Source organism: Clostridium thermarum, assembly GCF_006351925.1.
GTDB lineage: Bacteria > Bacillota > Clostridia > Clostridiales > Clostridiaceae > Clostridium_AU > Clostridium_AU thermarum.
In genome coordinates this window covers 3,477,501-3,708,186 of record NZ_CP040924.1, presented here as the reverse complement: position 1 = coordinate 3,708,186, position 230,686 = coordinate 3,477,501, and the positions used below count along the sequence as shown (strand labels likewise).

Genomic DNA, 230,686 nt, shown 5'->3' with positions numbered 1-230,686 from the left:
AGATAAGTTTGAAGTTAATTCCATTTTTAAAACCTCCAATTAATTATTGTTAGTGTAAATTTTTTTACACTACGTATTAAAACTTTTCTTTATATATCAAGGGTTACAGAGTTTTTTTGAATAAAAAAACAATGACCCCCAATTTCATGTTATAATTGAAGTGCTAACAACCAAAAACACATGAAAGGGTGTCATTGTCTTGACTTCAATTATAACTTATTTACTCTGGTATAATCAATATCTATTGAGAATAATCTCTCAATTAGTTTTATTTATTGCAAAGCACATTCCTCTTAAGCAGTGGGCTTTTGAGGATTCTCACAGCCCAGAATATCATTAATATGATTTCATAAAAGTCGCAATCACTAAGATTTTTGTGAAGGACATAGACCAAAGTTAGTAACAATGTATTAATGTTTCTTATTAATATACATGTTAAACTTCTTCATTGTATCTATAGAACCTATAACGCTTAACTTATCACTTTTTATAACAATCTTTAAAGGATATTTCATCCACCTACGTATTGGGTTTTTATCATAATAAATAGTTTCTACAGAATCACTATGATTAACTAAAACTTTTACAGTTTTACAAACTTCATTCATTGCGAATAAATCTATTTTCTCGATAATCTGTGATTGCTTTTTTTCATCAAGTTTATCATATTCTACTGTAACTATTTTTCCGTAAGCTACAGAAGCAAAAAAAGCCATTCCTGTAGGGAATGTTAGTAGTATGAAAGCCATTGCTGCTAAAATTCCTTTATCCATCATCATATCGTTTTGTATTGTATCGATTAAAAGCAAGACAAAGCAAATTAAAAACATAGGTACAAAAATTATTAAAAAATATCTTATAAATGCTTTCAAGAAATCAACCTCCATGAAAATTACTTAGTTTAATAATATGTATATAGAGCAGAGTATATTGTTTTTAGGTAAGGTGTTTTCATTACGAAGCTATTATCTAAAATGGACCGAGGGCAGCTCCGATACCTCCACCACCAAGTGCACCAGCCACATATCCCTTCCATAAGCTATTGCCGGTGATGGGGGTACCATTAACAGCACTACCTACAACAACACTACCCATACCAACAATTCCGCCATATAGAAATCCTATTATTCCTAAACCTAAACCTCCGCCATTAACATTAACCAATTCGTTATATTCTAAATTCTGAAATAGCATAAGATACCTCCTGTTTCTTATTTAAAGTTCAGTTTATTAATCCCATAAAGTATATAGAACTAAACCTACTAATCCACCAACTACCGCACCAACAGCTGCCCCTTTTGGACCGAAGATAGCACCTTTTTTAGCACCTCCAATAGCACCTCCAATAGCACTACCTCCAGCTGTTGCGATATATTCTCCAACGGAATCCCAATTGATTCCACCATCTATTAACATTGTTTCATCACATGTTAATTCAGTAAAGTTTGAAGTATAAGCTAATTCCATAAAACATTTCCTCCTTAATAATAAATTCAACAAATTGAATTAACATCACTTCATCTCGCGCCAAGAAGTATACAGAGTATATTTTATATTCCGCGACAAACATAAAATAAACTATGTATGTTAATTACAATTTTATACATATATTATAAATCAAGATAGCCTTCTTTTAGCACTAACAAGTATTGAACCTTTACTATGATATGGCTTATCTTGGTTTATAGACGTAGTAATATTAAAGAATTAAATAATATTAGGATTTATTCCAATATAAATATCGACGACAACCTCATCCATTTTAGAAGTATCTGTTACTTCTTTAACTGTAACATTATAAGCTGCAGTTATAGGTTGTACAGATTTTTCTTGTATGTATCTGTTTAAATCATTATATGTATTTTGCAACATCATAGGATTTCCAACGTGAGTTATTTTTAAAGCATTGGTCAAATAGAATTTCTTTTTGAGCTTGTACTCATTTTCAGAATCAATTTCCTTGTTCAAAGGCACAAGAATTTCCATATCAAAAACTTGGTCAAAGCCATTTTTTTTAACTCCAAAGGTGGCTGTAATTACTGGGCCATTCTTTTCAGCTCCTTTTTCTTTTACATATTCACCTAATTTCTTCATCTCCAAAGCCATTTCTTGTTGAGTCATTTTTTTCTAAGAGAAATTACATTTTCAAGGCTTAATTCTTGCTTTTCTAATATCATTTTACTATCTCCTTTGCATGATAAAGTAATTAATGGAGTCAAAAATGTAAATTTAAAATAAAAACAACAAAATAATATAATTGTTTGTTAATATCTATATATTACCATCTTTATTTTTATTTGTAAATAATGTAAAATAAATTTATAAAAAAGACAATATCATAATTTGTTTCGTAAAACTACAACAAATAAGTTCAATATAATAAAAAATATATTTAATATAGTAATTTATTATAATTTTGTAGTTATACATAAGAAGGAGGAGTTTATGATAAACCTATTTAAAAGATATGTTTGTATAAAGCAACATGACGTAAAAGATTGTGGTTGCGCTTGCTTGGCTACAATATCAAAACAACATGGATTAAAGATCCCGATATCAAAGATTAGAGAAATTGCCGGGACCGATAAGATGGGGACCAGCGCCTATGGTGTTGTTAAAGCTGCAGAAGAACTAGGCTTCACAGCAAAGGGAGTAAAGGCTTCTAAGCCTGAGGATATTTTTAGTGAGTTCCCCTTGCCAGCTATTGCTCATGTTATTATTGATGGATCATTACTACACTATGTAGTTATACATAAAGTATCAAGGATTGAAATATTAGTGGCAGACCCAGGGAGAGGGATGAATAAATATACACCGGAGGATTTCTTCAAAATTTGGACTGGAGTTCTTATATTAATGGTTCCCAGTGCTAAATTTGAAAAGGGAGACGAAACAAAGGGGCTTTTTCAGAGATTTTCTGGTCTTATGAGACCTCAGAAAGGACTTTTAATCAACATATTTTTTGCATCTGTACTAATTACAGTTCTAGGAATTATAGGTTCATTTTACTTTAAAGCTATTATGGACGACATTGTACCCAATAATTTAAGAAAAACTCTTATTGTAATTTCCATTGGAATGGTTTTGTTAAATCTATTCAAGATATTAACGGAGTTTTTTAGGGCTCATTTGCTTGTATATCTTTCCCAAAATATAGATATACCATTACTACTTGGCTATTATGAGCATGTGGTTAATCTTCCTATGAATTTTTTTGGTACAAGGCAAATCGGCGAAATTGTATCCCGATTTAATGATGCCGGTAAGATCAGGGATGCAATTTCATCTGCTACATTGACATTGATGATTGATAGCCTTATGGCTATTGTTGGTGGTGCGGTACTATATAGTCAGAATAAAACCTTGTTTTCTGTCACTATAATACCTATAGTGTTATACGTAATTCTTCTATTTGCCTTTCGAAAATCAATTGAAAACTCTAATAGGGCAACGATGGAGGATAACGCTAAGCTTACTTCCTATCTTGTAGAGTCGCTCAAGGGCGTAGAAACTGTAAAAGCCTTTAATGGTGAGAGAAAAGTCAATCTTGAAACAGAAAAAAGGTATATAAAGCTTGTAAGAACTATATTTAAGTTTAGTTTTATCAGTAATATTCAAGGAACTCTCAAGAGTACAGTAAAATCTATTTTTTCTATAACGATTTTATGGATTGGTGCTTACTTAACCCTAAAGGGTGAGATAACCCTCGGTGATGCAATTGGCAGAAACCAATGCTAATATAGCCTTACAGTCAGTCTTAGCAAATACTATAAAGAGCTATGTAGGAGAGGCTGATTCATCCTTTATAGCCGTAAATACGGAACTTTCAAAGTTGCTTTTAAATAAAGATACTCTTGATAAGCAGCTTAGCTTATATGTAGAACAGCAGTATAACTCATTTAGAGACAGCCTAAATAACTATAATTCGATGAAGGAAAGAAGGGGATTTTGGATAGGCAACTGACTGCAATTGACGAGCAGTATAATGCAGGACAAATAAGCTTATTGGAAAAGTTGAGTCAAAGGTATTCTGTTCTAAAGGAACTTCTTGATGTAGATACTGCTATAGTAGACAAGCTTAATGCTATCACCATAATGGAACTTGTAGAAGAGGGGATACAATTGCAATAAAGGTTTATATGGAGGCGCTTTATGAAAAAGTTTTTTTCAACGGTGTGGAGTGTGTTAAGGTATTTATTTTATATCTTGGAAGCAGTATTTTTGCAGGTGCCCTAATGGGGATATATCTTGGAATCAAGTATCTGGGTGATAGCAATGAAATAAATGCAGCTATTCAAAGGAATACTCTACAGCTAACTTTTTCTCTGTAAGTTTAATAAACCTTGTCATTAACATATTTCCAAGCTATCAGCAGGTCAGTGAAACACTTATAACATCAATGGATAATGTTGTTGGTATTCTCCTGACTGGTATACTTATTCCTATATTTGAAGAAATATTCTTCAGAGGAATAATATTAAATGAGCTACGAAATAGGATTAATACCGCAGCCTCTATAATAATTTCTTCATTGATATTTGCCTTATTTCATGGAAATATACTACAAGAAATATATACATTTATAATGGGTGTTTTATTGTCACTTGTGTACATATGGACAAGATCCATATGGTCCGCCATTACATTTCAAATAACCTACAATTTTTTAGGTACGATGGTTGTTCCAGTAATAATATACTATACCGAATCATTTATTGTTGGGTACCTCATAATAGGTGGACTATTAACTGCAGTAATCACATATTTGATGTATAAAAGATCAAAATATAGGAATTATGAAAAGCAGACTATAGTTGAAGGTTCCAGTATTTAAGAAATACACTTAGTTATTCCCTATAAGATGACAAACTTTAATTGAATTAATTTCTTGATATATAAAGGCTTCAGGGACAGTTTAACCCGGAAGCCTTCATAATTATATAATTCAATTATAGATTCCCTTTAAGTCCAATTTCTCAGCACACTTTTGCATTCCCTTAATGGTCTCATCAATAACCTTATCAAGCTCCATACCCAAGCGTTCAGCGCCTTGCTCAATCACTTCTCTGTTAACCCCGGCAGCAAAGCTCTTTTGTTTCCATTTCTTCTTTACAGATTTAACCTCAAGGTCCAAGATGCTCTTGCTCGGCCTTAAAAAGCAGGTAGCAGCTATAAGGCCTGTTAACTCATCAATAGTGAAAAGAACCTTTTCTAAATTGGTTACCGGCTCTACATCAATGCAAATTCCGTAGCCATGACTTTGAACCGCCCGTATATACTCTTCCGGCCAATTAGCCTGCTCTAATATTTCCCGGGCCTTTACACAGTGCTGTTCAGGATACATTTCATAGTCTATATCGTGAACTAAACCAATTATACCCCACTTTTCCTCATCTTCATTATAAAGCCTTGCAAAGTGGCGCATTACTGCTTCTACAGACAAGGCGTGCTTAATTAGGCTGTCACTCTTATTAAATTCTTTTAAAAGCTCAAAGGCTTGCTCTCTGGTAGGTACTATCGTAGACATGTGCATCTTCCTCTCATACAAAAAGTTAATTTTATTATAAATATTAGTAATTTGACTTTTAATTGTCAAGTTTTTCTAATATCAATTCTGAATATATGTATAAATCCACTGCAAATAATAAAGAGACATGATAGTTGATAATATGGCTTTGGAGGAGGGAACTATGAGCAAAGAAGCGAAGATACTAATTGTAGTAAGTACACTTTTTACCCTGGCCATGGGCCTGTCGGGAATATTCGTCAATGTATTTTTCTGGAGACAATCTAATAGCTTTATGCTGATAGTCCTTTATAATTTAATGCATTATTTAGTAACTCCCTTAGCTTTTGTTGCTGCTGGGTGGTTATCTAAGAAAAAGAACGGTATATGGTCCCTGAGAATAGGACTTATGCTATTTGGTATTTTCTTTGGGCTGATATTGCTTATCGGAGATTGCTGTATTTATTATGCCTATCCTTTAGGAATACTTTTTGGAATAGCTTCCGGCTTTTATTGGTTAGCTTATAATACCTTGAGCTTTGATTTTACATCTACAAACAACAGAGATACTTATAACGGCTATAACGGAAGCTGTTCCGGTATAGCAGGTGCTATAGCGCCCATAACCTCAGGTTTTATAATAAGCAGTATGAAGGGTGTTACCGGATATAGGGTGGTATTTATTATAACTTTAACCTTGTTTGTTATACTGCTGGGAATCAGCCTTCTGCTTAGATGCCAAAACTATGGAACAAAGCTGAACTTATCAAAAGCTATAGGTAAAAATTGTGAGGAATGGCAGAGCATAAGAAAGGCTACATTCTTATGGGGGTTTAGGGATGTAATAATTGGATTTACAATAAATATTTTAATCATTCAGACTACCGGCAGTGAATTGACCTTGGGAAAGCTAACCCTGCTGGCTGCCTTAATATCTTCGGGGGCTTATGTATTGGTTCAGAAGATTGTGAAGCCCCCTAGAAGAAGAGCCTCAGTATATCTTGGAGCAATAGCCTCCTTTGTTGCCATTTGGGGAGTGATTATCAATGTAAATTACAGCACCATATTCTTATACACTGTAATGGATGCTTTCTTTTTACCCTTCTTTCTTATACAGCTTTCTTCTTCAACCTTTAATGTAATAAACAGAGCTCATGATGAGGATATGAGGATTGAATATATGATAAATAAGGATTTGGTATTAAACTCAGGAAGAGTCCTCAGTGCTATTGTTTTACTTATTTTACTGAATATGTTCAAAAAAGCGAATATATTCAGGTACTACTTGATTTTCATAGGAGCAGCGCCGGTTTTGGCGGCATTCTACTTGGCTAAGTTAAAGAAGGTGCTTGGCGGAGAATAAAAATTAAAACACGGAATTCACGGAGAACACGGACATTAATCATTAATCACTTATTATTCATTACTCAATAAAAGAAAGTGCTGCACACTTTCTTTTATATCTGACTTTATAAAAATTTAAGAAATACTTTATTGCCATTTTAGAATGGTAGTTTACAATTAAAACATAACGATTTTTGGAGGTAACATAATGAAAAGGAAAAGCATTATTTATGGGTTGGTTATTGTTGTAATAGTTGGTGGACTATTTGTTCTCAGAAGTAGGAGAAGAGACAGAAATATAGTATTAGTAAGGACTGCTGTAGCTGAGGTAGGAGATATTAAAGCATATTTATCTACCACTGCTACCATAGAGTCTAAGAATTCAAAGGATTACTTTGGAACTCAGGCTAAGGTAAAGAAAGTAAATGTGAAGCTTGGCGAAGCAGTAAAGAAGGGGGATGTACTGATAGAATACGAGAGTCAGGATCTGGACACAGCGGTTAAACAGGCCCAGTTACAGTATGATAATGCTGTACTTCAGAGAAACGATTTGTACAATCAGAATAAGAGTATCAATGATAAAATTTCAGAGCTGGATAGTCAGATAAAAAATACAGACCCCAAGGATATTGCAACACTTAGCAGCTTAAAAGCTAAGAGAGAGGCACTTTCACCAATCTCCTATGAAAAGTTGAAGCAAGCGGATAATGCAGTAAGTCTGGCCCAGATAAATTTAGATTCAGCAAAGAAGAAGCTGGAGCAAAATGTTTCGAGTATAGTGGCGGAAAATGATGGAGTGGTTACAGCTTTAAATGTAGTGGAAGGTCAGATGGGAAGCGCTGCACAGATTGCTGTAACAGTTCAGGATACCGGTAATTTGAAAGCTGTAATATCCCTGGGTAAGTATGATGCAAATAGGGTAAAAGTTGGACAAGATGTTATCATAAAAAGCGGAAGCCATACTTATAGTGGGAAGGTGTCCTTTATAGAGCCTGCTGCCAGCAAGTCAGTTTCTGCTGCAGGTGGTGAGACAAGCCTTGGGGCGGAAATTGATATTTTAGATAAGGCAGAAGATCTAAAAATTAATTTCGATGTGGATGTAGATATACTTATCGGAGAGGTAGACAGCACATTAAAGGTTCCGGCGGAGAGTATAAAAGTAGCCAAGGGAAATAAGAACTACGTTTATGTTATAGAAGATGGGGTAGTAAGAGAGAGAGAAATTAAAACAAATATTCAATCCGATATGGAAGTGGGTATAACTGAGGGAATTAAGCAAGGTGACAAGGTGGTGCTTAACCCTTCCACTGCAGTAAAGGATGGCACAAGGGCCAAGGAATCTGTGGAGGTGGAATAAGTGCTGGAGGTTAAAAACGTTGTAAAAATCTATACTACAGGAGACTTGGAGTTTACTGCACTAAAAAAGGTGAGTCTAAAAATTGAAAAGGGTGAGTTTACAGCCATAATGGGACCATCCGGGTCCGGTAAGTCCACCTTTATGAACATCTTAGGCTGTCTGGATAAGATGAACGAGGGTAAGTACATTTTAAATGGAAAAGATGTTTCCAGTCTTCAAGACGATGAACTTGCACATATAAGAAATAAAGAGATAGGCTTTGTGTTCCAGGCATTTAACCTCATACCAAGAATGACTTTGCTGGAGAATGTTGAGCTTCCCATGCTTTATGCAGGGTTACCGGCCAAGGAGAGAAGAGAAAGAGCCCTGGCCGCTCTTGCAAAAGTAGGACTTAAGGACAGAGTAAAGCATCTTCCTAATGAAATTTCCGGAGGCCAGAAGCAGAGGGCAGCTATTGCCCGGGCAATTGTCAACTCACCGGCAGTGATAATGGCAGATGAGCCCACAGGAAACTTGGATACAAAATCCTCAGTAGAAATAATGCGTATATTTCAGAACTTGAATAATGAAGGAGCTACGGTAATTATGGTTACCCATGAAAATGATATAGCTCAGCATTGTAAAAGAATAGTACGTTTCAGAGACGGAGAAATAGTTTCTGATACCTTGGTGGAAGACAGAATAATTCTATAGGGAGGAAAAGAATGAACATTTTTGAAAGCATAAAAATGGCTCTTAACAGTATAAGGGCGAATAAGATGAGAGCCTTCCTAACGATGCTTGGTATTATAATAGGTATTAGTTCTGTTATAACCATTGTCTCATTAGGGAATGGAGGACAAGACGCCATAACCGGAGAGTTTCAAAAGTTAGGAGCGGCTTCTGTCAATATAAGGGTAGATAATGCAAAGGCTCAATCCACAGAGTTCATAACCCTGCAGGATATTAAGCAGATTAAGGAGAAGGTTCCTACAGTTTTATATGTAAGTCCCAGTGTTTCAGCCTCCGGGATTGCTGTAGCTAATGAAATAAGTAAGAGGGTTTCTATGATCGGCGGCTCAGCGGATTTAGTGTATGTAAACAATACTGAGATGGTGTATGGAAGATTCTTCAATGAAAGAGAATATGAAGAAGGATCACCGGTAGTAATAATAGATGAGAATTCTGCAGAGGATTTATTTGGATACACGGATGTTGTGGGCCAAAGCATGCAGATTGGGCAAGGATCTATAAGAAAAAAGGTCACAATAATTGGAGTAGAGAAAGGCTTTTACAATCCTTTTGGACGTAGAGGAAACAGTAACATGCCCATAAGGATAAAGCTGCCCATAACCTTTCTTGAAAGTATAGTATCTGATGAAATTAGGATCAGTTCTATAACTGTGATGGCAGATACCAAGGAAAATAGCGAGACTGCAGGAATTGGAGCGTTAAATATACTTGAGGCAAGACACAACAACAGAGGACAAGATATATATTCAGCAGAGAGTGCATTGCAAATCCTTGATCAGATAAATAGTGTACTTACTATCTTTACTTCTTTTATAGGAGCAGTAGCGGCAATATCCCTATTAGTAGGCGGAATTGGTGTAATGAATATAATGCTTGTTTCTGTTACTGAAAGAACAAGAGAAATTGGAATTAGAAAGGCTATAGGAGCTACAACTGCAAGAATATTAACTCAGTTTCTGGTGGAATCGGTTATAATTTCCTTGATTGGTGGAATAATCGGAATGATTACAGGGATAATAGGTGCAGAGATAATAGGAAGCTTTGTAGATATAACTCCGGTATTATCCCTAGGCGCTGTGGCAGGAGCTATATTATTCTCCTCTGCAGTAGGTATTTTCTTTGGTATATATCCTGCCAGGAAGGCAGCAAAGTTGGACCCTATAGAAGCATTAAGGTACGAATAGGATGAGTGGAGTGTATCATGTCAATAAAACTTAGATTAGTATTGTCCTATATAGCAATGTTAATTATTCCCATAGTTACTACGGTCTTAATAGCACATTTTTCAATTTTATATTATTTCAGTGATATGCAAAAGGGTGAAAATGAAATTTCCTATGCTCCTATCAGGGATGCGCTGGAGGAGAGGGAGGAGCTCTTTATAAAGATCAAGGAAATATCCCTAAAGACACCTGAAAAACTATTTAACGAAAGCTATATAAAAGAACTGGAGGGAGAACTGAAAAAGTTAAACTCCGGAATTATTGTACGCAAAAATGATGATGTAGTGTATGTTACTCCAAAGTATGAAGGAATGGAGATGGAAAGTATTTTGCCTGACTTTGGAGAATATAAAGAAGATATTCCCTTTAGGTTTAAGGGAGCAAAAATAAAGTTAATATTAAGTCAGCAGGACTTTTATTTTAGTGATAGAAGTGAAGGCAGTGTATTTCTCTTAACGGATATACAGCCATTGATAAAAATATTTAAAAGGCTCAGTGTTACAGTTGCCGTAACTATTATTATAGTACTGATTTTGACAAATGGCTTTCTTACTTACATTGTAGCAAAGCGCATAGTAAATCCATTAAATAAGTTAAAGGAATCTGCCAATAAAATTAAAGATGGGGATCTGGATTTTAATGTAGATATAGATTCAGATGATGAGATTGGTGAGCTAGGCATAGCTTTTAATGACATGAGAGTAAGACTGAAAAGTTCCCTGGAGCTGCAGCAGCAATACGAAAATAACAGAAAAGAGCTTATATCAAACATTTCACATGACCTGAGAACTCCCATTACGTCTATAAAGGGTTACGTGGAAGGCATAAGGGATGGGGTTGCAGACACCCCGGAGAAAATGAATAAGTATATAAATACCATATATAAGAAGGCAGTGGCTGCGGATAAATTAATAGATGAGTTATTCCTGTATTCCAAGCTGGATTTGAGTAAGCTGGAATTCAATTTCAATGATATTAATATAGTTAAGTATTTGATCGATTGCATGGAAGAGCTCCAGTTTGATTTGGAGAAGAGAGGGATGACTATAAGCTTTAACGGGTCAGACTATAAGGATATAATAGTAAGGGTTGATGTTCAGCAGCTAAAGAGAGTTATAATCAATATAGTTGAAAACGCCGTGAAGTATATGGATAAGGCCAATGGCAAAATACAGGTTTCTCTGCAAGAAGAAGAGGATGAGGTTATAATAGCTTTTGCTGACAACGGACAGGGCATAGAGAAGGAGGCGCTGCCATACATTTTTGATAGATTTTACAGGGCAGATCTCTCAAGAAATTCCGCCACCGGAGGAAGTGGTTTAGGCCTATCCATAGCAAAAATGATCATAGAGGAGCATGGCGGTAGGATGTGGGCAGAGAGCGTTGAAGGTGAAGGAACAAGTGTTTACTTTACCTTAAAAAAATCGAAAAGTGGTGAAACGGTATGAAGAAGATTCTTATTATAGAAGATGATATAAGTATAGCAGAGCTGGAGAGGGACTATCTTGAGATAAACGGCTTTGAGGTAGAAATACAACAAAGGGGAGACAAAGGGCTTCAAAGGGTCCTAGAGGAAGACTTTAATCTTGTAATTATAGACATTATGCTCCCCGGCATTGATGGCTTTGAAATATGCCGCCAAATCAGAAATAATAAAAATACTCCAATTCTCATGGTTTCTGCAAAAAATGAAGATATAGATAAAATCAGAGCGCTGGGTCTGGGAGCTGATGACTACGTGACAAAGCCCTTTAGTCCCAGTGAGCTGTTAGCCAGGGTCAAAGCCCATATTTCCAGATATGAAAGACTGGTAGGAGGCAAGGACGTGAAAAAGGGAGTCATGGAGATAAGAGGCCTAACTATAGATGAAACCTCCAGAAGAGTTTATGTAAATAATAAGGAAGTAATACTGACTACCAAGGAATTCGATTTACTTTTGTTTTTAGCATCAAATCCCAACAGGGTGTTTACCAAGGAAGAAATTTTTGAGAGGATCTGGGGCATGGACTCTCAAGGTGACGTGGCCACCGTTACCGTTCATATAAGAAAGCTTAGGGAGAAGGTAGAGGAAAATCCTTCGGAGCCAAGGTTTATTGAGACTATATGGGGGGTTGGTTACCGGTTTAACATATACAAGTAATGGAGCAAATTCCATGTCTTCAATGTGTCCTATGGATTCCCTGTTTAAATCTTACCCTGGTTTCACCTACTCTTTCAATGGTTTATCTTTTGTAATTGAATAAAGCTTTAGCTAATTTAGTGTATAATTAGATATAGCAATTAATTATTAGGGGATGCTATTATGGGAAAAAATCAGGTAACACTAATAACCGGAGCCTCCAGCGGAATTGGCTGTGAGCTGGCAAAGGTTTTTGCACAGAGTCAACATGATCTTGTGTTGGTGGCCAGAAGAGTGGATGTGCTTCAGGAGCTTGCAGTGGAATTAAGCAAAGAGCATAACATAAGGGTTTATGTAATTGGAATGGACTTATCGGAAGGTGGAGCTGCTGCAAAAGTCTATGACAGAGTTAAGGAATTGAATTTAGAAGTGGATATTCTTGTAAATAATGCAGGCTTTGGTTATGTAGGATTATTTCACGAAGAAGAGCAGCAAAAGGATACAGACATGTTACAGGTTAATATAAGTGCATTGACAGAACTTACAAAGCTTTTTGGAAGAGAGATGGCCAAAAGAAAAGAGGGAAGGATACTAAATGTGGCCTCTACCGGTTCCTATCACCCAGGTCCATATACGGCGGTTTACTATGCCACAAAGGCCTATGTCCTATCTTTTTCCGAAGCAATTGCAGAAGAGCTTAGGCCCTTTAATGTATCAGTTACGGCTCTGTGCCCCGGAGCAACAAAAACAAACTTTGCCAAGCGGGCTGGGAGACGTGATAATTGTGCAGCAATGGAACCGAAACTTGTAGCTAAAGCCGCCTATAAGGCCCTGATGAAGAAAAAATCAGTAGTAGTACCCGGATTAGCAAATAAGTTACTGGTTATACTGCCTAGAAGGCTGGTCAAAGGAATGGTGGGAAAGTATCAAAAGAGGTTATCAAATAGATAAAAAATACATATCAACCAATATCTAAACTTCATATAATAGAACTGTGAAAAATATTAAGGAGTTTAGTATGTATAAATTTTTTTGTCCAAGACAGATGATTTATTTTAATGGGTATAGTGCACATATTTTAGACTTCAAACAGGGCGATATAAATGGAGATGGATATATAGATAATATTTTTCTTATGGGAGATAAGCCCTATGAGATGCAAAGTCCCTTTGTAACCAATATCAATCTGGTGGTTCAGGATGGCTTTACTAGGGAATATATAAGGGTTCCTATAAAGGAAGGGTCCGGATATAACCCTACGATTTTTCCAGGAGATTTCACCGGAGATCGGGTGGATGATATCGTTGTATATATAGACTCAGGGGGAAGCGGGGCTATGCTGTACAGCTATATTTATTCATTTATAGATAACAAGCCCAAGTTATTATTTGACTTTGAAACCTTTAATGAGGATTATAAATACCAGGTTAATTACAGGGATAACTATAAGGTTGAAGTAATAAGTGAGAGAACTGATACAATGTATACCATAGACATTCAGTACAAAGGAGAGGAATACCTGTGGGAGATCTATGATAAAAATGGAAGGCTAAAGGAACCTATAGAGGGCTTTGTCAATCCTATAAGCGGCTTATATCCTATAGACTTTGAAAGAGATGGAGTCTATGAACTGAGAGCAGTACAAAAGATTGCCGGAAGATATAACGCCGATGCCATTGGATATGTTGAAACAGACCTAAAATGGGATGGCAGGGAATTTAAGACCTGGAGACAGCAGGTTGCTATTTTTGGTGAAGATGTGAAGTTTGTTTAAATTAAAGAATGGAGAATTTATTACCGTTAGCGGACTTTTGCCGTTGACGGTTTTTTGCTTCTTCTTGATCATTTACCCATAATGGAATTCTTCCTATTCTGTTGGTTGATCATTTACCCATAATGAAATTCTTCCTATTCTGTTGGTGAATTTTTTGCCTACTATATACTGATTGAGATCACTTTATAATATAGTCTATATAAATGGCAAGTGAAAGTATTTCCTAATGCAACTTAGTATTCAGAAAATGCAACTTGGTAGAAGGGGTATTTACTTAGAAAGTATTATTGATATATTTATATTATAGAGCATTGCCTATAGGGAGGTGTTGAGGTGAATGTTATTATAGATGAATCACATAATTATGAGGAAACAGAAGTTATAATAAAATGTTCGAAAATCGATGAAGAGATTAAAAAGTTAGTTTCTATTCTCAAGGCCCCGGAGGAAAAGATTATGGGCGTATTAAATGGGGTTACCCATCTTATAGACCCTCAGGATATTTTTTATTTTGAGAGTGTAGACAAGAAAACCTTTATATATACAGAGACACAGGTGTTAGAGACTCACTTAAGACTATATGAGTTGGAAGAGAAATTAGGAAAACAAGATTTCTTTAGGGCTAGTAAATCTACCATAATCAATATCTCCAGAATTAAAAAACTATCACCAAGGTTTAACGGCAGATTGGATGTGCTCTTAGAAAATGATGAGAAGTTAGTAGTATCCAGGCAGTATGTACCGGTACTAAAAGAAATTCTTGGCTTATAGGAGGGGTGTTATGAAAAGATTCATGGAGTTAGTGGTTCAATTTAAACTGGTATGGGGACTAATCTTTACTGCATCAATTCTTTTATATACAGTTTACGGCTTATTTACGGGACAAACCACTATGGATTTTGTGTTGATATGGCAATTTGTTGTGATTACTATGGTTCTAGTACTCATACATTTTCTCATATTTGGTGAGTATATACTGACATCACTTAAAACTAAGTATAAAATACTAATTCATTACTTGTTGTGCTATATAGCATCATTTATATCTTCTAATATCCTTAAGTGGGTAGATATTTCAAAGGCTGAAAGTGTAGTGATTTTTACAGGGGTATATACCGCAATATACTTGATGATGAGCTTTTCTCTGTATGCTTATTACAAGGGGACAGGGGAACAGTTAAATGATAAATTGGCAGCATATAAGCAAAATAAAAAGATAAAGGGGGAGGAGAAATGAGTATTATTGAGATAAAGGGTTTAACAAAGTCCTATGGAAAAAACCGTGGTATAAATGATGTTAATTTAACAGTAAATAAGGGTGAAATATTTGGTTTTATTGGACCAAACGGAGCTGGAAAGTCTACAACCATCAAGCTGCTTTTAAATTTTATTTTTCCAACATCCGGAGAGGCCAGGATTTTAGGGATGGATTGTGTAACAGAAGTAGAAAAGATTAAGGAGAATGTGGGTTATGTACCTAGTGAAGTAAGATACTATGATAACATGACGGTACAGGAGTTGATCAATTATGCAAAGTCCTTCAGGAAGAATGCAGATAATGGATATGTGGAAGACCTATGCAAAATCTTCGAGGTAGAGCTCACAAAAAATATTGCTCAGTTATCCTTGGGAAACAAAAAGAAGGTTGCCATTGTTCAGGCGCTTCTTCATAAACCGCAGTTATTGATTTTAGACGAACCCACTAATGGTTTAGATCCGTTAATTCAGCAAAAGCTTTTTAGTATTTTGCTTAAACTTAAAGAAAAAGGAACAACAATTTTTCTATCAAGTCATAATCTTACGGAGGTAGAAGAGTTCTGTGATAGAGTGGCAATTATTAAAGAAGGTAAAATAATAGAAGTAAGAAGCATTTCAGATTTTTCGCACAAAAAGATTAAATGTATAAACTTGAGAGTTAAAGAGGATATAAGTGAACAGTTAAAGGCTGCAGGTGCTGAAAAGTTAGTACGGGATAAGAATAGCATTTCCTTTAACTATGCCGGAGATATAAATGAAATTCTCTCTGTAATAAGCAAATATAAGCTTGATGATTTGACTATAGAGGAAAAGAAGTTGTCTGAGGTTTTCATGAGTTACTATGAGGAGGATAATTAAATGAATATATTTAAGATGGAAGTAAAAAAAGGCTTAAAATCTTTATTTATATGGAGCATGATTTGTACACTATTAATCCTGCTATTTATGTCCATGTTTCCTTCCATGAAGGATAGCGGAATGCAAGAGCTGGTGGATACAAAACTGGGGGCAATGCCTGAGGCCCTAAAGGAAGCCTTCGGGTTAAAGGATGCTCCAAATTTCTCTAAGTTAAATGAATACTTTGCCTATGTATTTCAATATATAATGATGGCTGGGACCGTATATGCCGCTCTGCTTGGTGCTAAGGCCCTTATAAAAGAAGAAAGTGAGGGCACTATAGAATTTCTCTATGCTCAGCCGGTTACCAGAACTAAAATAGTTACAATGAAGCTTTTGTCCTCCTTGGTGTTATTTTATTTGTTTATAATGATTATAGCCATAGTTGCAATTTTAGTATCTCTTACGGTTAAACCGGCGGATCTTCAGACAGTTGACATGTTTCTGGATATAAAAACCTTGTTTTCAGGGTTCTTTTTAGTAGGAATGGTATTTATGGCAGTTGGTTTTATAATATCTGTTTTTGTTCCACACTTAAGATTTGCAATGCCTATAGCTACAGGAACTTTCTTTGTAACTTATCTGCTGGGGGTTTTTGCTGATATGATTGAGGAGCTTAGCTTCCTAAAGTATTTTTCGCCTTTTCACTATGCTATGCCTTCGGACCTTGTAAGGAAGGGCATGGAGGGGACCAATATTGCATTAGCTTTGACAATAATCCTTCTGTGTATAGCAGCTTCTTATATTGTATATAGAAAGAAAGATTTTAGGATATAAGTAAATAAGCAGCCTGATCTAGGCTGCTTATTATTGTCTTTTAAGAACTTGGTAAAGTTCCACTTACGGAGTTACCTTCTAAATATTTCAGAAATTAAGTTTCTAAGGTTTCAGTTAATTTTTTAGCAATAATTTTATAAAATTATATTGCAAACAATTGAAAGTGCGATATAATATTATTGAACAGAAAATTATTACTAATAAAAATGACCATAAAGAATATAAAATAAATTGATGGATGAAGGGAAGGGGTTTCAAATGAGTATATATGATTTTTCAGCAAAGACAATTGAGGGACAGGAGGTTTCTTTAGAGAACTTCAAAGGAAAGGTTTTAATAATTGCTAATACTGCTAGTAAATGTGGGTTTACACCACAGTATGCAGATCTTCAGAAGCTTTACGAAAAGTACAAGGATCAGGGGTTAGAGATATTAGCTTTTCCTTGTAATCAATTTGGTGAGCAGGAACCGGGCAGCAACAGTGAAGTAAAGACCTTCTGCCAAATAAACTACGGCGTAGACTTCCAGGTTTTTGAGAAAGTTGATGTAAAAGGAGCAGAGGCTCATCCCTTATTTAAGTATCTTACTGTAGAAGCCCCCTTTAAAGGTTTCGATAAGAGTACTCCAATGGGTAAGATACTTTATAATGTACTTAGCGAAAAATATCCTGAAAATTTAGTGGGAGACTCAATAAAGTGGAATTTTACTAAGTTCCTGATTGATAGAGAGGGTAAAGTTGTAAAGAGATTTGAACCTACTTCTGAACCTTTTGATATGGAAGAGGACATAAAGAAATTATTATAATGGCAGCGGGACGTTTTGTTTGCCACCTTTTGGTGCAAACATAACGTCCCCTTGCCATTACTTGATTATGATTTCTTCTGCCCAGGTGCAGGCTTTTATATCCTTAAGGGTCTTTTGCAGATAGTGATGTTGTTCTTTAGGAATATTAATTTCTATACTGGCCATAGGATCCTTTAGGGAAAGGTTTCTTTCCGATTTATACTTTCTTACTTCAGCAATCAGAGCTTTGATGTTTTCTCCAAAGGATAATATATTATCATCTGAGTCTCGTGGTGCATGTTCCACTGCATCATATGAACTGAAGTGGTTTTTTCAAAGTCCTTAAAAAATGACTGATAGATTTCCTCGGTTATATGAGGTACATATATTGCATAAAGCTTCAGAAGTTCTAAGAGTACGGTATATAAAGTATATTGTCCGGACAATCTTTCCCCTTCTCCATGAACTTCCGGCTTGTATAGTCTGTCCTTTACTATTTCAAGATAATTATCACAGAAGTCACTCCAGAAAAATTCGTCTATATCATGTTTAGCCAAGCCTATCTCATATTGATTTAAACTCTTAATGGCCAGCTTTTCTACCTTGTTAAGCTTTTCTAATATCCATTGGTCTATGGGTAGTAACTCCTCAGGCTTATTATCCTTATAGTCTTCCGGCTGTATAATACAAAATTTTGCCGCGTTCCACAGTTTAGTTAAAAATCTGTTAGAAGCTTTCAGTTCATCTTCAGAGAACATGGTGTCTGTGCCTAGCCTTGCTCCGGCGGACCAATATCGCAGAGCATCTGCGGAGTATTTTTCAATTAATTCCTTTGGGGAGGATACAGAATTGTTTTTGGATTTACTGATTTTCTCACCTTTTTTAGCTAATACGAAGCCGCAGATCATTATATCCTTCCAAGGAAGCTTCCCGGTATGGAATAGGCTTCTAACTATTGTATAGAAGGCCCAAGTTCTTATTATCTCATGGGCTTGTGTTCTCATGCCCATAGGAAGAAGTTCATTGGTCTTATCAGCTTCAGATCCCCAACCGGAATTTATCAAGGGAGTCAAGGACGAGGCAGCCCAGGTATCAAATACAGCGGTTTCCGAAATATCTCTGCCTTGATATGCACCAATCCCATTTTAAGTTTTCAACCCAGGTTATATAGCGGGTTTTCATGCTGGCAGGATACCAATTTATTTGCTCCAGCGCGCCTTTGGGAAAATAAAAAATCCTTCGTCCTAATAAAAAGGACGAAGGATGAACTCCGCGGTACCACCTAATTTTGTACAACTGTACACTCTCAATATAGTACGGGCAATTGTCGCCGATACTAGTTCCTTTTTAACGGTAGGAATTCCGTTAAAGCCTACTTCCTTTTAGGTTTCGGTTTACTGCTCCGAGGCTACCTTCATTACATCCGTCATGGGAAATTTCCACCGCCATTCCCTCTCTTTACTTCAGGTCTGTAACTGCTCTTCCTCTTCAAAGCTTTTATGAAGAATATTCCATTTGCTATATGATATCAATATTATTATATGCTGTCAATAATAAATTTTTCTTTATGCTGTCAATGGAAAGAACATACCGATTCAATATTCAAACTGACCTGAACATCTCATACACCAGCCTTAAAATTGTATATAGGCTTTATAATCTTAAGAATTTCAACGGTATCTCCAATATTATTGATAATTTCCTCCATAGGCTTATAGGCCATTGGGGCCTCATCAAGGGTTGAGTAGTTGACAGAGGTTGTAAAGATACCCTCCATAGACTTTTGGTATTCTTCCAGGGTTAAGCTTTCCTTGGCCTTGCTTCTGCTCATAAGTCTTCCTGCACCGTGGGGTGCGGAGTAATTCCAATCAGCATTACCCTTTCCTACTGCAAGAATGCTTCCGTCTCTCATGTTGATAGGAATTAGGACCATTTCTCCTTCATAGGCTGAAATACTTCCCTTTCTGATTATGTTATCTTTGAAGTTTATATAGTTGTGAATTGTATGAAAGTATTTGAAGTCTGACAATTCTTTACCCAACAACTTTGACAAAATAATGCCGGCCATGGTCTCTCTATTTAATACTGCATACTCTTGACAGATATTCATGTCATGAAGATAGCGTTCTCTATAAACTCCAGTTAAAAAGCATAAGTCCTTTGGATAGCTTGGCAATAGGTTATCATATTTTTGTTTTAGTTCCTTTAAAGCTTTCTCTATAAGATTGCGTTTTCCTTCTTTTTTGTATTCAGAAATTATATTTTCTCTCTGAATATAGTAATCTTCCTTTCCGGAGCAGAGATCTATGGCCAGGTTTTGGTAGATTTCAGCAACCTGTTTTCCCAAGTTTCTGCTGCCGGAATGGATAACCAGATAGATATTTCCTTCATCATCCTTATCTGTTTCTATAAAGTGATTGCCCCCGCCTAAGGTTCCTATGCTCCTCTCAATTCTTTTGGTTTCCTTTAAGTCCCTATAGCAGTGAAGGTCCTGCAGCTTTGGAAATCTAATTATCCTACCCGGATGAACCTCCATACCGGAAGGAACCCACTTGCGGATAACATTGTCCAGTTCCTCTAAATCTAACTCCAGCTTACCCAATTCCACCGTGAGCATTCCACAGCCGATGTCCACACCAACAATGTTGGGTATAACCATATCTCCTAAATCTGCGGTAAAACCTATAACACAGCCCTTACCGGCATGGGTGTCCGGCATAATGGCTATCTTGCTGCCCTTGCAAAACTCCTGATTACACAACTCAATCACCTGAGAAATAACTTCAGGTTCCAAATTATCAGTATAAACCTTTGCGGTATTATATTTACCTTTTATCTCAATCATTTTACTTCCCTCCTTGGGGGCATAATTATCTTCACCTTTCTCCGGTCTATTTCCCACCCTCAAGGGTACGCTGGACCAGCTGTAGGTCAGATCTCTTTCATATAAAACCTTCAGATTGCTGCTGTCATAGCTTGTCTGCCCATCACCTATCAACACTTCTTCTATATCACGGAAACAGGAGGATTTATTCAGGGTATTTATGGACATCCTCCTTTATAGTTAATTTACATTTATTGTAACATGGAACGGCTATTATATTCAAGGTATAGACTATAAGGAGACGGGATTACAGACAGAAAGTTTCCAATACTTTTTGAATACGATGAAGAATAACCTTATAATAGATTTATAGGATTATTATGGCAGTAAAATTACTCTCCTGGAAAGGACCTAATCGGTAAGCTAAATATAAAAATAGTTAGTATCATTAAGGTATGAACCGGTAAAACCATGCTAATTAATAAGGGAGATGGTAAACATGGGTTATATTGACAAAAAGCCAATAAAGAGGTCAAAAATCAGATTGTTTTTGGGGAAAATGTATTATTCAGGTAAAAGGTACAGACAGTGGTACTTCAGTGGGATTAAATATTCAAAGAACCTAGTTGAAGAAAAATATCCATATGTTATCTTTACACACAGTACACCATTGATAAGAAAGCTTAAAGACGTGGACATGCGGCTCCAGTACAATAAAGTCACAAACCTCAGGCTTGCTGTTAAAAACCTCAATCACATAGTAATAAAACCCGGGGAGACATTTTCCTATTGGAAGCTCATTGGCAAGACCTCCTACAAAAAGGGCTATTTAGACGGCTTTGGTTTTGTGTGCAGACGGAACTTTGAAGGCCGGAGTGGGAGGTGGTCTCTGCCAACTTTCAAACCTGATATACTGGATGACTTTGCACACAGAACTGACAGTAATAGAAAGACATAGGCACAGTCATGATGTATTTCCTGATGTAAACAGAAAACAGCCCTTTGGCACCGGAGCCACTTGCTCTTACAATTCCTTAGACTTACAAATAAAAAATAACACAGAGAAAGAATTTCAGCTCATAGTTTATCTGACAGATAAAGAACTTGCTGGAGAGTGGAGGTGCTCAGAACCTTCTGTTTATAGATATGAAGTATATGAAAAGGAACACTCAATAACTCCGGGACTCTTTGGGGGCTATATAAGAAACAATGTTATATATAGGAAGATATATGATAATATTGGTTTGATTAAAGATGAATATGTTACAGAGAACCATGCATATATGTTATACAATCCATATTTGAATGAAAATACAAAGTTAGAAGATGTGGTTAATCAAATCTAAAAATGGACAAGTCTTATCATAAAGTGGTACTAAACTTTAGATTACCTCTTTACTCTCCCGTTACTGGAGGATATAGAATAAGACACAAGGAAGTGAGTCTAACGTATCGCATTGGCCAATTTTCAAAGCTGAGCAAGACAACAATAAAAACTCTTCGATATTATGATGAGGTAGGGCTGCTTAAACCAGAAGTTGTAGACGACTTTACAGGGTACAGATTTTATACAACCGACCAGCTAGTTAAGCTTCACTATATTCAATTAGTGATCAAGAAATTAAAGTTAAGATGAGCACTGAAAATGAAGAATACAGTACATCAGTTAATGAGATAAAAGTAACCATTAGAAATCAAGATTCTTCTAATATTTCATTCAGTGGTTACTATAGAATCGAAAAGTTTCAAGATGATAGTTGGTACGTTGTACCATTTATAAAAGATGTAGCTTTTACGATGGAATCATATGTATTAAAGCCTGCAGAGACTTATGAATTTACGTTAAAGTATAATTCCTGAGACTAATTTCAAATGGCTTATCCGGCAAGTCATGTAGAGTTATAGTTTAACTTTCTATGACAGATTAGCTAAAAGCTGTGTATTTAAGTATAGATTCTATTGTTAATGAAAATGACAAAAGAATCTATTTTTTTATATTAATATGACATAATATAACTTATAATAAAATAAAAGGGTTATGAGGTTAGGTTAACTATGTGTACGAGTTTCATTCATAGAGGCCAAGATATAATTATTGGTATGAATTTTGATAACAATGGTATGGAATATACTATTGATACGAAAAAAACCAATTGGTTTACTATACTTGTTGATGGTGAGCGCGGAAGGCATCCATCATTTGGAGTAGATAGATATGGGAGGTTTTTCAATAATCTAGTAGTCAATTTAAATAGAAAAGGTTTATACAAAAGGGCAAGCAAAAAGGTTACTCATACATCCAAACTTATTACAGACATTCTCAATGGTGGTATTTGTACTGAAAATTCAGGGGAGTACCTAGAAAACATTGAAGTTGTTAATATGCCACAATGGAGCAGTCACAACATGATTTGTGATTCCAATGCAAATGTTTGGGGAGTTGAACTTGGGCGTGGCAATATAAGCAATCCAACAAAATCCTCACCATATTTTGTTATGACGAATTTCTCGTTATGGGACAACTTATATGAAAATGTTGAATGTGATTGCAACAGATATAAAAACGTATCTTGTGCATTAGAAAAAGTAAAATAACTAGATGTTGACACAGCCTTTAGTATTCTTTTTATAGCTTTTTATATATGGGGGGGCGATACTATTGATATGTATAGGTATGGGGCAGAGTGGACCGGTACAGATATTTCTGAAAATGAAATTGATGAGGCTAAAAGACTTGCCAAAGAGAACAATATGAATATTAATTTCTTTACTGCCGCTGCAGAGAGTACAAACTTAGACAGTAATTATTTTGATGTTATTACAGCGTGTCAATGCTTTGTGTATTTTGACAAAAGCAAAGTATTACCGGAAATTTCTGGAATGTTAAAACACAATGGCAGATTTCTAATTTTATTCATTAGTGAAGATATTTATATTTGGTGCAGCAGCTCTGTGCTTGTTGGCATCAGCTTTTAACTGGGATTGGTTTTTTAATAATAGACGAGCCTGCTTTTTTGTCAAGATATTTGGAAGGAACGGTGCAAGAATTTTCTATGTAATATTGGTTTTTATTCTTATATATACAGGCTTTATGGCCAACTTACAATAGGAGGCAATTATGTGGAATGATCTAAATGAAATATGGAAAGAGGCCTTTAGTTTAGCTTGGGAATCATATAGGAGAAATTCAATTCCAATCGGCGCTGTTATTGTTGATTCTCAAGGAAACATAGTATCAAGAGGAAGAAACAGAATCTTTGATGGTGAAAGTCAAAATCCTTTAGCAGGAACAGATATGGCACATGCAGAGATGACGGCCATGTTAAATTTGAAGTTGGACGAGCATCCAGAGGTAAGAAGCTACTGTATGTATACAACTATGGAACCTTGCCCTATGTGTTTTGGAACTATGGTAATGAATAGCATAAGAAACATAAAGTTTGCAGACAGAGATGGTTACGCCGGAGCTACAGAACTTAATGAGAAATCTCGCTATATCAAAAATAAAGGTATAAGTATTACTAAAGCTGATGATGAAATGGAAACATTTCAAATTGTCTTACAGACAGCCTTTGAGTACAAGAGAAATAATAGTGGATCAGAGGTAGTACTAGATAAGTGGAGGGAATATTGTAATATTGGTGTGAATTTGGGTAAGCAGTTGAATGAGGAAGGGTATTTCGAAAATGCTGCCGCTCAAGGAAAAAATATTTCAGTAATTTACGATGAAGTTATATCATATATAGGGCATAGGGACTGAAATACTATCTTTATCTCAAGTTGGCTAGCTTAAGATATGGCGAAACAGTTGAATGAATATATAGTAAGGGGAGATGGTAACTTGGATGAAAAATACTTATAGAGAAAGTATATATTCAAGCATAATAAAAAAGATAGAACAAAATGGTTTTACTAACATTGATTTTAAGTTATACCATAATACCAGAAAGATGACCGGTGCTGAATATGTAGAATTGCTTAACACTTATTCAGACCATATTGCATTAGAAGAACCAACGAAGTCACTTCTTTTTGATGGTGTTAGGACAGCAATCGAAGAGATGGGTAATGAGAGAATTTCAATCCGTTACAAAAACATACCCTATTTATAAAACTAGCTATAAGGGAGAAGAAATTTGTTTTTGCCAAGCCCCCTGAGGCACACCATCAGCGGCGCAAATTTTAGATTTCTTAATAGGTTATGGACTAAAGCAGATTATTGGCTGCGGCAGTTGTGGCGCCTTGAAGGATTTTGCCCAGAACTAAGTAATTATTCCTACCAGTGCCTTGAGAGATGAAGGAACTTCCTATCATTACGCTTAAATTATCTTTAGAGGCAGTATACTTGATCGATAAATAGTACAGAGATACTAAGAGTTATAGGTATATGATTAGTTAAAAAGAGGTGTTAAAAAATTGGATCAGCTGGCATTAAAGATCAATAAGAGAGAACTTGCTATTGCAGCGATTTTATTTATTGCAATAATAGCTCTTATCATAAGAGCGAACAGTTTTTCAATTGCTCTTCGCATGGCGGGTTTAAACTCTAATTACGTGAGAATTATTGAACATGATTTTGGTACTAATGATGAAGAATTTAAGGTTATAGAAACCAGCTCAAAGGACAGTAAAATTACCCTGTCTATAGTAACTAAAAACAGACTTGGCTTCTGGAAGGTATCTAGTTTTAGAGGCGACGACACAGTAGACCCCCATTTTACCAGCATTGCGTGGATAAAAGGAGGAGGCTCTAAAAGATTTTCCTCTACTGAGGATTCAGTGTTTGAGAATGAATGGCACTATGCCTACTGTGGGGATAACGCCATTAAAGAGATAAAATTTTTACCTGGGCAGATTCCGGAGAACGTAACTGTTAACATACAACAGGGTGGCAGCAAGTTTTGGATTCATGTAATTTCCTTTGCAGATCCGGGAGTACTAAATAGATTTGATGTAAAGGCAATATTGGAAGAAAATAAATGTATTCCTATTGACACGAAATAAAACAGGGTGTAGAATCTTTCTAAATAGTTATAAAAATCCATGATGGGAAGAGTAGTTAATATATGAGTACTCAAAGCGAGTGAAGGATGGTGAGAGCTTCACAGAAAAGTTATTAATGAAGGACATCCCGGAGATGTTTATTTGAACTGAGATGCAATCGAAGAGGCCGTGAAAAAAGCTATTCTATAAATTTTGCTACACCGCACGTGGTAACCCACGAGCGGCCCGCAAAAAAGAATAGCTATGTTTTCACATCCTCCTGTAGAATAAATCGGAAGCCACCGTTAAAGGGCATAGAGTTAATCTTTAGTATATAGATTAAGCAGGATGGCACCGTGAGCATAAACTCACTCCTACACCGGGAGTGGGTTTTTTATTTTATAAAAAATGCCCCTCTTTTATCTATTATTAAGGATGAATTAGGATGGTACCGCGGATTAAGTCTTCGCTCCTAACAGGGAGCGGAGGCTTTTTTTGATGAATAATTAATGAAGGAGGAGCAGAATAATGGAAAGAGTATTGTTAAAGAATCTTAAGGAAAAGCTGAATGAAAAGGTAATGGTTAAAGGTTGGGTTCATAGAATCAGAGCCCTGAAGAGTGTCACATTTTTAATATTGAGAGACAGAAGTGACTTAGTACAGTGCGTGGTGGATAAAAGTATTGATATAAGTGGGATTAAAAATGAGGCTGTTGTTGAATTGGAGGCTGTGGTGCAGCCTGGGAAAAATTCGCTACATGAATATGAACTGGTTGTTAGCGGCATCAAATTGTTAAACAAGGTTGAAGAAGAACTGCCTTTGGAGATCAACAAGGAAGACCTGGAGGTTTCCCTTGAAACCATGCTTAATAACAGAGTATTAAGTCTTAGAAATCCAAAGAAAAATGCCATATTTAAAATTCAGCATATTATTTTGACTGGCTTCAGGGAGTTTTTATCTAAGGAAGGTTTTACTGAAATTATTACTCCTAAAATCGTTGCCGAGGGGGCTGAAGGTGGTACTGCACTGTTCAAACTAAACTACTTTGGAAAGAATGCCTATCTGTCTCAAAGTCCTCAGTTCTATAAACAGATGATGGTAGCTGCAGGCTATGAAAGGGTTTTTGAAATAGGGACTTTCTTCAGGGCAGAAGAGCATGACACCAGCAGACACCTAAACCAGTACACAAGCATGGACTTGGAGATGGGCTTTATCGAAGACGAAAATGATGTTATGGACATGGAAGAGGGCCTGCTTAAATATATATTGGAAAAACTATCTACAGAGGCGGCCCAATACTTTGAACTATTAAAAGCTGAACTTTCACAAATATCAGCACCTATACCAAGAATAGAATTTAAAGAGGCCCTAGCTATACTCAGGGATAACTTCAATAAGGTTATCACTGACAATGACTTAGACCCTGAAGGGGAAAAACTTTTAAGCCAGTATGCTAAGAATGTGTTAAATTCAGACTTCATATTTGTCACTAACTACAGCAGAAAAAAGAGGCCTATGTACACTATGCCAAAGGGCGAAGAGGGTACCAGATCTTTTGACTTGATATTCAAAGGGATGGAAATTACCTCCGGAGGTCAAAGAATCCATGACTATAATATGCTGGTGGAAAGCTTCAAGAGCAAAGGTCTAAACCCTGAGGACTTCAGTAGCTATGTCAATGTCTTTAAGTATGGCGTACCTCCCCATGGTGGTCTTGCAATTGGCTTAGAAAGATTCTTAGCCCTGCTACTGGGCATAAGCAATGTCAGAGAGACAACCTTATTCCCTAGAGACAGAAGCAGATTAGTACCTTAATATGTAAAGTTTATGAGAAACTATAGTTTATTATTTAAATAATATGATATACTTAAAATAATAGAAACTTTAATAGAAAGGAGAGAACTGCTTATGTCTACTGCTACAGAGCAAAAACTATACACCTATGCTGACTATAAAGGTTTGCCAGAAAATCAACGGATTGAACTTATAGATGGACAGATTTATGACATGGCTCCGGCACCTTCAAGGCTGCATCAAGAAATTATATCAGAGCTTATAACTGTAGTAAACAGTTACATTAAATCCAATAAGGGTCAGTGTAAGGTATATCCAGCCCCTTTTGATGTGATACTGACCAAAAGCAAAGACCTTGAAAACTCCAGAAATGTTGTTCAGCCGGATATATCCGTTATTTGTGATAGAACTAAGTTAACGGATAAAGGATGTATTGGTTCTCCGGACTTAATCATTGAGGTAGTTTCTCCCTTTAATCCATCAACGGATTATGTTAAAAAACTAAATTTGTATAATATTCATAAGGTGAGGGAATATTGGATTGTAAATCCAATGAATAAGACCATTTTAGTTTATAGGCTTGATAATAACTCCCAGTACGCAGCCCCAGAAAGTTATACTTTTAGAGATAAAGTTAAGGTAGGTATTTTTGATAACCTGGAAATAGATTTTTCTGTACTGGAATTATAATTTATAATGATTGATTCAAACATAAGAAAAGAATTGCAAGCCAAATGCTCAAGACTTCAGGAAAGTGCTTATACGCATAAGCGGATAGGTACTTTTTTTATCCTTATTCTTGACATATTTACCATAAGATGATATTATTGATACATAGATGTTATAGTAATGAAAACTACATAATTAAATATTGAAGTTATAGAACGTAATTATATATCAAGCAATTTGTGTTTGGAGGTTAGAAAAATCAATACCATCAGTGTTATAATAAAACGAATATATTGAGTTTGGAGATGAATTTATGGCAGTAAAAATATTAACAGATAGTACCAGCTATATAGCAAATAATATTCTTGAAGAATTAGATATAAGAAGGATATCCTTAAGTGTAAAATTTGAGGATGAAAGTTTTAAGGAAATTGATATAGATAACGAAAGTTTTTATGACAAAATGGAGAAAAAGGGAATCCCGGTTTCCTCACAGCCTTCAGTGGGAGAAATGAAGGAAGAAATGGTAAAAGTGGTTGAAAAAGGTGACAGTCTTCTATGCATTTTCATATCTTCCGAAATGAGTGGAACATACTCCTCCGCCCATATGGTAAGGGAAATGGTATTGGAGGAATATCCCCATGCTCAGATAGAAATAGTGGATTCACGCTCCAATAGTATGCAACTAGGTTATGCTGCAATAGTGGCAGCTAGAGCAGCAAAAGAAGGGAAGAGTCTGCAGGAAGTTAAGGCAGAGGCAGAGGCTAATATTAAAAGAAGCAGGTTCTTATTTATTCCTGATACACTGAAGTATCTTAAAAAGGGAGGCAGAATTGGTACTGCCAGTGCACTATTGGGAAGTATACTAAAGATAATTCCTATTCTAACAGTGGAGGATGCAAAGACAGCTGTATTTACAAAGGTAAGAACTAAGAAAAATGCTGTGGCAGCTATGGTTGAAAAGATGGTAAGTGATATAAGCACTTATGGAATTGGAGAAATCACCGTTCATCACATAGATTGTATAAGCGAAGCCAGTGCGCTTGTTGATATGATAAAAGAAAGGCTGGGTTCTAAAATAGACGTACAAATATGCGACATCGGACCGGTGATAGGCTTACATGTTGGTCCCGGCGCAATTGGACTTGTTTATTATACTGAAAGAGATATGCGATAGAATATAAAGGCTGCACTAAAGATTTTTGGTGCAGCCTTTACTTTTTGATAAAAAATTATATATCTGCAGATAATAAATTGGAACAGTAAAAATGTAAGGTGGTGTAACTATGGATGAAAAGATTAATCAGCTACATAGCAAAACAGAACAAGCCCAAGCAATGGGAATAACTGTACCAAAGGACGGAGACTGGGGAAACATGCCCTCCAGAGTCTGTGGGGAAGTTGGCGGTGCCCAGGGAGGAAACTTCACCAGAGAGGCGGTGAAAAAATTCGAAAATAAGTTGGTACAAAAGGATATGCAGTAATTTGCAGACCTTGTAGGCAGTTTAAGACTTTAATGCCATCACAGAGGAAGAGAAAGTGGAATAAATTTCAAGAGTGCGTCAACTAATGCCCCTTTTCCCATTGACAGTTTAACCAATATCTATTAGAATTTTTATGAGAATACACTTTAAATTGGTCCTGTGAGGCCAGAAAGGGAGTATATATATGTTTATGTTTTTTTGTCATGGAGACTATTATTTCTATGGGATAAAATTTGATACTGATGATAGTAAGGGATGATGAAGAGATAGGCTTTTGACCTTTTCTCTTTATTATCCCTTTGTTTTGTCTTCTTTGGTTTTGAGTATGTATTTTGAGGAGGATTTATCATGAAAGCAAAGCTTATCCTAGAAAATGGAATGGTCTTCGAAGGAAGAGCCTTTGGATATTTAGAAGAAACCGTGGGAGAGGTTGTATTTAACACCGGAATGACAGGATACCAGGAGGTCTTAACAGACCCATCATATTATGGACAAATAGTTACTATGACCTATCCCCTTATAGGAAATTACGGCCTTAATTTAGAGGATGCAGAATCCTTAAGCCCTAAGGTTAAGGGCTTTATTGTGAGAGAAGTCTGTGATTATCCAAATAACTTCAGATGTGAAATAAAGCTAAGTGACTACCTGAAGCATCATAAAATTATAGGTCTGGAAAGAGTAGACACCAGAGCCCTTACAAAGGTGTTAAGAAATAGCGGCACCATGAGAGGTATCATTACCCTGGAGGAGTTAAGTGAAGGATATATAAAGGATAAGCTTAATTCCTTTTCCAATGTTGACGCTGTTAAGCAGGTTACAACAAAAAAGGTCTATACCATAGAAGGACAAGGTAAGCACGTGGCGGTGATAGATTTCGGTATAAAGTCCAATATAATCCGATCCTTTAAAAACAGGGGCTGCAAATTGACTGTATTCCCTTCAGATATAAGTTATGAAGAGGTGTTAAAAGTGAATCCGGACCTTGTGTTCTTGTCCAATGGACCGGGAGACCCAGCGGATTTACCGGAAGTCATAGGAAATATAAAGCAATTAATAGGGAAGAAACCTATAGTAGGCATATGCCTGGGCCATCAGCTACTTGCTTTAGCCTTGGGGGGGAAGACTGCAAAGCTGAAGTTTGGCCATAGGGGCTGCAATCATCCCGTTAAGGATTTAGAAGAAAACAGAGTACACATAACCTCACAAAATCATGGTTATTATGTAGAGAAATTACCTGAAAATGTTAGGGTAACCCATGTAAACCTGAATGATGGAACTGTTGAAGGCATGAGGCACAATGCTCTGCCCATATTCAGCGTTCAGTTTCATCCGGAAGCGTGTCCCGGACCTAAGGATGTTGACGGCATTTTTGATAAGTTTCTGACAGTTTAGCATAATAAAAATGATGTTTGGGGGTAATTGATATGCCAAGAGATAATAGTATAAAAAAGGTTTTAGTTATAGGTTCAGGCCCAATAGTTATAGGACAGGCGGCGGAGTTTGACTATTCTGGCACCCAGGCCTGTGAGGCTCTTAAAGAGGAAGGAATAGAAGTTATTTTAATAAACAGCAATCCTGCTACCATAATGACAGATAAGGAAGTAGCCCATAGGATCTATATAGAACCGCTGACGGCAGACTTTGTTGAGAAAGTAATAGCCAAGGAACGTCCGGACAGCTTGCTTGCCGGCATGGGTGGGCAAACAGGGCTTAACTTGGCGGTAGAGTTATATGATAAAGGAGTTCTGGCTAAGTACGGTGTAAGGGTTATAGGAACTTCTATCAAGTCTATAAAAAAGGGTGAAGACAGGGAACTTTTCAGAAATGAGATGGAGAAGATAGGGCAGCCCTGTATAGAAAGCGAGATAATTACCGACATAGAAAGCGGTAAGGAGTTCAGCAGAAGGATAGGGTATCCTGTTATCGTAAGACCAGCCTACACCTTAGGGGGCACCGGCGGCGGAATTGCCAATAATGAAGAGGAACTGGAGATAATTCTTGGACAGGGACTGGCTTTAAGTGCTATCGGACAGGTTCTTGTGGAAAAGAGCGTTAAAGGTTGGAAGGAAATAGAGTATGAGGTTATGCGGGATAGGTATGGCAATTGTATAACCGTATGTAATATGGAGAACGTTGACCCGGTGGGAATTCATACCGGAGACAGTATTGTAGTGGCACCTAGCCAGACCCTTTCTGATAAGGAATACCAGATGCTGAGAAAGGCCTCCATAGACATAATAAATGCCATAGGAATAGAAGGGGGCTGTAATGTACAATTTGCCTTGAATCCGGACAGCTTTGAGTATGCTGTAATAGAAATAAATCCTAGAGTGAGCCGGTCTTCTGCACTAGCCTCTAAGGCTACAGGCTATCCCATAGCAAAGGTAGCAGCAAAGCTTGCTTTAGGTTATGGTTTGGATGAGATAAAAAATGCCGTTACTAAGAAGACTTACGCTTGTTTCGAGCCAGCCTTAGATTATGTAGTAGTGAAAATTCCTAAATGGCCCTTTGATAAGTTCTATGATGCAGACAGACTGCTGGGAACAAAGATGATGGCCACCGGGGAAGTAATGGCTATAGGCAGTAATTTTGAAGCTGCTTTTCTTAAAGCTATCCGGTCCCTTGAACTTGGAAAGTACACCTTAGAGCACAAGGGTATGAGGAAACTTTCCCTAAAGGAATTGAAGGACAAGGTGATGTCTCCGGATGATGAAAGAATTTTTGCCTTGGCAGAGATGATAAGAAGGAACTACAGGGTGGAAATGATATCTCAAATAACGGGTATAGACATATTCTTTGTGAACAAGATAAAGCATATTGTGGATAAAGAAGAGGAGCTTAAAAAGCTTTCAGTGAAGAAATTAGAAAGAGAATATCTTTATGAGCTTAAGAGAATGGGCTTTTCCGATAAAGGTATCGGTGACTTGTTAAAGGTAAGCCCTGATGAGGTTTATAAGCTCAGAGTGAAGTGGGATATAACCCCGGTATATAAGATGGTAGATACCTGTGCCGGTGAGTTTGAGGCCTTTTCACCTTATTATTATTCAACCTACAGTGACTACGATGAAGTGGAAGTATCAGAAAGAAAAAAGGTTGTGGTTATCGGGTCCGGGCCAATCCGCATAGGACAGGGAATAGAGTTTGACTATGCCTCAGTACATGCAGTAAAGTCACTAAGAAAGCTTGGAATAGAAACCATAATTATAAACAACAATCCGGAAACTGTAAGTACGGATTTCGATATATCCGAAAAGCTGTACTTTGAACCTCTCACAGAGGAGGACGTGCTTAGTATCATAGACAAGGAAAAGCCCTATGGGGTAATACTTCAGTTTGGAGGGCAGACCGCTATAAAGCTGGCTAAGTTCTTAAAGGAAAAGGATATTTATATCCTTGGAACGAGTTCTGAGCAGATAGATGCCGCAGAGGACAGGGAGAAGTTTGACGCCCTCTTGGAAAAGCTGAATATAGCAAGGCCAAAGGGAAAGGCAATCTGGAATGTAGAAAGCGGCTTACAGCAAGCGGAACTTCTAGGCTATCCAGTGCTTGTAAGACCATCCTATGTACTTGGCGGTCAAGGAATGGAAATAACCTACGGAGAAAAGGAATTAAAATACTATCTGGAAAATGCCTTTGAAAAGGACAGGAAGAATCCGGTGCTTATAGATAAGTATCTTATGGGCAGAGAAATCGAGGTAGATGCTATATGTGACGGTGAAAATGTCATGATACCGGGAGTAATGGAACATCTTGAAAGGGCTGGGGTGCATTCCGGGGACAGTACTACTATATATCCTACGCAAAATGTATCCGCTGCTATAAAGGAAAAGGTACTGGAGTACACAAAGAAACTGGCTGTTGCCATAGGCATCAGAGGAATGATCAACATACAGTTTATCGAGTACGAAAATGAACTATATGTTATAGAAGTAAATCCAAGAGCCAGCAGAACGGTACCATACATCAGTAAGGTAAGCGGAGTTCCAATTGTAGAGCTTGCAACCAGAGTAATGCTTGGGGAAAATCTCAAGAACCTAGGCTACGGCGTGGATATCTACAAGGAACCGGATATTGTGGCAGTAAAGGTGCCGGTATTCTCTACACAAAAGCTTCCGAGAGTTGAAGTTTCCTTAGGACCGGAAATGAAATCCACCGGTGAAGTACTGGGAATAGGCCGTAATGTTTATGAAGCGCTTTACAAAGGCTTCTTGGCAGCAGATATGCAGCTTGAGAACAATACGGGAGTTGTACTTGCTACGGTAAATGATCATGATAAAGAAGAGTTTTTAGAAATAGCAGAAGGTCTCGAAAGACTTGGTTACAGCTTCATATCCACCAGCGGTACTGCAAAGCTGTTAAGAGAGGCGGGACTTAAAGTAAAAGAGGTTAAGAAGCTTAAAGAAGGAGAGCCAAATATACTTACAGCTATAAAGAACAAAGAGGTAGACTTGGTTATAAATACTCCTACCAAGGGAAACGACTCCCATAGAGATGGTTTTATCATAAGAAGAACCGCCATAGAAAGGAACATTGAGGTTATCACAGCCCTGGATACTATGAAGGCTTTAGTGGAGGTAACTGCAAGGCTCCGAACTGAGATGAAGCTTGAGCATATGGAAGTGTTTAATATGGGTAGACATACTTTTTGAAAGAACTAGGATTATCTATAGAAGAGATAAAGACGTATATGAGTATTAATCCCACTATTCTTAATGTTCTTCCCTTCATTGAGCTACATAAGTTTATTAGGAATTATATATAATGGACTGAAAAGTTTTAACAGAGGGAATGACCAGTGGGAAGTTCGAAGATAATCCTTACTTGTGATGAGTGGGGCTCTCGCCATCTTCTAGCCTGTCCCACTCTCACTGTCATCATTTTCCTCAAAAAAGTTCCATTCCGCAATGACTGTCCCCTCAATAATTTCCTCCTCCTCTTCATACACTATGTCTTCAGCTACCACTTCTTCAATTATCTCATCTTCTAGATCCTCATCTGGCTGGTCTAAACTCCAAAACATGAACGGCTTGTCCCTCTGAGCATCTATGACTATTTCTTTTGCTTCTTCCGCTGGCCCACTTTCTTCCTCTGCCAGCTGAACTTCTTCTAGCAATGTTTCCTCTTCAACCACCGTTAGTTCCGTTGCCAAATCTTCTTCTGCTGCAAGCACATTTTCTGCATCTACAGTCTTCCTATCAATAACTTCCACTTCTTGCTTCTCAGCAGTTTGAGTCTTGTCCACTTCTATCTTATCATCAACTGTATTTTCAACGCATGGTAATAGAATGCCGCTAAATATCTCTTTAACCGGATAGTCTCTTTCCAAACAGATATCATAGAGCACCTTTATAAACTCCTTATTTTTTACATCCTTAAGTTCCTTTTTGATTTCCTGAATCGCCCTCTTGCTGTTCTTAAAGTTATGTTTAAACCAGTTTACTATCATGATTTCCTTGGTGGACTTGGATACTACTATCTTGCCGTAGCTTTCAAAGCCTTGCAGCAGCCTTTCTATCACTTCAGCAGGATAGCCTGTTTCAAGCTCAGCAACCTTGTGGTTAAACTTGTAGATGCCGCATTTGGTAGTCATAGTGTTGGTAACAAGATACATGTAAAAATATCTCTCCTCCGGTGTAAGCCCCAGAACAAAATCATTTTGCCAAAACCTCATATCAATTTGCTTAAAATTTGCCATTGTTTATTTCCTCCTCTTTAAACCATTAACTCATTTTCTTAGCTATTTAATATACAGTTGTATAGAAAGTTGACCCAAATAATGAAAATTTTTTAATTCTAAGTCACATCTTTTTAAACAATTCTCTTAATTAGCTAATCTATAGCGCATTATTTTTTTCTCCTTATTTGGCTTGATAATTTTCTAAAAAAAGATAGGGGTATCGATGTTATCGAACCTCTATCTTTTTTAAAATTCAAATGTTGTATTATTCTTTTATACTAGACCAAACCTTATCAAAGGCCTCAATAGCCTCACCAATATCCTTCAGATGCTCACCCTTCTTAACGGCTTCCTCCGGCGGATAAACTGCAATATCCTCCAGAATTGCTTTGTCCATAAGTTCCCAAGCACCACGGTTTGGATTAGCATATGGGAATTCCTTTGATATTTCTACGCTTATTTCCGGCTGCATTATAAAGTCCATAAACAGCTCTGCGGCTTTGACATTGCCTGCAGTCTTTGGTATTACGAAGTTATCCAACTGAAGAAACAAACCTTCCTCCGGAATTATACACACTATATTAGGATTTTCTCTCTGGGCCAGGGAAATTTCTGCTCCCCATACAAAGCCCACAGAGGCTTCTCCGTTTATAAGCAGGGTCTTTGGACTGTCACTGTCATAGGCTTTGATATTTGCTTGAAGAGCCTTCAGCTCTTTTTCAGCTTCTGCAAGAGCCTGTGGATCTGTTTCATTTAAAGAGTAGCCAAGTTTCTTTAAGGTCATACCGATTATAGCTCTTTGGTCATCCAAAACAACAAGGGAGCCCTTTAGTCTTGGATCCCACAAGTCAGCATAGCCCTTTACTTCAAAGTCTACTTTTGAAGTATCAACACCAATGGCAGCAGTGGTCATCATATAAGGTATACTATATTTATTTCCGGGGTCAAAGTCATTATTGAGATACTTGGAATCCATATAATTGAGATTCGGTATGCTATCTAAGTTTAACTCCTGTAAAAGGTCTTGTTTCAGCAGTGCTTCCACCATATAGTCGCTGGCTACCACAAGGTCATAATTATTACCGCCGGCCTGAAGCTTTGCCAGCATTTCCTCGTTGGAGGAGAAGGTGGAATAATTAACTTTTATATTATATTTTTCCTCAAACTTATCTATAACAGACTGAGGAAGATATTCTGACCAGTTAAATACATTCAGCTCTTCCTGTGGCTTCTGTCCTCTGTGAGCCAAGGCAAATACTCCGGAAGACATGGCTATTATGGCCACAAGGAATACTGAGGCAAACTGCAGTACTTTCTTCTTATGGGCTGAAGCTTTGTTTAAGAGCTCCATTAAAACAACGATCACCACGGTAAACAGCAGCATAATAGTAGAAAGCGCATTGATTTCCGGAGTAACACCGAACTTTACCATGGATAAAACTTTCAGCGGCAAGGTCGTACTTTTGGGCCCTGCCACGAAGAAGCTGATTATTACATCATCCAATGAGAGAGTAAAAGCCAGCAAACCTCCGGATATTATACCTGGCATTATAACCGGTAAAGTAACCTTAAAGAAGGTCTGCAAGGGGGTTGCACCCAAGTCCATTGCGGCTTCCTCAAGATGCTTGTCAAAGCCTTGCAATCTTGACTTTACTACCACTACTACATAGGAAACGCTGAAGGTAACATGGGCAATTATCAGTGTGATTAAGCCCATCTCGAAGTCAATTACCTTCTGAAGCATGGAGAAGAAAGAGAGCATGGCAATACCCATAACTATTTCAGGAATAACTATGGGCACGAAGAGTACCGCATCCAATATGCCCTTACCCCTGAACTTATAGCGGTACATTCCCACGGCAGTTATAGTTCCTATCATAACCGATAAAATAGTACTGGTCACTGCTATAAGTAAGGTATTCTTCAGAGCTTCCAAAATGGTGTAGTTAGTGAATAAATTTTTATACCATTTCAGGCTGAATCCTGTCCACACTGCGTTAAGCTTGGACTCATTAAAGGAAAACAGAATCAAAATCAAAATAGGCATATATAGAAATAAATATATCAGTATACTGTAAGAAGAAAGTAATTTTGAGTTCTTTTTCATTTCTACATCACCTCCAGTTTATCCTTTGATCCGCCTAACCTTGTAAAGAGCTTAAGAAGGACAAACATTATCAGCATAATAATTATTGAAACTGCAGAACCAAAAGGCCAGTTTCTGGATTGCAGGAATTGATTCTTTATCAAATTGCTTATCAAGGTTATTTTGCTTCCGCCCATAAGGTCCGGGATAAAGAATAAGCCCAAAGTAGGAACGAAAACAAGCAGACAGCCGGACAATATACCGGACTTTGTCAGCGGTAAAGTAACCTTTAAGAAGGTCTTTCTGGGATTTGCTCCAAGGTCAGAAGCAGCCTCCAGCAGTGAAAAGTCCAGCTTTTCAATGGTAGAATAAAGAGGCAGCACCATAAAGGGGAACATGGTATAAACCATTCCAAGTAAAACAGCCCCTTCATTATATAGCATCTTCAGCGGCTCTTTTATCAAGCCAAAGTTCATTAAATAGGTGTTTATAATACCTTCTGTACGAAGCAGGATAATCCATGCATAGGTTCTTATGAGAGAGTTCGTCCAGAAGGGTAGTATTATAAGCATAAGCAGTATACTTCTGTATTTCTTTGAAGACCTTGCAACAAAATATGCAAAGGGATATCCAAATAACAGGCATAAAATTGTAGTCATCAATGATATAAAAAGGGAGTTACCCAGAATCTTTAAATAACCCAAGTCAATGGATTTTTTAAAGTTTCCCAAGGTAAAGCTGTAATCTATAGTTCCAACGGCAGTTCTTTTACAAAAACTCATGATAATTATAAGGATTATGGGCACAACGAAGAATGCCAGCATCCAAGTCATAACCGGTCCTAAAGTTGAAAGAATTCCTATAAATCTTTTGGGTAAGCGAAGTTTTCTGGCGGCCCCAGGAGGGGGTTCTAAATTCTTTAATTCCGTATTCATGCGCTGATCACCACCGCATTCTCCGGATTCCAAGTAACAAATAGGTCGCTCTCACTATTTGCTATACTGTACACGTCTCCGGCTGGTTCGCTTACAATTACATCCTTACCATTTTTTAAGGTAACGATAGTTCTTATAACTGATCCGATATATATTCTTTCCTTATACTTGGCCTTTAAATAGGAATCATTGACTTCCGGTGCTGCCTTTAGCTTCAATCTTTCCGGTCTTATAGCAAAACATATAGGATCATTAATCTTGCCATTGGTTTCTTTTAAGAAGACTTCTTGTCCATCTTCTAAGGTCACACTAAACTTACCATTTGAAGAACCACTTATTCTAGCATCAAATAAGTTGGTTTCACCAATGAAATCGGCCACAAATTTAGTAGCGGGTCTTTCATATATTTCATCTGGCGTGCCAAGCTGTTCTATCCTTCCGTTATTCATTATACAAATTCTATCTGACATAGTCAGGGCTTCTTCCTGATCATGAGTAACGAATACGAAGGTTATTCCAAGCTGCTGCTGTAAATGCTTCAGCTCTACCTGCATCTGCTTTCTAAGTTTCTGGTCAAGGGCTCCTAAGGGTTCATCCAAAAGTAAAACCTTAGGATTATTTATAATAGCTCTGGCGATAGCTACACGTTGTCTTTGACCACCGCTGAGCTGGTCTGGCATTCTGTTCTCCATTCCCTCTAGCTGAACAATTTTCAACATAGCATTAACTTTTTCTTTAATCTCACTTTTGGAAACCTTTTTTAAGGTCAAACCAAAGGCGATATTATCAAAAACATTCATATGAGGAAAAAGGGCATAACTCTGAAAAACTGTGTTTACTTTTCTTTCGTAGGGTGCCTTTTCAGAAACATTCTCATTATCGATATAAACAGTGCCTCTTGTACATTTTTCAAAGCCGGCAATCATTCTCAGGGTTGTAGTTTTACCACATCCGCTGGGACCCAAAATGGTAATAAATTCACCTTCTCTTATATCCAGAGAAATGTCATTAACTGCAGCGTGTGATTTGTCATGATCGTCATCATCAAAAACCTTTACAACGTGCTCCAACTTTACCATTGAGTGTGTCACTCCGTATCAACTCCTTTTTACATACAGCTAAATTATTTATAAAGTACAAAAACCCCTCCGTGGCAGCAGGTGCCAGGAAAAGGTTTATTCCCAATTTCTACTATAATTACACAACCGCTGTATAATTATAATATCAATTATTTATATCATATATATTTGGTAACTGCAATAAAATTTTATTAACTTTTCAATAATTTTTTATGTTTAAAGTATATGCAGGAAATCGTATAGCCATCAGTGTTAACACGGGATTATTTACGTTAAAAATATTCAGCATTTAGGATATATTTCGATATCTTACACTGAAGAAGACAGCAAGATAAATTGAGGGGATTTTAGTGTCTTGTACTTATAATTATACTGATAGTTGGTATATAAATAGTTTGTTAAGCTTGGTATAAATAATGATGCTTTTAAAATCTTTTCCAATCCCCTATACTAAATATAAAGTAAACTTATTATATGAGGAGCGATATATATGAATAATGGAAGATTGCATAGAGTAATGGCGAATATGATGAAGCACAACCTGGATCAAATGATTGTTTCATCTGCAGCATCAATATTTTATTTGACAGGAAAATGGATAGAATCCGGGGAGAGAATGCTTGCACTGTACATCAATACTAATGGACAATGTAAGCTCATTATAAACGAGCTGTTCCCACTAGAGCAGCAAGCAGGGCTGGAAAAGCTTGTTTATAACGACAGAGAGGATGCTGTTCAGCTGATGGCTGATATAATAGAAGACAAGAAACTTGGTATTGATAAAACTTGGCCATCACATTTTTTAATAAGATTAATGGAAAAGAAAAGTGGTTTGACTTTTGTTAACGGTTCTCCTATTTTGGATGAGGTAAGAATGATAAAGGATGCTGAAGAAATCCATCTGATGAGAGAAGCTTCCAAGGTGAACGATAAAGTGATGGCTGAGGTGATGGAGCTCATAAAGGAAGGCCATGAGGAAAAGAAGATCTGTAAGCTGCTTGCAGACTTATATGAAAAACATAATACCTATAGCTTTTCCTTTTATCCATTGATTGCCTATGGAGCAAATGCTGCAGAACCTCATCATGCTTCTGACAATACGGTGATTAAGGCGGGAGACAGTGTTATTATAGACATTGGTGGCATAACAAACTATTACTGCTCTGATATGACAAGAACTGTATTTTATAAGAATGCTTCCGAGGAAGCTTCCAAGGTATATAATTTGGTGTTAGAGGCTAACAGAAAGGGAATTGAAGCGGTAAAGCCGGGAGTAAGACTTTGTGATATAGACAAAGCTGCCAGAAATGTAATTGAAAAAGCAGGTTATGGTGAATATTTTATACATAGAACTGGTCATAATATTGGAGTCGAGGTTCATGAGTTTCCGGATGTAAGTTCTGTTAATAAAATGGTAGCTGAGCCTGGAATGATTTTTTCAGTAGAACCGGGCATATATCTTCCAGGAAAGTTTGGAGTTAGAATTGAGGACTTAGTGCTTGTTACAGAAAATGGCCATGAAGTACTAAATAACTATACAAAAAAATTACAAGTAATTTAATGTTAGAAAAACATGGATAGCTTGCCTCTGTTTTCATAGTGTATTAGCTGTAAAACTGCACAAACTTATACTACAAAACAATATAAAAGGAGGTAACACAGATGGCAAGAAACAATAACAACAGAGTATTAGTTCCACAAGCAAGACAGGGATTAGACAGATTTAAGGCTGAGGTAGCTAGCGAAATAGGATTAGCTAACTATGAAGCTACTGATAAAGGCAATCTTACTTCCAGACAAAATGGTTATGTTGGTGGAACAATGGTTAAGAAAATGGTTGAAGCTTACGAAAAAGGACTATAATCATCTGACAATTAGCTAGAAGGCACTCCGGTTGGAGTGTCTTTTTTTAATGCAAAAATTACATAATTTATAATGTAAAGTTTATAAAAAAGTATTCACATTAGAGATTTTTTTTGTAAAATATATATGTATATGAAGCAGTTTTGAGATTTTATCATATAATAATTTGTTAAGAAAAATGTAAGAAATTACGTATAGGATAATGAAGAGTTGTCCTTTATAATATATTTATAACAATGGATTGGGAGTGAATTTTTTAATGTGGAGTAAAATAAAAGAAAATTGGAAGCATCTTATGTTTATGCTGGCTATACCTGCGGTATCAGCTTTTTATCCATTGTTCAACAATGCTAAGAATGGTGCTCAGATGGTTTTCTTACCTATTGATTATAAGGTTCCCTTTATTAAAGAATTTATAATACCTTATATTGCCTGGTATCCTTTTATTGTATTGACTATGGTATATCTATGCCTAAAGGATAAGAAAGTCTATTATCGAACCTTGACCAGTATAATTCTTGGATTTATTTCATCCTTTGCAATATTCTATGTATTCCAGACTCATGTTCCAAGACCTGAGGTAGTAGGAGATGATATTTTTTCAGTACTTGTTAGGTTGATTTACAGCAATGATCAGCCCTATAATTGTTTCCCAAGCCTTCACGTACTTGAGAGTCATCTGATGGTAATGGGAGTAAATGCCCTTGAAAATAAAAGCAAGAAGGTTCAATATTTTGTTATATTTACTTCCGTCATGATAATCCTATCCACCCAGTTTATAAAGCAGCATGTGGTTATTGATATCATAGGAGGATTATACTTGGCAGAGGTTATATTTAATGCAGTACCGGGATTAAAGAGAATTGTACTTACTCTGTGGAAGAGAAGATCTAAGATATTGGAAGGTTAATATAAGTTATGCAAAAGAGCTTGAGATGAATGTCTCAGGCTCTTTTTGTTGATGAAGTATAATTACATTCATTTGTAAAAGGTACTTTATATGTTATAATTTGGTTAAGATTATTTTTATCTAAAAAGTGACTAACAGGGGGGATATCAATTAGAATGAAGAGAACAATATGACACAGAAAAGACAATGTTTGGATTGGAGCCGGTGTTATTATAGTACCTGGTGTGACCGTCTGCGAAAATAGCGTAATTGGAGCTGGAAGTGTAGTAACCAGGGACGTGCCTCCTAATGTAGTTGCTGCCGGTAATCCTTGCAGGGTTATTAGGCAGATTACAGAGAGAGACAAAATTATTAAGTAGATATAGTAAGCATAAAAGTGTTAAAGGAGAAAGCTAATCATGGAAAAAGAATTTGATATATATACCCAAGATGGCAAGCGATTACATATGTATAAGTGGGATAATGCCAATAATATCAAGGGAGTAGTGCAGTTAGTACATGGATCCTGTGAGCATGCCGGCAGATATGAGGACATATGCGAGTTTCTAAATTCCCGAGGTTATATAGTATATGCCCATGACCACAGAGGGCATGGAAAAACTGAAGACAACATTGATGATTTGGGATTTTTTGCTGAAGAAAAGGGCTGGGAGAAGCTTATAGAAGATTTAAAGCTTGTAAATGATAGGATACATCAGGAAAACCCCGGTAAGCAAGTAATAATGCTAGGTCACAGCATGGGATCGTTTTTGGCCCGGCATTATGCCATTTTGTATGGTACAACAATTGATGCATTAATCCTTTCAGGTACTGCACATAATCCAAGACTTTTACTAAGGCTGGGGCTTTTTGCAGCAAATCTTGAAATAAAAAGGAGAGGTCCTAAGTTTAGAAGCCAATTTATATATAAAATGTCCTACGATTCTTTTAATAAAGGCTTTAAGCCCGCTAGAACAAAGTGCGATTGGCTGTCTACCGATAAGAAAGAAGTGGATAAATTTCTTGCTGATGAACGGTGCGGTTTTGTTTTCACTGCAGCGGCATTTAAAGATATGTTCAAAGGACTTTTATTTATAACGGACCACAAAAATATATCAAAAATGAGAAAGAACTTACCTGTGCTTATTATATCCGGAAAAGATGATCAAGTGGGCGGTAGGGGAAAGATGGTAAGAAAAACCTGCAATGTATTTACTGATGTGGGAATAAAGGATATAACCTTAAGGCTATATGAGGGAATGAGACATGAAATTTTTAATGAAATAGAGAAGTTGAAGGTGTTCGAGGATATGTTGAATTGGATGGATGAAAGGATTGATGATTAGCACATATAAGGAGATACGGTATGACTACAAAAGCATTGCGATTAAAGGGACTGAGATTTGTTTCTGAGGAAATGCTGCATAAATGTCTGGGGGTAGAAGCCGGTTTCGTTACGCCATTTGGGCTTATAAATGATAAAGATAGAGAGGTACAGGCATGAAAATAAGAATGTTAATCGAAAATGAAAAATTAGAGACTTGCCCGGAACTAGTAAAGGAAAACGGGATTTCTATGTTTATTAACTACAATGGAGAGAATATATTATTTGATACCGGTGCAACCGGTGAATTCATAAATAATGCAGATAAGCTTGGAATAAATATAGAGGATATTGATACAGTAGTTATTTCTCACGGCCATATGGACCATGCCGGAGGCTTGTTAAAATTTTTGGAGAGAAATAAAAAGGCCAGAATATTTATGCACATCAGAGCAGGTGAGAAACACTTTGTTAAGCTCTTTTTTAAAAGTATAGAAGTTACTATGCCACAGGCTATATTTGAAAAGGGTGGAAACAGAATCAATCTCATAAATGAAACCACAGAAATATCTCAAGGCATATTTATAATTACTGATATCATGAAAAAAGAGCCATGGGTAAGGTTTAATAAAAAGATGCTTATGAAAAAGGATGGCAAGCTTTGCGAGGATGACTTTAAACATGAGCTGATTTTAGCCTTTAATAACAATGGAAAGCTTGTAATACTTACCGGGTGCAGTCACAATGGAGTAGTAAATATGATAGAAACAACAATAGCTAAGCTTCCACAACTTCCTATCCAAGCAGTTATAGGAGGATTTCATTTGGTTGGCATGCCCGGCTTAAACCTCTATGCCGAGTCGGAAGCCACTATAAAAGCACTGGCTAAACAACTATCAAGCTATAACATTGAAAAGATCTACACCTGCCACTGCACAGGCAAGAAACCGTACAAAATACTAAAAGATGAGTTGCAGGATAACATAGAATACTTATGTACCGGTATGGAGGTTGAGCTATAAGAGCTGTATGGGTTGGATACAAAGAATGAAAATTGCAAAGCAATTTTTGAAATTAAGAATTAAAAATTAAGAATTAAGAATGATGGAAAAGCCACACTGGGGTACTAGTCAAAAGATAGCACCGGCTGCTGGGGCAATCCTTCCTGCCTTTTTAACCTTTTTTATCAGGTTATCTCCTAACTTAAATTCAAGATACTCTATCCCTATGTAAATGACAAAAAGAAAGGGAATCATTCTTTGCAGTATCAACTAAAGCATCCAAAATAATGTCAGGCATACTTTCCTCCTAAAATGCAAATAATGTTAGCTTTAATATAAAAATATTCTAGCCATATCTTAGTAATTAAATACAATAAACACCGATATTATATTAATTTATCAATAGTGATTTTATAACTGCTAAATACTCCCTTACATAATAGGTTGGAGTGAGGTATGGGGTTATGGGAGCTGACCAACACTGAACTTCTTCAAAACCAGCTTTCTTTGCCAACAACTTTGAACGGTACATGTGAAAATTACTAGTGACAATGGTTATCCTTATATTTTCCCTGCTACCCATTCCCCTTATAAGAGCTTTGGTATATAAGAGATTTTCTTGGGTACTGGTGGACTTATCTTCTTTTATTATTCGGTCCTCTGCCACGCCCCTATCTATCAAATACTTCTTCATTGCTTCTGCTTCTGTTGTGGTCTCACCGGGGCCTTGGCCGCCAGACACCACAATTTTTGTTTCCTCCGGTAGGACTTTAATTAAGTCTAAGCCGGAATCAAGCCTTTGAGCTAAGGTAAGTGAGGGGGTATCTCCCCATAAGCCGGCACCAAGGATAACTACATAGTCTGGGGGACTAGCTTCCTTTTTATTGCCGGAACTGATAATTAGAAATTCCACAATGAAAAAAGATAGAATCAATAAAGCAGCAATGCCGTGGAAGATCCAGAGAGATACTTTTATAATCTTTTTTTCAGTATTGAACTCAACATAGAGATAAAGGTAGCCAAGTAGTCCAAAAATCAATCCTAATAGTACAAAGAAAGGCCAAAAGGAATTCTTATATATAAGGGTAGATAAACTGTTTATGAAACATAGAGCCGAAATGATAAAGAGAGCCTTGCCTGTTATATTTCTAAATTTACTCTTCAAAACATATCCTCCAATCAAAATATGATTATATATAGTAATATTATACAATAGGAAGTTGTAGGAGCCTATAATAAGTTCCTGTGAAAAAATATATTTTGGTGTTGACTTCACAACAGAATAAAATCTGTTGTGATACCTCATTATTTTTATGTCCTTTTTTAAATATAGTTGTACTTGTTGATAGGGTTAGTTTTTATACCCTGTTATCCGGTACGCTTTTTTAGGGTTAACACAATAAGGTTGATATTGTCCTTTCCATTAAGGAGGTTATTGGTGAAACAAAAGAAAAAGTTAGGACCATGAGAAAGGCGCCTGCCAGAATGGGAAACTCCGAGGCCAGACTGCTGTTTAGGAGGGAAGATTTAAACAAAAAAGTAGAATTACTGAGTGGGGGAGAAAGAGTTAAGGGGGCTCTAGCCAAGATAATGGTAGGTGACTTTAATGTACTTATACTGGATGAACCCACCAATTACCTGGATATCTACTCTTTGGAGGCAGTAGAAGAAGCCCTCAGGGGATATGGTACACAATAATTTTTGTTTCTCATGACAGAAGGTTCGTCAATAATGTTGCCAACCATATTCTGGCCATTGAAAATAATAAAATTATTAATTTTGATGGCACCCTCCAAGAATACCTAAATAAAAAAGAGCAAGGGGAAAAGAAGGAGGATAATGAAGTTGATGCAGCGACCACAATGATCATAGAAAATAGACTGGCAGAAATTCTGGGTAGACTCAGTATGCCATCTAAAAAAGATGATGTAGCAGCGCTGGATAAGGGGTATAAAGAATTACTTCAAAAACTTAGAACGCTAAAAAAGTAGCTTCATAGGACCTACTTTTCCACCAGTAAAGCATTCAGTTCTGTCACAGCAGTTACTTCATCGTTTATCATCTTCAGAACAAAAGCCCTGTGTTTTGGTGCTGTTAAATTCTCAAGAAGGGAATGGTATATTTTCACTATTTCAAAAGTATCAAGGAGTGCCCACATAAGGGCCTTCTTGATGCTGCCGTCGATATGAACGTCTCCTTGTGAACAGCTATAGCTTTTGCTTGTCAGCTCCATATATATGGCCTTTAAAGTATTACAATGTTCCTTTGATATGCTGACAATATTTTTTATGGTGCCGGATATATTGAGGTCAGATATTTGATCCAATAGCTTTTCAAAATACATTGAATTTCTATTTTCTTTATTAATAAGGAGTTCCAAATTTTTAATAGTGCCTTGAAGGTAATCACTACTTTCAGGCTTATAATCCTTTAAGGGTAGATTTGACATATTAATACCTCTCTATCGTAATTTTTATCCTAATATAGCTTGGATAATAAATCTTATGTTTACATTCTTTACAATAGAAGAGGTTTTTAAACTTACTTTATAGTTTTACCCTATACCAATATCTATATTTTTCTTTAAAGCCAAACTTATTATATAGATGAACAGCGGGAATGTTTCTAATCATGACCTGAAGATAAGAGTATTGGGCACCTTTGTCTCTTCCTAAGTTCAATAGGTTAAGAAGCAATTGCTGACCATAGCCTTTTTCTCTAAACCGCTTGTCCACAACTAAGTTAAACAAGCCTATATAGTTGTTTTCTAATACACCCATACCGCAGGCAACGGGTATATCTTTGTCCATAAGAGTGATAAAATACTTTTCGGGTATTATTGAGGCAAGAGTTGTCTTTACAATATACATATGTTGGGGACTTATGTCACTGAATCTGCAATAATCCATTAACCATCTGTCTTCCAGAGATGAAGATATTTTTATGCTGTTAATAGTTGGAGATGGAATATTTCTTATATCCAGCACTCGGACACTGGTAGGTTCTATAGAAGTATAGCCCTTTTCCTTTAATGTGCTATCTAAGCCTTGATGGAAGTCTCCTGAGGTAAGCTTAAATATTATGGGCAGATTTTTATGATGGAATAGATTTTCACATTTATCTATTTTTGAATTGATATCAAGAGTAGAGGGATAAAGTGGATTAACTGAATTAGCTCTTTTGGTATAGCCTTTGGAAAGACGGATTATCCAGCCATCATAAAACAGGGTTTCTAGCGAAGGAACAGCATTAAAGGACATCTCTTCTATAAGTGTTATCATATAACCACCTCCAAGAATAAAAGAATTACTCCAGTAAAGAATTAATTCTTACTGGAGTATATATTTATCAATGATACATTCTAATCAAGTTTTAATCCTTTTAGCTTATCGCCAAACAGATCACCTAAAGTTGAGCCGGTATCCTGGCTGTTGTATTGAGAATAGTCCTCTTGTGGTTTGGCCACTGCTTCTTTTATGCTGAGGGCTATCTTTGATTTTTCATTATCGATATCGAGGATTTTAACCTTAACAGTATCTCCAACCTTTAATACATCAGAAGGCTTTGTGATTCTATCTTCAGATATTTCTGAAACATGAACAAGTCCTTCAACTCCAGACTCAAGTTCAACGAAGGCACCAAAGTCAACTACTCTTACTACTTTACCTTCCACTATGTTTCCTACAGCAAATTTTGCTGCTACTGAATTCCATGGATTCTGAGCAACATCTTTCAAGCTAAGGGAGATTCTATTACCTGCTTTATCAAAATCTAAAACATAAACTTCTACATTATCACCGACAGATACTACATCTGCAGGATTAACAACTCTCTTCCAAGATAAATCGTTGTTGTGGATAAGACCGTCTATTCCTCCAAGATCCACAAAAGCTCCAAAACGGGCAAGTCTGGTAACTACACCGGTTCTCTTTTCACCCTTCTTCAAGGATGCCCATAAGGCTTCTTTCTTTTTCTCAGCTTCTTTCAATTCAACTTCTTTTCTGGATAAGATAACTCTCTTCTTTTCCTTATCAAGTTCCATTATTACAACGTCCATGGATTGACCAACAACAGTGTTTAGGTCTTCTACACGGTGTAATGATAGTTGTGAAGCAGGAATAAAGGCTCTAATACCGTTTATATCAGCAGTTACTCCGCCTTTTACAGCTTCTTTTACCTTTACGTTAATAGTCTTTCCTGCATCCTTAATCTCCTGAAGCTCATCCCAAATATGTATTGCATCAGCTAGCCTTTTGGATAAGGCCACATTACCTTCACCGTCATTAATTTCTAGTACATATACCAGTATTTCATCGTCCACTTTTACAACGTCCTTTGGATTAACTCTTGGGTCTGATGAAAGTTCTTCTCTAGATATAATACCGTCGGTCATATAACCTATATTAACAAGGACTTCGTCTTCTTTTACAGATAGAACCTTTCCTTTAATAATGTCTCCCGGATGAATAACCTTGAAGGAATCGTTTAATTCATTCATTAAATCCTGCATGCTGTTTTCCATGTTACTATCTCTCCTTTTTAGTAAAAAAATACATCATAAATATATTATATCAAATAGTTGTACATAAAATAACCCTTAATGATAACATATTATTCTTTTCTCCGGACTTCAAATTAAAAAGAGGTGCCCCTGTCCGTGACACCTCTTGATATTTTTTATTGAATTCCGATACTTTCAAGGTATTCGTCGTAAGTCATTCGCTTATCTACAATACCCTCTGGGGTAATATTGATAATTCTGTTTGCTATGGTCTGTATAAACTGATGGTCATGAGAAGTAAAGAGAACTATGCTCTTGAAATCCTGAAGGCCATTGTTTACGGCTGTTATAGATTCTAGGTCAAGGTGGTTTGTCGGTTGATCCAGAATTAATACGTTAGCACTACTTAACATCATTCTTGAAAGCATACATCTTACTCTTTCGCCTCCGGATAAGACCTTAGCCTGCTTCAGTGCTTCATCTCCTGAGAATAACATTCTTCCAAGGAAGCCTCTCAGATAGCTTTCTGATTTTTCATCGGAGAACTGTCTCAGCCAATCCACGAGGTTTAACTCTACATCATTAAAGAATTCGGAATTGTCTTTAGGGAAGTAGGCCTTAGTTATAGTAATACCCCACTTGAATTCTCCACTATCCGGTTCCATTTCTCCCATAAGTATCTTAAACAGTGTAGTGATGGCAATTTCATTGTCTCCGATAAAGGCTATCTTATCTCCCTTGGAAACTGTGAAGCTTACATTGTTCAGAACCTTAACTCCGTCTATAGTCTTTGAAAGGCCTTCTACTCTCAGAATGTCATTTCCAACTTCTCTTTCAGGCTTAAAGCCTACGAAGGGATATCTTCTGCTGGAAGGCTGAATATCTTCAATAGTAATCTTCTCTAGTAGCTTCTTTCTAGATGTAGCTTGCTTAGACTTAGATGCATTGGCACTGAATCGGGCAATAAATTCCTGAAGTTCCTTGATCTTTTCTTCCTTCTTCTTGTTCTGGTCCTTTAAAAGTTGTGTAGCCAGCTGGCTGGATTCATACCAGAAGTCATAGTTACCAACATATAGCTTGATTTTCCCGAAGTCAACATCAGCCATATGAGTACAAACTTTATTTAAGAAGTGTCTGTCATGGGATACTACGATAACAGTACCTTCAAATTCTATTAAAAACTCTTCCAACCAATTTATTGATTTAATATCTAAGTGGTTAGTAGGCTCGTCTAGTATTAGTACTCCAGGCTTACCAAAAAGGGCCTGAGCTAAAAGAACCTTAACCTTCTCGCTGCCACCCAGTTCTGCTACCTTTTTGTCATGAAGCTCAGTGCCTATACCTAGCCCCTGCAGTAATGATGATGCTTCAGCTTCAGCTTCCCAACCGTTTAAGTCAGCGAATTCGCCTTCCAATTCTGATGCTCTTATTCCATCTTCATCAGTAAAGTCAGCCTTTGCGTATAGCTCATCCTTTTCCTTCATTATCTCATATAATCTTGGATTACCCATTATTACAGTTTCGATTACACCAAACTCATCATACTGATAGTGGTCCTGTTTTAGTACGGACATTCTAACGCCGGGAGCTACGCTTACTTCCCCGGTATTAGGTTCTATTTCACCGGAAAGTATCTTTAAGAAGGTACTCTTTCCTGCACCGTTGGCGCCAATAACTCCATAGCAGTTGCCGGGAGTGAATTTTAAATTTACATCTTCAAACAGCTTTCTTCCGCCGTATCTCAAGCTTACATTTGTAACAGTAATCACTAATCAATCATCCTTTTCAATGTTTTTTGACATGCTTTCATATTATAGCATAATAATAAGCTCAAGCATATAGTTTTTATTCTTTTCAATGAATAATGAGTGATGAGTAATGAGCAATTATGGATGAAATTCAGCGGAGCTGAATTTCTACAAAAGTTATTATTTTAAAACTACGTTTCAGTAAGATTTTAAATTTTTTGTTTGGTAATCGCTACTTTTTTACTGATAATTTTATCGATACTCAAAAACGACCTCAATCCGTGCAGTGATTTCAATCTGACCGGGCAATATGGGTGTGGAAGAAGCCATTAACTTCATGGTTTGAGCTTCTTCCGGAAGGGTAACAGAGCTTTGTTCTGTAATCCTAATGGGGATAGGGTTAAGTTGAACACCGAAGTCGTAGGAAAGTTCCTTTGCCTTTTCTGAAGCACTTCTTACCGCCAAGCTTAATGCACGGCTGTAATATTCAGCAGGATTTTCTACGGAAAAGCGTACACTATCTACACGGTTAGCTCCACTGGCAATAGCGGTATCTATAATTTCTCCAGTTTTTGAAAGATCTCTTACGGTGACAGATAATATATTGGTAACCCTAAAGCCTTTAAACTCCTGTCTACCTTCTACAAAATCGTATTGGGGCTGGATATCAAAGCTTGCGGTGCCTATGTCTTTTCTGGAAACCTTCAACTTTAATAAGCTGTCTATAACAGCATTTGTCCTAAGGGTGTTTTCTCTTTGGGCTGCTTCCAGACTCATGTTTTCTGTAACAACGCCAAGATTCACTGTGGCAATATCCGGTTCAGCCTTAATGGAACCACTGCCGGTGACTTTCATCTTTCTTCTCATTGATGTACGTGGATTTGGGTCACTAAATCCATAATTTATCATTGATTAATCCCCTTTTAATATTATTATTCTCTATTATTATAATAGCAGTTAGGGGATAAGGGTTACAGCAGTTTTTAGCATATATAAATATTTATATAGGTTTAAAAACTGTTAAAAAATTATGAAAAATAAAAATAAAATTTATTGCATATTATAATAGGCTGTGCTATAATTACATAGTAGTTACGGTTAATTCCGTAGCAAGAGATTTAAATGATCAACAACATTCCCCTTTTGTCAGGAAGATGTGTTAATCAGTTTTTAAATCTTCACTATCAATCTAAAAGGAGGAATGTTGAAATGGCAGATAAAAATTTAGTATGCAAAGATTGTGGAAAAGAATTCGTTTTCACTGAAGGCGAGCAGGCTTTCTACAAGGAAAAAGGATTCGAAAATGATCCAGTAAGATGTCCTGAGTGCAGAAAAGCAAGAAAGCAACAGAACAACAGAGGATTCAGAAGATAATTCAATCCGACAACACACCCTATAAGAGAAATCTTATAGGGTTTTTTGATTTTGTGATTATACTTTAAATCTGCATATTTCAATGGACCCTTGATACATTGTGTAAAAATGTGTTAATGTGAATAGTATAATTAGTGTACAATTTTCTAAATGAGTAATGAGCAGTGAGTAATGAGTAATTGAGGAAGATTTTTCTCCGATTCTCTACGAAAAATCTTTAATTTTAATAGATTAGTGAGGAATGAATATGAGTAAAATATTGGTTTTAGCAGAAAAGCCTTCAGTAGGTAGAGACATTGCCAGGGTATTAAAATGCAGTAAAGGTGGCAATGGATACCTGGAAGGTGATAAGTATATAGTTACTTGGGCCCTGGGACACTTGGTTACCTTAGCGGACCCGGAACAATATGATGATAAGTATAAGGCTTGGAAGCTGGAGGACTTACCCATGCTGCCTTCACCCCTGAAGCTTGTAGTCACCAAGCAGAGTGGAAAGCAGTTCAATGTTGTTAAGGAACAGTTAAATCGAAAAGATGTAGACAGTATAGTTATAGCTACTGATGCGGGGCGTGAGGGGGAGCTTGTGGCCAGATGGATTATTGAAAAGGCTAATGTGAGAAAGCCCATAAAGCGTCTATGGATATCTTCCGTTACGGATAAGGCTATAAAAGAGGGCTTTAATAAGCTTAAAGATGGCAGAGAATATGAAAACTTATATCACTCTGCAGTAGCCCGTGCTGAAGCGGACTGGATAGTGGGCATAAATGCTACCAGAGCCCTGACTACAAAGTACAATGCTCAATTGTCCTGTGGAAGGGTACAGACACCAACCTTGGCTATGATAGCTGCCAGGGAAGAAGAGATCAGAAACTTCAAGCCCAAAACCTACTATGGCATAACAGCAGTGGCCCAGGGCATTAAGTTTACCTGGCAAGATGCCAAGTCTAAGGATATAAAGAGCTTTGATAAAGAAAAAATAGATATCATTTTAAAAAATATAAAGAATAAAGATGTTCAGCTTGTAGATATTGAGAAGACAGCTAAAAAGAGTTTTGCTCCGCAGCTTTACGATTTGACAGAGCTTCAGAGAGATGCAAATAAGTTCTTTGGATACTCTGCTAAGGAGACTTTGTCCATAATGCAGAGATTATATGAGAATTATAAGGTGCTTACCTATCCGCGAACGGATTCCAGGTATTTGTCCTCAGATATTGTAGATACACTAAAGGACAGAATAAAAGCCTGTGGTGTTGGACCTTACTCAAAGGCAGCCATGAAGCTTATGAAAAGTCCTATAAAGGCTAATAAATCCTTTGTAGATGACAGCAAGGTATCAGATCATCACGCCATAATACCCACGGAGCAGACCATATCCTTAAGCCTGCTCAGCGATAAGGAAAGAAAGATCTATGACCTTGTGGTAAAGCGTTTTTTAGCTGTGCTATATCCTCCCTTTGAATATGAGCAAACTACCCTGAGAGCAAAGATAGGGGAAGAGTCCTTTATGGCCAGAGGAAAGAGGGTATTGTCCTTGGGCTGGAAGGAAGTCTACGAAGACAGCTTTGATGAGGATGAATCTGAAGAGCTAGCAGAGCAAACTTTGCCGGAGCTTAATAAGGGTGACATACTTGAAGTGACTTCAATAGTTCAAACTAAGGGTGAGACAAAGCCGCCTGCTCCTTTCAATGAAGCTACATTACTTTCTGCCATGGAAAATCCGGTTAAATATATGCAGGGCGAGAGCAAAGAGCTGATAAAGACCATTGGGGAAGCCGGCGGAATCGGTACTGTAGCCACCAGAGCGGATATTATTGAGAAACTCTTTAACAGCTTTCTAATTGAGAAGAGGGGAAAAGACATATTCATAACCTCTAAGGGTAAGCAGTTATTAGACCTAGTGCCGGAAGAATTAAAGTCTCCTGCTCTTACGGCACAATGGGAGCAGAAATTGGGAAATATTTCTAAAGGAAAGCTGAATAAAGGTACCTTCATCAAAGAAATGAGAGAGTATGCAAAAGAAATTGTAGAGGATATAAAGAACAGCGGAGAAAAGTTCAGGCATGATAATATGACCAGAGAAAAATGCCCGGAATGTGGAAAGTACCTGTTAGAGGTAAAGGGCAAAAAAGGAAAGCTGCTTGTGTGCCAGGATAGAGAATGTGGCTATAGAAAGGGAATTTCTCAAATAACCAATGCAAGGTGTCCTAACTGCCATAAAAAGCTGGAGCTTAGAGGTGAGGGTGATAGCCGTATATTTGTCTGCAGCTGCGGCTATAGGGAAAAGCTTTCTGCATTCAACGAGAGAAAGAAGAACGAAAGTAATACTGTATCCAAGAAAGAAGTAGCCAGATATTTAAGACAACAAAGTAAACAAGAAGATATAGGTAATAATGCCTTGGCGGAGGCACTGGCAAAACTGAATTTAAAATAGTATAATAAGTAACCCTTCAGCTATACACTGTATATTTTATAGTGTACTAAGTATGCTGGAGGGTTATATGCATTTAATATCAATTCTTTTTTTCTGTTTGGCTTCAAGCTGTGATAATTTTGTTATTGGGATAAGTTATGGTGGAAAGGCTATAAAGATAAACTTTTCCAGCAATTTACTCGTGGCTGTGGTTTCATGCTTGGGAACCTTTTGTGCCATGTTGATTGGTAAGGGCGTTCAAGCTTTCATATCAAAAGAGCAGGCAAAAATGTTAGGAAGTACCTTATTAATTATATTTGGAATGTATATGCTGATCGGATCAATAAAGGCCCAGAAAGAGCATTCACTTTTGAAGGATAGGCCTACTAATCAATATTATGATTATATTGAGCATCCAGAATTTCTGGATAAGGATAATTCAAAGGAGATAGAACTTAAGGAGGCTGCAATACTGGGGGGTATTCTCAGTATAAACAATATTGGCTTTGGTATAGGAGTCAGTGTTGCAGGCCTCAATATATATATAACCTCTATAGTAACATTTATTTTTAGTATGTTATTTTTAAAGGTTGGAGTTTATATAGGACATAAAATATTGAATAGTAGTATATCTAAGTACAGTGAATATATATCTGCAATTATTATAATCTGTCTTGGTATATTAGAACTTATTATATGATTAGGAAGCTTAAAATTATTGAAGCAACTGTATACATTTAAGTATAAGTTTACTAAAGTAAAGTTTTTATTTATTGTTGACAAAATTAAAGAATGAGCATATGATATTATTAAGTTAGGCAATCCTATTGGATTAGTAGGAATAAATGCGTTGATAAGAAATAGTAGCATAATGTAAGCTGACAGAGAAAAGTCCTCAGTGGCTGAGAAGGGCTTTAAGTGTAAGTTATGTGAATGCGTCTTTGAGCACTGCATCGAAGGAGTAATACTCTTGTAGACTGCAGCGGGTACGCCTGTTATAGCGTTAAGGTATGTTAGTACCGAAGTAAAGGAGATATCATTATGCCTTTGCATATATGATAATTAGAGTGGGACCGCGGAATTTAACTTCTGCCTCTATATTTAGAGGCAGAAGTTTTTTGCTTATCTAATAATAGATTAGGAGGAAAATATTATGAATTCAGTACAATATTTTGACTCTATAGCAAAACAATGGAATGTAATAAGAAGCGAATACTTTGAGGAAAGGGTAAAGTACAAGCTTTTATCTATTAACAATATAAAGGATAAGGTAGTGGCTGATTTAGGATGCGGTACAGGTTTTGTGTCATTGGCATTGGCTAATGATGCAAGTATAGTGTTTTCTATAGACAACTCCATAAATATGCTAAAGGAGCTGAAGACAGCGGCTTTAAAACGGGAACTTAAAAATATATATCCCATAAAATCTTCTTTGGATAACTTGGCTCTCTTTGATGAGTCTTTGGATGCTACCTTTATAAATATGGCCCTTCATCATGTAAAGAACGCTAAGAAAGCCATAGAAGAGATGTATAGAGTTATTGTAAAAGGCGGATTTGTGGTCATTTCCGATGTTATGGAGCACAATGGAGAATGGGCCAGAGAAGAGATGTATGACGAATGGCTTGGCTTTTCCAATGAGCAAATAACTCAGTGGCTTAAAGAAGCAGGCTTTAGGGATATAAGGATTGAAAACACAGACTTGAAGTGCAAAGGATACTCCAGTAAAGGTGAGTACACTGAAACTGGGATATTTATAGCAACAGCAGTTAAATAGAGAGTGTGGGAGGAGTTAAAATGAAAATTGAATCATTATTAATACATGGTGGAATAGATGGAGATGAAAATACCGGGGCGGTAAATGTACCTATTTACCAAACCTCAACTTATAAGCAGCCTGAGATGGGGGTTAATAAAGGCTATGAATACTCAAGAACTGGGAACCCCACAAGAGAGGCATTAGAAAAGCTTATTGCAGAGTTGGAAGGAGGTTATGCCGGATTTGCCTTTGCTTCCGGCATGGCGGCCATAACGGCAGTGATTTTCTTATTTAAAGCCGGAGATAAAATTCTGATATCAAATAATATATATGGGGGCAGCTTTAGGGTATTAGATAAGGTATTCACTAATTTTAATATTAAGTATGCCATTGTCAATACCTCTAAGCTCCAAGAAATCAAAGAAGCCATTGATGAAAATGTTGTGGCCATATATATAGAAACTCCAACAAACCCTTTGATGGACATTACTGATATAGCAGAGGTAGCTAAGCTGGCTAAGGAACATGGTTTATTGACAATTGTAGACAATACTTTTATGACCCCTTATTTACAAAGGCCTATTGAATTAGGGGCTGACATAGTGGTTCACAGTGGAACAAAGTATCTTGGAGGCCACAGTGATACAGTATCAGGCCTTGCTGTAGTCAATAGCAAGGATTTGGCGGAAAGGCTTCACTTTATACAAAATGCTACAGGTGGTGTGCTGCCACCCTTTGACTCTTTCCTTATGATCAGGGGAATAAAGACCCTGGCGGTTAGAATGGATAGACACAATTCAAATGCAAAGATTATAGCGGAATACTTGAGAAGCAGGGCAGAGGTGGCTAAGGTATATTACCCCGGTTTTGAAGATCATCCGGGACACTCTGTCCAGAGTAAGCAGGCTAAGGGTTACGGTGGAATGATAGCCTTTGTTCTAAAAGAAGGGTACAGCTATAAGAAGTTTATTGAAGGCTTACAGTTTATTACCTTTGGAGAGAGCTTAGGAGGAGTAGAGTCCTTAATAAGTCATCCGGCAACTATGACTCATGCTTCTATTCCATATGAAATAAGGCAGAAGGTAGGAATAGTAGACAATTTGATAAGGCTATCTGTAGGAATAGAAAATGCGGAGGATCTGATAGAGGATATAAACAAGGCAATTGAGCTGGCTAAGGAAGAGTAATATATGGTAGAGGGTGTTGGTGATGAAATATATAAATGATTTAAGAGAGCTGATAGGGAATACTCCTCTCATAAAGCTAAATAATATGGGAGTTAAGTCAGGTGTAAATATATTTGCTAAACTTGAAAACCATAACCCGGGGGGCAGTGTGAAGGACAGAATAGGTGTTTATATGATAGAAGGGGCAGAAAGAGAAGGAAGGCTTAAACCGGGCTATACCATTGTAGAGGCAACTGCAGGAAATACAGGTATAGGGGTGGCCTTTGCAGCCTTAAATAGAGGTTATAATATAATCTTTGTAGTTCCGGAGAAGTTTTCTGTGGAAAAGCAAGCCTTGATGAGAGCCTTGGGGGCAAAGATAGTGAACACTCCCAGGGAACTGGGGATGCTGGGAGCAGTAGCTAAGGCCAAGGAACTTTTGTCCTCTATCGAGAATTCCATTGCTTTGGAGCAGTTTGAAAATGAAGCTAATCCCAGAGCCCACTATGAAACTACCGGTCCTGAAATATATGAGGCCCTGGAGGGGAAAATTGATTATTTTGTAGCGGGAGCCGGAAGCGGTGGTACCTATACCGGGGTAATGAAGTACCTGAGAGAAAAACTTCCAACGGTAAGGGGCGTTCTGGCAGATCCAATAGGTTCAACTATGGGAGGGGGGCCGGAGGGCTGCTATAAGGTTGAAGGAATTGGCAATAATTTTATTCCAAATACTATGGATATGAGCTTGGTTGATGAGGTAATAAAGGTCAAGGATGAAGAGGCCTTTAATATGGTAAAAGAGCTGGCACTTAAGGAAGGCATCATAGTTGGCAGCTCCTCAGGAGCAGCTATGGCAGCGGCCTTGAAGCTGGCAGAAAGTGTAGAAGGGGGAAACATTGTCACCGTATTTCCTGATAGAGGGGACCGATACTTTAGTAAGGGGATCTACTAGTTGCATATATTTAGCTAAGAGGCTGAATCTCAAGAATAACTTTCAAATGTAAACTGTCCACTTTCAACTAAATTTTTGTGTGGTCTAAAAGGTATGAATAAAATATTGAGAATGACATAATAATATAACTGGAAATTTTATATATAAAGGGAGTGTTTTTTTGGGAGTTAATAATGCAATGACTGCGGATTTTTTGAGATCAGCCTATGGCGGGGAAAGTATGGCTCATATGAGGTATCTCATATGGGGAGATGCTGCTGATAAAGATGGTTATCCTAATATAGGAAGACTATTTAGGGCAGTAGCATATGCAGAGTGGGCACATGCTAAAAATCACTTCAATGTATTAAAAAATGAAGCTGGTGCTCACACTGTTACAGCAGGCGCTGAATTCGGCAACACAAACATAGTAGAAAACCTACAGGGCGCAATAGATGGAGAATTACACGAAGTAAAGCAAATGTATCCTGTATATCTTGAAGCTGCAAAGTTCCAGAATGAAAAGGATGCAGAAAAGGCCTTCCGTTATGCATTAGAAGCAGAAAAGATTCATGCCAGGATGTTCCAAGATGCTCAGGACCTGGCAAGGGAAGGTAAGGACATGGGCGATGAAAAGATATATATATGTCCAATATGCGGCTATACGGAAATTGGTGCAAACGTTGAAAAGTGTCCCGTTTGCGGCGTTAAGAGAGAAATGTTCAAAGAATTCTAAAGATAAAAAGCTTCCCTTCCCATTTGTATGGGTGGGGAAGCTTTTTTCAGTGGCAAGGTGGCGTTTTATCTGAAAGCTTTTGGTATAAACAAAAGGACCTGTTGCCAGCACAAAGCTACGCCAAGCTGCATATCCTAATTATGTAACGGAAAGGAATTCAAGTATTCCATAAGGAGTGTATTATGATGACCGGAAGGGTTTTAAATTATTATGCAGAAGGTAATACTGCCAGAGGATTTTATAGTCTATATGAATCAAACCTTCAGGGATTAGATAAAATCTTCGTACTAAAGGGTGGGCCAGGTACAGGAAAATCAACATTAATAAAAAACCTTGCTAAGGAATGGAATGAAAAAGGATATGATGTAGAGGTTTTGCATTGTTCAAGAGAGAATGGTTCCATTGATGGAGTGATAATTCCCGAACTTAAGGTTGCAGTAGTCAATGGGAACGAACCTTGTGCAATTGTAGCAAAACTGCCGGGCCTCATAGAGCAGTATATAGATATGAGTGAGGCTTTAGATATTGAAAAACTTAAGAAACATAAGAAGGATATGATAAAGTTAACAGAAGAGACTGATGAAAAGTATAAGTTGGCTTATTCAAAATTCAGTGAGGCACTAAAAATACACGATGAATGGGAAAAAATCTATATCAGTAACATGGATTTTGCAAAGGCAAATGCAATTACTGCAGATATAATCGAAAGAATTTTAAAGGATGTACGTTTTGATAAGAAAGCAGTTGTAAAACACAGATTCTTCGGTGGAGCTACACCAAAGGGAACTACTGACTTTGTACCGGAAATTACGAAAGAAATGCCAAAGAGATATTTTATAAAGGGACGTCCCGGAAGCGGCAAGTCCTCTATGCTTAAGAAGCTTGCAGCAACTGCAGAAGAGAGAGGAATAGATGTAGAGGTATATCATTGCGGATTTGATCCTCACAGCCTTGACATGCTGATTTTCAGGGAACTAGGTGTGGTTATTTTTGACAGCACCTCACCTCATGAATACTTCCCCGGCAGAGATAATGACGAGATAGTTGATATGTATGAAGCCACAATTGCACCCGGAACTGATGAAAAATATGCAGCCAAATTAGCTGATATAATAAAAAGGTACAAGAAAAGAGTCAAAGAAGGAATTGCGGCATTGGCAGAGGCAAAGGAAATTCATGATAGCCTGGAGGAGTACTACAGGTATGCAATGGATTTCAGTAAAATAGAAGCGATCAAGGTAAAAATCAACAATTATATAGAAAGCATAAAGTAATTAATAATGAGTAATGAGTAATGAATAATGATGGATGAAATTCAGCGCAGCTGAATTTCTACAAAAATATTATTTTAAAGATTTTTCGTAGAGAAACGAAGAAAAATCCTCCATAATTACTAATTACTCATTACTAATTAATAATTTATAAAATTGCGGTATGCCGCAATTTTCTTCACAGGACTCTTTTGGCAGTAACAAAGCGGCTTTCCCAATAGGAAGTAGATATATCTGTTATCTTAACTACATCCCCTGCTTTTGGACTGTGGATCATTTTATTCTCGCCTATATATATTCCGACATGATTTATATTGGAGGTTCCTTCAAAAGAATAGAAAACCAAATCTCCCGGCTGAAGGTTTGCACGTGATACGGTAGTTCCCTGTTTAGCCTGATCAGCTGAAATTCGGTTTAAGTCAACTCCAACCATCTTATATACATATTGGGTAAGGCCGGAACAATCAAAGCCACCTTCTTGAAGAGACTCACCACCCCAAACATAGGGAGTGCCTAACAAGGATTTTGCTTTTGAAATTACGGTGTTGATTTTTGTCTCTCGATCATTGACCTGGGGGGTAGTTGTTTGTTGTTCTGTTAGCTTTAAGTAAGTACCACTGACCCATCCCGTTCTGCCATCAGAGAGCTGAATTTTATACCAGCCGTTACTTTCACCAATAACCTTTACGTTATTTCCCTGCCATAGTGTATGCATTACGGAGTAGCTTGTGCTTGGACCTGTACGTACATTAAGCTTGCTGGCAGTTACTATTCCAGTGGTGTCAAGGGCTTTTTCTGAAGCCTGCTGAGAGTTGCTTGCATTAAGTTCCGCAGCTTGAACCTTTGTGGAAGCGGCAAAGGGAATAGAGGCAACCACCATGGTGCCAAGGACAAGTTTTACAGTATTTACTTTAATATCAGAAAATTTTTCTTTTACAAACTTTCTAATCTTATCATCCAGATTTAATAGATTTTCTTTAAAGCTTTCTCCTAACTCACTTGAAAATTCAGTGGAGTTTTGATTCAGATTTATGACAAGTGTATAGCTACCATTATCTTCAACCAGCTTATAATCGGTATACCAATCCATTGACTGTGCCTCCTCATACTGTGTATTACGGATTTCCTATTTTTAGCACCTTTATATTATTGATGAAAAATACTCACACTATTAATGTATATATATATGGTTTCCCAAAAGAATAAAAATAAGTAGAGGGATTGAAAAAACATAATGGTATTGCTGAAAAGAAAATTTCTTTATGCTATAATTTTATAGGAATATATGCTAATGTTATTTTTGATAAATGTTTTAAAATTTTGATTGAAGGGGTGTAACGTGGATTTTGGTAAGTTAATTAAGAAAGAAAAGGATGCTATTGATTTACAGCATGAAGATTATGAAAATGAACATAAGAAGGACAAATCTATAGAAAGTACCATAAAGGAATATGCTGTCTCCATAGTGATATGTGTTATAATGGCCCTTATTATAAGGAACTTTATCATTGCCAGAGCTGATGTAGATGGGCAATCTATGTACCCCACTTTAAGCAATAGGGATGTTGTATTTGTAGAAAAAATTAGTACCCTGTGGGATAAATACAGTAGAGGAAGTATAGTTATCTTTCAAACTCATAATGCCAGAAATGACATATATATTAAGAGAGTTATAGCTATAGCCGGCGATGAAATAGAAGTAAAAGGCGGCAAGGTCTATGTCAATGGTGAAGAGGCTAAGGAGGATTATCTCCCGGAAGGTACATTCACTGAGCCCGAAAGGTTTTTGCTGGAGAACAAAAAATACAAAGTTCCGGAGGGCTGTATATTTGTAATGGGAGACAACCGGAGCAACAGCATAGACAGCAGAAGCTTTGGCCCTGTTAAGGTAGAGGATGTAAAGGGCAGGGCAGTGATGAGATTTTTACCAATAAAGGCTATGAAAATTTTATAAAAATATAATAAAGCTAACTGATAGGTTAGCTTTATATTTTAGAGGTGAAAACATGGAGAAGAGTTTTGAAGAACAAGTTAATGAAATGAAAAAGGTATTCTATATCCAGCAGCAATACCGCTTTGTGCTAAAACAAACCTCTGCCAAGGAGAGAATAGTTAAATTAAAAAGGCTCATGAAAGTGATCCTGGAAAATAGTGAAGCTATTCAGGAAGCAATCTATAAGGACTTTAGAAAACCTCATGAGGAAAGCTTGCTAACAGAAATACTTCCCGTAATTTCCAGCATTAAGTATACCATGAGAAAGCTTTCAAAATGGATGAAGCCAAAAAGAGTAAAAACTCCTATTTCGCATTTGGGAAGTAAAAGCCTTATAAGAAGAGAGCCGAGAGGGGTATCATTGATACTTTCGCCCTGGAACTTTCCATTTCAATTGGCCATTGATCCCCTTGTATATGCCGTTGCTGCAGGAAATTGTGTCATATTAAAGCCTTCTGAATTCAGTCCCAATACTACGGCCATAATAAAAAGAGTTGTTGAAAGTGTCTTTGAGCAAAAAGAGGCAGCGGTATTTGAGGGGGATTACAGGACTGCAGAAAGATTACTTGAACTGCCTTTTGATAATATTTTCTTTACCGGAAGCCCGGCAGTAGGCAAAAAGGTTATGGCTGCAGCAGCCAAGAATTTAACCACCGTTACCTTGGAACTTGGAGGAAAGTCACCGGTAATCATACATTCCTCAGCAGACATGGAGGATGCTGCTAAAAAGATTGTTTGGGGCAAGACAGTAAATGCCGGACAGATATGTGTGGCTCCAGATTACTTGTTCATACCAAGGGAGAAAGAAACAGAATTTATTTCTCTGTTTAAGAAGTATGTAAATAGATTTTATGGCGACATGAGTGAGAAGGAAAGTCAAAAGTATACCAGCATAATTAATAAAAGGCACTTTGACAGAATCAAGGCTATGGTAGAGGATGCTGTAAAAAAAGGTGCGTCAATTCCCGTTGGTGGGGACTTTTATGAAGACGCCAATATTATTACCCCTACATTACTTACCGGGGTTCCATGGGATTCGGATATTATGGAGGAAGAGATTTTTGGACCTGTACTACCGATTATTCCCTATGACAATCTTGATGAGGTATATTCTTACATAAATTCAAAGCCAAAGCCTTTAGCTCTATATGTTTTTGCTAAGGATAAAAGAACGGTTAAAGATGTAATGAACAATACTGAATCCGGTGATATAGCTGTAAATAATGTTGTGATTCATGTATCTAATACCAATTTACCCTTTGGTGGTTTTAATAACAGTGGAATTGGAAAGACACATGGCTACCACGGCTTTATGGCCTTCACCCACGAAAGGTCTGTCTTTGAGCAGGGACGGATAAATACGGTAGAAACCTTCTATCCTCCATACAAGAGCAGCACAAAGGGATTGATAAAAAGAATGATGAAGTATATTTAAAAATGGTTCTTGATTAAGCTATATGACTCTGTTATAGAAAAGTGTTGGTGGAAAAGTATAACCTAAAAATTTGCCCATCAATCTTTTGTTAAAATATTTAGGCATGCCATCGCATGCCTAAAAAAGTATATAAAAGATTTTTCGTAGAGAAGCGGAGAAAAATCCTCATTCATTTTTAATTCTTAATTTCTAAAACAATTTACTAATTTCTTATAAGTGAGATAACCGTTTGTTTATATATCTCTGGCAACGCCGCTTTTTCTGGCAGCTTCGCTGACGGCCTTGGCAACCTTCATTTGAACATCCTTGTCAAAGGCTCTTGGGATTATATTTTCCTCAGACAGGTATTCTGTAGGAATTGAATCTGCTATAGCATAAGCCGCAGCTACCTTCATCTCCTCATTTATATCCTTGGCCCTTACATCCAAAGCACCTCTGAAAATTCCAGGGAAGGCAAGTACATTGTTTATCTGATTAGGAAAATCAGATCTTCCGGTTCCGATAATTCTTGCCCCAGCTCTTGCAGCATCCTCAGGGAAAATTTCCGGGGTTGGATTTGCCATTGCAAAGATAATGGCATCCTTATTCATACTTCTGACCATAGCTTCTGTAACAGTATTGGGAGCAGATACACCTATGAATACATCTGCATCTTTTATCACATCAGCCAGTGAGCCAGTAAGCCTTTCCGGATTTGTAAGCTCTGCTATGGCGTCTTTAGAAGCATCTATATGCTCCATTCCTTTATAAAGGGCACCCTTTCTATCACACATTATTATGTTCTTAACACCGGAAGAAAGAAGCAGTTTTGCAATTGCAACACCGGCAGCACCGGCTCCGTTCATAACTATTTTTATATCTTCTAATTTCTTATCTACTATTTTAAGTGCATTTATAAGGGCGGCCAGGGTAACTACAGCAGTTCCGTGCTGGTCGTCATGAAATACCGGTATATCAAGTCTTTCTTTTAGTTTTCTTTCGATTTCAAAACATCTTGGAGCAGATATATCTTCCAGATTTATTCCTCCAAAGGATAGGGAAATGTTGGCGATAGTCTCTACAATTTCATCGGTATCCTTGGAGTTTATAACTATTGGAAATGCATCTACATCACCAAAGGTCTTGAAGAGTACTGCCTTACCTTCCATAACCGGCAAGGATGCCAGCGGACCGATGTCGCCTAACCCCAATACGGCGGTACCATCGGAAACTACAGCTATGGTGTTCCATCTTCGTGTATACCTATAGGCTAGTTCAGGATTCTTTTCTATCTCCAGGCATGGCTGTGCTACTCCAGGAGTATAGGCAAGGCTCAAATCCTTAGAGTCTTTAACTTCAATTCTGGATACTATTTCTATTTTCCCTCTTTTTTCATCGTGAAATTTTAAAGCTTCATCATAAATTGACACAAATAATCCCCCCTTGTATAAGTCTATTTCTGTTTACTGGTTTCTGACTTTTTTTGTTTAAAATATATCAGAGCGTAATTAATAAGTGCGATAAAAGCGCTTATAACAGCAATAACTAACATGTAGTCCCCTAAATTTTCATCCAAGGACAAAATAAATACTGATAAGTAAAAAAGAAGGGTTGAGGCCTTTCCAAATATATTAGATGGGATAACGGTATTTTTAGAAAATAAAAACATTCCGGATATAATCATGAAAACTTCCTTCAGAGCGATTACAACTACAATCCAAACCGGAGCATAATCCTTTATGGCCAAACAAACTAACACTGTGAGCAGCATAAGTTTATCAGCTAATGGGTCCAAAACCATCCCCCATTTGGTAACTAAATTATATTTTCTTGCTATGTAACCATCCAGGACATCAGTGGCACCTGCCACCAAAAAAATAGTTATAGAAGTTATAAGGCTGTTTTCCATAGATGAAAAGAAAACTAATACAAAAACCGGAATCAAAAAAAGTCTAAAAAGTGTAAGTATATTGGGTAAATTCATAAAACTACCGGTCTAAGTCCGGCTGTCACCTCCTTGATTAATGTGACCACTGCCTTATATGTGCAGTTGATTGAAATTATAACAAAAGTAATATGTTTTTTATTGAACCATTTCTTAGAGCACACAATATAATCATATCACATTATTGAAAGTAAAAAAAGGAAAAGTAATGGAGAGTAGTGACCTTATCTATAATTAAAGATAGTATTGGGGTTTTAATTGAAGGAGTAAAAGTGCTACCATCATCCCGGGATTTTCCGAATTATAAAACGAATTATTTAGATAATGTTCGTTAATTATGTTGACTATCCTTTTTTGCTTTGATAATATTGTTAATGGAGATAGTCATTACATGATAAAAGTTCCAATTATTTCATTCTTTTGTGTTAATGATATATTGCATGGATTTAATAAAAAAAATTTCAAAAAATAAACATGAAAATCAATTAAGTTTAAAAAACAGTTAAAGGTAAGGATTGGAGGAAATTATATGTCATCATTTATAGTTTTAGGTGCTCAGTGGGGTGATGAAGGAAAGGGTAAAATGACAGATTACCTTGCAGAAGGCGCCGATGTGGTTGTGAGATTTCAAGGTGGAAATAACGCCGGCCATACTGTGGTGGTAGGAGAAAAGGAATATAAGCTTCATCTTATACCTTCGGGTATCCTATATGGAGATAAATTAAACGTAATTGGTAATGGAGTGGTGCTTGACCCCAAGGCGCTTTTTGGAGAGATAGATTATCTGCAGGGACTTGGAGTGGAGGTAACGCCAAAGAATTTGATAGTAAGTGACAGAGCTCAAGTGATTATGCCCTATCATAAAGTGTTAGATGCACTAAAGGAAAAGGCCAGAGGGAAGAATGACATTGGAACTACCGGTAAGGGTATTGGACCATGCTATACGGATAAGGCTGAGAGAAGCGGTATAAGGGTATGTGATCTTATAAATCCTACAGTGTTCAGAGAAAAGCTTGAAGCAAATATTGAAGCTAAGAACCAGTATATAACTAAGGTTCTTGGTGGTGAAACTCTTGATTTTGAAAGCATATACCAGGAATATAGGGAATTAGCCGAGAGGTTAAGACCTTATGTAGAAGATATATCGGTTAGAGTTTACGACTTAATAAAGGCTGGGAAGAAGGTACTTTTCGAAGGTGCCCAGGGTATGCTTTTGGATATAGACTATGGAACCTATCCCTATGTAACCTCTTCAAATACCATTGCCGGAGGAGTTTGTACAGGTGCTGGAATAGGACCAACAATGATAAATAGCGCCATAGGAATAGCCAAGGCCTATACTACAAGAGTAGGTAAGGGCCCATTCCCAACAGAGTTAGATAATAAAATTGGTGAGTGGATAAGAACTAAGGGACATGAGTATGGGGTAACAACCGGAAGATCAAGGAGATGCGGATGGCTTGATCTTGTTATTTTAAAGACCAGTGCCAGAGTAAATGGCTTGACCAGCTTTGCAGTGACAAAGATTGATACTCTTGCAGGTTTGGAAAAGATAAAGGTATGTGTAGGCTACAAATTTAACGGTAAGGTTATAGAATACTTCCCTGCAAGTCTGGAAGACTTGGCAGCCTGTGAACCAATCTATGAGGAATTCGACGGCTGGGATGACAGCGTAGCAGATGCAAGAAGTTATGATGAGCTTCCTGAAAACGCCAAGAAGTATTTGAAGAGAATAGAAGAGTTTACAGGTGTAAAAATAGCAATCATATCTGTGGGTCCAAAGAGAGATCAAACTATGGCAGTTGGGGACATTTAGTGGGTTGAAATTATAAATTCTGTTAGTTATAATAATCCTAAGACAAAGCAATGGTTTGCTATGAATGCTTGTCAAATTCACAAAGAAAGGTTGATGGCGATGATAACTAAGGATACTACTATCGGAGAAGTTGTTAGAACTTATCCTGACAAAATCGATATACTTATGGACTTCGGTATGGGATGCGTAGGATGTCCTGCATCACAGGCTGAAACTATAGAACAGGCAGCAATGGTTCATGGATTAGATCTAGAAGACCTTCTTGCAGCACTAAACAAATAATGGGTAAAACACAAAAAAGAGACTCTGAACAAAAATTCAGAGTCTTTTTTATAAATTGAGTCATTGCATTTTAATTGTTAAAATGATAATGTAATTATAAATGTTACTGGAAATTTTATCAAGAACATATTTAATATTGACTAAACATAATAGGGGGTGAGTGTTTAGGGTTCAGCCACCTTAAACGTACTATGAGAAAAAAAGAAATGTCCAAAGAATATGAAATTCACTATTATGAGGTAGATTTTAGAAAGCAGATGAAGATAACAAGTCTAATAGACTTTTTGGGAGATATAGCAACAGACCAAAGTGAGAAGCTGGGAATAGGAATGGATTATCTTTTCTCCAAGGGCTTAGGTTGGGTTCTGTATAAGTGGGATATAAAGGTATACAGCTACCCGCATTATGGAGAGAAGATAGTAATAAAGACCATACCCTATGGGTTCAGACGGTTTTATGCCTATAGAATATTTGAAATATATAATCAGTCCCGACAGTTAATTGCAGAGGCAAAGTCCATATGGTTTTTAGTAAACATAGAGAAGAAGAAACCTGTACGGATAGAAACCAATATGTATGAGGCTTACGGCATAGCCGAAGACTGTAAGGATACCTTGCAAATAGAAGACATATCAAAACCGGAGAACATACAGGAAGAAAAAATCTTCAATGTAAGATACAGCGATATTGATACCAATAAGCATGTCAATAATTCTAAGTATGTATCCTGGGCTATAGAAGTCGTACCCTTAGACCTTGTGCTAAATTACTCTCTGAAAGGCATCAAGGTGACCTATCAGAAGGAGACTAAATATGGTGAAGCTGTAAGTTCTAAGGTACAGATAAACAACATTGAAGATAGAGTTGTATGTAACCACAGCATAGAGGACAGGGAGGGTAATATTCTTGCCCTATTAGAAACAAGATGGGAGAAGGTATAAGCTGTGAATACCCATGTGGATTGTATTGCCTGTGTAGCTTATTCAAAATATCATTCATCTTTCTCTGTAAATGCGATATGATAATGAATAAACTTAGTGCCGGAAGGTATGCTAACATGTTTATAGCGGAATAAATGGGTAATGAGCAATGAATAATGAGTAATTTTTGTAGAAATTCAGCTCCGCTGAATTTCATCCATAATCACTCATCACTCATTACTCATTACTCACTGAAACTTCCACCTCGAAGCAGCTGGGGCTTAATTGAGTCTCCGAACCGAGATAGAGGAATTCTTATTACCGGAATTTCTGAGGCAACCGGTGCGATTTCGTTGAAACGGAAAAACAATACCAGGTCCTGATCATCTATATAGAAGGGCTGGTCGTCAGCTATACCCTTAAAGGACTGTATGGCACCGGGGAAGTATTTTTGAGGATTTGTGCCCAGCTCCTTCACTATCTCTGTGTTAATTAAAGCTTTCGCATTAACCCCGGGCTTGAATAAGTCTGCTACAGATAAGGATTTTCCGGTGTTGATATCATAATTATAGGTTGTCCGTATATAGTAGCTTCTTCCGTTGATATACTGCTCATATATTAGGGAAAGGCTTATTATATTGTTTTTGTTGTATGTTACAGCGTAAATGTTGGAAATCCGGTAGGGATCTATTTTTTTATTGGCTGCTTTTGCTGCTTGGGCATTTTCATCTGCAGCTTGCTCCATTTGACTATTAAATTCCATGATGTCATTTTCAAAATTTGAATTTATATGCTTTAGTATATTTGGAGCTATAGAACCCTGGATTATAGGAATTCTGAGCTCCACCTTGATTTTTTCGTTACTGGTTTTAATGTTCTTGGTAACTACATTGATAGGGTTATTTGGTGAATCCATACGGTAAATTTCGGTGCCATAAGGACAAATATGGCGGTAGTAATCATAATAAAACATTAAGCCTGCCTCCTCATATATTAGGTTGGCAATGTGGTGCCATAACCTTCCTATTTACAATATGCAGAAGCAGGCTTACAGGTACATATTTATTTTACACAATTGCGGGCAGCAACTACGCCGGAGCTCCAGGCCCACTGCAGGTTATAGCCGCCACAATCACCATCTACATCTAGTATCTCACCGGCGAAATATAAATTTTTATGAAGTTTAGATTGCAATGTCCTTGAATCAACTTCAGTGGTGTCCACACCGCCGGCAGTCACCTGTGCGTTGGCGAAGGAATTAGTGCCGCAGACCACGAACTTCCAGCTTTGAAGATGTTCCAGCAGTGACTTTTTTTCCTTCCAGGAAACTTCCCAAAGCGGTTTGTGAATATTCACGATACCGGATTCCTTTAATATTATTGGTATAAGCTTTTTATTTATGATGCCAATGAAGGCATTCATTAAACTTCTGTGGCCAAAGAGAGCCTTGTGATTTTCAATAAAATTATCTAAGTCGTAAGCATCCAGGTTTGGAAACATATTAATCCTTATTTCAACCTTTTTTCCGCCCTCAAGGTTTACGGAAGCAATACGGCTAAGCTGCAAGATTGGAGGGCCGGAGATGCCATAGTCAGTAAAAAGTATTTCACCGAACTCCTTTCTGAGTACTTCCCCTTCGACTATTATTTCGGCAAAACCATCAAACTTTATGCCGGAGAGGGCCTTTAAATTTTTGTAGTCTAGTTTAAGCTGAACTAAGGCCGGATGGATGGGGAGTATTCTATGGCCAAGTGCTTTTGCTAAACTGTATCCGGAGCCATCAGAACCAGTAGCGGCAGCAGATTTTCCGCCAGTACAGAGAATTAATCTTTCGCATTGATATACAATATCACCTTCAGAGGATTTCGCTGTAACTTTAAAGCCGGATTTAAATGGCTTAATATCGGACACTTTATTCCCGGTATAGACGGGAATGTTCCTTTCTTCTAAGGCCATTCTAAAAATATCCAACACAGAGGAAGCCTGCAGAGAAAGGGGATACATCTTACCGCCTTCTAAAGTGGTCAGAGGCAACCCCAGCATGGCAAACAAGTCTACCGTATCACTTACTGTGAACTCCCTTAGTACCGGCAGAAAAAAGTCTGTATTATTGCTGTGGTAGGGAATGGGGTAGTGAGGCTCACCGGTCTTTTTTCTTTCTATATATGTCTGCAAAGTAGAATCTATAGTATTATTTGAAATATTACATCTGCCGTTTCCGGTAGTTAATATCTTTTTACCAATTCTATCGGTACCTTCAATAATAGCAACGTCTGCTCCATAATCTTTTGCAGTAATGGCAGCAGTAATTCCAGCAGCACCACCGCCTAATACCAATATCTGATGTTTCAAACTTAATCATCTCCATATCCTTTAGTATTCTAATATTTTATCATAATTTTTATAAGTGAGGAATCAGTAGAAGTTATCTAATAATTTATACATCAGTAAACAGTACCTGGGCATATTATAAACTATAGAGGTTAAAAAATATACTCTAAAAGGAGAAAGCCGATATGAACCGTAGGGAATATTTACTGGACAGCAATATAGTCATAAAGCTCTGGAACAAGCAGCCTCATCTCCTTGATAAAATTGACGATGCCGAAGGAATAGATTATAAGGTGGCTAAAAATATAGCCGGAGAGCTATCTGTAAAGGAATATAGGGAATTTAACGGTATGCCTATTCTTACAGATAAGTTTCTTAAACTTATTGATCATATAATTGAAGTTGATGAAAGTATCTATGAGCAAGATTTTACCGGTATATTTTCCTTCAGGTATGATAAAAATAAGAATATTTACTATATAGATGATAATAAGCTGTCAGCCAATGATTTCAGCCTCATAGCTACCTGTAAAAAATATGAACAATATGTTCTGGTAACTGATGATAAAAGAATGTATAATAGTGCTAAGACTTTATTAGGACCATCTAGGGTATTAAGCTATAAAGATTTTCTGACGGAAATAGGTAAGAAAATAGAATTGTAGCAGGGATCTCTATTGTATAATATCAAGCAAATATGATGAACAATACGGAGGGATAATAAGAAAATGAATGCATCAGAATTTATGAAATTTAAAAATTGGGCAGTAGCCGGAGATGTTTTAAACAATCAGAAGTATGCCTACAAAATAAAGATGAGTCTTGAGAATGCAGGGTTTAATGTAAGCGGCATGAAGCCGGGGGTTTCAGCAAAAGGTGTTTACCAGAGCCTTAAGGAAGTTCCTCATGCTATCGATGTACTGGATTTATGTATAAATCCCAGGGATGGAATAAAGGTTGTTAAGGAAGCTAAAGAATTAGGCATAGATAAAATACTGATACAGCCAGGGGCTGAAAGTACAGAAATACTAGAGTTTTGCAGGGAAAACGGCATCAATGCAATAGAGGGTTGTGCGCTTGTAGAACTAAGAAAAATTTTTTGATAAAAATGTTGAAAAAAGTTGTTGACACTATTAAAGTTTTCTTGTATTATAGTCTATGTCGGGTCGCGAGGCCCGTACAACAAGTGAAAATGGCTCCTTGGTCAAGCGGTTAAGACACCACCCTTTCACGGTGGTAACAGGGGTTCGATTCCCCTAGGAGTCACCATTAATGTGGGCGCATAGCTCAGCTGGGAGAGCATCTGCCTTACAAGCAGAGGGTCACAGGTTCGATCCCTGTTGTGCCCACCACATTATGGCCCAGTGGCTCAGTTGGTTAGAGTGCCGGCCTGTCACGCCGGAGGTCGAGGGTTCGAGTCCCTTCTGGGTCGCCACATTTGACTCAAAGTAGATGATGGTTTGAAAATCCGGATACTTTGTTCATATATTCTTATTGGCTCCTTGGTCAAGCGGTTAAGACACCACCCTTTCACGGTGGTAACAGGGGTTCGATTCCCCTAGGAGTCACCATTATGTGGGCGCATAGCTCAGCTGGGAGAGCATCTGCCTTACAAGCAGAGGGTCACAGGTTCGATCCCTGTTGTGCCCACCACATAATATGGCCCAGTGGCTCAGTTGGTTAGAGTGCCGGCCTGTCACGCCGGAGGTCGAGGGTTCGAGTCCCTTCTGGGTCGCCATATGCTGGCATAGCTCAATAGGCAGAGCAGCTGACTTGTAATCAGCAGGTTGTTGGTTCGATTCCGATTGCCAGCTCCATTAAAACCTTGGATTTGATTCCAAGGTTTTTTTACATTTTTATTTATATTAAAAGTAAAAAAGCTTGGACTAAAATTTTTTCAGATGCATATAAAATAAGTAGTGAAAAACAAATCAATTATTGTTGAAAAGTGTCTTTGATACTATAATATATGGTAAGGAATTAATTTTACTATGATTTTATGGAGGCTGAGAATGAACTGTAATATTTGTAATAATGAATTCAAATATATAGATGGGCTTAAGTTCTGTCCATATTGCGGCAGTAAGCTTACAATGAAGTTTATAGCCTCTGAAGAGAAAATGGACACACCTGGCGAAGAAGAGGACAAAGTTCAGGCAGAAGAAACCTATGTTGACGGTGTAGAAATAGAAATTGACCAAGATATGGAGGAAACTGGGGATATAGGGCAAGGTTCTGCTGGTCAAAAGGCAAAAATACATGATACTTTGGAGATGCCACCTATAACAGATGAGGTAATAGAGCGGGAAAAGAAGGCTAGAAAGTCATTAAAAAGATCTAAAGTCCTAACTGGAATAAGGAATGCTATCTCTAGCAAATTGTTTGTCATACCCTTTTTTGCCTTAATTGTTTTAGGGGTATCCGGTTTTTTGGCCTATAACTATCTGCTGAATACCAAGGTTGAGGATGCCCAGGTAAAGGCTGACCTGATTGGTAAGACTATAATTCTGCCTAAAGGGACCAATTTCGAAATAGAAAGAGGTTTCCTGAAGGAGATGACTGTAGTTAACAGAGTTTATAATAAGGAACAGGGCGTTGAGTACATTGATATATCTACTGTTTTAAACAACAACTCTTTAGAAGTGAAAGGCTCTCTTCAAGTAGCATATAAAAGGGAAGGAAGAAATCAGTGGAAGCTGATGGATGAGATAACACTAAAGAACGATATAACAGTTAAGGCTGTTGCAGGCATGGAAGAAACAAAACTGCTTCAGGAAATCAAGCAACAAAAGGTAATAGCGGCGGGCGAAGAGGTAGGATTAAGTGAAGGAATAGTTAATAGCTTAAAGATTTTACAAAGGACTCCTGACTTTGAAGCAGGAAAGGAAGAGGTGCTTGCGGAGGTCATTATTGATGGTGGAGTGCTGCAGGCAAAGGGAAATGTAGTTATTAGCCTGAGCTTTGACAATGAAGTATGGACCGTAGATGGGATTAAAAATGAAGCTGATAAGCAATTTGAGGTTGCTATATCAGAGACACTTTCAGAAGATCTTATATTGGAGCAGATTCAAAATAAGGGCCTTGAGGAGTATGTAGCTCACAACTCAGTATTTGGTGGTAAAAGCTTTTTAGTAAAAGACAAGTTTTCCAAGTCTATGACTATACAGAGCAAAGAATTGGATGACAGCAAGAAAAAGTTGACGGTCACTTTGAAGAGGGAAAATACTGCAGGAATGCTGAATTCTACTTTGGCAGCTACCTATGTATTTAATGTTTCCTTAAAGGGACTGACCTATGTTAGTAATTCTAAGTCCACTGTGGAGGATGTTTCGGTGACTGCCCTATCCAGAGATGCAATAGCAGCTTCCCTGTCCGGGGCCGAGGTAGAGGGCAGAAGTGACTTTTTCTGGTGGTCAGATAACCATAAGCTTACGGAAACTGAAGCAAATACCTTTAAGCTCGATGAAATACTGTCAAAAACCAGATATAAGAATATAAACTATGTCTATGGAAGCTTAACCTATGACAATGAGACAGTTTCTGTAGTGGCTCTTTACTATCTCTTATATGATAATTCCAAGGGATATGTATGGAAGCTGGATAGTGTAATTAGCTCAGAATCAAGTAAATACAGGTACTACAGCAAAGAAACCATAAGGCAATGAGTAAATAAAAAAACTGCATTAAGATGCAGTTTTTTTATTTCAGTGAGTGTAAGTTTTTTGTTACTCTTATGTCTTCGCCGTAAAATTTACATAAGTTGAAATTACCCAAAAGCCTGGAGGTAATTCTTTCAGAGTAAATTGATACAAGCTCCTTTAGGGAGTAATTGGTTGATACCAGTATTTTTTTCTGTCTTAATAGGCGCTTATTTAGGATGTTGAACAGTTCTGTCTTTGAAAAGTCATTGATCTGTTCCGTGCCTAAGTCATCTATTATTAATAAGTCACAGTCTAGGAGCTGTTGCTCTAGGGTTTCGTCGTTTTCAAAACGTATTTTTCTAAGGTTTTGAATTAGCTCTTCTGCAGTTTTGTATACAACAAAATAGCCCTTATCCAAAAGCTCCTTTGCGATGCAGTGAGAAAGAAAGGTCTTACCGGTGCCGGAATTACCATAGAATAACAGGTTATCCTTCGTAGAGGAGAAGTTCTTTATAAAACTCAAAACCTTTGAAAGGATTTTTTCTATATTCTTACGGGGGCTTTCCGGTTCATCTCCTATTCTTTTGGCAGAGTAATATTCCATATTAAAGTTATCAAAGTTGTTTTCCCTCAGTATTTCGCTGAGCTCGGAGTCCTTGTAGTGTAATTTAACAAGCTTTTGTCTGTAGCAGGAACACTTGGCGGAACCGATATAACCTGTATCCTTGCACTTATTGCAGCGGTAATGCAGGGAGAGATAATCCTGGCTGTACCCATTAGAAACCAGGAGCTCAGTCTTTTTCATCCTAAGGTCAGTGATTTTTTCTTTTAACTCTTTTATATACTCTTCTCTATTTTCAATGGTTCTTAGTGCGCTCATTGAAAGTTCTACACAGAGTTTTCCGATGAGTCTTTCTAAGTCTAATACTTCTGGAAGTTTTTCTTCGATTTCAGCTCTACGCTTCTGAAGAGCTGCATTTTCTTCATCTCTAATAATTTCATACATCCGAATTATATCGGAATGGTATCCCTTTAGCATTACTTATCCCACCCTAACAGTTTCTTTTCCAAAGAGTCATAGTCATATACCCTTTGCTCAAAGTTGTTAAAGTTATCATTTTGAGACTTATGGGGTACGGCTTTCTTGAAGGTACTCTTTCGATCCTTGGTTTGAATATCTTGTATAGTCTTTAAACCGTCTTTATACCAGCTGGATAAAATTGCATCGATATATTTAAAATCTGCCCGGTTTAAACGTTCAAAACAAATATCGCAGGCCTTCTGGATTACTTCTACAGGGAAGGCATAGCTATTCACCCATTTATCTAGCATATCTTCCTGAGGCTTCATTATTTCCCCATCTTTTATGCCAAGGTAAGATAAGATCTTCTTATATTTTACCCACTTATCTTCATGTTTTTTGATGAAGGCTTGTGCCTGCTCTATAGTCTTTATATTATTATCGTGCCAGGCTAAAGCAACCTTTTCTATGTACCTGTAATCACACTTTCCTTTGGAGGCGCAGTACTCAATCAGCAGTAAGATTATCTCCGGACTAAAGGAAAGATCCCGCTGCCAGCTTATATATGTAGACATTTCCTTAGAGGCCAAGGGTCTTGATACCAGTTTCTCAATTTCATGGAGCATATCTTTTGTGGAGTTATTGGTCAGCTCCTCTAAAAGGTTAACTTCGTTACCAGTCTTTTGGGAATCCTCTGTTAAGTCTACAAATTCTATATTGAAGTTGCCCATTTTGTCGATGGGTGTAAATTTAACTACCCCTTCTTCGTTCCAGTAGTTCCAGGCATTCATGATATCAGATTCCAACAGATGAAGAGTGGAGGCCATCAACGAGGAATTAACACCTAACTCTCCATGGATACAATATTTTAATGCTAATAAATATACCTTAACAAATTCCCCTCGGGCTCTAGGCATATACTTTTCAATGAATACATTGCTGACCGGTGTATAGTCTGATGAAGACTTCTTAAACATAAAGGTACTCATACCTAACCGCCCTTTCATATTAGATTCAGACACAGTCTTTTGTGTCAATTATATTATAGCAGAGGTGATTAAGTACCTCAACCAAGAAAAATTATCATAAAAGGAATAAAAAAAATATTTGTGGGAAAATTAAGAAAGTCTACCTAATTTATTGGAAAGGATGCGTGAAGGTGAATAGTAAAAGAGGTATAAGCAAGCTGGCAAAGGTCATAGTCTGTGCCAGTGTTGTGGGAAGCATAGGATTCTACAATCTACTGGCTCCCAATGCTTATGAAGTATATGTCAACGGACGCGCAGTGGCCTGCGTAAAAGACATGAATGCTGCAGAGACAATGGTAAACAAAGTATATAGTGAATTGGTTAATAGATTTAAAGGTATAAAGATAGATAAGGATACCGTTTATTTAAGTGTTATCGCAAATACTGAGGCAATGAGCAGTGAAGAGGATATAAGAAATAACATTATAAATGCCCTGAACACAAAGGTCAAAGCTGTAGAAATGAGAGTGGACGGAAATCTTGTGGCTATATTGGCCAGCAAAGAGGAAGGGCAAAAGGTGGTGAGTTTATTAAGCACTCACTATTCCAACAAGGCTGCACAGGATAACAAAAAATTTCCCGGTATAAGCAGCAAGATAGAATATAAGGAAATAGAGGTTAATCTCAGTCAGGTAGATGTGGTTGAAGATACGGTAAAGAAATTGATAGAAAATACTGACAAAGGTACATCACCGGCGGTTAAAATAGCCTATGCAAGCAAAGATGGAAAAACTGTCAGCGCCAATAGGCAAAAGACCATATCTATGGCTGTTCCCTCCAGGGGGAGTATAAGTTCCAACTTTGGTCTTCGGTGGGGAAGAATGCATGAGGGTATAGATATAGCAGCCAACACCGGTGATCCCATTTATGCAGCTATGGATGGGAAAGTTATTTATTCAGGCTGGGCCAGCGGCTATGGAAAAATGATAAAGATACAGCATGAAGATAATATTCAAACCATATATGGTCACTGCAGCAAACTAAGGGCAGCTGTAGGGGATACTGTAAAGAAGGGCCAATTGATCGGGGACGTAGGCAGCACAGGAAACAGTACGGGCCCGCATCTTCATTTCGAAGTCATAATTAACGGAAAACCTGTAAATCCATACCCATACATATACAAAAATTAGACTTTATAAAATCAATAAAGTTGCCCTTTGAGGCAACTTTATTCTATGGCAATAATTTATGGATATCTACGATACCGGATCCCTGAAGCCAACGGGATATATTTATCATTGTAGAGGAGACTTTCAATAGGGAGCAGATATCTTTAAAGGTTAGAGATGAATTGTTTTCAAAAAGCATGGCACATATTCCGCTTATATAAGCAGCAGTGCAGGAAGTGCCGGTAAAGGTTGTATAGGCTCTTTCCAGGTTATGGGGAAAAAGTCTTACGCCGTTTCTTTCCGGAATATAGTTAACATTTGTATTTAGTGAGCATATATCCACACAGGCGGCAGCAACATTTGGCTTATCTACTTTACCTACAGGGCCGCTGGAAGAGTGGACGTAGGAAGTTATGTTTGATGATGTAGTATCCAAGCCGCCTACTGTGATACAATTGCTCAATGCAGCGATGCCGGTGATGCTTCCTTCTTCATTGCCCATGGAACCCGAAGGAACTACAGGAATAATTCCCAGAGCCAACAATTTATCAAAGGATTTAGAGAAGAGCTTTAAAACATAAGGATCATTCTCCATTATTTCAAAAGGAAGACAAGCAACCCTTATGTTATATTCTTCATAGTCCCGGGATATAATTTCAAGGGCATACAGAATATCCGATATAAGGCCTCGGCCTAGGGAATTAAAGGCTTTTATTACATATAAATTACTGTTTTCAGCCACACCTCTGTACATGCCTTTCGAAGAGTAACCGCTGCCGCAAAGCAGCCCGGCGATAAAGGTGCCGTGACCGTGATCGTCATAAGGATACTTATACTTGCCAAAGAGGTCCACAAATTTTTTAATCCTATTATTTGGTTTTTGCAAATCTTGATGGGGATAAACTCCGCTGTCAATAAGGGCTATGCCCACACCTTTTCCCGTAAGGTTATATTTTCCTTTAAGGCTTACACCATTGGCAGACAATACGCTGCTGCCGCAGAGAAAAGCGTAGCTGTCTTCTGTGATATGTTCTACCTCAGGAAGCTCTGTCAATCTTTCTATTGCCATAGGAGTTAAAGTGGCACATATAAAATTCAAACAGGGTATGGAACAATGTATATTTCCTTTTAGAGATTTGATCTTTTTCTCAGTACTTTCTGTAAGGGTCCTACAATAGACATTGACTCTATATTTTTTATAAAGTTTATTATCCAAGGAATACTTTAATCTATAATCTATCTTATTTTTAGTCAAAAACATGTATATCTCCTTCCATACGTTAAAAAGGGCTACCATTATAGTATATGAAGGAGCTGATAAATGTTATCACAGGGCTGAAGAATTTTATTTCAGCCTTTCCATTTGAAAATAATAATGCCAACCACCATTACCAAAACACCAATAATTTTGGTTGTTCCAAATTGCACTTTTGTGCTTTCGAAGAGTCCGAAAGCATCTATAATTGCAGCGGCAGTGAGCTGAGCTACCAGGATGGTTGAAATGGCGTAGGTAGGCCCGAGAAATTCTATTCCCTTCATTACGGTGAAGATAATTACAACTCCAAGTACACCACCTAAAAGATATAATTTGTTTACATCCTTAATATTCTTCAGACTACCGTCTCGTACAAAGAGTACAACTAAAAGAGTTATTAAAAAAGCGGTACCTTGGACTGTTAGGTTGGTTTGCCAGCAGCCTATCTTTGCGCCCAGTCTTGTATTAAAAACTCCCTGTAAACTCATGGCCACGCCGGCAACTATTGCAAATATCAGACCAGACATAACTTTATCACCTCAAGGTTATTTTTCTCCAAAACACAATAATAAATGCCCGCTTAGTAATAAAAATTCTGTGAATTAGAATTTATATTACTAAACGGGCTTTTAAGTGATAACTGTAAAATGGATTAATATCCGTTTTCTTGTCTTGAGTGATTTTTGTGATTTTTCTCTAAGTAAGCATTTTCTATATCGCGATCTGTAAAACCAAGAGCTATGCCTAGACTTATGAAATCATCGAATAAAGTCAAGTATTGGTCATGAGATAAGCAAATTACAAAATCATTTAGGTCTATATATAAATTAAGAAATTGTTCTGTGAGACTGGAGTTAACAGTTTTAGGTTCTAAATTTATATCCACAAAATTTTTATCTAGGCCTATAGATAATATGAAGTGAAGACAATCCACATATTCTTCTAAAATTACTTCTTATGAAGAAGGTTCTTTATCGCTCCAATATTTAAAACACCGTGTTTCGTTTGCTAATTCTCCGATTTCAACTTGAAGTGCCAGAATCTTTTTTTGTAAAAGGTTCTCTGCTTGTAGATTATGCTGAGATACTATTTTTAAATCCAATTCCTTTTGCAATGCAAAGAGTCGTTGTAAATTCATATAAAGGCTTCCTTTCCTTGAGATAGTCTAAACATGCTCTCTAGTATAGTTAGATTTGTGTCTTTATAAATTTCTCATATTTAATTTTATAATCCACCATATCTATTTTAACGAATTACTATTAAAATTTAAAGTTTCAGTAAACGGTTTCGAGAAAAAATAATTAAAAATTTTTAAAAATTGTCGAAAAAGCTACTGAAATAAAAGAAAGAATATTACAAGCAATAAAATACTTGCAATATTCTCCAAAGTTTGCATATATTAATAATCCCTGAGGTTATAAGTCCTAACAACCATTTCTTTCTTATTGTTGATTGGTTTCCAAAGTTCAATTCTATCAATTTTAGCAAGCTTATAGAAGCCTATTTTTTTAGCCCGGCTGCAGGCAGCTGCATACTCGTTCTTGCTCCATTCTCTTGTGGCGAAATTAGTATTGGCGAGAGAAATGTGCAAGTCCCAGTCCTGTATGTTTTCCCGGACATCGAAGCCGTGGAGCTTTAGGGTATCGTTGATTACCCGAGTCAAACGGCGAATATAGCCCTTATTTTCAATTTTAAGGTTTACGGACTTATACGGCTCATCAAAACAGATAACGTCGCAAACCTCCACCTTAAACTTCTTATAGGGCTTAAAAATTTTGAGAAGGATTTCATCCAGTTTATTAATATCAGGATCGCCTACTATTTCAAGAGTGATGTGCAGCATAGGTGGATTTTTATACAGTTTATACTTCTTGCCTATGCTCCTTTGTAATTCTTCAATTTCCTTGTAGGAATCGTTATCAAATAACGCCACTAAATAATATCTCATTGCTACCCCCATAGTCTAAGTAAAATTAAAATCCTTCACAATAATTATATCATACTTTATATTTTATATGTTTTCAATAAATACTGCCGATATTGTAAAAAAAATCTGCTTAACTTTATATTAACTTATGCTATAATATAACTTATGATAGTGTAATTATGATAAAATGAGTGTTTTATGCTTGAAAATAGATTTAATATGTGGATTTTTTGAGTAAGGATGGTTAAAATAATGGAAAAATTAGTTGTACATGGCGGTAATCCATTAAATGGAACAATAGAAGTAAGCGGTGCAAAAAATGCAGCGGTAGCTATAATTCCTGCGGCTATAATGGCCAGCAGCGGAGTAAGTAACATAGATAATATACCTGACATAGAGGATGTTCGTTGCCTAGAGAGAATATTGGAATCTTTAGGCTGCAAAATAAAGAGATGGAACAATTCTGCAGTTATAGACAGTACTTGTATGACCAGTGTGGATGCTTGCACAGATGATGTAAGAAAGATGAGGGCTTCTTATTATCTTATCGGAGCAATGTTAGGACGATTTAAAGAAGCAAAGGTTGAGCTCCCTGGGGGATGTTCTATTGGAGTTAGGCCCATAGATCAGCATATTAAAGGCTTTGAAGCACTGGGAGCTGAAGTGAAAATTGAGCATGGAGCTGTTTGTGTAAAAGCTGAGAAGCTCGTTGGAGCCAATATATTTTTTGACGTAGTAAGTGTAGGGGCTACCATCAACGTTATGCTGGCTGCTGCTTTAGCAGAAGGTACAACTATTCTTGAAAATGTAGCCAGGGAACCTCACGTAGTAGACGTTGCAAACTTCCTGAACACTATGGGAGCAAATATAAAGGGCGCGGGTACCGATGTTATAAGAATTACCGGTGTAAAAGAACTTCATGGCTGTGATTACAGTGTAATTCCTGATCAAATTGAAGCGGGAACTTTCATGATTGCAGCAGCTGCTTGTGGAGGAAGAGTCAAAATAGACAATATTATTCCAAAGCATCTTGAATCCATTACTGCAAAGCTTATTGAAATGGGAGCAGAAGTAATAGAGGATGAGGATAGTATTACTGTAGTGTCAAAGGGACGTTTAAAGGCTGTAAATTTAAAGACATTGCCATATCCCGGCTTCCCTACAGATGTTCAGCAGCCAATGAGCGCACTTTTGTGTATTGCAGAGGGACGCAGCATAATAAATGAAAGCATATGGGAATGTAGATATAAGCATGTAGATGAGCTGAAAAAGATGGGTGCAGATATAAAGGTTGAAGGAAGAGCCGCCATTATAGATGGAGTCAGCAAATTGACCGGAGCAGTGGTAAAAGCCACAGATTTGAGGGCTGGAGCTGCCATGGTAATAGCCGGACTGATTGCTGAGGGGGTAAGTGAAATACATAACCTTGATCATATTGATAGAGGATATCCAAAAATTGAGGAAAAATTCAGAGCCCTTGGTGCTCATATAGATAGAGTAGAAGAATAGTCAAATAAACCAATGGAAGTAAGGGAGGAGAATTGATGGTATTTAGTTCTTTGTACAGCGGCAGCAGCGGTAATTCTATATTCATATCCTCCGATAATGCAAAAGTATTGATAGATGCAGGAATGCCTGGAAAAAGTATAGAAGGTGCACTAAGGGAAATTGGTGAAAGACCGGAAGAAATTGATGCTATTTTTGTCACCCATGAACATAGTGACCATATAAAAGGGGTTGGTATTTTATCGAGAAAGTATAATATACCTATATATACAAATGAACTAACATGGAAGGGTATGGCTAAGGCTATAGGAAATATAAAGGAACATAATATTAAGATTATGGATACAGCGGTATCAATTAAGGATATAGATGTTGAAAGATTTGATATACCACATGATGCCGCTGGTCCATCTGGATACTCTCTCTTATCTGGAGGTAAGAAAGTATGTATAGCAACGGACTTAGGGTATTTCTCTGAGGATGTGAAAAGAAATATTATGGATGCAGATATATTGTTGCTTGAGAGTAATCACGATGTTGAAATGCTTAAATTTGGACCTTATCCTTATGAGTTAAAGAGAAGGATACTAAGCGACATAGGTCATTTGTCTAATGAGGCCTGTGGTTATGCAATAACAGAGATTGTCACTGACAAGCAAAAGAGAATAGTGCTGGGACATTTAAGTAATACTAACAACTATCCTGAGCTGGCTTATGCGACAGTTACCAATATCTTAAACGATAACAAGATAAATGTTGGTAAAGATATTATACTTACTATGGCAGACAGAAGTAAGCCAAGCAGTTATATTAAAATATAGGCTAGGCCATATGAAAAGAGGGAAGCTATGAAAAAGTTATTAGTTTTTATAACAACCATTTCTATTATGTCTTCCGCTGCTATAACTATAGGCTGTGAGAAGCAGGAAAAAGTTAGCAAGGGTAATAAGGAAAAGTTAGAAAATGTGCAATTGCAAAATGAGAAGGATAATTATATAGACCTTGATGTCTATTTTGATGCGTCTAAGGACGAAAACACAATAGACATTGCAAAGGAAGAATTGCTTATAAACAAAGAGGAGCTTATGGGTGAACTCGTAATAAATCAGCTTATAAAGGGTCCTTCCATAGAAAGCAAGCTAAAACCCATACTTCCGAAAGATACAAGGCTTATAAGTTTTTCTATAAAGGATGGTATTGCAATTATTAACTTTAGTAAAGAGGCTATGGTTGCTATGTCCCCGGGCAAGGAAGAGGCTTGTCTAAAAAGTATAGCTAAATCTATAACTCAGCTGGATTCCATTGAAAAAATTAGAATTCTGGTAGAAAACCAAAACGTAGATAGTCTAGGTGGGAACTTTAATATATCAAAGACTTTCTCACCAGAAGATATAGCCAGCTTAAGAATTACCAAGGAAGAGAACTAACTTGTTGAAAAGCTTTTAAAACTTTATTATAATTATTTTAATGACTACATATATAATGCAAAGGAGAATAAAATTATGAGCCTTTATAAAGATTGGACCGATATGGTTGTTGATTATGTAAAACAAAGAGGAGAAGATGCTTTCTGGAAAGAGTATGGCGACATGGAAACACGAGTGTACACAGAAGTTCTTGCTAACCATAAGGAACCATTAAAGGGAAGCATTAGACAATTAGCTGAAAGATTCAAGACAACACCGGAATTTTTTATGGGGTTTGTAGATGGGATAAATGACAGCCTTGTGGAAGGCTTTGATCTAGAAAATTTGGACATTGATCAAGAACTTACTTTTAATATAGATTTTGAAAAGTTATATTTTAATATGTTAGACGCAAAGGCAGATTACTTATATACTTTACCTCAGTGGGATGGAATCTTCTCTCCCGAAAAGAGAAAAGAAATCCAGAGAAAATGGAAGGATTCCAAGACAGTAGTGAAGGAAGTTAAAATAGGAAGAAATGATCCGTGTCCATGTGGAAGCGGAAAGAAATACAAGAAGTGCTGTGCTAACAAGGTTGAATCCGAAGTGGCAGCGGAGTAGCTATTAATAATTAAGAAAGCCATTCAGCTCTATGCTGAATGGCTATAATTTTAAATTAAAAGGGGCTGTTGTATATTTGAAATAAATTGCGTTGTGACGCAATTTTCTATAGAATCTCTAGTCATTAATAGCTACTTTAGTACGTATACCTTGACGTACTTCACTGCCCAACGTTTAGCTTCTGCAAGAGTATCAAAATACACATCGATTTTTTCTCCCTTTATGCCGGTGCCGGTGTCTGCTGCGATGGCAAAGCCGTAACCTTCTACAAAGAGCTTTGTGCCATAGGGAATTAGATCAGGGTCCACAGCTATGGTGCTGTAGCCTTGGGGATCTCTAACTGCCAAACGGCCTGATGCCGTATAGGTCTTGCCAACACCTCTTACTGCCCAGTAGGCAGTAGCCCTGGCGGTAAATACCTTTGAATATGGAAGAACTTCTCCCCCTCTTGATACAGGCATTGAGGGGTAAGTGCCCTCTACAACAATCTTGTCTACAGGAGCTTGGGCTATTGTTTCGCTTATCTGGGTCCTTGAGACCTCAACGCCGTTTTCATAGACTACGTCGAAAGTAGTCTGCTTTTCACCCACTTTTCCCTCTTGGACTACCTTCTTTTTAGTATTGGCCATTGAGCTATCCTTTTTTACTACAGTCTTGAACTCAATGGGAGTTGATACTGTAACGTTTTTATTCTCAACTCTGATAACGCTGACTGCTAAGCCTTCCCACAACTTTGTATCCAAAGCCGGAGTTACCTTGTCTTTTTCCTTTAAGCTTATTCCTTCAACTGAAAATACTGCCTTAATATCCTCTTCAGCGGAAAGAATGTCCAATGTTTTTCCATCAACTTCAACTTTTATATTCACTGCACGCTTTATTGCTATAGTGTCTTCGTCCTTAATTTCTGTAGTTAGGTCAGGAGAAATTTTATCTTTAGGTCCCAAGGTTATTTCCTTATCGGCTAATGCTTCACTGACAGTAGCCTTATATGTAACGTAGTTTGTGGGCACTCCGTCTATAAGTACTGTTATATTTTTTCTTTTAGTCAGTATCACAGTAGTTAGAACACCTATAAGAAGAAGAAATACAACAGGGGCTACTAACTTTTTCGATAGTTTCACCTTCTTAAATTGCAACTTTGTATTTATGATGAAAACCTCCCTTATCACAAACCTATCAAAATGATAACGTTATTTTAAGGTTTTGTCAAACTTAGGCAAGAATACAATATAATAAACTCCCTATTGGAAGGATATGTCCGATAGGGAGTTTTATGTTTAACCATGCTGCTATAGACTGTAAGATATGACTTTAATTTGATATTATACTCTGTATATTGACATAGACACTGAGTAGAAACATAATAGAGTAATAAAAGAATGTAAAGTAAGGGAGTTGCTGTATTTGAATATATCATTGATTACTGTAGGAAAAGTTAAAGAAAGGTACCTGAGAGATGCCATAGAGGAGTATGCAAAACGCCTATCAAGGTATTGCAGGCTTGAGATAATAGAAGTTCCTGATGAGAAGATTCCGGAAAATGCTTCGGAGAAGGAGGAACAGATCATTAAGGAAAAGGAAGGAGACTTAATATTAAAGTATATAAAGGATAATATGTTCGTTATTACCATGGAAATACAGGGGAAGCAGCCTTCCTCAGAGGAACTGGCCGCACAAATAAAGGACTTGGGAGTACGGGGAGAAAGCAACTTAGCCTTTGTCATCGGTGGTTCATTAGGGTTGGCTAAGTCAGTTCAGCAACGATCTGATTATAAGATGTCTTTTTCCAGAATGACTTTTCCTCATCAGTTGTTTAGAGTAATGTTATTGGAACAGATCTATCGGGCTTTCAGGATAATTAACGGTGAGCCGTACCATAAGTGACGTAGACTTTTTAGTAAAATTAATAATTAACTTCAATTCAAAAGTAAGAGTTTAAATAGATAAAGGTAAGTGTATCATATAGGAAGTGTAGGTGAATTTTTATCGTTTTTTTGCAAAGGTAAATTCCACTCATTGGAAAAGTTTTAACTTAAGCGCCAACAGTAATCCCTGCTTGAGTAGGTTAATATTTTAATAAACTCGCATTCACATAATCTCATTTGGTTTGATGAGTTCTGAATCCAACTTTGCGAGCGTTTTAGCGCCGTAAAGGAAGCTGAATACCGAGTATTGAGACTGGTTATTCAGCTTTTTTCTTGAATAAGAATTAATGTGACTCATCATCAATGAGATATCCTTCTGTTGAAATAAGTTGAAGCTCTGGCCTTTAGGAACAATTCTGCGAATCAATTCATGGTTGTTTTACGCAGCACCTTTCTGGTATGGCGCTGAAGGGTCGCAGTAGAAGATGCGTGTTATGCGGTTTCTCACATAGATATGTATTGCTGCAAGTTAAACGATGAATACAGTTGTTAAAAGGTCTACCGTAAGAACCTGTTCGCTTGAACATGATATGATTTTTAACCTCTTTGGAAATGGTTGTACAATCTCGATCAAGCTCTCTGGCTATTGCTTTGAAAGAAAGGGAGGCTTTAAGCATTATTTCAATAGAGACTCTTTCCTCTAATGTAAAATGTTTAAATTTAGCCATTATGTCAGCCAGGACATATTAAGGGTGCTCTTACTTTTTTATCCTACACTATTTCCAGTTCCGGCGGAAGGGCTTTGTGAGAAAAAAATAGTACCTTTCGGTACTTTATCATTGCTAAAAACATTACTACCATGATAAGTGTAAAATACTTACTGTAGTAGATTTTTGTTTTGTAGAATAATATATAAATTTGATGAACTGAATTAATGTTAAAATAATGTAAAAAGGTGTACAATTAAATTGTAGAATTATGTTTGTTTATGGTGGTGAAAAATATAATGAAAATAATTTTGAGTAGAAAAGGCTTTGATTCTGAGGCAGGAGGATATCCAAGCCCTTTGTTTATAGATGAAAAATATCATGTATCGTTACCTATACCAGAAGACATAGATGGAAACTCTATTGATACAGGGATAACTTACAGTGATATTTATTTGAAAGAAGGAAATACGTATGCAGATGTCATGGATTCATTAGGCATTAAAGGTTTTGAAAAGAGATATGTGCATTTAGATCCAGATGTAAATGCTAGTACTAAGAAAAATCGTGATGCTGACTGGAGAGGAATATTTGGGCAATGTAGTACATCACAATCGCATTTAGCAAATCAAAAGGTTGAAGAAGGAGATTTGTTTTTATTTTTTGGATGGTTCAAAGATGTAAAGAAAATAAATGGCAAATATACATTTGTAAATAAAACAGATAAACAAGTTATATGGGGATACCTTCAAGTAGGTAAAATTGAGAGTATTTCAAAACAAGAAAACTATGAGGAATGGAAACTTAGTCATCCTCATTATTATGATAGGAATAGGACAAAAAATACGGCATATATTGCTAGTGAAAAATTAAGTTTTAACAGTACATTGCCAGGCTATGGTTGGCTTAATTACGATGAATCATTAGTGTTAACTTGTGGTGGGCAGAGTAATAGATCACTATGGAAGCTACCACGTTTTTTTCATCCGCAGTTTAATACAAAAATGACATTTCACAAAAAACTAATTAGTCCCAAAGGGAATCCAATTTGGCAATTAAAAGATGATTATTGTCTATTGCAGACTGTTGGAAGAGGACAAGAGTTTGTGATAAGTGGCAATTCAGAGGTAGAAGAATGGGCTAAAAATTTAATAACTAGCAATTTCATTATATAGTATTAGAATTATAAATTTTAGAGGAGAGAATCTTATGCCTTGCTCAGATAAGATTCCTGAAAATATGAAAATTAAAGATAGGAAATAAGTTAATCCCAGTAAAGTTTAGTAAATTGCCTTACTGGGATATTTTAATGCTATTTTTCAAGTTATTAAAGGTACTAAAACTTTGACGCTTACTTTTCATTAATAATGACATCTTATTAAAACTTTATTATTGTAAAAATCTATGCAAAATAAAAAATCTCGCATAGATAAAGCTCCTGCGAGTTGTGACGGTACAGGAATTATTCCCTCCGTCAAAGTTAAATATCAAAATACTTTATACTTGTCAATACAATTTTATTTGTGCATTCGAGAATAAAGTTGTTAAATATTGACAATATTGTAAATAAAGAATTATAATTTACTTATAAGATGGATATATTTGTATAGGTTTGTATTGTATAAAGGTGATTGTTATGTCTTAACAAAGTAATGTAGTCAAATATAATAGCAGGATGAGTACATAGAATGAATGTTTATTTGATTTTAAAATAAATACCGGATATGATTTTGTGTAATACTACGAGATAAGCAAGAGTTTAAATCGTTTACAAAAGAAGATAATAAAAAGGATTTACGGGAATATAAAGATAAATGTTACAATATTTTAGACAGTGTTGAGAAAATATATACGAATTTAGCAAATAGATAACCAAGTCGAATAATGACTTGGTTTCTTGTTTACTGTTATAATATTTAGTAATAATATAATAAAATAAACTATTCCATTCCAAGAGAGGTTAAAAGTATGGATATAAAAGAAGTAATATCAAAAGGTGAAAAAATAGATGTTGAGTTCAAAAGCTGGAAAAAGATAAAAGACAAAAAGGAACTTATGAAAATTATTACAAAAGAAGCGGTAGCATTGGCAAATACTAAAGGTGGAATGATTTTAATTGGCGTAGAAGATAATGGGGAAATTACAGGATGTGACAATTATGATATACAAAATATTATGGAAAGTATTTATGATAGAACTATACCAAAATTATTTGCTGACATTGAAGAAGTCTTTGTAGAAAACAATACAATATTAATAATATATGTATCTAAAGGGAGTACATTATATGCTACTTCTGCCGGAGAAGTGTATAAAAGGTTGGGTAAAAATACAAAACCAATGTTTCCAGAAGAATTTCCTATAATGCAATCGGGGAAAGTAAACAATGATTTTTCAAATGTTATTATAGAAGATTCCAGCGAGGAAGATATTGATAATTTAGAAGTTTATAAAATAAAAGAAAAACTAAAAATAAGAGATCCAGAGTCTACTTTACCATTAATGGATGATAAATCTTTTTTAAAAGATTTGCATCTCATTAAGGAGAAGGATAATAAGATAAAATTAACTGTTGCAGGTATGCTTTTCGTTGGAAAAGAAAGTTCTATAAACAGAACTATACCTCAAGCTGAAATAATATATCTGCATTATAGTGATATTAATAAGACAGAATACGATAAGAGAATAGATTTGAAAGTACCTATTATATCGGCATTGGATAGATTAACAGAAATAATAGAGAGTAGTAATTATATAACAAATATACAAATAGGTTTATTTAGACTTGAAGTTAAAGATTTTCCTAAAAATGTATTCCAAGAAGCCATTTTAAATGCGATTTGCCATAGAGATTATTAAAGCAATGGAGCTATTTATGTAAAACACTATTCTAATAAAATTGTAATTGAAAATCCTGGAGGATTTCCTGAAGGTATAAATGAAAATAACATAATAACACATCCATCTATTCCAAGAAATAAACTCATCGCAGAAACATTGCAGAAGTTAAAATATGTTCAAAGATCAGGACAAGGTGTAGATATAATATTTAGAGACATGATTTTTTTTGGAAAACCATTACCTACATATAGTACGTATAGTGAAGCAGTTACATTAACATTAAAAAGTAATCTTGAAGACAAAAATTTTACTAAATTCTTAATCGAAGAACAAGATAAAAATCAAATAATATTTAGTACAAGTCAAATAATGATATTAAAATATTTAAAAGATAATGGAACTATAACTTTAAAAGATGCATCTAAACATGCTCAATTATCTTTAGAAGATACTCAAGGAGTTTTGAATGAACTTATAAATTATGGATATGTAGAAAGAAATGGATTTAAAAAATATATTCTTACAGAAAAAGTGTATTACAGTTTAGGCGATGATGTTGGATATATAAAAGATAAGGAAATAGAATATATTAGAGCTAAAGATATGATAATTCAATATCTCAAAAAAAATAATTCTATCAACAATACTAAAGTTAGAGAATTATGCGGATGCAGTGAAAGATAAGCAAAATATTATTTAGATAAAATGATGGAAGAAGCGTTGTTAGAACCTAAAGGTGAGAAGAGATACAGGGTATATTTACTGAAAAAATAAAATAAATCTATCAACATTCTATCAACAATTTTTTATTTTTGTTGATAGAGTGTTGATAGAAAATTAACCTGATACTTACCATATGCAAAAAATATGAAATGAATTTTTAGTGGGGATTTGTATATTAACTGTTTTTAGCAATGATGAAGTACCGAAAGGTACTGTTTTTTCTCACAATGCCCTTCCGCCGGAACTGGAAATAGTGTAGGATAAAAAAGTAAGAGCACCCTCAATATGTCCTGGCTGACATAAATATGAATGAGAGAGTTCCACCTAAGCAAGATGATAATATTATATTTATTCAAGGATGTCAACATCTATTCTGACTTGATGGACTAGATAGGCCTGGTACAGAGGACTACATACTAACTCATCTTAAAGTTGCAGGTTCAGGAACACCATTGTTTACTGATGAAGCTATCAATGAGATATTTCAGTATACTGCAGGGATACCTAGAAAAATAAACAATCTTTGTGAGAAATGCTTGTTGGAAGGATATATTCATGAGAAAAAACTTATTGATGATATTTTAGTAAAGAGAGTTATAAAGAATGAGTTTGAATAATATCTACGCTGCCATTTAGGCAGCATTTTTTTAAATAAAATTCCGCTAGGAGCATCCATAGATTTGTGTAAATCAAATCTATGGATGGTACCAAGCGTATCTTGTCTAATTTACAAATAAAGTAATTAAATATTTTCTATTGATTTCCTAACAAAAAAATGTATAATTATATATTGTGAGTTTAGTAAATCTAAACTTTAAATTTATTATAATGTGGATTAGTATTTATAAACTTATGGCTTAATATAATTTTAAGAGGTGGAGTATGCAAATTGGAGAGAAGATTAAAAGGTTAAGGATTGAAAAGCAGCTTACCCAAGAAGAATTAGCAAATAGATGTGAACTGTCAAAAGGATTTATATCCCAATTAGAAAGAGACTTAACTTCGCCTTCTATAGCAACTTTAAAGGATATATTAGATGCCCTGGGAACAAATTTAAACGAGTTCTTCAGAGAGGAACGGGAAGAAAAAGTAGTTTTTGGGAAGGATGACATGTTTGAGAAATCCGATGAGAAACTAAGATATAATTTGACTTGGCTAGTATCAAATGCACAGAAAAACTCTATGGAGCCAATTCTCATTACCCTTGAACCTGGCGGTCGATATATTGAAGAGGAACCCCATGAAGGTGAGGAATTCGGCTATGTGCTGGCAGGCTCAATAATTCTTCACTTAGGAAGTAAAAAATATAAGGTTAAGAAGGGAGAAAGCTTCTGCTACAAGCCTAATATTAACCACTATATATCCAATATTGGAAATAGTACAGCAAAGGTTATCTGGGTGAGTACGCCCCCGTCCTTTTAAAGTTCATGAAAGAGGTGTTAAATTTGCAGGATTCTAATAAGGATATAATTATTGATCTTAAAAATATAACAAAAAAGTATGGTAACAATACCGTACTAGAAAATTTGAATTTGTATATAAGAAGAAATGAATTTATAACATTACTGGGTCCCAGTGGCTGCGGAAAGACTACAACCTTAAACATAATTGCTGGTTTTGAAGAGCCAAATGAAGGAGACTTGGTATTCGAGGGTAAAGTTATTAATGAACTCCCACCTCATAAAAGACAAATAAATACCGTGTTTCAAAGATATGCACTCTTTACCCATATGAATGTATATGAAAATGTAGCTTTCGGGCTTAGAATAAAAAAGCTATCTGAGAAAGAAATAAAGGAAAAGGTAAAGAATATGCTTAAGCTAGTTGATCTTGAAGGCTATGAAAAAAGGTCAACGGATTCCCTAAGTGGTGGTCAACAGCAAAGAGTAGCCATAGCCAGGGCTTTAGTAAATGAGCCCAAAGTTCTGCTTCTGGATGAGCCGCTGGCAGCCCTGGATTTGAAGCTTAGAAAGGAAATGCAGCTTGAACTTAAAAGAATACAAAAAAGCCTGGGTATAACCTTTATTTTTGTTACTCATGACCAAGAGGAAGCTCTGACCATGTCAGATACTATTGTTGTTATGAATAAAGGAAAGATACAGCAAATAGGTACACCGCAAGATATTTATAATGAACCTAAAAATAAGTTTGTAGCAAGGTTCATCGGAGAAAGTAATATTGTTGACGGCATAATGCATGAAGACTATAGAGTTTCTTTTGAAGGAAGAGAATTTGGGTGTGTAGATAAGGGCTTTGACAAGGACGAAAATGTAGATGTTGTAATAAGACCTGAGGATATCAAGCTTGCAGAATTTGGTCAAGGTATGCTTAACGGTGTAGTTACTTCTGTTATTTTTAAAGGGGTTCATTATGAAATCGAGGTACAAGCAAACAATAAAAAATGGCTCATACACAATACTAAGCATGTTATGGTTGATGAAAAAATTGGCATGAACATATATCCGGAGGATATCCATATCATGAGAAAGGCTAGGGGCATGGGATGAAAAAAAGTAAGTCAATAGCTCAGTATCCGTATATTGTATGGAGTATAATTTTTATTGTTGTTCCTCTGTTTCTTGTACTTTACTTTAGCCTTACCAACAGCAATGGTGATTTTACCCTGGGAAATTATAAGAAGCTCTTTGATTCCAATTATATGAGTGTATTTTTGAATTCAATTAAGCTGGCAAGTATATCTACTATATTATGCCTTATTTTAGGATATCCAGTGGCATATATTCTCTCAAAAGTGGACCAAAAATACAGAACTTTACTCATGTTGCTTTTAGTTATTCCCATGTGGATGAACTTTCTTTTAAGAACCTATGCATGGATGTCCATTATAGGAAAGAATGGAATAATAAATAGTATTCTTAAGGCTATAGGCCTTCCAACTATGAATATTTTATATACCGATGCCGCTGTTATTCTTGGTATGATATATAATTTTTTACCCTTTATGATCATACCTATATATACAGTGCTTATAAAGATGGATGAAAATGTTATAAAGGCTGCTGCTGATTTGGGAGCTAACAAGTCTGTAATTTTTAGAAGGATAATTTTTCCCTTAAGTATACCAGGAGTTATGTCCGGCATAACAATGGTTTTTATGCCTGCAGTTTCAACCTTCGTAATATCAAAGCTCCTTGGAGGGGGACAGTACATGCTTATAGGTAACCTGATTGAGCTTCAGTTTACCACTGTTGGAGACAGGTATTTTGGATCTGCCATATCGATTTTGATGATGATAATTATACTTATATCAATGGCTATACTTTCAAGATACGAAGATAAGGAAGAGAAGGAAGGCGGTGGAATACTATGGTAGGGAAATGGACTAAAAGAATTTATCTATCATTGGCATATATTTTCCTATATGCTCCCATAATATTTCTGATAGTTTTTTCCTTCAACTCCGGGAAAAATTCATCAAGCTGGGATGGTTTTTCTCTAAAATGGTATAGCTCTCTTTTTCATAACGGCAGAATTTTAAGGGCCCTGTACTATACTGTACTTGTAGCGGTTGTTTCATCCCTAATTTCAACAGTACTGGGAACCATAAGCGCTATAGGTATAGACAAAATGACTGGCTGGAAGAAAAAAGCCATACTCAATATTAATTATCTGCCGGTATTGAATCCGGATATAGTTACTGCAATCTCCTTAATGACTTTATTTATATTTTTTAGATTAACCTTTGGATTTAAAACACTTATAATAGCCCATGTGGTTTTTTCCACTCCCTATGTTATAGTGTCTGTACTTCCAAAGCTTAAGCAAATGCCCGACGACTTGGTTAAGGCAGCCCAGGATCTAGGGGCAACACCTTTCTATACATTAAGGAGGGTTATATTACCGCAAATAATGCCCGGTATTTTTGCCGGTTTTCTGATTTCCTTTACAATGTCCATAGATGACTTTGTAATAAGCTTTTTTAATACAGGTTCTGGAATTACAAACCTATCCATTGAAATTTATTCAATGGCCAGAAGAGGCGTAAGTCCTGAGATAAACGCCCTATCCACTTTGATGTTTGTATCCATTTTTATACTTTTATTTATTGCAAATGGGAAAGATCTCATTAAAAATGAAAGAAAGAGAGGTAGTGTAAATGACTAGGCTAAAAAAATTTGTATCCTTAGCAATGGCTGCTATGATATCAACAGCAATATTTGCTGGCTGTAGTAGTGACAAAAACCAGGTTACCATCAATGTGTTTAACTGGGGAGAGTATATTGATGAAGATATCCTAGAGGATTTTACAAAGGAAACAGGTATAAAGGTTAACTATGAAACTTTTGCTACCAATGAAGAAATGTATGAGAAGGTAAAGGCAGGCACAACAACCTACGACCTTATTGTACCATCTGACTATATGCTTGAGAGAATGATTAAGGAAGATCTTGTTCAGGACATTAACTTTAGTAATTTACCTAATTTCAAAAATATAGATGAAAAGTATAAAAACCAGGCTCATGACCCTGAAAATAAATATTCAGTACCTTATATGTGGGGAACCATAGGTATCATATACGATAAAACTAAGATAACCGACAATATAGACAGCTGGAATGCTCTCTGGGACAGCAAATATAAGAATGATATCTTTATGTCCGACGACATGAGAAACTCAATTGGAATATCCCTAAAGAGACTTGGTTATTCCTTAAACTCCACAAATGAAGATGAACTTAATAAGGCTACAGAAGAGTTGATAAAGCAGCGTAATGATTTAAATGCTGTATATATTGGAGACCAGGTTAAAGATGCATTAAGAAGCGGTGAAAAGAATATAGCTGTTATATATTCCGGTGATGCATTCGTACTAAAAGAGGAAGAACCAGATAGATTTGAGTATGTAATACCTAAAGAAGGTACAAACCTATGGTTTGACGTTTGGGCTATTCCTAAAACTGCAAAGCATAAGGAAGAAGCAGAAAAGTTCTTAAACTATCTTCTTGACGCCGAGGTAAATAAGAAGAATGTTGATTATATTGGCTATGCTACACCAAACAAGGCAACTTTTGAGATGCTTGATGAGGAAGTAAAGAACGATAAGGCTGCTTATCCGGATGAAGAGATACTTCAAAAATCAGAGGTTTATATAGACCTTGGAGATTTTAGAAAATTATATAATGATGCTTGGCTTAAGATTACTTCAAGATAATACTTCTTTTTATATATTACCTTATGCGGTGCGGTGCAGGCTATGAACTTTGGAACTTCCATATTTAAAGGAATATTGCAGAAAAAATGAATTAATATCACATTAGATAAATAAGTTCAAGAAAAATGAAATCTTGACCAAAACCTATTGAAGTTTCAGGTTTTGGTCAAGATTTTTTATATTTAAAATCATAACTTGCAATATACCTGTATATTTTTGACGAAGAACTTTCTCCCCCAAAATAAAAAAACATTTCATATTAATGGCTGACTAACTGTATAAATGTATTAATGCAAAACTATACATTTATAAGAATCTAAGGGGGAACACGTAAAATGAGAATATTAGTAACAGGGGGAGCAGGTTTTATAGGTTCACATATAGCGGACGAGCTTATAAATCGTGGACATGAAGTAGGAATTATAGATAATATGAGCCACGGTAGAGAGGAAAATATTAATAAGGAAGCTAGATTTTATAAGATTGACATAAGGGATAGAAATATTCCAGAGGTTTTTCAGGAGTTTAAGCCGGAGGTGCTGTGCCATCAGGCTGCTCAAATAAAGGTTCCGGTTTCCGTGAAAGATCCCTTGCTGGATGCAGATATAAATATTATGGGGACTATAAATCTTCTGGAGGCATGCAGGAGCTGTGGGGTAAAGAAAGTCATATATCCGGCCTCCGCAGCAATCTTCGGTAACCCTCAATACTTACCCATAGATGAGGACCATCCACTAAATATGATAAGTGGATATGGTATATCCAAGCATACTGTGGAGCACTACCTAAAGGTCTATGAAAGCTTGTATGGCATCAAATATACGGTGTTAAGATATTCAAATGTATATGGACCAAGGCAGGATTCTACCGGAGAGGGCGGCGTGGTTGCAATCTTTTCTGAAAAATTCTGTGAGGGACAAGATGTAGAAATCTTTGGCGATGGAGAGCAGACCAGAGACTTTGTATATGTGGCGGATGTAGCGGCAGCAAATGTTATGGCCCTTTGGGGACTAGATAATGAAATTTACAACGTATGCACCGGTACAAAAATATCGGTAAATGATCTATTCAGATTATTTAAGGAACTGACCGGTAAAGGTGTACAAGCTAAATATCTGTCACCAAGAGCAGGAGAAATAATACACAGCTATATGACCTATGAAAAGATAAAAAAACACATTGGCTGGACTCCAAAGGTGGACATAAAAGAAGGTCTAAGGCGAACATTAGAGTACTACCAGCAGTGATAATACTGTAAGAACAGGAGGATGATAATGGATGGTAAAAACTAAATATCTTACAAAGGTTATCATGGATAATGGGAAAGTCTATGGTTTTAATGAATCTCTAGATATTTTTTTAAAACGAATTTATGACAATAGAACCTCAAGGATTATTCCTACCTTATTAAAGGGAAAAGACTTTTACTTAAATACAGAGCATATAGCTTCTATAGAAGAGATACAAGAACTGGTAGAAGATGAGAAATTGCCAAGCTGGGAGATAGAAAAAATGTCCTTTGAGTTAAGGAAACTGCTGGAAGAAGATTGTGAGTAGGAGGTAAAAGGGTTGAAAAACAGTAATACACCGGAAATAGAATTAATAGAGATAATAAAAATAATAAAGAAGAGATTTTACGTATTTATCATTATTCTTATTCCGATAATGCTATTGGTTAATTATTATTATGACAGTAGAATAACTCCTTCCTATATTACAAGGATAGGCTTGATTATTGGAAATCCTATTGGAGAAGATTATGAATATGATATCTATGCCGTCAGATCTTATGAAAACTTGATGGATACCTATAGTGCATTGGCGAAGACCAGCATTGTAGCTGAAAATGCAGCAAAGAGGCTGAATAATGCTATTCACCCAAATGTTATACAAGCCAGTATTGTGGCTCAGCCCCAAAAGGGAACACAATTTATGTACATAAATCTTACCTGGGACAATCCTCAGCAGATTAAGGGAATATTAACAGCGATCAGTGATGCCTTTATAGAAGAAGCTAAAAAAATCTATCCTACTGTTAACATCAACATTATAGAAAATATAAAGGATCCTTATATGATAATGCCGGAAAGAAAGAAGTATATCATGATGGGACTGGCAGGAGGCTTTGTACTTTCCATTCTTATAATATTTGGCATAGATTTTTTTGATAACACCATAAAAACAGAGGAAGATGTAGAGGAGTTTTTAGAAACAACTGTATATACCCAGATACCTAATGACAAAAAGAATCTAGGCATAATTACAGAGAAGTATTTGAAAAATTTAAATTACGGTGTTGTGGAAGCCTATAGAAGTCTCAGAACCAATATAGAGTTTGCTTCAGCCAGTGGTATTGTGCGGAGCCTGGTAATTACCAGTTCAAGGCCTGGGGAAGGCAAAAGTACTACCGCAGCTATGCTGGCAGCCGTAATGGCTAAGGCCGGGAAGAAGACCATTCTCATAGATTGCGATCTTAGAAAGCCCATGGTACATAAAATTTTTAATATATCCAACTCACTGGGACTATCTAATTTTCTTGCAGTAGGATCAAAGCTTAAGGACATAATTCATAAAAGTGAAATAGAGAATTTATACATATTAACCTCCGGAGTTATACCCTCAAACCCGCCGGAATTACTGACTTCTGTAAAAATGAAGGGTTTTGTAGAGGTGTTAAAAAGCTATTTTGATGTAATTATATTTGATACTCCACCGGTAGGGCTCGTTTCCGATGCTCAAATAATAGCTCAATATGCAGATGGTACTATCTTTGTAGTGGCAGCGGGAGAGACCCCAAAAGAAGAGGCCGCAAAATCTAAGAAACTTATAGATAGTGTAAATGGCAGAATACTCGGTGTGGCACTTAATAAAGTAAAGAATATCACTGTGTATAGCAGATACAACTATTATTACGGAACAGTTAAACAAAAGGGCTTAAAAACATTCTTTAGACCATCACGGCATAATACAGAAACATCAAAAATATAATTTATAGGAAATCAATAAAGTATAAATAATACGTGTCTATTAAAAGGGAGGGAACTTATGGATAGATTGAGTAATTGTAGAATAGCTGCACTATTGATATTAGACACATTTCTAATAAATGCCTCCTATGCTTTGACTCTATACTTCCGGTTCTCTTCTGATATACCACCAGAATATATAGAAATATATTTAAAAAATATAGTAGTAATCAACATTATTTACCTTACTGTTTTTTATTTGTTCAAGCTATATAAGAGTCTTTGGATTTACGCCGGCATAGATGAGTTCTTACTATCTATTGGGGGCTGTATAGCAGCAAGTACCTTAGTCACGCTCTACGAGTTAGTAGCAGGTTTTAAGCTTCCGTTTAAAATGAGTCTATTGAACGCCATGATCAATGTAGTACTTATAGTGGGCTTTAGAATGTCCTTCAGAATTTACAGGAGACTAATAATACAGTTTGGAAATCTTAATAAGAAGGACTTCAAAAAGGTTTTAATAGTAGGAGCGGGCTCTGCCGGTGTAATAACAATTAACGAAATGAAAAAGCGGCCGGAGATGAAATATCTTCCGGTAGGCTTTATAGATGATAACCTTCAGAAGATAGGTAAAATAGTAGCTGGAGTTAAGGTGCTGGACAGCACCAGAAATATTAAGAAAATAGCCAGGGAGAAACAGGTTGAGGAAATTATTATTACAATACCCTCCTTAGATGTTGAAGGAAAAAGAAAGCTTATTGAGTTATGTAAGGAGACAGGGTGCAAGGTAAAACTGCTGCCCAGCCTCCATGAACTTATTGATGAAAAAGTTACGCTGAATCATATCCGGGAGGTAGAGGTAGAAGATCTTCTGGGAAGGGAACCTGTAACCCTGGATACAGATGGAATAAAAGAATATATAATTGGGAAAACAGTATTGGTAACGGGAGGGGGAGGCTCCATTGGCTCAGAATTATGCAGACAGATTATCAAGTTTTATCCCAAGCAATTACTGATAATAGATTCCTACGAAAACAATGCCTACGACTTATACAATGAGATAATCTTCAAAAATAAGAGTGTTAACATAAAGGTCATCATAACTAATGTTACAGACAAAAAGAGGCTGGAAAAGATCTTTACAGAATTCAAGCCTAACCTTGTATTCCATGCTGCTGCCCACAAGCATGTTCCCCTCATGGAGGATAACCCCACAGAGGCCATAAAAAATAATGTATTTGGAACTTTCAATGTAGCTGAATGTGCAGACAAATATGGAGCAGAAAAATTTGTACTGATTTCTACGGACAAGGCGGTAAATCCTACTAATATAATGGGAGCCTCCAAAAGGATTTGCGAGATGATAGTGCAGGCCATGGATACCAAAAGTGCTACAGAATTTGTAGCGGTGCGCTTTGGCAACGTATTGGGCAGCAACGGCTCGGTAATACCTCTTTTCAAAAGACAGATTGCACAGGGAGGACCTGTTACGGTAACAAATAAATATATAACCCGATATTTCATGACTATTACGGAGGCTGCTCAATTGGTACTTCAGGCCGGAGCCTATGCAGAGGGCGGGGAGATATTTGTACTGGATATGGGCAAGGCTGTAAAAATATACGATCTTGCCTGTGATCTGATAAGATTATCAGGCTTTGAACCACATAAGGATATAAAAATAGAAGTCACCGGACTAAGACCGGGCGAAAAGCTATACGAAGAGTTACTTTTGGCAGAGGAAGGACTTAATGAAACCAGACATAAAAAGATATTTATAGGAAGGCCAACCTTCAATAATCTGGAGGTTTTAAAGAAGGGTTTTGATGAACTGAGGTTTATCATTGAGCAAGGAAGCAGAGAAGACTTGTTTAGGAAGGTTGAAGAATTGGTACCGACCTATAGGAGATATCCTGAACATTCTGAAAGAACAGAAGAATTAGCAGCAACACTAAAAACAGAAGATATGAATTAGTAAATTCTTCTATGGAGGTAAACCATGTCAAACAATAAAAAACTATATTTAGCTTCCCCTCATATGGGAGGAATGGAAGCACAATTTATAAAGGAAGCCTTCGATACAAACTGGATTGCTCCTCTAGGTCCTAATGTAGACGCCTTTGAACGGGAAGTGGCAGAAACTGTAGGGGTTAAGGCCACTGCGGCCTTGTCATCCGGTACTGCTGCCATACATATGGCTCTGAAGGTTCTTGGTATAGGGAGAGGGGATATAGTATTTTGTTCCTCGCTAACCTTTGCCGCCAGTTGTAATCCAATAATATACGAGGGGGCAGAGCCTGTATTTATTGACTCCGAGCCCGAAACCTGGAATATGTCACCTAATGCTCTGGAGAGAGCTATGGAGGACTACTCAAGAGAAGGCAGACTGCCCAAGGCGGTAATAGTAGTAAACCTCTATGGCCAGAGTGCAGATATGGATCCCATAGCAGATATCTGCAAAAGGTATAAGGTGCCAATAATTGAAGATGCAGCTGAATCTCTGGGGGCAGATTATAAAGGTATAAAAAGCGGAACTATAGGAGATTTTGGTATTTATTCCTTCAACGGAAATAAGATAATAACTACCTCTGGCGGGGGCATGCTGGTTTCCAACAATGAAGAGGCAATTAAAAAGGTAAAATTTTGGGCTACTCAGTCAAGGGATGCTGCAAGGCACTATCAACATAGTGAATTGGGCTATAACTATAGACTAAGTAATATACTGGCCGGAATAGGGCGAGGACAGCTGAGAGTGCTGGTGCAAAGAATTGCTGAAAAGAAAAATATTTATGAGACCTATAAAAAGGAATTCAATAAAATAAAGGACATTGAGATGATGCCCATATCTAATAATGGACAACCGAACTATTGGCTTTCTGTTATTACATTAAATAAAGATAGTAATGTAAAACCCATAGACATAATACTGGAACTGGAAAAGTATAATATAGAATCCAGACCAGTGTGGAAACCGATGCATCTACAGCCAATGTTTATAGGCTATAGCTTCTACACACACCATGGTTTAGAGAACAGCGTTTCAGAGGATATTTTTAACAGAGGAGTATGTCTGCCATCAGATACAAAGATGACAGAAGAGGATATATATAGGGTGATCAATATCATTAATAAGCTGTTTATTTTAAAAGGGTTTGAAGGTGAAAAAATCCATGTGGATGAAAAGGTGTCTTGATATAGCACTGAGTTTAATTGGAATAATAATTTTACTACCTGTACTAATAATTGTGGGCACAATGGTTTTCTTTAATTTAGGAAAACCAATTCTTTTTGTCCAAGAGAGGGTTGGAAAAGGGAACAAAATATTTAAAATGTATAAGTTCCGAACAATGCTGGACAAGAAAGATAAGAAGGGTGACCTCTTATCCGATGAAGAACGCCTGACTAGCTTCGGAAGAGTATTAAGAAGCACAAGCCTCGATGAGCTGCCTGAGCTAATTAATGTGCTGAAGGGAGATATGAGCTTAGTAGGACCAAGGCCCCTGCTGGTGGAGTATCTTCCTATATATAATGAGCGTCAGAGAAAGAGACATGAGGTGTTGCCGGGAATAACTGGCTGGGCGCAGATTAACGGGCGAAACAGCATAAGCTGGGCCAATAAGCTTGAGCTGGATGTATGGTATGTGGAGCACTGGTCCTTGTGGCTGGATATAAAAATCTTATTTAAAACAATTTATAAGGTGTTTAAAAGGGCAGGTATAAGCCAAGTGAATAATGTTACCGCAGAGAAGTTTAATGGTCTAAATTAGTGGGAGAGATATTAATGAAGGACATATTAATAGTAGGTGCCGGTGGTGTGGGAAAAGAAACGGCCTTACTCATTGAACAGATAAATGAAGTAAAGCCAACTTGGAGGCTCCTTGGGTTCCTTGATGACAATAAGAGCCTCCAGGGCACAGAAATAAACGGATATAAGGTTCTGGGCAGTATAGATGAAATTGAGAGTTTTAGCAATGTGTATGCTGTCTGTGCCATTGCCTCTTATAATGTAAAGAAGAAGATCGTGGAGAAACTCAGTAAGACAAATATAAGCTTTGCAGCTATAGTTCATCCTTCAATAAGTATACACAGAACCTGCAGTATAGGAGAAGACGTGATAATTTATTCCGGTGTAACTATGACAAGCAATGTGAAAATCGGAAATCATGTAATACTAAGCCCAGGCTGCGGTATTGGACATGAAGCGGTGATAGAAGATTACAGCTCAATATTGTGGGATGTAAATATCTCCGGCAATGTACATATTGGGACAGGCTGTTTCCTTGGAACGGGATCTACAGTAATTCAAAACATTAGGCTTGGAAGAGAAGCTATAATTGGGGCAGGGGCTGTAGTAATCAAGGATGTACCAGAAGGTTGTACTGCAGTTGGAGTGCCGGCTCGGATTGTGAAGGGGATAGGTTGTTGAGGTTGGTGCTAGGAAAGTTACTTAGGTGGTGTAGTTTGTGAAAAAAGTCTTATATGTGACTACTGTGAGTAGAACTATCAATGCCTTTTTGATACCCCATATCAATCATCTTATTGATATGGGGTATCAGGTAGATTGTGCTTGCAGTATAGATAAACCAATTAATTCTGGTTTGTTTAATTCAGATGTTAGGATATTTGAAGTATCTTATCAGAGGGTACCTTTTAGCAGTAAAAACTTTAGAGCATTAAGGCAGATAGAGGAACTATATAAAAATGAAAAGTACGATGTAATTCATGTGCATACTCCAGTTGCGGCTTTTTTTACACGATTGTTAAAACGCAGGTTCCCGGAGGCAAAAATAATATATACCTGCCATGGGTTTCATTTCTATAAAGGAGCAAGTATTGATAAATGGATTATGTATTATAACGCTGAAAAGCTAATGGCTAAGTACACTGATAGGATTATTGTTATAAATGAAGAAGATTTTAAAAATGCTAAGAAACTGGGGTTTCAGGAAGAGAATATTTTCAAGATAAACGGTGTGGGGATTGAGGAGATTACAAAAGTTCAGATTGTGAGTGATATCAGAGAAGAGGTTGGAATAAGTAAAAAGGATTTTGTTATAACCGTAGTTGCAGAAGTTAATAAAAATAAAAATCAGATACAGTTGTTAAAGGCTATGAGAAAATTGGTTCATAGGCATGCAGATATAAAAGTACTGCTAGTGGGGGAAGGAAATATGCAAAGGGCAATTAAGAAAAAAATTGACAAGTATAAATTAAACCATAATGTGTTTATGGTAGGACATCGCACAGATGTATACAGCATAATGAGTCAGTCTGATGTCATTGGTCTGTTCTCTAAGAGAGAGGGACTTCCCAGATGCCTTATGGAGGCTATGAGTTTAGGAAAGCCCCTATTGGTGACGGACAACAGAGGAAGCAGGGAACTAGTAATTCCAAATATGAATGGACTTATAGTTAAAGTAGGGGATATAAAAGAAACATGTAGAGCTATAAGCAAGTTGTATGAAGATGAGAAATCAAGAATCTCAATGGGAAGTTGTTCAAAGTCTATAATAAAGAGGTTTACTTTAGATAGTATACTAAAACAACTTGAAGATGTGTACTCCACTATTTGAGATAATTTTTACTCTTACTATAAAAAGCCAACTAGTTAGGAGGTATAAATGAAACCTTTATTAACTGTAATAATACCAGTACATAATGCAGAAAAGTATCTGTGTCAATGTATAGAAAGTGTTTTAGTTCAGACCTTATCAAATATAGAAGTTGTAGCAGTAGATGATGGTTCCACAGATGACAGCGGCAAAATACTATACATGTATGCTTTAAAAGATACAAGGCTGAAAGTTATACATATGGAAAACCTAGGTGTGGCTGAGGCAAGAAATGAGGGCATGAAACATATACGAGGGGAGTATGTTACCTTTGTTGATTCAGATGACTGGATAGATACTGATATGTATGAAGAAATGCTCAAGATTGCAAAAAAACAGGACATTGATATAGTAATGTGCGGATATATAAGGGAGTTTGAAAATCATTCTAAGATAAAAAACATGGGCCTTGAGGATGGATTAATCATGTATAAAGAAGAAATAAGCAAATACTTTATGCGGCAAATGGTTGGACCTATTAAGGGGGAACCATATATCACTGAAAATCTTGATATGCATAGTGTGGTATGGAACAAAATTTATAAAACAGAAATTGTAAAAAATATAGAGTTCTGTTCATTAAAAGAGATTGGCAGCTGTGAGGATTTATTATTTAATCTAACTACCTTTTCTAAAGCCAATTCTATAGCATATATTAACAAGAGTTTTTACCACTACAGAAAAGTCCTAATAAGTTCAGTATCAAATGCATACAGGCCTAACCTTTTAGAAAAGAGGATGAATTTAATAGAAAAAATCCGTAAAGTAATTGATACAAACATTTCACAAGAAACGTATTATGAAGCCTTAAATAATAGAATATGTTTAGGAATAATGGGAATGGGGCTAAACATAGTATCTTCTGGGAATAGAATGGGTATATTTACCAAGTTAAGGCAGGTTAATGAGCTACTTTCAAATGAAGACATAGTAAAGGCTTTTCAACAATTCGATACTACAAGTCTGGACATACACTGGAAGCTATTTTATTACTTTGCAAAAGCGAGAAATGGTATTTGCTATTTAATAATGTTGAGGGCTATAAAGTTTATGATTAAATTTAGCCCTTAACTAAAGGAGGATATAAGGTGAGTGTTATAAGAATACTTCAGGTGGTTACAATTATGAACCGCGGTGGGGCAGAAACCCTACTTATGAACCTATATAGAAAAATAGACCGTAAAAAGATTCAGTTTGATTTTTTAACCCATCGCTTGGAAAAAGGAGACTATGACGATGAAATAACTGCTATGGGCGGTAAAGTATATTATTTGCCGTCAATCAGGCCTCAGCGATATGGAAAATATTTTAAAGAGTTAGATGAGTTTTTTCTCAAGCATCCGGAATATAAAATAGTCCATTCACATATTAATGAAAATACGGGTTTTGTTCTAAGAGCAGCAAAGAAAGCGGGAGTACCAGTTAGAATAGCTCACAGTCATTTAGGCAGTCTTCCACTAGACTATAAGCTTCCGTTTAGATATTATGGAAGACATTATTTAAAAGATAATTGTACTAACTACTTTGCATGTTCAAAGGATGCTGGAAGGTGGTTGTTTGGACATGCTATTAAAAAGGGTGAAAAGATTACTGTTTTAAAGAATGGAGTGGACTGTGAAGAATTTAAATTTAGTTCAGAAGTAAGAGCAAGTTTAAGAAAAGAACTAGGCGTAGAAGATAGATTTGTCATAGGACATGTGGGCCGATTCGAGAAACAAAAGAACCATACCTTTATAATTAATGTATTCAAAGAAGTAACCAAGATAAGATCCGATGCGGTATTGCTGTTAATTGGTACAGGAAAATTGAAAGAAAGTATTGAGAGGAAAGTAAGAGTTTTGGGGTTAGAAGATTCAGTAAAATTCTTAGGAGTCAGAAAGGATATTCCACAATTAATGCAGGCTTTTGATGTGTTTTTCTTTCCTTCACTTTTCGAAGGGCTGCCGGTAGCTTTGGTAGAGGCCCAAACAGCCGGTTTAAAGTGTATAGTTTCTGATTGCATCACTAGAGAGTCAGAAGTAGGAAAAAACAGACTGCATTTTATAGGATTGGATAAAGACAAACACTATTGGGCAAAAGAGATTGCCAATTTAGAATCTAAGCATGAGGATACAAGGATGGCAGTTAGAAAACGAGGCTTTGATATAAATATAATAGCCAAAAAAATGCAGCGATTCTACAGTGATCAGCATAATAGGTATGCAGAAGCAGCCATGGGGAGGTGAGATAATATGAAGCCTTTACTCACTGTATTTACTCCCACCTATAATCGGGCATACATACTTGGACGGTGCTATGAAAGCTTGAAAAAGCAAACCTGTAAAGAGTTTACATGGCTGATTATTGATGACGGGTCAACAGATGAAACAAAGAATCTGGTAGAAAAATGGATAGCCGGGGGAGAAGTTAATATAAGGTATTACTATCAACAGAATCAGGGAATGCATGGTGCCCACAATACAGCTTATGAGCTTATTGATACAGAACTAAATGTCTGTATTGACTCTGATGACTATATGCCTAAGGATGCAGTGGAAAAGATAGCTGAGTTTTGGCGTAGAAATGGTAGTTCAGAAGTTAGTGGAATTATCGCACTAGACTGCTACACTGATGGACAAGTAATAGGTACCCACTTACCAAAGGGTGTAAAGAAATGCAAGACCTTTGACTTGTACTATAAATATGGTGCCAAGGGGGATAAAAAGTTTATTTATAGATCAGATCTTACGAAACAGTTTCCTTATCCAATATTTGAAGGTGAGAAGTATGTTAGCTTGGCTTATAAGTATTGCATGATTGACCTAGATTATGAAATGCTTCTTATGAATGAAGTAGTTTGCTGTGTGGAATATTTGAATGACGGTTCTTCAAAGAATATGTTTAGGCAATATATAAACAATCCTAAGGGTTTTACATTCTGGCGTAAGGAAGCGATGAAAATGCCGCTAGGAGGATTAGGCTATAAATATAGACAGGCCATCCATTATGTATCTTCCAGCTTAATCTTAAAAAATAAGTATTTTTTAAAAGAATCTCCAAGGAAGTTGCTAACGATCTTGGCAGTTTTACCTGGAATCATTCTCTATAAATATATAATTGCTAACACGGGAAAACAGCTTAGGCTTAGAACCTCTAGCAGAAAGGTTGAGGGAAATGCCAATGGATAATGGGAAGGAAAAGGTATATAGGGTTTTACATATAATTGGCGGGATGAATATGGGCGGAGCAGAGACTATGTTAATGCATTTATATAGAAAGATTGACAAAAATACTCTGCAATTTGATTTTGTGTCTTTTACTGAAAAGGAATGCCACTATGATAGAGAAATACAAGAGTTAGGAGGAAGAATTTTCTATGTTCATCCTCCTAAGTATACAGGTGTTATAAAGTTTGTAAGGGATATTTATAAAATAATAAAGAAACAAGGACCATATCAAGCTGTACATGCACATACCTTATTTAATGCTGGTCTTACTCTTCTAGCCGCCAGATTAGCTGGAGTGAAAATAAGAATTTGTCACTCACACAATACTTCAGGTGATGAAGGGCGCTTATTAAGCAGAAAAATATATTTTGCAATTATGAGATTGCTGATAAAGATAAATACTACTAAAGCAGTTGCCTGTACTCATGCTGCAGGTGAGTTTTTATTTGGAAATAGATTGGACAAAAAAAGAAGATATACAGTGCTGTACAATGCAGTGGATTTAAGACCTTACTTAAGGGTCAAAGATGAAGAAATAATAAGTTTACGGGAAAGTTTAGATATTACTAATAACACATTGGTGATAGGGCATGTTGGAAGATTTGGAGAGCAAAAAAATCATAAATTTTTAATAAAGGCAGCTGAATACCTTAGAGATAAAGGGGTGGATTTTAAATTGCTCCTTATAGGACAAGGCGACTTGAAAGCAAAAATGGAGCAGCTGACAACAGAAAAAGGACTAAATAAAAACATAGAATTTCTGGGACTTCAAACAAACATACCATTATTCATGAAGTTCTTTGATGTGTTTTTGTTTCCATTTTTATATGAAGGGTTGGGAATAGTTTTGATTGAAGCACAGGCAGCGGGTACACCCTGTGTTATTTCTGATACTATACCGAAGGAATGTGATATGGGACTCGGACTTGTTAAAATGGTGCCTTTGAATGAAAATATGGAGATATGGTATCAGCAAATCATTGAAAGTAGCAGGCAAAAAAGGGCAGGAACAGAAGTTGCAGTAGATTATATAGTTAAGAAGGGATATAGCCTTGATAGTACGGTGAAGTTACTTAAAAACTTATATGAATTAGAGGACAACACATAAGATTTTAATTTTGATGAAGAGGTAAAGTGATGAAAGAGATCTATTTAGTTTCAATGTTTTTGATTTATATAACATCACTTTTTATGAGCAATAATAAAGTTAAGCCCCGTAAGGTCTATAAGCTAACTGCAATTATTGTTTTTGTTGTTCTATTTATAATATCTGGTTTCAGGTCTACAGCAAGTATTGGTGATACATATTTTTACTCTCATTCATATAGATTACTGGTAGAGAATCCATATTTGAACATTTCAAGTAAGGATTATGGTTTTAATATATTTATGTATCTATTAACCAGACTTAGTTCAGATCCGCAGATTCTATTAATAGTTACATCTTTTATAACAAATGCCTATATAACTTTGACGCTTTATAAACATAGTAAGCCCTTTGAACTGGGTGTTTTTCTATACTTTGGAACAGTTATGTTTTACATTACAATGAACGGTATTAGACAGTCAATGGTAGCTGCAATACTCTTTTGGGCTAGTAAATATATATTAAAAAGAGATTGGAAAAAATATTTTCCCATTGTAATTATACTATCCGGTTTTCATTCATCAGCAATTATATTTCTCCTTATTTACTTTTTGTGCACAAGAGAAGCCTGGGGGAGAGAGTTTTGGGTAACACTAGGAGCTTCACTATTACTGGTAATTATGTTTAGACCTATGTTAAATGTAGCAGTTAAGGCAATAGAAAGTACTTCCTATAGTGACTATGGAAAGGATATGATGACTAATACCACAAGTGTCAATCCTATTAGAGTATTGGTAACACTAGTTCCTCTTGTTGTGGCCTATATGGTTAAGGATAAAATAAAGAAGTCATGGCCAGAAGGAAATATGTTTATCTTTATGTCACTATTTAATTTTATCTTTATGCTGTCTGGTACCCAATATCTTTTCTTCTATAGAATGTGCATATACTTTGACCTATATAATCTTGTGCTTTTACCTAAGTTGCTTGACTATTATGATAAGAAGACAAGAGCCATCTTATATGGCAGTATACTGATATTATACTCTATATTTTGTTGGTATCAAATTAGCGGGTGGGATGATTACTACAGAAATATACTATTCACTTAGTTTTGATAAGGTGGTTAATATGAAGAAAGTTTTGATAGCATCCTTTGACATGGAAGTAGGCGGGGTTGAGAGAAGCCTGATAAGCCTGTTAGAAAGTTTCGACTACACAAAATACAATATTAATTTAATGCTGTATAGGCATCAGGGTGAATTTATGAGTATGTTGCCAAAGGAAGTTAACCTGGTAAAGGAAGTAGCAGAGTATGCAACCTTTAGGAGGCCAATATCAGAGATAGTTAAGAACAAACAATATGGTATAGCTGTAGCCAGAATTCTTGCAAAATATATTGGACTTATTGCAGCGAAAGCTAAGGGGTTTAAAGAACTGGGCTTAATACCAATGCAACTCGGGTGGAAGTACACTATGCCTTTTCTTCCTAAACTAGATAAAGAATATGACGTTGCAATAAGTTATTTGTGGCCTCATTATTTTATAGCAGATAAGGTTAAAGGGAAGAAAAAGATAGCTTGGATACATACTGACTATTCCTACCTGGAAATTGATAATAAGATGGACTATAAGATGTGGGATAAATTTGATTGGATTGTAGCAGTATCGGAGGATTGTAAAAGGTCATTTTTGTCAAGATACCCGCAATTTAGTAACAAGACTATAGTAGTAGAGAATATTACAGCGGTAAATTTTATTAAGAGTATGGCAGAAAAAGATTGCAGTGCTGAAATAAGGGTGGATGATAAGTGTACAAAGTTAATAACGGTAGCAAGGTTAGCTTACGCTAAAGGAATAGATGATGCTGTAAGAGCATGTAGAAAGCTGGTAGATGATGGCTATGACATAAGGTGGTATGTAGTAGGCTATGGCAGCGAGGAAACTGCAGTTAGAAAACTGATTGAGGAACTAAAGCTAGAAGACAGGTTTATTATACTGGGCAAAAAGTTAAATCCATATCCTTATATTAGGGCTTGTGACATATATGTTCAACCCTCTAGATATGAAGGAAAGGCGGTTACTGTCACGGAGGCTCAGGTGTTAGAAAAGCCGGTGCTGATTACCAGGTATAGTACTGCTAATAGCCAAGTGAGACATGAATATGATGGTATTATAACAGATTTAGGTGTTGAAGGGTTAGTTTTAGGAGTTAAAAAGTTGCTTGATAATCCTGAGCTCCAGATCAGACTTAAGAAAAACACTGCAAAAGTAAATTATAATAATAGTTTTGAAATAGAAAAGTTGTACAAGCTATTGGGCTAGGTGCTGTATATTTTATGGAAAGGGGGGAGTTTCTTGAGGTTACTAAGGACAACGAAGAAGGTATTGTCAATTCTTAAGAAGGAGATTAAGCAAAGGGGATTCTATCATTTTTTAATAATGTATAAGTCAAATTTATCTGCAGTATTAAGAGGGCTGTTATATCAGCTGCTTTATATGAAGAATATCAAGTCAAGGATATTCTTTATTGGTTCTAGGAGCAGATTTGATATTTATAACAGTAAATCAAAGATTACAATAGGAGACTTTGTGTATATAAGAAAAAATTCAACATTAAGGGTTGATTTCTACGGTCAATTAAATATTGGAGATAAAGTAGCTATAAATGATAATTGTAATATCAGCTGTATACATAAGATTTCCATAGGAAGTTATACAAAGATTGGACAAAATGTCTGCATATATGACCATGATCATAACTACAGAAAGCGTGGAGATGACAGACTTCTTACCGGTGAGGTTGTTATAGGAAAAAATGTTTGGATAGGCTCAAATGTAGTTATCTTAAGAGGGAGTATAATTGGGGATAATGCTGTCATAGCTGCAGGAAGTGTTGTTAAGGGAAAAGTACCGGGAAATTCCCTATACCTAAACAAAAGGCACAGTGAGATTATCCAATATGACCAGGAAAGGCTGGTTGTCCTTTAAGGTTCTGCTTGACTAATATATATGAGATTTTTGAAAAGGAGATATTCTTTTGAAAAAGGTACTGTTTTTAATAGAAAGCTTATCCGGCGGGGGCGCTGAACGTGTTCTAACTGATTTAGTGAAGAATATTGATAAATCAAAATTTGATGTCACAGTAACAACAGTGGTTGATACCGGTGTATATGTGGGGGAAGTTAAAAAGGCGTGCAGCTACAACAGCTTTCTTCCGGCACAGTGCTGCACTGCGTCTGGAATGCTTAAGCAATTGCTATATAATTTTAAGTATAAGTTAATATATACTTTCCCAGCATCTATTGTATACAGATGCTTTATAAGAGACAAATATGATGTTGAAGTTGCTTTTGTAGAGGGATTTGTCACTAAAGTGATAGCTGCTTCAAATAATAAAAAGAGTTTAAAACTTGCATGGGTTCATGTTGATCCTATTAACAGAGACTACGCCGACCATTATTTTAGTAGTTATCAGCAGCATGTAAATGCCTACAATAAATTTGATAAGATCTTATGTGTTTCAAAAGATGTAGCGGATGCATTTAATCAAAAGTTCAAACTAAAAGAGAAGGCCCTTGTTCAATATAATCCCATTGACAGAGAAGCTATATTACAAAAGGCTACTGAAAAAATTGACATAAAGAAGGATAAAGTAACCCTTGTGACAGTAGGAAGATTAACAGAGCAAAAGGGATATGATAGACTATTGAAAATTTGCAAGAGACTAAAAGATAATGGATTTGACTTTAAACTTTGGATATTAGGTGAGGGTGAACAAAGAAGTTCATTGGAGAGCTACATTAAAGAAAATAAACTGGACGAAATTGTGAAATTGTTAGGCTTTCACTCAAATCCATATCCCTACATTAAGATGGCAGATATTTTCGTTTGCTCTTCCAGAACGGAGGGGTTTAGCACGGTAGCTACAGAGGCCATAATATTGGGAAAGCCAGTAGTTGCCACTGATTGTGCCGGAATGAGAGAACTATTAGGAGAAAATGAGCATGGAATAGTAGTGGAAAATAATTGTGAGGCGCTATATAAAGCTTTGAAGGAAGTATTATCAGATAAAGATATACTTAAAAAAATAGAGTGCAAGGCAAAGAATAGAAGTAAGTATTTTAATATTAATACGAATATAAAGAAAATTGAAGATATACTGGAGAGTAATTGATATGTACAAATATAAGGTAACAGTATTTACTCCAACCTATAATAGAGGGTATATAATTGAAAAATTATACAACTCACTTAAATGTCAAACTTATTCAGACTTTGAATGGCTGGTTATAGATGATGGTTCAAATGATAATACAACTGACTTGTTAAAAAAATGGCTTAAAGAAGAAAATAAATTTGAGATCAGATATTATAGAACCCCAAACGGTGGTAAGCAGCGTGCTATAAATAAGGCCTTGGAATTAGTACAGGGAGAATATATTTTTATAGTTGACTCGGATGATGTTATCTGTGACAAGGCAATTGAAAAAGTACATAACTGGCTAACTACAATTGAAGGAAAAGTGGACTTTGCCGGGGTTTCAGGTTTGAGAGGAGATAGAAGAGGTAAGCCTATAGGGGGTAAGCCAAAATTCTATAATAATTCTGAGTTTGTGGATGCCACCAACCTTGAAAGAGATAAGTACAACTTACAGGCGGATATGGCAGAAGTATATAAGGTTGATGTGCTAAAGAAGTATCCCTTTACTGTTTTTGAAGGAGAAACCTTCGTGCCTGAGGCTGTTGTATGGAACCAAATTGCCCTTGATGAGTACAAGCTTCGTTGGTTTAATGAGGTTATTTACATTTGCGAATACCTGGAAGATGGACTGACTAAGAGCTCATGGAAGCTGCTAAGAAGAAATCCAATAGGGTATGCATACTTCTTTAATCATAGTCTAAAGTATACCAAGGGATTCAGACAGAGGTATCACATAGCCTGTCAACATATTGTTTATTCCATTATTGGAAAGCAATATAAGTACATATTTAAAAGTGAAGACATATTATTGACTCTTTTAGCCTTGCCTATAGGAATTCCATTATCAATTAGACGGTTAAGCCAATTAATAAAAAATACATAGATTATAGAATATGTGCTACTAAAGAAACTAAAAGGTGGTGAATAGATATAAAACGGATAATGTTTTTAATAGAATCATTAGTGGTGGGCGGAGCAGAAAAGGTGCTTATTGACCTGGTCAATAATTTGGATAAGAGCAAGTATGATATTACGGTTATATCCATATATAATAATAGCATTTACAAAGATTATCAGATTCAATTTAAGAATTTGTTTTCAAGCCATATAAAGTATACCTTTTTATGTGATACTGCAAATGAGCAGAGATATAAAATGTTTAATAGATTATTAAATAGGCTGCCTGCAAAAATATTTTACAAGTTATATATTAAAGGAAAGTATGATATTGAAGTAGCTTTTTCTGAGGGACTGCCTACTAAGGTAATTACTGGATCAAACAATAAGGCATCATTAAAATATGCTTGGCTTCATACAGATACAAGTAATCTATTAAAGGAAATAAATAAAGGACAAATAGAGTCGTTAAAAAGGACATACCTCAAGTATGACCGGTTAATTGCAGTATCAAAATCTGTGGCCAGTTCATTTAAAAAAGAAATGAATATTAGCATCCCTGTAAATGTACTATATAATCCAATAGATCAGAATTCAATTATATCAAAGTCTAAAGAACAAATTGAAGATATAACCAAATATAAAAGTTTTACCATAGTCTCTGTGGGCAGATTAGTTAAGGTAAAGGGCTATGATAGATTACTAGGTACGGCAAAGAGATTAAGAGATGAGGGGTTATTATTTAAGATGTGGATAATAGGTGAGGGCGAGGAACGAGCTAATCTTGAGCAATACATTTTAAATAATAACCTTTTAGAATGCGTTAGTTTATTAGGTTTTAAGTCAAATCCTTATAAGTATATCAGACAAGCAGACTTATTTGTATGCTCATCAAGAGCAGAGGGACTAAGCACTGTAGTAACAGAGGCCCTTATATTAGGAAAGCCAGTGGTAGCAACTGATTGCGCAGGAATGCTGGAATTATTAGGGGAAAATGAATACGGTATTATTACTGAAAATAGTGAAGAGGGATTATATAGAGCTTTAAAGTCACTTTTGTTAAACAAAGAAAGGTATAATCATTATAAAAAACAAGCTATAATACGGGGCAATTATTTTAGCATGGATAGACTGATAGCTGCAATGGAAGAAGCACTATAAATTTAGAAACCGGAATTTAGGAACATTTTATTGTCTGCCTGAAGTTATTGAGCAGGATATTAATGAGGTGAACTATGAGTAAAGTAAAAGTTTTTATGTTTGGCCATACCTCAAATGAAAATCATGGCTGTGAGGCTATTATTAGGAGTACATCAGATTTAATAAATAGAGCTTTTAATAATAAATCTATTAAAGTTGCGTCATTTAACCATGAAAAAGATACAAATATATATATTAAAAATATAGACGGGTATATTTCACACTGTACGGAAATAAAAAAATATACAATACCATGGATAAAGACTGTATATTTTAATAAAGTGTCAAAGGATTTTGAAAAGTCCTATATCATCTCTCAAAGAGAAGCTATTCAGGAAGCAGTAAGTAGTGATATATGTCTATCAGTAGGTGGAGACAACTATTGCTATGGGGAACCGGTTCACCTTTATGCTATGAATCGGGCCATAAAAAGGGCAGGAAAGAGGCTTGTATTATGGGGAGCCTCTATTGATACAGCTGCAATTAGTGACAGGATGGAAGAGGACCTGCGGAGCTTTGATGCACTGTTTATAAGGGAAAGTATAACCTTTAATGAACTTAAAAGAAGGAACATTAATAAAAATCTGTTCTTGTATCCAGATCCAGCATTTACTTTGGAAAAAGAAGAACTTCCATTACCGGGAGGGTGGGTAAGAAATAAAATGATAGGTATTAATGTTAGCCCACTAATAATTAGATATGAGAAGGAATATGGGAAGGTGCTGTTATCTTTTACAGAACTTATAAAATATATAATTAGGTCAACAGATTTTAAAATTGTATTAGTACCTCATGTAACTATAGAAGGAAATAATGACTATGATGTATTAAAAGATTTATATGAAAGGTTTAGGGACAGCGGGAGGATTGTACTCCTAGGCCAAGAATATACAGCGGCACAGTTAAAAGGCTTTATTTCAAGCTGCAGATTCTTTATAGGAACGAGAACCCATGCAACCATAGCGGCGTACTCAAGTTGCGTACCAGCTCTTGCATTGGGTTACAGTGTAAAAGCCAGAGGCATTGCCAGAGATATCTTTGGAGATGAAAAACATTTTGTAATTCCAGTACAACATTTATTGGATCCAAATCAAGTTATTAAAGAATTTGATTTTATACTTACTAATGAAAATTTGATTAGAAATCATCTGGAAAGTTTTATGCCAAAGTATATAAGCAAAGCTGAAGCAGCAATGTTAAAACTGAAGGAAATAATAAAAATAGGTAAGGATGAGGGAAGATGAGGGAACGATTATCTGTAAATATGATAGCTAATATGATGTCCTTTGCCGTATCTTTATTGGTAGCTATGTGGCTTACTCCTTTTATAATCCGCTCATTAGGTTCAGAAGCTTACGGCTTTATTCCGCTGACTCAACAGCTAGTTAATTATATGTCGGTTATAACAATTGCCTTAAACGGTATGGTATCCAGGTTTTTTACATTCTCTATTAAAGCCGGAGACAAAGATAGTGCAGAAAGATATTTTAATACATCTTTGGTGAATTCCCTTATACTCTCAGTTATTAGTTCCATTGTGCTTCTACTTATTATTATTTATATAAAAAGAATATTAAATGTTCCAGACAGCATCATCTTTGATGTTAGATTAAGTTTATTCTTATATGGAGTCATATTTTTCCTCACGGACATTGGTTCTTCCTTCAGTATGGCATTGTTTTGTGAAAATAGAATGGATATTAGCGGAATGCTGGGAAGTATAAATACTATTTTGCGCTCAATTTTTATTGTAATACTTCTCAATTTTTTTACTGCCAGGTTGTGGTTTGTAAGCCTAGGCTCATTAATAGCTTCAATAATTATATTTACCCTGAATATATACTATTTTAAAAAATTGATGCCCGGTATAAATCTAAATCTGAAAAAGTATGATTTACAAAAGCTTAAAGAATTATTTGGCTCAGGTATATGGAGTTCCATAAATTATGTTGGAGCAGTTCTATTTCTACAGATAGATATGCTTGTGGCCAATTGGGCCCTAGGAGCAAAGGGAGCGGGGGAATATTCCGCATTATTACAGTTATCCAATCTATTAAGAGGTTTTGTTTCCACTATAACCGTTGTTTTCACACCTACTATGATAGCCTTGTTTGCTAAGGGAAAGTTGGAGGAGTTAGTAAACTACTCTAATAAAGCTGTAAAGATCACAGGAATAATTATGGCTTTACCAGTGGGACTAGCTTGTGGGTTAGGTGGCAACTTGATATCTTTATGGCTTGGAGAAGAGTTTAAAGGATATGCGCTTCTATTTTTTCTAATGACAATACATCTTTCGGTAAACCTTTCAGTTCAACCTTTATTTGGAATATTCCAAGCTGCCAACCGGGTAAGAATACCAGCAATTGTAACATTGATAATGGGGGGGGTTAATTTTACTTTAGCAATAATACTAAGCATAACTTTTAAATTAGGAAGCTATGGAATAGTTATTGCAAGCATAGTAATTCTTACAATGAAAAATCTGATATTTACACCATTATACAGTTCAAGAATAACTGGACAATCAAGTAATGTATACTATAAGGGGATAATTTTGCCGGTAATTGGAGTGGGTGCTGTTGTAATAATAAGTACAGTATTTAAAGCTATTATTTCAATTAATACCTGGACCAGGCTATTTATATGTGCTGGTATTATTTCCAGTATCTATCTCTTTGTGGTTTACTTTTTAATTTTGACTGGTGAAGAAAGAAATAAAATTAAGAGTACTGTGTTCAGGAGACTGAAGATGGCTATGCAGGGGTGATAAGATTGCTAACAGCAATTATTAAAATAGTACTATATTTTATGATGTCTGCATTCATAGTGTTATCATTAACCCTAATGATATTAAAAATCTATGATTATTATTTAATAAAAAAGGAAATATGGCTTCGTAAAGGCATTGGTCAATTTAAGACTGAGACAAGCTGGGAGAAGGCTGTAAGGGATATCTGCTGTAAATGGTCAGTTTCTATGCCTAAGGTTCAAGTGTCAGATAACCAGCACTTTGTCTTATTAGAAAAGCTTTCAAGAAGGTTTTATACAAAGGAACTTCAGGCTTGGCAGCGTGGTAGTGTAATGCTGGGGTTAGCAGAATACATTAATGGTAATCCAGAGGAACAAAAGACAAAAGACATATTTAAGGATATAATAAATGTAATTTTTGATGAAAATTACAATTGGAGGGATCAGGTAAGGAACATAGATTATGCTGTACTTGCTTATTCAATTATGAAATTTCCACAGTATGATGATACATTTTATAGGCCCATGGAGAAGGTTGTTAATGTAATATTAGATCATATTGGAGAGGATGGAACTATATTTTATAGAAAAAGTATCCCTACATATCGGTTAGTAGATACACTGGGAATGGTATGTGCATTTTTAGTGAGATTTGGAGAGCTATACAACAGACCAGAACTGGTAAATTTAGCAATTAAGCAAATAGAAGAGTATGTAAAGTATGGTATTCACTCTAATTTGTACATACCAGCCCATGGCTACCATGTAGAGCACAAAATTCCTTTGGGCATCTATGGTTGGGGCCGTGGAGTAGGATGGTATGCCTTAGCTTTACTTGATACTTATAATGAATTACAGGATAAGCATCCAGCAAAAGAATTTATTAAAGAACAAATAGTGTTACTTGCATCTGCAATTGTCAAATTTCAAAGAGAAGATGGTGGATGGGGACACTCATTATTGCTAAAGGATAACATTTATGACTCCTCCGCTACTGCAGTATGTACATATTTTTTAGGAAGTGCTATATGCAAAAAAATCATTAGTTATGAAGTTTACAATAAGTATGTCGAAAGAGGCATTCATAAGCTACAGGCAAGCACAAGAAAAAATGGAATAGTGGATTTTTCGCAAGGAGATACCAAAGGTATTGGGATTTATTCCTTTGTTTTTAGAGAATTACCCTTTACCCAAGGAATTACACTTAGGGCAATCACAGCTGTAAACTCATTAAAATATAGGTGGGGTAACTATGAGGATATTATATCTTACAAATAGGATACCAATACCAGCCCATTATAATGGCTGTACATTAATAAATTATCACGTGCTTAAGTATTTATCAAAAAAACATGAAATTGATCTTGTTACTTTTCATAATGAAGATATTGAATTTACAGAGAAAGCCACAGCAGAACTGTGCAGCAAATTGGTAACTGTAAAAAATGATGAGAGATACAATATTAAAAGAAATAGTAAGTATTCATATTTAGTTAGAACATATCCTGATTTTGCATATGTAAAGTCAAATAATATGGAAAAAGCAATAAAGGATTTATTGTCTTATAATAACTACGATGTTATATACACAGATAAACTAAATTTATGTCAATATACTATGAGATATAAAGAAATTCCCAAGATCATTACTCCTCATGATAGTATGTCATTATTATTGAATACCTATGAAAAAAATACTGCAAATTTGAAGAATAAGTTACTACTAAAAATAGAAAGACGAAAAATGGAGAGATATGAAAAAGAGGTTTACCAGTATTATGATAACTGCATATTTGTATCTCAAAAAGATATAGATTTTGTAAGGAATTTTTATCCTGGTTTTTCAGCAACTACAATAGCGAATGGTGTAGATGTTCATTACTTCTATCCTAATAGTGAAGTGAATGTAGAGCCGGATACTGTTATTTATAGTGGAATTATGGATTATAAGCCTAATGTGGATGCAATGATTTATTTTATTGATAAAATATTACCGAGAGTAAGAGAAAAAATACCAAATGTTAAATTATATATAGTAGGTAAAAATCCAACTAAGGCAATAAGGGACTTAAGTAGGATAAAGAATGTCTTTGTTACTGGATATGTTGATGACATCAGAAAATATCTGTGGATGGGAAACGTATACGTTTCGCCGTTAGTATCCGGAGCAGGTATTAAGAATAAAATACTTGAAGCCATGGCAACAGGTATACCTATAGTAGCAACACCGTTAAGCTGTGATGGGATAGATGTAAAAGATGGACAAGAATTACTAATCAGAAATAATGCAGATGAATTTGCAAAGGGTGTAATTGAACTAATAACTAATAAGAAAGCCCAAATGCTATTGAAAGAAAATGCCAGGAGCAAAATACTTAAAAAATATTCATGGGAGAGTTGTGCTAGGGCTTACGAGCATATATTAATGCTTACTGCCAGCAGGAGAAAGGTCTGAATTGTAGAGTGTGTATTTATAGGGTCCTTAAGAGAATTATAAAGGACCTTATTCTTTTTTGGGATATTCAGATATTACTATGAACCTTCGACACAAATCATATCTGAATTCCATAATATGTAGTAAAAATATTATCTTAACCTGCAGAAGATTAAGGAGGAGAACACTATATGGCAAGCTTAAACTCAAGGCATTTAGACATGAATACCGGTGACAGATTAGTAGTGGATCAAGATTATAATGACTTGACCATTGATGGATATAGCTATAAGTTGCAAAATTTAACTTATGTTCCTGGTGGCGACCTCTCAAAGGCATTAAATATGGAAGTTACCCCAAACTCATACATCATCTTTAACTATAAAAAACTTTCAGATTATGTTGTTGAATTAAATAAATTTGGGGTAAAGAATAATGGTACAAGTCCCGTGGAAACCGCCATTGGAATAAATAATGCTCTTCAGTTTGCTAAGGAAAAGGGTTTTACTAAGGTAATACTACCAAAAGGGGAATACTGCATAAGTGAAAATATTTCTATAATAATGTTGGATAATATGACCTTGGATCTTAATGGATCTACCCTTAAAATTAATCCTAATGGCAAACAAGGCACTACTATGATAAATTTCACTGCATGTAAGAACGCAAGATTAATAAATGGCACCCTGCTGGGAGATAGGTATGAACATGATTATACTACTATAAAGGGATCCCATGAGTGGAATTGTGGTGTAGTTTTCAATGACTGCGAAAACTGTGAAATGGATAACATTACTGTCAGGAGCTTTACCGGTTACGGAGTTTCCTCTTCTCTAGGTAAAAATATATCAAATCTGATAACAGGAGTAACAAAATCTAATCTTGAAATTGGGGGAATAACCGAGGAGGGGATTTTAAACAGTACGGGAGGAACTATTAGAACTATCCAGCCCATGGATATAAGTGGAACGGGAACAGAACTTGAATTGGGATATAATAAAGGATATATGGGATATCCATATATTTATGCCAAAACCTATGATGCGTACTTCTATAATAGAGATATGAATTTTATATCTTCATTTAAGATGTGCAGGCAATACAAAAAGGTCCCTATTCCCCAGGGGGCTGTATATGTGCACTTTGTATTCCATCAAGCTACTGTTCCTACAAAGGGAGACACTGATTTTTATAATACAACTGTATTCCTAACCAATTACAGAAGCCCTTATAGAATAAAGATAACAAATTGTCTAATTGAAGATAATAGATGCCTGGGTATGGGTTTATGCGGAGGAAGAGATTTTCTTATAGAAAATAATATTTTAAAAAATAATAAAGGGGGGGCACCAGGATATGCCATAGATATGGAGGACGGTTGGGAGTACATGGATGGCTATATCTTTAGAGGAAATACTTTCGTGGAAAATGGTGGAGATGTGGTAGTTCCTGCCGGAGATAATATTATTTTTGATAATAACCATTTCACTAGTACTGTTAATATGTATGGAAGAGCAACTAACTATAGATTTAATAATAATAAGTTTGAAAGCACAGGTTTAGGTGTTTATTATGAGTACTCAACAAACACTGTATGTTCAGGTAATATCTATATTAATACCAAGGTTAATATTGTGAAGAAAGACCTGGATGCAAAAATAGCAATTGATAATGAGAGGTTTATTAATACATCTATAAATTCACTGCCACCAGGAGAAGAAATTACAAATTCGTCAATAATAACAGATGCTTCCATGTCAGTGAGATTAGCGGGTGTATATAGAGGATGTACTATAAACTGTCAAAAGGGAGACTATATCTCAGCGCAGCTGTATGATTGCATAGTACAGGGAACAAACTTAAACTGCCAGGGAGAGGTTAGCTTTCAATCATGTCATTTTATCAATACTATCAGCAGTACCACCAGCAATACTAAAGCTATTGTGGCAAGAAAGTGTAAGTTTACTGACAGTAAAATCTTAGTAGCCACATGGGCGGCAGTTTCTGTAGTAGATGTTCAGAATGGTGAGATAAGTATGCTGTCCGGTAATAATTCATTTATAGATATATCTGCTGGCAAAATGCAGAGTCTGATATTTAAGAATAATAAAGTAAATAATCAAATTACCAAGCCGGTCTTTAATATATATGATTCAACTTACAGCCTGCCAAATGGAAAGGCAGTAATAGAAGGAAATAGTTTTACTTTGAGTAAGTATGCCTATGTATTTGATGGTGTAAATATCGGGAGCGGAGTTTTTATATTTACTGCTAAGGATAATCTGGTAGTTGGTGCAGAGCTTTTAAGTTCCAAGTATATTAGCAATCAATTTTTTATCATTTATAATTAAGCTATAATATAAGAAATAGTTAATATAATACAAAAAGTGGTAGTAAGTTTTCTACCACTTTTTATTTCTGTAGGTCTAAAGCTTTTATGAGCCTAAGTCTTCTTTTAAAGGTAAGATCGGACAATAATAAGAAGCTTAACTTATCTATAAAGGAATACCTTTTATTAAAAATACCTGCCAGCAAATGATGTACCCATGCCACCGGCAGCAGTGGTTTACATTTTTTAGCATAACTATAGCTGTGAGATAATACATTTGCTGGGGGAAATATTATTTTAAGGACACTATTTATTTTTACCGGGCTATTTTCACCAAAGACAACGTTTGAATTAAGCAATGTATTTCCAAAGGTCTGGTGCATACTTCGGTTTCCGTGAACCCCACTGGAGAATATATCAGATATAAGTATGTTGATATATTTTTTATCTATCTTATCACAAAAGTCCAGCTCTGAGGGAAGGTCTAAGTGGAATAATTTTTCACATGCCTTTAAGATAGATAAGCAGAACCTTTCAATGTTAGATTCCTTTATAATCTTTTGAAAGTGAGGCCAATCTATACTCCATCTTGCTGCCCTAATAAATTGAGTCACATCACATAATTGCCGCAGGCCAAAGCCGCTGCTTCTCATATGGATAGCCATATGAACGCATAGATGAAGTAGGAAGTCTTCCGGGCATAGACTGAGTACCTGAACTTCATCTATTTGTTTCATCTCTGCTTTCTGCCATACCTCATCTTGAAGCATAGAAGTAGTTCTAAAATAACGGCTGTCAAATAGACTCCAATGAACCTCGATTGGCAGGTACCTTTCATGTTGAAAGCTTATATGTGCCGGAGTTGAATCCTCTGACTCAGTATACCCAAGCCTTGTAAGAAGCTCTCTTACCCTCTGTAAATCTTCTTTGTGTACTAATATGTCTGCATCACACATAGTTCTTTGCTCAGGGCGAGGATAGAGGTTTCTCAGAAAGATTCCTTTAAGGGCTATTACGGGTATACGATTATTGTTAAACTCAAGAAAAACTTTTTTTAACTGGTTAATATGTTGAATTTGTAGAATTCCGCCTACAAAGACATCTTTTCTACAAGAGTCAATTAGCTCTTTATCAATAGATTCCAAGTATTGGATATTATCAATGCCGCAGTATACAAGACCTTGAATATTATGGGCCTTAACTTCTTTAATGAGCCAATGAAGATCTTTCTTACTTATATTTTTAGCAGAAGTCTTTTTGCCTTGTATAGAGAAGGACAAGAAGTCTATTAAATGACTTTGTACACTATTCATAAATATACCTCATTTACTATATTATAAAATTTCAATAGCAGTTTCTGATTTAAGGAGATTTGTGACGTCATGTAAGTGCCCCTTATCAAGCTTAAGCACCATGTTGCATATAGATAAGGCCGATGCCCTGTGAGTTATTATGATAATTGTAGGTTTATAAGGAAGGGTTCTGAGCTCCTGCAGAATGTTTACTTCTGTTTCAGCATCTAAAGCAGAGGTTGCTTCATCTAAAATAAGAATAGGACGTTTACGCAGCAGTGCACGTGCAATGGCAAGCCTTTGAGCTTGTCCTTCAGATATGCCAGTCCCTCTTTCTCCTATTAATGCATTTAGCTTGGCCGGAAATTTCTCAACAAATTCCCAAGCGGAAGATACCTGCAGTGCTTCAATTAATTCATCATCTGTGGCATCATAGTTTCCATATCTTAAATTATCTGAAATACTTCCGGAGAACAGTGTGTTACCTTGAGGAACATAAGATATCAGTTCTCTTGTATCAGGACTTAAACCAATTAGTTTGTTTTCATGGGCTATGAATTTTTTTCCTTGTTGCTCATTAACTAAAGATAATATTAGCCTGATTAATGTGGTTTTTCCTTCACCAGAGGGACCTATAAGTGCAACAGTACTTCCGGAAGGTATATTGAAAGAGATATTTTTAAGTATTGGCACATTTGGAGTGTAGCTAAAACATATATCATTAAACTCAATGGAAGGATGCTTTATGTTATTTAAAAGCGTATTAGGTGCAATAGATTTTTTAGGTTCAAGATTTATGGCTTCAATTTCCATAAGTCTTTCCGCTGAAGCAAAGGCCGTTATTATTTGGGGAAATGAACTGGCCAGTTTAGACATAGGACCTTGAATATTTCCACTTAGCTGCAACAGGGCTGTTAGTGTACCGAAGGACCCTGTACCGGCAGATAATTTAAAGGCTCCCCATAAAAATACAAGGAAATAGTTAAATAGTGAACCTATGAAAAGTATCACATTTGAAACTATACTTATAAAACTACGGGATAAAGCTATTTTTAGTTTCTTCCGCTGAATATGATCAAGACTATCCATGGTGGACCTTTCTAAGCAAAAGGTTTTAACAATCAGACTGTTTTGTAATGTTTCCTGAATAAAGGATCTATAGGTAGACTCTGTTTGCTGAGCCTCAATATGAAGTCTTCGTATTTTTCCGGCAAATACCCTACTTAGAGCTAGTATTACTGGGGCTGCTAATAGACTTATTATTGCCAATTCAGGTGCGTAAAATAATAGTGCAACAAATGAAGTTATCAATAAAACGGTAAAGGATATTATGCTTGGGATTGTACTAACGAATAGGTTTGTCACTATTGTTACATCATCAGTTATTCTGGTAAGAAGATTTCCACTATGGTACTTTGAAGATTCAATCCATAGGCTGTATGTAATGTGATGAAACAAGTTATTTTGGACTTTATTGGTCAAATCCGTTGAGCAATATGTGGTTATATATGAAGTAAGAGAATATAAAACAACTTCAAAGATTAGAACTCCTGCTAATATGAATAAAAGTTTCATTGCGCTGGAGAGTTGGCCTGAAGCTGCTTCATCAATTAAATTTTTCCCAAGCACTGCCTTATAAACATTAAGACCGGACTGTATGGCGCTGAGACCGATAGAGAAAAGTAAAAACAGCTTAAATTGAGAAAAGTGTTTGTAAAGCCACTTGGACTTTATTAGTATGTCTTTCATTAATAATTACTCCCTTTTTTGAATAAATTTAGTATAAGCATGGATATCACACTTGCTTATAGTATATTAGGCAAAGTATATAACTTAGTACATGTTAAACTTAAAATGTTTTTATGAAAGGTACATAATGTTTCATTTATAAAAATATATATAATGTGATGTTAATAACTGCTGTTTAATATACATGAAAAATTGGTGTTAAAACACATACAATTTTTTATTGCTTTACAAGCATAATTATATGAGATAATCTTATGTTTTCAGGAGTGTGAAAATTGTTGAACATTAAAAAAGCTTGCCATTATCTATATAGAGCTTTTGGTTTATTAATAGAATCAGAGTTTGAAATACCGGAATTATTATCAAATGATGAAATCAGTGGCGAAATTATAAATATCAGGCTAGGGTATGTTCCAAGAAAATTGGATAATCCTGTTTATGAAGATCCCTATTATGAAGTTGAAAAAGACAGGTTTATATTTAATATTTCTAACGTGGCAAGATATCTGGTTCAAAGCGGTAATACAATTGTAGTGGAGGCATATGAAAATGCCCATATGCAAGATATCAGAGTTTACTTACTTAGTACAGCCATAGGAGTTCTCCTCTGTCAAAGAGGCATCGTTGCCTTACACAGCAGCACAATAGTTGTGGATCATAAGGCAATTGCCTTCAGTGGAGAATGTGGAGCCGGGAAATCAACTTTATCTTTAGCCTTTAAAAATTGTGGATATGGTTTATTATCTGATGACATATCTGCTATAAAAATTGAGGCTGATAATTTACCCTATGTATATCCTAGTTTTCCACAGCAGAAGTTATGCTCAGATATTCTGGAACAAGAGGCTCTTACTGTTTCAACAGCTAAATTGATCGATAAAGAGAGAGAGAAGTATGCTGTGGAAATTGGAGATTGCTTCATAAAAAAACCAATGTTATTTAGTGCTTTTTATGAATTAACTATCAGTGACAGTGAGCAGCTTGAAGTAGAGGAGCTTTTTGGAACTGAAAAATTAGTGGTGTTGCTGAGAAATATATATGCAAGGTACATAATTAGAGACTTAGGCCTTGATTCCAAGCTGTTAAAAGATAGTCTATGCATACTTAAAAATATACCTTTTTATAGGATTAAGAGGCCGGAAAATAGAAACACAGTACAAGAAATAGTAGACCTTGTACTTAAAAATGTATAGATATGTTTAATATATGGATAAAGGAGATGTAAAGTATGAAGGGAAATATAACCTTGAATCATAACAATATAATAAGCAGAAAAACTGGTATTGATACTACCGATTTAGATAATGACAAAGTAATGATGGATTTAAATAAAGGAAAGTATTATGTTATGAATGAAATTGCTTCAGATATTTGGGAAAGTATTAGCCAGCCTAAAACTGTGCAAGATATTATCAAAGACCTCATGGGTATATATGAGGTGGATGAAGAAGAATGTACTCGATGTACAATTGAGTATCTGATAAAGTTACATCATGAAGAACTTATTTGTGTTAATTAAAAAGCTGCATGCACTTAAAGACATTAACACAGGTTACAGGCTTTTATTGATTGAAGCAATTATCTTATTAGGATATTTCCGGATTGCTGTGCTGGTTTTTCCCTTTAGGAGAGTAAGAAAGATTATTGAAAAGAGCAGAAAGAAAGTTGAAAAAGATTCAGTGGGGACGGGATATGAATTGATCTGGAAAGTTAGATGGGCAGTTAGCCTTGCAAGCAAGTATACACCATGGCAGAGTAAATGCTTAGTTCAAGCAGCCACTGTACATAGGATGCTTAAAAAAAGAAATATAAATAGCACCATATACTTGGGAGTTGGTATAGAAAAGGATAGAAACATATTAGCTCACGCTTGGGTGAAGTACGGGGATGTAACTGTTATTGGTGAAAGCGAAAAAGGTTTTTTTAAAGAAGTGGCCAAGTTATCATGATTGGGAGGGAGAAGTGATGAATGGGAGCCATATGTGGTTTATATAAACTTGAAGATAATAAACAAAGTCATAAAGGCATTAAGATGCTTGAGACACTTTCCATGTATAATTTTGATAAAAGTGACTTTCTGGATAGAGGACAGATTTTTTTCGGTTGTGGAGTTCAAATAAATACTGTCGAATCTAAGTTCGAAATATTACCCTTTTATGATAGCCACGCAGCTTTAGCTATTACAGCAGATGCAATCATTGATAATAGAGATGAATTAATGGATTTATTAAACCTGCGGGCAGGTTCGGAAGTTATTACAGATAGTCAGATAATTTTGGCTGCCTATATGAAGTGGGGGAATAGGTGCTGTGAATATTTAGTGGGAGATTTTGCCTTTGCCATTTGGGATGAAAACAATAGGCGGCTATTTTGTGCCAGGGATCATGTAGGAAAGCGATCTCTTTATTATTGTATGGAAGATAATGTTTTTATGTTTTGTACGGTAATGAGGCCGATTTTAGAGCTGATCAGCAGTGGAAAAACACTTAATGAAAAGTGGATATCGGATTTTCTGACTATTGAGGGTGTGGTTCATGAGATAGATATTCATGAAACAGTATATAAAAACATTTATCAAGTACCTCCGGCACATTATATCACGGTTACAACGGAAGGCTATGCGGTTAAAAGGTATTGGTTCCCGGAAAAGATTAAGTCTTTAGCGTTGAAATCAGATTGTGAATACATAGAAACCTTTAGAAATATATTTCAGTTATCAGTTAAATGCAGACTGAGAAGTGAGGGCAATGTTGCAATTATGTTAAGCGGGGGACTAGATTCATCATCTGTAGCTGCCCTATCAGCCATTGAACTTGGACAAAAAGGAAAGAGCTTAGAAGCCTTTACTTCAGTGCCAATATTAGGATACAGGGATTATCTACCACAAAGTCTCATAGCAGATGAAAGTGAATTTATTGAGGAACTTAAGAAAAAGTATAGTAACATAAATATAAATTATTGCAGAGCAGAAGGGAAAAACTCCATAACAGATATGGATAGATTTATTGAAACTTTCGAGCAGCCATATAAGATGATAGATAATCTCTTTTGGATAGATGATATATTAAGTAAAGCAAAGGATAAAGGCTGCAAGGTGCTGCTAGATGGTCAGCTTGGCAATTTTACAATTTCCTACGGGAATTACATTACTCATATATACACATTATTGAAGAAGTGTAAGTTCATAAGTGTGTATAGAGAAATTAATGGCTATAGTAGATTTTACAGAATTGAAAGAAAGTTATTGTTTAAAAAGATGTTTCTAAGAGTTATAAAATCTATTAAGTTACTTGAAACTTTTACAGTGGGGAAGAGAAAGGAAGAGCCGGTTTTAGCAGCAGTTAATTCAGAATTGTCCAAGGCATGGAAATCTAAGAAGCGGGCTCAAAAGTTGGGTTATAATGTTCATAAAAATAAAATCTATGATTTTAAAGAAATGAGAAATTTTATTACAAACATGGTGTTGTTCTCTCATATGGGAAGTTTAGAGACAAAGCACTCTCTTAGTACCGGACTTATAAAGAGGGATCCCACCAGGGATAAGAGAGTTATAGAATTCTGTTTAAGTCTCCCTCCAAGTCAGTTTGTAAGTGGCGGAAGGGAGAGAATATTAATAAGAAGGGCTATGGAGGGCATATTACCGGACAAAATCAGACTAAATTATAGAGTAAGGGGAAAGCAAAGTGCAGATTGGATTCAAAGGATGGAATCGGAATGGGTAAGTACTTCAGCAGAAATAACAGAAATGCTGCAGGATGATAGTATTAAAAAGTACTTAGATGTAGATAAGCTAGACAAGCTGTTTAAGAAGGTTGGGGAAGATCTCAGCAAGGAGACCTTTGCATATGAGGTGAAAACACTTCTAACTGCATTAGTGTTTTATAAATTTTTAAAGCTATGTGATTAATAATGAGAATTAGTTTTAATGATATTTGAATAATTACATAAATTATCAACATAACATTGAAGCTAATTTATCATAAAAATTTAGATGAAAGGAGAGAGAATTATGAAGTCGTGGAAAAGACCAGAAATTTGGGGCCTAAGCTTCAGGGATACAAAGGGAAATCCTGGTGTCAAGGGTAATGATCAATATATACCTGATTGCATAGAGTTTTTTACTGATTTTATAATACCTACAGGCCCAGTTCCATTTACACCATCTGGAATATGTAACGTTGCTAAAGAGTACACCAATTAATAGTGATTTTATAGTTGTTTAATGAAAAGATTGAGAAGGACTTGCGCCTTCTCGCTTTTTATTTTCATTATTAAATACGTAAACAAACAGGAGTTTTTCCAAAAACAGAGCACTGTAAGCAAATCCGTCCTAGATAGCAAAATAATAAATCAGAAATTCTGCACTGGGCAAAATAATCCTTAAAAATCTAACCTCAAATTACCATCTGGCAATCACAGTATTGTTAAAGGTAGTGCAAATTGTATCAAAGCATATAGCTCCGCTTATAGCCACATAATTGTTAACAAAATCTGCATTAACTTTTACGTTTACTGTGGTGTCTCCAACTTCTGCAGTTATGGATACCATTGGCTTGGCCATGGTTAATACCACTTCTTTGACTGAATTTTCAAATACTCTTAACACAGCATTAATTGATTTGCCATCAAAGGTCCATTGAATTTTAATTGGGCCAAGATCCCATGAGTTCGGAAGATTAGGTATGATTTGCTCTCCTGCCATACGGTAATTGTTACCGGGGGCGTAGGGGCAGTGGAAGCCATGATATTGGCTTGAGTAAAAGCTTGGCTGACAGCACTGAGACATATCATTTTCTCTGTAGTCCATTGGATTATTGTAATATAACATTGCCTTAAGTACACTCCTTCACATAATAAATTTATGGAAAATCATTACAGTAAATAAGATATGATGGAAGGGTGAAAATGATACATGAAAAAAAACAACATAAAAATTTTATTTATTCTGCAACATACATATATTTTATCACTTTGCTAATATATAGTTTGTCAAAATATAAATTCCATGAAAAATGCATTCTTCCGATGCGCTAAAGTATGGGGAGTGCAGAGGATGAACCCCTTTGTCTCCCTCCTCAATACCAAGCCTAAAGTGTACTGAGGGAACCTTTTCCGCAAAGAAACCAAAGTCTTCGCCGGCAAAGGTCTTTATCAGTGGCAATACCTTATCCTTACCAATTAGATCAGCGGTAATACCGGCAAACTTTTCTGTTAAAGCGGTATCGCTTATCAGCGGCGGATATTCAAATTTATAATCCAATTCTACAGTGCAGCCAAACTTTTCTGCACTAAGGGAGGCTGTATTTTTAATATCCTCATATAATTTATTTCTAAGCTCATTATTAAAAGTTCTTACCGTTCCTTTCACTGTACATTGCTCCGGTATCACATTTGCTGCAGTGCCGGCTTGAATGGAGGAGAAGGTAACTACATGGGATTCCAGCGGGTTATTTTCTATTCTGGATTTTATATTCATAGACTGAATCATATCCATGGCAGGGTACATGGGGTTTTTGCAAAGGTGGGGCATAGCTGCATGACCGCCCACTCCCTTGAAGGTCACCATAAATTCGTCTACGGAAGCCATGGAGGGGCCACCGGTAAGTTCGATGGTTCCCACCTTTACGCCAGGCCATACATGGAAGCCCAGCATCTCTGTGACCTTTGGATTTTCCAACACTCCTTCCTTTATCATAGGCAGGGCACCGCCGTCAGTTTCTTCTGCGGGCTGGAAGATAAATTTAACACATTTATCGTAGCCAAGCTTCTTTAGCATATAGGCGGTTCCCAGTACTATGGCCATATGGTAATCGTGACCGCAGGCGTGGGAAACACCGTTTACCGGCAGGGCATCCATGTCTGCTCTTATGGCAAGGCAATCTTCACCGCTGTTTAATACTCCCGCTGCTCCAGTAACTGCATATATTTCTGCTGGTATATCTAAGTCCTTAAGAAAGTCCAATATAATCTTTTGAGTTTTAAATTCTTCATGGGATAGTTCTGCATTGTTATGCAGGGTTTCTCTTAATTTTTTTATTGGTTCAAGGTTAGCTTTTATAAGCTCTTTTAGATTCAAGCTATCACCCCTTAATACTAAATTCCTTTACAACCTCTTCAATTATAGCTAAGGCACTGTCCATATCCTCTGAGGACACATTCAGCGGAGGAAGTAATCTAACAACGTCTGTACCAGCAGTGGCTACCAGGAAACCTTTTTTGAAGCACAGGCTGGCAAAATCCTTAGGGCTTACAGTGAGGCTTATTCCGATAAGCAGGCCCATACCTTTTACCTCTTTAATAACTCCGTATTTGTCCTTTATTTCTGTAAGTTTACTTTTTAGGTAATTGCCCTTTTCTGTAACCTTCGCAACAACACCGCCCTCCACCAGTTCTGTTAAAACTGCTGCTGAAACTGCAGATGCCAAGGGATTTCCGCCGTAGGTGCTGCCGTGATCACCGGCTACAAGTACATCCCGGGCCTTTTCGCTGGCTACAAAGGCTCCGATGGGGAAGCCGCCGCCAAGAGCTTTAGCTAAACATATTACATCAGGAATTACATCAAACTGCTTGTAGGCAAAGAGGGTTCCCAGCCTTCCCATACCACACTGAATTTCATCGAAAATCAATATTGCATCATGTTCATCACATAGTCTTCGTGCTTCTCTTAAGAAATCTATATCTGCGGTATTAATTCCGCCTTCTCCTTGTATAGGTTCCAGTATTAAGGCACATACATTGGCATCAAAGGCCTTTTTTAGGGCTTCTATATCATTAAATGGTACGCTTTTTACTCCTCCTATAAGGGGCTTAAAGCTCTCCTGGTATTTGCCTTGGCCGGTTACCGAAAGAGCCCCCATGCTTCTGCCGTGGAAGGAGTCTTCCATATATATTATTGTATGCTTATCTGGACCACCCTTAAGCTTTCCGTATTTTCTTCCAAGCTTTAGGGCGCCTTCCACTGCCTCGGTACCACTGTTGCATAAAAATACATTCTTATGATCACTGTTTTCAATAAGCTTCTCTGCTACCTTGGTGTGTTCAGTGTTCCAAAAGTAGTTGGATATATGGATGAGCTTTTGGCTCTGCTCTTTAATTGCATTTACAATTACGGGATGACTGTGGCCCAGGCAGTTTACAGCTACGCCGGAAATAAAGTCCAAGTATTCCTTGCCGTTAACATCATAGAGCTTGCAGCCCACTCCCTTTTCAAAGGTTACATCATAACGGCCATAGGTATTCATTAGGTGTTCTCGTGACATTATTCATTACCTCCTCCAGATATAATTTTTGTTCCGCCTTCCGTTAATATATTAAGTAGTAATCCGTGCTTTTTCCGTCCATCTATGAGATGAACCCCTTTTGTTCCTTTATGCAGAGCATCCATACAGCATTCCATCTTTGGAATCATACCACCGAAAATTACTCCTCTATCAATTAGATGATTAACCTCTGCTGCTGTGATAGAAGGTAAAAGAGTAGAAGGATCATTTATATCAGTATAGACACCGTCGATATCCGTCATCACTAAAAACTTATCTGCTTCTAAGGCTCCGCTTATATAGGAGGCAGCATAATCAGCATTAATATTGTAGCTGTTTCCCTCACTGTCGCCGCCTACCGGTGAGATTACAGGTATATAGCCGTTATCCAATAGGTTTAGAATTACTTCCTTATTTATACTTACAACCTCACCTACATAGCCAATATCTACCTTTGCTCCATCGTCCTCTACATAGGTTTTTCTGGCATTTATAAGATTGCTGTCCTTACCGCTTAAGCCTATAGCCTTAAGTCCGTTTATGCTTAAGTTGGAGGTAAGCTTCTTATTCACACTGCCGGATAAGACCATTTCTACGATTTCCATGGTTTCACTGTCTGTAACCCTAAGGCCCTTGACCCATTTATTTTCTACTCCGGCCTTTTGCAGCCATTTTGATATTTCAGGGCCGCCCCCGTGCACAATAACCAGGTTTACACCCATAGCATTTAGCAGCTTTAAATCCTCTATAAAGGCAGATTGCGCTTCTGCATTGTCCATGATACTGCCGCCGTATTTGATAACAAAGGTTTTTCCCTTAAATTCACTCAGTTTTATAAGCGATTCTATATTTAATGATTCCTCTTGATTGCTCATTTTAACCCTCCAGTTAAATACAAATAATATGTGAATAATTATACTCTTGGACATTTTTTTATTCAAGATATTATTGCAATTTAGTAGAGATTGTAGCATAATATCTTCATTCAATATAATTATGATACTATCGAGGTGACGTTATGTTAAATGTTGGTATAATTGGTGCTACCGGATATGCCGGAGAACAGGTGGTTTGGATACTAAGAAATCACAGTGAAGCCAATATAGTGTTTTACGGCTCTCATAACTATACAGGTATCCCTTTTAATGAGATTTATGGGAATTACACAGGCTTTATAAAGGATCGCTGTGTAGATATGGAGGAGGCTATAAGACAGTTAGACAATATAGACGTATTGTTTATTGCCCTGCCTCACGGTAAAGCTTTCGAAGTAACTGAAAAAGCACTAAGTAAGGGGGTTAAGGTTATTGACCTTGGTGCAGACTACAGGCTTAAGTCAAAGGAAGTCTATGAACAATGGTACCAAGTAGAGCATTTGAGTGCTCAATTATTGGAGGAAGCAGTATATGGACTGCCGGAGTTAAATAGGGAAAAGGTTGCAAGCTGCAGACTTTTAGCTAATCCGGGCTGTTACCCCACAGCAACAATATTAGCATTGGCACCTTTATTAAAAAATAAACTGATTGATACAAATTCAATAATAGTGGATGCCAAGTCTGGAGTGTCCGGTGCCGGCAGAAGTGCAAGTATAAATAATTTATTTACAGAGGTCAATGAATTCATAAAGGCTTATGGAGTGGCAAGCCACAGGCACACACCTGAAATTGAACAGGAGCTTAGCAAGGTATACGGAGAAGATGTGCTTATATCTTTTACACCACACCTTGTACCAATGAACAGAGGAATACTATCAACATGCTATGGCAAAATGACAAAAGAGATGACTACAGAAGAAGTGCTTGAATTATATAGGAATTTTTATGCAGGGGAATACTTTGTAAAGGTAGCAGATGGTCTACCGGAAACCCGGTGGGTGAGGGGTTCCAATCTTTGTCACATGGGAGTGAAGGTGGATAAGAGAACAAACAGAGTTATTGTAGTCTCAGCCATCGATAATCTGGTTAAAGGAGCTGCAGGCCAAGCGGTTCAGAATATGAATATCATGTTTGGAATCAAGGAAACAGAAGGCTTAGAGTTCATTGCTATGGCCCCATAAAGCCATGCAAGAAAAAACCATAAAATACCTTAAAAATATTATAAAATAATTATTGCATTTAACATATAATGTTTGTATAATTATCCAGTAAAATAAATTTCAAAGAAATAGATTTTGATTGGGGGTAGATCGATGGACGAAATGACCTTTGTGGTTAGACAGGCGGAGGAGGACGACATTCCTCAAATAATAGAAGTAGCAAAAGAGGCTTTTGCAGCTTATAGAGAAAATGCAGGAATTTTGGATTTGGTAGGTCCACTGGAAGAGACGTATGAAGATCTAAAAAGAGATTTGGAGAATAAATTAATTCTGGTAGCTCTGTTAAACGGTCAACTGGTTGGCAGCGTAAGAGTCCAAATAAATCCTGACAAAACAGCATACCTCAGTAGGTTTGGGGTAAGGGTAGCTAACCAAAATAATGGGGTTGGCAAAGTTTTAATGAATGCAGTGGATAATGCTATGATACAGTTAGGAGTAAAAAACCTTTATCTGCATACGGCATCAAGATTATTTTCACTTGTTAGATTCTATTATGGTAGAGGATTTTATATCGAATCCACCACAAAGGACAGAGGTTATATAAGAGCTCTGCTCTGTAAAGAATACGAAACTCAAAACATCAATGATAATCACTCTGCTGAGTACAGTAATTTAGCAGTAGTATAATATAAATGTAAGCGGGACTTTTTGTTTGACACATTTAGGTGGAAACAGAAGGTCCCGTTGTTGTTACAATATTAAGTGATGTATACAAGGGAAGGAGAATTACGTTGAAGCAAAAAGATAACTATATCAAGTATTTACTAGTAGCCTTTTGTATAATAGCAATTGGAATAGTGACCTATGTACTTTTTTCTTATCCTAATCCAGGGGTAGCAGACCAAGGTGACTTTGATAGGGTGATGGCTGTGTCCGGTTTAGAGCTTACTGACCAAGATAAAAGCAATCCGGACTTTAAGAGATTTTACGACTATACCGTAACAGACTATAAGATTTCCCAGATGGGAGTTTATCAGTTTCTTGTAAGATTTGTATCAACTACCATGGCCTATTTAATCACAATAATAAGTTTTATCTGTAAGCTCTTCGGGCAAGACATCTTTAAAACAGGATATCTAGCGGTGGCCTATGGGGCCATATATATTTTTTCAATGGCTATAATATTGAAATACATAAATGTTAAAAGTAAGATAACTCTTACTGCCTTAGCCCTGATAGGATTGGGTATTTTCCTAGATGGCAATTATCTGATCTGGTTTAACAGCCTATATGGAGAGCCTATGATGATAACGAGCCTGATGCTGTTTATGGCAGCTTGGCTATATTACACCTATCAGAGCAAAACCATAAAAGATGAAAAAAAGAGGTTCAGGGCAATAATATTCTTATTTATTGCAGCCTTTTTGTTCTTAGGTTCTAAAATGCAGGTAATAACCGCTGTACCGGTGATGGCGGTTATGTTGGGAAAGGTGCTGTGGGAAAGCCGCAGACAGTTGAAGGGCAGAACCTTTGTGGTGCTGTGCTTTTGTTACTTTCTTTTGTTAATCTACCCTATACAAATAAATATGGTTAATGGGGCTATCAGTAAGGATACCCAGTACAATTCCGTGTTCTATGGTGTTTTGAAGGGATCAAAGACTCCGGAGCAGGATTTGATAGACCTGGGGCTTAACCCTGAGATGGCTGTAGAGGCAGGGAAGCATGCCTATCTGGACAGCAGTGAGTATGTAAAGTATGTGCCGCGTACAGAGATTACGGAGAAGGAATTCTATAGCAAGATCAGCAATGGAAAGCTGGCAAAGTTTTATTTAACTCACCCGCTGAGGCTTATTCAGGGTATGGAATATACCGCAGGAAAGGCTTTTTATACCAGTACCTCCCTGGGAAAGTACAGTAGAAGTTATAGTGAAGAACCAATCCGGGAATTTAACAGATTTACCCTATGGTCATCCTTTAGAGAGGGAAAATTGCCAAAGAAATTAATTTTTATTGTATTTATCTATTTCTCCGTTTTACTTGTTTCCATATATACTTATATGAAAAATAAAAAAGTTGATGAGATAGTAGAAAAGCTGCATCTGCTCTGGGGTATAATGTTCATAGGTGTACTGCAGTTTCCTATGCCCTATGTGGGCAACGGTGAGGCTGACACCGCAAAGCAATTATACTTATTTAATTTTATTTTTGATATAATACTGGTGGTGTCAGTTTGCTGGTGCCTTAATAAGCTCATATTATCAATCAGTAAGAAAGCTAACAAATAAATTAAAATAGAAGGTCTGAATCAATCATGAATATTAGTTTGAGAAAAAAGCTTTATTCCGGTGTATACAGAAACCTAAAGCCGGAGCCTATAGTAAAACTTAGAACAACGATACTCTTTGCAGTATTGGCCAAAACAATAATATTTTTAGCCTTATTGGAAAGTACTAAGGCTAAAACCCTAAAGTGGAGCAATGTAAGCTTTGAGTTTTGGTATGTTTACCTCTTCTTTGCCCTATTAATATTCTCTTTTGGCTATCTGTTTTCAAAAGGACGGCAAATTAAGTTTTATTTGATTTTTGATATTTTATATACGGTACTATTGGTTGCAGATTTATGGTATTTTAGGGTGAATAGAGATTTTCTTGGTTTAAAGAATATAGTCTCACCAGGAACCTTTAACCCCTTGAAAGGATCTCTGTTCAATGCACAGCCCATAGATATAATATTTGTTCCGGATATTATATTTTTAGTTTTTTGGATCAAGCTAAGAGATATAAGAAATAGCTCGTTAAGGGCTGCTAAAAAATTTGGAATTTCCTTATCTATAGCAATAATAGGAATACTTATATCCTACTGTTTAATAAATGTAGTTGGAACATCTAGCTGGCATAAAAAGCTCTTTAAAAAAGGGTGGACACCTTTAATGTCAGTAAGGGCTCCAGGGCCTATAGGATACCATTTGTACGAGGGCTACACCATTATTAATAGGGCAATGAAACCTACCAGCAGAGAAGATATGGAGGAAATAAAGCAGTGGCTTTCACAAAACAAAGAAGGCCTGCCGGATAACGAGTATAAAGGGATATTTCAAGGTAAAAATGTTATTTTCCTTCAATTGGAGTCCTTTGAGAATTTTATTCTTAACAGAGAAGTCAATGGCAAGGAAATAACACCCTTTATAAATAAGTTAGCAAAAGAGGGCCTATACTTTAATAATATCTACCAACAAAATAATGGTGGAAACAGTATAGACTGCGACCTAATGGTTAATACCTCAATTTTCCCACTGGGGGAGTGCATAACCGCCACAAACTATGGTGAAGTAGTTTATCCTAAATCCTTGGCAAGAATACTTAAGAATGAAGGATATACTACCGTAGCAACCCACGGTGATTATCCTGCCGAGTTCAACTGGACGGAGCTTCACCGGAACGGTTTTGGAGTGGATATAATATGGGATGTATACAAGTATCGTTATGAGGAGAGGGTTGGCTATGGGCTCTCAGACAGAAGTTTTTTAAGTCAGCTGTCGGATAAGATGAAAGAACTACCTGAGCCTTTTTATGTACATGCACCAACCATGTCCAACCACGGTCCTTATAAGATAGATAAAAAGTATAGAGTATTAAATTTACCCAAGGAAATAGATGAAAGCTATCTGGGTGGATATTTTGAAAGTGCCCTGTATACAGATAAACAGGTGGAGATGTTCATTAACAGATTAGATAGGGCAGGAATATTGGATAACACCGTAGTTGTCCTGTATGGTGATCATGCGGGAGTTCACAAGTACTATAATGAGGATATTCAAAAGCTAAGCTTTGACGGAGACTGGTGGAAGGAGTATGACCAAGAGATTCCCCTTATCATTTATGCCAAGGGAATAGAACCTGCAGTCATTGAGACCTATGGCGGCCAAACAGATATAATGCCCACTGTGTTATATATGCTGGGAGTTGAAGATTCAAAGTATAGAGACCATGTCATGGGAAGAATACTAGTAAACACCAATAGAAACTCCGTAGTTATTAAGGGCAACGAAATTAAGGGAGAAGTAAAGTCTGAGGAAGAGAAGGAACACCTATTGAAAAGTTATGACATTGGTAGTAAGATAATAAAAAATGGCGGTGATATAGAATAAAACAAGGGTATCTCAGAATTAACGAGATACCCTTTCAAATTACATGGAAAACACTCCTTCCATATTTCAAAGATCAAGGAAGTTATATGAGTAGTTTATCGGCATACTTGCATAGAAGACATATAGGTGATAATAAAAAGCTTTTCCAGCAGTGGTCTCAAAGATAGTTTTGATTTCTGTACTCTGTAGGGGTTACTCCTGTAAGGGACTTGAAGGTTCTGGTAAAGTGACTCTGATCATAAAAGCCTAGCAGCATAGATATCTCCAAGATACTTTTGGAAGTGCTTAATAGCAGGGTCTTTCCCCTTTCCACCTTTATTTTTCTGGCATACTGCATCAGTGTAATGCCCATTTTTCTTTTGAAGCATTCGGAGGCATAACCTATGGATATCTTTAAGTCCTTTGACAACCGTTCCAGGGATATATGGCTCTCAATATTAATATGGAGATATTGGAGGAGCTTATTTACTACAAAGGTGTCGGTAACTTCTGCGTCATGTATTAGAAGATCCAGATAGGATGAGGCAATTTCCAGTTCAATTTGTTGAAGCTCTTTTATGCTGGCTGCCTTGGCAATTTTGAAGTAGAGCTTGTTATACAGCAGATGAATATTCTGCTTGTAGGTGCCCTTAGCTAAAACCTCTCTTATATATACCACATTCCACATAAACAAGTCATTTTTCTTATGCTCAAAGGAAACTTCCTCTTGAAGCTCCTGCAAATGTTTTTTTCTGATTAAATCTAATATATCTGCTTTGGCGCTGGATTCTATAAGCAATGAAATGGTGGGGTTAAAAAAGTATTTATCCGATATGAAATCATCAAGTATTATAATAATCACCTCATAGAAAGATAATAATATATATGATTTGAATGTAACATCAGTAAAATCTCCAGTCAATACAAGTGGGCGAAAATATGTACAAAAAATATTAACTATATACAAGTGACCGAAGATAGCTTTGATATAATTAACACATAATAAAGATCAAATATAAAAGTAATGGGGGATAGAATTATGAACAAGCACGCCATATTTCATATTACAAATGTTCCATATGCCTATGCGAAGGACAAGGACACACTGACGGTTAGAGTGAGAGCAGCCAGAAATGACTTGACCAGCTGTAAGGTATATTATAAATGCAGATATGATTTTCAGGGCCCCTTTAAAGTAAATGAAATGAAGCTTTTTGCTCAGACTGATCTGTTTGATTATTTTGAAACGGACATTCATGTTGAGAAGAACAGATACAGATACTATTTCGAATTGACAGATAAGAATGGCAGCAGGATATTCTTAGATGAAAGAGGTCTAAGGGAGAAGGAACTGGAGAATAACGAAGCCACAGCTTTCCAGTATGCCTATATCGGCAAGGCTGACGTCTATGAGGAATGCAGGTGGATGCAGGAAGCAGTAGCATATCAAATATTCCCGGACAGGTTTTGTAATGGGGATGAGACCAATGATCCGGAAAATACACTGGAATGGGGGCAGCCTGTTTCATCTACATCAATGTTTGGCGGTGACCTTCAGGGAATTATTGATAAGCTTGATTATTTAAAAGACTTAGGGATAGATCTTATATATCTTACTCCGGTATTTTTATCCACCTCAAATCACAAGTATAATACCGCAGACTACTATGAAATAGACCCTCATTTTGGTACTGTGGACCTTGCAAAGGAACTGGCAGAGAAATGCCATGAGAGGGGTATAAGGATTGTCTTTGATGCGGTATTCAACCACTCCGGCAGTGACTTTTTTGCCTTTGAAGACCTTCTGGAAAAGCAGGAGGACTCTAAATACACTGATTGGTTTTTCCCAGAAGGGTACCCGGTCAGCACCGGAAAGGTAAATTACTATACCTTTTCTAACGAGGTTGCTGCAATGCCTAAGCTTAACACTGCTAATCCTGAAGTTAGGGAATACCTTTTGAATGTTGGGGAGTATTGGGTTAAGGAAGTTGGCATAGACGGCTGGAGGCTGGATGTTTGTGATGAAGTTGATCATAGTTTCTGGAAGGCCTTCAGAAAGAGAATTAAATCTGTCAATAAGGATGCTGTCATAGTGGGTGAGATCATGCACGAAGCCAGTTCTTTCCTGGGTGGGGATGAGCTGGATTCCATTATGAATTATCCCTTCAAGGGAGCAATGGTAGACTTCTTTGCCAAGAGAACTATAGATGAAAAGCAGTTTAATCATATTATAACAGCCAACAGAACTAACTATATGCAAAGCATAACCAGGCAGTTGTGGAATCTCCTAGGCAGCCATGATACAAAGAGATTTTTGACAGAATGTGATGAGAAAGTGGAAAGAATGAAGCTGGCCATAGCCTTTCAGTTCACTTTTATTGGCGTACCATATATATACTATGGAGATGAAATTGGCATGACCGGCGGTGATGATCCCTTGTGCAGAAGCTGCATGATATGGGAAAAGGAAGGACAGAACATAGAGCTGTTAGACCTATATAAAAAGCTCATAGCCCTCAGAAAGAATAATAAGGTATTGGTTTATGGAGACTATAAACCACTGTTATTGGAAGATAATGTAATTGTATTTGAGAGAAGTAATGATGAGGAAACGATGATTATGGCCATAAACAACAATGATGAAGCCAAGGAAATCTTAACCCCTTTTGCGTCAAGGGTAAGGGATGCAATTACTGGGGAAGAGCTTAGCCTTGAAAAGGGACTTAAACTGGATAAGATGAATTATAAAATATTTAAGGTTATAAAATGATATTATTTCTATTTATTTGGGTATTATGATAATATATACATGTGGTCATAGAAGGATGATTTTACGAGGAGGAAATTATGAGAAATAAAAAAGTTATTATTGGCCTTATCATGGCGCTGACACTGTCCGTTCCTGTAGGGGGCTACTTGGTTTATAACAGTGTAACTGTCTCCCGGCAAACTACAATACAGCAGGAGGTAAATTCCAAAGGGGGCGGGAAAAATAAAGCTGAGGATACTGCAAAGGAAGAAATCACACATCCTAGGGAATGGGAGGATGGTGAGGAGCTTAGGCTTACGGAGAACAGAAATGCCTATAAGCTGCAGATAGCTCTTGATGAAAAAGGCAAAAAAATTCTTGGACACCAGAAGATAAAATTCAGAAATAATTACAATACAAGCCTGAAAGATATAGTGTTCCACCTATATCCTGATTCCTACAACACTGCAGAGACAAGGCCAAGTATTGGGGGAACTCCCCCAAAGCTCGCTGAAATAGAGATAGGGGATATAAAGATAGATAGAGTTAACTATAACGGAGAAGCTATGTCCTATAGTGAGGACAATCAAATATTGAAAATAAAACTAAATAAGGAGTTAAAGCCTGGCGAGGTTGGGGAGGTTACCATAGACTTTACCTTAAAGATACCTTATAGCCAGGACAGATTAGGATATTGCAGAAATCAGTATTCTATAACAAACTGGTATCCCATTCTCTCCATATATGATGAAACAGAAGGTTCTTGGGATGAAAACCCATTTCATCCTGTTGGTGAGTCAAACTATAGTGATTGCTCCGATTATATGGTTGAAATCGCAGTTCCAAAAGATGTTGTTGTAATCACCACAGGAGTGCAGATTGCTAAGAAAAATGAAGGCGATTTAAATAAGAACATTTTTGAGGCGGATAATACCAGGGATTTTGTTTTGTTCATGAGTTCTGAATATAAAGTTGTTTCAAAGGAAGTGGATGGAGTTAAGGTAAACAGCTATTATCTGTATGAGGAAAGTACGGCAAAGAGAATGCTTGATCTGGCTTGTAAGTCCTTACAGTATTTTAACGATACCTTTGGCAAATATCCTTATCCGGAATATGATGTTGTAGAATCCTATCTTTCCGGCGGAGCTATGGAATATCCCACTGTAACACAAATGGGGCCATATGGTAAAATGAGTGAGAACTATAATGCAAATGAACTGACTTTCTATGATGAGGCTGTGGTTCATGAGACCGCCCATCAATGGTTTTATTCCACAATAGGTAATAATGAATTTGAAGACCCTATACTGGATGAAAGCTTTACCTCCTATGCTACTGCATTGTTTTTCGAAGACTTATTTGGGAAAGATAACCCACTGGGGGTGAAGGGGTCATTTTTAGATAATTCCTACCGATACACAAGTCCTATATATCGTTCAACGGACAAGTATACTTGGAACGAGTTCAGTGTAATAGTTTATAAAATAGGTCCTGTGGTTTTAGAGGATTTAAGAAGACAAGTAGGCGAAGAAAAGTTTATGGAGATTTTTAGAACCTATTACCAGACCTATAAATTTAAAAATGCAACTCTGGAGGGCTTCTTAAAGATCATAGAAGAAAAGAGCAGTAAGGACATTAGTAATTATATAAGAACAGCCTTTACTTCTGATACCTATTCCACTGATGCACTGAGATTAAGAAATTAGGTCAGTAAATGTATGAGATAACAGAGCTTTAAACTGCAGAGGTATACAGCCTTTGCAGTTTTTGTATGAATTGTTATATTAAAGTTTAAAAATTAAAAGCAATACTTTGGAGGTTTATATGGAAAAGTTACTAAGCACTTTAGGGCTGAGAAAAGAAGCCGTGTTATTTGATTCCAAATTATATATAGTGAAGTCCATAGCGGCTATAGCTGCAGGCTATCTTATTGGTATGGCCCTGCCCATTACAAGGCTTGATATGATTTCCGTTCTGCTAGGAGTTATGTATAATCTTGAACCCATAAATATCATTGGAATAAAAAGCGGAGTGAGTCAGCTGGTTTCTTCCACCATAGGAGCAGCATGTACTGCGGTATTAATCCTGCTTTTGGGGATAAATGTATACACCATAGCTATTTCTATGGCCTTAACCCTATTTGTTTCACTAAAGATTAATTGGAGGATGGTCTCACCGGTTGCCATTTTCACCTGTATATATATGACCCAATATGCCCAATTAAATGCAGCTGGGGAGCCCAGTGTATGGCTAACCTTCAGGTTAAGAATTGCAGCCTTGGGCACAGGGGTAGTAATAGCCATTATCTTTAATTTTATTTTTTCCTTCTTCTACTACAGAAGTTTGGCTTATAAGAGATTAAACTTTGCAAAGCTTCAGCTTATAAATGGACTAGAATATACTCAAAAGCAACTAAAACAGAGCTGCCAAAACAGAAGCAGAGACTATATAAGCATTTTTTCAGCTATCTTTAATGATTTAGACTTAGTATATTCAAACACAACCACAATGATAAAGGAAGCAAGGTACTCCTTCAGGAGGCTTCAAATAGAGAAACTGGAGACAATAGAAAGGATACTCCAATGCTTCAGAGACATCAATCATCTGGCCTATGATATAAACTTCATTCTATGCAGCCATGGAGGAAATCCTGAAGAGGATGAAAAGGCAACCATAATTCTGGAACAGTATGTGAAAGTGCTAAAAAGTCTTGAAATTGAAAATAGTGATATCCCAAAAGAGACCGTAAGCATAGAGGAGCCTGAAGACAAGGATGAAGGGGACGTGAATAAAAGGATATGGTTCAATTTAAGTTCTATTAAAAAATACATTGAGATGGTAAGACAAGAGATAATAAAGCTATAAAAATTTAACTTATGGAGGGTAGATATGGAAGATTATAAATTTACATATGAAGATAAGACCTATGAACTTGGAGAAGATAATCTGGATTATTTTTTGAATGATGAAGAGAAACCTGTCAGTGGTATAGACCTAGCTAAAATAATGACCCTGTTAAATGAAGCTGAGGACGTAAGTTTTTCTTTGGAGTACTATGATAGCCCTTGTGATAATTGCTTAAAGGGCAAGGCTGAAAAGGAAAAGTACTTCAAGTTTTTAGAGTACCACTTTTTCCTATATACAAAGGAAGCAGCCTATGTTACCAGCAATATTGACAAGGGCAGAAAAGAATACTTCACAAGCCTTCTTAACAAGGGCCTTGTTGATGACAGCTATATTGTAAGCATCATGGTTTGCGAAAACTGCGGTAATTATGCCATAGAAATCGAACAATGTGAGGTTTGATAGATTGGAGATGCTATTTTCCTTTAGTACACAATTTTCTAATTGACAGTTGACAATGGACAATTGACAATTAATGTCCATTGTCAATTAAATCTAATTGGTACTTCTGCTCAATTCCAAGAGAGTTTTATTGATGCATATCGCTATCATTGAACATCAAGGGACAAGAGTACTTCTTTCCCTTCAGCAAATCGTACTGAATCAGCTTATACTCCTCAAGTAAGCTTTTCTCCTCTGCTGTAAGTTCCGTTTTTATATTATTATCTGAGTCTACCATTACATCCAGCTTGAGCCCGGGGATGCGGGATTTTATATCCTGAAGCATTGCATAGTAAGGGCTAAGGGGTTGTTCTAACATATCTAATAAGGTCACACCTAAAAATGCAGGACTCATAGTGTTTAAAGCTCTTTTCTCCATGGAAAAATTAGAGTAAATAAACAAAGGAGTTTCTGATTTTAATCTTTCACTCTCATGGGGGTCAGCTTTTGTGAACCCTGCTTCCTCATAAACAGAGGTGCTGAAGGAGGGGAGATGGTCTCCGAAAAATACAACTATAGTAGGCTCAGTAAGCTCTGATAGGGCATCTGTCAAATTCCTCATTGCAAGAGCAGATTGCTTTATTCCCTGAGAGTAGGTTTCCAGTTCCTCTTTTAATTCCCCTTCCAGGCCGGTTATGGTGATAGAATTTGTACCGTGTCTTCCCGCTTGTATAGGAAGATGGTTCTGCATGGTTACAGCATGAATAAACATCGGCGAATCAGTGTTCTGCAACTTGTCCAGTACTTCATCTACCACTGCTTGGTCTGAGACATAGGCGTTCTCGCTTAGTCTGCTGATATGCTTCATATCAGTTTCACCTAAAAAACTATTAAAGCCTAGGGCAGAATAGACACTGTCTCTTGAGTAGAAAACTTTTTTATATGGATGTATGGCCAGGGTATCATAGCCCTTATCCTCCAAGAGGCTCACAATAGAAGGAAAGGCGGATTCCTTGCTTAGTGACTGCTGATAAGGTATAGAGCTCGGTATCAAGTTATACATGGATAGACCGGTAAGGGCTTCGAACTCTACATTGGCAGTATTACCACCAAACTCAGGAGATAAAAGCAAGCCTGAGGAATGTTTTGACATAATCTCGTATAGCTCCTTTATAGGATCTTCACTAAAACTTAGGCTTTCAAGTCTTGTGGGATCCCAAAAAGTTTCATCCATGACAAAGATAATATTTGGCTTTTCACCTTTGGTCAAAACATTTCTTTGCTTATTATACTCATTGGCTTTGAGTTTATATTTTTCAACTATTTGATTTATGGTCTCTTCTGAATAAGCTTCAGGCTCCTCCATAACATTGTTTTCCAGATTGGAGAGAAGGCCAAAGACGAAGCCATTAGTTTCATAATTCTCCGGCTGGTTCCAAAGCACAACCTCTACTCCGGCGCCGGCAGCAAGAACATTTATAAAACCTTCGCTAAAATGTAAGTAGGAATAGATTACAAATATTGATAAGGTAAAGGTAATAACTCTTAATCGAATTGAAACTTTCATCTTAGGAAGTTTTTTATATAAGTACACAAATGTTCCGCAAAGGAGCAAAATACCTATAATATGCAATAAGGAAACACTTCCTCCAATCATTTCAAAAAGGGACTTTATATTTCTTATCTGATAAAAGTCTATTGGATACAAGGGCTCGCCCAACACAGATATCTTCTTACTGTTTGAATATCCTATGGCTACAAGAATAATAAAGGTCACTGTTGAACTATAATATAGATTTCCAATAATAGAAAGCAGGAAGAGCTGAAGGAAGAATATAAAAACAAAGCTAAGCACGAATATACCAATGTTCTGTACTATCCAGTTAGTAACTGCCCATATATTATGAGATAACTGAAAAAATTGTAATATAAAGCAGGCTACCACGGATATTATAAAGGAGAATAATATAGCTTTACTGAAGCTGCCCTTTTTCAATAACTTTGATTTAAGAGATTTAATATTGATAAACATACTTGCCTCCATAACATATAGTTGGGAATCAATACTATTTAATATAGCACAAAACTTTTGAAAGTAAAACATGGTTTATATTTTTTCATGCATTATAATAATATACATATATGTTTAATCCCACCCATTGGAGTTTATTAACCCAATAATTAATATTGTATTGTAGAAAATCAACATGTAAATTCTCAATCGGGCTCTGAGAAAACCAGTATGGATAAAAAATACAGAAATTTATAAATCAATAGATGCTAATTTGGATTTATATGAAAAGTTAATAGAAGTTAAAGAAAACAAGGAAACCTTAGAGACAATTAGGGGGAATAAGTGAAAAAATTTTAAATTAATACGCTGCTTTTGTGGAACACTACCATAAGAATGAACTTATACTGGGAGGTAATTTTTATGGGTAATCATAGAGGCATGTCTGCGTGGCAGTTAGCCATGATGGCTTTGGGAACTGTAGTTGGTGGTTCATTTTTTCTTGGTTCTTCTGTAGCAATAAAAGCTGCAGGTCCTGCTGTACTAATTTCATATGTCTTAGGTGCAGTTCTGGTGTATTTTATATTATATTCATTATCCGAAATGACAGTGGCAAATGCAGCTCCCGGGTCTTTCCGAAGCTTTGCGGGAGATGTATTTGGTCCAGGTGTCAGCTTTGTTGTGGGCTGGGTTTACTGGACAGGACTAATCCTGGCAATGTCCAGTGAAGCCACGGCGGTATCCCTCTTAATCAGAGAATGGTTACCAGATATCTCTATTTCTTTGGTGGGCTCAATGATAATCATAGCTGTAACTTTGATCAACTTACTTGGCGCAGACAATTTAAGTAAGCTGGAAAGCAGTCTGGCTGCTATAAAACTCCTTGCAATTATAGCTTTTATTCTTATGGCCTTATCTATAATCAGTGGAATCATGCCTGGGATTACAAGGGTAGGATTAGGTGAATTAAACCGGGAAATGCTATTTCCTGCAGGGCTTGGAGGTGTTGCAGGAAGTATGCTCATAGTACTGCTTACATATGCCGGATTTGAAACTATCGGATTGGCAGCCTCGGAGGCACAAAACCCCGTTAAGACTGTTCCAAAAGCAATAAACTATACAGTATTTACTTTAGTTGGTTTATATGTAATCTGCATAGCAGTGATAATGCCGTTAGTACCAACTGATGCCCTAAACGAAGAAATCAGTCCCATGGTAGCGGCCTTAAACCGGTGGGGAATTGATTGGGCAGGTACAGTACTTAATATTGTTTTAATCACTGCAATACTATCAACTATGCTGGCAGCTATGTTTGGCTTAGGGAGAATGATACGGTCCTTGGCTTTGGACGGCCAAGCGCCTAAATGGCTTAAAACAATGGAGGATGTACCCAGGAGGGGAATAATTTTTTCCGGAATAGCTATGCTGGTTGGAATGTCTATGAGCCTTATCCTACCGGAGACCGTATATATATTTTTACTAAGCTCCAGTGGCTTTGCCCTCCTGTTTACCTATGCTGTTATTTTAGCAACCCACATCCGCTTCAGGAAAAAATATGGTTGTCCACCTAACGGGAAATGCCAGATGCCAGCTTATCCTTATTCAGATTGGATAGCCTTGACGGGACTTGTAGCCATAATAGTAAGCATGCCTTTAGTTCCTGGTCAAGGATCTGGGCTTATTGCAGGCCTGATAATAGTGGCTGTATACTCGTCTGCATATTTAGTAATGAGAAGTATCAAAAGGGTAAGAAAAAACCATAAAATTAATAACACCGGCATCGGTACACTTTCCAAGATGAGGATGAGCATGGAGGCTTCGGAAGAATTGACAGATAAAAATAGAGAAAGTGATAAAGATAGAAGCCATTAATTGGCTTCATATTTATTTCTCTATAGGAAATTATGTATTTAAGAAATTGTGGATAACTTTGATTATTTAAGTGTATCTGTATTTATCTAGGTGATTGCTATGAATAAGATAACCATAAAAATGATTCTGGAACATAAATGGTATGAATTCAAAGATAAGTTATCATATAGATTGCCTAAAGATATGCGAGAGCATATCTTTAATGTGGTTGAAAAATCTCTTCATTGTGGAGACATTAATAAAGGTTACGCTGAGTACATGTGTTTCAATTGTGGAGAGGGTATTAAAGCAGGGTTTGCTTGTAAAAGTAAGTTCTGTGTGAAATGTGGAAGGCTATACACGCTGAAATGGGTAGAAAAGCAGCAAGAGAATATGCTAAATGTAGTACATAGACATAGTGTATTTACTATACCTGAGGAACTGAGAAATTATTTTTATAAAAGAAGAGAGATGCTTAAAGACCTGATGGACGGAGTCTATCAGGTAATTGACTATTGGTACAAAAAACATAAGGGCAAGAGTTATGAGGTGGGTTTAATAGCGGTAATTCATACTTTTGTACGAGACTTAAAAAGAAATATTTTAAGGATTATAAAACTAGAAAATTAATTAGTACCTTGTACAGGGTATATAAAGATGGTTTTTATGTTAATGCAGATATTAATGACAAGATGTTTTTGCTAAAGAATAGTTATTAATATATAGTGGATCTATCTCAAACACATTCTTGAAAATCAAGATGAAAGAATAGCTACAAGCTATGTCGTGCAATATTGAAATTTGAGAAACTATTGAATTTAACCAATGCTTAGAAACAATATTCTATGTATATATGTTACTATAAATGTTGTTTGGGGTAAATGGAAAGAATTTAACATATTGTGACACGAATGCATGTTTACATGGATTGTTTTGTGGTTATCTTTAACAACAGGAGCTATTATGGTCAATTAAAAAGATTTGAGTACAGAAAAACAGACTGTATTTACGATTTAAATATAATATATTTCCATATTAATCCATTTTGTGATATAATGAATATTATTACTTGTTTATCAATATTGATGGAAACTATTTTGGTAAAAAAGTGTGGCTAAGGTAATAACAATATTAAGGAGTGTTCGTAACCTAATATTAGCTAGAATTATTTTTTACTATAAAACATCAGATTTTTAGTTATCCAAGAAAAGTTAACCATACTTTTATAGCGTTAATGTTTCAATTAGGAAATGAGGGCAATACTAAAAAAGTACCCATTAAAATAAGCGGAACGTACTCGAGAAGGCTCTTCAAATCAGATATATTTGATGGGACAGTTACAATAGATACCAAACATTTTTCAGGTGAGTCTGTAAGAATCAGTACAGATACTAAAGAGTTTTATGGGCTAAATGATGGTTTTGTTCTACATATAAGCTTTGCCATTGGTAAGAATAATAACTGAGAGGTGAAGCCATATGAAAAAAATTGCAATAGGATTAATTATCTTTGGATTCTTTAGTATTATAGAAGCAATAGTAAATGCTGTTAACGGGATGGCTGCTGCAGGGAATCCCGTAGATGAAAAATACATAAGGACAATGAAGCAGGATTTGTTATGCCTTATGATGGCATATCCGGAGTATGTAAAAGACATTGAGGGCGGCGACGTAAATGGTAAAGTGTATATTATAATGAAATCCGGCAAAAAGATTCTTTATGATGATAAAAGAAAGAAAAATCATGAAGAGAAACTTTCAAATCCGGACGTACAGGATATGCTTGAACAGATATATCCTCTTACTGCCACTAAGAAATTAATGGCAGAAAACTTTGATCCTGGACGGGCAAGGGTTTATGATTTACTGGCAGAGGTATATGGAGGAAGTCAAAGTGTAATCAATAAAAATCTTACAAATATAAAGGTTGGATATCACAATTGCCAATTTAATAAAAATAATCAGGCTGCAGAGGCCCTAAGGTCGGTGATGGAAGAACTAATACCTCTTTGCAAAAGTAATGGCAGAATTGAGAATTATGTCTTCCCTTTCAGCGGCAGCTTTAATTACCGAAAAATAGCAGGCACCAATAGACTAAGTCCTCACTCTTTTGGCATTGCCATTGACCTGGCAAGAGACAAAAGGGATTATTGGAAATGGGTATCTCATAAAGAAGGAGAGAAAAGACTATCAAGTTATCCAACAGAGCTGGTAGAATTGTTTGAAAAAAATAATTTCATTTGGGGTGGAAAGTGGTGGCATTTTGATATTTTACATTTTGAGTACAGACCGGAAATAATTATGAAGGCAAAATACTTTGGCAAGGAAAAGGAAGAAAAAGTGATGTGGCATGATGGGGCACCAATTAATGAAGCCGGAGTAAAAGAACTGATAGAAAAAATTGATAATAAACTAAAGCGCAGAGACTCAGCCTGAAAGTTGAGTCGTTTTTTCTTATTATGACATACTAATAATATGGCGGTGCAATAGACCTGGGAAGAAAAATGGTGTTGTAAAGCCCCATTATATAAAATATAATAAACTAAATGGACAATAATTTCCACTAGATTAAGGAGTTGATAAATAGATGATTGTAGATTGGTTTACAGGATTAACACCGGTGCTTCAGGCACTTTTAGCAACACTTTTTACATGGTTTCTGACAGCCTTGGGTGCAGCTATGGTGTTTATCTTTAAAAGTATCAATAAAAATGTTTTGAACGGAATGCTTGGATTTGCAGCAGGAGTTATGATAGCTGCAAGCTTCTGGTCACTGCTTTCACCAGCCATAGAGATGGCAGAACAGGCAGGAAAAACACCGTGGGTACCTGCAGTGACAGGATTTTTGGCAGGAGGAGCGTTCTTACTTTTAGTAGATAAGATCATGCCTCACTTACATATTGGTGCACCGGTAGAAGAGGCGGAGGGAATAAAGACCAGCTGGCAAAGAAGTGTTCTGTTGGTTTTAGCAATTACCCTGCATAATATACCTGAAGGACTAGCTGTTGGAGTTGCCTTCGGCGCTATAGCTGCAGATCTACCTACTGCCTCTTTAGCAGGAGCTGTTGCCTTGGCCATAGGTATAGGAATACAAAACTTTCCTGAGGGAGCGGCAGTTTCAATACCTTTAAGAAGAGAAGGCTTTTCCAGGTTTAAAAGCTTTATATACGGTCAAGCTTCCGGTATCGTAGAGCCTATTGCTGGAGTAATTGGAGCGGTAGCAGTAGTAGAAATCCAGAGCATACTTCCTTATGCCCTTTCCTTTGCTGCGGGAGCAATGATATATGTAGTGGTGGAAGAGTTAATACCTGAGGCACAGGAAGGAAGGCATACGGATATTGCAACCATTGGAGCACTGCTGGGTTTTGCAATAATGATGATACTGGATGTGGCACTGGGATAATACTATTGGTATCTGAATATAGAAACTCAATATAAGAAATAATAAAACTGTAGCGTAAATTTATTACTTAAGGAGATGCATAATATGAGCATGTATACCGGAGTAGTTAAGTGGTTTGATAACGAAAGAGGCTATGGTTTTATTTCTGCCAATAATGGTGATGAGATATTTGTACACAAGAACAGTATCAGAGGGGAAGCTAATGATAAGGAGCTTCATGAAGGAAGCCAAGTAACTTTTGACGTAGTTGAAGAAAAAAAGGGACCTATGGCAATTAATGTACAAAAACTATAATTATTTTTACAAGGCCTTCAAAGGTTACTAATACTTTTGGAGGTCTATATTTATAATTATGCATAATTTTAGTTTGTGAAGAATGTTAAGGAAATTTAAAAATAATTATTGATATTTGATGCAGAGCTGATATAATTAATGTGCTTATCAACATAGAAGAAAGCATAAATTTTCATAATTCTTATTAAAATAATACGCAAGGGTGAAGATGATGAACAACGTAAGAAAGCCATATATATGGGAAGCTCTTATTCCAATTATTGCATTGATTATTTTTCTTTCGGTTACCATAATAAAATTTGAAGGCAGTGCTCAGATTCCTCTTATGTTTGCAGCCTTGATTGCTGGAATCATGGCCATGAGATTGGGATGCAAATGGGAAGTTCTGGAAAAAAGCATTATAGACACAATCAGTATGTCAATGCAAGCTATACTGATTCTTATAATAATAGGAACAGTAATAGGTGCATGGATACTAAGCGGAACTGTTCCTGCTATGATCTTCTACGGATTAAAGGTACTATCGCCGGGAGTATTTCTTGTGGCATCTTGTATCATATGCTGTATAGTTGCACTTGCAACAGGAAGTTCTTGGACAACTGCAGGTACCGTAGGAGTAGCATTACTTGGAGTTGGACAAGGTCTTGGCATCGATACACCTTTGGTAGCTGGAGCTATTATATCCGGTGCATATTTTGGAGATAAGATTTCTCCTCTATCCGAAACAACCAATTTGGCACCGGCTATGGCTGGAGCAAAGCTTTTTGATCATGTGAGACATATGTTATACACCACAACACCAAGTTTGCTCATTTCACTTATGGTTTATGGACTTTTGGGGTTGAAATATGCAAATAAGGAATTAGATTACGTACAGATAAATCAACTTTTAGATGGAATTCAGGAACAATTTACAATAAGTCCTATATTACTAATACCACCAGTGATTGTAATAATACTTGTTGTAAAAAAGGTTCCAGCTATACCGGGATTATTTGCCGGAACGTTACTTGGTGCCATATTTGCAGTAATATTTCAGAATAAGGGGATTGGTGATATATTAAATGCGCTAAACACCGGATATGTATCAGAGACGGGGGTTGAGGCTGTAGATTTACTGCTGACCAGAGGGGGAGCTCAAAGCATGATGAGTACTATATCTCTGATTCTTTGCGCTATGACTTTCGGAGGTATAATGGAAAAGTCTGGATTCCTGCAGGTTATCGTTGAAAAGCTTCTATCCTATGCTAGAAGTACCGGTTCACTAGTATTAGTAACAATACTTTCCTGTATCTTTACAAATATAGTTACCGGAGATCAATATCTCTCAATAGTAATTCCGGGAAAGATGTATAAGGATGAGTATAACAGAAGAGATTTGCATCCCAAGAACTTATCCAGAGCACTTGAAGATTCAGGTACTCTAACATCCCCACTGGTTCCTTGGAATACCTGTGGTATGTTTATGTCAGGAGCACTAGGGGTAGCTACCCTTGCTTACTTGCCTTTCGCTTTCCTGAATTGGATAAACCCCATAGTATCTGTAATTTACGGATATACAGGAATTACAATGACAAAACTTGAAGAAGGAACTGAGGAAACTGTGGTTGCGGCAGAAGCCTCCTAATAATATGATAAACAATAATAAAGTCCAGCCTAACCGGGCTGGACTTTATTATTATGAAAAATATATAATCAGCTCTCTTCCTCATCGTCCACATAGTGTTCGATTTCATCTTCGTTGTAGTAGTCATAATCGTAATCAGAAATGTCGCTACTGTCATAGGGAGCTTCCTCTGCCAGGAAAAGCTTGTCGGTAAAATCATAAATCTTTTCAAGCATTAGTTCACGGTATTCATGAAATTTTATCAGGGGTAGGTCTTCTAAATCTCTAAGTATGTCTTCTAGCAAATCTTCAAGTATTGTAATTTTTCTTTTTAAGTTTGTACTCATAGTACAGCTCCTTCTTTATCTTTACGGTTTATTATATTTAAGTTAGAAAATGGATGCTACTAAAAAATATCATTTAATTACACAAATAGGTATATATGAATGTATGTTTTTTAAAATTTATATTAGGATTATCCATAGAGATATAGTATATATAGATTAGTGTAATACCATGGCTAGCAAATATAATGGCCAATTATCATGGAATGAAGATTAAATATTGCATAATTTAATTTATAGTGATATACTAGCATAGGCTTAGATTGCGTATTTGATTTTAAGATTATAATTGGTTATAGATATATTTGTCCTATAGGCGTTGATTTGAATAAGAATAAGGTTTTTAGAAGATGGTTTTAATTAAAATTACTCTGTAAGAATTAGTTCTTATAGAGTTTTTGTTTGTGGGTATAATATCTTTGATAGCAAAGATATATAAGTGGGCTGAATTATGGTTTTAGAAGCAATATGCGAAAATATTGTTTGAAAGAAGGAATATAAATGGAAGAAAATAAATTTTATGAATTAGGATTATCAAAGGAAGTACTTAGAGCAATAGATGATATGGGCTTTGAAGAGCCGTCAAGTATACAGGCGGAAATTATACCCGTGCTATTGGAGGGGTTTGACGCCATAGGTCAGGCTCAGACCGGTACAGGAAAGACTCTTGCCTTCGGTGCTCCAATTTTAAGTAAGATGAAGAGGATGGATGGTAAGATAAACAGCATAATTCTTACACCTACCAGAGAACTGGCTATTCAGGTAAATGACGAGTTAAACCGCATAGGAAAGTACGTAAGGGTAAAGCTGCTGCCGGTTTACGGAGGCCAGCCTATCGAAAGACAAATCGGTGCCCTTAGAAGAGGCATAGACATAGTTGTAGGAACTCCGGGAAGAGTTTTGGATTTAATCAGAAGAAATGTTATGGATTTAAGCGACATAAAGTTCTTAGTTCTCGACGAAGCTGATGAAATGTTAAATATGGGCTTTATAGATGATATTGAAGAGATCATCAACAGTTGCAGCAAGGAAAGGCAGACCATGCTGTTCTCAGCGACTATGCCTGATGAAATCAGAAAACTAGCCAGGAGATACATGAAGAGTGACACAAAACACATAACAATAGCAAAAAATGCTATGACTGTGTCTACTGTTAAACAGTATTACTATGAGATAAAACAGAAGGATAGGTTTGAATCCTTTTGCAGAATATTGGATGTGGATGAACCCACTTCCGCAATAATCTTCTGCAAAACTAAAAAGGGTGTTGATGAACTGGTAGAAGCCATGCAGGCCAGAGGCTACAATGTTGAAGGCATGCACGGTGATATGAACCAAAATCAGAGACTTAACACTTTAAGAAAGTTCAAAGAGGGAAATATTGAATTTCTGGTTGCTACTGACGTGGCAGCAAGAGGTATAGACGTTGAAAATGTAACTCACGTTATAAACTACGATCTGCCACAGGATATAGAATCCTACGTACACAGAATCGGTAGAACAGGAAGAGCAAACAGGGAGGGAATAGCCTATACTTTGGTTACTGCCAGAGAGTATAGGACCCTTAAACAGATTGAAAAGGTAACAAAGGGTAAGATAAAGAGAAGAGAAATACCTACGGTAGACGACATATTCCTCACAAAGTATAAGAATATGCTGTCAAGAGTGAAAGCTACCCTGGAAAAGGACACATATAAGAAGTTTGTACCTTTAGCAGCAGAGTTGGATGAGGAGTTCAATCTTGTGGATGTTGCTGCTGCTTTAATGGAAATGATATACAGTAAAGAAGTAAGCTACGATTACGAAGAGAATTCTATAGATACGGCCCCAAGCTTCATCAGACTGTTCTTAAGTGTAGGCCGTATGGATAGGGTTGATCCTAAGCTAATACTTAAGTTCTTCAACAACTATGCAGATGTAAACAGAGAAGATGTAGGCAATATTGATATTCTGGATAAGTTTACCTTTGTGGATGTATCTGACGAAGTGGTAGAAGATATCATAAAAAAATGCAATGGACAGAAGCTTTGTGGCCGAAGGATGAGAATCGAGGTTTCAAAACCAAGAATATAAAAGTAGCTATCATAAAAATTAAAGTTGTTGGAAAGTACATTCTAACAACTTTTTTGCATACTGGAAGATATCTTTTTCTATAAATGAAAGGAGTAATTATGAAATTCATAGGATACCGTACCATAAAAACTGCTATTGGCGCTGCTATAGCCATGATGATTGCCAAGGAGCTTGGACTTAAATACTCTGTGGCGGCAGGGGTAATAGCAATCCTGAGTACCCAAAGTACCAGGAGACAGTCTGTACAAATAGCACTTCAGCGGTTAGGTGCATTTTTTTTGGCATTAGCAATATCAACAATCTTATTCCTTGTTTTTGGCTATAATCCATTAGTATTTGGAGTCTTTCTATTAATTTTTATTCCCTTGGCTGTAAGGCTAAAAGTAGCTGAAGGAATAGTTGTTAACTCCGTACTGGTTACCCACCTATTGGTGGAAAACACCGTAGCAGTAGAGTGGCTTTTTAATGAGTTGTCATTAATGCTGGTAGGGGCAGGTACAGCCCTTTTACTTAATCTCTATATGCCCAGTGTAGAAGGTCAGCTTAAAGAGGATCAAAGTTATATCGAGGAGACTATAAAGACAATTCTAATAAATATGGCTCAGGCCTTAAGGAATCAGCATGTAACTATAAGGGAAGAAGAACTATTTAACGGTTTAGAAAGTAGATTGGAAGCCGCAAGAAAGAGGGCCTATAGGAACTCAAACAATTACTTGTTCTCTGAAAGCAACTATTACGTAGAATATATGGAAATGAGGGTACAGCAATTGCATACCCTAAAAAGATTGAGGGGACACTTCCGCCGGTTTTTCATGACCTATGAGCAGACTATAATGATGGCCGAATTTACTGAAAAGGTGGCCAAGGAACTACATGAACAGAATACTGCACTGGGGCTTCTCCAAGACTTAAATTCACTAAGAGAGAGTTACAAGGTAATGAACCTGCCTAGCACCAGGGAAGAGTTTGAGAACAGGGCTATGCTCTATCAATTCATGAATGACCTTGAAGAATTTCTAGCCATTAAATATGAATTTAAAAAGAACCATACTAATTGAAAACTGTGTTTTATCACAGTTTTTAAAATTAATAATTAAAATATAAGAATTAAGAATGGAAGGAAGATTTTACGCTGTTTCTCTGCGGAAAATCTTTTATTTTATAATCTGCTACAATCAGTGAAGAGAGATTAATACACTTTAAAAATTCATATTGTTAGTAACGTTTTCTCTTACAGGTGCTAATTTCCCAATATTTCAGGTAGCCACATTAATCAATAGTAAGTAGATGGTTTTTGCAGGTTTTCTTGCTCTGGATACATTATAATGTATCCATTTTGTCTGTGTGCCCGGCATGGGTGACAGCTTGGCGGTGAAAGTCCGCTATGGGCTTGGTAGTGGGAACCATTAGCCAATGGCAAGGGTGTCCATCGTGAGGTGGAATCTGAAGGAAGCCGGAGGCAAAGTCCTGGCTCGATGAACAAGAAACACATATGAGGCTGATTTGAGGCGGATGAGTTTGCAGAACAAAACAAAATCCAACACTACCCGAACCTCATACAGTAAATGTGGCGAGCATATGGGATGAAGGCGGTCGCTCTTACCCGGGGAGGTCTAACAGATACACCACTAAAGGAATGAAATTTCCTAATGGTAACCTACTCAGTGATGGGTAGCTGAACTGTTAGAAGTCAGCAGAGGTCATAGTACTACGAAATACGCGTTATCGTGGGAAGGACCGAACGTTAGGAGGTTTTGAATTTTGAAGACTTCGAGAGATATTCAAAGATTGCAGAAAACTGAATATACAGGCTACCCTGTTGATAATAGTGTGGAACACGAAGGTAAACAAGGAGTGCATAGAGTATCTCCGGCAGTCCCAGAAGGAAGAACTAATGCACAAGAATACGGAACCCTTGAGAGAATACTCTCAAGGGAAAATATGCAAAGAGCATATAAGAGAGTAGTTGCTAACAAAGGTAGCCACGGAGTGGATGGGATGGCAACCGATGAACTTCGGGATTTCCTAATACGAGAGTGGCCAGAAATAAAATTAGCAATACTACACGGGGAATATAAACCACAACCAGTTAGAAGAGTGGAGATTCCAAAGCCTAATGGAGGAATTCGACTACTTGGGATACCAACTGTGCTCGATAGGCTAATACAACAGGCGATAGCCCAAGAATTAACACTAACATTTGATAAGGGCTTTTCTAATAATAGTTATGGTTTCAGACCAAACAGAAGCGCAAAAGATGCAGTAAAGAAGGCAAATGAATACATAAATGAAGGATACAGATGGGTTGTAGATTTAGACCTTGAAAAATTCTTCGACAAAGTGAATCACGATATTTTGATGAGTCGTGTAGCAAGAAGGGTTAAAGACAAAAGGGTACTGAAGCTAATAAGAGCCTATCTAACATCTGGAGTTATGTTAAATGGAATAAAAGTAAAGAATGAAGAAGGGACACCGCAGGGAGGGCCATTAAGCCCACTTTTAGCAAATATAATCCTTGATGATTTAGATAAAGAATTAGAAAGAAGAGGGCATAAATTTTGCAGATATGCAGATGACTGTAATATATTTGTTAAAAGTGAAAGAGCAGCCCAAAGAGTCAAAGAGAACATAACTGAATATATTGAAAAAGTTCTTAAACTAAAAGTAAATAGGCAGAAAAGCGCAGTTGATAGACCATGGAAAAGGAAATTTCTTGGATTTTCATTCTATTTAATGAAAGGTAAATCTTATATAAGAATAGCAGAAGAAAGCATAAAGAAGTTCAAGAACAAAATAAGGGAAATAACGAGTCGAAGAAATCCTTTAAGCACAGAAGAAAGAATTAACAAACTCAATCCAATAATCATTGGATGGGTAAACTACTTTTCCCTTGCAAAAGGGAAGAAACACATGGAAGAATTAGACCAATGGATAAGAAGAAGATTAAGAATGTGTGAATGGAAACTATGGAAAAAGGTCAGAACAAGGATAAGGAATCTGATAAAATTAGGAATGAGGCCTTATTTTGCAAAAATATATGCCAATACCCGAAAAGGATACTGGCATATAGCAAACAGCCACATCCTATCAACAACTCTAACTAACGAATATTTTAACCAATTAGGTTATAAAAGCCTAATCTCACAGTATTCTAAAATGCATGTAAACTAACGAACCGCCGTATACCAGGCCGGTACGTACGGTGGTGTGAGAGGACGCTGAATAAAATAATTATTCAGCTCCTACTCGATTTGTAGCATAAAAGTACTTAAAACTAGGAAAAGGTCGACTTTTTTATGGATGACTATGCGAAAGCACTGTACTTTAAGTTCATCATAGTATTCATCAGTTCTAAAGAACTGTCATACAATATTTAATTAAGGTCTTACTCCTTCTAATGTTTGTTATTACACAAATATTAATAATGAGAATGGATTAATGAAAATGTTGAAATGAAATTTCAAAAGAAGTGGTCATAGGAAAGCCACTTCTTTTCACTTCATGACTTAAACTTTATTGTTACTGATTTAAGTATGTACTTTGACTACTAATAACCAACGCGATGATCTTCATTATAATATGTCTTTGTTTCATACCCTTCGCCGCATAAGCACTGATATTTATCATGTAAAATATCAGCTATAACTGTACAGTTAAAATTAACACCATTCATATAATGCGGGTGAGTGTATGCTTTTGTGCGATATTCCATATAACTGTCAACTTTGTAATATCTGTGACGACCATCTTCCCAGTAGTAACATGGAACATACATTGGCTTAATGTCTGCTGCCAAGGCACTAAGTGGAGAGCTTAGAATTACAACGCTTGTTAAGAGAAAAGCAAACATTTTTTTAGTGATATTTTTTCTCATTTTATTCATCCCCCTTAAATTGTTATGAAGTGTTTTTCAATATTATAACAATAATATTATAATATTGAAATTATGTAATGTAAATAGTATAATTACAAAATAATGATATTTATGGGGGTGTGTTTATGAAAAGAATGTTATGTTTAATCATTTTTATAATATCTATTATAGGTATGACATCATGTAAAAATGAGCAGATATTTGATATTAATAACTATAATAAAAAAGAATTTGTTGAGTATTTGACATCTGATTATTTCAAGGGGAGATTAACTGGAACTGATGGAAATAGAAATACAGAGGCGTTTTTGAGTGAAGTTATGGAAAAGAAAGGACTTGAGAAACTGAAAGGAAACTCTTTTTATCAAGAGTACTCTCATCAATACTATAAAATGGATAATTCAAATATAAGGCTATCTGCTAAATTGAGTAATGGTGAAATGAAAAATTTTGCATATGGAAAAGATTTTGCTCCTCAAAATTATATTGCTGAGTTGGATCTTACCGCTACAGTAACTTTAAATGCATATGATGAAAATTTTAAAGATAGTTTTGTTATTCTTGAAGATTATTCTAAAGTAAAAGATATTTATGGAAAGTGTAAAGGTATTTTCGTGAAGGAAGACAATTTTAAGTTAAATATAAATGTATCTCAGCAGAACTTTCCTATTGTTCAAATAAGTGATGATGTTTATGATTTTTTCAAGTCAACGGAAGTGAGCAGTGTTGAACTCAAATACTCGTTGGAGCAACAGAATATTCTAGTAAATAATATGATTGGGAAAATATCTGGAACTAATGAAAGAAAAGCTATAGTAGTATCTGCCCATTTTGACCATGTGGGAGTTTTAGACAATATTCTAATTCCCGGTGCAACAGATAATTCTACAGGTATTGCGGTAGTTTTAGATGTGGCGGATAAGTTGAAAAAATATTATGAAGATAGGCAGCCTCAATCAGATATTTTAATCTGCTTGTTTAATGGTGAGGAGTCAGGAAGGCAAGGAAGTACAGCTTTCGTTGATAGCATTAAAGGAGAATATAGCAGTATCTATAACATTAATGTAGACACTGTGGGAATTTCTAAAGATAAAGACTTACTATTAATATGCGGATCAAGTAAAGATAAGGAATTGACCCAATCTATTGATGAACACTTTAGAGGTAGAGGATTTAAATGTGAGGTTGTGGATGAGGGCTATGAAAGTGACCATATTTCATTTTTGAATAACAATATTGCGGCAGTTAATCTTGGTCAGAAGAGCATAGAGAATATACATAGTTCAAATGATAAGGCAGATCTTGTTGACTATGAATATTTAGAGAGGCTAAGTGATGAATTATTTAGTTATATTATTGCTAATGATAAGAATAGTTTTAGTCTCAAAAGCAACAATGACAGTTTCAGAGAGTCACCCTTTACTGAAGAACAGGAAGAAGTAATTGAAAAATCTAAAAAAGAATTAGAGTATGGACAATATAAGTTTATTTCTATTAATGATATAACGATATTAGTAGAAAATAGTTCGCTAAAGTTTTCAAAGATGGACCAATTAAAAGATATATATGACGAGATATATTTACCGGTGAAACTTGGTAGCTATAGCTTTGTATTAGGAGAGATAAAACAAGAAATCAAACCAAGAGAAGGAGAAAACGCAGTAAAGGATAGAGTATATAATATGACATATAATATAAATGACATAGATAGGATAGATCTTACCTATAAGCATAAAGACACTGGAGAGGTTTTAAATATTAAACTATTAGGAGAGAATTCATGGAGTGATAAAGAACATTATATTATTGACCAGACTGTAATACTACCTTCTGACTTCAAAATACTAAGAAATAAAGAAGATAATAATATTACTTCAATATATAAACAAATATATAAGGGAAAAAATGTATTTCATTTAATAATCTCTAAAGGTTTTGAAGAAACTGTAGAGTATCAGGGAGAAAAAATTACAGGAATACGAATCAATTGGTTTGAAGGAGATACAGAAAAGATTAATGTTTTTATAAATGAAAATGAATTAGAAAAAATAGAAGAAGGGTTATGTAAATAGGGGTGAGCATCCATAGATTGCTTAAATCAAATCTATGGATGTTCTTATTTGTATGTGTATCTGGTAAACATGAAAATAATAACTAAAGAATTATATGAGAGGAGAAATAGTTATGAAGGAACTAGATATACCGGATATTGATCTGAAAAAGGAATTAAAGAGATGCAAAAGCATGGAGGACTTAGTTGGCAAGGATGGCTTAATGCAACGGCTTTTCGGTAACATCATTCAACAATTCCTTGAGGCTAATTGGGGAAGCAAATATCCAATAGTTATACAGTCATGGCATAACAATTGGGAAAACTTATCTACATATTTTGATTTCCCACCAGAAATACGTAGGATAATATACACTACGAATGCACTTGAAGGCTTTAATAGACAAATCATCACTAAGTACAATATCAATCTCTACCGTAGGTTTGTTGCTATAAGCTCCTAATACTGTAAAGTAAATTAATGAAAGTATTAATACTAATGCTCTTTTAAACAATATTCTATCCACCTCCATTAATAAAGATTGAATTTATATAATTTTGATTTGTGACATAATTTACCATGTATAATTTACCATTCTTTTTTGCATTTGCTAATACATTTCTTATAGAATAAAATATATTTATGGTATTTTATTGGGAGGGGTAGTATGAGAAGTTTTATAAGGCGAGCAAATGCATTGATTCTAATGCTTACATTGATTATGACACTGTTTGTTGGGGCAGCCTGTAATAGGGAAGAGGTTGCATTAGAAAAGGAAGATGCAAAGGTAACCAGCAGTAATGTGGACGTCAAGAAGAAAGAAAAAAGAGCTGATGTTGAAGAAAAAGAGGAAGCTTCAACGGAAAAGAAATATGGTGATGTTAAGGGCTTTCTTTGGGAACTAAATAAGGATAATACTAAAGTATACATGTATGGCTCTATACATGTGGGCGATAAGAATTTGTATCCTCTGCATCAGGTAGTGGAGGATGCCTTTGAAAGCTCGGATGTGGTGGTTGGAGAAATTGACATGACAAATACAGCTAAGCTTACAGACCAGGCCTTTCAGTTGGTATATACCAATGGAGAAACGGTACTGGACCATCTCTCTGAGGAAGGAAAAAAGAAGATTGATGAGGTTTGTGAGGAGCTTGACTTTAACTATACCCTATTGAAAACTCAAAAAATATGGTCCTTTGGGTCCTTTTTATCAGGGTATCAGATGAAAAAGGCAGGCTATGATGCAAACTATGGCATAGATATGTACTTTATGAATAAGGCGAAGGGTAATAAGAGGATAGAAGAACTGGAAGGTGCAGAGTTCCAGTTTGATATGCTGAACAACTTTACTGACGAAGAGCAGGAAAAGTATTTTATAATGAGCCTGACTAATCTTGAAGAGACCAAAAAAGACTTGGATGAGCTATTTGAAATCTATAAGTCTGGAGATGAATCTGCCATGCTTAAGGCCTTGGGAGAGGAAGATAGGAGTACAAACTACTATAAAAAGATGATATTAGATAGAAATATAAATATGACCTCAAAGATTGAAGGCTATTTAAATACCGGAGATACTTATTTTGTAGTTGCTGGACTGGCTCATTTAATTGGTGAGGACGGTATTGTAAAGATGCTTCAGGATAAGGGGTATACAGTAATAAGAAAATAAAATGCAGAGGACAGGATAATAGGACCTGTTATTAGGAGAAAAACATGCTGAGAAATATTAGATTTTCTACATTCTTTAAAAATTTTTTTTACGTTTCCTTTGGAAACATAACTAGTCAAATTTTAAATTTTGCCATAATGGTGTACGTTGCAAACGTCTTTGGTCCGGGGCAATTTGGTATTATAAGCTTTGTAAATATAGTGGTGATGTATTTCTTTTACCTTGCATCCTTTGGACTGTACGGTCTTGGCGTGATAGAGGCCAGTAAGAATAGGAAGTCCCTAAAGAAGACTGTGGACACAATCGTTAGCCTGAGGATTGTGCTGGCCATAATTGTATTCATTCTGCTGTGCATAGTAACTTTATTTATACAAGAGGATAAAAACTTTAAAATTATGCTGCTTATAAATGGATTAACTATTTTAGGTTCTTCCTTTTATATAGATTGGGTATTTAATGGTATTGAAGAGATGAAATACAGCTCCATCTCTGTAATAATAAAAAATGTTGTTTATTGTATCCTCATCGGTGCCCTTATTGGTTCCGGAATCAGTAGGTCCATATATATTGTGCCAATCAGTTTGGTGATAGCAACCTTTGCTTCCAGCGGATATTTGTTCTGGGCGTATATAAAAAGGCAAAAGCAGCGGTTTAGCTTTAGATTTAATATAAGAGAGTATAAAGCCCTGCTGGGTGAATCCTGGCCCTTCTTTTTTAATGGTATCTTTGCCTTAGTTAATTTAAACATGGATACACTGATGCTGGGAGTTCTAAAAACCAATTATGAAGTAGGACTGTATAACTCCGTTTACAGAATAGCAAGTGCCTTGATTCTGGTTATCAGCTTTTTCTTTACTCCTGTTTATCCTATGCTCATAAGTAACTTTAATGAAGGAAAGCATGAGACATTGACTTTGATTATTAATAAGCTGAGAAAGCTTATGATAACAATTTGCATCCCAATTTTTCTGGGGGCCTTTATATTAAACAAGGAAATAATGAGTACCTTATATAAGGATGACTATTTAATTGCAGCCAATACTTTTACAATATTGATGGTCTATATTGCCATATTGTCCATAAGGGAAATTTACGGCTATGAGCTCAATGCTTGGGGACAGCAGAAGAAGTATATGAAGGCAGTATCCGTATCTGCAGTTTACAATATTATTGGAAATGCTCTGTTGATACCCCATTTTGGAATAGAGGGGGCTGCCATCAATACCTTGATCAGTGAAATCATCAACTACATGCTTATGAAAAAGTATGCCAATGAGGTGCTGAAAATACAATATGAAAATAGATATATATTGAAGATACTGATAAGCGGTATGTGCCTTGCAGCTACAGTCTATTTAATGAAGCTTATCACTGCAAACGCCCTATATATAATTTCTGTAGCCGGAACGGTGTATTTCGCAGCAATATTTTTGACCAAAGCCTTTACCTTAAATGAATTGAAAGAGCTGTTATTAAGGAAATAGTAAATAGAAGGAAAAGGGAGCTTGTGGCAAGTATCAACAACCCGTGACAAGCTCCTTTTATTTTGTGGATAAAATATATGTGCCTGTGTATATTTTTGAGTTGACGGAGGAAGGACTAAATGTTGTCATCATCTATATCATCAGGGTTATCAGCTACGCCGTAAAGTTCTCTACCCTTAATTCCAAGCCTGGCTCTTTCTTGCTCAGCAATTTCACTGATCATAGTTCGCACTTCTTTTGAATGCTTTATTTTTTCAAGAATAAGCTCCTTGTGAGTTTCATCTGCTGTATATAGGATTATTGTACCTACGCCAAATATTTTGTCCCATAAGGTACGCTTAAGTCTGACGTCCAGAACCCTATACATAACAAGTTCGTCTTCTATAGTAGAGAAAAAGCCTTTGTTAACATAAAGTCTATTGTTTTCAAGCCTATATCTTGTAAAGGATAGGGGCAGTCCTAAAAATCTTTTTCTATCTTTCCATTCCATAAAAATCCTCCCTATTAAATTACTAACAGTAAACTATAATCTAATTTTACTTGAATATGCATATTATGTGAAGAAAAAAGTAGGTAAAATAAAGGACCCGCTTAGTTTACGCGGGTCTTCAGAAACATGTTGAAGTTATTTATTATAAATTGAATAATCCTGAGATTGTACTATAATAGGAACTTTAAAACGAAAGCCACTACAAGTCCATACAACAAAAGTGTTACATCCTTAAACTTTCCTGTTAGAACCTTTAGGACTACGTAGCTTACAATACCAAATACTATACCTTCCGCTATGCTGTAGCTGAAAGGCATCATTATAATAGTTAAGAAAGCTGGAATTGCCTCTGTAAAGTCATCCAGATCAATTTCGTTTATCGGTGACATCATAAACAGTCCTACCATAATCAATGCCGGCGCTGTTGCAGCAGCAGGTATCATTAAGAAAAGTGGTGAAAAGAACAGGGCAACTCCAAACATTAATCCGGTAGTCAGTGAAGTAAGTCCAGTTCTTCCGCCAGCAGCAACTCCTGAGGCACTCTCCACAAAGGTTGTCACGGTACTTGTTCCAACTATAGCACCAAAAGTGGTACCTATTGCGTCTGCCATAAGGGCTTGTTTTGCTCTTGGTACATTACCTTTCTCATCCAGCATCTTTGCCTTTGTACATACACCTACCAAGGTACCTACCGTATCAAAGAGGTCTACGAACAGGAATGTAAACACAATCACCAGCATATCAACAGTAAATACATTAGAAAAATCAAACTTAAAAAGTATTGGGGATAAAGATGGCGGCATGGAAATAATACCGAAATTCTCTGGAAGATTAGTTATACCCATAGGTATACCAATTAAGGTTGTAACAGCAATGCCAATAAGTAAGGAACCCTTTATATTTTTAGCAAACAAATATCCGGTAATCAATATACCGATTATAGCTAAAAGACCGGAACCGGAAACAATGTTTCCAATGGTTAAGTTTTTGGCATCGTCAATTATAATAATGCCGGAATTCTTTACACCTATAAAAGCAACAAACAGGCCAATTCCAACGGAAACCGCTTTTTTTATGTTAGAAGGTATAGCGTTTATTATAGCTTCTCTTACATTAAAAAAGGTAAGAAGAATAAAGATTAATCCTTCAATAAGGACTGCGGTTAATGCCATTTGGAAGGAATAGCCCATCATACCTACAACAGTGTAAGCAAAAAAGAAATTCGGGCCCATGCCTGGTGCCAGAGCAAAGGGAAGCTTTGCGTAAAGGGCCATTACCAGGGTAGCTACCAAAGAAGATAGGGCCGTAGCAGTAAAAATTGCACCTTCTGGCATGCCTGCAGCACTGAGCACTGAGGGTTGTACACCTAAGATATATGCCATGGTCATAAAGATAGTTAAGCCCGCTACTACTTCCCTTTTAACATTGGTATTATGCTCTTTTAAGTTGAACATTCTTTCCAGCAATTCTGGACTTTTCTTCTCATTAGTATTTTTCATTTGAATCCTCCTATGTAAGATCTTCTAGGTTTCTTACTATTTAGTTTTTGCATTAATATATTATTATATGAGGTTGTACAAGTCAAGTGAAAACACGAACAATGTTTTAAAAATATATAATATACTTCGTGTCTTAAATGCTTTTAATTTATAGACTATACTCAGTGAAACTATAGTGTTGCAAAGCACACAATTTACTATTTATTTTAATAGGTATTTATATTACAATAATGAATATATTTTCTAATAATATGTTATGTACAAAAGAGGTGGGCGATTTGAGAGATGAAAGTAATAAATTAAGCCATATTTTATCTATTCAATACCATGAAAATGTAGTAAGTACAATTGAATTAGAACAATTCGGAAAGGAAAAGCTCTCCTTTGGAAGAGGACAGGACAATGATATTGTACTTAAGTCAAGTATTGTGTCAAATCAACATGGGTTTATTGTATTTAAGGATGGCAGATGCATAATAGAAGATAATCAAAGCACCAATGGGATAATTATCAACCAGCAAAAGGTTATCAAAGCGGAACTAAAAAATGGTGATATTATCAGAATTGATGACTTGGTTAATAGAAACTCCGAAGGCATAAGCATGGTCTACACTGTTATTCATGGAGAAGGAAACCAGAAGTGGAGAAATTACTTTATTAATGAAGCACAAAGCATAACAATCGGCAGAACAGATGATAACACTATAGCTATAAAACATAGTTCAGTATCCAGAAAGCATGCAGAGATATTTAGAAGGAAAAGCGGATTCTATCTGAAGGATTTAGGAAGTACTAACGGCACCTTTCTCAACGGAGAAGCTATCGGTTCGGAGAAGGCGTTGAAAGAGGGAGACGTCATTTTTATAGGAAATACTAAGTTTATTTTCTATAATGACAAGCTTGTTTATGAAGTCATAACAAAAGGTTTAAGCATTGAGGCCATTGGTATTGGCAAGGTAGTTAAAGAAAACAGGGGGATGTTCAAAGGCAAAGCAGAAAAGCGTTTACTGGATGACATAAATATCAGTATTAAGCCGGGAGAGCTAGTGGCGCTTGTGGGTGGAAGCGGTGCCGGAAAGTCTACCTTTATGGATACGCTAAATGGATTTAGAAGAGCTACTATGGGAACTGTACTTGTTAATGATGATGACTTCTATAATAACTATAACGCTTATAAAAACATATTGGGATATGTGCCACAGCAGGATATAGTATACGACAATCTCAATGTTGAGGAAATGCTTACATATTCAGCCCAGCTTAGAATGCCAAAGGATGCAACCATGGATGAGATAAAAAACAGAGTAGCTGAGGTTATAAAGGATGTAGAATTAGAGGGAAGAGAAACTGTTGTCATAAAAAATCTCAGTGGTGGGCAAAAGAAAAGAGTAAGTATAGCAGTAGAACTTCTTGCAGATCCCCAGCTGTTTTTCTTGGACGAGCCAACATCAGGCTTGGATCCAGGTATGGAAAGAAACATGATGCAGCTTTTGAGAAAGCTTGCAGATAAGGGGAAGACAGTAATCCTGATAACTCACGCCATGGCGAATCTTCATTTGTGTGATAAGGTTACCTTCTTAGGACGAGGGGGAAAGCTATGCTATTTTGGACCGCCTAAGGGGGCTTTGGACTTTTTTAATATTAATGACTTTGTTGATATCTATGATTTGATAACCTATGAACCTGACCAGTGGTGCGACAGATTTAAAAAGTCAAATTATTATATTTATAGCAAACCGTTAAAAAATAAAAGTTCTGTAAAAAAGAAACATAATAAAATTAAGGGACAAAGTGGATTAAGGCAGTTTAGAGTTTTATGGAGAAGATACTTTAAATTAACAGTAACGGACCGTCAAAGATTACTCTTGCTGTTGCTGCAGGCGCCTATAGTTGCTTTGCTTCTGGCTATTGTAACGAAGAAGAACGCCTTTTCAATATATGAAAGTACCTCTCAGATTTTATTTACCCTTTCTTGTGCAGCGGTATGGATCGGGGTATTAAATTCTATACAAGAGGTATGTAAGGAAAGAGTAATATTCAAAAGGGAAAGAGCAGTAAATTTAAAGCTTATGCCTTATATAGGTTCAAAGCTGTTGATATTAGGCATCATTTGCATCATTCAAAGCGTAACTATGATAATGATCTTTGATTTAATCATTAAATTTCCAACGGACTATAATTTGGTATGGAATGTGAAATTTGAACTGATTGTAACTACCTTCTTGACCCTATTTGCATCAGCGGCAATGGGAATAGCAATTTCTACACTGGTTACCAATAGTGATAGAGCTATGAGCATAGCACCATTTTTACTTATTCCGCAAATTATATTTTCCGGTTTCATATTTAAATTATCTGGAATTTCAGAGAAGTTATCTACAATTTTTGTAAGTAAGTGGTCTCTGAGAGCAATGGCAGAGAGCTTAAACATCAATTCCCTTCCCTTGAAGATTATAGAGGAAAATAAGAATAATCCGCAGATTTTGGCGGCACTTAATCAAATGGGCAGGGAAGTAATAGGGGCCTATGACCATGATATAAACTTACTTTACAGAAACTGGATAATTTTAGGGGTTACAGCGGTTATATGCATTGCAATATCCCTAATATCATTAAAAATAAACACTGATAAATAATTGGAGGTAACAGTAATGAGTGATTTTATTAGCTTTATAAAGGATAATATTTTGATTACAGCGGTTGCCGGTGTGGTGATACTTTTATTAATAATAATATTGATAGTGGCAATTAAATCATCAGGGAAGAAGAAAGTTATGGATAACATGTATCAACAAAAACAATTTGCTGATGTAAAACCTAACTTGAACGGAACACCAGACAATTTTAAGACAGAGACTTTAAATGCTGATTTTAGAAATGTTCAACCACAACCTAGACAAACTGAAAACAATGGACATGTAGTTAATATACAGAATACAGCAGTAAATAAAATTCAGAGAAATATTATACCTGAAGTATTGCTGATGACTGAAAATGAAAAGACAGTAATGTTAAACAGTAATGCAGCTGAAAAGACGGTAAGTGCAGAAACTGAATTGTTATCAAAGGATATCCAAGTCACAAACAGTAATTTGTGTGAAACTCAACTTCTAAATGTTGAAGAGCCTGGGCCAAAGGCAAGATTAAAGTATGTAAAAAATGGTGTTGAAACAGAATATGTAATAAAGGAAGATGTTGTAAATATAGGTAGAGACCCACAGCTTTGCGAGTTCGTCCTTGAAGAAAATCCTGTTGGTAGAAAGCATGCAATGCTTTACTCTAAAAAGGACAGATTCTTCCTGGTAGACTTAAACAGTAAGAATGGAACCTTTATCAATGGACAAAAGGTAGTGGGTGAAAAAGAAATATTTAATAATGATGTGGTAAAATTTGCTGCCAGTGAAGTTACTTTCTTATTTGATTAAAACTGCTCAGTATGCTATGCATAAAGGAAGTACAGACAATTTAATCATTGCTGCAGTAATGGTTTAGGGGGTGATGAGTTTGAAAAAAAGCCTATTATTACTCATTGCTACAGTTTTAATAATATCTGGTTTCATATTTATCTTTGCTTACAGTATATCCCCAAAGGTCAAGTTTACTGAAGACGATAATAACAGGGAAACTTTCAACTACATTATTGGTAAAGAGGTTTTAGGGTCCCTAGGGAAAATTATCAGTGAGGAAAAGATGGAGTTTGATTTTAATTTTACTGAAAGAGAGCTTAATGACATTTTATATTGGCAGGTGGAAAAATTAAACTCCAGCAATAATAAGATAAAAGGACTTCACTGCAAGATAGATAATGGAAACCTTATCTTTTATGTAGATACGGATATTTTATCAATGCCTACTCAATTTGTTATTAAGTCTAAGGTTGATATAAATGAGCACAAGCTTAGTATCAAATTGGACGACATGAATATGGGAAGCTTAAAGCTGCCAAAGGGGTGGGCCTTAGGTTTTATAGAAAAGAACTTTAAAAACATCAAGGTAGATAAGAAAAAAGGGATAATAGAGATTTCCCTTAAGCTGCCCAGGCAATTGATAATAAGTTATTTTAAGGTTGGAGATGAGGTGCGGTTTAAGCTTTTGGTGTCGGTAAATTCAAAATGGGATTTCATAAGTATTGCAACTTACCTATACCCTAAGGATTATAAGGATATTATTAAGGACTTCATATTTGATTAACTTTTAAGGAGTGAGGATCTTGTATAAAAGCTTATTTATGATGCTGGGAGGAATATACTTATTGGTCCTTGCAGTGGGTTTAGCTATATTTTCCTTTTGTGGTTTTTTAATAAAGCGAAAGAATATGCAAAAGCAGCAGTCAGGCATAGACTCTGAATTTGTTATGCCTGCGGAAAACATTGACAATATGGAAACTTCCATGGTTAGAACAGTTACAACTACTAGTAATACAGCTATAAGTACAGTAGCAGAAGGTTTGGCTACGGAGGATATTGCCACAGAAAGTATGTGGGTGGAGGCTATTGAAGTGGGGGATAATAGTACAGACAACTTTAACTAGGAGTGAAAAGGATGCTCAATATTGGAGATATAATTGATAATAAATATGAAATAGTACAGGTGATAGGCCAGGGAGGCATGGGCAGAGTCTACAAAGCCAAACATATAGTTCTGAAAAATCTTTGGGCCATTAAGGAAATGAGACTTGTTAACGGCAGTTTGAGCGATTTGCTGGTGGAACCAGATATATTGAGAAGATTAAAGCATCCAAGCCTTCCCGGAATAATAGACATATTCAGAATCCATAATTACATCTACATAGTTGAAGATTATATAGAAGGTGTCTCTCTTGATAAGTTACTGAGAGAAAGAGGACCTTTTGAAGAAGAAACTGTAATTAGCTGGGCAAAGGAAGTCTGTGGTGTATTCCAGTATCTCCATTCACATCGTCCACCTATTATATATAGAGATATGAAGCCGGAAAATATTATGATTGATAAACAAGGCAAGGTGAAGGTAATAGATTTTGGTATAGCCAAGGAATACAGCAGTGAAAAGGAAGTAAAAAGCTATGGTACACCGGGTTATGCCTCACCGGAACAGTACCGGGGCTATATTGATGAGAAGACGGACATATATAATTTGGGAGCAACCATGTATGCTCTCCTAACAGGAAAGCCTCCCAGAGACAAAAGAAATCTCCCGGAAACATCTATAGTAAAGCCCATGGACCTAAATAGTAATGTAACACCGGCTATGGAAAAGATAATTATGAAATGTTTAAGAGATAATCCATCTTTACGATATAACAATATTATGGAGATGATGCAGGACTTAAACAATATAGAAAAGATAAATAAACGAATTACTCACCGGAATTTGAGGACTGTAGTAAAATATACCGTCATAGGGGCAATATTCATAACATTATTAGGTACAGCCAACGTAGTCTATAAAGGTTTAAAAGAAAGGAACTTTAATAGATATAACAGCAATGTCAGTGCTGCTTTAGAGAAGTATAAAAACGGTGAGGTACTTGTTGCGGAAAAAGAACTGGTGGACTTAACTATAGAAAAACCTGAATATCCTGAGGCTTATAGGGAATTATATAAAATTTATATCAGACAAAACCAAAGTGATAAGGCAGTAAGCAATTATGAACAATATGGAGAAAAAATAAAAGCTGATAAGGAATTGTTTTATGTAATAGGCAGAGCCTATGCTGAAGTTGGTGATTACACTTCAGCAGAAGATTATTTAAAGATGGCTCTGGAAGAAGATGAGAATTATAAAGAGGCAAAAGAAGCCTTATGTGTTGTTTATGTAAAGAAAAAGGATTTTAGCTCTGCTGAAAGACTAGCAGGGGAGTTGGAAAGGGAAGATGAGGCGGATAGCTACGTAAGTTACTTAAAAGCAGAAATCCTCCGAGGGAAAGGCAGCCTAAAGGAAGCTGAAAAAAGTATTGAGAGTGCAATGGCTATTGATCCGTCCAATAAAAGATATGTATTGTTTTATGCTGAGCTATTAGAACAGCAAGGGGATGGCGGTAAAGCATTATCTATTCTTGAGGAGGCAGAAAGAAAGTTTAGCGGGGACTTAGAAATCTTATATAAAACCGGTGAGATGTATCAAAGACTTGCCTGGAATGAAGAAAATGAAGACTTTGCACGGAAGAGTAATGAGATTTTTGAAGAATATATAATGGCTGCTTCGCCAGATAAGGAAATATACCTTAAAATGGGTATGAACTTCCGAATTCTTAAGGAGTATACTAAAGCTTTTGAGTATTTTGAAAAGGCTATTGCAACGGATAAGTCATATGCCTCAGCTTATTTTCAAATGGGTTATCTTGCTATAGTTACAGAAAATGAAAAGTCTACAGAAAGGAAGGATTATTCCAGAGCTAAGGAGTATTTACAAATGGGAATATCCCTTAAACCTGACTCTGAGGAATCAAAACAGGCAGAAGATTATTTGAGGAGAATAAGGGAGAGTGAGAAAAGATGAGTAAGAAAGGAAGCAAGAAAGGACTTATAGTTAGCCTGGTTGTAATATTGATGATGGCCGCAGGCATTATCTTGATACTAATGGCTGATGCTGATAATAGCAAAAGAAGGCAAATGGCAGCAGAAAAGCTATTTTTAGCACAGCATTTTATGGAATATAATGAGCCGCTAAAGGCTCAAGAATATTATAAGGAATTTTTAAGCATAGATAATGGAAATAAAAATGCCAGGGTTGGGCTGGCTTCTGCTTATTTTATGCAGAGAAAATTCAATGAAGCACAGGTAATTGCTGAGGAACTAATTGACAGCCGGCCAAAGGACTATGAAGCTTATGAGCTGATGGGATATATAAATATTGGGCAGAAAAGGTATAATGAGGCTAAGGACGCCTTTGAAACTGCAATGAAACGTAATAAAGAGGATGAAAACAAATATGAGGATTTGATTGAGGTTTCACAAAAACTTAGCGAAAGTACCGACGAAATACAGTATGTTAATGAAATTGCTAAAATAGATGAAAAAATAATAGAAAGTTCTAATGAAAGGACAGAGGAACTTATATTAGAATATGGGGAAAAAGGAGATGTATATGCAACATATTCTAAGGCTTTTGTTCTTATTGAGCAAGGAAGGGCTTACGAGGCAATTGAAATTATAAAGAAGCAGCCTGCAAAGGTAGAAGAAGATCCTTTAATTTTAAAAACTCTAGGAAGATCCTATATGGTTATAGGTGATAATGAATCTGCCCTTGAAGCTTTGAGATATGGTGACATAAAGGATGAAGAGACAGCTTACTTATTGACGGAACTATATCTGGATGAGTTAAATAGTGATGAAACTGGTTATGATACAGAAAACAAGGGGTTAGGACATTTACTTAAAGGCAAAAAAAGTACAAAAGCTATAAAAGAAAGTATAGATAATGTAATAAAGAAACATAAGAAAAGTATTTATATACAACAGCAAAAGGCAAAATACTTAGTTCTCACAGAGAATAAAGAAGAAGCTAAAGTGGTTATGGACAATATCATGGAATTAATAAACAAGTATTATGATAAGGAAGATGAAATCTATACCTTAATTAATGTTTTAAAGCTGGACAGACCTACAAATGACTCAAGTAAAAGGATAGCAAATAACCTGAGCAAATATTCTGTTAAGGAATGGTATAGCAAAAAGAATACTGCTACTTGGAATGACTATGTTGTTAATTACTTCAGTACAAAAAATACATCTATGAAACTGATAAAAGTTGATAGTTCAGAGTATCCAAAGATATCAGCTTATTTTAAGTTTACCGGACCTGATAGGGACAACTTGAATGAAAAGGATTTTAAATTAGTAGACAGCGGAGTTGAGATTAAGAATTTTGATTTTAAAACTAAAGATGAAACGGAGACTTATATAGTACTGGTTATGGATAACAGCGGCAGTATGTCTGACGGCAGACTTGAGAATGCTAAGGATGGAGCCATAAAGTTTGTAGATAAAATGAATGATAATGACAGAATACTATTTGCTGTTTTTGATGACAGTATAGAATTTTTAACGGACTTTGAAGGGTCAGGAAGTAAAGAAACTCTGAAAAGCAGTATCAATTCTGTATATACTGCAGGAGGTACAAATATCTTTGGTAGTTTGAACGAGTGCTTGACGAAGCTTCAGGATAAGGTAGGCAATAGGGCCATTGTTCTTTTAACTGACGGCTATGATGAAAATCAAACTTTGGTTCCACATGTGATAGACAGAGCTAAAGAAATGGGGGTTCCGGTGTTCTCAATTGGCTTAGCTGAAGACAATACGGTATTACAGAAGATTTCCTATGAAACCGGTGGACAATACCTTCACGTAAAGAGCGGCGATGAAGTTGATGACATGTATGATATTATAAGAGACCAGCTTAATAATATTGTAAGAATTGATTATGAAGCAGTTGGCGCAGATAAAGAGCTTAGACAAATAAAACTTGAGTATCCTGGTGAGGAAATTTTTGCTGTTAAAAATTATTCTGAAAATTATAATGACATCATCACGGATGGTTATGAAATTGTAGCCTCCGCAATATCTCCTAGAGAAATTTACATTCAGCAGAAGGCTGAGTGTAAGCCTTCAGTGACTGTAAATCTCACAGAGGCAAGTATAGGTAAAAAGATAGGTAAGGCATATTTAGACGGGGTAGTGTTGGACATCAAAGAAAGCAGTGAAACTAAAGTATCAGTAGAACTTCCTTGGTATCTTGAACAGGGAAGATATACTCTGTACTTGGAGGATGGAGATGGCAACATTTACTCTGCCCCGCAGAGCATTTTGGTGAAGGGAGAAGAAAATTATACCACTGCAGTTTATGGCAATATTACCTTAAAGGGGAATGTTATAAACAATCCTAACGCAGAAGGTTCTTACAGCGGAAAACAATTCAGGGGAATAACTACTATAAATGATACAATAACCATTGATGGGGATTTGTATATTAATGACAATAACTATATAACAGGTACAGGTAAGATATATAAGGTGGTCAATAACAAAAAGGTATTACTTAATGACGGAGAATTCAGTATTAATGGAGAAACAAGAGAGATTTTTATAGATAGCGGCAGTGGAGAATATAAAAAGCTTAAACTATATCTTGAAAAAATTGTAATAAACGATGATTTTTCTGTTAATTCCTTTGGAAGAATTGGGGTTATAAAGGAACAGAATGGCTACTATTCTGAGGCGAACATAGTTAGTTTTAAACTGGACTCAGAGAAGGCTAAGCTTGAAGCAGAAAACCTTTATTATGATAATGAAGGCTTCACTATCAGAAATTCCAAAATTACCAATGAAGGAGATGTATGGACAGGCAACGGAGAAATTGAATATAGACAAAACTGGAGCGACAAGATGATTGAATACAAAGGTGCCTATGATATAACTCTAGAGGATGAAGCCAAAGAATTTAAAATACAAAAGATAACTGTTAATTCCGGCAAAGCACTGGCCGTGGATTTCAGTAAGAGCGGAATTCAGTTCTCTGAGAAGGTTACGGAAATTATAGACCCTCAGACAGCTTTTATAAAGGTTGTATCCAAAGGGGAAGCTGTTAAGGCGGTGGGAAATTCAAAGCTTACTGGTGAAATAATCATCGAAAGAGGGGAGAATGGTAAGTACAACTTGGCTGGAGAACTAAAAAATGATAAGGTAAAGCTGAATTTGAAGAGCGCCTTCATGAGCGAAGCACCTTATTTTGGAGGCAGCACCATAGAGATAAACAACGACAAAGTTGGCCTGATATCCGGTAATGGTAATTTATCCATGGACGAAACCGGCATGACAGGTATTTATAGGGGAACTGTAGGCAGTGCTGCGGATAGCCAATTTAAGATAATAGATGACTCTGTAATTATAGATAATGGTAATCATATAAAGGAATATGGTTTTGATGGTGCAGAGAGAAGAAGTACTGATACAGAAACTGCCATTGTGCAACCAAGTATAACCATATCTAATGTGATTTTTGAAAACGGATATTTAAATATAACTTGGGCTTGCCAAAATGCGGCTGGTGCAGTAATCAATGTATATGCCAGCAGTACTAAAGACTTCAAAGATGAGCTGTTGCTTAGCTCAGATATTGCTTACGATGTATACAGTACAGGAGTAAACATTTATATGAGTGACTATAAGGTGGGAGACTACTATATCTTCGCCTCCATTGACAATGGACAGTCAGTACCAAGCTTTGGATACTTCAATACACCCATAACTATAACAGATCCAAACACACCGCCTAAGGTTGAATTTGAAAGGGTTTATATAACTAATGGTAACCTGGTATTGAAGCCTAAGCCATTGACTAACAGCGATATTCAGGGAGTAAGAATATATGAAACCGACCATGCAGGAAATATTAATCCTGCTAACTCAGTAACACAGTACTTCTCCGAAAACATAATTATTGAAAATGTAGCAATGAATAAGAAATACAAAGTTGCTGCCTATAATTATAATGGTACTGAAGGACCGTTGTCAGAAGTAATAGATATGAGTTCCACAAACTTAGGAGAGCTTTTGGTGAAGATACTATGGAATCCGGACAAGGAAGTAATTAATATTAATAAGGTTGCTGCAAATATAGACCTGTTAAAGGAAGGAACCACAGAGATTATATTGAATAACCAGGAGTATAAGAAGGATATTAAAAAGTCTGGAAACTACTATATAAATCTTGAAGAAGGAGTAAACGAAATAAGAATAACCAGTGAAGCTGATGGCATGATTAACAGTATAGATAAGCTGTATACGGTGGACTCCAAGGCTCCGGTACTGCAAATGCACAGAAGCTATAAGGATTTTGTTGCTGATAAAAAGACACTGACAATAAGCGGAAAAACAGAAGCAGGTTCACAGCTGACTGTAAATGGAGAATCTTTGCAAGTAAATGAAACCGGAGACTTTATGAAGGTGATAAAGCTGAGTTATGGAAACAATAATATTGTTATCAGCGCCTTGGATAGTAATGGAAATGAATCTCAATATACTATCTCTGTAAGATATAACGGAAATGTTAGACTGTACACCTATGTTACTTTCGCTATTGTAAACTTGCTCACAGGATTAATATTCTTTGTGCTTATAAAATCAAGAATAAAACAATTAAAACAAGCAGTATAAAAGATGAGTTTCCGGTAGGATCAAAGTTACTTTGATCCTACCGGAAATTTTTTTAAGACTATATTTAAAGGGAAAATGGTGTAGATCTGCCGGAAATATACACTTAAAATATATTAATTCTTAAAGCTGTGTATCGGTGAAGGAATTCTGCCGCCTCGAGCCACAAAGTCCGTGCTGGAGAAAGGATTTACCTTCATAATTGGGGCTCTTCCAAGAAGGCCTCCGAATTCCACACTGTCACCTAGGTCTTTTCCGGGTACAGGAATAATTCTTACTGCAGTGGTTTTATTATTTATAACTCCAATAGCAGCCTCATCAGCTATTATTGCCGATATAGTTTCCGCTGAAGTAGTTCCCGGAATTGCTATCATATCAAGACCAACGGAACATACGCAGGTCATAGCTTCTAATTTCTCCAAAGTAAGAGCGCCAACTTCTGCAGCAGTTATCATTCCAATGTCCTCGCTGACAGGTATGAAAGCACCGCTTAGGCCGCCAACATGACTGCAGGCCATAACTCCGCCCTTCTTCACAGCATCGTTTAATAAGGCCAAGGCAGCGGTAGTTCCCGGAGCGCCGCAGTATTCAAGACCCATTTCTTCAAGTATGTGAGCAACACTGTCGCCAACGGCAGGGGTTGGAGCTAGGGACAGGTCCACTATACCAAAGGGAACACCAAGTCTTCTTGAAGCCTCAGAAGCTACAAGCTGACCCATTCTGGTAATCTTGAAAGATGTCTTCTTTATAGTTTCTGCCACTACATCAAAGCTTGCTCCCTTAACCTTTTCCAAGGCGCGCTTTACAACTCCTGGACCACTAACGCCAACATTTATTACACAATCTCCCTCGCCAACTCCATGAAAGGCACCTGCCATAAAGGGGTTATCTTCAACGGCATTGGCAAAGACAACGAACTTAGCACAGCCAAGTCCATCTCTGTCCGCTGTTAACTCTGCGGTTTTCTTTATAATATGTCCCATTTCTCGTACGGCGTCCATATTAATACCAACCTTGCTGGAACCTATGTTTACGGAGGCGCAGACTCTTTCTGTCACATTTAAAGCTTCCGGTATAGATTCTATAAGAAGCTTATCACCCTTTGTATAGCCTTTATGAACCAGGGCAGAAAAGCCTCCGATAAAGTTTACGCCCACAGCTTTGGCTGCTTTGTCAAGGGTCTTGGCAAATTCAACGTAGTCTGTATCGTTGGTGGCACCGGCAACAAGGGATATAGGTGTAACAGATATTCTTTTGTTGATTATAGGAATACCGTATTCCTTCTCGATATCATTTCCTACCTTAACCAGGTTAGCAGCTTTAGTTGTGATTTTTTGGTATATTTTTTCTCTGCATTTCTCACCATCAGAGTCGATACAGTCCAACAGTGATATACCCATAGTAATTGTACGTACATCAAGTTTTTCCTTATCAATCATTTCAATGGTTTCTAGTATTTTATCCTTATTTATATTCATAGTGCAGCCCCATTTCTCCTATATTTCATGCATTGAATTAAAGATATCTTCGTGTTGAGCTTTTATTGATACCCCAAGCTCCTTGCTCTTAAGCTCCAACTTTTCATTTAATTCATCGAAATTTACAGACATGTCGCTTAAATCTACCAACATTATCATTGTAAAATATTCCTGAAGAATTGTCTGGCTGATGTCTAAAATGTTCACACCACAATTAGCCAGTTCAGAGCTGACTCCTGCAATTATTCCCTTCTTATCTTTTCCAATTACAGTAATTACTGCGCGCATAAAATATAACCCCCTTAGATTTTTGGCCCATTAATATAAAATTAACTTCCTTAAGTGTGTTTATTTTTGTTTATTATACTATTATTTAAGGGCTATTTCTATATAGTTTGGCATAAAGTAAACTTTTACATAACAAAAATAAAAAATATTTTTATTATTTGAACATTTTTTACTATAGGTCTGGATAAGTTAAAGTTATAATTTTAGTGTAACTTCAGATATATAAAAGTATCTACTATAACTTCGCAGTTATGGTATACTATACTTAATCCTTGCATGTAATTTTTGTGAAGATAGAGAGGTATTTATAATATGAAGAAATGTTCAATTTGCAATAAAAATTTAGCAGTTATTTTTACGACTAAGATAGAAGGTGGGAAGACAGAAACTCAAGGAATATGTTTGGATTGTGCGAAGAAAATGGGACTGCCAGTGGTAGATCAGCTCGTACAGCAAGCGGGAATTTCCCCAGAGGAACTAGAAAACCTCAGCGAACAGATGAATAGCATGTTCCAGGATGGAGAAATGGAAGAGTTCCTGAACAGCACCAACATGATGGAACTGTTTAACAGCATGATGCCAAAGGATAAAGACGCAGAAGCAAGCTTTACTGAACAGAATTTTTCAGATGCTTATGAGAGGGATCAAAAGATTGAGGACAATAATTATAAAAAAGAAAAACATAATAAGTCTAGAGGTAAGAAGAAGAATTTAGACAAATACGGAACCAACTTGACTCAAAAGGCTCTTGATAAAAGTGTGGATAGAGTAATCGGCAGGAATAGGGAGATAGATAGAGTCATTCAGATCCTAAACAGAAGGACAAAAAATAACCCTATTCTAATTGGAGAACCGGGTGTAGGTAAAACAGCTATAGCGGAGGGGCTAGCTGTAAGAATAGCAGAAAAGCAAGTTCCTGCTAAGCTCTTTGACGCAGAGGTATATCTCTTGGATTTAACGGCAGTGGTAGCCGGAACTCAGTTCAGAGGTCAATTTGAAGGAAGAATGAAAGCTATCATCGATGAGGCTAAGGAATTGGGTAACATAATCCTTGTCATTGATGAAGTTCATAATATTATTGGAGCGGGAGAAGCGCAAGGCGGAGCTCTAAATGCAGCCAATATATTAAAGCCGGCTCTTGCAAGGGGAGCAATACAGGTAATAGGAGCTACAACCCTTGAAGAATACAGAAAGCATATAGAAAAAGATTCAGCTCTGGAACGAAGATTTCAGCCCGTTATAGTAGAGGAGCCCTCAGTAGAGGATACAATTGAAATCCTAAAAGGCATTAAGTGCTACTATGAAGATTACCATAAGGTAATAATTCCTGATGAGGTAATAGAGGCTGCAGCAAACCTTTCTAGCCGATATATCAATGACAGATATCTTCCGGATAAGGCTATTGATATAATCGATGAGGCCAGCTCAAGAGCTAATTTGAAAAATAAAGGTTTAGTGGAATTAAAAGCACTGAAAGAGGAACTGGAAGAGATAAACACAAAAATAGAAGAAGCGGGCTTAGCAAATGATTATCAAAGAGCGGCTCAGTACAGGGTGGAGCAATGCAGGCTTGAAGAGAAAATAAATAAAATTGAAAAAGAAAGCTCTAATGTAACTTTAACTATAGATGATGTGGCATATGTAATTGAAGCTTGGACAAAAATTCCCGTTCAAAAAATTACTGAGGAAGAAGCTCAGAGACTTATAAATATAGAGGAGAGACTGCACTTTAGGGTTATAGGCCAGGATGAAGCAGTTACCAATATTTCCAGAGCCATAAGAAGAAATCGACTTGGCTTTAGAAAGAAGAAGAAGCCATCATCCTTCATATTTGTTGGACCAACGGGAGTAGGTAAGACAGAGTTGGCAAGAGCTCTTTCTGCAGAACTTTTCGGATCAGAAGATGCTTTAATAAGAATTGATATGTCGGAATACATGGAAAAGCATACTGTATCTAAACTTATTGGAGCGCCTCCGGGATATGTGGGTTACGATGAAGGGGGTCAGCTCACAGAAAAGGTTAGAAGAAGACCCTACTCTGTGTTATTGCTGGATGAAATAGAAAAAGCCCATCCGGATGTATTTAATATGTTACTTCAGATATTGGAGGATGGAAGACTTACAGATAATCAAGGCAGGACAGTTTATTTTGAAAACACTATTATAATCATGACCTCTAATGCAGGAACAAACTTTAAATCCTACGGCATCGGCTTTGCTCAGGAGGGCTATGAGGTAATAGAAGGAAAAGTAAAGGATGCCCTCAAGGATATCTTTAAGCCGGAGTTCCTGAACAGAGTTGATGACGTCATAGTATTTAAGAGCCTTATAAAAGAGGAACTCTATAAAATTATTGATATAATGCTTCGTGAAGTTTCTGAAGAGGCAAGGGAAAAGCACATTACCATAGAATTTACTGATGCCTTAAAGCAATTTATTCTGGATAAGGGCTATGATCCTAAGTATGGTGCAAGACCACTAAGAAGAACTATTCAGAAATATGTAGAGGATGAGATTACCGATGCCTACTTAACCAAGAAAATCACAGAAGGTTCCAGAATAAAAATTGACTACGCTGACGGAAAAGTTATAATTGTATAGAAATATCAAGAGCCGCCGCACTCAACAAAAAAGTGCGGCAGCTCTTTTTACTAAAACCCCTTCTGATAATTCGGCGTATTTGGCGTCTTCTGTGATGAATTTTAACTTTTTATTGATTTTCTTACATAGGTTATAAGCTCGTGCCTAAACCTATTCTTTTCATCTTGAACTCCTTCAACCCTGTCTATAATTTTCCATTGGCTTTCATCCCACTCCGGAAAATAGGTATCACCTACAAAATCACCATAGACTCTTGTAATATACATTTTTGAGGTATAGGGCATCAGGAGCTTGTAGATTTGTCCCCCGCCAATTACAAAGTATTCTTCCTCAGATTGGATATAGGGCCCTACTTCTTCTATGCTGTGAACAACTTCTACATTGTCACTTTCAACATGAAAATCAGTATTGTTAGTTAGTACAATATGCTTCCTTCCGGGCAGAACTCCTGGAAGAGACTCAAAGGTCTTCCTGCCCATAATCATGGTCCGGCTGCCGGCCATAGTGATTGCTTTAAATTTTTTTAAGTCTGCCGGAAGATGCCACAGAAGTCCGTTATTGCCGCCAATAACATTGTTATTACCTATAGCTGCCACTGCACTTAACATTAAACGGACACCTCCATTTTAATAGCTGGGTGGTGCTTGTAATCTATCAGCTTAATATCATCTATGGTAAAATCATAGAAGTTTTTGATTTCGGGATTTATCCAGAGTTTTGGAGCTTCATAGGCTTCATGCTCTCTTGAAAGCTGAAGCTTCATACCATCTATCTGATTTTCATATATATGTGCATTATTTATAACATGGGTAAAGAGTCCTGGCTTGTAGCCAGTTACTTGAGCAATCAAGTGTACAAGTACCGCATATTGAGACATGTTAAATGGCAGACCTAGAGGAACATCCGCAGAACGCTGTACCAGCATACAGTTCAATCTATCCTCGGTAACATCCCACATAGTCATAAAGGCACAAGGGTGTAAGGCACCGCCATTAAGGTGAGGTATCTGCCAAAGGCTCATTATATGTCTTCTACCTTGGGGATCCTTCTTTAAACCTTCAATCAGAGTATCCACCTGATTATACTCCTTAACTACCCAACCATAGGCAGTTCCTATGGTTCCATCCTCCATCATCCACTCATCCCATATATGTACATTTTGTTCATGAAGCTTTCTGACATCATTTGACTGATCCCTGTATATCCAAAGCAATTCCTTAACTGCAGTCTTAAAAGCTACAAACTTTGTAGTCAGGATAGGAAACTCCTTTTGCAGGTGGAACTGAAACATCTTATGGGGAAGTTTATATGTAGGCATCCCAGTTCTATTTGTAGTTTCATAAAAGCCATTCTCTAAAATATCTCTAACCAAAGTTAAGTATTGTTTATCTGCGTTACTCATAGCACTGCCTCCTGTAGTTTTATTTTCTACATAATATGATAACATAATTTTGATGAGGAGAATAGAAAGAAATTACTAAACAGTGACAAGTGGAAAGTGAAAAGTTTTCTCAACTTTAATCAAATCTGCTCTACCCCGTAAAAGCCATCCGCTTTTACGTATACTATACACTGGTACTTTTATAACACATATATGATATATTTATAAAACAAGATGGACATCCATCCCTTATTGACTTTGGTATATCCCATGATGAATAAAAAGGCTCCCTCAAATTTTCTTGAAGCTTTGAACTTTGATGCTTATAATAAAAGCTACGGAGATACTTTGCCCCGCATTGTCATAAGACTCCAAGTGCTAAAGGAAAAGCTAAGGGTAAGGGGAATAAGAAGATAAAGTAAGAATTTTTCATGTTAAGGGATTGATTGAATGATACAAAAAAATTATAAATACGGTAATTATAAGACACTAGCTAAAATATTTTATGCTAAGAGGCATATAGACAAAGCTTTGGAAATGTACGAAAAGGCCTATGAACAGCCTGAGGGCAAGAAAGATGTAGAGCTCCTTATAGATATGGCTCTCTTATATGATGAGATTTATGAGGACCAAAAGGCAGAGAAGTTGTTTAAAGAAGTCATAACCTTAAATCCTGAAGAGCCAAGAGGATATTATGGACTGGGTATGATTTATGATAACGATCAAAACTACAGTGAGGCTCTTAAGTACTATGAAAAGGCCATAGAACTAAACCCTGATTATAATAAGGCCTATTTTTTCGCAGCAAATATATACTTGGATATGGGCATGAAAGATAAGGCAGAAGAATACTTCCTAAAAGTACTACAGCTTAATCCTGAAGACTTTTGGGCAAACCTTAATCTGGGCGCCATGTATGAGGAAGAAGGCCTATACCCTAAAGCTTACGAACTTTTTAGCCGTGCTTTGGAAATAGACCCTTATCACTATATGGCCCTGTTTAACATGGGAGTCATAAGTGCAAAATTAGGTAAGGAGGCTCAGGCTGAAGAATTTTATAAGGCATCCATAAGGGAAAATCCTCAGTATCCTTACAGCTACTTAAATTTAGCAATATTATATAAAGAGAAACAGGACTATGATAAAGCCATAGAGGTTATAAGTGAAGGGATAAATAATAATGAAGATGCTGGTTTTTTATACTATAACCGTGCATGCTTCTATGTGCAGGTCCGCAATAATAAAAGCGCTGTGGAAGACTTGAAGAAGGCCATAGAAATATATCCTGAGTTCCAGGAGTACGCTGCCCAGGATGAAGAGCTGATGGAGGTTGCTTCGTGCTTAAAGTTACGAACAGAAGGAAATGTTGATAAATAGAAAAAATACTAAACAGTGACAAGTTATGGATGAAATTCAGCAGAGCTGAATTATCCTAAACTTGTCACTAAAGAAATTACGTAGTATCACTTTTAATTATAAGGTAAATAGATAATTATCTTAGTACCGACATTTAACGCACTTTCCACTTCAATGGATCCTCTATGCTTCCCAATAATCCACTTTGCTATAGACAAGCCCAGTCCTGTGCCGCCGGTTTGCCTTGTTCTCGCCTTATCGCAGCGGTAGAATCTATCAAAAATTCTTGGAAGGTCTTCTTTTGCAATACCTATACCGTTGTCCTGAAGGGTTATCATTACACCGTTATAAATATTAATACTGTTAAGCACTATGGTGCCCTGTTCCGGGGTGTACTTTATACTGTTGTCTATAAAAATCCTCAGGGCCTGCTTGATGAGGGCCCTATCTGCAACGATAAATACAGCATCATTTCTCTGGCAGATGAAGTTATGCTTGTGGTCTATCATCTTCGTTTCCCGGGTTATTTCATCCATTAGTTCATTGAGAGAGAATTCAGCTTTCTCCAGCTTTTGAGTATTTTTATCGGTCCTTGCAAGGAATAGCAGCTTTTCCACCAGTTCCTTCATATTTGTAGCTTCACTGTTTATGGCGGCTATACTTTCCTCCAGCACTGCCCTGTCATCCTTACCCCAACGGTTTAGCATGTTTGCATAGCCTTGAATTACGGCTATTGGAGTCCTAAGCTCATGAGAGGCATCAGAAACAAACTGGTTCTGCTGTTCATAGGCATGCTCAATTCTGTCCAGCATCTCGTTGAAGGTTTCTGCTAACTCCTTTAGTTCATCGTGGGATTGTACTACATCCAATCTTTTGTCAAGTTCACTGATAGATATAGATTTAGCAGTATTAGTCATATTATCAATAGGTTTCAGCATTTTCTTTGTAGTCCTGGATAGCTTGACAGCAGAAGATATTATAACTAAGAGATTCAAAGAAGCAACTACAGCTGCAGATACTATAAGGATATTTATATAGGGCATTAAGGATTTACTGAGTTGAAGATAGTAAACTTCATCACTTATGCCTATACGCTTACTCATAGATAAATAGTATATATTGTCCTGTTTTTGAATTTCAATGTCGTTGACTATATTCTTTAATATGGTTGAAGGCATATCACTTAAACTAGAAAAACTCACCTTTTTATCTTTATCAAAGATTGATATATCAGTTTCAAAATCCCTACTTAACTCTAAGAATCTTTCCTTCGGTATTGAGTTATCGTTATTGATGATTTTGGTACTGATATTCTTAATATTTTTGTCCATATGCACATAGTCTTGATAAAGCAGTAATGATAAGACGCCACCCACTATCAGAAGGGTATTAAAAAATAAAATAAAAGTCAGAGAAAAGCTGTGGATCACAGTGGTTTTAAAGGTTATGGAAAACCGGAGCCTCTTATTTATTGCCTTAAAGACACTGCCGATGGCGTGAGGGCCGATGGATAGTATTTCTTTAAAGGCGGTAAGGATGCCATTGACCACCTTTTTTACATTTCCGTTAAAGTCATTATTCATATTTTAGAACGTATCCCACCCCTCTAACGGTATGAATGAGTTTTACATTATACTTATCATCAATCTTGCTTCGCAAATATCTTATATATACATCCACCACATTGGTATCGCCATAGTAGTCATAACCCCACACCGTTTCTAATATTTTATCTCTTGTAAGAACAGAATTTTTATTTTCCATGAGATACTTAATTAAATCAAATTCTTTTTTCGTAAGTTCAATAAGCTCACCGTCATAGCTTACGGTATATTTATCTTGATCCAAGACAAGCTTGCCGATGGAAAGCTGATTATTCGGCAAGATTTGAGGTACAGATTTCTTCCTTTTTAAAGCAACTCTTATTCTAGCTAAAAGTTCCTCTATAGCAAAGGGCTTTGTCATATAGTCGTCTGCGCCAATATCGAGTCCCATAACCTTATCAGTAATTTCGTCCTTGGCGGTAAGCATAATTACTGAGACCTCAGAGGTTTGTCTAAGACGGCGCAGGACCTCCATACCATTAAGAGAAGGCAGCATTACATCCAATATTACAAGATCAAAGTTTCCGCTTTGAGCTTTTTCTAACCCGGTTCTGCCATCAAAAGCTTGGTCTACGATATAGCCCTCATATTTCAGCTCTAACTCAATAAATCTTGAAATTTTTATCTCGTCCTCAATTATCAATATTCTTTCACCAGCCATAAGAAAACCTCCTTAATTATAGGATAACTCAGTGTAATTAAAAAATATTTAGCTAAAGATTAAAATAACATTAGAAAAAAATACATATGTTATAATTAAGTATATCAAAATAACAAGGGGTTTGGAATTTAAAACTTAGATAAGGAGGATTATGAATGGCTAAGCTTTTTGAGCAGATCAGCATAAAAGGAGTTACAATAAAAAACAGAGTTGTCATGGCTCCCATGTGTATGTACAGTGCTGACAATGATGGTATGGTACAAGATTGGCACATAATTCATTATGCCGCAAGGGCATTAGGTGGAACAGGGCTCATCATTCAAGAGGCAACTGCCGTTGAAAGCTGCGGTAGGATAAGTGACAGAGATTTGGGAATATGGAAGGATGAACATATAGAGGGTCTAAGAAAGATTGTAAAATCCATAAAAGATAACGGATCAGTGCCGGGCATACAGCTTGCCCACGCCGGAAGAAAATCCACGGTTTTCTCTGAACCGGTGATAGGACCAAGCGCCATAGCCTTCAGTGAGGAATATAAGACCCCTACGGAGATGAGCAAGGAAGATATAAAAAGGGTAATAGAGGCTTTTAAAAAGGCAGCCGAAAGAGCTTTGACTGCTGGCTATGAAGTAATTGAAATCCATGCTGCTCATGGTTACCTTATCAATGAATTCTTGTCACCGCTGACAAACAAGAGGGGAGATGAGTATGGCGGAAGCAAGGAGAACAGGGTACGGTTCTTAAAAGAAGTGCTTGAAGCTGTAAGAGAGGTTTGGAGTAAGCCTCTTATTGTAAGGGTCACTGCAGAGGATTATGAAGAGGAAGGAAACCATCCTGAGGACTTAGCGGATATGGTCAACTTAGTTAAAGACCTGGGAATAGATTTGGTTGACGTAAGTTCCGGAGGAGTTGTAGATGTGACAGTTAAGGCCTATCCCGGCTACCAGGTAGACTTTGCAGAAACTATAAAAAACCTCACAGGCCTACCGGTGATAGCAGGGGGACTTTTGACTACAGCAGATCAATGTGAGGAAGTACTTCAGGCAGGCAAGGCTGATATGATATTCTTGGGAAGAGAACTCCTAAGAAATCCGTATTGGACCTTAAAAGCTGCTCATGATTTAAAGACAGAAATACAATGGCCGGTTCAATATGAACGGGGAAAATATAGGGAGTAGCAGGATGAAGGAATATATTTATTATTATCAATCACCAATCGGATATATAAGAATAAAGGGAGATGATGAGGCTATTCTCGCAATAGATTTTGCGGAAGAAGGCCAAAACAAAGAGTGTTATCCTGAGCATATAAAAGACTGCATTACTCAACTTGATGAGTATTTTGCAGGAAAAAGGAAAAGTTTTGATGTGAGCTATCTTTTAAAGGGAACTGAATTTCAAAAAAAGGTCTGGACGGAACTTTCTAAAGTTTCCTATGGAGAAAAGGTATCCTATAAGGATATAGCCAAGAGAATAGGCAATGAAAAGGCTGTGAGAGCAGTAGGGACTACCAACGGGAAGAATCCTGTCAGCATTATTGTACCCTGTCACAGGGTTGTAGGTGCTGATGGAAAGCTTACCGGTTATGCCTGGGGACTTTGGAGAAAAGAGTGGCTTTTAGAACATGAGAAAAAGTATAAATAAAAGCATAAATAAAAGCATTTAACAAATAATAGTACCGACTAAGTATTTTTCTATAATCACGGAGGTGCTATTATGACAGAATACTTCCCAGGGGTTAACTATCCCAAGTCCTTTCCAACTCAAAAGCAGGATAGGCAGCCTGGAATTGAAAAGAATATGAACCCAAGACCTATATTTGAAGATCCGGATTACGGAATTGCGCCGGGAAGGCTTAAAGATAAGATAGCTGTGATAACCGGTGGAGACAGTGGTATAGGAAGGGCTGTTGCACTGGCTTTTGCCAAGGAAGGTGCAGATATAGCCATTATATATTTGAATGAAAATGAAGATGCTGAACAGACAAAAACTCATATAGATAAGACCGGAAGAAAGTGCATGCTAATAGCTGGTGATGTGGGAGACGAGAACTTCTGCATAGAAGCGGTAAATAGGGTTATAGGGGAATTTGGGAAAATAGATATACTGGTAAATAATGCTGCAGAGCAGCATGTCCAAACTAAATTGGAGGATATAACAAAAGAACAATTAGAGAGGACATTTAAGACTAATGTATTTTCAGCTTTTTATTTGACCAAGGCAGTACTGCCCTATTTAAAGGCAGGCAGCTCAATAATAAACACAACATCCATAACAGCTTACAAGGGAAGCCAGGATTTAATTGACTATTCCGCAACTAAGGGCGCTCTGACTACTTTTACAAGATCATTGTCCACCAATCTTGCATCAAAAAATATCAGGGTTAATGCAGTAGCCCCAGGCCCCATATGGACACCTTTAATACCAGCCTCTTTCAATGAACAGGATGTTGCAAAGTTTGGCAGCGACACTCCAATGGCAAGAGCAGGTCAACCGGTGGAACTGGCAGCAGCCTATGTATTCCTGGCTTCCAATGATGCATCTTATATTACAGGACAGACAATCCATGTAAATGGTGGAGTAATAGTTAACAGTTAATGCTATCCTTTTTGGATAGCATTTTTTAATAAAAATATGTTATCTAATAATAAAATAGTGTATAATTTAATTTAACACTAAGCAAATATATTGTGATTTTATAATAAGGAGGTATAAAAAATGGATTATACTTGGAGTTTGAAGGAGTTGTATCCATCTTTTGACAGTGAAGAATTTAAAAGAGATATGGAAGGCTTCGATACATATATTGAAGAATATAAAAATTGGGTAGATGCTACAACTACCAACTATGAGGACGCAGAAAAAAAATTAGAGCAATACATTGAAATAGAAAGCAGAGGAGCTAAGTTAATCAGCAAGCTATATAACTTTGCTGAACTTACCTTAAGTGTTGATACAAAGAACGATAAAGCACTTAAATATTCAGAAATACTGCAGGTTAAGTCTGCATCTACTGCAGAGCATCAGGCTAAGCTTCAGAGATGGATAGGAGGAGTACCGGATATGGATAAGCTCATTGCTGCTTCGACTATATTGGCTGAACACAGCTTCCACCTTATGGAGATTGTAGAAAAGAGCAAGTACTTATTAAGTGACAGTGAAGAAGCAGTTATTGCGAAGATGAGAAACACCGGTTCAAATGCTTGGTCAAAGCTAAAGGATTTATTGACTTCTACATTAAAGGTAGACATAGAACTTGATGGAGAAAAGAAGCAGCTACCGCTTACTGTTATAAGGAATATGGCTTATGAAAAAGACAGAGAGCTTAGAAAGAAAGCCTATGAAGCTGAATTGGCAGCCTATAACAAAATTCAGGATTCTGTTGCGGCAAGCCTTAATGGGATAAAAGGAGAGGTTATCACAGTGTGTGATATGAGAGGCTTTGAATCTCCGCTGCATGAAACACTATCCAAATCAAGAATGGATAAGGAAACCCTTGATGCCATGCTTACTGCAATGAGAGAAAGTCTCCCTGCCTTCAGAAAATATTATAGAAGAAAAGGAGAGTTAATGGGCAGCAAAAATGGCCTTCCTTTCTATGATCTGTTTGCTCCTGTTGGGGACGTAGATATGCCTTTCCCTTATGAAGAAGGAAAGAAGTTTGTAGTGGACAATTTCAGAACCTTCAGCGACAGGTTGGCAGACTTCGCCCAAAAGGCTATGGACAACAGCTGGATAGATGTTAAGCCAAAAGAAGGAAAGGTAGGAGGAGCCTTCTGCTCTAATATACATGCCATCGGTGAAAGCAGAATAATGCTTAACTATGGAGGCACTTTCAGCGATGTAGTTACTATGGCTCATGAGTTGGGTCATGGCTATCATGGCGAATGTCTGATGCAGGAAAAGATATTAAACAGCGATTATCCAATGCCTATTGCTGAAACTGCTTCAACCTTCTGTGAAACTATAGTTAAAAAGGCTGCTGTAAAGAATGCATCTAAGGAAGAAGCCTTCTTCATTCTTGAACAGGAAATAAGCGATTGTGGACAGGTAATTGTTGATATATATAGCAGGTTCATTTTTGAAAGTGAAGTCTTTGAAAGAAGAAAAGAGAGTTCCTTAACTGCAAAAGAACTAAATGATATAATGGTACATGCTCAAAAGGAAGCTTATGGAGAAGGATTGGATCCTGAATTCCTTCACCCATACATGTGGGTACCAAAACCACACTATTACTATGCATCCTCTAACTTCTACAATTTCCCTTATGCCTTTGGTCTATTATTTGCAAAGGGGCTTTACGCTGAATACCTAAAGAGAGGTAAAGAATTTGCAGCAGATTATGATAAGCTTCTAAGTGTAACAGGAAAGAACAAGATTGCAGATGTTACCAAGCTGATGGGTATAGATGTTCACAACGTAGACTTCTGGCGAAGCTCTTTAAAGACAATAGAGGAAGACATTGAAAAGTTCTTGGAATTAAGCAAAGACAAAGTTAAGTAATATGAGGGAGGCCACAGTTTCCCTTTTATATTTATAAGGAGGAAATCCGGCTTTGCCGGATTTCCTTAATTGATTAGTGGTTTAGCAAATACATTGGTTAAGCCAAGCTTTTTGATTCGCAGCCTAATATCTTCATTATCAACACTATACAGGCCTTTTTCTTTCATTCTCTCAAAATACTCGGCTCCGGAGAAGGTATGACGTACCTTTTTACCATCCGGGGTGGATAGTCTGTAATTGGAGTAGTAGATTATATCCCCTATGACTGTCTCTTGAGGGAGAACTAACAGGGGCATACCAAGAGCATATCTTACGGCATTGTGGCCCGCTAAGCTTCCTGTGCACATTGCTTCCGTATGACCGATAAAAAATCCGGATTTTTCACCGGCACAGAAAAGATTATCCAGTCCAATGACCTTCATGTCATCAGTTCTGGGAGCAGCAGAGAGATACCTTACTGAGTTACCCTTGCCACCGGAGTATGGGTCCATATACCTGGCGTTTTCAAGGCCAGGCAGTTTTCGAAGCTTTTCAATTGAATAGAACGGAGACATGACTTTTATGTGGCCTGTATCCAACAGTACAAGATTTTCAGCAAATTGTGGTAAGGCATATTGCTGGCAGACCTTTAAATCTAACTTATCAAGATTTACATCTTCTTTAGGAACCTGTAAGACCACCGCCCCTTTCTCATCCAGTTCTTTTAAAAGATCCTCAGATAGACAGTCCCTTGGGATCTCACAGGAACCGCTGAAGGCACCGGGTGTACCATCTTCCCTTTCACCCTTTATATCTTGTATTCCGGCTTTGGCAGTGATGCTAACTCTTCCCCCAAAGGTTGGACATCTTAACACGCACATTACACAGCCGTTGCCGTATTTTGAACAATTGTCCATAGCCCCGGTGGAGCCTGTTGCTTCAATAAATACATCTCCTTCAATAAAGTCCCAGTTTGAGAGATATAGTCCTGTAATTTTATTGCCTTCCTTTTTTATATTTGCAACTCTGGAAGTAAAGTTGATTTTTACCCCCATAGCCAATAAATATTTTCTCACAGCAACTTCTATTTTCCCTACATCGCAGAGCCAAGCATGTTTATGTCCGGGGAAGTCTATATTTTTATGGCGGGCACAGCTATCTGTTATTTTGATAAGGTCACCGGCACCAAGGTTTATTAACTCCTCAGCAGCGGTATATCTTCCGTTGTTTCTCATAATGCCGCCAACGTTTCCTACACCAAGCAGTAAATCTGTTCTTTCATATATTTCAACATCAGCACCGGCTTTTTTGGCAGTAACCGCTGCAGCGCAACCTGCCCATCCACCACCAATAATAACAACTTTCATAAACTATCCTCCTGCTAAAAAATAGGCATTCAATATAGCATATTAAAAATGGGGAAAAAAATTACATTAAAACCCAAAGAATTTTATTAATTTGTCCATTGTTTTTCCACGGTTTATTGACGTATAATTTTTATTATGCAGTACTAAAGAAGGAGGGATATCAATGATACTTTCAGGTAGGGAGATTGCAAAAAATCTTGGCAGTAATATTATTATTGAGCCATATAACGAAAAACAACTGAATCCTAACAGTTATAATTTGAGACTTCATAATGAATTACTTGTTTATGACGAAGACGTTTTAGACATGAAGAAGCCTAATAGATATAAAAGAATACTTATTCCTGAAGAAGGGCTTTTGTTGGAACCGGGAAAACTCTATTTAGGAAGAACAGTTGAATATACCGCTACAGACAAGTACGTTCCTATGCTGGAAGGTCGTTCCTCTGTGGGTCGTTTAGGATTGTTTATTCATGTAACAGCTGGTTTTGGTGATGTGGGTTTTAAGGGATTTTGGACTTTAGAGATATTCTGTGTACAACCCATAAGGATATATCCCAATGTGGAAATATGCCAAATATATTATCATACCATAGAAGGGGATTATGATAAGTATAACAGTGGTAAGTACCAAGATAATACAGGAGTACAGCCTAGTTTTTTATATAAAGACTTTGAATAAAAATAATATAGAAAAGGGAGATGGAGATTGAATATGCAATACAGGGAGTTTGGGAAAACTGGAGTGAAGGTATCTGCTTTGGGGTTTGGCTGCATGAGATTCCCAGTGCTTGAAAATGGGGAAATAAATGAAGAAGAGGCTGTAAAACAGCTCAGGTACGCTATTGATAAGGGAATAAATTACTTAGACACTGCCTATGTATATCATGGCGGAAAAAGTGAAGGATTACTAGCTAAAGCCTTGAAGGATGGTTATAGAGAAAAAGTGTATATAGCCGATAAAAATCCGGTATGGCTGGTAAATAAATATGAGGACTTTGAAAAGTACCTAGATGAGCAGTTAGCCAGATTAGAGACTGACCATATAGATTTTTATCTATTACATGCTCTGGATAAAAACCGCTGGAATAAAATAAAGGAATTGGGAGCCAGAGAATTTCTTGATAAAGCCTTAAAAAACGGTAAGATCAAGCATGCAGGTTTTTCTTTCCATGATGATGTTGCTGCTTTTAAGCAAATTGTGGATGATTATGATTGGGATTTCTGCCAGATCCAGTATAATTATATGGATGAATATAATCAAGCGGGAACAGAAGGCTTGGAATATGCTGCATCAAAGGGCCTGGCTGTAATCATAATGGAGCCCCTTCTTGGAGGAAAGTTAGCTAAGACTCCACCAAAGGTTGTTCAAGAAATATGGGATAAAGCAGAGATAAAGAGAACTCCTGCAGAATGGGCTCTAAGATGGCTGTGGAACCGTCCAGAGATTTCCTTAGTATTAAGTGGTATGAATTCAATGGAGATGGTAGAAGAAAACATGAGAACTGCTGAAACAGCTCTACCGGCAGCCATGACTGCAGAGGAATTAGCACTGGTAGGAGAAGTAAGGGATCAGTATAAGAGGCTTACAAGAGTAAACTGTACAGCCTGCAGATACTGTATGCCTTGTCCTTTTGGAGTAGACATACCTGGAAACTTTGCTACTTACAATGAGGCAGCAATCTATGACAATTGGGATAACTGCAGCAAATACTATAATGGAAGAAAAGAAACAGAAAAGGCTTCTGCTTGTGCTGAGTGCGGAAAATGTGAAAAAGTATGTCCACAACACTTAAGCATTAGAGCATATCTAAAGGAATTGCATAGAGAATTAGGAAGAGCATAAACAAATAGGTTTTGGATATGGCATTGACCATACTCCAAAACCTACTTTTTATATGTAATACATTTTTGGGGACAAGCTTTTCGGCAGCGGCCGCATTGAATGCAATCAGGATTATCAATGCCCTTACCTTTATGTGTGTAAGGAGCTACTCCCATAGGACATTTCTTTGAACAAATCCTGCAGGAAATACAGTTCGTGCCAACATTAAGCAGCTTTCGATTATCATTAAGCTGGCTTATCAAATTGGATAGGGTTCCCATAGGACAAATATTACACCAGGCTCTTTCGTTATATAAAAGCGTTAATAGGATACCTATTAGGGTAGTGATGCCTATTATTTTGTAAAAAACCATGCCGATTTTAAATAAATCGCCCTTGCTCGATAGGATTCCTTTGAAGAAGGTTGAGAGCATAATTACTACAATAGTATATCGAATAATTTCAGACTTTAAAACTCTAGGTACTTGTTTATGATTGCTGAAAGCAAATAGGAGGTTATCATATAAGCTGCCCCGGGGACATAAATTGCCGCACCAGTATCTGCCTCTAAAAATAGAGATTACTAAGGGTAAAATCATACATAGTGCACCGATCAAGGACAATTTTGAGTTAAAGAAACCAAAAACAAATAAAGCAATTAAAAATATAAAAGAACATTTCTTCCAAAGAAAAATCATAATATTCATGGGTACCAGCCTTCTTTCCTTATAATAATTTATATTACAGGAATAATTAAATTATTAAAAATTATATACTTTGTTATATTTGCCATAGGTTTACAAATAAAAATATCATGCCAAAAAAGACATATGAAAAAAATGAAAAAGTTCATAAGTATAGACATTCTAGATAAGATATAGATTGCTTGGCCTAAATTACATAGTTTATGCCGTGGATTTTTGCACACAATAATAGTGCAAACAGAAATTAAGGTTTGCAAAAACAATTATAAGGGAGGAATCGAGAATGGCAAGAAGCAATAGAGTTTTGGTACCAGCAGCAAAAGCAGGACTAAACAGATTTAAGTTGGAAATAGCTAGTGAACTCGGTATCTCTAATTATGATAGCATCGACAAGGGCGAATTGACATCAAGACAGAACGGATATGTTGGCGGAGAAATGGTTAAAAGAATGGTTCAGGAATACGAAAGCAAACTATAAATATAATAATCTGAGGGAACATTAAGTTCCCTCTTTAATGTAAAAAATATGGTGGGAGGGATATCCCATGAGTTTCATTACTGTTACTATGGATAATGGGAAAAAAGAGAAGCTTGAAGTATTGGAGCGATTTGATATAGAAGGTAAGCATTATGTTATAGTAGCTCCGGAAGATTCAGATAAGGCCTATGCCTATAGGGTTACAATAAATGGTAACTATGAGGAATATGAGTCAGTAGGAGAAGGTAAAGAATTTAATATGGTATTAAAAAAGTTTAATGAACTAAATAACCAATAGGTAATATAAAAAAGAAATAAATCTGTAAAAGGTTTATTTCTTTTTATTTTCTTCAAAAACCTTTTGCTTCATCAATTCATTATAAATTATTAAATGTCCCCTTTTGTTTAAATGAATTCCGTCAATATAATAATCACGGGCTTCAGTGGAGATGTTCTTAAAAATCTTATATAAATCAATAAAGCTTATTGACTTTTCGTATGAGAATTCCTTTAATCGCTGGCCTAATAGCTCTGTTTTACGATTTACCTCTACATAATCAATTTCATCAGCCCAACGTTCCTTGGCCATATCTTCATCAATGTAGGGAGGATTCATAATAATTGGTACTATTGAATTTTCTATAACATCCTTGCAGAGCAGGCTGAGATTATCAAAAACATTATAGACTGAGCTACCCATAAGGAAATCATTAGTACCTGCCATAATTACAGTGTAATTGGGATGTAAGGAAATGACATCTCTATAAGAACGGCATAAAAGAGAGGCTGTGTAATCACCATTTAATCCCTTATTAACTATTTTAAGCTGAGAATTTTCTTGAAGCAAATTAACCCAGCAGCAGGAAGCAGGTACTCCATAACCATGGGTTAAACTATCACCGATGCAAACTGCTTTCATAAAATCACCTTCCGAATTAAACTTTTAAAATGTGAAGTGCTCAATTAATTACCAATATTATATAGAGTTTAGGCATAATTTAAAATATTGACACATAAAATTTAATAAAAAATGATAAATTTATTGACATCAGAACGAATGTTCGATAAACTATAAATACTAAGGGATGGAAGGTGAAAAACATGACCAAGAAAAATGGTTTATTTGTTAAAATCAATTATAAGAATTTAAAAAAGGAAACCGCACGGGAGAAGAATATTGCCGTAAACACAGTTAATTCAACGGCTGCAAAGTTTTTATGCTGTGCCGGAACGCTGAACAAAAATGGCGGAACTATGATTTTTAGAGCAAATGATATGTTTGAAGCTGATTTTATTGCGAAAAACAATCCCTTTATAAATAGTGACATGTACAGGTACGAGATATTACATGGAGATGTTATAGCTCTATAATAATATAAGACCTAATTTCCATGAGAAATTAGGTCTTTCAGCTTTTTATTTTTCATTTTTAAAATATGTATCAATTATCTTTTCGGCCATTCTTTTTTGGATGGTGGCACTGCTGATTAAAAGAAGAACCTTCATCAATAAGTCCATCTGATTAACTTCGGACTCGGAAGTTACAAGCTCATTAATAAAATTATCAATCAGATTATTTGCTTGCTTGCCTTTTTCATCCAAGAACTGCTCGTAAATATCATGCAAAAAGTCTGCATCATTTGGATTTGCAGAGAGCTTAATTAGTATTGGATCAAAGATTGCCTTTATATCTTCAAGAGATAGAATTTGCTTTAAATTATATATAAGTACAAGAAGCATAATTTGCTGCTTGTTGTATCTTTTATTTTTAATTGGCGGCAGTATTTTTGCTTTGGCGTAATTATTTATCATTGTCTTTGTAAGAACAGCATCCTCGTCATTTCTTTTTTGTGAAGAAAGTTTATCGTCGAACAAGGTTGTGACCTGGTCCATATATAAGTCTATGCAGGGAATATCAGTGCTCTTTATTTCATCACTATTCTTCATAGAAGACAATAGTGCCTCTATGTTTTCAAGGGAGTATTCCATATTTTAATAACCTCCGTAAAAATACTATATTAGTTAGCTTCAATATTATTATCCATAAAAAAGAAAGAAAAATCAATGTATTATGCTAAGTTTTGTTAGACAAAGGGTATAGGTCAAAAAAGAAGCCTTAGGATGATAAATACCTAAGGCCTCTTTTGGGAATAAAACATAAAATGAGAAACTTCTATATGATAAATTAACCGCTTATTGTACTCAAAGTAACATCTTCTAGGAAGGCTGTTCCTAACAAAACTCTATAATAATCGGTTATATTTGAAAGATTTCTTACCTTTATATGGGAAGCAATAAAGTCTCTGCCATGCTTGTTTATTAAATCTGTCAATAAACAGCATAAGAAGGTGGAAGGCACTCTGAATATTCCAGCAAAATCCAATACAACTCTGCTTTTAAGACATTCATCTATACATCCTCTAAGCAGTATTGCATCTTCCTTTTTGAGGCTTGTTCCTATTATATCAGTAACTTTAATCACTTCCATATTAATTCACTCCCTTGAATAAATTTAATTTTCGTACAATTTATCCTATATATAATATACCAAGAACACAGAAGATTGTCAAGCATTTAACAAAGTGTTTTGAAAAAAATATAATACAGGGCATCTGTATTAATACAGTTTTTTAACCAGAACTAAAACAGATTTCCTGTATTATGATTTTGCCTTATTATAACTAGAGTTTTTATGCCGAACAAATATGTAACAGCTGCAAGAAAAATTAGAAACTATTAATGTAAAGCTTATTAAAATAAAAAAATACAAAATTATATTTATAGAAATTGTTATAGATTTAACAACCTATAACTCAAATCAATGATTTTTTGTGAGTCTAAGGAGTTGAAAATCTGGACACTACCACTTTCTGTACGCGCGCTCATCAGATCGTTTTGCAGTAACATGCGGCGAAGATGTTTGGCTGTTCCACAGCTGCCGTCAATGATGGGAACGGTACTGCCAAAAATAGAGACTAATTCCTTTTTAATAAATGGATAATGAGTGCAACCTAAAACTATAGAAGCTATGTTGATACCCATATATTGATGTAACTTGTCTTTTAGAAAAACCTCAACTTCTTTACCTTCTACCTTACCGGTTTCAATTAATTCTGCCAGGCCAGGACAAGGCACGGGGACTATTTCTGAAGTCTTTTCAAAAGATTTCATTAAGTTATTAAATTTACTCTCTGCCAAGGTTACCGGTGTGGCCATGATAAGAATTTTACCCTTCCTGCCTAGCTCCACTGCCGGTTTTAGGGCAGGTTCTATTCCTATAATAGTTATCTGCGGATAAGTCTCACGCAAATCTTCAATGGCTGCGCTGGTAGCTGTGTTGCAGGCAACCACCAATGCTTTTACCCCTTTCCCTAACAGGAAATCAGCAGCTGCAAAGGAAAGTTTTCTAACTTCTTCCACAGTTTTTGAACCATAAGGAGCGTTTTTAGAATCTCCAAAATATATAAAGTTTTCTCTGGGTAAGAGCTTTATTGCCTCTTTTAGCACACTTAAGCCACCCACTCCGGAATCAAAAAAGCCAATGGGGGCATCCTTATTGATATTTATAAAATTGTTCATACTATCACTCCACGTACTATGCATCATAGGATAAGTTTATTTTAGCACAAGTTAATATGAGGAAACAACTTCATACTGAAATATGGTTATGATGTTGCTCTCAAGAAAAACGCTACTGCTAAGTTGATAATATACATTATAAAAGTATAGGTTTTCAATAATGCTTTATCACAGTGTAACGATTACAAATCGCAAACAGGAAATTTGCAAAAAATAGTCTTTGTTTTTATTCATTAAAGATTATGGCAATTATAATAACATTAAACAGATTGTTTTATTAAATAACAATGAATTGTTGGCAATATTAAATTCAAATTTTAGGGGGATGTGACATGAGTAAGCTTAATGAAATTTTTGGTTCAAATGTGTTTAATGATTCGGTAATGAGAGAGAGACTACCAAAGGCTGTTTATAAGGCTTTAAGAAAGACTATAGATGAAGGAACCACTCTGGATCCTTCAGTTGCAGAGGTTGTAGCCGGGGCAATGAAAGACTGGGCTATAGAAAAAGGGGCTACCCATTTTACCCACTGGTTTCAGCCAATGACGAATATAACAGCAGAAAAGCATGATTCTTTTATATCACCCACGGCAGATGGTAAAGTTATTATGGAGTTTTCCGGTAAAGAATTGATAAAAGGAGAACCGGATGCTTCTTCCTTCCCTTCCGGTGGATTAAGAGCCACTTTTGAAGCAAGAGGATATACTGCTTGGGATTGTACCTCACCGGCATTTATCAAGGACGGTTCACTATGTATTCCTACAGCCTTCTGTTCCTATACCGGTGAAGCGTTGGACAAGAAAACACCGCTGCTCCGTTCTATGGAAGCTCTTTCAAAGCAGGCAATACGTGTGTTGAGAGCATTAGGTAACACTACAGCAAATAGAGTTATAACTACAGTGGGACCGGAACAGGAATACTTTATAATAGATAAGAAAATGTACGACAGCCGTAAGGATTTAATATTCACTGGAAGAACCTTGTTTGGTGCTAAGGCTCCTAAGGGACAGGAATTGGAAGACCATTACTTTGGAAGCATAAAAGAAAGAGTATCCGAATTCATGAAAGAGCTAGATGAGGAGCTTTGGAAGTTAGGAATATCCGCAAAGACTAAGCACAATGAAGTTGCTCCGGCACAGCATGAGCTAGCACCGATATTTAATACAACAAACATTGCAACGGATCATAACCAGCTTACAATGGAAATTATGAAGAAAGTAGCCCTAAGACATGGACTTGTTTGCTTGCTACATGAAAAACCCTTCGCAGGTATAAATGGATCCGGTAAGCACAACAACTGGTCTATGAGTACTGATGAGGGAGTTAACCTTCTAGATCCGGGAAAGACCCCTCATGAAAATAAACAATTTTTATTATTCCTTTGCGCGGTAATCAAGGCAGTGGACGATTATTCCGACCTGCTGAGAGTAGCGGCTGCAAACCCAGGAAATGACCACAGATTGGGAGCTAATGAAGCACCACCGGCAATAATTTCTATATTCGTAGGAGATCAGCTGCAGGACATACTAGACCAGATTGAAAAGGGAGGAGTAACCAGCTCAAAAGTATCAGACTTGATGGAAATAGGTGTTACTACCTTACCTGCACTTCCTAAAGATACTACAGATAGAAACAGAACTTCACCCTTTGCCTTTACAGGTAATAAGTTTGAATTCAGAATGGTACCTTCATCTGCATCCATAGCTGCTCCAAACTTTACACTAAACACAATAGTTGCAGAGGTTTTAAGTGGTATTGCGGATAGACTAGAAAAGGCAGAGGATGTAGAAACAGAAATAGATAAAATTCTGTTCGAAATAGTTAAAGAACACAAGAAAGTAGTATTCAATGGCAATGGATATTCAGAAGAATGGGTTCAAGAGGCTGAAAGAAGAGGCCTTCCGAATATAAGAACTACTGTTGAATCTATAAAGGCTTTAGTTGCTGAGAAAAATCTTGAAGTTATGGAGAAGCACGGTGTATTAAGCAGGGTTGAAATGAAGTCCAGGTATGAAATTTCCTTGGAACATTATATAAAGACAATCAATATAGAGGCTCTAACCATGCTTGATATGGCTAAGAAGCAGATATTGCCTGCAGTTATCAAGTTTGCTACCAGTCTTGCAGGTTCTATAAATACAATAAAGAGCACAGGTGTGGAAGCAGATATAACAGCGCAGAGCGAGCTTCTTGTAGAAGTTTCTTCACTGACAGCTTCCTTAAAGAATAAGATTAAGGAGCTGGAGACATCAGTAGATAAAGCTTCATCATTGCACGGGGATACCTATGAACAGGCTGCCTTCTGCAGATTTGATGTGTTTGAGAAGATGAATAACTTAAGAAGTGATGCGGACAAGCTAGAAACTATAGTAGATAAGGAAGTTTGGCCATTCCCAACTTACGGGGATATATTATTTAATATATAGTGCATTTATTAAAAGGGGAAAATAAAAAACCTGGCGCAAGCCAGGTTTTTTTGTCAAGGTATAAAATTAACAAATATGTCCTAAGTTTAAAGGTATACATAAATTATAATAATAAAACAAAACGATTACAAATGACAAACAAATAAAAGTAAAAATTTGAAATTTGAAATCAATAATTATATCTGCTATTCTGTATATAATTAATCTTTGATAGGGCGTTAAAATGATATAAATATGGGGGTATTAGAATGTTGAAGGATTTACTTTTTACCATACCTAAGGAAAAGCATTCTGAGGGAGACATAAAAACTATTTTAGGAATGCATCCTGAAATTAAATTTGTATCTTTGGTAGGCATAGATTTATCCGGTAACGATACGGACGAAAAGATTCCGGTAAAGTTATTTTTAGAAGATATAGAAACCTTTTTTAAAGGAGCTATCCAAACAGACGGCTCATCAGTAGTCTTACCGGGCATAGCTACTATTAACAATGCTAAGCTGGATATGGTGGCTGATCCAAATGCAAATTGGTTTGTAGATTATAATTATGAAAATATAGATGAAGAGACTGGAAGACCTGTTGGAACCCTTAGAATTCCATGCTTTTTATTCCATGAAGGTAAGGCTGTGGATTCAAGGCATATTTTAAAAAGTTCCATAGAGTATTTTGAGAAAACACTGTTTGAACTGCTAAAAGCACATCCAAAGGCTTTAGAGGATTATGGAATTACTGTTGATGACATAGAAAAGGTGGTTGCGACATCTGCAACGGAATTGGAGTTTTGGGTTAAGACTCCTAATGATGAAGCGGAGCTGGAAGCTCTGTCTACATCACAGGTTTTACAGGAGCAATACTGGAAGAGGACAAAGGGCAGCGTTAGAACTGCTTTGGAGCAATGTCTGGATCTTATGGGCAGGTACGGTTTAGAACCTGAGATGGGACATAAAGAAGTTGGAGGAGTAAAATCCAAGCTTACTGAAACCGGAAGTCTTACTCATATCATGGAGCAGCTAGAAATAGATTGGAAGTACTCAGATGCTATCCAGGCTGCTGACAATGACTTATTGGTAAGAACCATGGTTAAGGAAGTTTTCAGAAGAAATGGCTTGGATGTTACCTTTATGGCTAAACCTATTGATGGGGTAGCAGGTAGTGGTAAGCATACACATGTTGGGATGGCCATAAAGTTAAAGAACGGAAAGATGATAAATCTGTTTACAGCAACTAAGAAACACTTTTTGAGCATATTCGGCTATGCTTCAGTAATGGGAGTGTTGAAGAACTATGAGGTTATAAATCCTTTTGTATCTGCAACCAACGATGCCCTAAGAAGATTGAAACCTGGCTTTGAGGCTCCTGTTTGCATTGTAACTTCACTGGGCCATACTATAGAAGAACCTTCAAGAAACAGAACCATACTTATGGGACTTATCAGAGATATGGCTAATCCCTATGCTACAAGATTTGAGCTAAGAGCACCAAATCCGCATACAAACACCTACCTTTGCCTTGCTGCTCTTTACCTGGCAATGATAGATGGTATAAAATATGCCTTGACCAACGACAAGACTGAGGATGAGCTGCTTGCTGAACTTTCCAAAAAGCCTGGAGAACCCGCTGACTACTTGGAAAAGGATAGGGCTTACAGGTCTGAAGAGGATGTATTTGAAGACTATTCTGAGGATGAGAGAGATGCATACTTTGGAAAGGCTCCGGCAACCTTGTATGAGAACCTGATAGCCTTTGATAAGTATCCGGAAAAGGCAGGGATATTAAAACAGGGCGGAGTATTAAATGACCTGTTGATAAAGAGCTACAGGTTAGCCGTTGAAAAGAGATGGATTACTGAAATTAACAACAGAATCATCCATAATTATATTGATGAAATAAGAGCCTGTAAAATGCTTCACTGTCCAGAAAAGGCCTTGGACTTGGATATTTCGAACTGGATGACCATAAATGATCTTAGAATATATCTAATGAAGGATACCTACACTAATAAGAGCTTGTTTACAAGAATAAAAGAAGCTTCAATAGCAGGAGACTATGAAAAGGTGTCTCAGCTTCAGATAGAGATGGACATGAAGATGAAGGTATTAAGAGAAATATACTCAGCCTATAAAAAGAATTTGTTAGATATATAAAAGCAGGGGCTGTAGCATTAGCAATCAAACATCGCTAATGCTTCAGCCTTATTTTTTATATATAGAAATTTGAAAGAAATTGAAGAAAAAGAAATATTCCAATAAAGTAGAAAATAATATATAATGTCCTTATGATGCAGTTGGGAGTTGAGTTTTTATGGCGGGTAATTCTAAAATTAACACAATAAAGCAGAATGCTAGATTAAAGCAATTCATAGGGTGGTTAATGGCAATTATGTTTCCTCTGGCAGCAAAGGGTTTGGCAGATATGACGCCCTTAGCCATAATTGCAGTGATTGCCTACTGGCTTTTTGGTGGTATAGTGCTTAGGGGGATAATAGATACACGGTTTCCTTATTTAAATATAAAACTTTACATAGTGAAAAAGGAATTGGCCGCAACTTTAGTTCTTACCGCCGCCGGGATAGTATTATATGTAATCCATTATTCACCACAGCAGAATGATGCTTTAGATATATTATTAGGTTCCTTTATTTTTGTATTAGTAAATAGTATAATTGAACCGTTGATATGGGCCAACATACATGATCTATCCGGCTGCAGAATAAAGATCTTTGGCTATTTAGCGGTGGCTATTAATATATTTCTGATGTATTCACTGTTCTGGTGCAATTATTGCAGATTCTTACCGGTTGACTATCCGGGAAATGCCATCCTGCAGGTGCTGATATTTGGTATCCCTGTACTAATATACGAAAAAAGTGGGGATATTACCATATGGAACCTTCAGCATATATTATATTCAATGGTAATGTTATATGCCGGTGGCTTTGATGGATCAAAACTAATGCAGTTTTAAACTGCTAAATAAAAACGGGAGGAGAAAACACAATGAATCCAATAGCAACAATAAAGATGAAAAATGGGGGAACCCTTAAGGCGGAGTTATATAAAGATATAGCCCCCAATACTGTAAAAAACTTTGTTAGTCTTTGTAATAAGGGTTTTTATAATGGACTGATATTTCATAGAGTTATTCCAGGTTTTATGATTCAGGGGGGAGATCCTGATGGTAATGGAACCGGAGGACCAGGCTACAGCATTAAAGGGGAATTTACTGCCAATGGCTTTAAGAATGATTTAAAACATACAAAGGGAGTATTATCCATGGCAAGAGCTATGCATCCTGACTCAGCGGGAAGCCAATTTTTCATAATGGTAGCAAATGCTTCTCACTTAGATGGACAGTATGCAGCCTTTGGAAAGGTCATAGAAGGTATAGAGGTGGCAGATGCCATTGTGTCTGTACCTACAGACTTCAGAGATAAGCCATATGAAGACCAGGTAATAGAATCAATAACTGTTGATACCTTTGGAGAAGAGCTTGGAGAACCTGAGATTATTAGGTAAAAAGAGGTGGATAGGTTGGATAACAACAAATGTATATTGATATATGGTTTTAATCAAGAAGAAAGAGATATACTACATACTATCAAGGAGCAGGAAGCTTTACCGGAATATAAAAATATTACGGACACAATGACTTCAATGACCTTGAGAAATATCATTGATGGCATAAAGCTGGAATTAGTAAGTAAACCACTTCCTGAGGAAAAGGTTATTATATTTAATAATCTTAGTGATAATGAGTTAGACAGAGCCATCAGATCAATGAGGAGCAGTCTGCAGGCAAGACCAATTTTCGCAGTAGTAACACCCACCTCTATAGATTGGACATTTGCAGACCTGCTGGAACATTTAATAGAGGAAAGAGAATTTTATAGGAATAGGCAGAAACGGGGGACACAGGGTGAGTAGAATAGCAGAAAAGATAAAGTTACTTAGAATCGAGGCTGGTATGAGCCAAAAGACATTGGCCAAGAAGCTAGGTGTAGCAGAAAGCTATATCAATGAAGTGGAAATTGGAAGAAAGATAGTCAATGAGGCTATGATTAACAGACTATCAAAAATATTTAATAAAGACATAAATGATATGTCTATGTCTGTGGAATTAGAAAGTGCTGAAGAAGAAACCATGGAGGAACTTTTCGGCAAGGTTTCAAAGCCTGCTCCGGCAAAAAAGACAGTGTCAGCTCCTGCTAAAGGGGCTGAACTAAATGACACCTGGAGTGGAGCTTTTGCCTCTGTTCTTAAGAGTGTACCGGTGTATGATTACAATCTGACTTCTGTTATAACTACAAAGCTTATGCCTATACAAAACAATAAGGTAGAAGGTTTTGCACAGGATAAGGTGCTTTATATTCAGATAGCGGATGATGATATGCTTGGCTATAGAATGGCAAAAGGAGATCTTGCTTTTTGCCACTATACTTCTGAAGTGGCAAATAATGCTATATGTCTCATTGAACATAATGGCACAAGAGTTGTAAGACAGATTAAAAAGCTGGACAGCAACAAGCTATTACTGCTTAGCAATAGAGGAAGTCTTAAGACTGAAACTGTTGGAGTTAAGGATATAAAGGTTATTGCAAAGCTTGAAAGAGTAGAATTTAATTTGTAAGAAGAAAGAGTACAGGGGCTTCAAGAAGAAACCCTTGTACTCTTTAATATATTTGTTCCAATTTTACATCCTTGTAAAAGGTACCTAATATTGTTTCAAAGCTCATACCCTGCTTTCCAAGTTCTACGGCACCATACTGACTCATGCCTACACCATGTCCAAATCCGCCTCCGTATATAATGAAGTTTTCACCATCTTTTTTTATAGCAAAGAAGGATGAGGGCAAGGAATTTACATTAGTCAGGGCCTTACCGTTAGCACCTAATACGGTGATAGGCATACCTGCATATTCCTCAGAGCATTTTATAGAAGGCCTAATATTTCCGTCTCCGGAAACTTCAACTTCAGCATTTTCGAAAATATAGGAAATTGTTATGACGTTACCTGCTTCTCCCCTCCTTAATATCTTGATGTCTTTAAGTTTAGTTAGGGTAGGTAAGGTCTCATAAGGCTTTCCGTCAACCTTAATGGTCATGAATTCTCTGGCAGATTCCTTAGAATACAGGTTTTCAAGGGTCTTATTCAAGGTTTTGCTAAGGGCATCAGTAGGATAAACAATGTTCCACCTGAAATAAGGGTAAGAACTGTCGTAAGCTCGAATATCTTTTCTGGTGTAGAAGTCCAACCACTCTTCTTCGGTAGAAGGCAGCTTAAAGTCATCGGTTATATAAGAGGAGTACTTCAAATATGGCCTAGGGTCACTGGTACCGTCTGGCCGGAAGTATATCTCATTGTAATTTGCCCCGGTACCGGCAGAGGTAGAGTAATATTTAGCATCAATAGGCATTCCTTCTGAAGTCATTATAATACCTTTGGTCGCCATAACTGCTTCAGTGGTGCTTGGGTGAGCCTGTATATTGTTATATACCTGGCTCTTTTGACTATCATCCACATGGTAGCCCTCTTTTGCAAATCTATTGGCAAGCATATCGGAAATGGCATAGGTTCTTGCAGCTATAGCCTGACACTTCAATGCTTCCAGAGCACTGCTAGCCGGCATTTCTGAAGGCACCACCTTTGTAAGATATTCTTCCAAATCCACTTCATTGATCATTAATAAGTCAGAAGCTGCAGGGGTAATTTCCATAATGCCGCTGTATACCGGTGCCATAGTCTTATCATCTAAGCGCTTCAAAGAATTTACGGCAATTTCGTCACCTTCTATGTACAATCTACTGGAAAATTCTCTGGAGAGCTCATTGATGGTAAGTTTAATTTTACCGTCAGTGGGATCCAAAGAAATCAAGGTTTCAGCCGGTACAACAGTGGAATAATCTTCCCTCTTACTATATATTTTAAGTGGAGACTGGGCAGTCAACTGTATTTTATTATGATAGACACTATCAAAATTGTCAGTAGATATTGCAACTCTTATTGTTGAATAGTCTAATGGAGTCATTATAAAGGTCTTTAGCTCGTCTTTTTTATTTTTATAGATTTTTAAATTGCTTTTTCCTACAATTAGCTTGCTTGCATAACTATAGGATATTTTATTATCTTTATCTATCTGATAGTAATGGGCTTCCTCATTGACTTTCTTTAGTCCGCTAACTTCCAGGTCGTAGCTGTCCTCGGTCTTATACATTACCCTCTCCTGCATGGCATCAACCTTACTGAAGCCATATACCTTAAAAGCATTTCTTTTGAAATTTAAAACAGAATATTTTTCAAAATTGATGGAACCGGTTCTGTACTTTAGGAGTTTTTCTCCTACAAAAAAAGTAGATGTCTTACCATCACACTCAACCAGTACAGCATGCTGAATTTTCCTGGGCCAAAAGAGTATTGTTAATAGTGATGTCAGAAGAATAGCAACGATAAAGTAAAACCTGTTACTCTTAACTCTAATTGCCATAACAACTCCTCCTTAAAAAATGACAGATATTATATAAATATTTTAATTTTCTGAAAATATGCCTATGTATAATTATATAATAAGACTTATGATAAATTCTATCAAGATTTATCAAAAATATATAGTATCTATTAACAAATAACATTAAATGATATATAATCTACATATGGAGATTCGACAAAAAATATAATTTAGGAGGATAAAAATGAAGGGTACGGTAGTTTCAACCTGGATGAAAACCTGTAGAAAGTTATATGGCCACGATATCGTTGATGCAGCAATGGAAGCAGTAGGCTGGGGTAGCAAGAAAATATTTTCTCCCATAGAAAATGTAGAAGATCATCAGGTGGGAGAGGCAGTGGCTAAAATATCAAGAGATGCCAAGGTGGATTTAAAACAGCTTTGGCGGAACATTGGAAAGGATAATATCCAAGCCTTCTACAGAGACTTTCCTGCATTCTTTAAGTACGATAACTTATACTCATTCTTTAAAGCTCTTTTTGATATTCATGTGGAAATGACAAAGAAATTTATTGGAGCTAAGCCACCGCTGGTAGAAATAAATCCTGTATCTTCCAGAAAAGCAATATTTACTTATCAATCCTCCAGAGGCATGTTCGATTACTTCTTGGGGTTAATAGACGGAAGCTGTGAGTTCTTTGAAGAAAAACTTGAAATTGAAGAATTGGAAAAGACGGAAACTTCCTTGAAGTTGATGCTTACCTTTGAAAAAGATATATATTTTAAGAAGAAGTATAGATTCAACAGTATACTGTCCTTAGGATTTATAAAAAGCATACCAGTTAAAAACTCCATATTTACCTTTATAATATCCTTTGCAGTCTTTGTTCCCCTATTTGGCTTAAATGATTTAGTAAAGGCCTTAATAGGAGCCTTCACAGCTGCAGCAGCTACTGGGATTGGAAGTGCTTTGCTAAATAGGCCAAAGACCTTAATCGAAGAGGAACTTGCCAGATTTGCAAAGAACGAGTATATATATGACGGAGATATAGTAACAAAAGACTACTTTGAAGATTTGTACAAGCAGTTGAAAGATTATAAAAAAGCTTTAAAGAGTGACTTTGTTAGCTTTAAGGGCGTAACAGATGAAATGAATACCTTCATAGATAGTATTAATAAGATTTACGCATCTATGAGTCATACCTCAACGGAGATAGCCGGGGTTGTAGAGCAGGTAGCAAGTGGAGCCATAGCGCAGGCAGAGAATACAGAGACTGCTGTATTTAGCTTAAACAACAATATACAATCCCTTAATGCAATAGTAAACAATGAAAATATCAATAAAGATAAGCTGGATGAGGCAATGGCTAAGATCAATAATTCCTACATTAATGTTGAAGGTACCACAAGGAACATTTTGGGGACCCTTAACAGCTTCCGCCAGGTAAAGGATCTGGGAATTAATCTGGAGGGAAAGGTAAACGACATTACAGGAATTGTATCCATAGTATCCAGTATAGCAGAACAGACAAATCTTCTTGCCCTGAATGCTTCTATAGAAGCTGCAAGAGCAGGAGAGCACGGCAGGGGCTTTGCAGTAGTAGCAGACTCTATCCGTAAACTGGCAGAACAATCAAAAGAAGCTGTTGAGGATATAAATTCTAACTTGGCTATATTTGTCAGCGACATTAACGCTCTGGTTGATAGCATTGAGACTCAGTATGATATATTAGAGTCAGAAACAAAAAGTCTAGAAAATGTAAGAAGTATAAACTTTGAAGCTAATGAAGCAATAAAGACTGTAGCGGCCTCAATGACTGAGACAATCAAAGAGCTTAACAAAGAAGCTGAATCCATTGCAGATATTTATAACGGCATAGAATCCTTAGCCGCCATAGCAGAGGAAAATTCAGCTTCATCCCAAGAAGTAAGCTCAAGTGTTGCTACTTATATCAATGAATTGAACAAGCTTATGGATAGTATTCAAGAGTTTAGGAATATTACGGAAGAGTTTAAAACAGGCTTAGGAAAATATAAGATCTAAAACAAATACAAGTGACAAGTGACAAGTTATGGATGAAATTCAGCGCAGCTGAATTTCTTATATTATATATTTTAGGCTTTTCTCAGCTTTGCTGAGAAAAGGTATGCTAAACTTGTCACTCTTAACTTGTAACTAAAGAAGTTGCTTAACAATTTCTTCCAAACAAGCAATAGTCCCTTTCTCAATTGTCAATTGCCCATAGTCAATTGTATTACACTCCTTCCAGATTAAAGGGCGGTATAAATACCTTAGAGGCTGTGCCTTCTTCTTGAATAAAGCCATTTTTAATGCCTAATTCTAAGGCATAATCGATTAATGCTTCGTAGTGGTCCTTCCTTAAAGGCCTATCTATCTCAGGATATAGTGAACTTTTATAATTAGGGGTATATTGATTCATGATACTTATATAAACATCATCACCAAAGTTTTTATAGACGAAATCTATAATTTTCTTTGAATCAAAAAGAAGCCCTGGCAGCATCATATGCCTTACTATAACACCCTTTTGGATTATTCCCCTATCATCAAAAACCGGTTTGCCAACCTGGTCTAACATTTCCCTGACAGCCTTTGAAGCAAACTCAAAATAGTTTGCGGCGTTAGAGTATTTTACAGAATACTTACTATTAAAATACTTTAAATCCGGAAGATAAACATCTATGTATCCTTTAAGAAGTTTTATGGTTTCAACATTCTCGTAGCCACTGCAGTTATATAGAATAGGCAGGGATAAGCCCTTGTCTTTGGCCAATTTAATTGCCTCAATTATTAGGGGAACATAGTGAGTAGGGGTTACAAGATTAATATTCAAAGCCCCTTTATCTTGAAGTTCAATAAAAATTTCTGCCAATCTTTCTATGGATATTTCCTTGCCTACAGAGCACTGGCTAATATCATTATTTTGGCAAAATACACATCTTAGACTACAATTTGAAAAGAACACTGTGCCGGAACCTGCTTCTCCGGATATACAGGGTTCCTCCCAATGATGCAGGGCAGCTCTTGCTACCTTTACTCCTGCACCTGCTCCACAGTAACCAAGCTCTCCTTTTAATCTATTAACACCACAATTCCGTGGACACAACCTACAACTTTCAAGCAAATTCATCATTCTTCATCACCCGAAGATATTATACAGTGGTTAGGCCCTTAGCTGCAATAGTAGAAAATTACGAATCAGTTGCAAGTGATGAGTGACAAGTGGCAAGTGACAAGCGACAAATTGTGGGAAAAATTCAGCTGAGCTGAATTTCTTATATTATATTTTTCAAGCTTTTCTCAGCTTTGCTGAGAAAAGGTATCCTAAACTTGTCACTTGCCACTAAAAAAGAACTATTTATAAACCTTGTTGTGGATATAGAAGAAGGTGCATTGAACGATGAAGATGAGACTTATTACCCCAAAGGATGGATACAGTACTTTTATCAAATTGGCAAAGCCTATTTGGGATACGGGTATGGCCAGCAGCAGTATTAGAACTACAGACCTTTTGTAGGTGATGAAATTCAAAAATTTATTTATTATTGAACTTCTGCAGTAAGAGCCACCAAAGGCTTTGTTTTTATCTGACAGATTCTGCAGCATTTTTGCTACACTAAATACATCGGAAACAACTGTGGAGAACATTTCAAGCCAGATGATAATTAATAGCATTATCTGTATAGCTCTTCCGAATCGGTGTGATATGTATAGCAGGGGTATTTCATACTTATATATGTAGGGAACGTTTAGCATGAGCATGAGGTTTATAGCACCGCAAAGCAGAGTAAGGCCAATAGCTCCAAGAGAGACTCCCCAAATCAAGTTCGAGTTCTTTTTATACTCATCAGTTAATGGAACTAATACACCGGAGCAGCACAGGATATTAAAGCCTGCATACAGCAGTGTGGATAAAAGCCATTGGTTTTTCGTGTAGGGTATAGACTTTAGGTGGCTTAAGCTAATATTATCTTTTGAAAAGGCTAAATATAAAATAAAGATTGTAGAGATAATTAGAATTAAAGCCGGAACGATTAATGAGTTTATGCCAACGAGGCCCTGGGTATCCATCATTAACACAATGAAGGCCAGTATTGCCATAATACCAATCCCTAACCACTTAGACACACCGTAGTATTGGTGCAGTAATGCACCGCTTCCTGCTAATATGATAGCAGTTCCGCTTATAAGGAAAAAACTTGTGAATATATCAGTTATTTGCCCCAGAATACCTGGACTGATGAGCTTGATCAAATCATTATAAGATTTTAATCTGTATTTCGTTGAAATTTTAATAAACATGGAACATACCAGTATGTATATTATTCCACATAGTAGTATTCCTATATAGCTTTTGTATCCGTAGGCTGTAAAAAACTGAGTTATCTCTCTGCCGGATGCAAGACCTGCACCCACAATGGTACCAATAAAGACAGCTGCTATTTGAAAAATACCAGATAAGTTTCTTTTCAACATTAATCCTCCTTGAAAGTTATCCTTTATTAATATATTAAAGATGAAGATAATTAATTATTTTAATTGCGAAGTAAAAGATAGATTTTATAAATTATTTTTACGTTTTGTGAAAACATAATAGTATTAATAATTATGAGTGTAGGAGGTGTAATTTTGAAAAAGGTATTTACAGCGGTATTATCAATAATAATGGTATTTACCTCTACAGCATGTCAGAAGAAGGAGAATAAAACTGAGGTAAAAGCAAGTAAAGAAAATTTTGATATAAATATAGCCACCAACATATTGGACTCTTATATGGGGTATATATACGCTGGTGATTTAGAAAATGCAAAAAAGCTATATTCTGAAAAGTTGATGGAAAAGGGTGTGGAGGTCTATAGTACGGACTTAAAGATTCTAGGCTACAATACCGATGAGATAAATGAAGTGGGAAGAAGTGGTGTATTCAAGGTAAAAATAGCCAGATCGGTACCGGAAAAAACAATAGCGGTACTGGACAGCTACAGTATAAAGGTGGAATTGGAGGAAAAAGACTATAAGATTACAGAGATAAATGCTAATACGGAGAAAGAGGCATTTTTGGAAGGAGAGGGCTTGAGGCTTAGAGATAAAAACAATGTTAAAAATAACCTTATTGTAGATATGGGGGGGATTCCTTATTATACTTTTCCTAAAGATGATAATGGGAAGCTAGGTAAAGCACCTGTTCCAAGAAAAAAATTCGGTATGATGGTTTTTAATTACAGTGGTGAAAAAATAGCCATAACAACTACAGATAATGAATCAACCTATATTGGAATTGTTAAGATAAATGAAACCCAAGCTGCTCATGGTGGAGGCGGCGGATCTGGTAATGGTGGTGCCGGTGGAGGCGGCGGTGACGGAGGAGGCAATGGAGCCGGTGGCTCTAATACTATCGTCAAAGAACCGCCAATAGGTAAAGATATTACCTCTATAGACTTAATAAAAAACGCCACCGTTGAAGCTTTGAGTTTCTCTTTAGAAGAAAAACATATCATGGTGCAATATAGTATTAAGGATAAGGGAACATCCTTAAGAGTCTATGATGTAGACAGCGGTGAACTGATTGACTTCAAGTTTGAAGAAGAGTTTCCAATGGATAAAGTTGATGTAAAATTCTCTTCATTTGGAGAGGATGCTTTGAATTTTGAGGTAAAGGAAAAGGTAAATACCGGCAAAGAAGAGGCAAACCTATTGGGCAAATGGCAGTTGGATTTGAAGGAGTATAAGGTAAAGAGATTATGATTTTTTTGCTAAATATGTTATTATAGTATACAAGAATGCTTGTATTAGGTCGGTATGCAGGGTGGAAAGGAAGTGCCCGAAGCACCTTCTTTCAATGAGTAATGAGCAATGAGCAGTGAAGGAGGAAATTCAGCGGAGCTGAATTTCTACTAAAATTACTCATTACTCATTACTAATTATTAATTCGCAGAATTATTTGGAAGGAACGTCTAGAATGAAGTATTGGGGAGATAAACCGTATTATAGTTTAAATTATTTTTTAAGAGAAAAGTTCGGGCAGAAAGTGTTTAAGGTATCCTTAGACGCTGGTTTTTCATGCCCCAATAGGGATGGAACCATCAGCAGCGGTGGCTGCATATTTTGCAGTGAGCGTGGGTCCGGGGACTTTGCAGGCTGCAGAAGTTTTTCTATAACCCAGCAGTTTAATGATATTAAAGCAATGATGAATAAAAAGTGGAATGCTGGTAAGTATATTGCATATTTCCAAGCCTATACTAATACTTATGGAAGCGTAGACCTATTAAGGGAGAAATATGAGGAAGCTATCAGACCGGAGGGGGTAGTTGCCCTGGCCATAGCAACAAGACCGGATTGCTTAAGTCCGGAGATAATTGAGCTCTTAAAAGAGATGAATCAAAAGGTATACGTGTGGGTAGAGCTCGGCCTTCAGACTATGGATGACAGGATTGCTAAAATAATTAACAGGGGGTACAAGATCCAGGCATTTGAAAGAGCGCTTGAAGATTTGCGTGAGGCTGGCATTGACGTGGTTGTACATACTATATTCGGATTGCCGGGGGAAGACAGAGAAGGCATGCTTAATACAGTAAAGTACCTGTCCAATTCTGATATACAGGGGATAAAAATACATTTACTCCATTTAATGAAGAATACACCCCTTGAGAAGTTATATGATCTGGGCCGGGTAAGTTTTATGAGCATGGAAGAATACATCGATACAGTATGCACTGCAGTAAAGTTACTCCGTGAGGATATTGTAATACATAGACTTACCGGTGATGCTCCAAGAGACCTCTTAATAGGGCCAATGTGGAGCCTTAAAAAGTGGGAAATACTAAATGCCATAGATAAAAAGCTGATAGAAAATCAATGGTATCAAGGTTTGGACTTTTCTACAAATAAGTAATTCTATCTTTGGTTGTTTTGCGTATGGATTATTTTTATGTTAAGAGTTAAAATTAATTCATACTTAAAAAATAAATTTCCGGGGGGAAGAGACAATGGCTAGTTTATCACTCAGACACATTTATAAGGTATACACTGGTAATGTAACAGCTGTAAAGGACTTCAATCTTGAAATCGAAGATAAAGAATTTATCGTTTTCGTAGGACCATCAGGATGTGGTAAGTCAACTACATTAAGAATGATTGCTGGTTTGGAAGAAATATCTCAAGGTGAACTTTATATAGGAGACAGACTTGTTAATGACGTAGCTCCAAAGGATAGAGATATCGCCATGGTTTTCCAGAACTATGCTCTTTATCCACACATGAGCGTGTATGAAAACATGGCATTCGGTTTAAAGCTAAGAAAAATGCCAAAAGACGAAATAGACAAGAAAGTTAAAGAAGCAGCTAGAATACTTGACATAGAGCACTTATTAGACAGAAAGCCAAAGGCACTTTCTGGAGGACAGAGACAAAGAGTTGCGCTGGGAAGAGCTATCGTTAGAGAACCAAAGGTATTCTTAATGGACGAACCTTTGTCAAACCTTGATGCTAAGCTAAGAGTTCAGATGAGAACTGAAATATCCAAGCTTCATAAGAGACTACAAACTACATTTATATATGTAACACATGACCAGACAGAAGCTATGACAATGGGTACAAGAATCGTTGTTATGAAGGACGGTCTAATTCAACAAGTTGATACTCCACAATATATCTACGATCACCCAGCAAACATATTCGTAGCAGGCTTTATAGGAAGCCCACAGATGAACTTTGTAGATGCTAAGCTTGTAGAAAGCAATGGAAAGGTTGCAGTTGCTTTTGGAGAAGACAGCATAGTTCTACCAGAAGAAAAGGCAGTTGTATTAAGAGACAAGGGATATGTTGGCAAGGATGTAATAATGGGTATCAGACCAGAAAACATAGACGAAGCTACAGGCAGTGAAAATGCAGTAGTTGAAGCTACAGTTGAAGTAACAGAATTAATGGGTGCTGAAACTTACATCTACCTTGCAAAGGGTAAGGTAAACCTTGTTGCTAGAGTTAACGGAACTTCAAAGGCTAAGGCTGGAGATAAGCTTAAAGTTGCTCTTGATACTTCCAAGATTCATATATTTGATAAGGAAACAGAAATTACAATTCTATAATTTAAAGAATATTAGAAAAGCTATAAAGCTCCGTGGGTACAATAATTGTAATCACGGAGCTTTCTTGAGATTTTGATATTTATCTGATAGAATATGTAATAATAAGGTAAAAGTACTGGAGAGATGTATATGTACAATTTTGAAAGTTATCTTAGGGAGCTTGCGGAAAGAAGTGGGGTAAATTTTAAATTAATCGGAGAAGATGATACAATCTATTATGATAGTGGTATTGCCATTCCTGAGGAGCGGGAACTGAGAGCTGAAATGTATCTTGGCAAGAGCAAGACATATATAATTATGGATAAGAAGTCTGAAATTTGTAAACCCCTTTTGGAGTACTCAATACAAACTAAGTATGGGGAACTATTTTCTACTAGAGAACAATTAATAATTAACGTGCTGGAGGGTAAAGAAATTGGTACAGGAAGGCTTGATAAGGACGTTGCCTTTTTAGCCAAAGGATGCACCTTATTTCTGGTGAGCGTTGATGGAAGTAAGTATGAGGCACTTAGTATAATAAAGCAGCTGTATAATGTTCAGGATGTTTTAAGTATGGTCTATGGTGATTATATTATTGTCCTAGGAAACTTTGATGAAGTGACAGAGCACGCAGAAAGTATCAGGGATTCAATTGTTTCAGACCTCTATTGTTCATCCCGTGTAAGTTTCGCTTATAAGGTGTATAGCATCGATGATATTAAAAAGGCCTATAATGATGCTAAAGAATGCATGGAATTAGGCAGGAAATTTGATGTAAAAGGAGATATATATGATTATAATCATATGCTCTTTGAAAAGGTAGTATACAATATAGACCCAAGGTTGAAGAATGAGCTATTAGAGAGCTTTAAGGATAAATTTAGCCTATTTGACAATGAAATGATCAATACCATTGAGGAGTTCATTAATAGTGGGCTTAATATAAGCGATGCCTCAAGAAAACTATATATTCACAGGAATACCCTTATATACAGGTTGGATAAAATACATAAAGACACAGGCTATGATATAAGAGATTTTAAGCAGGCCACTGTGTTTATTATTGCCTTCTTGGTTTGGAAGGAAAAGAGATAGGAGATTTATATGAGAGTTGATATAGTTATATCCGCCGATGATATAAGAGAAGGAAAAACAGAAGGTAAATCAGTTGTGGTAATAGATATGTTAAGGGCTACCTCAGTTATTACCACTGCCGTAATGAACGGCTGCAAGAGGGTCATCCCCGTCCTGACTGTGGAGAGGGCTTTAGAACTTGCAAAAGAAAGCAGTGAGAAATGCATATTAGGTGGTGAGAGACGGGCTCTAAAGATAGAAGGCTTTGATTGCTCTAATTCACCGCTGGAGTATACAAAAGATGTGGTGGAAGATAAGACCTTGATAATATCTACTACCAACGGTACTAGGGCAATAAACCGCTGCAAGGGGGCAAAAGATATACTTATTGGATGTATACTGAATGCCAGTGCAGTGGCCAGGAAGCTGTATGAGCTAAAAAATGATATAGTAATAGTCAATGCTGGAACCTATGGGGAATTTTCTATGGATGACTTTATATGCAGCGGCTATATAATAAACTGTCTTAAAGATATGTGTGAGCTTGAGATGACGGATATTACCCGTACGGCTTATCATATATACAAAATGCACAGTGATATTATAAGCTTTATTAGTCAGGCAAGACATTATAATGTCATAAAAGACCTTGGTTTTACGGAGGATTTGGAATATTGCTGCCGTAAGGATATAACGGACGTGGTACCTTACTTTGACGGAAAGGAGATAAGGGCAATTAAGAACTAGAAATTAAGGAGGCTTTTTCTCAGCTATGCCGGGATAAGGCCTCCTTAACTACTTAGTAAGAAAAATTCTTTCTATATTACTTGGAATATAAAGAATTTAAGATAATAGGATTCATCAGAGTTCCAAAGGATAGGATGGTCCGGTGCCTGTGTTCTGAATTCTACCTGACGGAGCATTCTTCTGGCATCATGAGCCGCATCGGCTATGGTCTTTCTGAAGAGCTCCTCATCCATAAAGTGAGAGCAGGATGCGGTAACTAAATATCCGCCCGGACGCACCATCTTCAGTCCTCTTAGATTAATTTCCTTATAGCCTCTGACAGCACCTTTAACTGCCTCTCTGGATTTTGTAAAAGCAGGGGGATCCAGTATTACTACATCGAATTCTCTGCCTTCCTTTGACCACTTTGGCAGAACATCAAAGGCATTGTGGCACTCAAATTTCACCACATCAGAAAGGTTATTCAATTCCGCATTTCTTGTGGCAAAATCCACTGCATGCTGAGATACGTCTATGCCAAGAACACTCTTAGCACCGGCAATACCTGCATTTAAAGCGAAGGAACCGGTATGGGTAAAGCAGTCTAAAACCTCAGCCCCCTTACATATTTTATGAATTGCCTTTCTGTTTTCCTTTTGATCCAAGAAAAAACCGGTTTTTTGTCCGTTTTCAATATCTACGTAGTACTTTACACCATTTTCAACTATTTGAATCATAGTATCAAAGGGCTCTGTTAGGAAACCTTTCGTAAGCTCCATATCCTCAAGTTCCCTAACACTGGCATCGCTTCTCTCGTAGACACCCTTTGCACCGTATTCCTCCACCAAGAGCTTAACTATGATGGGCTTATATCTATCTATACCTAAGGCTAGAGATTGTACAACATAGTAGTCTTCAAACTTATCAATAGTAAGACCCGGCAGGAAGTCTGCTTCGCCAAAGACAAAACGACAGGATGAGGTATCTACTACCTTCTTTCTATATTCCCATGCCTGGGCTAATCTTCTTCTAAAGAAGTCTTCATCAATTTCCTCATTGATGTCCCTTGTCATAATTCTTATGGCAATCTTAGAAACGTCATTTATGTATCCCTTGCCGATAAAACCTCCGCGGTAATTATAAATCTCTACAATATCGCCATTTACATAATCCCCATCATATTGTTCGATTTCATCGGTATATACCCAGGGATGGCCATTTTCTACCCGTTTCCCACGGCCTTTATATAAGTAAAACTTTGCAGCCATATTAAAACTCCTCTCTGCAGCTCAGTTTATTAACTTTAGTAATTATGTTCTTTTCTATTCTATTATATATTTTGAACTATTACTATAGGTAATTCAACTATTTTATAATTTGCCATGTATAACAAACTTTATACAAGTTTTGAAAAATAATAAATTCTGCCATTACAGTAAACAGAAAAGTTTTGACATGCAGATATACCTTCATTTAAAATAGTGAATGTATGTTTAGATGACGGTAGATTATGTTTGGAATTTGGGAAGCTTTATATAAGAACATTTTATGTATGGGGGATGGAGAATGAGTATACTAACGGTAAAAAATATGAGTCACGGCTTTGGAGACAGAGCTATCCTTGAAGATGTATCCTTCAGACTCTTAAAGGGGGAGCACGTAGGGTTTATTGGTGCCAATGGAGAAGGTAAATCTACCTTTATGAATATAATCACAGGAAAGCTGACCCCGGACGAAGGCCAGATTGAGTGGGCTAATAAGGTAAGGGTTGGCTATATGGATCAGCACGCAGTACTTAAGAGTGGACAAACTATAAGAGACGTATTAAAAGGTGCCTTTCAATATTTATTTGATGCAGAAGCTGAAATGAACGAGCTTTATGGTAAAATGGGAGATGCTGAGCCTGAGGAACTGGAAAAGATGCTGGAGAGAACAGCGGTAATTCAGGATATGCTTGATCATAACGGTTTTTACGTTATTGATGCTAGGATAGAAGAAACAGCAAGAGGTTTGGGGCTTTTAGATGTAGGACTGGATAGGGATGTTACTGATTTAAGTGGGGGACAAAGAACTAAGGTTTTACTTGCTAAGCTTCTTTTGGAAACCCCTGATATATTACTTCTTGACGAGCCTACTAACTATTTAGACGAGGCTCATATTGAATGGCTTAAGAGATTTTTAAATGACTATGAAAATGCATTTATTTTAATATCTCATGATATTCCGTTCTTAAATTCAGTAATTAATTTGATATATCATGTGGAAAATAAGCAGCTTAACAGATATGTTGGAAACTATGATGACTTCCAAAGAGTATATGAGGCTAAAAAGAGACAGTTAGAACAGGCCTATGAAAGACAGCAGGCTGAAATTGCAAGACTAGAGGACTTCGTTGCCAGAAATAAGGCCAACGTTGCTACAGCTAACATGGCTAAATCCAGACAAAAAAAGCTTGACAAGATGGAAAGAATCGAGCTTATTCAAGAGAAGCCAAAACCAGCCTTTAATTTTAAAGCAGCCAGAGCTTCCGGAAAGCTTATATTTGAAACTAAGGATTTAGTTATAGGATATGATCATCCTCTTACAAAGCCTCTTAATCTAACTATGGAAAGAGGACAGAAAATTGCCTTAGTAGGCTCCAATGGACTAGGTAAGACTACGCTGCTTAAGAGCTTAATGGGATTAATTAAACCAATAAGCGGAGAAGTGACACTTGGAGACTATCAATATATAGGCTACTTTGAGCAAGAAAGCAGAGAAGGAAACACTAATACCTGTATCGAAGAGTTTTGGAAGGAGTTCCCCGGCTATACTCAGTATGAGGTGAGAGCGGCTCTTGCAAAGTGCGGACTTACTACAAAGCACATCGAGAGCATGATGATGGTGCTGTCAGGAGGAGAAGCAGCCAAGGTTAGACTTGCAAAGCTGATCAATAAGGAAACTAACATACTGATACTAGACGAGCCTACCAACCACCTGGATGTGGATGCTAAGGATGAACTAAAGAGGGCCTTAAAGGAATACAAAGGAACTATACTATTGGTTTGTCATGAGCCTGAGTTCTATAGAGATGTAGTGACAGAGATATGGAACTGCGAGGATTGGACAACCAAGATCGTATAATAATTTCAATAGGTTAAGAAATGAAAGCACTTATTTAATATAGATAAGTGCTTTTATTTGTGCTCCTGTAACAAGGTGATGCTTGTAAGGTTACATATAACTAAGGGATAAAGTAGCACTGCAATGGGCTGTACCTAATATTGACAAGCCAAAAAACTTAAACTATAATTAGTTAGAAGTCTAACAAAAATTAAGGAGAGTTATTATGAATAGTGAAGTGCATATTGGAAAGATAATAAGTATTTTTTCCAATAGAATTCATAGGAGAATAGGACGGGAGGTTGCGCAATACGGTTTAACAAGTGTTCAAGGCAGAATTCTTGGCTTTGTATATCGCCAGTCTGGAAAAAAAGATGTATTTCAAAAGGATATAGAAGAAGAACTTGATATAAGACGTTCTTCTGTAACTAGCGTTCTTCAGTTGATGGAGAAGAATGGATACATTAAAAGGGTAAGTGTTTCCGAAGATGCAAGGCTTAAGAAGATAATACTTACGGAAAAGGGAGAAGAGGTTCAAAATAAAATATATGAATCCATACTTAAAATTGAAAAATCCTTACAAGAGGAATTAAGTGATGAAGAAATGGAAATATTAGTTGGATTGATAAATAGGCTATCTAATAAAGTAGCTGACTAAGGTGATTTTACAAAATATTAGTTAGAAGCCTAACAAAGAAGGGGGAGTAATATGATTAAAAAAATATTAAGATATGTAAATGAGTTTAAAAGGGACTCCATAATCACACCTGTGTTTATCGCCTTAGAAGTAGTTTTGGAAATAATTCTACCATATTTGATGTCAATGATTATTGATAATGGAGTAGAAAAGGGAAATATAAAATATGTTCTTACCATAGGAGCAATAATGATAGTTGCATCAGTCTTATCCTTGATTTTTGGCGCCCTAGCTGGTAAGTATGCCGCAAGGGCATCTTCTGGAGTTGCCAGAAATATTAGAAAGGCAATGTATTACAAGATACAGGATTACTCTTTTGCAAATATAGATAAGTATTCAACAGCAGGCCTGGTTACCAGACTGACTACAGATGTAACAAATGTTCAAAACGCCTATCAAATGTCAATAAGAATGCTTGCACGACCCCCCATTATGTTAATTTCCGCTATGGCCATGAGTTTTTACTTAAATGCAAGATTAGCTCTGGTGTTCATAGGTGCAATAATATTCCTTGGAGCATCATTGTATTTCATTATGACCAGTGCCCATCCTTATTTTAAGAGTGTTTTTAAACAATACGATGATTTGAATGCCAGTGTTCAGGAGAACTTAACTGGTATTCGTGCTGTAAAGGCCTATGTAAGAGAAGGATATGAAACAAGTAAATTCCATAAGGCTTCTAAAAAAGTTTATGAAAACTTCTTAAAAGCTGAAAAGATAATAATATATAATTCCCCTATTATGCAGTTTACTATGAATACCTGTATTTTACTTCTTTCTTGGATTGGAGCAAAGCTCATTGTTGGAGGCTCCATGACCACAGGAGAATTAATGAGCTTCTTCACTTATAGCACTAACATATTAATGAGTCTTATGTTCCTATCCATGGTATTCTTAATGCTCATAATGGCAAGATCCTCCGTTGAAAGAATCTTAGAGGTTTTAGAGGAGAAGGTAGATTTGACAAATGGACCTAATCCTGTATATGAAGTAAAGGATGGCTCCATAGAATTTAAAAATGTGAGCTTTAGCTACCATAAGAGAAGGGATAACTTAGTTCTTGAAGGTATTAATTTAAAGATTAAATCCGGTGAAACTGTAGGGGTTATCGGAGGAACAGGAAGCGGAAAAACAACGCTGATGCAGCTCATTCCAAGGTTATACGATGTTACAGAAGGCTCTGTAGAAGTTGGAGGCATTGACGTAAGGGATTACGATATAGAAACCCTTAGAAATGAAGTTTCCATGGTACTGCAAAAGAATGTATTATTCTCCGGAACAATCAAAGAGAATTTAAGATGGGGAAACAAGGATGCCACAGATGAAGAATTGATTATTGCCTGTAAACAAGCTCAGGCAGATGAGTTTATACAAAACCTTCCAGATAAGTATGATACCTATATAGAGCAGGGTGGAACCAACGTATCAGGAGGACAAAAACAAAGATTATGTATCGCAAGAGCCCTGCTTAAGAAACCTAAAATTTTAATTTTAGACGATTCTACCAGTGCAGTAGATACTAGGACTGATGCCCTTATAAGAAAGGCCTTTAGGGAAACAATACCCAATACTACAAAGATTATTATCGCCCAGCGTGTTTCCTCAGTTCAAGACGCAGATAAGATTGTTGTGCTAGATGACGGCAAGATAGATGGAATAGGAACTCATGAAGAACTGTTAAAAACAAGCACTATCTATCGTGAAGTGTATGAATCTCAAGTGAAAGGAGCTGATGAAAATGGCTCAGAATAAAAAGCCAATGCCTCCTATAAAGGGGGGGGCAGGTGGAAAAAAGATACCTGGAAGAGGCGTTGAAAATCCTATAAAAGTGTTAACTAGATTACTGGGCTATATATTTAAGGAATTTAAATTATTACTTTTTATAGTTACATTGACTATAATGGTAAGCTCACTAACTAATGTTGCCGGAACACTATTTTTAAGGAGTTTGATTGATGATTATATAACTCCGCTTTTAGGTCAATCTAATCCTAACTTTGGACCACTTTTAAAGGCAGTGCTTACAATGGCATCCATATATTATATCGGAGTATTGTCTAATTATTTGCATAACCGATTGATGGTTTTAATAACTCAAGGTACATTAAAGAAGTTTAGAGATGATATGTTTGCTCATATGCAAAAATTACCTATAAGCTTTTTTGACACCCATCCTCACGGTGAGGTAATGAGTATATATACAAATGATACTGATGCATTAAGACAAATGATCAGCCAAAGTATGCCACAATTACTTTCTTCCTTTATAACAGTTGTCAGTGTATTTATTTCTATGATTTATCTGAGTATACCGCTTACAATTATTCAGGTTATAATAATAGGAATTATCTTCTATGTTACCAGAGTTGTCGGAGGAAATAGCGGAAGATATTTTGCCCAGCAGCAAGTAAACCTAGGAAAATTAAACGGATATATAGAAGAGATGATGGAAGGACAAAAGGTTGTAAAAGTCTTTAATCATGAAGAAGAAGCAAAGGGTGATTTTGATAAGTTAAATGATACCCTCTATGAAAGTGCCTATCAAGCAAATATGTATGCCAATATTCTGATGCCTATCCTAGGAAACATTGGCTATATAAATTATGTGCTTACTTCTGCCCTGGGAGCTATCCTAGCCATTAAGGGCTTTGGATCCTTTACAATCGGTGCCCTGGCATCCTTCCTTCAATTAACCAGAAGCTTTAGTCAGACAATGAACCAGGCTTCCCAGCAGTTTAACTTCATATTGATGGCGCTGGCCGGAGCTGATCGTATATTTAAGCTCTTGGATGAAAAGCCGGAAATGGATCAAGGTTATGTGACTTTAGTTAATGTAAGAGAAGATGAACACGGCAACTTAATAGAATCTGAGGAGCGTACAGGTCTATGGGCTTGGAAGCATCCGCATGAAGATGGCACTGTCACTTATACAAAGCTTCTCGGTGAAGTGGTATTTGATGATGTGGATTTTGGATATAGGGAAGATAAAATTATATTGCACAATATAAAACTCTATGCAAAACCAGGACAAAAGATAGCCTTCGTTGGCGCTACCGGTGCTGGAAAAACAACTATAACAAATCTGATTAACAGATTTTATGATATTCAAGACGGAAAGATAAGATATGACGGCATCAATATCAATAAAATTAAGAAGAACGATTTGAGAAGATCTCTGGGAATTGTACTTCAGGATGCTCATCTTTTTACAGGAACTGTGGCAGATAATATAAGGTATGGTAAATTAAATGCAACGGATGAAGAAGTTATAGCAGCGGCTAAACTTGCCAATGCCCATCAGTTTATAAAGCATTTACCTAATGGATATGAAACCATGCTTACCGGAGACGGAGGAAACCTATCACAAGGTCAAAGACAGCTGCTGACAATCGCCAGGGCTGCCATTGCAGACCCGCCGGTTTTAATACTGGACGAAGCTACCTCAAGTATAGATACAAGAACGGAAGCTATAGTTCAGGACGGAATGGATAAGCTGATGAAGGGCAGAACAGTATTTGTAATAGCCCACAGGCTTTCTACAGTTAAGAATTCAGATGTAATCATGGTGTTAGAACAGGGAAGAATAATTGAAAGAGGAAGCCATGAAGAGTTGATTAAACAAAAAGGAAAGTACTATCAGCTCTATACTGGTGCCTTTGAGCTTTCATAATAAAAGTAAAAATTGTTTATCCTTCAGATAAAGAGTCAGTTTTATAGCTGGTTCTTTATTTTTTACCATTATTTGCAGAAGGAATATTTAAGCTGGGTTTAAGGTTCCACTTGTAAAATAAGTTTATAGCTTCAAAGGAATAACAAATAAAAAGTAAGGAGGGCGAAACTTATGGTGATTTTAATCCCAGCCTATGAACCTGGAAGAAAGCTGATTAATTTAATATATGATTTAATCAATTCATGTGAATATGATATCGTAGTTGTAGATGATGGAAGCGGGGAAGAGTATAAGTACATCTTTGACACCGTCATCAGCCTTGGATGTACAGTTTTAACTCATGAGAAAAATATGGGTAAAGGTGCAGCCTTAAAAACCGGATTTAGATATATACAACAGACCAATGAAAAAACAGGGGTTGTTACCGCAGATTGCGATGGACAGCATTTACCAAAAGATATTGTCAAGATTGCAGAGACCATAAAAGAACACAAGAATTCTGTTGTGCTTGGAACAAGAAGATTTGCAGGAAAAGTACCATTCCGCAGCCGCTTTGGAAATAGTGTGACGAGAGCTGTCTTCTCTTTTGCCAGCGGTGCTAAGGTCTATGATACTCAAACCGGTCTCCGCGGATTCTCTGCAGATATGCTTCCCTGGCTTTGTCAGATTTCTGGCAATAGATTTGAATATGAAATGAATATGCTTTTAGAGACTATCCCAGCAGGATATAGTTTTTATGAGATTGATATAGACACAGTATATCTGGAAAGAAATAAATCTTCGCATTTTCACCCGTTAAAAGATTCCATAAAGGTATACCTGCCAATCATTAAATTCAGTATATCTTCTATTTTATCAGGGATAATTGATTTTCTTCTTCTGGGAGTGATACAATTTTTTACTTCTCATTTATTTCTAGCGGTAATAGGAGCAAGAATATGCAGTGCTTTGTTTAATTACACAATAAATAGGATCTATGTATTTTCTAAATTTAAAGAAGCCTCTGTGAAGACTTCATTACCAAGATATTTCATGCTGGCCTCCTTCATAATGATTGCAAATTACAGTGTAATTGATATATATTACAGTGTGCTGGGTTTATCCCTATTTTTAGCCAAAATATTAACTGAAGTTACTATATTCTTTTTCAGCTATTGGTATCAAAGAAAGTTTGTCTTTATCAAATAAGACAATCCTTTAGAACATTTTAAAAGAAAGGATGAAAATCAAAATGAGAAAATTTTTATCTAAGCCGTACAGGTGGGCGGCTATTTACTCTATAATACTTATACTTTCTGTTACTTTTACGCTGCTGGATACTTTTGTGTTACCGAAAGCAATAACTAAGGTCTCGACAGAATCGGCAGGTTCAAAAAAGACATCAGAAGGGGGTTCAAATTCGATAAATAATGATTCTTCAGGTTCGTCTACAACAAAACCTGATACTCAGAAGGAAGCGGTTATTACCGATAGGACCTATGAGGATGAAAATATAAAAATAACAATTGAAACTTACCGGAAGTATGACTCAAATATCTATGTGGCTGATATTCAGCTTTCCGATGCTGCCTGTCTGAAAACAGCCCTTGCAAATAATACTTACGGTCGAAATATAACGCAAAAGACTTCAGTTATAGCAGAGGCTAATAGGGCCATCTTTGCCATAAACGGAGATTTTTATGGATTCAGAGATGAGGGCTATGTGGTGCGTAATGGTGAAGCATACAGGGATACGGCCAGGATTGGGGATAATGATGCCTTGGTTATAGACAAGGATGGTAACTTATCCATAGTTTCAGAAGGTGAAGAAAGTTTGGATTCATTAATGGATAAGGGGGCATGGCAGGTGTTATCCTTTGGCCCTGGATTGGTGGTAGATGGCAATATTGTTGTAGACAGTTCCAGTGAAGTGGCAAAATCTATGGCAAGTAATCCTAGAACTGCAATTGGCCAGGTAGACCAGCTTCATTATATTGTAATTGTATCTGATGGCCGTACCAGCGACAGTGAAGGACTTTCCCTTCTAGAGCTTGCACAGGAGTTTAAGGAAAGGGGCTGCACCGTAGCATATAACCTAGACGGAGGAGGATCCTCCACTATGTACTTTAACGGAGAGGTTATAAATAACCCCACAAGTGGTAAAAAGATGGGAGAAAGAAAGGTGAGCGACATTGTCTATATTGGATATTAATAATGGTAATAAAAAACGGCTTAGAAAAGCCATATGGTCCTACTTGATAATATCAGCAGCGGCTGTAGTAATAGATAAGATTTATGATCTTTTTGGACATGGAGTAGACTCTGCTGCAATGACTTGGATGTTCTTATATCCTCTGCTGGGAGGCGCCCTGTTCTATTTCATAATTGATAAGCGTATGCCTAATTTCACAAAAATTACTGGCTATAAATTGTTTATAAATTTATATAATTCGGGAATTGCCACGCTGACCCTTGCCAGCATGCTGAAGGGCATATTTGAAATTGCCGGTACAAACTCTCCACATTTAAAATATTACTATGTAACCGGAGGAGTGTTTATTGCATCAGGGCTGATTATTTTGTTCATAATGGACATAAGTAGGAATAAGATTGATTAGATAGAGAGAATGAAAGGGGGTGTACAAGTGTATAGCCCCTTAAAAATATATTAGTCAAAGGACAAGCTTTTAGAGTTAATTTCTAATTTTATCCGGTTAGTTATTCCACACCATTTGGATAAAAGTGTAAATAACGAAAAAGATTAAAAATAGAACACCAAATGTTTGACAGGAAGTTTACAATTCGAGGTGTTCTTAGTTTTTCTCAATCTTTAATTTTTGTGCTTGATTTGCATTATTATTTGTAATAATTATTGTTTATATACTAAAAAAGTGTGCTAAAATAATTGATGAAGCAAAGATTATATTATGGATATAATAATTATTAGAGAAATAAAAGGAAGTGTAAGTATGCGTAGACTAAATAGAAATGATGTATGCTGGTGTGGCAGCGGGATTAAATATAAGAAGTGTCACATGGAAGAGGACATGAAACTTTACGAGTATGCTGAAAAGGGATATGTGATACCGCATCCAAAGCTTATAAAAACTAAAGAACAGATTGAGGGTATAAGAAAGAGCGCCCAGCTTACAAAGGCCATTTTTGATATGGTTGGCGAAAGAATAAGGGAAGGAATAACTACTAATGAAATAAATGAATGGGTACACAATTACACTATTGAGCATGGTGGTATTCCTGCACCATTAAATTATAATGGATTTCCTAAAAGTGTTTGTACTTCAATTAATGATGTAATATGCCATGGTATTCCCAATGATACTGTACTAAAGAATGGGGATATTATAAATGTGGATGTTACAACAATTTTAGATGGTTATTATTCTGATGCCAGCAGGATGTATATAATTGGAGAGGCAGATGAAAAGGCAGTGAAGCTGGTTGAAGTGGCAAAGGAATGTTTATATAAGGGCATCGAGGCCATAAAACCTTACGGTGGGCTTTATGATATTGGAAGAGCAGTAGAAGAACATGCAAAGGCTAACGGTTTCTCAGTAGTTAGAGATTATGGCGGCCACGGCATCGGGCTTAGGTTCCATGAAGATCCACATGTTGATCATTTTGCGAGACATGGAAAAGGTATGTTGCTTGTACCGGGCTTAGTATTTACTGTTGAACCAATGATAAATGAAGGGGACTATCATTGTGAAGTGCTTGATGATGATTGGACTGTAGTTACAAGAGACGGTTCACGATCTGCCCAATGGGAGCACACTATAGTAGTTACAGAGACTGGTGTGGAAATACTGGTATAAATAAAAATCCGGGGATAAAATCTCCGGATTTTTGCTTTTGAAAATTAAGTTGTTGTAGATTCATCAACTACAAATTTGATGTCGGATTCTTTC

Annotated in this window: 221 protein-coding genes, 7 tRNA genes, 4 pseudogenes and 3 other annotated features (2 of these 235 only partly in view); of the genes and pseudogenes, 169 read left to right on the top strand and 63 right to left on the bottom strand. The window is 36.5% G+C overall.

What is annotated here, in order from left to right:
- The 5 genes from FHY60_RS17165 to FHY60_RS17140 all read right to left on the bottom strand — a co-directional run.
- Positions 1-24, bottom strand: the 5' portion of a protein-coding gene (locus tag FHY60_RS17165) for a hypothetical protein (protein WP_139906159.1). 249 nt of this gene lie to the left of the window's left edge; the window shows 24 of its 273 coding nt (coding positions 1-24); it begins with the start codon at positions 22-24; its stop codon lies off the left edge, out of view.
- Positions 25-410: 386 nt separating this feature from the next.
- Complete coding sequence (locus FHY60_RS17155) at positions 411-872, bottom strand: hypothetical protein (RefSeq protein ID WP_139906158.1); 462 nt, start codon at positions 870-872, stop codon at positions 411-413.
- A 97-nt stretch (positions 873-969) separates the two neighbouring features.
- Positions 970-1,194 (bottom strand): hypothetical protein, encoded by a 225-nt coding sequence (locus FHY60_RS17150; protein ID WP_139906157.1) that lies wholly within the window; start codon positions 1,192-1,194, stop codon positions 970-972.
- A gap of 36 nt (positions 1,195-1,230) precedes the next feature.
- Positions 1,231-1,467 carry a Blp family class II bacteriocin gene (locus tag FHY60_RS17145; RefSeq protein WP_139906156.1) on the bottom strand — a complete coding sequence of 79 codons (237 nt, stop codon included), beginning with the start codon at positions 1,465-1,467 and terminating at the stop codon, positions 1,231-1,233.
- A 240-nt stretch (positions 1,468-1,707) separates the two neighbouring features.
- Complete coding sequence (locus tag FHY60_RS17140) at positions 1,708-2,121, bottom strand: AraC family transcriptional regulator (RefSeq protein WP_180375438.1); 414 nt, start codon at positions 2,119-2,121, stop codon at positions 1,708-1,710.
- A 324-nt stretch (positions 2,122-2,445) separates the two neighbouring features.
- Between FHY60_RS17140 and FHY60_RS17135 the strand changes: the two are divergent.
- The 5 genes and pseudogenes from FHY60_RS17135 to FHY60_RS17120 all read left to right on the top strand — a co-directional run.
- Positions 2,446-3,729 (top strand): annotated as a pseudogene (locus FHY60_RS17135) (peptidase domain-containing ABC transporter); the annotation flags it as partial.
- Positions 3,719-3,964, top strand: coding sequence for a hypothetical protein (locus FHY60_RS17130; RefSeq protein ID WP_139906153.1), 246 nt, complete (start codon positions 3,719-3,721; stop codon positions 3,962-3,964). The pseudogene FHY60_RS17135 and the gene FHY60_RS17130, both read left to right, overlap by 11 nt.
- Entirely contained in the window at positions 3,949-4,131 is a 183-nt protein-coding gene (locus FHY60_RS17125) for a hypothetical protein (protein ID WP_139906152.1), read from the top strand. The genes FHY60_RS17130 and FHY60_RS17125 overlap by 16 nt, the downstream gene beginning before the upstream one ends.
- An 8-nt stretch (positions 4,132-4,139) precedes the next feature.
- Positions 4,140-4,331 carry a hypothetical protein gene (locus FHY60_RS18095; protein WP_180375436.1) on the top strand — a complete coding sequence of 64 codons (192 nt, stop codon included), beginning with the start codon at positions 4,140-4,142 and terminating at the stop codon, positions 4,329-4,331.
- 68 nt (positions 4,332-4,399) lie between these two features.
- On the top strand, positions 4,400-4,834 hold the full coding sequence (locus FHY60_RS17120; protein ID WP_139906151.1) for a CPBP family intramembrane glutamic endopeptidase: 435 nt from the start codon (positions 4,400-4,402) through the stop codon (positions 4,832-4,834).
- Between the two features lie 111 nt (positions 4,835-4,945).
- Here the strand turns inward: FHY60_RS17120 and FHY60_RS17115 are convergent, their stop codons facing one another.
- Complete coding sequence (locus FHY60_RS17115) at positions 4,946-5,527, bottom strand: HDIG domain-containing metalloprotein (RefSeq protein ID WP_139906150.1); 582 nt, start codon at positions 5,525-5,527, stop codon at positions 4,946-4,948.
- Between the two features lie 163 nt (positions 5,528-5,690).
- Between FHY60_RS17115 and FHY60_RS17110 the strand changes: the two genes are divergently transcribed.
- The 13 genes from FHY60_RS17110 (at position 5,691) to FHY60_RS17050 (ending at position 17,790) form a co-directional block, all read left to right on the top strand.
- On the top strand, positions 5,691-6,869 hold the full coding sequence (locus FHY60_RS17110; RefSeq protein ID WP_139906149.1) for an MFS transporter: 1,179 nt from the start codon (positions 5,691-5,693) through the stop codon (positions 6,867-6,869).
- Between the two features lie 189 nt (positions 6,870-7,058).
- Positions 7,059-8,207 (top strand): efflux RND transporter periplasmic adaptor subunit, encoded by a 1,149-nt coding sequence (locus FHY60_RS17105; RefSeq protein ID WP_139906148.1) that lies wholly within the window; start codon positions 7,059-7,061, stop codon positions 8,205-8,207.
- A complete protein-coding gene (locus FHY60_RS17100) occupies positions 8,208-8,900 on the top strand; it encodes an ABC transporter ATP-binding protein (RefSeq protein WP_139906147.1) in 693 nt (230 codons plus the stop codon).
- 11 nt (positions 8,901-8,911) lie between these two features.
- On the top strand, positions 8,912-10,123 hold the full coding sequence (locus tag FHY60_RS17095) for an ABC transporter permease (protein ID WP_139906146.1): 1,212 nt from the start codon (positions 8,912-8,914) through the stop codon (positions 10,121-10,123).
- A 17-nt stretch (positions 10,124-10,140) separates the two neighbouring features.
- Positions 10,141-11,610, top strand: coding sequence for a sensor histidine kinase (locus FHY60_RS17090; protein ID WP_139906145.1), 1,470 nt, complete (start codon positions 10,141-10,143; stop codon positions 11,608-11,610).
- The gene (locus tag FHY60_RS17085; RefSeq protein ID WP_139906144.1) at positions 11,607-12,302 is read left to right on the top strand and encodes a response regulator transcription factor; all 696 of its coding nucleotides are present in this window, start codon (positions 11,607-11,609) and stop codon (positions 12,300-12,302) included. Before FHY60_RS17090 ends, FHY60_RS17085 begins: the two co-directional genes overlap by 4 nt.
- A gap of 162 nt (positions 12,303-12,464) precedes the next feature.
- Positions 12,465-13,232, top strand: coding sequence for an SDR family NAD(P)-dependent oxidoreductase (locus FHY60_RS17080; protein WP_139906143.1), 768 nt, complete (start codon positions 12,465-12,467; stop codon positions 13,230-13,232).
- A 67-nt stretch (positions 13,233-13,299) separates the two neighbouring features.
- On the top strand, positions 13,300-14,055 hold the full coding sequence (locus FHY60_RS17075; protein WP_163215817.1) for a VCBS repeat-containing protein: 756 nt from the start codon (positions 13,300-13,302) through the stop codon (positions 14,053-14,055).
- 333 nt (positions 14,056-14,388) lie between these two features.
- Positions 14,389-14,826 carry a LytTR family DNA-binding domain-containing protein gene (locus FHY60_RS17070; protein ID WP_180375435.1) on the top strand — a complete coding sequence of 146 codons (438 nt, stop codon included), beginning with the start codon at positions 14,389-14,391 and terminating at the stop codon, positions 14,824-14,826.
- A gap of 10 nt (positions 14,827-14,836) precedes the next feature.
- A complete protein-coding gene (locus FHY60_RS17065; protein ID WP_139906142.1) occupies positions 14,837-15,292 on the top strand; it encodes a DUF3021 family protein in 456 nt (151 codons plus the stop codon).
- Positions 15,289-16,170 (top strand): ABC transporter ATP-binding protein, encoded by an 882-nt coding sequence (locus FHY60_RS17060; RefSeq protein WP_139906141.1) that lies wholly within the window; start codon positions 15,289-15,291, stop codon positions 16,168-16,170. The genes FHY60_RS17065 and FHY60_RS17060 overlap by 4 nt, the downstream gene beginning before the upstream one ends.
- Positions 16,171-16,986 carry an ABC transporter permease subunit gene (locus FHY60_RS17055; RefSeq protein ID WP_139906140.1) on the top strand — a complete coding sequence of 272 codons (816 nt, stop codon included), beginning with the start codon at positions 16,171-16,173 and terminating at the stop codon, positions 16,984-16,986. It abuts the gene before it with no gap.
- Between the two features lie 258 nt (positions 16,987-17,244).
- Positions 17,245-17,790, top strand: a complete 546-nt coding sequence (locus tag FHY60_RS17050; RefSeq protein WP_139906139.1) for a glutathione peroxidase — start codon at positions 17,245-17,247, stop codon at positions 17,788-17,790.
- 218 nt (positions 17,791-18,008) lie between these two features.
- Here the strand turns inward: FHY60_RS17050 and FHY60_RS17045 are convergent, their stop codons facing one another.
- From FHY60_RS17045 to FHY60_RS17040, 3 genes are all read right to left on the bottom strand, one after another.
- On the bottom strand, positions 18,009-18,833 hold the full coding sequence (locus tag FHY60_RS17045) for a class I tRNA ligase family protein (RefSeq protein WP_243122175.1): 825 nt from the start codon (positions 18,831-18,833) through the stop codon (positions 18,009-18,011).
- A 28-nt stretch (positions 18,834-18,861) separates the two neighbouring features.
- On the bottom strand, positions 18,862-18,951 hold the full coding sequence (locus FHY60_RS18365) for a class I tRNA ligase family protein (protein ID WP_243122174.1): 90 nt from the start codon (positions 18,949-18,951) through the stop codon (positions 18,862-18,864).
- 67 nt (positions 18,952-19,018) lie between these two features.
- Positions 19,019-19,270: a binding site (T-box leader), on the bottom strand.
- Positions 19,271-19,390: 120 nt separating this feature from the next.
- Positions 19,391-20,614 (bottom strand): RtcB family protein, encoded by a 1,224-nt coding sequence (locus tag FHY60_RS17040; RefSeq protein ID WP_139906492.1) that lies wholly within the window; start codon positions 20,612-20,614, stop codon positions 19,391-19,393.
- A gap of 478 nt (positions 20,615-21,092) precedes the next feature.
- On the opposite strand from FHY60_RS17040, the gene FHY60_RS18640 reads away from it, so the two are divergent.
- The 16 genes from FHY60_RS18640 to carB all read left to right on the top strand — a co-directional run bounded on the left by FHY60_RS18640 (position 21,093) and on the right by carB (position 34,172).
- Positions 21,093-21,551 (top strand): VanW family protein, encoded by a 459-nt coding sequence (locus FHY60_RS18640; protein WP_341472537.1) that lies wholly within the window; start codon positions 21,093-21,095, stop codon positions 21,549-21,551.
- Complete coding sequence (locus FHY60_RS18635; protein WP_341472536.1) at positions 21,469-21,939, top strand: VanW family protein; 471 nt, start codon at positions 21,469-21,471, stop codon at positions 21,937-21,939. The genes FHY60_RS18640 and FHY60_RS18635 overlap by 83 nt, the downstream gene beginning before the upstream one ends.
- A gap of 2 nt (positions 21,940-21,941) precedes the next feature.
- Entirely contained in the window at positions 21,942-22,229 is a 288-nt protein-coding gene (locus FHY60_RS17030) for a MerR family transcriptional regulator (protein WP_139906138.1), read from the top strand.
- Positions 22,226-22,453, top strand: a complete 228-nt coding sequence (locus FHY60_RS18775) for an immunoglobulin-like domain-containing protein (protein WP_423243570.1) — start codon at positions 22,226-22,228, stop codon at positions 22,451-22,453. The genes FHY60_RS17030 and FHY60_RS18775 overlap by 4 nt, the downstream gene beginning before the upstream one ends.
- A gap of 240 nt (positions 22,454-22,693) precedes the next feature.
- Positions 22,694-23,188 (top strand): hypothetical protein, encoded by a 495-nt coding sequence (locus tag FHY60_RS17025; RefSeq protein WP_243122173.1) that lies wholly within the window; start codon positions 22,694-22,696, stop codon positions 23,186-23,188.
- A 24-nt stretch (positions 23,189-23,212) separates the two neighbouring features.
- Positions 23,213-23,569 (top strand): class I SAM-dependent methyltransferase, encoded by a 357-nt coding sequence (locus FHY60_RS17020; RefSeq protein ID WP_341472559.1) that lies wholly within the window; start codon positions 23,213-23,215, stop codon positions 23,567-23,569.
- Complete coding sequence (locus FHY60_RS18770) at positions 23,514-23,702, top strand: Imm17 family immunity protein (protein WP_139906136.1); 189 nt, start codon at positions 23,514-23,516, stop codon at positions 23,700-23,702. The genes FHY60_RS17020 and FHY60_RS18770 overlap by 56 nt, the downstream gene beginning before the upstream one ends.
- Positions 23,703-23,711: 9 nt before the next feature.
- Entirely contained in the window at positions 23,712-24,353 is a 642-nt protein-coding gene (locus FHY60_RS17010; RefSeq protein ID WP_139906135.1) for a nucleoside deaminase, read from the top strand.
- 85 nt (positions 24,354-24,438) lie between these two features.
- Positions 24,439-24,705, top strand: coding sequence for a hypothetical protein (locus FHY60_RS17005; protein WP_139906134.1), 267 nt, complete (start codon positions 24,439-24,441; stop codon positions 24,703-24,705).
- Between the two features lie 304 nt (positions 24,706-25,009).
- Entirely contained in the window at positions 25,010-25,597 is a 588-nt protein-coding gene (locus FHY60_RS16995) for a hypothetical protein (protein ID WP_139906133.1), read from the top strand.
- Positions 25,598-25,627: 30 nt separating this feature from the next.
- Positions 25,628-25,955, top strand: a binding site (T-box leader).
- A gap of 149 nt (positions 25,956-26,104) precedes the next feature.
- Positions 26,105-27,391 (top strand): aspartate--tRNA(Asn) ligase, encoded by a 1,287-nt coding sequence (gene aspS / locus FHY60_RS16990; RefSeq protein ID WP_139906132.1) that lies wholly within the window; start codon positions 26,105-26,107, stop codon positions 27,389-27,391.
- A gap of 93 nt (positions 27,392-27,484) precedes the next feature.
- Entirely contained in the window at positions 27,485-28,060 is a 576-nt protein-coding gene (locus FHY60_RS16985) for a Uma2 family endonuclease (RefSeq protein WP_139906131.1), read from the top strand.
- Positions 28,061-28,352: 292 nt separating this feature from the next.
- Positions 28,353-29,216 (top strand): DegV family protein, encoded by an 864-nt coding sequence (locus FHY60_RS16980; RefSeq protein WP_139906130.1) that lies wholly within the window; start codon positions 28,353-28,355, stop codon positions 29,214-29,216.
- Positions 29,217-29,325: 109 nt separating this feature from the next.
- Positions 29,326-29,523, top strand: a complete 198-nt coding sequence (locus FHY60_RS16975; RefSeq protein ID WP_139906129.1) for a small, acid-soluble spore protein, alpha/beta type — start codon at positions 29,326-29,328, stop codon at positions 29,521-29,523.
- 348 nt (positions 29,524-29,871) lie between these two features.
- Positions 29,872-30,915 (top strand): glutamine-hydrolyzing carbamoyl-phosphate synthase small subunit, encoded by a 1,044-nt coding sequence (gene carA / locus FHY60_RS16970; RefSeq protein WP_139906128.1) that lies wholly within the window; start codon positions 29,872-29,874, stop codon positions 30,913-30,915.
- A 32-nt stretch (positions 30,916-30,947) separates the two neighbouring features.
- Positions 30,948-34,172, top strand: coding sequence for a carbamoyl-phosphate synthase large subunit (gene carB / locus FHY60_RS16965; RefSeq protein ID WP_139906127.1), 3,225 nt, complete (start codon positions 30,948-30,950; stop codon positions 34,170-34,172).
- Positions 34,173-34,372: 200 nt separating this feature from the next.
- On the opposite strand, the gene FHY60_RS16960 is transcribed toward carB, so the two are convergent.
- From FHY60_RS16960 to FHY60_RS16945, 4 genes are all read right to left on the bottom strand, one after another.
- Positions 34,373-35,218, bottom strand: coding sequence for a hypothetical protein (locus FHY60_RS16960; protein ID WP_139906126.1), 846 nt, complete (start codon positions 35,216-35,218; stop codon positions 34,373-34,375).
- 247 nt (positions 35,219-35,465) lie between these two features.
- Complete coding sequence (locus tag FHY60_RS16955) at positions 35,466-37,307, bottom strand: extracellular solute-binding protein (RefSeq protein ID WP_139906125.1); 1,842 nt, start codon at positions 37,305-37,307, stop codon at positions 35,466-35,468.
- A 2-nt stretch (positions 37,308-37,309) separates the two neighbouring features.
- Positions 37,310-38,221, bottom strand: coding sequence for an ABC transporter permease (locus FHY60_RS16950; RefSeq protein WP_139906124.1), 912 nt, complete (start codon positions 38,219-38,221; stop codon positions 37,310-37,312).
- On the bottom strand, positions 38,218-39,312 hold the full coding sequence (locus tag FHY60_RS16945; protein WP_243154678.1) for an ABC transporter ATP-binding protein: 1,095 nt from the start codon (positions 39,310-39,312) through the stop codon (positions 38,218-38,220). Before FHY60_RS16945 ends, FHY60_RS16950 begins: the two co-directional genes overlap by 4 nt.
- Positions 39,313-39,790: 478 nt before the next feature.
- On the opposite strand from FHY60_RS16945, the gene FHY60_RS16940 reads away from it, so the two are divergent.
- From FHY60_RS16940 to FHY60_RS16910, 7 genes and pseudogenes are all read left to right on the top strand, one after another.
- Positions 39,791-40,861 (top strand): M24 family metallopeptidase, encoded by a 1,071-nt coding sequence (locus tag FHY60_RS16940; protein WP_139906123.1) that lies wholly within the window; start codon positions 39,791-39,793, stop codon positions 40,859-40,861.
- A 101-nt stretch (positions 40,862-40,962) separates the two neighbouring features.
- Positions 40,963-41,163: an alpha/beta-type small acid-soluble spore protein gene (locus FHY60_RS16935; protein ID WP_139906122.1), complete on the top strand. Its 201-nt coding sequence runs from the start codon at positions 40,963-40,965 to the stop codon at positions 41,161-41,163.
- A 259-nt stretch (positions 41,164-41,422) separates the two neighbouring features.
- Positions 41,423-42,073, top strand: a complete 651-nt coding sequence (locus FHY60_RS16930; RefSeq protein ID WP_139906121.1) for a phosphatase PAP2 family protein — start codon at positions 41,423-41,425, stop codon at positions 42,071-42,073.
- Between the two features lie 182 nt (positions 42,074-42,255).
- Positions 42,256-42,432 (top strand): annotated as a pseudogene (locus FHY60_RS16925) (DapH/DapD/GlmU-related protein); the annotation flags it as partial.
- Positions 42,433-42,471: 39 nt separating this feature from the next.
- On the top strand, positions 42,472-43,398 hold the full coding sequence (locus tag FHY60_RS16920) for an alpha/beta hydrolase (RefSeq protein WP_139906120.1): 927 nt from the start codon (positions 42,472-42,474) through the stop codon (positions 43,396-43,398).
- A 20-nt stretch (positions 43,399-43,418) separates the two neighbouring features.
- Entirely contained in the window at positions 43,419-43,556 is a 138-nt protein-coding gene (locus tag FHY60_RS16915; RefSeq protein WP_139906119.1) for a YbaK/EbsC family protein, read from the top strand.
- On the top strand, positions 43,553-44,398 hold the full coding sequence (locus tag FHY60_RS16910) for an MBL fold metallo-hydrolase (protein ID WP_139906118.1): 846 nt from the start codon (positions 43,553-43,555) through the stop codon (positions 44,396-44,398). The genes FHY60_RS16915 and FHY60_RS16910 overlap by 4 nt, the downstream gene beginning before the upstream one ends.
- A 108-nt stretch (positions 44,399-44,506) precedes the next feature.
- Here FHY60_RS16910 and FHY60_RS18090 read toward each other — a convergent pair whose 3' ends face one another.
- A complete protein-coding gene (locus tag FHY60_RS18090; protein WP_163193553.1) occupies positions 44,507-44,647 on the bottom strand; it encodes a hypothetical protein in 141 nt (46 codons plus the stop codon).
- Positions 44,648-44,768: 121 nt separating this feature from the next.
- Positions 44,769-45,542: a YdcF family protein gene (locus tag FHY60_RS16905; protein ID WP_163193551.1), complete on the bottom strand. Its 774-nt coding sequence runs from the start codon at positions 45,540-45,542 to the stop codon at positions 44,769-44,771.
- 245 nt (positions 45,543-45,787) lie between these two features.
- Here FHY60_RS16905 and FHY60_RS16900 point away from each other — a divergent pair, with 245 nt between their 5' ends.
- Together FHY60_RS16900 and FHY60_RS18565 are read left to right on the top strand one after the other, a co-directional pair.
- Entirely contained in the window at positions 45,788-46,075 is a 288-nt protein-coding gene (locus tag FHY60_RS16900) for an ATP-binding cassette domain-containing protein (protein WP_341472558.1), read from the top strand.
- Positions 46,076-46,239: 164 nt separating this feature from the next.
- Entirely contained in the window at positions 46,240-46,368 is a 129-nt protein-coding gene (locus FHY60_RS18565) for a hypothetical protein (protein ID WP_279230420.1), read from the top strand.
- An 11-nt stretch (positions 46,369-46,379) separates the two neighbouring features.
- Here the strand turns inward: FHY60_RS18565 and FHY60_RS16895 are convergent, their stop codons facing one another.
- The 5 genes from FHY60_RS16895 to FHY60_RS16875 form a co-directional block, all read right to left on the bottom strand.
- Positions 46,380-46,826 (bottom strand): hypothetical protein, encoded by a 447-nt coding sequence (locus tag FHY60_RS16895; protein ID WP_139906115.1) that lies wholly within the window; start codon positions 46,824-46,826, stop codon positions 46,380-46,382.
- A gap of 97 nt (positions 46,827-46,923) precedes the next feature.
- On the bottom strand, positions 46,924-47,658 hold the full coding sequence (locus FHY60_RS16890; RefSeq protein WP_139906114.1) for a GNAT family N-acetyltransferase: 735 nt from the start codon (positions 47,656-47,658) through the stop codon (positions 46,924-46,926).
- A gap of 80 nt (positions 47,659-47,738) precedes the next feature.
- Complete coding sequence (rpsA, locus tag FHY60_RS16885) at positions 47,739-48,899, bottom strand: 30S ribosomal protein S1 (RefSeq protein ID WP_243122172.1); 1,161 nt, start codon at positions 48,897-48,899, stop codon at positions 47,739-47,741.
- Between the two features lie 155 nt (positions 48,900-49,054).
- On the bottom strand, positions 49,055-50,647 hold the full coding sequence (locus FHY60_RS16880) for an ABC-F family ATP-binding cassette domain-containing protein (protein ID WP_139906113.1): 1,593 nt from the start codon (positions 50,645-50,647) through the stop codon (positions 49,055-49,057).
- 231 nt (positions 50,648-50,878) lie between these two features.
- A complete protein-coding gene (locus tag FHY60_RS16875) occupies positions 50,879-51,535 on the bottom strand; it encodes an SIMPL domain-containing protein (RefSeq protein WP_139906112.1) in 657 nt (218 codons plus the stop codon).
- 300 nt (positions 51,536-51,835) lie between these two features.
- On the opposite strand from FHY60_RS16875, the gene FHY60_RS16870 reads away from it, so the two are divergent.
- The 8 genes from FHY60_RS16870 (at position 51,836) to FHY60_RS16835 (ending at position 60,276) form a co-directional block, all read left to right on the top strand.
- Positions 51,836-52,000, top strand: coding sequence for a zinc-ribbon domain-containing protein (locus FHY60_RS16870; RefSeq protein ID WP_074366111.1), 165 nt, complete (start codon positions 51,836-51,838; stop codon positions 51,998-52,000).
- A 247-nt stretch (positions 52,001-52,247) separates the two neighbouring features.
- Positions 52,248-54,431, top strand: a complete 2,184-nt coding sequence (locus FHY60_RS16865) for a DNA topoisomerase III (protein ID WP_139906111.1) — start codon at positions 52,248-52,250, stop codon at positions 54,429-54,431.
- Positions 54,432-54,483: 52 nt separating this feature from the next.
- Positions 54,484-55,110, top strand: a complete 627-nt coding sequence (gene ytaF / locus FHY60_RS16860; RefSeq protein WP_139906110.1) for a sporulation membrane protein YtaF — start codon at positions 54,484-54,486, stop codon at positions 55,108-55,110.
- Positions 55,111-55,251: 141 nt separating this feature from the next.
- Positions 55,252-55,510: a binding site (T-box leader), on the top strand.
- A gap of 53 nt (positions 55,511-55,563) precedes the next feature.
- Positions 55,564-56,187: a class I SAM-dependent methyltransferase gene (locus FHY60_RS16855; protein ID WP_139906109.1), complete on the top strand. Its 624-nt coding sequence runs from the start codon at positions 55,564-55,566 to the stop codon at positions 56,185-56,187.
- A gap of 20 nt (positions 56,188-56,207) precedes the next feature.
- The gene (locus tag FHY60_RS16850) at positions 56,208-57,356 is read left to right on the top strand and encodes a trans-sulfuration enzyme family protein (protein ID WP_139906108.1); all 1,149 of its coding nucleotides are present in this window, start codon (positions 56,208-56,210) and stop codon (positions 57,354-57,356) included.
- Positions 57,357-57,378: 22 nt separating this feature from the next.
- Positions 57,379-58,287 (top strand): PLP-dependent cysteine synthase family protein, encoded by a 909-nt coding sequence (locus FHY60_RS16845; protein WP_139906107.1) that lies wholly within the window; start codon positions 57,379-57,381, stop codon positions 58,285-58,287.
- 160 nt (positions 58,288-58,447) lie between these two features.
- Positions 58,448-59,002, top strand: a complete 555-nt coding sequence (locus tag FHY60_RS16840) for a rubrerythrin family protein (RefSeq protein WP_139906106.1) — start codon at positions 58,448-58,450, stop codon at positions 59,000-59,002.
- Positions 59,003-59,184: 182 nt separating this feature from the next.
- On the top strand, positions 59,185-60,276 hold the full coding sequence (locus FHY60_RS16835; RefSeq protein ID WP_341472535.1) for a PRK06851 family protein: 1,092 nt from the start codon (positions 59,185-59,187) through the stop codon (positions 60,274-60,276).
- A gap of 175 nt (positions 60,277-60,451) precedes the next feature.
- Here FHY60_RS16835 and FHY60_RS16830 read toward each other — a convergent pair whose 3' ends face one another.
- Positions 60,452-61,363 carry a C40 family peptidase gene (locus FHY60_RS16830; protein ID WP_139906105.1) on the bottom strand — a complete coding sequence of 304 codons (912 nt, stop codon included), beginning with the start codon at positions 61,361-61,363 and terminating at the stop codon, positions 60,452-60,454.
- Between the two features lie 249 nt (positions 61,364-61,612).
- Between FHY60_RS16830 and lepB the strand changes: the two genes are divergently transcribed.
- Both lepB and FHY60_RS16820 read left to right on the top strand, forming a co-directional pair.
- Complete coding sequence (lepB, locus tag FHY60_RS16825) at positions 61,613-62,227, top strand: signal peptidase I (RefSeq protein ID WP_243122171.1); 615 nt, start codon at positions 61,613-61,615, stop codon at positions 62,225-62,227.
- Positions 62,228-62,279: 52 nt separating this feature from the next.
- Entirely contained in the window at positions 62,280-63,701 is a 1,422-nt protein-coding gene (locus tag FHY60_RS16820; protein ID WP_139906104.1) for an aldehyde dehydrogenase family protein, read from the top strand.
- Positions 63,702-63,934: 233 nt separating this feature from the next.
- Here the strand turns inward: FHY60_RS16820 and FHY60_RS16815 are convergent, their stop codons facing one another.
- Together FHY60_RS16815 and pgsA are read right to left on the bottom strand one after the other, a co-directional pair.
- Complete coding sequence (locus FHY60_RS16815; protein ID WP_139906103.1) at positions 63,935-65,110, bottom strand: NAD(P)-dependent malic enzyme; 1,176 nt, start codon at positions 65,108-65,110, stop codon at positions 63,935-63,937.
- A gap of 23 nt (positions 65,111-65,133) precedes the next feature.
- Complete coding sequence (gene pgsA, locus FHY60_RS16810) at positions 65,134-65,664, bottom strand: CDP-diacylglycerol--glycerol-3-phosphate 3-phosphatidyltransferase (protein WP_139906102.1); 531 nt, start codon at positions 65,662-65,664, stop codon at positions 65,134-65,136.
- A gap of 490 nt (positions 65,665-66,154) precedes the next feature.
- On the opposite strand from pgsA, the gene FHY60_RS16805 reads away from it, so the two are divergent.
- The 3 genes from FHY60_RS16805 to FHY60_RS16795 all read left to right on the top strand — a co-directional run bounded on the left by FHY60_RS16805 (position 66,155) and on the right by FHY60_RS16795 (position 68,664).
- Positions 66,155-67,441, top strand: coding sequence for an adenylosuccinate synthase (locus FHY60_RS16805; RefSeq protein ID WP_139906101.1), 1,287 nt, complete (start codon positions 66,155-66,157; stop codon positions 67,439-67,441).
- A gap of 99 nt (positions 67,442-67,540) precedes the next feature.
- Entirely contained in the window at positions 67,541-67,723 is a 183-nt protein-coding gene (locus tag FHY60_RS16800) for a DUF1858 domain-containing protein (protein WP_139906100.1), read from the top strand.
- Between the two features lie 191 nt (positions 67,724-67,914).
- Positions 67,915-68,664, top strand: coding sequence for an acyl-[acyl-carrier-protein] thioesterase (locus FHY60_RS16795; protein ID WP_139906099.1), 750 nt, complete (start codon positions 67,915-67,917; stop codon positions 68,662-68,664).
- A gap of 223 nt (positions 68,665-68,887) precedes the next feature.
- Here the strand turns inward: FHY60_RS16795 and FHY60_RS16790 are convergent, their stop codons facing one another.
- On the bottom strand, positions 68,888-69,616 hold the full coding sequence (locus FHY60_RS16790) for a DUF3298 and DUF4163 domain-containing protein (RefSeq protein ID WP_139906098.1): 729 nt from the start codon (positions 69,614-69,616) through the stop codon (positions 68,888-68,890).
- An 89-nt stretch (positions 69,617-69,705) separates the two neighbouring features.
- Positions 69,706-70,995 (bottom strand): BaiN/RdsA family NAD(P)/FAD-dependent oxidoreductase, encoded by a 1,290-nt coding sequence (locus tag FHY60_RS16785; RefSeq protein ID WP_139906097.1) that lies wholly within the window; start codon positions 70,993-70,995, stop codon positions 69,706-69,708.
- Between the two features lie 164 nt (positions 70,996-71,159).
- Between FHY60_RS16785 and FHY60_RS16780 the strand changes: the two genes are divergently transcribed.
- The 10 genes from FHY60_RS16780 (at position 71,160) to FHY60_RS16735 (ending at position 74,639) form a co-directional block, all read left to right on the top strand.
- Positions 71,160-71,639, top strand: coding sequence for a PIN domain-containing protein (locus tag FHY60_RS16780; protein ID WP_139906096.1), 480 nt, complete (start codon positions 71,160-71,162; stop codon positions 71,637-71,639).
- A 63-nt stretch (positions 71,640-71,702) separates the two neighbouring features.
- Positions 71,703-72,077: a CoA-binding protein gene (locus tag FHY60_RS16775; RefSeq protein ID WP_139906095.1), complete on the top strand. Its 375-nt coding sequence runs from the start codon at positions 71,703-71,705 to the stop codon at positions 72,075-72,077.
- A 91-nt stretch (positions 72,078-72,168) separates the two neighbouring features.
- Positions 72,169-72,243 (top strand) — tRNA-Glu (locus FHY60_RS16770).
- A gap of 7 nt (positions 72,244-72,250) precedes the next feature.
- Positions 72,251-72,326, top strand: a tRNA-Val gene (locus FHY60_RS16765).
- 6 nt (positions 72,327-72,332) lie between these two features.
- Positions 72,333-72,409, top strand: a tRNA-Asp gene (locus FHY60_RS16760).
- A 61-nt stretch (positions 72,410-72,470) separates the two neighbouring features.
- Positions 72,471-72,545, top strand: a tRNA-Glu gene (locus tag FHY60_RS16755).
- Between the two features lie 6 nt (positions 72,546-72,551).
- Positions 72,552-72,627 (top strand) — tRNA-Val (locus tag FHY60_RS16750).
- A gap of 8 nt (positions 72,628-72,635) precedes the next feature.
- Positions 72,636-72,712 (top strand) — tRNA-Asp (locus tag FHY60_RS16745).
- Positions 72,713-72,715: 3 nt separating this feature from the next.
- Positions 72,716-72,791, top strand: a tRNA-Thr gene (locus FHY60_RS16740).
- A gap of 195 nt (positions 72,792-72,986) precedes the next feature.
- Positions 72,987-74,639 (top strand): hypothetical protein, encoded by a 1,653-nt coding sequence (locus FHY60_RS16735; protein ID WP_139906094.1) that lies wholly within the window; start codon positions 72,987-72,989, stop codon positions 74,637-74,639.
- A 34-nt stretch (positions 74,640-74,673) separates the two neighbouring features.
- Here FHY60_RS16735 and FHY60_RS16730 read toward each other — a convergent pair whose 3' ends face one another.
- Together FHY60_RS16730 and FHY60_RS16725 are read right to left on the bottom strand one after the other, a co-directional pair.
- Positions 74,674-75,654 (bottom strand): ATP-binding protein, encoded by a 981-nt coding sequence (locus FHY60_RS16730; RefSeq protein WP_139906093.1) that lies wholly within the window; start codon positions 75,652-75,654, stop codon positions 74,674-74,676.
- Positions 75,654-76,625 carry a DnaD domain protein gene (locus FHY60_RS16725; protein ID WP_139906092.1) on the bottom strand — a complete coding sequence of 324 codons (972 nt, stop codon included), beginning with the start codon at positions 76,623-76,625 and terminating at the stop codon, positions 75,654-75,656. Before FHY60_RS16725 ends, FHY60_RS16730 begins: the two co-directional genes overlap by 1 nt.
- A 170-nt stretch (positions 76,626-76,795) precedes the next feature.
- Between FHY60_RS16725 and FHY60_RS16720 the strand changes: the two genes are divergently transcribed.
- Complete coding sequence (locus FHY60_RS16720; protein ID WP_139906091.1) at positions 76,796-77,794, top strand: M23 family metallopeptidase; 999 nt, start codon at positions 76,796-76,798, stop codon at positions 77,792-77,794.
- A 43-nt stretch (positions 77,795-77,837) separates the two neighbouring features.
- Here the strand turns inward: FHY60_RS16720 and FHY60_RS16715 are convergent, their stop codons facing one another.
- The 4 genes and pseudogenes from FHY60_RS16715 to FHY60_RS16700 all read right to left on the bottom strand — a co-directional run bounded on the left by FHY60_RS16715 (position 77,838) and on the right by FHY60_RS16700 (position 80,976).
- Positions 77,838-79,034, bottom strand: coding sequence for a S8 family serine peptidase (locus tag FHY60_RS16715; protein ID WP_139906090.1), 1,197 nt, complete (start codon positions 79,032-79,034; stop codon positions 77,838-77,840).
- An 89-nt stretch (positions 79,035-79,123) separates the two neighbouring features.
- Positions 79,124-79,555: a DMT family transporter gene (locus tag FHY60_RS16710; RefSeq protein WP_139906089.1), complete on the bottom strand. Its 432-nt coding sequence runs from the start codon at positions 79,553-79,555 to the stop codon at positions 79,124-79,126.
- Positions 79,556-79,680: 125 nt separating this feature from the next.
- Positions 79,681-80,166: pseudogene (locus FHY60_RS16705) on the bottom strand (dUTP diphosphatase).
- Positions 80,167-80,427: 261 nt separating this feature from the next.
- Positions 80,428-80,976, bottom strand: coding sequence for a 2'-5' RNA ligase family protein (locus tag FHY60_RS16700; protein ID WP_139906088.1), 549 nt, complete (start codon positions 80,974-80,976; stop codon positions 80,428-80,430).
- A 231-nt stretch (positions 80,977-81,207) separates the two neighbouring features.
- On the opposite strand from FHY60_RS16700, the gene FHY60_RS16695 reads away from it, so the two are divergent.
- The 4 genes from FHY60_RS16695 (at position 81,208) to FHY60_RS16680 (ending at position 84,488) form a co-directional block, all read left to right on the top strand.
- Complete coding sequence (locus FHY60_RS16695; protein WP_139906087.1) at positions 81,208-82,464, top strand: UDP-N-acetylglucosamine 1-carboxyvinyltransferase; 1,257 nt, start codon at positions 81,208-81,210, stop codon at positions 82,462-82,464.
- 35 nt (positions 82,465-82,499) lie between these two features.
- Positions 82,500-83,282, top strand: a complete 783-nt coding sequence (locus tag FHY60_RS16690; protein WP_139906086.1) for an MBL fold metallo-hydrolase — start codon at positions 82,500-82,502, stop codon at positions 83,280-83,282.
- A gap of 27 nt (positions 83,283-83,309) precedes the next feature.
- Positions 83,310-83,888 carry a GerMN domain-containing protein gene (locus FHY60_RS16685; RefSeq protein ID WP_139906085.1) on the top strand — a complete coding sequence of 193 codons (579 nt, stop codon included), beginning with the start codon at positions 83,310-83,312 and terminating at the stop codon, positions 83,886-83,888.
- 75 nt (positions 83,889-83,963) lie between these two features.
- The gene (locus tag FHY60_RS16680) at positions 83,964-84,488 is read left to right on the top strand and encodes an SEC-C metal-binding domain-containing protein (protein WP_139906084.1); all 525 of its coding nucleotides are present in this window, start codon (positions 83,964-83,966) and stop codon (positions 84,486-84,488) included.
- Positions 84,489-84,619: 131 nt separating this feature from the next.
- Here the strand turns inward: FHY60_RS16680 and FHY60_RS16675 are convergent, their stop codons facing one another.
- Positions 84,620-85,624: a G5 domain-containing protein gene (locus tag FHY60_RS16675; protein ID WP_180375433.1), complete on the bottom strand. Its 1,005-nt coding sequence runs from the start codon at positions 85,622-85,624 to the stop codon at positions 84,620-84,622.
- Positions 85,625-85,892: 268 nt separating this feature from the next.
- Between FHY60_RS16675 and rlmH the strand changes: the two genes are divergently transcribed.
- Positions 85,893-86,372, top strand: a complete 480-nt coding sequence (rlmH, locus tag FHY60_RS16670; RefSeq protein ID WP_139906082.1) for a 23S rRNA (pseudouridine(1915)-N(3))-methyltransferase RlmH — start codon at positions 85,893-85,895, stop codon at positions 86,370-86,372.
- A 204-nt stretch (positions 86,373-86,576) separates the two neighbouring features.
- Here rlmH and FHY60_RS16665 read toward each other — a convergent pair whose 3' ends face one another.
- Positions 86,577-86,780, bottom strand: a complete 204-nt coding sequence (locus FHY60_RS16665) for a hypothetical protein (RefSeq protein ID WP_180375432.1) — start codon at positions 86,778-86,780, stop codon at positions 86,577-86,579.
- Between the two features lies 1 nt (position 86,781).
- Positions 86,782-87,081, bottom strand: coding sequence for a helix-turn-helix domain-containing protein (locus FHY60_RS18630; protein WP_163193843.1), 300 nt, complete (start codon positions 87,079-87,081; stop codon positions 86,782-86,784).
- Positions 87,082-87,341: 260 nt separating this feature from the next.
- On the opposite strand from FHY60_RS18630, the gene FHY60_RS16655 reads away from it, so the two are divergent.
- The 32 genes from FHY60_RS16655 to FHY60_RS16505 all read left to right on the top strand — a co-directional run bounded on the left by FHY60_RS16655 (position 87,342) and on the right by FHY60_RS16505 (position 122,502).
- Positions 87,342-88,235, top strand: coding sequence for an Nmad3 family putative nucleotide modification protein (locus FHY60_RS16655; RefSeq protein ID WP_180375431.1), 894 nt, complete (start codon positions 87,342-87,344; stop codon positions 88,233-88,235).
- Between the two features lie 793 nt (positions 88,236-89,028).
- Positions 89,029-89,919, top strand: coding sequence for an AlbA family DNA-binding domain-containing protein (locus FHY60_RS16650; protein WP_139906080.1), 891 nt, complete (start codon positions 89,029-89,031; stop codon positions 89,917-89,919).
- Positions 89,920-89,931: 12 nt separating this feature from the next.
- Positions 89,932-90,585 carry an ATP-binding protein gene (locus FHY60_RS16645; RefSeq protein ID WP_139906079.1) on the top strand — a complete coding sequence of 218 codons (654 nt, stop codon included), beginning with the start codon at positions 89,932-89,934 and terminating at the stop codon, positions 90,583-90,585.
- 491 nt (positions 90,586-91,076) lie between these two features.
- On the top strand, positions 91,077-91,241 hold the full coding sequence (locus tag FHY60_RS18080) for a hypothetical protein (protein ID WP_163193845.1): 165 nt from the start codon (positions 91,077-91,079) through the stop codon (positions 91,239-91,241).
- 265 nt (positions 91,242-91,506) lie between these two features.
- Entirely contained in the window at positions 91,507-92,046 is a 540-nt protein-coding gene (locus FHY60_RS16640; protein ID WP_139906078.1) for a helix-turn-helix domain-containing protein, read from the top strand.
- A 23-nt stretch (positions 92,047-92,069) separates the two neighbouring features.
- Positions 92,070-93,131, top strand: coding sequence for a spermidine/putrescine ABC transporter ATP-binding protein (potA, locus tag FHY60_RS16635; protein WP_243122170.1), 1,062 nt, complete (start codon positions 92,070-92,072; stop codon positions 93,129-93,131).
- On the top strand, positions 93,128-93,958 hold the full coding sequence (locus FHY60_RS16630) for an ABC transporter permease (RefSeq protein WP_139906076.1): 831 nt from the start codon (positions 93,128-93,130) through the stop codon (positions 93,956-93,958). The genes potA and FHY60_RS16630 overlap by 4 nt, the downstream gene beginning before the upstream one ends.
- Positions 93,952-94,749: an ABC transporter permease gene (locus FHY60_RS16625; RefSeq protein ID WP_139906075.1), complete on the top strand. Its 798-nt coding sequence runs from the start codon at positions 93,952-93,954 to the stop codon at positions 94,747-94,749. Before FHY60_RS16630 ends, FHY60_RS16625 begins: the two co-directional genes overlap by 7 nt.
- Positions 94,742-95,797: an ABC transporter substrate-binding protein gene (locus tag FHY60_RS16620; RefSeq protein ID WP_139906074.1), complete on the top strand. Its 1,056-nt coding sequence runs from the start codon at positions 94,742-94,744 to the stop codon at positions 95,795-95,797. The genes FHY60_RS16625 and FHY60_RS16620 overlap by 8 nt, the downstream gene beginning before the upstream one ends.
- A 335-nt stretch (positions 95,798-96,132) precedes the next feature.
- Entirely contained in the window at positions 96,133-97,044 is a 912-nt protein-coding gene (locus FHY60_RS16615; RefSeq protein ID WP_139906073.1) for an SDR family oxidoreductase, read from the top strand.
- A 31-nt stretch (positions 97,045-97,075) separates the two neighbouring features.
- On the top strand, positions 97,076-97,354 hold the full coding sequence (locus tag FHY60_RS16610; RefSeq protein WP_139906072.1) for a hypothetical protein: 279 nt from the start codon (positions 97,076-97,078) through the stop codon (positions 97,352-97,354).
- Positions 97,355-97,366: 12 nt separating this feature from the next.
- On the top strand, positions 97,367-98,785 hold the full coding sequence (locus FHY60_RS18355; protein ID WP_139906071.1) for a tyrosine-protein kinase domain-containing protein: 1,419 nt from the start codon (positions 97,367-97,369) through the stop codon (positions 98,783-98,785).
- 57 nt (positions 98,786-98,842) lie between these two features.
- The gene (locus FHY60_RS16600) at positions 98,843-100,738 is read left to right on the top strand and encodes a polysaccharide biosynthesis protein (protein WP_139906070.1); all 1,896 of its coding nucleotides are present in this window, start codon (positions 98,843-98,845) and stop codon (positions 100,736-100,738) included.
- Between the two features lie 24 nt (positions 100,739-100,762).
- Positions 100,763-101,956 carry a DegT/DnrJ/EryC1/StrS family aminotransferase gene (locus FHY60_RS16595; RefSeq protein WP_139906069.1) on the top strand — a complete coding sequence of 398 codons (1,194 nt, stop codon included), beginning with the start codon at positions 100,763-100,765 and terminating at the stop codon, positions 101,954-101,956.
- The gene (locus FHY60_RS16590) at positions 101,934-102,530 is read left to right on the top strand and encodes a sugar transferase (protein ID WP_139906068.1); all 597 of its coding nucleotides are present in this window, start codon (positions 101,934-101,936) and stop codon (positions 102,528-102,530) included. The genes FHY60_RS16595 and FHY60_RS16590 overlap by 23 nt, the downstream gene beginning before the upstream one ends.
- Before the next feature lie 14 nt (positions 102,531-102,544).
- Positions 102,545-103,189, top strand: a complete 645-nt coding sequence (locus FHY60_RS16585; RefSeq protein WP_139906067.1) for an acetyltransferase — start codon at positions 102,545-102,547, stop codon at positions 103,187-103,189.
- Positions 103,190-103,226: 37 nt separating this feature from the next.
- Positions 103,227-104,336, top strand: a complete 1,110-nt coding sequence (locus FHY60_RS16580; RefSeq protein WP_139906066.1) for a glycosyltransferase family 4 protein — start codon at positions 103,227-103,229, stop codon at positions 104,334-104,336.
- Positions 104,337-104,384: 48 nt separating this feature from the next.
- A complete protein-coding gene (locus FHY60_RS16575) occupies positions 104,385-105,446 on the top strand; it encodes a glycosyltransferase (protein ID WP_139906065.1) in 1,062 nt (353 codons plus the stop codon).
- 17 nt (positions 105,447-105,463) lie between these two features.
- The gene (locus FHY60_RS16570; protein WP_180375430.1) at positions 105,464-106,600 is read left to right on the top strand and encodes a glycosyltransferase family 1 protein; all 1,137 of its coding nucleotides are present in this window, start codon (positions 105,464-105,466) and stop codon (positions 106,598-106,600) included.
- A 6-nt stretch (positions 106,601-106,606) separates the two neighbouring features.
- On the top strand, positions 106,607-107,542 hold the full coding sequence (locus FHY60_RS16565) for a glycosyltransferase family 2 protein (protein ID WP_139906064.1): 936 nt from the start codon (positions 106,607-106,609) through the stop codon (positions 107,540-107,542).
- Positions 107,535-108,689 carry a glycosyltransferase family 1 protein gene (locus FHY60_RS16560; RefSeq protein WP_180375429.1) on the top strand — a complete coding sequence of 385 codons (1,155 nt, stop codon included), beginning with the start codon at positions 107,535-107,537 and terminating at the stop codon, positions 108,687-108,689. The genes FHY60_RS16565 and FHY60_RS16560 overlap by 8 nt, the downstream gene beginning before the upstream one ends.
- 29 nt (positions 108,690-108,718) lie before the next feature.
- Positions 108,719-109,780: an EpsG family protein gene (locus FHY60_RS16555; protein WP_139906062.1), complete on the top strand. Its 1,062-nt coding sequence runs from the start codon at positions 108,719-108,721 to the stop codon at positions 109,778-109,780.
- A gap of 19 nt (positions 109,781-109,799) precedes the next feature.
- Complete coding sequence (locus FHY60_RS16550) at positions 109,800-110,993, top strand: glycosyltransferase (protein WP_139906061.1); 1,194 nt, start codon at positions 109,800-109,802, stop codon at positions 110,991-110,993.
- A gap of 117 nt (positions 110,994-111,110) precedes the next feature.
- Positions 111,111-111,659 (top strand): acyltransferase, encoded by a 549-nt coding sequence (locus tag FHY60_RS16545; protein ID WP_139906485.1) that lies wholly within the window; start codon positions 111,111-111,113, stop codon positions 111,657-111,659.
- Between the two features lie 49 nt (positions 111,660-111,708).
- Positions 111,709-112,845 carry a glycosyltransferase gene (locus tag FHY60_RS16540; RefSeq protein WP_139906060.1) on the top strand — a complete coding sequence of 379 codons (1,137 nt, stop codon included), beginning with the start codon at positions 111,709-111,711 and terminating at the stop codon, positions 112,843-112,845.
- A gap of 1 nt (position 112,846) precedes the next feature.
- Positions 112,847-113,755 carry a glycosyltransferase family 2 protein gene (locus tag FHY60_RS16535; protein WP_139906059.1) on the top strand — a complete coding sequence of 303 codons (909 nt, stop codon included), beginning with the start codon at positions 112,847-112,849 and terminating at the stop codon, positions 113,753-113,755.
- A gap of 59 nt (positions 113,756-113,814) precedes the next feature.
- Positions 113,815-114,930 carry a glycosyltransferase gene (locus tag FHY60_RS16530; protein ID WP_139906058.1) on the top strand — a complete coding sequence of 372 codons (1,116 nt, stop codon included), beginning with the start codon at positions 113,815-113,817 and terminating at the stop codon, positions 114,928-114,930.
- Between the two features lie 74 nt (positions 114,931-115,004).
- Positions 115,005-116,213 carry a polysaccharide pyruvyl transferase family protein gene (locus FHY60_RS16525; RefSeq protein WP_139906057.1) on the top strand — a complete coding sequence of 403 codons (1,209 nt, stop codon included), beginning with the start codon at positions 115,005-115,007 and terminating at the stop codon, positions 116,211-116,213.
- On the top strand, positions 116,210-117,736 hold the full coding sequence (locus tag FHY60_RS16520; RefSeq protein ID WP_139906056.1) for an MATE family efflux transporter: 1,527 nt from the start codon (positions 116,210-116,212) through the stop codon (positions 117,734-117,736). Before FHY60_RS16525 ends, FHY60_RS16520 begins: the two co-directional genes overlap by 4 nt.
- Before the next feature lie 5 nt (positions 117,737-117,741).
- On the top strand, positions 117,742-118,995 hold the full coding sequence (locus FHY60_RS16515; protein WP_139906055.1) for a glycoside hydrolase family 88 protein: 1,254 nt from the start codon (positions 117,742-117,744) through the stop codon (positions 118,993-118,995).
- Positions 118,970-120,172 carry a glycosyltransferase family 4 protein gene (locus FHY60_RS16510; RefSeq protein WP_139906054.1) on the top strand — a complete coding sequence of 401 codons (1,203 nt, stop codon included), beginning with the start codon at positions 118,970-118,972 and terminating at the stop codon, positions 120,170-120,172. Before FHY60_RS16515 ends, FHY60_RS16510 begins: the two co-directional genes overlap by 26 nt.
- A 170-nt stretch (positions 120,173-120,342) precedes the next feature.
- Positions 120,343-122,502, top strand: a complete 2,160-nt coding sequence (locus tag FHY60_RS16505) for a right-handed parallel beta-helix repeat-containing protein (protein WP_139906053.1) — start codon at positions 120,343-120,345, stop codon at positions 122,500-122,502.
- Between the two features lie 61 nt (positions 122,503-122,563).
- Here the strand turns inward: FHY60_RS16505 and FHY60_RS16500 are convergent, their stop codons facing one another.
- Together FHY60_RS16500 and FHY60_RS16495 are read right to left on the bottom strand one after the other, a co-directional pair.
- Positions 122,564-123,793 carry a nucleotidyltransferase domain-containing protein gene (locus tag FHY60_RS16500; RefSeq protein WP_139906052.1) on the bottom strand — a complete coding sequence of 410 codons (1,230 nt, stop codon included), beginning with the start codon at positions 123,791-123,793 and terminating at the stop codon, positions 122,564-122,566.
- Positions 123,794-123,814: 21 nt separating this feature from the next.
- Entirely contained in the window at positions 123,815-125,521 is a 1,707-nt protein-coding gene (locus FHY60_RS16495; protein WP_139906051.1) for an ABC transporter ATP-binding protein, read from the bottom strand.
- A gap of 275 nt (positions 125,522-125,796) precedes the next feature.
- Here FHY60_RS16495 and FHY60_RS16490 point away from each other — a divergent pair, with 275 nt between their 5' ends.
- The 5 genes from FHY60_RS16490 to FHY60_RS16470 all read left to right on the top strand — a co-directional run bounded on the left by FHY60_RS16490 (position 125,797) and on the right by FHY60_RS16470 (position 129,722).
- A complete protein-coding gene (locus tag FHY60_RS16490; protein ID WP_139906050.1) occupies positions 125,797-126,714 on the top strand; it encodes a phosphoenolpyruvate carboxykinase (ATP) in 918 nt (305 codons plus the stop codon).
- A 35-nt stretch (positions 126,715-126,749) separates the two neighbouring features.
- Positions 126,750-127,040 (top strand): lasso peptide biosynthesis PqqD family chaperone, encoded by a 291-nt coding sequence (locus FHY60_RS16485; RefSeq protein ID WP_139906049.1) that lies wholly within the window; start codon positions 126,750-126,752, stop codon positions 127,038-127,040.
- Positions 127,015-127,470: a lasso peptide biosynthesis B2 protein gene (locus FHY60_RS16480; RefSeq protein ID WP_139906048.1), complete on the top strand. Its 456-nt coding sequence runs from the start codon at positions 127,015-127,017 to the stop codon at positions 127,468-127,470. The genes FHY60_RS16485 and FHY60_RS16480 overlap by 26 nt, the downstream gene beginning before the upstream one ends.
- Before the next feature lie 20 nt (positions 127,471-127,490).
- A complete protein-coding gene (locus tag FHY60_RS16475; protein ID WP_139906047.1) occupies positions 127,491-129,428 on the top strand; it encodes an asparagine synthase-related protein in 1,938 nt (645 codons plus the stop codon).
- Between the two features lie 84 nt (positions 129,429-129,512).
- Positions 129,513-129,722: a hypothetical protein gene (locus FHY60_RS16470; protein WP_180375428.1), complete on the top strand. Its 210-nt coding sequence runs from the start codon at positions 129,513-129,515 to the stop codon at positions 129,720-129,722.
- Positions 129,723-129,920: 198 nt separating this feature from the next.
- On the opposite strand, the gene FHY60_RS16465 is transcribed toward FHY60_RS16470, so the two are convergent.
- The 4 genes from FHY60_RS16465 to argB form a co-directional block, all read right to left on the bottom strand.
- Positions 129,921-130,328 carry a hypothetical protein gene (locus FHY60_RS16465; RefSeq protein WP_180375427.1) on the bottom strand — a complete coding sequence of 136 codons (408 nt, stop codon included), beginning with the start codon at positions 130,326-130,328 and terminating at the stop codon, positions 129,921-129,923.
- 159 nt (positions 130,329-130,487) lie between these two features.
- Entirely contained in the window at positions 130,488-131,597 is a 1,110-nt protein-coding gene (locus FHY60_RS16460; RefSeq protein WP_139906044.1) for a M20 family metallopeptidase, read from the bottom strand.
- 4 nt (positions 131,598-131,601) lie between these two features.
- Positions 131,602-132,780, bottom strand: coding sequence for an aspartate aminotransferase family protein (locus FHY60_RS16455; RefSeq protein ID WP_139906043.1), 1,179 nt, complete (start codon positions 132,778-132,780; stop codon positions 131,602-131,604).
- Entirely contained in the window at positions 132,780-133,655 is an 876-nt protein-coding gene (gene argB / locus FHY60_RS16450; protein WP_139906042.1) for an acetylglutamate kinase, read from the bottom strand. The genes FHY60_RS16455 and argB overlap by 1 nt, the downstream gene beginning before the upstream one ends.
- Before the next feature lie 143 nt (positions 133,656-133,798).
- On the opposite strand from argB, the gene argC reads away from it, so the two are divergent.
- The 4 genes from argC (at position 133,799) to FHY60_RS16430 (ending at position 138,962) form a co-directional block, all read left to right on the top strand.
- Positions 133,799-134,836 carry an N-acetyl-gamma-glutamyl-phosphate reductase gene (gene argC, locus FHY60_RS16445; RefSeq protein WP_139906041.1) on the top strand — a complete coding sequence of 346 codons (1,038 nt, stop codon included), beginning with the start codon at positions 133,799-133,801 and terminating at the stop codon, positions 134,834-134,836.
- A gap of 132 nt (positions 134,837-134,968) precedes the next feature.
- Complete coding sequence (locus FHY60_RS16440; protein WP_139906040.1) at positions 134,969-135,502, top strand: GNAT family N-acetyltransferase; 534 nt, start codon at positions 134,969-134,971, stop codon at positions 135,500-135,502.
- 38 nt (positions 135,503-135,540) lie between these two features.
- Positions 135,541-137,100 carry a glycan biosynthesis hexose transferase WsfD gene (wsfD, locus tag FHY60_RS16435; protein WP_341472533.1) on the top strand — a complete coding sequence of 520 codons (1,560 nt, stop codon included), beginning with the start codon at positions 135,541-135,543 and terminating at the stop codon, positions 137,098-137,100.
- Between the two features lie 38 nt (positions 137,101-137,138).
- Positions 137,139-138,962 (top strand): LTA synthase family protein, encoded by a 1,824-nt coding sequence (locus FHY60_RS16430; protein WP_180375426.1) that lies wholly within the window; start codon positions 137,139-137,141, stop codon positions 138,960-138,962.
- 157 nt (positions 138,963-139,119) lie between these two features.
- Here FHY60_RS16430 and FHY60_RS16425 read toward each other — a convergent pair whose 3' ends face one another.
- Positions 139,120-139,803, bottom strand: coding sequence for a helix-turn-helix transcriptional regulator (locus FHY60_RS16425; protein WP_243122169.1), 684 nt, complete (start codon positions 139,801-139,803; stop codon positions 139,120-139,122).
- Between the two features lie 177 nt (positions 139,804-139,980).
- Here FHY60_RS16425 and FHY60_RS16420 point away from each other — a divergent pair, with 177 nt between their 5' ends.
- From FHY60_RS16420 to FHY60_RS16405, 4 genes are all read left to right on the top strand, one after another.
- Positions 139,981-141,711: a glycoside hydrolase family 13 protein gene (locus FHY60_RS16420; RefSeq protein WP_139906037.1), complete on the top strand. Its 1,731-nt coding sequence runs from the start codon at positions 139,981-139,983 to the stop codon at positions 141,709-141,711.
- A gap of 77 nt (positions 141,712-141,788) precedes the next feature.
- A complete protein-coding gene (locus tag FHY60_RS16415) occupies positions 141,789-143,396 on the top strand; it encodes a M1 family metallopeptidase (protein WP_139906036.1) in 1,608 nt (535 codons plus the stop codon).
- Positions 143,397-143,514: 118 nt separating this feature from the next.
- Positions 143,515-144,555 (top strand): aromatic acid exporter family protein, encoded by a 1,041-nt coding sequence (locus FHY60_RS16410; RefSeq protein WP_139906035.1) that lies wholly within the window; start codon positions 143,515-143,517, stop codon positions 144,553-144,555.
- Between the two features lie 24 nt (positions 144,556-144,579).
- Positions 144,580-144,996 (top strand): DUF3785 family protein, encoded by a 417-nt coding sequence (locus FHY60_RS16405; protein WP_139906034.1) that lies wholly within the window; start codon positions 144,580-144,582, stop codon positions 144,994-144,996.
- Positions 144,997-145,123: 127 nt separating this feature from the next.
- On the opposite strand, the gene FHY60_RS16400 is transcribed toward FHY60_RS16405, so the two are convergent.
- Positions 145,124-147,007, bottom strand: coding sequence for an LTA synthase family protein (locus FHY60_RS16400; protein ID WP_163215799.1), 1,884 nt, complete (start codon positions 147,005-147,007; stop codon positions 145,124-145,126).
- Positions 147,008-147,409: 402 nt separating this feature from the next.
- Between FHY60_RS16400 and FHY60_RS16395 the strand changes: the two genes are divergently transcribed.
- The 7 genes from FHY60_RS16395 (at position 147,410) to nhaC (ending at position 154,160) form a co-directional block, all read left to right on the top strand.
- On the top strand, positions 147,410-148,858 hold the full coding sequence (locus tag FHY60_RS16395; RefSeq protein ID WP_139906032.1) for an amino acid permease: 1,449 nt from the start codon (positions 147,410-147,412) through the stop codon (positions 148,856-148,858).
- A gap of 99 nt (positions 148,859-148,957) precedes the next feature.
- On the top strand, positions 148,958-149,467 hold the full coding sequence (locus FHY60_RS16390) for a transposase zinc-binding domain-containing protein (protein ID WP_139906031.1): 510 nt from the start codon (positions 148,958-148,960) through the stop codon (positions 149,465-149,467).
- Between the two features lie 604 nt (positions 149,468-150,071).
- Positions 150,072-150,302 (top strand): hypothetical protein, encoded by a 231-nt coding sequence (locus FHY60_RS18070; RefSeq protein ID WP_180375425.1) that lies wholly within the window; start codon positions 150,072-150,074, stop codon positions 150,300-150,302.
- A 13-nt stretch (positions 150,303-150,315) separates the two neighbouring features.
- Positions 150,316-151,272, top strand: coding sequence for a M15 family metallopeptidase (locus FHY60_RS16385; protein ID WP_139906030.1), 957 nt, complete (start codon positions 150,316-150,318; stop codon positions 151,270-151,272).
- Between the two features lie 151 nt (positions 151,273-151,423).
- Positions 151,424-152,239 (top strand): ZIP family metal transporter, encoded by an 816-nt coding sequence (locus FHY60_RS16380; RefSeq protein WP_139906029.1) that lies wholly within the window; start codon positions 151,424-151,426, stop codon positions 152,237-152,239.
- A gap of 84 nt (positions 152,240-152,323) precedes the next feature.
- Positions 152,324-152,533 (top strand): cold-shock protein, encoded by a 210-nt coding sequence (locus FHY60_RS16375; protein ID WP_139906028.1) that lies wholly within the window; start codon positions 152,324-152,326, stop codon positions 152,531-152,533.
- A gap of 211 nt (positions 152,534-152,744) precedes the next feature.
- On the top strand, positions 152,745-154,160 hold the full coding sequence (gene nhaC / locus FHY60_RS16370; protein WP_139906027.1) for a Na+/H+ antiporter NhaC: 1,416 nt from the start codon (positions 152,745-152,747) through the stop codon (positions 154,158-154,160).
- Between the two features lie 68 nt (positions 154,161-154,228).
- On the opposite strand, the gene FHY60_RS16365 is transcribed toward nhaC, so the two are convergent.
- Positions 154,229-154,486 (bottom strand): hypothetical protein, encoded by a 258-nt coding sequence (locus FHY60_RS16365; protein WP_139906026.1) that lies wholly within the window; start codon positions 154,484-154,486, stop codon positions 154,229-154,231.
- Positions 154,487-154,984: 498 nt separating this feature from the next.
- Here FHY60_RS16365 and FHY60_RS16360 point away from each other — a divergent pair, with 498 nt between their 5' ends.
- The 3 genes from FHY60_RS16360 (at position 154,985) to ltrA (ending at position 159,727) form a co-directional block, all read left to right on the top strand.
- Positions 154,985-156,556, top strand: coding sequence for a DEAD/DEAH box helicase (locus FHY60_RS16360; RefSeq protein WP_139906025.1), 1,572 nt, complete (start codon positions 154,985-154,987; stop codon positions 156,554-156,556).
- Between the two features lie 98 nt (positions 156,557-156,654).
- Positions 156,655-157,614, top strand: coding sequence for an aromatic acid exporter family protein (locus FHY60_RS16355; protein WP_139906024.1), 960 nt, complete (start codon positions 156,655-156,657; stop codon positions 157,612-157,614).
- Positions 157,615-158,317: 703 nt separating this feature from the next.
- On the top strand, positions 158,318-159,727 hold the full coding sequence (gene ltrA, locus FHY60_RS16345; RefSeq protein WP_139906023.1) for a group II intron reverse transcriptase/maturase: 1,410 nt from the start codon (positions 158,318-158,320) through the stop codon (positions 159,725-159,727).
- A 376-nt stretch (positions 159,728-160,103) separates the two neighbouring features.
- On the opposite strand, the gene FHY60_RS16340 is transcribed toward ltrA, so the two are convergent.
- Positions 160,104-160,430: a hypothetical protein gene (locus tag FHY60_RS16340; protein WP_139906022.1), complete on the bottom strand. Its 327-nt coding sequence runs from the start codon at positions 160,428-160,430 to the stop codon at positions 160,104-160,106.
- Between the two features lie 125 nt (positions 160,431-160,555).
- Here FHY60_RS16340 and FHY60_RS16335 point away from each other — a divergent pair, with 125 nt between their 5' ends.
- From FHY60_RS16335 to FHY60_RS16320, 4 genes and pseudogenes are all read left to right on the top strand, one after another.
- On the top strand, positions 160,556-162,502 hold the full coding sequence (locus tag FHY60_RS16335) for a M28 family metallopeptidase (RefSeq protein WP_139906021.1): 1,947 nt from the start codon (positions 160,556-160,558) through the stop codon (positions 162,500-162,502).
- 238 nt (positions 162,503-162,740) lie between these two features.
- Positions 162,741-162,890: pseudogene (locus FHY60_RS16330) on the top strand (transposase); the annotation flags it as partial.
- A 258-nt stretch (positions 162,891-163,148) separates the two neighbouring features.
- Positions 163,149-164,150 (top strand): TraB/GumN family protein, encoded by a 1,002-nt coding sequence (locus tag FHY60_RS16325; RefSeq protein ID WP_139906020.1) that lies wholly within the window; start codon positions 163,149-163,151, stop codon positions 164,148-164,150.
- A gap of 44 nt (positions 164,151-164,194) precedes the next feature.
- Positions 164,195-165,634 (top strand): flippase, encoded by a 1,440-nt coding sequence (locus FHY60_RS16320; RefSeq protein WP_139906019.1) that lies wholly within the window; start codon positions 164,195-164,197, stop codon positions 165,632-165,634.
- 115 nt (positions 165,635-165,749) lie between these two features.
- On the opposite strand, the gene FHY60_RS16315 is transcribed toward FHY60_RS16320, so the two are convergent.
- Both FHY60_RS16315 and FHY60_RS16310 read right to left on the bottom strand, forming a co-directional pair.
- Positions 165,750-166,124, bottom strand: a complete 375-nt coding sequence (locus FHY60_RS16315) for a PH domain-containing protein (protein ID WP_139906018.1) — start codon at positions 166,122-166,124, stop codon at positions 165,750-165,752.
- Positions 166,125-166,294: 170 nt separating this feature from the next.
- Positions 166,295-167,587 (bottom strand): NCS2 family permease, encoded by a 1,293-nt coding sequence (locus FHY60_RS16310; protein WP_139906483.1) that lies wholly within the window; start codon positions 167,585-167,587, stop codon positions 166,295-166,297.
- Positions 167,588-167,901: 314 nt separating this feature from the next.
- Between FHY60_RS16310 and FHY60_RS16305 the strand changes: the two genes are divergently transcribed.
- From FHY60_RS16305 to FHY60_RS16280, 6 genes are all read left to right on the top strand, one after another.
- Positions 167,902-170,259 carry an FHA domain-containing protein gene (locus FHY60_RS16305; RefSeq protein WP_163215797.1) on the top strand — a complete coding sequence of 786 codons (2,358 nt, stop codon included), beginning with the start codon at positions 167,902-167,904 and terminating at the stop codon, positions 170,257-170,259.
- A 15-nt stretch (positions 170,260-170,274) separates the two neighbouring features.
- Entirely contained in the window at positions 170,275-171,048 is a 774-nt protein-coding gene (locus FHY60_RS16300) for an FHA domain-containing protein (protein ID WP_139906016.1), read from the top strand.
- Between the two features lie 79 nt (positions 171,049-171,127).
- Entirely contained in the window at positions 171,128-171,814 is a 687-nt protein-coding gene (locus FHY60_RS16295) for a hypothetical protein (protein ID WP_139906015.1), read from the top strand.
- 19 nt (positions 171,815-171,833) lie between these two features.
- Positions 171,834-172,154: a hypothetical protein gene (locus FHY60_RS16290; protein ID WP_139906014.1), complete on the top strand. Its 321-nt coding sequence runs from the start codon at positions 171,834-171,836 to the stop codon at positions 172,152-172,154.
- Positions 172,155-172,165: 11 nt separating this feature from the next.
- Positions 172,166-174,100 carry a serine/threonine-protein kinase gene (locus tag FHY60_RS16285; protein WP_139906013.1) on the top strand — a complete coding sequence of 645 codons (1,935 nt, stop codon included), beginning with the start codon at positions 172,166-172,168 and terminating at the stop codon, positions 174,098-174,100.
- Positions 174,097-178,755 carry a VWA domain-containing protein gene (locus FHY60_RS16280; protein ID WP_139906012.1) on the top strand — a complete coding sequence of 1,553 codons (4,659 nt, stop codon included), beginning with the start codon at positions 174,097-174,099 and terminating at the stop codon, positions 178,753-178,755. Before FHY60_RS16285 ends, FHY60_RS16280 begins: the two co-directional genes overlap by 4 nt.
- A 113-nt stretch (positions 178,756-178,868) precedes the next feature.
- Here FHY60_RS16280 and FHY60_RS16275 read toward each other — a convergent pair whose 3' ends face one another.
- Positions 178,869-180,224 (bottom strand): PFL family protein, encoded by a 1,356-nt coding sequence (locus FHY60_RS16275; protein WP_139906482.1) that lies wholly within the window; start codon positions 180,222-180,224, stop codon positions 178,869-178,871.
- A gap of 24 nt (positions 180,225-180,248) precedes the next feature.
- Positions 180,249-180,518: an ACT domain-containing protein gene (locus FHY60_RS16270; protein WP_139906011.1), complete on the bottom strand. Its 270-nt coding sequence runs from the start codon at positions 180,516-180,518 to the stop codon at positions 180,249-180,251.
- 312 nt (positions 180,519-180,830) lie between these two features.
- Here FHY60_RS16270 and FHY60_RS16265 point away from each other — a divergent pair, with 312 nt between their 5' ends.
- Positions 180,831-183,119, top strand: coding sequence for an ATP-dependent Clp protease ATP-binding subunit (locus tag FHY60_RS16265; RefSeq protein WP_139906010.1), 2,289 nt, complete (start codon positions 180,831-180,833; stop codon positions 183,117-183,119).
- 101 nt (positions 183,120-183,220) lie between these two features.
- Here FHY60_RS16265 and FHY60_RS16260 read toward each other — a convergent pair whose 3' ends face one another.
- Together FHY60_RS16260 and FHY60_RS16255 are read right to left on the bottom strand one after the other, a co-directional pair.
- Positions 183,221-183,727 (bottom strand): dihydrofolate reductase, encoded by a 507-nt coding sequence (locus FHY60_RS16260; RefSeq protein ID WP_139906009.1) that lies wholly within the window; start codon positions 183,725-183,727, stop codon positions 183,221-183,223.
- On the bottom strand, positions 183,727-184,521 hold the full coding sequence (locus FHY60_RS16255; RefSeq protein ID WP_139906008.1) for a thymidylate synthase: 795 nt from the start codon (positions 184,519-184,521) through the stop codon (positions 183,727-183,729). The genes FHY60_RS16260 and FHY60_RS16255 overlap by 1 nt, the downstream gene beginning before the upstream one ends.
- Before the next feature lie 249 nt (positions 184,522-184,770).
- Here FHY60_RS16255 and FHY60_RS18065 point away from each other — a divergent pair, with 249 nt between their 5' ends.
- Together FHY60_RS18065 and FHY60_RS16250 are read left to right on the top strand one after the other, a co-directional pair.
- On the top strand, positions 184,771-184,917 hold the full coding sequence (locus FHY60_RS18065; protein WP_180375424.1) for a hypothetical protein: 147 nt from the start codon (positions 184,771-184,773) through the stop codon (positions 184,915-184,917).
- A gap of 33 nt (positions 184,918-184,950) precedes the next feature.
- Entirely contained in the window at positions 184,951-185,877 is a 927-nt protein-coding gene (locus FHY60_RS16250; protein WP_139906007.1) for a tetratricopeptide repeat protein, read from the top strand.
- 92 nt (positions 185,878-185,969) lie between these two features.
- Here the strand turns inward: FHY60_RS16250 and FHY60_RS16245 are convergent, their stop codons facing one another.
- On the bottom strand, positions 185,970-187,439 hold the full coding sequence (locus FHY60_RS16245; protein ID WP_139906006.1) for a sensor histidine kinase: 1,470 nt from the start codon (positions 187,437-187,439) through the stop codon (positions 185,970-185,972).
- A complete protein-coding gene (locus FHY60_RS16240; RefSeq protein WP_139906005.1) occupies positions 187,432-188,121 on the bottom strand; it encodes a response regulator transcription factor in 690 nt (229 codons plus the stop codon). The genes FHY60_RS16245 and FHY60_RS16240 overlap by 8 nt, the downstream gene beginning before the upstream one ends.
- A gap of 155 nt (positions 188,122-188,276) precedes the next feature.
- On the opposite strand from FHY60_RS16240, the gene namA reads away from it, so the two are divergent.
- The 4 genes from namA to FHY60_RS16220 all read left to right on the top strand — a co-directional run bounded on the left by namA (position 188,277) and on the right by FHY60_RS16220 (position 192,624).
- A complete protein-coding gene (gene namA / locus FHY60_RS16235) occupies positions 188,277-189,299 on the top strand; it encodes an NADPH dehydrogenase NamA (RefSeq protein WP_139906004.1) in 1,023 nt (340 codons plus the stop codon).
- A 4-nt stretch (positions 189,300-189,303) separates the two neighbouring features.
- Positions 189,304-189,765 (top strand): methylated-DNA--[protein]-cysteine S-methyltransferase, encoded by a 462-nt coding sequence (locus FHY60_RS16230; RefSeq protein ID WP_139906003.1) that lies wholly within the window; start codon positions 189,304-189,306, stop codon positions 189,763-189,765.
- A gap of 72 nt (positions 189,766-189,837) precedes the next feature.
- On the top strand, positions 189,838-190,719 hold the full coding sequence (locus FHY60_RS16225; RefSeq protein ID WP_139906002.1) for an SDR family oxidoreductase: 882 nt from the start codon (positions 189,838-189,840) through the stop codon (positions 190,717-190,719).
- A 120-nt stretch (positions 190,720-190,839) separates the two neighbouring features.
- Positions 190,840-192,624: a M3 family oligoendopeptidase gene (locus FHY60_RS16220; protein ID WP_139906001.1), complete on the top strand. Its 1,785-nt coding sequence runs from the start codon at positions 190,840-190,842 to the stop codon at positions 192,622-192,624.
- Between the two features lie 65 nt (positions 192,625-192,689).
- Here FHY60_RS16220 and FHY60_RS16215 read toward each other — a convergent pair whose 3' ends face one another.
- Positions 192,690-193,970, bottom strand: coding sequence for an FAD-dependent oxidoreductase (locus FHY60_RS16215; protein ID WP_139906000.1), 1,281 nt, complete (start codon positions 193,968-193,970; stop codon positions 192,690-192,692).
- Positions 193,971-194,133: 163 nt separating this feature from the next.
- On the opposite strand from FHY60_RS16215, the gene dcd reads away from it, so the two are divergent.
- Positions 194,134-194,652, top strand: coding sequence for a dCTP deaminase (gene dcd, locus FHY60_RS16210; RefSeq protein WP_139905999.1), 519 nt, complete (start codon positions 194,134-194,136; stop codon positions 194,650-194,652).
- Positions 194,653-194,685: 33 nt separating this feature from the next.
- On the top strand, positions 194,686-195,816 hold the full coding sequence (locus FHY60_RS16205) for an aldo/keto reductase (protein ID WP_139905998.1): 1,131 nt from the start codon (positions 194,686-194,688) through the stop codon (positions 195,814-195,816).
- Between the two features lie 41 nt (positions 195,817-195,857).
- Here FHY60_RS16205 and FHY60_RS16200 read toward each other — a convergent pair whose 3' ends face one another.
- Positions 195,858-196,502, bottom strand: coding sequence for a 4Fe-4S binding protein (locus FHY60_RS16200; protein WP_243122167.1), 645 nt, complete (start codon positions 196,500-196,502; stop codon positions 195,858-195,860).
- Between the two features lie 280 nt (positions 196,503-196,782).
- Between FHY60_RS16200 and FHY60_RS16195 the strand changes: the two genes are divergently transcribed.
- Entirely contained in the window at positions 196,783-196,977 is a 195-nt protein-coding gene (locus tag FHY60_RS16195; RefSeq protein ID WP_139905997.1) for an alpha/beta-type small acid-soluble spore protein, read from the top strand.
- 67 nt (positions 196,978-197,044) lie between these two features.
- Positions 197,045-197,275, top strand: coding sequence for a DUF1292 domain-containing protein (locus FHY60_RS16190; RefSeq protein WP_139905996.1), 231 nt, complete (start codon positions 197,045-197,047; stop codon positions 197,273-197,275).
- A 33-nt stretch (positions 197,276-197,308) separates the two neighbouring features.
- Here the strand turns inward: FHY60_RS16190 and FHY60_RS16185 are convergent, their stop codons facing one another.
- Positions 197,309-197,896 carry a GDSL-type esterase/lipase family protein gene (locus FHY60_RS16185; protein WP_139905995.1) on the bottom strand — a complete coding sequence of 196 codons (588 nt, stop codon included), beginning with the start codon at positions 197,894-197,896 and terminating at the stop codon, positions 197,309-197,311.
- 182 nt (positions 197,897-198,078) lie between these two features.
- On the opposite strand from FHY60_RS16185, the gene FHY60_RS16180 reads away from it, so the two are divergent.
- Positions 198,079-198,348: a hypothetical protein gene (locus tag FHY60_RS16180; protein WP_139905994.1), complete on the top strand. Its 270-nt coding sequence runs from the start codon at positions 198,079-198,081 to the stop codon at positions 198,346-198,348.
- 45 nt (positions 198,349-198,393) lie between these two features.
- Here FHY60_RS16180 and FHY60_RS16175 read toward each other — a convergent pair whose 3' ends face one another.
- The 3 genes from FHY60_RS16175 to murI all read right to left on the bottom strand — a co-directional run bounded on the left by FHY60_RS16175 (position 198,394) and on the right by murI (position 200,556).
- The gene (locus FHY60_RS16175; RefSeq protein WP_139905993.1) at positions 198,394-198,966 is read right to left on the bottom strand and encodes a DUF1836 domain-containing protein; all 573 of its coding nucleotides are present in this window, start codon (positions 198,964-198,966) and stop codon (positions 198,394-198,396) included.
- A gap of 196 nt (positions 198,967-199,162) precedes the next feature.
- Positions 199,163-199,465, bottom strand: coding sequence for an STAS-like domain-containing protein (locus tag FHY60_RS16170; protein WP_139905992.1), 303 nt, complete (start codon positions 199,463-199,465; stop codon positions 199,163-199,165).
- Positions 199,466-199,767: 302 nt separating this feature from the next.
- A complete protein-coding gene (gene murI / locus FHY60_RS16165) occupies positions 199,768-200,556 on the bottom strand; it encodes a glutamate racemase (RefSeq protein ID WP_180375423.1) in 789 nt (262 codons plus the stop codon).
- Positions 200,557-200,888: 332 nt separating this feature from the next.
- Here murI and FHY60_RS16160 point away from each other — a divergent pair, with 332 nt between their 5' ends.
- From FHY60_RS16160 to FHY60_RS16135, 6 genes are all read left to right on the top strand, one after another.
- Positions 200,889-202,982, top strand: coding sequence for a glutamine synthetase III family protein (locus tag FHY60_RS16160; RefSeq protein ID WP_139905991.1), 2,094 nt, complete (start codon positions 200,889-200,891; stop codon positions 202,980-202,982).
- Between the two features lie 248 nt (positions 202,983-203,230).
- The gene (locus tag FHY60_RS16155) at positions 203,231-205,129 is read left to right on the top strand and encodes a type I glutamate--ammonia ligase (protein ID WP_139905990.1); all 1,899 of its coding nucleotides are present in this window, start codon (positions 203,231-203,233) and stop codon (positions 205,127-205,129) included.
- 157 nt (positions 205,130-205,286) lie between these two features.
- Entirely contained in the window at positions 205,287-205,949 is a 663-nt protein-coding gene (locus FHY60_RS16150) for a hypothetical protein (protein ID WP_139905989.1), read from the top strand.
- A 32-nt stretch (positions 205,950-205,981) separates the two neighbouring features.
- A complete protein-coding gene (locus FHY60_RS16145; RefSeq protein ID WP_139905988.1) occupies positions 205,982-206,500 on the top strand; it encodes a peptidylprolyl isomerase in 519 nt (172 codons plus the stop codon).
- Between the two features lie 15 nt (positions 206,501-206,515).
- A complete protein-coding gene (locus FHY60_RS16140; RefSeq protein WP_139905987.1) occupies positions 206,516-206,908 on the top strand; it encodes a DUF3783 domain-containing protein in 393 nt (130 codons plus the stop codon).
- Positions 206,901-207,611 (top strand): helix-turn-helix domain-containing protein, encoded by a 711-nt coding sequence (locus tag FHY60_RS16135; protein ID WP_139905986.1) that lies wholly within the window; start codon positions 206,901-206,903, stop codon positions 207,609-207,611. Before FHY60_RS16140 ends, FHY60_RS16135 begins: the two co-directional genes overlap by 8 nt.
- Positions 207,612-207,654: 43 nt before the next feature.
- Here FHY60_RS16135 and FHY60_RS16130 read toward each other — a convergent pair whose 3' ends face one another.
- On the bottom strand, positions 207,655-209,466 hold the full coding sequence (locus FHY60_RS16130; RefSeq protein ID WP_139905985.1) for a SpoIID/LytB domain-containing protein: 1,812 nt from the start codon (positions 209,464-209,466) through the stop codon (positions 207,655-207,657).
- A gap of 205 nt (positions 209,467-209,671) precedes the next feature.
- On the opposite strand from FHY60_RS16130, the gene FHY60_RS16125 reads away from it, so the two are divergent.
- Complete coding sequence (locus tag FHY60_RS16125) at positions 209,672-211,471, top strand: heme NO-binding domain-containing protein (RefSeq protein WP_139905984.1); 1,800 nt, start codon at positions 209,672-209,674, stop codon at positions 211,469-211,471.
- Between the two features lie 211 nt (positions 211,472-211,682).
- Here the strand turns inward: FHY60_RS16125 and FHY60_RS16120 are convergent, their stop codons facing one another.
- Positions 211,683-212,582, bottom strand: coding sequence for a radical SAM protein (locus tag FHY60_RS16120; RefSeq protein ID WP_139905983.1), 900 nt, complete (start codon positions 212,580-212,582; stop codon positions 211,683-211,685).
- A gap of 221 nt (positions 212,583-212,803) precedes the next feature.
- The gene (locus FHY60_RS16115; RefSeq protein WP_139905982.1) at positions 212,804-213,925 is read right to left on the bottom strand and encodes a YkvI family membrane protein; all 1,122 of its coding nucleotides are present in this window, start codon (positions 213,923-213,925) and stop codon (positions 212,804-212,806) included.
- 153 nt (positions 213,926-214,078) lie between these two features.
- Here FHY60_RS16115 and FHY60_RS16110 point away from each other — a divergent pair, with 153 nt between their 5' ends.
- The 5 genes from FHY60_RS16110 to FHY60_RS16090 all read left to right on the top strand — a co-directional run bounded on the left by FHY60_RS16110 (position 214,079) and on the right by FHY60_RS16090 (position 219,333).
- Positions 214,079-215,194: a hypothetical protein gene (locus FHY60_RS16110; protein ID WP_139905981.1), complete on the top strand. Its 1,116-nt coding sequence runs from the start codon at positions 214,079-214,081 to the stop codon at positions 215,192-215,194.
- A gap of 214 nt (positions 215,195-215,408) precedes the next feature.
- On the top strand, positions 215,409-216,341 hold the full coding sequence (gene mnmL, locus FHY60_RS16105; RefSeq protein ID WP_139905980.1) for a tRNA modification radical SAM protein MnmL/YtqA: 933 nt from the start codon (positions 215,409-215,411) through the stop codon (positions 216,339-216,341).
- A 94-nt stretch (positions 216,342-216,435) separates the two neighbouring features.
- Positions 216,436-217,533, top strand: coding sequence for an ABC transporter ATP-binding protein (locus FHY60_RS16100; protein ID WP_139905979.1), 1,098 nt, complete (start codon positions 216,436-216,438; stop codon positions 217,531-217,533).
- A 129-nt stretch (positions 217,534-217,662) separates the two neighbouring features.
- Positions 217,663-218,607: a PucR family transcriptional regulator gene (locus FHY60_RS16095; RefSeq protein ID WP_163215795.1), complete on the top strand. Its 945-nt coding sequence runs from the start codon at positions 217,663-217,665 to the stop codon at positions 218,605-218,607.
- 9 nt (positions 218,608-218,616) lie between these two features.
- The gene (locus FHY60_RS16090; protein WP_139905977.1) at positions 218,617-219,333 is read left to right on the top strand and encodes a 2-phosphosulfolactate phosphatase family protein; all 717 of its coding nucleotides are present in this window, start codon (positions 218,617-218,619) and stop codon (positions 219,331-219,333) included.
- 71 nt (positions 219,334-219,404) lie between these two features.
- Here the strand turns inward: FHY60_RS16090 and FHY60_RS16085 are convergent, their stop codons facing one another.
- Positions 219,405-220,580: a class I SAM-dependent rRNA methyltransferase gene (locus FHY60_RS16085; RefSeq protein ID WP_139905976.1), complete on the bottom strand. Its 1,176-nt coding sequence runs from the start codon at positions 220,578-220,580 to the stop codon at positions 219,405-219,407.
- Between the two features lie 298 nt (positions 220,581-220,878).
- On the opposite strand from FHY60_RS16085, the gene FHY60_RS16080 reads away from it, so the two are divergent.
- The 8 genes from FHY60_RS16080 to FHY60_RS16045 all read left to right on the top strand — a co-directional run bounded on the left by FHY60_RS16080 (position 220,879) and on the right by FHY60_RS16045 (position 230,593).
- Positions 220,879-222,435: an ABC-F family ATP-binding cassette domain-containing protein gene (locus tag FHY60_RS16080; protein WP_139905975.1), complete on the top strand. Its 1,557-nt coding sequence runs from the start codon at positions 220,879-220,881 to the stop codon at positions 222,433-222,435.
- Positions 222,436-222,640: 205 nt separating this feature from the next.
- Positions 222,641-223,072 (top strand): MarR family winged helix-turn-helix transcriptional regulator, encoded by a 432-nt coding sequence (locus tag FHY60_RS16075; protein ID WP_139905974.1) that lies wholly within the window; start codon positions 222,641-222,643, stop codon positions 223,070-223,072.
- A 51-nt stretch (positions 223,073-223,123) separates the two neighbouring features.
- Positions 223,124-224,863 carry an ABC transporter ATP-binding protein gene (locus tag FHY60_RS16070; protein WP_139905973.1) on the top strand — a complete coding sequence of 580 codons (1,740 nt, stop codon included), beginning with the start codon at positions 223,124-223,126 and terminating at the stop codon, positions 224,861-224,863.
- Complete coding sequence (locus tag FHY60_RS16065; protein WP_180375422.1) at positions 224,850-226,781, top strand: ABC transporter ATP-binding protein; 1,932 nt, start codon at positions 224,850-224,852, stop codon at positions 226,779-226,781. The genes FHY60_RS16070 and FHY60_RS16065 overlap by 14 nt, the downstream gene beginning before the upstream one ends.
- 171 nt (positions 226,782-226,952) lie before the next feature.
- A complete protein-coding gene (locus FHY60_RS16060) occupies positions 226,953-227,969 on the top strand; it encodes a bifunctional glycosyltransferase family 2/GtrA family protein (RefSeq protein WP_139905972.1) in 1,017 nt (338 codons plus the stop codon).
- A gap of 43 nt (positions 227,970-228,012) precedes the next feature.
- Positions 228,013-228,972 (top strand): phosphodiester glycosidase family protein, encoded by a 960-nt coding sequence (locus tag FHY60_RS16055; RefSeq protein WP_139905971.1) that lies wholly within the window; start codon positions 228,013-228,015, stop codon positions 228,970-228,972.
- Positions 228,962-229,378 (top strand): hypothetical protein, encoded by a 417-nt coding sequence (locus tag FHY60_RS16050; protein WP_243122166.1) that lies wholly within the window; start codon positions 228,962-228,964, stop codon positions 229,376-229,378. The genes FHY60_RS16055 and FHY60_RS16050 overlap by 11 nt, the downstream gene beginning before the upstream one ends.
- 351 nt (positions 229,379-229,729) lie before the next feature.
- Complete coding sequence (locus FHY60_RS16045) at positions 229,730-230,593, top strand: methionyl aminopeptidase (protein ID WP_139905970.1); 864 nt, start codon at positions 229,730-229,732, stop codon at positions 230,591-230,593.
- A 44-nt stretch (positions 230,594-230,637) separates the two neighbouring features.
- Here FHY60_RS16045 and FHY60_RS16040 read toward each other — a convergent pair whose 3' ends face one another.
- Positions 230,638-230,686: the final stretch of a hypothetical protein gene (locus FHY60_RS16040; protein WP_139905969.1), read on the bottom strand. 371 nt of this gene lie beyond the right edge of the window; the window shows 49 of its 420 coding nt (coding positions 372-420); its start codon lies beyond the right edge, outside the window — the gene reads right to left on this strand; its stop codon occupies positions 230,638-230,640.

Excerpts from the sequence above, each read along its gene's own strand:
- FHY60_RS17140 (WP_180375438.1), bottom strand. The coding sequence starts at position 2,121 with ATGACTCAACAAGAAATGGCTTTGGAGATGAAGAAATTAGGTGAATAT.
- FHY60_RS16405 (WP_139906034.1), top strand. The coding sequence starts at position 144,580 with ATGGAAGATTATAAATTTACATATGAAGATAAGACCTATGAACTTGGA.
- FHY60_RS16730 (WP_139906093.1), bottom strand. The coding sequence starts at position 75,654 with ATGCTAAAGGGATACCATTCCGATATAATTCGGATGTATGAAATTATT.
- FHY60_RS17005 (WP_139906134.1), top strand. The coding sequence starts at position 24,439 with ATGAAAAATACTTATAGAGAAAGTATATATTCAAGCATAATAAAAAAG.
- FHY60_RS16410 (WP_139906035.1), top strand. The coding sequence starts at position 143,515 with ATGGAAAAGTTACTAAGCACTTTAGGGCTGAGAAAAGAAGCCGTGTTA.
- FHY60_RS16315 (WP_139906018.1), bottom strand. The coding sequence starts at position 166,124 with ATGGAATGGAAAGATAGAAAAAGATTTTTAGGACTGCCCCTATCCTTT.
- FHY60_RS16910 (WP_139906118.1), top strand. The coding sequence starts at position 43,553 with ATGAAAATAAGAATGTTAATCGAAAATGAAAAATTAGAGACTTGCCCG.
- FHY60_RS16950 (WP_139906124.1), bottom strand. The coding sequence starts at position 38,221 with ATGAATACGGAATTAAAGAATTTAGAACCCCCTCCTGGGGCCGCCAGA.
- FHY60_RS16100 (WP_139905979.1), top strand. The coding sequence starts at position 216,436 with ATGGCTAGTTTATCACTCAGACACATTTATAAGGTATACACTGGTAAT.
- FHY60_RS17055 (WP_139906140.1), top strand. The coding sequence starts at position 16,171 with ATGAATATATTTAAGATGGAAGTAAAAAAAGGCTTAAAATCTTTATTT.
- FHY60_RS16725 (WP_139906092.1), bottom strand. The coding sequence starts at position 76,625 with ATGAGTACCTTTATGTTTAAGAAGTCTTCATCAGACTATACACCGGTC.
- FHY60_RS16655 (WP_180375431.1), top strand. The coding sequence starts at position 87,342 with ATGGTGGTGAAAAATATAATGAAAATAATTTTGAGTAGAAAAGGCTTT.
- FHY60_RS16245 (WP_139906006.1), bottom strand. The coding sequence starts at position 187,439 with ATGAATAATGACTTTAACGGAAATGTAAAAAAGGTGGTCAATGGCATC.
- FHY60_RS16550 (WP_139906061.1), top strand. The coding sequence starts at position 109,800 with ATGAAGAAAGTTTTGATAGCATCCTTTGACATGGAAGTAGGCGGGGTT.
- FHY60_RS16115 (WP_139905982.1), bottom strand. The coding sequence starts at position 213,925 with ATGTTGAAAAGAAACTTATCTGGTATTTTTCAAATAGCAGCTGTCTTT.
- FHY60_RS16600 (WP_139906070.1), top strand. The coding sequence starts at position 98,843 with ATGGATAGATTGAGTAATTGTAGAATAGCTGCACTATTGATATTAGAC.
- FHY60_RS17110 (WP_139906149.1), top strand. The coding sequence starts at position 5,691 with ATGAGCAAAGAAGCGAAGATACTAATTGTAGTAAGTACACTTTTTACC.
- argB (WP_139906042.1), bottom strand. The coding sequence starts at position 133,655 with ATGAGCAATCAAGAGGAATCATTAAATATAGAATCGCTTATAAAACTG.
- FHY60_RS17050 (WP_139906139.1), top strand. The coding sequence starts at position 17,245 with ATGAGTATATATGATTTTTCAGCAAAGACAATTGAGGGACAGGAGGTT.
- FHY60_RS17075 (WP_163215817.1), top strand. The coding sequence starts at position 13,300 with ATGTATAAATTTTTTTGTCCAAGACAGATGATTTATTTTAATGGGTAT.
- FHY60_RS16160 (WP_139905991.1), top strand. The coding sequence starts at position 200,889 with ATGAGTAAGCTTAATGAAATTTTTGGTTCAAATGTGTTTAATGATTCG.
- FHY60_RS16565 (WP_139906064.1), top strand. The coding sequence starts at position 106,607 with ATGAAGCCTTTACTCACTGTATTTACTCCCACCTATAATCGGGCATAC.
- FHY60_RS16280 (WP_139906012.1), top strand. The coding sequence starts at position 174,097 with ATGAGTAAGAAAGGAAGCAAGAAAGGACTTATAGTTAGCCTGGTTGTA.
- nhaC (WP_139906027.1), top strand. The coding sequence starts at position 152,745 with ATGAACAACGTAAGAAAGCCATATATATGGGAAGCTCTTATTCCAATT.
- ytaF (WP_139906110.1), top strand. The coding sequence starts at position 54,484 with ATGCTGGAGGGTTATATGCATTTAATATCAATTCTTTTTTTCTGTTTG.
- FHY60_RS16085 (WP_139905976.1), bottom strand. The coding sequence starts at position 220,580 with ATGGCTGCAAAGTTTTACTTATATAAAGGCCGTGGGAAACGGGTAGAA.
- FHY60_RS16080 (WP_139905975.1), top strand. The coding sequence starts at position 220,879 with ATGAGTATACTAACGGTAAAAAATATGAGTCACGGCTTTGGAGACAGA.
- FHY60_RS17105 (WP_139906148.1), top strand. The coding sequence starts at position 7,059 with ATGAAAAGGAAAAGCATTATTTATGGGTTGGTTATTGTTGTAATAGTT.
- FHY60_RS16625 (WP_139906075.1), top strand. The coding sequence starts at position 93,952 with ATGGTAGGGAAATGGACTAAAAGAATTTATCTATCATTGGCATATATT.
- murI (WP_180375423.1), bottom strand. The coding sequence starts at position 200,556 with ATGAACAATTTTATAAATATCAATAAGGATGCCCCCATTGGCTTTTTT.
- aspS (WP_139906132.1), top strand. The coding sequence starts at position 26,105 with ATGGAAAGAGTATTGTTAAAGAATCTTAAGGAAAAGCTGAATGAAAAG.
- FHY60_RS17145 (WP_139906156.1), bottom strand. The coding sequence starts at position 1,467 with ATGGAATTAGCTTATACTTCAAACTTTACTGAATTAACATGTGATGAA.
- FHY60_RS16220 (WP_139906001.1), top strand. The coding sequence starts at position 190,840 with ATGGATTATACTTGGAGTTTGAAGGAGTTGTATCCATCTTTTGACAGT.
- FHY60_RS16400 (WP_163215799.1), bottom strand. The coding sequence starts at position 147,007 with ATGTTTATCAATATTAAATCTCTTAAATCAAAGTTATTGAAAAAGGGC.
- dcd (WP_139905999.1), top strand. The coding sequence starts at position 194,134 with ATGATACTTTCAGGTAGGGAGATTGCAAAAAATCTTGGCAGTAATATT.
- FHY60_RS16055 (WP_139905971.1), top strand. The coding sequence starts at position 228,013 with ATGAGAAAATTTTTATCTAAGCCGTACAGGTGGGCGGCTATTTACTCT.
- FHY60_RS16095 (WP_163215795.1), top strand. The coding sequence starts at position 217,663 with ATGTACAATTTTGAAAGTTATCTTAGGGAGCTTGCGGAAAGAAGTGGG.
- FHY60_RS16120 (WP_139905983.1), bottom strand. The coding sequence starts at position 212,582 with ATGATGAATTTGCTTGAAAGTTGTAGGTTGTGTCCACGGAATTGTGGT.
- FHY60_RS17090 (WP_139906145.1), top strand. The coding sequence starts at position 10,141 with ATGTCAATAAAACTTAGATTAGTATTGTCCTATATAGCAATGTTAATT.
- FHY60_RS16175 (WP_139905993.1), bottom strand. The coding sequence starts at position 198,966 with ATGGAATACTCCCTTGAAAACATAGAGGCACTATTGTCTTCTATGAAG.
- FHY60_RS16300 (WP_139906016.1), top strand. The coding sequence starts at position 170,275 with ATGAGTGATTTTATTAGCTTTATAAAGGATAATATTTTGATTACAGCG.
- FHY60_RS16790 (WP_139906098.1), bottom strand. The coding sequence starts at position 69,616 with ATGTTTTATTATGATTACTACCGCCATATTTGTCCTTATGGCACCGAA.
- rpsA (WP_243122172.1), bottom strand. The coding sequence starts at position 48,899 with ATGGAAAACAGCATGCAGGATTTAATGAATGAATTAAACGATTCCTTC.
- FHY60_RS16075 (WP_139905974.1), top strand. The coding sequence starts at position 222,641 with ATGAATAGTGAAGTGCATATTGGAAAGATAATAAGTATTTTTTCCAAT.
- FHY60_RS16440 (WP_139906040.1), top strand. The coding sequence starts at position 134,969 with ATGGACGAAATGACCTTTGTGGTTAGACAGGCGGAGGAGGACGACATT.
- FHY60_RS16065 (WP_180375422.1), top strand. The coding sequence starts at position 224,850 with ATGGCTCAGAATAAAAAGCCAATGCCTCCTATAAAGGGGGGGGCAGGT.
- FHY60_RS16865 (WP_139906111.1), top strand. The coding sequence starts at position 52,248 with ATGAGTAAAATATTGGTTTTAGCAGAAAAGCCTTCAGTAGGTAGAGAC.
- FHY60_RS16680 (WP_139906084.1), top strand. The coding sequence starts at position 83,964 with ATGAGCCTTTATAAAGATTGGACCGATATGGTTGTTGATTATGTAAAA.
- FHY60_RS16395 (WP_139906032.1), top strand. The coding sequence starts at position 147,410 with ATGGGTAATCATAGAGGCATGTCTGCGTGGCAGTTAGCCATGATGGCT.
- FHY60_RS17025 (WP_243122173.1), top strand. The coding sequence starts at position 22,694 with ATGAATTTTGATAACAATGGTATGGAATATACTATTGATACGAAAAAA.
- FHY60_RS17010 (WP_139906135.1), top strand. The coding sequence starts at position 23,712 with ATGTGGAATGATCTAAATGAAATATGGAAAGAGGCCTTTAGTTTAGCT.
- FHY60_RS16360 (WP_139906025.1), top strand. The coding sequence starts at position 154,985 with ATGGAAGAAAATAAATTTTATGAATTAGGATTATCAAAGGAAGTACTT.
- FHY60_RS16205 (WP_139905998.1), top strand. The coding sequence starts at position 194,686 with ATGCAATACAGGGAGTTTGGGAAAACTGGAGTGAAGGTATCTGCTTTG.
- FHY60_RS18065 (WP_180375424.1), top strand. The coding sequence starts at position 184,771 with ATGATGAATAAAAAGGCTCCCTCAAATTTTCTTGAAGCTTTGAACTTT.
- FHY60_RS16795 (WP_139906099.1), top strand. The coding sequence starts at position 67,915 with ATGAGAAAAAAAGAAATGTCCAAAGAATATGAAATTCACTATTATGAG.
- FHY60_RS16535 (WP_139906059.1), top strand. The coding sequence starts at position 112,847 with ATGTACAAATATAAGGTAACAGTATTTACTCCAACCTATAATAGAGGG.
- FHY60_RS16555 (WP_139906062.1), top strand. The coding sequence starts at position 108,719 with ATGAAAGAGATCTATTTAGTTTCAATGTTTTTGATTTATATAACATCA.
- FHY60_RS16070 (WP_139905973.1), top strand. The coding sequence starts at position 223,124 with ATGATTAAAAAAATATTAAGATATGTAAATGAGTTTAAAAGGGACTCC.
- FHY60_RS16800 (WP_139906100.1), top strand. The coding sequence starts at position 67,541 with ATGATAACTAAGGATACTACTATCGGAGAAGTTGTTAGAACTTATCCT.
- FHY60_RS16415 (WP_139906036.1), top strand. The coding sequence starts at position 141,789 with ATGAGAAATAAAAAAGTTATTATTGGCCTTATCATGGCGCTGACACTG.
- FHY60_RS16850 (WP_139906108.1), top strand. The coding sequence starts at position 56,208 with ATGAAAATTGAATCATTATTAATACATGGTGGAATAGATGGAGATGAA.
- FHY60_RS16325 (WP_139906020.1), top strand. The coding sequence starts at position 163,149 with ATGAGAAGTTTTATAAGGCGAGCAAATGCATTGATTCTAATGCTTACA.
- FHY60_RS16845 (WP_139906107.1), top strand. The coding sequence starts at position 57,379 with ATGAAATATATAAATGATTTAAGAGAGCTGATAGGGAATACTCCTCTC.
- FHY60_RS16475 (WP_139906047.1), top strand. The coding sequence starts at position 127,491 with ATGGGAGCCATATGTGGTTTATATAAACTTGAAGATAATAAACAAAGT.
- FHY60_RS16940 (WP_139906123.1), top strand. The coding sequence starts at position 39,791 with ATGAATAATGGAAGATTGCATAGAGTAATGGCGAATATGATGAAGCAC.
- FHY60_RS18365 (WP_243122174.1), bottom strand. The coding sequence starts at position 18,951 with ATGAAAACCCGCTATATAACCTGGGTTGAAAACTTAAAATGGGATTGG.
- FHY60_RS16855 (WP_139906109.1), top strand. The coding sequence starts at position 55,564 with ATGAATTCAGTACAATATTTTGACTCTATAGCAAAACAATGGAATGTA.
- FHY60_RS16835 (WP_341472535.1), top strand. The coding sequence starts at position 59,185 with ATGATGACCGGAAGGGTTTTAAATTATTATGCAGAAGGTAATACTGCC.
- FHY60_RS16690 (WP_139906086.1), top strand. The coding sequence starts at position 82,500 with ATGGTATTTAGTTCTTTGTACAGCGGCAGCAGCGGTAATTCTATATTC.
- FHY60_RS17120 (WP_139906151.1), top strand. The coding sequence starts at position 4,400 with ATGGATAATGTTGTTGGTATTCTCCTGACTGGTATACTTATTCCTATA.
- FHY60_RS16180 (WP_139905994.1), top strand. The coding sequence starts at position 198,079 with ATGACCAAGAAAAATGGTTTATTTGTTAAAATCAATTATAAGAATTTA.
- FHY60_RS17040 (WP_139906492.1), bottom strand. The coding sequence starts at position 20,614 with ATGATTGAGATAAAAGGTAAATATAATACCGCAAAGGTTTATACTGAT.
- FHY60_RS16150 (WP_139905989.1), top strand. The coding sequence starts at position 205,287 with ATGGCGGGTAATTCTAAAATTAACACAATAAAGCAGAATGCTAGATTA.
- FHY60_RS16365 (WP_139906026.1), bottom strand. The coding sequence starts at position 154,486 with ATGAGTACAAACTTAAAAAGAAAAATTACAATACTTGAAGATTTGCTA.
- FHY60_RS16465 (WP_180375427.1), bottom strand. The coding sequence starts at position 130,328 with ATGGACTACAGAGAAAATGATATGTCTCAGTGCTGTCAGCCAAGCTTT.
- FHY60_RS16920 (WP_139906120.1), top strand. The coding sequence starts at position 42,472 with ATGGAAAAAGAATTTGATATATATACCCAAGATGGCAAGCGATTACAT.
- FHY60_RS18630 (WP_163193843.1), bottom strand. The coding sequence starts at position 87,081 with ATGGCTAAATTTAAACATTTTACATTAGAGGAAAGAGTCTCTATTGAA.
- FHY60_RS16480 (WP_139906048.1), top strand. The coding sequence starts at position 127,015 with ATGAAGAACTTATTTGTGTTAATTAAAAAGCTGCATGCACTTAAAGAC.
- namA (WP_139906004.1), top strand. The coding sequence starts at position 188,277 with ATGGCTAAGCTTTTTGAGCAGATCAGCATAAAAGGAGTTACAATAAAA.
- FHY60_RS16495 (WP_139906051.1), bottom strand. The coding sequence starts at position 125,521 with ATGAAAGACATACTAATAAAGTCCAAGTGGCTTTACAAACACTTTTCT.
- FHY60_RS16695 (WP_139906087.1), top strand. The coding sequence starts at position 81,208 with ATGGAAAAATTAGTTGTACATGGCGGTAATCCATTAAATGGAACAATA.
- FHY60_RS16650 (WP_139906080.1), top strand. The coding sequence starts at position 89,029 with ATGGATATAAAAGAAGTAATATCAAAAGGTGAAAAAATAGATGTTGAG.
- FHY60_RS16185 (WP_139905995.1), bottom strand. The coding sequence starts at position 197,896 with ATGAAAGCAGTTTGCATCGGTGATAGTTTAACCCATGGTTATGGAGTA.
- FHY60_RS16500 (WP_139906052.1), bottom strand. The coding sequence starts at position 123,793 with ATGAATAGTGTACAAAGTCATTTAATAGACTTCTTGTCCTTCTCTATA.
- FHY60_RS18775 (WP_423243570.1), top strand. The coding sequence starts at position 22,226 with ATGAGCACTGAAAATGAAGAATACAGTACATCAGTTAATGAGATAAAA.
- FHY60_RS16685 (WP_139906085.1), top strand. The coding sequence starts at position 83,310 with ATGAAAAAGTTATTAGTTTTTATAACAACCATTTCTATTATGTCTTCC.
- FHY60_RS17030 (WP_139906138.1), top strand. The coding sequence starts at position 21,942 with ATGGACAAGTCTTATCATAAAGTGGTACTAAACTTTAGATTACCTCTT.
- FHY60_RS16985 (WP_139906131.1), top strand. The coding sequence starts at position 27,485 with ATGTCTACTGCTACAGAGCAAAAACTATACACCTATGCTGACTATAAA.
- FHY60_RS16830 (WP_139906105.1), bottom strand. The coding sequence starts at position 61,363 with ATGGATTGGTATACCGATTATAAGCTGGTTGAAGATAATGGTAGCTAT.
- FHY60_RS16285 (WP_139906013.1), top strand. The coding sequence starts at position 172,166 with ATGCTCAATATTGGAGATATAATTGATAATAAATATGAAATAGTACAG.
- FHY60_RS16520 (WP_139906056.1), top strand. The coding sequence starts at position 116,210 with ATGAGGGAACGATTATCTGTAAATATGATAGCTAATATGATGTCCTTT.
- FHY60_RS16700 (WP_139906088.1), bottom strand. The coding sequence starts at position 80,976 with ATGAGATATTATTTAGTGGCGTTATTTGATAACGATTCCTACAAGGAA.
- FHY60_RS16735 (WP_139906094.1), top strand. The coding sequence starts at position 72,987 with ATGAACTGTAATATTTGTAATAATGAATTCAAATATATAGATGGGCTT.
- FHY60_RS17060 (WP_139906141.1), top strand. The coding sequence starts at position 15,289 with ATGAGTATTATTGAGATAAAGGGTTTAACAAAGTCCTATGGAAAAAAC.
- FHY60_RS16610 (WP_139906072.1), top strand. The coding sequence starts at position 97,076 with ATGGTAAAAACTAAATATCTTACAAAGGTTATCATGGATAATGGGAAA.
- FHY60_RS16200 (WP_243122167.1), bottom strand. The coding sequence starts at position 196,502 with ATGAATATTATGATTTTTCTTTGGAAGAAATGTTCTTTTATATTTTTA.
- FHY60_RS16930 (WP_139906121.1), top strand. The coding sequence starts at position 41,423 with ATGTGGAGTAAAATAAAAGAAAATTGGAAGCATCTTATGTTTATGCTG.
- FHY60_RS16575 (WP_139906065.1), top strand. The coding sequence starts at position 104,385 with ATGAAACCTTTATTAACTGTAATAATACCAGTACATAATGCAGAAAAG.
- FHY60_RS16125 (WP_139905984.1), top strand. The coding sequence starts at position 209,672 with ATGAAGGGTACGGTAGTTTCAACCTGGATGAAAACCTGTAGAAAGTTA.
- FHY60_RS16390 (WP_139906031.1), top strand. The coding sequence starts at position 148,958 with ATGAATAAGATAACCATAAAAATGATTCTGGAACATAAATGGTATGAA.
- FHY60_RS16130 (WP_139905985.1), bottom strand. The coding sequence starts at position 209,466 with ATGGCAATTAGAGTTAAGAGTAACAGGTTTTACTTTATCGTTGCTATT.
- FHY60_RS18640 (WP_341472537.1), top strand. The coding sequence starts at position 21,093 with ATGGGTTATATTGACAAAAAGCCAATAAAGAGGTCAAAAATCAGATTG.
- FHY60_RS16595 (WP_139906069.1), top strand. The coding sequence starts at position 100,763 with ATGTCAAACAATAAAAAACTATATTTAGCTTCCCCTCATATGGGAGGA.
- FHY60_RS16485 (WP_139906049.1), top strand. The coding sequence starts at position 126,750 with ATGAAGGGAAATATAACCTTGAATCATAACAATATAATAAGCAGAAAA.
- FHY60_RS16170 (WP_139905992.1), bottom strand. The coding sequence starts at position 199,465 with ATGGAAGTGATTAAAGTTACTGATATAATAGGAACAAGCCTCAAAAAG.
- carA (WP_139906128.1), top strand. The coding sequence starts at position 29,872 with ATGAAAGCAAAGCTTATCCTAGAAAATGGAATGGTCTTCGAAGGAAGA.
- FHY60_RS16640 (WP_139906078.1), top strand. The coding sequence starts at position 91,507 with ATGCAAATTGGAGAGAAGATTAAAAGGTTAAGGATTGAAAAGCAGCTT.
- FHY60_RS16340 (WP_139906022.1), bottom strand. The coding sequence starts at position 160,430 with ATGAGAAAAAATATCACTAAAAAAATGTTTGCTTTTCTCTTAACAAGC.
- FHY60_RS16620 (WP_139906074.1), top strand. The coding sequence starts at position 94,742 with ATGACTAGGCTAAAAAAATTTGTATCCTTAGCAATGGCTGCTATGATA.
- FHY60_RS16615 (WP_139906073.1), top strand. The coding sequence starts at position 96,133 with ATGAGAATATTAGTAACAGGGGGAGCAGGTTTTATAGGTTCACATATA.
- FHY60_RS16780 (WP_139906096.1), top strand. The coding sequence starts at position 71,160 with ATGAACCGTAGGGAATATTTACTGGACAGCAATATAGTCATAAAGCTC.
- FHY60_RS16255 (WP_139906008.1), bottom strand. The coding sequence starts at position 184,521 with ATGAGTAACGCAGATAAACAATACTTAACTTTGGTTAGAGATATTTTA.
- FHY60_RS16045 (WP_139905970.1), top strand. The coding sequence starts at position 229,730 with ATGCGTAGACTAAATAGAAATGATGTATGCTGGTGTGGCAGCGGGATT.
- FHY60_RS16560 (WP_180375429.1), top strand. The coding sequence starts at position 107,535 with ATGGATAATGGGAAGGAAAAGGTATATAGGGTTTTACATATAATTGGC.
- FHY60_RS16240 (WP_139906005.1), bottom strand. The coding sequence starts at position 188,121 with ATGGCTGGTGAAAGAATATTGATAATTGAGGACGAGATAAAAATTTCA.
- FHY60_RS16250 (WP_139906007.1), top strand. The coding sequence starts at position 184,951 with ATGATACAAAAAAATTATAAATACGGTAATTATAAGACACTAGCTAAA.
- FHY60_RS16525 (WP_139906057.1), top strand. The coding sequence starts at position 115,005 with ATGAGTAAAGTAAAAGTTTTTATGTTTGGCCATACCTCAAATGAAAAT.
- FHY60_RS17095 (WP_139906146.1), top strand. The coding sequence starts at position 8,912 with ATGAACATTTTTGAAAGCATAAAAATGGCTCTTAACAGTATAAGGGCG.
- FHY60_RS16375 (WP_139906028.1), top strand. The coding sequence starts at position 152,324 with ATGAGCATGTATACCGGAGTAGTTAAGTGGTTTGATAACGAAAGAGGC.
- FHY60_RS16215 (WP_139906000.1), bottom strand. The coding sequence starts at position 193,970 with ATGAAAGTTGTTATTATTGGTGGTGGATGGGCAGGTTGCGCTGCAGCG.
- mnmL (WP_139905980.1), top strand. The coding sequence starts at position 215,409 with ATGAAGTATTGGGGAGATAAACCGTATTATAGTTTAAATTATTTTTTA.
- FHY60_RS16230 (WP_139906003.1), top strand. The coding sequence starts at position 189,304 with ATGAAGGAATATATTTATTATTATCAATCACCAATCGGATATATAAGA.
- FHY60_RS16590 (WP_139906068.1), top strand. The coding sequence starts at position 101,934 with ATGTGGATGAAAAGGTGTCTTGATATAGCACTGAGTTTAATTGGAATA.
- FHY60_RS16960 (WP_139906126.1), bottom strand. The coding sequence starts at position 35,218 with ATGGCAAATTTTAAGCAAATTGATATGAGGTTTTGGCAAAATGATTTT.
- FHY60_RS16895 (WP_139906115.1), bottom strand. The coding sequence starts at position 46,826 with ATGTCAAATCTACCCTTAAAGGATTATAAGCCTGAAAGTAGTGATTAC.
- FHY60_RS18095 (WP_180375436.1), top strand. The coding sequence starts at position 4,140 with ATGGAGGCGCTTTATGAAAAAGTTTTTTTCAACGGTGTGGAGTGTGTT.
- FHY60_RS17080 (WP_139906143.1), top strand. The coding sequence starts at position 12,465 with ATGGGAAAAAATCAGGTAACACTAATAACCGGAGCCTCCAGCGGAATT.
- FHY60_RS16775 (WP_139906095.1), top strand. The coding sequence starts at position 71,703 with ATGAATGCATCAGAATTTATGAAATTTAAAAATTGGGCAGTAGCCGGA.
- FHY60_RS16155 (WP_139905990.1), top strand. The coding sequence starts at position 203,231 with ATGTTGAAGGATTTACTTTTTACCATACCTAAGGAAAAGCATTCTGAG.
- FHY60_RS16510 (WP_139906054.1), top strand. The coding sequence starts at position 118,970 with ATGAGGATATTATATCTTACAAATAGGATACCAATACCAGCCCATTAT.
- FHY60_RS16955 (WP_139906125.1), bottom strand. The coding sequence starts at position 37,307 with ATGAAAAAGAACTCAAAATTACTTTCTTCTTACAGTATACTGATATAT.
- FHY60_RS16195 (WP_139905997.1), top strand. The coding sequence starts at position 196,783 with ATGGCAAGAAGCAATAGAGTTTTGGTACCAGCAGCAAAAGCAGGACTA.
- FHY60_RS16890 (WP_139906114.1), bottom strand. The coding sequence starts at position 47,658 with ATGATAACACTTATAGAAGAGATGTCCTTTAATGCTGTTCCTTCGCTA.
- FHY60_RS16935 (WP_139906122.1), top strand. The coding sequence starts at position 40,963 with ATGGCAAGAAACAATAACAACAGAGTATTAGTTCCACAAGCAAGACAG.
- FHY60_RS17115 (WP_139906150.1), bottom strand. The coding sequence starts at position 5,527 with ATGTCTACGATAGTACCTACCAGAGAGCAAGCCTTTGAGCTTTTAAAA.
- pgsA (WP_139906102.1), bottom strand. The coding sequence starts at position 65,664 with ATGAATTTACCCAATATACTTACACTTTTTAGACTTTTTTTGATTCCG.
- FHY60_RS16355 (WP_139906024.1), top strand. The coding sequence starts at position 156,655 with ATGAAATTCATAGGATACCGTACCATAAAAACTGCTATTGGCGCTGCT.
- FHY60_RS16585 (WP_139906067.1), top strand. The coding sequence starts at position 102,545 with ATGAAGGACATATTAATAGTAGGTGCCGGTGGTGTGGGAAAAGAAACG.
- FHY60_RS16320 (WP_139906019.1), top strand. The coding sequence starts at position 164,195 with ATGCTGAGAAATATTAGATTTTCTACATTCTTTAAAAATTTTTTTTAC.
- FHY60_RS16980 (WP_139906130.1), top strand. The coding sequence starts at position 28,353 with ATGGCAGTAAAAATATTAACAGATAGTACCAGCTATATAGCAAATAAT.
- FHY60_RS16145 (WP_139905988.1), top strand. The coding sequence starts at position 205,982 with ATGAATCCAATAGCAACAATAAAGATGAAAAATGGGGGAACCCTTAAG.
- FHY60_RS16335 (WP_139906021.1), top strand. The coding sequence starts at position 160,556 with ATGAAAAGAATGTTATGTTTAATCATTTTTATAATATCTATTATAGGT.
- FHY60_RS16090 (WP_139905977.1), top strand. The coding sequence starts at position 218,617 with ATGAGAGTTGATATAGTTATATCCGCCGATGATATAAGAGAAGGAAAA.
- FHY60_RS16715 (WP_139906090.1), bottom strand. The coding sequence starts at position 79,034 with ATGTTTTTGACTAAAAATAAGATAGATTATAGATTAAAGTATTCCTTG.
- FHY60_RS16530 (WP_139906058.1), top strand. The coding sequence starts at position 113,815 with ATGTTTTTAATAGAATCATTAGTGGTGGGCGGAGCAGAAAAGGTGCTT.
- FHY60_RS16385 (WP_139906030.1), top strand. The coding sequence starts at position 150,316 with ATGAAAAAAATTGCAATAGGATTAATTATCTTTGGATTCTTTAGTATT.
- FHY60_RS16505 (WP_139906053.1), top strand. The coding sequence starts at position 120,343 with ATGGCAAGCTTAAACTCAAGGCATTTAGACATGAATACCGGTGACAGA.
- FHY60_RS16545 (WP_139906485.1), top strand. The coding sequence starts at position 111,111 with ATGTATAAGTCAAATTTATCTGCAGTATTAAGAGGGCTGTTATATCAG.
- FHY60_RS16975 (WP_139906129.1), top strand. The coding sequence starts at position 29,326 with ATGGATGAAAAGATTAATCAGCTACATAGCAAAACAGAACAAGCCCAA.
- FHY60_RS16470 (WP_180375428.1), top strand. The coding sequence starts at position 129,513 with ATGAAAGGAGAGAGAATTATGAAGTCGTGGAAAAGACCAGAAATTTGG.
- FHY60_RS16190 (WP_139905996.1), top strand. The coding sequence starts at position 197,045 with ATGAGTTTCATTACTGTTACTATGGATAATGGGAAAAAAGAGAAGCTT.
- carB (WP_139906127.1), top strand. The coding sequence starts at position 30,948 with ATGCCAAGAGATAATAGTATAAAAAAGGTTTTAGTTATAGGTTCAGGC.
- FHY60_RS16630 (WP_139906076.1), top strand. The coding sequence starts at position 93,128 with ATGAAAAAAAGTAAGTCAATAGCTCAGTATCCGTATATTGTATGGAGT.
- FHY60_RS17085 (WP_139906144.1), top strand. The coding sequence starts at position 11,607 with ATGAAGAAGATTCTTATTATAGAAGATGATATAAGTATAGCAGAGCTG.
- FHY60_RS16455 (WP_139906043.1), bottom strand. The coding sequence starts at position 132,780 with ATGTCACGAGAACACCTAATGAATACCTATGGCCGTTATGATGTAACC.
- FHY60_RS16260 (WP_139906009.1), bottom strand. The coding sequence starts at position 183,727 with ATGTTAAGTGCAGTGGCAGCTATAGGTAATAACAATGTTATTGGCGGC.
- FHY60_RS16875 (WP_139906112.1), bottom strand. The coding sequence starts at position 51,535 with ATGATAAATTATGGATTTAGTGACCCAAATCCACGTACATCAATGAGA.
- FHY60_RS16710 (WP_139906089.1), bottom strand. The coding sequence starts at position 79,555 with ATGTCTGGTCTGATATTTGCAATAGTTGCCGGCGTGGCCATGAGTTTA.
- FHY60_RS16915 (WP_139906119.1), top strand. The coding sequence starts at position 43,419 with ATGACTACAAAAGCATTGCGATTAAAGGGACTGAGATTTGTTTCTGAG.
- argC (WP_139906041.1), top strand. The coding sequence starts at position 133,799 with ATGTTAAATGTTGGTATAATTGGTGCTACCGGATATGCCGGAGAACAG.
- FHY60_RS17150 (WP_139906157.1), bottom strand. The coding sequence starts at position 1,194 with ATGCTATTTCAGAATTTAGAATATAACGAATTGGTTAATGTTAATGGC.
- FHY60_RS16870 (WP_074366111.1), top strand. The coding sequence starts at position 51,836 with ATGGCAGATAAAAATTTAGTATGCAAAGATTGTGGAAAAGAATTCGTT.
- FHY60_RS16420 (WP_139906037.1), top strand. The coding sequence starts at position 139,981 with ATGAACAAGCACGCCATATTTCATATTACAAATGTTCCATATGCCTAT.
- FHY60_RS16820 (WP_139906104.1), top strand. The coding sequence starts at position 62,280 with ATGGAGAAGAGTTTTGAAGAACAAGTTAATGAAATGAAAAAGGTATTC.
- FHY60_RS16060 (WP_139905972.1), top strand. The coding sequence starts at position 226,953 with ATGGTGATTTTAATCCCAGCCTATGAACCTGGAAGAAAGCTGATTAAT.
- FHY60_RS16265 (WP_139906010.1), top strand. The coding sequence starts at position 180,831 with ATGAAGAAATGTTCAATTTGCAATAAAAATTTAGCAGTTATTTTTACG.
- FHY60_RS16270 (WP_139906011.1), bottom strand. The coding sequence starts at position 180,518 with ATGCGCGCAGTAATTACTGTAATTGGAAAAGATAAGAAGGGAATAATT.
- FHY60_RS16805 (WP_139906101.1), top strand. The coding sequence starts at position 66,155 with ATGTCATCATTTATAGTTTTAGGTGCTCAGTGGGGTGATGAAGGAAAG.
- FHY60_RS18070 (WP_180375425.1), top strand. The coding sequence starts at position 150,072 with ATGTTTCAATTAGGAAATGAGGGCAATACTAAAAAAGTACCCATTAAA.
- FHY60_RS18565 (WP_279230420.1), top strand. The coding sequence starts at position 46,240 with ATGATCATAGAAAATAGACTGGCAGAAATTCTGGGTAGACTCAGTATG.
- FHY60_RS16380 (WP_139906029.1), top strand. The coding sequence starts at position 151,424 with ATGATTGTAGATTGGTTTACAGGATTAACACCGGTGCTTCAGGCACTT.
- FHY60_RS17065 (WP_139906142.1), top strand. The coding sequence starts at position 14,837 with ATGAAAAGATTCATGGAGTTAGTGGTTCAATTTAAACTGGTATGGGGA.
- FHY60_RS16225 (WP_139906002.1), top strand. The coding sequence starts at position 189,838 with ATGACAGAATACTTCCCAGGGGTTAACTATCCCAAGTCCTTTCCAACT.